This is a genomic window from Gemmatimonadota bacterium (genome assembly GCA_041390105.1).
Lineage (GTDB): Bacteria > Gemmatimonadota > Gemmatimonadetes > Longimicrobiales > Gaopeijiaceae > JAGQIF01.
The window spans coordinates 57,672-288,357 of record JAWKQO010000001.1 but is presented as its reverse complement, the minus strand read 5'-3'; the positions used below and the strand labels follow the sequence as shown (position 1 = coordinate 288,357).

Below are 230,686 nucleotides of genomic sequence, written 5' to 3'. Positions count from 1 at the left end.
GTTCCCACGCCCCACGGCGCGGCCCACCAGGACAGCCGTGGCCTGCGAGATACCGACCGGCACCATGAACGTGAGGGCCGCCAGGTTCAGCGCGATCTGATGGGAAGCGACCGCCACCGTGCCCAGCGCCCCCATGAGCAATCCGGTGATGGCGAACGCACCGTATTCGAACGCCATGTGCAGGCCCACCGGAGTGCCCAGGCGCAGCATGCGCGCCATGGGGCCCGCACGCAGGACCCCGGCGCGGACCGGGCGGAGGCTCTGGCGCAAGGAACCCCACGCCAGCGCCACCACCCCCGCCAGCATGACCCAGCGACTGATCGTGGAGGCGATCCCCGTCCCCACCGCCCCCAGAGCGGGAAGGCCGGCGTGCCCGAACACCAACAGCCAGTTCAGCAGGACGTTGAGCAGATTGGCGAGGACGACCACCCACACGATCGGCCGTAGAACGCCCAGCGCCTGCAAGGTCTGGCGCAGCACCACGAACGCGAGGAAGGGCCAGGCGCCTCCCAAGGCGGCCCGGCAATAGCCGACCGCCACCGGGATGACGTCGTCGGGTTGGTGCAACCAACGCAGGACCGGACCCGCGGTGAGCAGCACGCCCATCGCCAACAATCCGAACAGAACCGAGAGAACCAGGCCCCGCTGGACCGAGCGGGCCACGCCCTCGGGGTCGTCCGCACCGACCGCCTGGGAGACCAGGGGGTCCAGTGCGAACAGGCTGCCCATTCCGAAGACGACCGCCGTGAACCAGTAGAGATTCCCGAGCGCGACGGCCGCGAGGTCGGTGGCAGAGGAGCGCCCCACCATGACGGTGTCCACCACGCCCATCGCCATCATGCCCACCTGGATCGCCGCGACCGGTGCGGCGAGGCGGACGAGCTCTCCAACAAGGGCGGACTGAGGCTTCACCGGGCGAGCGGCCCGCGTGCGCCGGGGCCGGTTCCTCGTGGGGATGGGTTCAGACGTCGGGAACCGGGAGTATGCGATCCCCGCTCGCGGCGTCAACCCGCGCTGATGATCACCGTCCCGGCCACATCATCGTAGGTGGCTGCATACTCACGAAGTGACGAAGTCCGTTGCCCCCCGGTCCAGCGACCGTCGATCGAGAAGCGGGCCCCGTGTTCGGGGCAGACGAACTCGCTGCCGACCCAGCGCACCGTCGCTCCCTGGTGGGGACAGACCAGCGAGAAGGCCGCGAACGTGCCACCGCCCAGATTCACCACTGCCAGAGGGGGACTCACGCCGGCGATACGGGCCACACCTCCGACCTGAGCGAGCTCGGGATAGTCGGCCAGTTGGACGAGCACGTCTTGTCCGAGACCCACCGAAGTGGGCGAACCCACATCCGAACAGGCGGCGGCCAGAGCCGACAGCACGGCCAGCTTCGCCGTATCGCCCAGGAAGCTCCGGCGATCGAGTACGCCTCCCGCTTCGGCGGCAGAGCGTAGGCAGGCAGGTAGGGATCGGACAGCGCTCATGGACCGTGACCTCCGCATGCGTGTGCCATCCGTGGGTGGCAAGGCGCGGACCGGGTGGGCCGACCCGCCGCAAATGGCGCCCCGCCGTGCCTCCTGCTGGCCCGCCCCCACGGTCCCGCCGTTCGGACCGCGCAGGCCGCTGCGCGGCCCTGCACAATCTTGCGCGGCGGGCGTCGCTGAACGGCTAGGCCGGCGGCATCCAACAGTCCTGTCGACGCTGGGTGTCGGCCACCTGGACGATCTTCCACCCCTCGGCGGTTCGGAAGAGCTGGAAGGCGTCGACGCCACAATGACTGAACTGCTGGTCCACGAAGAGCGCGTACTTGACCCAGACCGTGGCCAGATTGTCATCGACGCGGACTTCCTCGTCCCAGATCTGTTCGTCGATGTAGACGGTCGCGCCCGCGATGTTGCTGGCGAAGTCATCGAGGGCGATGATGCGACTACGGGGCTCGCCATCGGGGGTCCGACTGGTGGACACCAGCCGTGCACCTTCCAGGAACAGCCCCCGGAGCGCATCCCCGTCCTTGGCGCGCATGGCGTCGAACATCCCCTCCACGGCCGCCATGACCGGTGCGTGCTCCGCGTCCTGCGCCAGGGCCGGCCGGGCAGCGCCAACGATCAGCGCTCCGAGCAGAATCAATCCACTGCGGACCTTCATCGGTTGGTCTCCCCCTCCATGCGGGCCTCGATCCGGTCGAGTCGCTTCTGGATCAATGCGAGCTGGTGCAGGATCATCACGTGGGTCTTCTTGGCATCGATCCCCACCGGGCTGTCCTCGCTGCCGATCTCGTTGGCGATGGCCTGGTATACGTCCTTGGGCACGTCCATCCTTTCGACTCCTCCGTCGCACATCTACGATTGGGGCGCTTCGACCGCGTCGGACGCGCTCCCCGTGATTCCGGCGTGGCGGCCATCCAGTGGGTACCCCGCCGGATCCCTCACAACCTCAGCCCAGCGAACTCCTTCACCATGCGCAGGTCGCTCCCCCTCCCGATCGCCCCGATGCTGTGGCTCGCCACCGTGGCTCCTCTGGCTGGCCAGGCGGGCACCTCCGGGTCCTGGCCCTATTACGGAGGTGATGCGGGAAGCACCAAGTACGTACGCATCAATCAGATCGACGCCTCCAACGTGAATCGGCTCGAGGTGGCCTGGCGCTGGTCGTCCACGGAGCTGGGGGGAGAGCCGGAGGTCAACAGCCGCGTAACGCCGCTGATGGTGGATGGCGTGCTCTACCTGACCGCCGGGTGGGACCGGAGTGTGGTGGCGCTCGATGCCGGCAGCGGCACCGAGCTATGGCGCTACCGGCACGACGAGGGTGAGCGGGCCGGAAGTGCGCCGCGCCACAATTCCGGGCGCGGCGTGGCCTACTGGAGTGATGGAGGGGAGCGGCGCATCCTCGTCATCACGCCGGCCTACTTCCTGGTGGCGTTGGACGCGACCACGGGACGCCCCATCCCCTCCTTCGGCCAGGCCGGCGTGGTGGACCTGCGGCTGGGTCTGGACGCCGACGTCGACCTCGAACACGAACGCATCGGATCCAGCTCGCCTCCCTTGGTGGTGGGCGACGTCGTGGTGGTGGGCTCCGCCCATCCCAGCGGGGGAGCGCCGGACGCCCCCAAGCAGGCTCCCGGACCGGTGCGTGGCTACGATGTCCGCACCGGTGAGCGCGTCTGGATCTTCCACACCATCCCCCACCCCGGCGAATTCGGGAACGAAACCTGGAAGGACGGCACCTGGGAGACGACCGGCAACGCGGCAGCCTGGGCCCCCCTCTCGGCCGACCTGGACCTCGGCTACGTGTATCTGCCCGTCGAGGCTCCCACGGGCGACTACTACGGGGGCCACCGGCCGGGAGACAACCTGTTCTCGCAGAGCCTCGTGTGCCTCGACGCACGCACCGGCCAGCGCGTGTGGCACTTCCAGACGGTGCACCATGGCATCTGGGACTACGACCCGCCGGCGCCACCCATCCTGGCGGATCTCACCGTCGACGGCCGTGCGGTCAAGGCGGTGGTCCAGCTCACCAAGCAAGGCTTCGCGTTCGTGTTCGACCGCGTCACCGGAGAACCGGTGTGGCCGATCGAAGAGCGGCCCGTGCCCCAGACCGACGTCCCCGGGGAACGTACTTCGCCGACGCAACCGTTTCCGACACGCCCCGCTCCCTACGACCGGCAGGGCGTGAGCGAGGACGACCTCATCGACTTCACGCCGGCGCTGGCCGCCGAGGCACGGGAGCTGGCCGGCCACTTTCGTCTGGGCCCGCTCTTCACGCCGCCCTCGCTCAAGGTCGAGGGTGGCTCCCAGGGCACGCTCATGCTTCCCGGAAGCCTGGGGGGAGCCAACTGGCCGGGGGGAGCGCTGGACGTCGAGACCGGCGTGCTCTACGTCGCGTCGGCCACGGACCCATCGGTCATCGCACTGGGCCCATCGAAGGCGTCCACCATGCGCTTCGTATCGGTCCGCACCGACATCCGGCTGGCCGAGGGGGGTGGGCCACAGGGGCTACCCCTCATCAAGCCGCCCTGGGGCCGCATCACCGCCATCGACCTCAATACCGGCGAGCACAGATGGATGGTGGCCAACGGTGAAGCGCCGGAATTCGTGCGGGACCATCCTGCGCTCGCCGGCGTGGAGATCGGCTACTGGGGCCGGCCCGACCGAGGGGGCCTACTGGTCACCCCGACGCTGCTGTTCGCCGGCGAAGGCGGCGGCATGTTCGCGGGGTACGGGTCGGGCGGCACCAAGCTTCGTGCGCACGACAAGCGCACCGGTCACATCGTCGGTGAAGTCGAACTGCCCGCCCGCCAGTCGGGCGTGCCCATGAGCTACCTGCAGGACGGAAGGCAGTTCATCGTGGTGGTGGTGGGCGCGCCGGGGCATCCCTCCGAGGTAGTCGCGTTGGCGCTGCCGGAAGGGGCCTGACGGGTGCAAGAGCCGCGAGACCCGTTGCGGGTGCTCCTGGTGGCCACCTCCCTCGACATCGTCGGGGGCCAGGCCGTCCAGGCGGATTACCTGCGGCGCGGCCTGGAGGCAGAGGCCTCCGTGGATCTGCGCTTCCTGCCCATCAACCCCCGGCTGCCCGGTCCGCTGCGCCTGTTGCAGCGGATCAAATACGTGCGCACAGTCACAACCTTCACGTGGTTCACGCTGAAGCTTCTGTGGGCCGCCCCCCGTGCAGACGTGTTGCACATCTTCGCTGGATCGTACTTTTCCTTCATGGTGGCACCGGCCCCGGCCCTGCTGGTGGCCCGCATCCTGAACAAGCGAAGCGTGCTGCACTACCACGACGGTCGTGCCGAGGCGTACTTGTCCACGTGGCGGTCGGCGGTCCCCCTGATCAAGCTGGCCGATGTCGTGATCGCTCCGTCCGACTACCTGGTGGACGTATTCGCACGCTTCGGCATTCCCGCACGCTGCATCTACAACGTGGTAGCATTGGACGAGCTCCAGTTCCGACTGCGCGAGCACCCCCGGCCCCGCTTCCTGCACAACCGCGGACTGGAGCCACTCTACGACGTGCCCTGCACGCTGCGCGCGTTCCGGCGCATCCAGGATCGGCATCCGGAAGCGGAGCTGGTCGTCGCCAACGACGGCTCGCAGCGCGCCGAGCTGGAGGCCATGGCGAAGGAACTGGGATTGAATGCCCGTTTTGTCGGGATGGTCCCCCCCGAACGCAACGCGACCATGTACGAGGAAGCCGACGTCTACCTCATGAGCCCGAGGATCGACAACATGCCGGGATCGGTGCTCGAGTGCTACGCGACCGGCGTTCCCCTCGTCTCCACGGACGCGGGCGGCGTTCCCTACATCGTCGAACACGAGCGTACCGGGCTGCTGGTACCGGTGGGAGACAGCGACGCCCTGGCCGCGGCCGCCCTGCGGTTGCTGGAAGAGAAGGGGCTGGCGGCCCGCCTCACCCGAGCCGGCCACGCCGAGCTGGACAAATATCGCTGGCCTCCTATCCGGGACGCTTGGCTGGACCTCTACCGGGAGTTGACCACCGCATGAGCGTCCTGAAGCCGCTGCACCGCGACACCCTACCCGCTCCCCGGGGACCCGTGCCATGAGCGCCGCACCTCCGGAGGTCGCGCTGCTGCAACTCTGGCGCCGGCTCTCACGCCTCCCCGGCGGACGCTGGCTCTTCAATCGGGCGCTGGCGCGGGCCGTGCCCTACTCCGCGACCATCCGACCCGACGTCCGCGTCCTCGAGCCCGGTCACGTGGAGCTCCTGGTGCGCGACCGGCGGCGCGTGCGCAACCATCTCCGCTCGGTCCACGCCATCGCCCTGGCCAACGCGGGGGAGCTGGCTTCGGGATTGGCGATGACCGCTGCGCTGCCCCAGGGCATTCGTGGCATCGTCACCCACCTCGAGGTCGACTACGTCAAGAAGGCGCGCGGCCTGATCCAAGTGACCAGCGACGCACGCCCTCCCGAGAGCGTCACCGAGCCCACGGAACACCGCGTGCAGGCCGATCTCGTCGACGCGACCGGGGAGCGGGTGGCCACCGTGTACGTCGACTGGCGACTGGCCCCCCGGTGAACGCGCCCCTGCCCCCGGGAACGCCGCTCACGCAGGACGCGCGCATCGAGGTTCCCCTCATCTGCGGGCCCATGTATCCGTGCTCCAACCCCGAGTTGGTGGCCGCCGTGTCGGAGGCGGGCGGCCTCGGGGTGGTGCAGCCGATCTCGCTCACCTACGTGCACGGCTACGAGTTCCGGGCGGGCCTTCGACACATCCGCTCTCTGACGTCCCGCCCCATCGGGATGAACGCGTTGATCGAGGGGTCCTCGCGCACCTACCAGGAGCGCATGCGTGGCTGGATCGACGTCGCCTTGGAGGAAGGCGTCCGCTTTTTCATCACCTCGCTGGGCAAGCCACGCTGGGTGGTGGAGCGCGTGGCCGGTGCGGGTGGCGTGGTCTACCACGACGTGACCGAACGCAAGTGGGCGCTGAAGGCCGTGGACAGCGGAGTCCACGGACTGATCGCGGTGAATCGCCGCGCCGGGGGTCACGCGGGGCCGCGGACCGTGGAAGCACTGTACGACGAGCTTGCAGACCTGGGGCTGCCCGTGGTCTGCGCCGGCGGCATCGGCGCACCTGAGCAGTTCGTGGATGCGCTGCGCTTGGGTTATGCCGGAGCGCAGCTGGGCACGCGCTTCATCGCCACCACCGAGTGCACCGCCAGCGACGCCTACAAGACGGCGATCCTCGACGCCCACGAAGAGGACATCGTCCTCTCGGAGCGCATCACCGGTGTCCCGGTGGCCGTGATCCGCACGCCCTACATCGAGCGCATGGGGCTCACGGCGGGTCCGTTCGCGCGCTGGATGCTGCGTGGGCGCAAGCGGAAGCACTGGATGCGGACCTTCTACGCGCTGACCTCGGCCTGGCGCCTCAAGCGATCCCTCAAGGACGAATCCAAGGATTTCTGGCAGGCGGGCAAGAGCGTGGCCACCATCGACCGGATCGAGCCGGCGGGTACGATCGTCCGTCGCTTCGCCGAGGCCTGGCAGCGTTCGGGACTCTGAGGCCCGCTAGCCGGGGCGCCCTCGTGAGTGCTCCGGCTCCGGGATACGAAAGTCCCAGAACGCCCACACCAGCAGCACCAGGACGCCTCCGAGCACGGTGCCCAGCAGCAGCGGCCCGGTCCAGGACGCTGGAATCGGAAAGGTCACCGGCAGGCCATTCCACTGCGTGACCAGATGGAGGGACAGGAGCAACACTCCGTTCGCGAAGACCGCTGAGCGAGCCAGGAAAGGGCCCAGCCGCCGGAGTGCCTCGGCCCGACGCTCCGGGGTGGACAGCCAGTAGTCGCGATTGGGCACGTTGAAGCGCGTGCTGCCGATCCGCTCCAGCAACCAGGGAATCCCGCCCAGGAACGCGAGATTGATCAGCGCGGCGATCACGGTCACCGTGAGGACGAACGACCCGGGGCTGGACCACCGCAGCGGCTCTCCCGCCATGGTGAACTTGGTGGCCATGGGCGTGGGAAGACGAGGGTAGGCCCAGGCCAGCAGCCCGATCGCCACCAGAAACATCACAACGGATACCACCCGCCACCTCACGCTTCGCCTCCTCCTCAGATGCCCACGGTGGCGCTGCGCCGCTCCAGCAGCAGCACGTCGCGCCACACTCCGCCCTGCCGCCCCACTCGCTCTCTCACACCGAGCACCCGGAAGCCACACCGTTCATGCAGTCGCAAACTGGATACGTTCTCGGGGAAGATCCCAGCCTGCAACGTCCAGAACCCCGCCCCCTCGCTCCCCGTGACGAGCGCGTCGAGCAGCGCTCGCCCCACTCCTCTGCCCTGGGAGCCGTTCGCGACGTACACGCTCACCTCGGCGACCCCTGCGTACACGGGCCGCGCGGATACCGGCGACAGCGCCGCCCAGCCGTTCACGTCTCCCGAGGAGGATACGGCCACCAGGCGAGGCGTCTTCACGTGTTTACCGTCCCACTCCGGCCAGGTGGGGACGCGGGCCTCGAAGGTGGCGTTCCCCCCGGCAATGCCCTCCCCGTAGATGCGCGCCACCGCCTCCCAATCGGATGGCTCCAACGAGCGAATGAAGGGCCCGGGCACAGCTTCACACATCCGCTGGATCCTCTGGCGTCGCAGGGTGGTGTCGCCGCAGCCGTCGGATGCGGGCCAGCTCCCGCTCGAAGTCCTCGCGCACGCGCTCGGGATCATCCTCGCCTTCCCGCCTCTGGATCGCCTTCCAGGACCGGTCGGCGTCGGGCTCCACCAGCAGGAACGTCAGGAACGAGAGGGGCAGACCCGCCATGAATACGAGCGCTCGCCGGACCTCCCCCGGATGGTCTTCCAGACGCCACAGCAGGTACAGCAGATTCGCCAGCACGAAGGCGAGCACCCCCACCGTGAGGGAGGCCGACCAATCGCCGCTTCCCACCCCGACGGTGCAGCCGCTGAGCAGCAGCGTGCATCCGGCCAGGCGGAGGAGGGGCACCTGGCTCGCACCGGCGCCACGGAGCGTGCGTGCGTGGAGCATCGTCTGGAAGCTGCAGCCGCGCGCAGAGACGGGGCAACCGGCGCACCCACGGGGCACCCACGGCTTGCGCGGTTCGGCGCGAGCCCCCTTCTATCATCGGCCGGAGCCAGCCCACCTACAGGAAGGACCTCATGCGGAGACCTCAGCGCCCGGGCCCAGTCACGCTGCTGCTGTTGAGCACCGTTCTCGGCGGATGCACCGAGCAGGGTGAACCCTACGACCTGGTGATCCGCGGCGCGGAGGTCCTCGATGGAACGGGAGCTCCCGCCTTTCGCGCCGATGTGGCGGTCCGGGGCGACCGCATCGTCGCGGTGCGGAGGAACGGGATCTCCTCGCCGGGCGCTGCACGGGTCGTCGAAGCCGAGGGCTGGGTGGTGGCTCCCGGCTTCATCGACCTGCACGCCCACCTGGACCCGCTCCTCCGCCTGCCGGCCTCGGAGAGCATGGCCCGCCAGGGTGTGACCACCGCGCTGGGCGGACCGGACGGCGGGGGCCCCTGGCCCTTCGCACCGGCGCTCGCCGAGGCCGAGGCGCTGGGCATCGGCATCAACGTGGGCTACCTGGCCGGTCACAACAGCATCCGCCGCGCGGTCATGGACCTCGACAATCGCGCGCCCGCAGCGGACGAGCTCCGGCGCATGCAGGATATGGTGCAGCAGTCCATGGACGAGGGTGCCTGGGGCATCTCCACCGGCCTGCGCTACCTGCCCGGCGTGTTCTCCAACGTCGACGAGGTGGTCGCACTCTCGGAGGTCGCCGCCCGGGCCGGCGGCTTCTATACCTCCCACCTGCGCGAAGAAGGGCTGGGCCTGCTGGAGGGCGTCAGCGAGGCGCTCGAGATCGGACGACGGGCGCGGATCCCCATCGTGCTCACCCATCACAAGGCCGTGGGCGCTCCCATGTGGGGCGCATCGGTGCAGACGCTGGCCATGGTGGACTCGGCCCGCGCGGCGGGTACGGACGCCATGATCGATCAGTATCCGTACACCGCCTCCTATACCGGCATCAGCATCCTGGTGCCGCCGTGGGCGCTGGAGGGAGGGGACGAAGCGTTCCTGGAGCGCATGGAGCAGCCGGCGCTCCGCGACTCCATTCTGAACGGGATCGTCTTCAACATCGTCAACGACCGCGGTAGCAACGACATCTCCCGCGTGCAGCTGGCGCTGGTGGAATGGGACCGCTCCCTGGAGGGAAAGACGCTCGCCGACTGGGCCGCGCGCGAGGGGCGACCCGCCACCCCCGAGGTCGGCGCCCAGCTGGTGGTCGAGGCCATTCGCCGGGGCGGCGCCTCGGCCATCTACCATGCCATGGACGAAGCGGACGTGGAGCGCATCATGGCGCATCCGCAGACGATGATCGCCTCGGACGGGAGGCTCACGCAGCCGGGCGAGGGTCACCCCCATCCCCGCTGGTATGGCACATTCCCGCGCGTGCTGGGCGTGTACGTACGGGAGAAGCACGTGCTCACGTTGGAAGAGGCCGTGCACAAGATGACCGGCATGCCGGCAGCGCGCATGGGACTGACCGATCGCGGCACTCTGGTCGAGGGCGCCTTCGCGGATCTGGTGGTGTTCGATCCGGCCACCGTGATCGACCGCGCCACCTTCCAGGAGCCACACCAGTATCCGGACGGCTTCCATCTGGTGGTGATCAACGGGCAGGTCGCCTTCGACGCCGATGGATTCCACGACGTGCGGGCGGGGCGGATGTTGCGGGGTCCGGCGTGGAAGGGGGAGGGTTGATGCCGTCTTGGGATCACGCGCTCACGGCGAACGACGCGAGCCCCCCGCAGCGCTGCGGACGGAGCGCACACGTACGGACCGACCTCGTACATGTCAGTGCCTTCGTCCTTCCCGTGGGCTTCACTCTCCCACGCCACGCGCACGCAGAGGCCGCTGTCGCGTTGGCGACGCGCGGGACCTGGGCCGCCACCCTCGGTGGCCGCGACGTCCGGCTCGAGCCCGGCCAGGCTCGCGTGCTTCCGCAGGGGGATCCGCATCGCGAAGGGGTAGGAGCACTCGGCGCCGAGTGCCTGCTCATCGAGCCCACGGATGTCCTGCGTGAACGCGCCGAACGATCGGGCATCGATTGGGATTCGCGCGCTCAGGCCGTGGATTCCCGACTCCGCTCCCTCGGAGATCGCCTGCGAACGGAGCTGGCCTCCTGCGATCGCTTCAGGACGCTGGCCATCGAAGCGCACTGTCTCGATCTGCTGGCATGCTTCGGGCGCGCGCTGCACCCGCGGGCGGGGCCTGCAAGTCAGCCCTGGCTGCGCAAGGCCAGGCAGGCGCTGGAGGATGCCCCGACCGATTGGACGGTTGGCAAGCTGGCGGTGGAATGCGGCGTGACGCCCGAGCATCTCTCCCGGTCCTTCCGGCGGGCGTACGGGGACACCGTCGCCGGCTATCTTCGTGCAATGCGCCTGCGCAAGGCCGCCGAGCTGTTGCGGAACGAGCCGCAACTCTCGATCTCGATCGTCGCACACCGGTCGGGCTTCTCCGACCAGAGCCATCTGGCGCGCCTGTTTCGGCAGCGCTTCGGCGTCACTCCCAGCGAGTTCCGTCGGCACTCCACGCACTGATCATCCCCGTCCTCCCCAGATCAACACCGTTCTAGCCGGGCCGCCGCGCGGCGGGCTTCCTTACGCACTCGTCCCTCGATCCCGAAGACCCACTCTTCGGAGCCCTTCCGCGCACGGTCCCGACGATGCTTCGCCTCTTCTTCTACGCGTTCGCGCTGTCCTTCGCCGCCGCCTGCCGACCCTCGCCTCTGCCCCCTCCGCCCCTGGCCCGGGCGGAACCTGCAGCCGTGGGCGACCCGCGCCCGTGGCCGGACCCGTACCGCGCGCTGGAAGACATGGCCAGCGCCTCCACGCTGGAGTGGGCCCACGCGCAGGATGCCTTCACCCGTGCGTGGGTGGAGCGCACGGCCGAGCGAACGCAGATCCTCACCAACATCGTCGCGGCCAGCCGCCACACGATTCCGCTCACGCCCGTGGAGCGCGGCGGCAAGCGCTTCTGGCTGAGCAGCGATCCCACCTTCACCGAGCTGGACCTCCGGGTCACGGACGGTGACGGGAGGGAGCGGCTCCTGGTGTCTGGTGCCGCGCTGACGCAGCAAGGTCGTGCCCTGGCCCGCGGGCTGTGGCCGGACCCCTCCGGCGAGCGCCTGGCCGTCAGCGAAGGCAGGTCCGGGGCCCGCTGGGGCAGCCTGGTGATCCGCAGCAGCGCCGATGGAGCGGCGGCGGCGGATACCCTTCCGGGGCTCTACGGTGGACGGTCCAGTGTGATCTGGGCACCGGATGGCCAGTCGCTCCTGTACGTTCGTTTCGACGATCCCGTCGGAGGCGATTCGCTGCGCGCCCCCGTGACCGGCGCCCGGGTAATGTTCCACCAGTTGGGCAGCGACCCGAGCACGGACGTGACCGTCTTCACACCCGCAGACGCGAGCGACGCCTTAGCGCTGCAGGGCAGCGACGTCGGCGACGAGGTGGCCATGACGGTCCGCGACAGCAGCAGTGGCACCCATGCGGTCCTGGTAGCGCAGTGGCGGGGCGAGGCGACCCGCTTCCGGGAGGTCGTCCCCTCAGGGCAGGCGTTCTTCCAGGTCGTCGGGCTCGATGCGCACCGTCTACTGCTCCACACCACGCTGGCCGCACCCAACGGCAGGGTGGTGCTGCTCGATCCGCGCGACGCAGCCCCGGTGCTGGTGGAGGTCATCCCGGAGGGCCCGGACCCGATCGACGTGTGGACGCCGAGCTCGGTGGCGTGGGTGGGTGCGCGTATCCTGGTGCTGTACCGCGTAGGAGGCCTCCCCACCGTGCGCTCCTTCGCCGAAGACGGAGGAGACGTGCGAGACGTCCCGCTCCCGGCGGGAGCGATCTGGTCGGGCCTGGTCGGGCACCGGGGTTCGCCGGAGGCGTTCCTGTCCGTCAGCGACTTCACCGATCCGGGCACCGTGTTCCGGGTGGACACGGAGACGCACGCGGTGGACGCGTATCGGCGACCGGCGCTCCCCTATGATCCCAGCGAGTTCGTCACGGAGCGCTTGTTCTGGTCCGGTCCGGCCGGCGACAGTCTTCCCATGTTCATCGCGCACCATCGCTCGGTGGAACCCGGTCCCGCACACCCGGTCATGCTGTACGGATATGGCTTCGGCGCGTGGGCAGTCGCGCCCTGGTTCCGTCCGCACATGGCCGAGTGGATGCGGCGCGGCGGCGTGTTTGCCCTGCCGGCCTTGCGGGGCGGCGGTGAGTTCGGCGAGGCGTGGCACCGGGCCGGAATCCGCCGGAACCGCCAAGCGGCCATCGACGACTACCGGGCCGCCGCGGCATGGCTCCTGGAGCGCGGCCTGGTGCGCCCGCAGTGGCTCGTCGCCGAGACGAACAGCGCGGGTGCGTCCTTGGTGGCGACGGCGTTGTTGCAGGAGCCTACCCGCTTCGGAGCGGCGATCCTCGGGTTCCCCTTGCTGGACCTGCTCAACTACGAGGGCGTAACGGGCGCCGCCGCCTGGCGCTCCGAGCTCGGCAGCGTCGCCGATCCGGGAGACCTGACCGTGCTGCGACGCCTCTCCCCCGTGCACACCGTGGATCCGTCCAGCTGCCCGCCTCCGCTGTTCGTCGCGCCCGGATCCGAGGACCAAACCACTCCGCCCTTCCATGCCTACAAGTTCGTGGCAGCCGTGCAGGGCGCAGGCTGCAGGGGCCCCGCGCTTCTGCGCGTCGCGTGGGGGGCCGGCCACGCCTACGGAACCGACGGCGAAGACGCCGCCGAGAACTTCGCCGACCAGTTGGCGTTCCTGATTCAGGTGCTCCCCGGCTGGACGGGGAGGCGGGTCGAAGGCGCCGCCAAACCCTGAGGGCCCCCTACCCCATTCCCGCCCGGGATACCGGCCACGATCCTGGACCAGGCCTTTCTGCGCGTGCATGGGCAGGAGGCCCAATCATGCGCAACGCTTCGACAGACGCGAGTCGACCGGGAGACGTGGCGTCCGGCCGCGACGCCATCCCCGCCCTGCTGTGGACGTTCGCCCTGCTGGCCGGCGCGCTGGCGCTCTTCCTTCCCCGCGGGGCAGCGGACGAGGGCATGGCGCGCTCGCTCTCGACGGTATGGGCCACGCTGCTGTTGCTGGCCGCCGCCTTCACCCTGGCTCCGGCGCGCACGCGTTCACCGAAGGACTGGCACCGCTGGCGCGTAGCCTGGACCACGGCCTGGCTGCTGTTCGGCATCCACTGCGTGGTCTCCATCCTGGGTCCACTGGGCGGGAGCTTCGGGGCCATGTTCGAGACCCCGCTGGTCTCCACTCCGGTCTTCAACCTGGTGCTGTCCGCCTGGTGGACCGTGGACGTGGCGCTGGCGTGGCTGAGCGCGGACCCCTCCGAGCGCGACCGGCGCGTCCATCTGCAGCGCACGGGGCTCCTGTTCATTCTGCTCGTCGCGTTCCTGGTCGCCTCCGTGGTCCAGGGCACCACCACCGCGCGCTTCCTGGGCGCCGTGGTGGGCATCGCCACCCTGGCCGCGCTGCTTCTCAGGAATTGGAAGCGGCCGGTGCTGGGCGCGTCCGCGGTCACAGCCACCATCGCCATGGCGGTGCTGGTGATCTCGCCAGCGTCGCGAGGCGAGGTGGTGTCCCTGGCCAGCTGCGCGGCGCTGGCCGCCTCCGGCTTCCGGCCCGTGGCCACGGGCGCCGTGGACCGCTTCACGGGCAAAGTGCACTGGGCCACCGCCCGCTGCCGCGGCGGACAGGCGGCCATGGATTCGCGCTCCACGCCCTGGGTGGACTGGTCCGCCTACTGGGGTGCGGGTGACTCCACGTCCCTGGGTCCCAGCTCCCCACTGCGCTTGCTCTCGCCCGCACGTCGAGGGGTGGACGGCGCGCTGCTGGATCTCGAGTACCAGCGCATCGAGTTGATCGAGAACAACCTCTTCGACAACAGCGGCACGTTCGACGACTACCTGACCGGCAACGAACGGAGCCTGGGACGCGCCCAGCGACGCTGGCCGGAGATGCGCTTGCCGCCCTCCAGCCCCTACTTCGCCGCGGTGGGCGGGAACGGGGAGCAGGTCTGTTCGGGAGCGCTGATCCGGCACCGCACACTCACGGGTATCTGCAACGACGTCTTCAACCCGGCCATGGGCTCGAGCGGGATGCTGTTCGCCCGCAATGTCGCCTTCGAGGAGACGTTTCCCGAGCGGGGTCTGACCGAGCTGACCCGCAATCGTCACCAAGGGCGCATCGGGCGGCTTACACCCAACCCGCAGGTGGTCAGCGAACGCTTGTTCACGCGTGAGCAGTCGGATCCCGCCGCCTGTGGCGGCGGCTTCGGTTCGGATCCGGACGACGAGGTGGACTGCGACTACCAACCGGCCCCGTTCTTCAACGTGCTAGCCGCGTTCTGGATCCAGTTCATGACGCACGACTGGTTCTCGCACCTGGACGAAGGGCGGAACGCCGCGGAGTCCATGGACGTGGGGTGCGGCGCCGCCGGAGCCGGATGCGATCCAGCGGCGCGCATGGAGCGGGCCCGCATCGCGCTGGACGAGCCTCCGCCCACCATCGCAGCCGAGGAGCAGGAACGCTGGCTACGCGCACCCGCCGCCACACGGAACGGGGTGACGGCCTGGTGGGACGCGTCCCAACTGTACGGGTGGGACTCGACGTCCGTGCGCCGCGTGAAGCGTGACCCCGCCGACCGGGCCCGCCTATGGCTACCCGCGGGCACGGACGCGCAGGGGCTCCTCCCCACCCTGTCCGCCAGCGATCCGCAGGTGGCCGAGTGGGCCGGCCAGGAGGCCACCGCCTTCCCGGACAACTGGTCCGTCGGGCTCTCGTTCCTGCACAACGTGTTCGCGCGGGAACACAACCAGTTCGTCGATGCGTTCCGCGCCCGCGTGCGCTCGAACCCCGACGCCGACTCCGGCCTGCGCGATCCGGAGCGCCCCGAAACCGTGATCCGCTACCGGGACGTGAGCGACGAAGAGCTCTACCAGGTGGCGCGCCTGGTAGTCAGCGCCGAGATCGCCAAGATCCACACGATCGAGTGGACCACCCAGTTGCTCTACAACGAGCCGCTCTACCGCGCCATGAACGCCAACTGGAGCGGCTTGTTCGGGGGCGACCTGCTGGCGCGCGCCACCGAGCGCGTGGTGCGGCGCCTGGCCCGCTCCGAGGACGAGACCGACGCCACGCAGTGGTACTCCGTCTTCGCGTCGGGCTCGGGCATCTTCGGCCTGGGAAGCCGCCACTTCGATCTCACCCAGGGACGAGACGTCTGGCGCGTCGACGATCCCGCCGAGGTCAACGGCGGGGTCAACCACTTCGGCTCACCGTTCAACTTCCCCGAGGAGTTCACGACGGTCTACCGGCTCCATCCCCTCGTGCCGGACGCTTTGGAGATGCGCTCCCTGAGCGACCCCGACCGCGTGCGTTCGCGGCTTCCGGTGGTGCGGACGTTCCGCGGCGAGGCTACACGCGTGCGGGATCAGGAAGGCATGGTGAACCTTGGGCTCAGCCTGGGCCGCCAGCGCCTGGGGCTGCTTACGCTCAGGAACCATCCCGCGTTCCTGCAGAACCTGCCCATGCCGGTACAGCGCACCGGGACGGGACGGCTGGACGTGGCCGCTCTGGACCTGATCCGGGACCGGGAGCGCGGCGTGCCCCGCTACAACGAGTTCCGCCGTCAGTATGGGCTCCGTGCGCTGACCAGCTTCGACGAGTTCATCGATCCCCGTCTGACCGCGGACAGTCCAGCCCGCGCGTTCCAGCAGGGGATCGTGGAGGACCTCCGCTCCGTGTACGGCCAGCACACCTGTGACGACAGCCTGGTCATCACCGCCGCCCAGGAGCTGGACGGCGCCCCCATGACCGATTGCCTGGGGCATCCGGACGGGACCGAGGTGGACAACATCGAGGACCTGGACACCGTGGTGGGCTTCCTGGCCGAGTCCGTGCGCCCGCACGGATTCGCCATCTCGGAGACGCAGTTCGTGGTGTTCATCTTGAACGCCTCGCGCCGCTTGTTCTCCGACCGCTTCTTCACCTCCAGCTTCCGCCCCGAGTTCTACTCCCAGCTCGGGGTGGACTGGGTGAACGACAACGGTCCGGAGGGGCCTCAGATGGAGGCCGCGCTCGACAACGGCCACCCCCAGCCCGTCTCCCCCTTCAAACGGGTGTTGCTCCGCACCGTGCCGGAGCTGGCACTCGAGCTGGAGGGCGTCATCAACGCCTTCGATCCCTGGGCCCGCGACCGGGGCAGCTACTACTCGCTGCAGTGGGCGCCGCGAGAGGGCCGGCAGGGGGACGAGGCCTTCCGGCGGGACTAGGCGGTGGGCGGGATTCGGCATTCCTCCGGGCGGCGGGTCCGACTACCTTAGGCCCGCATCGGGGCCATAGCTCAGCTGGGAGAGCGCCGGCTTTGCAAGCCGGAGGTCGTGGGTTCGATCCCCACTGGCTCCACTCTTGGGCCGGGCTCTGCTCTTGTTGAGCCATGGCGGAGCCGAGGCCGGCAAGGCGGAACAGCAGTCCTCGCGGATCCCCTCCAGGGTGGCAGGACTCTCTACCGCTCCCACGACCACGCAAAGCCCCTTGGGGGGTGAACGCCGATCGGGACTGCGCGGGCTGGCTGCGCGCCCGGGTCACCTCGCCCCCTTGATGGACCGGTCGGAAGGGTGCGCGCGGGGTAGCCGCAGGCACACCGCTGCGCCGGCCGCCACTCCTGCGCGATCCTGCTGGGCAAGGGCCGGCGCCCGTTGGTTGGCCAGGGTGCCCCTGAGCTTCCCCCATTTGCATCCAAACCCACGTCCCCCATACTCTGAGCGACCCGATCCGCGGGTTAGCCACCCCTCGCTGGGCTCTGAAGGTGACGGCGGTCTCGCGTCGGTCCCACCTTCGCGGGACTTCGCCTGCGTTCAGGCTCTTGGAGCAGTTCACCGGCGGACGGGGATTCGCGCATCGGTCCCCCGACCCGACGCCTCGACTCATCCGCAGCAGGCAACAAGGGTCTTACATGACTGCAGCGCGGCGCCTCCGAGTCCTGATCGTCGACCTCAACAACTTCGCGCTCTACCCATCCATCGCCATCGGCTATCTGACGGCGGTCTTGCGACAGGGTGGGTTCGAGACCGAGTTGCTGGCCCCGCTCGCCCGCGGGATCACGGGCGTGGCTCGGGAGCCGAGGCCTCCGTGGTGGGGAGTCTGGGACAAGACCTTTCGTTGGCGGACCGGCGTGACGCGAAGCCGGCTCATCCGCGCCGTTCGCGCGCGCTACACGGCCTATAGCGCCTCGAAGTTGGCTCGTGCGCGCCATGAGCTCGTCGCGGAGTTGGAGCGTCGACTCGATGACGGCTTCGACGCCGTACTCGTCTCCACCTACCTCATGTACCGCCCCCATTGCGTCGAGATCGGGAAGGTCTGCGAACGGCGGGGCGTGCCCATGATCCTGGGCGGCCCCTACTTCGCCGCGCGGGACGTGGCCCGTGAGTGGATCGATCTCCCCGGCCTCAGCGCGCTGGTGGGTGGTGAGGTGGAGCCCCACCTGTGCGAGATCGTTCGGGCGGCCGTCGCTCGCGAGCCCATGGCGCACATTCCCGGCGTTTGGCAGACCCAGGCGGGATTCACGCTCGACGCTCCTCCGCTGACGAACCTGGACGCGCTGCCCTTCGCCGACTACTCGCTTGCCCCCTGGGACAAGTACCCGCGCCCCATGGTGCCCATGATCACGGGACGGGGGTGCGGGTGGGGCGTCTGCACGTTCTGCTCGGACGTCGCCAGCACCGTGGGGCGCACATTCCGCTCACGCAGCCCGGACAACGTCCTGGCCGAGCTCGAGCACCAACACGCCCGCCACGACGCCCGTCTCTTCGTCTTCACGGATCTCAAGCTCAACTCGAACGTGGACCTGTGGCGGTCCCTGGGACGGGAGGTTCAGCGGGCGGTGCCCGAAGCCCGTTGGATCGGCGCTGTACACGTGGGCACGCGGGGGGACAATGGCCTGTCTGCCGAAGAGCTCCGCGCGGCGCGGGCCGCGGGCATGGTTCGGATCACCACCGGCGTGGAGTCGGGAAGCCAGAGACTCCTGGACTTGATGGCCAAGGGAACCGACCTCGATCGCACGAGTGCTTTCTTGGCGGATGCCCACGCAGCCGGCATCAGCGTGCGCACGACCATGTTCACCGGTTATCCAGGTGAACAGGCGGAAGACCTTGATCGTACGACCAGATTTCTGGAGCAACACGAGCGGTACCTCGAGAGGGTGCCCATGTACCGCTTCGCGATCATGACCGGAACCGTATTTGAACAGCAGCTGCAGCGCAGGCCGTCCCACTTTCCCTCGTTGGCGGACCTGGAGCCGAACCATCGGCTGGCTCTGGTCGGGTATCGGTACGAGCAGACTGAGCGTCCCGACTACCGCAGAGCCGTCGTGCGACTGTTTCGAGTCGTGCATCGAATCAATCGACGCCCGCTTCGCCCTGCGGCCCGGGATTTCGAGGGCGTGATGTAGCTACGGCACCGCCCCCCCGCCGCTCCAGGCCCGCCCCTCTACCGGAAGATCTCCTTGGGCAGCATGGCATGCACCCCCTTGGTGCCGTCCACGGTCTGGGTGACCCGCAGATCCACTGCCACCGAGCAGAGGATGTACGCATCCTCGGGTGATAGACCGCGTTCGGTCACCAGGTAGCGGACCATCTCCCGTGTGGCCAACCGCGCCGCTTCGTCCAGATCGGGATCGAGGCCCATGGTGATGACGTGGGAGGCGGTCTCCGCGCGCGGCCAGGTGAGGTCAAGGTCCTTGCGCACCGTGACCTTGATGCGGCCGGCCAGCGAGGTCTCGATCGCGGTGCCGGACACCTCGCCGTCTCCCTGCGCCGCATGTCCGTCGCCGATCGACAACAGGCCCCCGGCCACGTGCACCGGCAGGAACACCTTGGCGCCCGCGCCCAGCTCCTTGTTGTCGAGGTTGCCCACGTGGTAGCCGGGCGCCCGACTGGAGACGCGACCGCTCAGCACGGGGGGTGCCACGCCGATCGACCCGAAGAAGGGGGAGAGCGGGATCCGCACTCCGGAAGCGAGCTCGGTGGTCCCGTCCTCCTCGAAGCGGAACAGCTTGAGCGCCGCGTAGGGGAAATCGTCCGGCAAGGTGCCCCCACCGGGGCTGAAAGCACCCACTCCAAAGGGATGCAGGAAGGAAATGGACTCGATCTCCACCTCCAGCACGTCCCCTGGTTCCGCCCCCTCCACGTAGATGGGACCCGTCATGGGATGCGCGCCCGGTCCGCGCTCCACTACCCCTGCCTCCACGGCCTTCAACGCCTGCGGGATCTCCGCGTCCGTGGCACCCGCCAGGCGCATGCGCTCGATGCCACGCGCCACCATGGTCTCCACATCGATGCGGTCTCCGGAGCGGATGCGCAGCACCGGGGAGAGGCTCGCGTCGTAGTAGCCCCAATGCACGTTTTCTGCGCGCAGCGGAAGCGTGTGGGGCCCCGGGGCCTGGGCTTCGCCGGGAACGGCAGCGAAGCCCAGGGCCCCGAAGGACACGAGCGCAGCGCCAGGGAGCTGACGCAGTGACGCCTTCAACGTTTGATGAACCACGGTTGCAGGTCCACTCCTGCTCGCAGGTTGATGCCGAGCGACCCGTAGTGGGACAGCCCGAAGCCGCCATAGATCTGCGGCCCCCAGCGGCCGTCCCCGATCGGCGCTCCGACCAGCACGGTCCCGGACACGCCGCCGTTCGATTCGCTGAAGTCCATGCCATCGAACGAATAGGAGTCGCGCAGCAGCGAGAACGTGGCTTCGCCTCCCAACCAGGGCTGCCGGTCTCCGCGATCCCCGAACAGCGAGGTCGGCTTGCGCACCTGCGCGCCGACCTCCCACAGCGATTCGTGGCCCCCATCATACGACAGGTACGTGTAGCCCAGGACCGGATGGGCCGTGGCGCCCTGGTCACCCACGGCCCAGAGGCCCGGGGCCAGGCGGACGCCTGGACCGAATTCCCAGGGACTGGAGTGGTGCCCGAGCAACGAGCAGGCGCCCATGCCGGCGAAGAGGGGGATGCCCAAGACACCGAGCCAACGATGGAGGTGTTTGAGAGCCCGGGCAGAAGCACGCGTTCCCGTCATGTCACTCTCCGTTCAAGGGGGTGTCGGACATCGCGGGGGGTCGCGAAGTCCGCGTGAACCGAGATCCAGACGATCGGCGCAATCTGCGACGGGAGGGGCTACTAACGCCACTCGCACCCGTTGGACCCGGACCGAGGGTACGCCGGTCTATGGGAGGCTTCGCAGCCGAGGCGAGGCCGCGTGTGACTTCCCCGAGGGCACTGCGGTCCAAGGCGTCGGAAGCCCCCTTCCCTGACCCCCGCCCGCGCGGCCACGTGGCCCCGCACGCCCTGGGAGGGCACCGTCCATGTACTCCACCCATCCGGACGTCGCGTCTCCGTTCGCGGCGGACGACCACGCCCTCCGCGTGGCGGCCCTCACGGAGGAGGTCGCCCGGCGGCTCGGTCTCGACGCGGACACCTGCGCCCTCTTCGGACGCGCGGCCGCGCTCCACGATGTCGGAAAGGCGCACGTGCGCGCGTCCATCCTCGACAAGCCGGGTCCGCTGACTGCGGGGGAGCGTGCGGAAGTGGAGCGCCACACGCTCCTGGGCGCTTCCCTGCTCCGCCGCGGCGCGGACGCCGTCCACCAGACGGCCCGCGTGATCGCCCTCACCCACCACGAGCGCTGGGACGGGAGCGGATATCCGTTCGGATTGCGCGCACAGGAGATCCCCCTGGCCGGGCGCATCGTGGCGGTCGCGGATGTCTACGACTGCCTGCGCGCGGAGCGCGCCTACAAGGCCGCGCTGTCCGAGCGGGACGCCTGCGCGCTCATCCGCGCCGGAAGCGGATCCCAGTTCGACCCGGTGTGCGTGAACGCCTTGCTGGCCGTGGTAGGAGCCTCGCCCTACTCCCCCAGGTGCATCACGTCTTCCACGTCCACCTGGCCGCGGTCGGGGCGCACACCGCCGTCGCGCGCGGCGGGCGCCGGATCCGCAGGCTTGCGCGTGTGCCACTCGGTAGCCTCCTGGTAGGCTGCGACCAATGACAGCAGTCGCTCCTCACCGAACGGCGCCGCACCGAGGATGCCTCCCACCGGAGTGTCGACGCCGTAGGAGTCCTCGAACCCGATGGGGAACGCGATGAGCGGGAGCCCTACCATGTCGAAAGGGAACGGCTCGGTCTGCACCACCACATCGCATTGCGTGAAGAGTTGATCCAGCACACGCCGGAGGAGCAGCATCTTGGCGCGCTGGCCCCGGAGATACTCCACGCCCGGTAGCAGCAACCCGTTGATCCAGGGCGACAGCGATACCCCGAACAACCGCACGTCCTTCTGCAGGTGCTCCAGGAAAGGCTCCGTACGCTCGGGCAGACGGACGTTGTTCAGGTCGGAGCTGGTCAGCTCTTCCCACTGCTCGGGCATCACCACCTCGACCACGCGCGCACCCAGATCGTCCAGCTGCCGCAGCATGTCCGTGCGTAGCCGCGCTTCGGCTTCCGCGCGTCGCTGGCGCTGCTGGGCGCGGGCCTCGCGACGCCGTCGCGCCTCGGGCGTCTCGTCCTGGGGGATGAAGCCCTCGCCCACCTCGGGCGTCGTGTAGCCCGGAATCACACCCACGGTGGTGGGCCAGCGCAGGCGCGTGCGCCCGCGCTCGCGGACCGGCGTGGCCGCGCGCACGTAGTCCGGCACCTCAGGTAGCCCCAGCGTGCGCGGATCGTGTGGGTCGGGACCGGCCATGGCCTGCAGCATCACGGCCGCGTCCATGGCGTCTCGCGCCAGGGGGCCCGGGTGGTCACGGGTGTAGGTGAGCGGAATGATCCCGTGCAGCGAAACGCGGCCCATGGTGGGCTTGAGCCCCGTGAGCCCCTGCGCGGAGGACGGCGTGGTGATGGAGCCGCCGGTCTGCGTGCCCGTCGACGACGACGCCAGACGCGCCGCCACGGCGGTAGCCGAGCCGCTGGACGAGCCTCCAGGACTGACGTCCTCGTTGGTGGGTGCCCAGGCGTTGACGGTGGTGCGCTTTCCGTCGGGCGTGGTGGCGGCCGTGGTGGCCAACGGCCCCATCTGCGTCTTGCCGAGCACGATGCCCCCCGCGTCCTTCAGGCGCGCTACTGCGGTGGCGTCGTACTCGGGTACGAAGTCAGCGAAGATGTGCGAGTTGGCCGTGGTAGGAATGCCAGCGGTGTAGTAATTGTCCTTGATCGCCAGGGGCACGCCGTGCAGGGCACCACGCCAGGGAGCACCGTCCAGGCGGCGAGCTTCCTCACGCGCTCCGTCTTCCCGGACGAGGTTGAAGGCATCGAGCGCCCCTTCGTAGCGGCCGATCCGTTCCAGGCAACTCTCCACCAGTTCGCTGGGGCGGAGCCTTCCCTCCCGGATGAGGGCCGAAGCCTCGGCCAGCGTCAACTCCGCGGTGTCCGCCACCTGTCCCAGGCGATGCAGCGCTCGGGGCAACAGCGGTCGAGGCAGCTCGATGCGGGCCCTGCGCCCACCCCGCTCCCGTAGCGGCACGGACGGCAACACGCTCGCGCCCAGCGGCAGAGCGGTCCCCGCTCCGGCCAGCGTCGCCACGGAGGTGAGCGCGGTCATCCGCTCCAAGAACGCCCGGCGATCGAGTCGTGCATCCTGAGGAGCCCGCTCGCTCAACGGCCCCTCCCTTCGGTCTGACCGAAGTCGGTGGAGGGATACAGGATCGGCGGAACGGCTTGCGTGTCCATCTGCAGCGCCCGAATGGCCGCAGGGGTGCTCTTCAGGAACCGACGCGCCGAGGACAGGATGCGGCGTCGATCCGCGGGAGCATCACGGTCGTTCTCTGGGAGCACGCTCAGATCCACTCCGACGTCCTTGAGGCGCGCCAGAATCATCGCGTCCAGCTCTTTGTCGGTCAGCTCGGCCATGGCTTCCTCCGATGGGAGGGCCAAGGCTAGCCACGGGGCCGCTCGTCCGCCACTCGTTTGCCCGCGGCCTCCGCCTTGCGCCGACACCGACGGACCCCTACCCGTTGGGTCGAGTCGAGCGGTGCTTTCCCTTCCAGCAGGAGTCTCCCGTGGCCCTGGACCCCGAGGTCGGCCGCGAGGCCGAGTCGTCCGAGCAGGGTGGCCTCAGTCGGCGCACGTTCGTGGGCCTGGGTGCCCTCGCCGCCTTGGGGTCCGCTTGCGCTCCGCGCCAGGAGGCCACGCCTGCCGAGGCGCCCCCGCAGGATGCGCCCACTCCCTCCTCCGTCCGCCCCTTCGAGCTCGAAGAGCTGACGGTCGACGCGCTGCAGGAAGGCATGGCCTCCGGCCGCTGGTCCGCGCGGGACCTGACACGCATGTATCTGGAGCGCATCGAAGCCGTGGACCGGCAAGGCCCGGCGCTCCGCTCCGTGATCGAGACCAACCCCGACGCCTTGGTGATCGCGGAGCGTCTCGACGAGGAGCGTCGCCAGGGTCAGGTACGGGGGCCGCTGCACGGCATTCCCGTCCTCATCAAGGACAACATCGCGACCGCGGACCGCATGAACACCACCGCGGGCTCGCACGCGTTGATCGGTGCGGTGCCTGCAGAGGACTCCTTCGTCGCGGCCCGACTGCGCGCCGCCGGCGCCGTGCTGCTGGGAAAAGCCAACCTCTCGGAATGGGCCAACTTCCGGTCCACGAACTCGTCCAGCGGGTGGAGCGGGCGCGGCGGTCAGTGCAGGAACCCGTACGTGCTCGACCGGAATCCCTGTGGGTCGAGCTCGGGATCGGGCGCTGCGGTGTCCGCGAACCTGTGCGCCCTGGCGGTGGGGACGGAGACGAACGGGTCGATCGTGTGCCCCTCGAACGCCAACGGAGTGGTCGGCATCAAACCCACGCTCGGCCTGGTGAGCCGCACGCGCATCATCCCCATCGCACACTCACAGGACACAGCCGGGCCGATGTGTCGCACCGTGCGGGACGCCGCGATCCTGCTCGGCGCACTGACCGGCGTCGATCCCGAAGACGCGGCCACGGCCGCGTCCGAGGACCAGGCGCAGACAGACTACACGCAGTTCTTGAGCGAGGATGGCCTGCGAGGGGCCCGCATCGGCGTCGCGCGCGCCTACTTCGGATTCCACCCCGAAGTGGACGCACGCATGGAGGAGGCCCTCGAGGCGCTGCGCACCGGGGGGGCCACGCTCATCGAGCCGGCCGATATCCCCACGCGCAGCGAGATGGGCGGGCCGTCCTACCAGGTGCTGCTCTACGAGTTCAAGGCTGACCTCAACGCCTACCTGGAGGCACTGGGGCCGTCTGCGCCCGTGCGTTCCCTGGAGGGCCTGATCGAATTCAACCGCGCCAACCGCGAGTTGGAGATGCCTTGGTTCCAGCAGGAGATCTTCGAGGAAGCGCAGGCCAAAGGCTCCCTCGAGTCCCCCGAGTATCAGGAGGCGCTCGCCACCATGCAGCGCCTCGCCCGGAGCGAAGGGATCGACCGCGTCATGGATGAGCATCGTCTCGATGCCATCGTCGCGCCCACAGGCGGCCCGGCCTGGGTCACGGACCTGGTCAACGGCGACCATTTCGGTGGAGGCAGCTCCAGTCCGGCCGCGATCGCCGGGTATCCCAACATCACGGTTCCCGCCGGCCTGGTGCACGGCCTCCCGGTCGGGCTGTCGTTCTTCGGGCGGGCCTGGAGCGAGCCCGTGCTTCTGCGACTCGCGCACGCATTCGAGCAGGCCACCGGCCACCGGGCGGCGCCCACCTTCCGGCCGACCCTGGGCCTCTAGAGCGCGCGACCCGCGGCGTGGTTGCCGCTCTCCGCCCTGTCCGGGTAGGTTCCGGAAGCCGTCCCCACACGGAAGGAGAGGTGACCATGCCCTCCGATCCCGCCGAGCGCATGCAGCGGCAGGTCCTCCTGCTGGTGCTGATCGCGTTCCTCCCCTCCGTCGCGCTGTACGCCTACGCCAATCGGTCGCTGCGCGGCGCCGAGATCCGTCGTCACGAGCAGTCCCTGCTCCATGCGGCTCGCGGCATCGCCGCCCAACACGAGCAGAAGCTCGCCGAAGCGCGTTCCCTGTTGGGCTCGCTCTCCGAGGTCGACGCGATCCGCGGCGCCGAGCGGGGCACCTGCAACGCGCTGCTGGAGCGCGTCATGCTCCACACGCCCCAGTACACGACCCTCTCCGTGATCGGAGGCGACGGGTTCCTCGCCTGCGGGTCGATCGCCACCACGGGCGATCTCTACCTGGGGGATCGGGCCTACTTCACACGGGCCACCACCGGCAACCGCCCCGCCGTCGGGGAGTTCGCCTACGGGCGCATCACCGGGAAGCCGGGCCTGGGCGTGGCGGTGCCGCTCCTCGCTACCCACGGACTCCCTGGTGTGCTGGCGGCGTCGCTGGACCTGACGCGGATCGGCACCTGGGCCGAGGCAGTGGAGTTGCCCGAGGACGCCTCCCTGACGCTGCTCGACCGCCAGCGTCGTGTGCTGGTGCGCCGGTCGTCGGGCCCCGCGCCGGTTCAGGCCGATTCGGTCGGGGCTGCGGCACCGGAGGAGTTTCCGGCGGCGCCCGAGAACTTCACCGCAGTCCTGACGGACGGAACCGACCTCGACGGAACCAGCCGCCGCTTCGCCGTGGTGGCCTTGCGCGGGGACGGTGTGCAGCCAGTCGGGTTCCTCGCCGTTGGGCGCCGGACCGACGCGCTGGACGCGGACGCTTCCGGGGTCTTCCGGACCGAGCTGGCGCTGCTCGGGTTCGCCGCCCTCGCCATGCTGGCCTTCGCGTCGGTGATCGCGCACGTGGCCTTCACGGCGCGCGAGAAGGACTCAGCGAATGATGCTGTTTCCTGATCCGGCGGTCGGGGGCACGCCGAAGCGCTGAGTGCCCTTCGCACATTCGATGACGCCTGAGCGCTGTGCGGGCCAGATGTTCTGCGGGGCAGACATCGAGTGGAAGACCGCGCAGCGCACGTCCGGGTCGTTCTTGTGTGTGGCCGTGGCGGCCCAGCCCTCGGGCGACGCCTCCAGGATCGTCAGGTCCACGCCTTCACTGGGGACGAACCCCAACTCCGCGAAGTCGGAGGTATAGCTGGGGCGGCCCGTGGCGCGATACTGCTCCTCCAGGAAGCGCAGACGGTGGAGGTCCGCGGCGAGGGCAGCGCCCATGGCGCGAGTCCGCACCCGGTCGAGGCGCGGGATGGCGGCCGCGGCCAGGATGCCGAGCACAGCGAGCACGATCAACAGCTCGATGAGCGTGATTCCCCTGTGCCCGAAGGATCGAGCGGCCATGTACGTCCTCCCGGACCGGGGATGACGCCTCCGGTCCGTGCGGGGCCCCCCGACGTCTCTCACCCTAGGTGCCTCGACTGCGGCACGCCAGTGCCGCGTGAGCGTCACTGGCCGCGGGAAAGCCGCCGGTATTCGACCAGGTGTCGCAGCGCGTCAGCTTCCTGGCCCCCGGCCTCGTAGAGACGGGCGAGGTTGAAGTGCGGCTCGGGCCGGCCGGGGTCGGCCACCAGGGCCTGCCGATACGCGGCCGCTGCGTCGTCCGGTCGCTCCAGGTCTTCCAGCGCCACGCCCAGATTGAAAGCGGCGGTGGCGCTCCCGGGATCGGCCTGCGCCGCTGCGCGGTAGTGTCGCACGGCCAGGTCGATGCGGCCCTCCTGATGGAGGAGTCGTCCGAGATTGGCGTGAGCATCCGCGAAGCTGGGGTCGAGCTCCAACACACGCCGATACGCCGCCTTCGCGTCGGCCAGCGAGGTGTCTTCGAGGTCGACGGCTCGGTCGAACCACTGGGTCGCGGTCTCACCGCCGAAGCGGGGCTCGACCCAGGGCTCCTCGGTTTCCTCGGTGGGTTCCAGCACGGCCGTGGCGGCTGCGGACGCCTCCGCGGCGGGCAGGGTGAAGGGGAAGTAGCGCTGTCCGGTCTCCGGAGCCCACACCCCCTCGCGGTCGCGGGCGATCACCGTCTCGCCGAGCGCGTCGACCCGCACCGCACTGAGCGGAAGGTCGTCGTCCGCCAGTTGGACCCGCAGCTCTTGCAGCGCCTTCTTGACGGCCCGCAGCGGCACGCGCGCCCTCTGCAGCTGAGCGCCCATCCGCAGCAGCACGAGATCCTGGAACGAGAAGCGGTAGTCACCGCGGGGGCCCCGAACGGGCTCGAGCAGGCCAGCGTAGACGAAGGCACGCACCTGACGGGGAGACAACCCCATCACCTCGGCCACCTCGGTGGTGCCGTAGCCTCCTGCTTCGCTGTAGACGACGACTGCCATCGGGCGGCGCCTCCCCTGATCCTACCCTGCCGCGCGCTTCTTCGGCTTGGCGGCTTCGCCCTTCTTGCCGGCCCGCGCAGGGGGCTTGCGCTCGGCCGCGCCTTCGGCGGCCAGGCTGGCCTTCAGGGCCTCCATGAGATCGATGATCTTGGTCTCCGGCTCCACTTCCGCGGAGACGGTGATCTGTTCTCCGTCGATCTTCTTCTGGATCAACTCCTGGACGCGCGCCTGGACCTCGTCGTGGTACTTGGAGGCGTCGAACTCGTCGTGCGCGGCCTGGTTGATGAGCTGCACGGCGAGCTTGAGTTGCGCGTCGTCCACCTGACCCGGTTCCAGGTCCACCTCCGAGAACGCGCGAAGCTCCTCCGGGAAGTAGAGCTGCTCCAGCATCAGACCGTCGTCCACCGGGCGGATCATGACCAGGTTGGTGCGCCCCCGAGCGGCGTACTTGCCGATGGCCACACGATTGGTCTCGCGCAGGGCGGCCGAGAGCAGGCGATAGGCCTGGGCGCCTCCCTTGTCCGGACCGAGGTAGTAGCCCCGATCGTAGAACAGCCGGTCCACCTGGTCGGCCGGTACGAACTCGGTGATCTCGATCAGGTTCGTGGATTGGGCCTCGATGGCCTTGAGCTCCTCGGGCTCGAACGTAACGTACTGATCCTTGGCGAACTCGTAGCCTTTGATCATCTCGTCACGCGGCACGACCTTGTCGCTGGACGGATCGATGTACTGCTGCTTGACCCGCTTGCCGGTGGCCTTGTTGAGCCAGTTGAACGAGACCCGGGCCGAGGACTCGGCCGTGGAGTAGAGCTTGGTGGGAATCGACACGAGCCCGAACGAGATGGTGGCCGCGGCGATCGGACGTGCGCTCATGGTCGGAAGAATATAGTCTCACGTCCATGCCGGCAAGAAACCCCGACCGCCTAAAGCCATACCGCGCAAAGCGATCGCCCGCGGCCACCCCGGAGCCCTTCGGCGGCCGCGCGCTTCCGGGCGCCAACCGCTTCGTGGTCCAGATGCATGCGGCCTCCCGGCTGCACTACGACCTGCGCCTGGAGTTGAACGGCGTGCTGCTCTCCTGGGCCGTTCCCCGGGGGCCCTCCCCCAACCCTGCGGACAAGCGCCTGGCCGTGCACACCGAGGACCATCCGCTCGAGTACGTGGACTTCGAGGGGGTCATCCCGGAGGGGAACTACGGGGCCGGCGGGGTGATCGTCTGGGACACCGGCACCTGGATCCCCCTGGAGGACCCGGACGTCGGCCTGGAAAGCGGCAAGCTCCTCTTCAACCTGCGAGGCTACAAGCTCCAGGGCCGCTGGACCCTCGTGCGCACCAAGACCGACTGGCTCCTGATCAAGGAGCGGGACGGCTGGGTGCGCGAAGAAGGAACCGAGCTCTATTCGCCCCAGTCCATCTTCTCCGGACTGACCGCCGAACAGGTGGCCAGCGGTTTCAGTCCTCGGCCAGCCCTGCGCGCCGAGGCGGAGCGCCTGGGCGCTCCCGCAGCGGATCTGGATCCGCGCAGCGTCTCGATGATGTTCGCCGAGGCACGCCCGCAGGCATTCACGCGCGAGGGCTGGATCTTCGAGATCAAGTACGACGGGTACCGACTGCTCGGGCACCAGGCCGAGGGACGCGCGCGTTTGATCTCCCGCAACGGGAACGACCTCACCGCCACGTTCCCCGAGTTGGAGCGCGCGCTCCGTGGCCTTCCCTACGAGGGTGTGCTGCTCGATGGCGAGGCGGTCGTCCACGACGAGCAGGGGCTGCCCAGCTTCCAGCGCTTACAGAAGCGGGGGCGGCTCCAGCGCAAGACCGACATCCTGCGCGCCTCCGTGGAGCTGCCAGCGCAACTCTACGCCTTCGATCTGCTGGCTCTGGAAGGGTTCGATCTGCGCTCGCTGCCGTTGATCGAGCGGAAGGCGCTCCTGCAGCGGATCCTGCCCCCCGTCGGACCGATCCGGTATTCGGACCACGTCGAGACACACGGTGAAGCGATGTTCGCACACGCGTCCCGCATGCACCTCGAGGGCATCGTGGGCAAGGATGCCGGGTCCCCCTACGTGCGGGGCCGCTCGGCCAAGTGGATCAAGGTGCGCGTCGAGCAGACCGACGACTTCGTGGTGGTGGGCTTCACCGACGGAAAAGGCTCCCGCGATGGATTCGGAGCGCTGCACCTGGGGCAGTACGACGAGGATGGATCGCTCGTGTACGCGGGGCGCGTGGGGACCGGGTTCGATCAGAAGACGACGCGTTCCCTTCGCGACGCCCTGGACGAGCTCGGGACGGCGGAGCCCCCGGAACACGGGCCCGTGCCGCGGGGCGCTTCGCACCACTGGGTCGCCCCGGAGATGGTGGTCGAGGTCCGCTACAAGGAGGTCACCGACGACGGCATGCTCCGCCACCCGGCCTTCCTGCGACTTCGGGAGGACAAGCCCCCCGGAGACTGCATCCGGCGCGAGCACGTGGGCGCGCTGGAGGAGCCCGTCGAGGTCAAGGACGACGCGGTGGTGCGCGTGGTGCACTACAGCAACCTCGACAAGGTGTTCTGGCCCGACGAGGGCTACACGAAGGGAGACCTCATCGAGTATTACCGGACCATCGCTCCCTGGTTGCTCCCCTATCTCGCAGACCGTCCGCTCGTGCTCACTCGCTATCCGGACGGAATCGAAGGCAAGTCGTTCTACCAGAAGAACGCTCCGGACTTCGCTCCGGACTGGTTGCGCATCGAGTCCATCTGGAGCGAGGGCTCCGAGAAGGAACTGCGCTACTTCGTGTGCGACGATCTGGAGTCGCTGCTCTACGTAGCCAACTCCGCCGCCATTCCCCTGCACGTCTGGTCCAGCCGGGTGGCCACGCTGCAAGCCCCAGACTGGTGCATCCTGGATCTCGATCCCAAGGAGGCGCCCTTCAGCGATGTCGTCCGCTGTGCCAAGCTGATCCGCTCGGTCACCGAGGAGATCGATCTGCCGGCCTTCGTGAAGACGTCGGGATCGACCGGACTGCACGTGTTGCTTCCGCTGGGTGGACGCTGCACCTACGAGCAATCCCGGACCATGGGCGAGCTGCTGGCCCGCGTTGTGGTGCAGGAGCTCCCCGAACAGGCGACGATCACCCGCAACCCCAAGAAGCGAGAGGGAAAGGTCTACATCGACTACCTGCAGAACCGCCCCGGTCAGCTTCTGGTGGCGCCGTTCTCCGTGCGGCCACTCCCGGGAGCTCCCGTGTCGACGCCCCTGCACTGGCGAGAGGTGGGCTCCAAGCTCGACCTCAAGGACCACACCATTCGCACTGTTCCGGCACGCCTGCGCCGGCAGCGCAGTGACCCCTTCGAGGGTCTGCTCGATCTCAAGCCGGACCTGGTGGGCGCGCTGTCGCGGCTGGCCGCGCGCTTCCGGGGTTAGCCGCTCGCGGTGGCCGGGGGCACCCCGCCTGGGGAGCGCCACGCCCCTGCACCGAGGCAGCGCAGCCAGAGCGTCCCCGTCACGTTCCCCTCCCGCGAAGCGTTTCCCACCAGCCCGTACAGGAGAACGTCCGTGAGATGGAACGCCCTGGTTGCCGGTCTGGGGTCGTGCGTCCTGGCCGCCTGCAGCTCGTCCACGATGCCTGACGCGGTGTTGTTCGACGTCGGCTCCTCCGTCGCCCTGTCCTCGGAAGGGGCCGCAGCTTTGTGGCCGCGCGATCCCGTCCAGATCGTGCGAACCCGCCTGGAAGGGGACGTCCTTCATCTGGACATCGAGTATGGAGGCGGGTGCGCGGAACACCGCTTCCAGCTGGTGGCCGCGGGCAGCTTCCAGGAATCCGATCCAGTCCAGATGCAGGCGTTCCTGGCGCACGACGACGGGGACGATCCCTGCGACGCGCTGCTCACCTCCTCGCTCCGCTTCAGCCTCGAGCCGATCGCCGTTGCGTTCCGCTCGGCCTATCGCGCTTCCAGCGGACGTGTCCTGCTCAGGATCGACGGCTGGGCGGAGGCGATCGACTACCGGTTCTGAGGCCTCAGTCCGCGTCTGCCGCGAGCAGCGCGTTCAGCAACACCTCGGTACCCTCCACGATACGGGCGTCGTCGGTGTGCTCGGCAGGCGAATGGCTGATGCCCCCGGTGCTGGGCACGAAGATCATGCCGATCGGCCCCAGCCGCGCCATGCTCTGTGCGTCGTGCCCGGCACCGCTGGGCATGCGCAGGTGCACCAGCCCCACTGCATCCGCCGCGTCCTCGATATGTCGCCGGAGCGGCTCGGCCGTCGGTGCCGCGTGGCTGATGTAGAAGGGTTCAAAGCGAACAGCGCCACCCGCAGCGCCGGCGATCGCCTCCGACCTGATCCTCACCTGCTCGAAGAGCTGGTCGATGACCTCCATCCGCAGGTCCCGTATCTCGAGCGTGTGCTCGACGCGGCCGGCGATGACGTTGGGCGCACCGGGGAAGGCCTCGATCCGTCCGACCGTCCCGACGTGGGTGCCAGGCGTGGTCTTCATGAGCTCGTCGATCGCGACGACGATGCGGGACGCGATCACCAGCGCGTCGGTACGGTCTGACATGGGAGTGGTGCCGGCGTGGTTCTGGTGACCCTCCACGCTCACCCGCCAGCGCCGGATGCCGACGATCCCCTCCACCACGCCGATCGGAACGCCTCGTGCGTCCAGGACACCGCCCTGCTCGACATGCAACTCGAAGAACGCAGCCACACTCCCGGGCGCACGCGCTGCTTCGCGGAGGCGGTCGGGGTCTCCCCCGATGCGTCGGGTCCCCTCCCCGATCGAGAACCCGCTGGCCGTCATCAGCGTCAGCTCCTCTGCTCCCACCTCCCCGGCGAGGGCTCGCGATCCCGTCTTCCCCCCCTCCTCGTTGGGGAAGACGATCACTTCCAGAGGATGGCGGAGGCGCACTCCGTGTTCGCGCAGCGCGTGGGCTACCTCCAACGCCCCCGCCGATCCGACCTGGCCGTCGAAGTTTCCTCCGTCCGGTACCGAGTCGATGTGAGAGCCCACCACCAGTGGGGGCAGATCGGCGGAGCCTGACGTCCGGCCGATCAGGTTGCCGGCCACATCGACGGACACGTCGAGACCGGCCGCGCGCATGTGGTCGGCAACGGCTGCCCGGGCCGCCAGATCCGCATCGCCATAGGCCACCCGACTGATGCCCCCCGCGGGCGTGGCGCCGTAGCGCTCGAGGCCGTGGAAGAAGGACAGCAGCCGATCGGCATCGACGCGCAGGGGAGCGACTACATCCGGGCGCCAGGGCAGGCCGAAGCCGGCCCAGGCCGCCCCTACGCCCGCCACGAACTCGCGACGGGTCCAGGACCGGGTCGCATTCACGGGCGGCGACCCGCCATTCGGCCCAGGGCGGCCTCGCTCCTGCGGAGCGAGATCATCATCACGCCCAGCGCGAGGGCGGCGTTCAGGACCCGCCAGACCGAGAACGGTGCCTGCCCTTCCCCTCCCGCCAGCACCTGGTCGGACAGGGCCAGGATGGGAAGCCACAACCCCACGAACAGCAGAGTCAGGTTCACTGTGCTCTCCACGATGCCCACGACCGGAGCCCAGCGGGGGCGGGCGCGGCAGACCAGGCCGAGGGCCAGCAGCCCCGCATAGTAGGCGCCTCTCTGCAGCGGCGTTGCCAGCGCTACGCGAACCGGAACGTGCACGAGCGCATCCAACCCCCAGAAGAAGATCGTCCCGCCCAGATAGTAGATCGACAATCCTGTGCTCTTCCGGAGCGGACCCAGCGCCTCCGTCATGGGCTAGCCGTTCAGGTCCCTGGGGCGTACGAAACGCTGCAAGCGTCCCTGGCCCCAATCCACCTCTCCCCACAACTCACAGGGGAAGTCGATCACCGCCAACGCGCACGTCGGATACTTGAGGGTCATGCGCTCCAGATCCCGCTCGGACCCGTCGACCACGAGACGGCAGGCCGCCTCCTCCAATCCCGGATTGTGCCCGAGCACGAGCACACTGGAATGCTCGAGGGGCTGGGACTGCACCAGACGCAACAGCGTGGAGGGCGCGGCCATGTAGAGTGAGCGATCGTACTCGACCGGAACGCGTCCGCCCAGGAGCGGCGCGACGGCTTCCCAGGTCTCGGCGGCGCGCCTGGCCGGCGAGCAAAGCGCGACATCGGGGAGCAGATCGTTCTCCCAGAGGTAGCGCGCCATCCGCGGTGCGTCGTTGCGCCCCCGCGCGGCGAGCGGACGCTCGAAGTCGTCCAAGGAAGCGTCATCCCAACTCGACTTCGCGTGACGCAGTAGCAGCAGTCGTCTCATGGGGAGACGTCTTACCACGAAGGCTCGCCGGCAGGCAAGCCCGTTCCCGCGTCACCTGGACGCGCGCACGCCCTCCCGGACCGGCAAGAAGGGAACCGAGTCGCCCGGAGAGACCAGCCAACCCTCGTAGCGCTGGTAGCGCTCCCGGTATTTCCCTCCGTCGCCGCGTCGCCAGAACATCCCCTCGGTGGGCAACGCCCACCGGCGTCCACCCGGGGCGGCGCTGGCGAACACGACTCTGCCGCCTGCGCCCTCCGCGGGCTCCGGCGTATCGAAGGACCACTCCGCGTAGGCCACCGTCGTATCCGGCGCGATCTTGAGGATCCCCCGGATGGAGGGCTTTCCCTCGTTCCGCGGACAGAAGCGGATCAGCCACCCCTCGGAGGTGGTGTCCTCGATGGTGAAGCGATGCAGCTTCCCGAAGACCGGATCCACGAAGTGCGTGGAGAAGTCCGCCTCCAGCGGCGGGTACCCCCAGGCCTCGAACATGCCGTCTGGGCTCGGAGCGGAGAGCCGCCGCGCGTAGCCGCTGCGCTCCACGCGGCGGCGCCAACTGGCGCGGAAGAGCGGAGCCGAGCCCCGTTGCTCCGTGCCGGGTTGATCGACCCGCACGGGACCCAATTCGGACACGGGCAGCGCCACGATGGTGGACGCCAGATAGGTGGCGATCCCGAGACGCTCCAGCGACCGATCGTAGCGCGCGCTGGCGGCCTCCCACAGCGCCCGGGCCTCGCCGTCCTCGTCGGGCCGGCACACTGGCTGGGCCACATCCACCACCAAACCCTCGATGACCACCGGATCCGCAGCCATGCGGAGCTCGTAGTCGACCAGACCCGGCTCCACGCGCGGGCGGATCGCCTGGTAGCCGTAGCGATAGAGGTAGAGGCTGTGGGCGCGTTCAGCGATGGGACGCGTGAACGTGAAGCGCCCCTCTGCGTCGGTCCGCGTCCCCGCCAGGCGGTCCGACGAGCTCCACGCTTCCACCAGCACGTCCCGAAGTGGAGTGCCCTCCGTGTCCGTGACGCGCCCGCGGATCTGCGCGGCCGCTGGGGTCGCGGCCAGAGCCACCCACACCATCATCCAGGCCGACGTGGTCCGTCTCATCACCGAAGTACTAGCGGGGCCGAGCGGCGCGTGTTCCCGCCCGGGGGCCAGGCGCGGGTCCCCTCACGCGCGCGGAGCTTCCTAGAAGGCGACCTCGAGCGCCTCGCACAGAAACCGGACGAACGGGCCCGCATCCCGACAAAGGGCACCCAACTCCTTGAGGAGTCCAGGCCCGCACGCCGTCTCCACCTCCAGGGGCGCCACGGCGATGAAGTCCTTGCGTCTGAGATCGTCGACCACGGGATGATCGGCCGCATAGCCCCTCGGCACCCGGCTGAGCGACTCCCCCGACAGGTCGAAGCGATCGCGGAACCGCTTGCCGTCCCGGACCCGCTTCCAGACCCGGGGCTCCTCGCCCAGGCGCTCCCGGATCCGTTCCAGCGCAGGCCGCTCGGGGCGCCAGATCCCCGCGCCCAGGAAGACCTGGCCCGGCTCCAGGTGCAGGTAGAACCCGGGCGCGTGCGCCGTCCGGGCCTGCTCATGGCGGAAGTGGATCCCCACATGCGTCTTGTAGGGGCTCTTGTCCTTGGAGAAGCGGACGTCCCGGTGAATGCGGAAGAGGGATCCCCCCACCGGCCGGGGGTCGGCCCGGAAGTGGGGGCTCACCTTCTGCAGGTGGGGTGCGAAGTCCTCGATGAAGCGCAGCGCCGGCCCCTTGAGGTGCTGCTCGTAGCGGTCCCGATGGGCCTCGAACCAGCTCCGCTCGTTGTTGGCCTTCAGGTCGGCCAGGAAGCGGAACAGCTCCGGCGAGAAGTAGGTGGCTGGCACGGTTCCTCCAGGGGTTCTCGTTGCTACGACAGCGGCAGGGAGGTAGTATTTCTCCTTGCTTTCAGCGATTCAAGACAGGCGGAGTGGATGGCCAACGACGCGATCGAGATGGAAGGGACCGTCACCGAGGTCCTTCCCAATGCGAACTTCCGGGTGCAGCTGGAGAACGGGCACGAGATCCTCGCGTACCTTTCCGGCAAGATGCGCAAGTTCTACATCCGGGTGCTCGAGGGTGACCGGGTGAAGGTGGAGATGTCCCCCTACGACCTGACGCGTGGTCGCGTCACCTACCGATACAAGTAGGCCCCTCTCTACCGCCCTCGTCCGCGGCGGTCCCCCGAACCCTTCCCTTCCCCCTTCTCGGACAGGCTTCCTGCCCACCCCTGAAGGCGCTTGCGGTACCTCTCCGGCAGGCCTGGATCCCGCATCAGCTCCTCGACGGCACCGATGAGGGAGTCGGCGCTGTGCGCCCCCGCCTGGAAGAGTCCGTCCGGCCGCTGCTCCGCCTCCTGCGATGAGCGATAGAGGCTGAGCCACAGGTCCCAGCGCTCGCCGAAGCGCAGCACGCGATAGAAACGGCGCCCGAGGTGGGGCCCACCGGCCACCAGGTCCAGGAAGAACACGACGGCCGCGATGGGACCCAGGATGACGTCCATGGCCCCATCGAGAATGAGCTTTAGCTCGAAGACCAGGAAATCGCGGACGAGCACTCCGCGCGACGGCGTGCGCGCGGGAAGCACCTCGGCCTTGAAAGGCGCCCCGCACTGCGTGCACCGCTCCGCGCCCCCCGGCAACGGAGTCCCGCAGGTCGCACACGTGTCGCTCACAGCACCTCCCCTCTCAGCGCCTCAGGTGGTTCGTCGCCATCGCTCGAAGGTGGCGATGGCCTCGTCGAGGACATCCTCGGCGGTTCGCCCGTCCTTCTTGCGCACCGCAAACCCGTGGTCCGCTCCCTGTAGGACGTGCAGCGTGGCCCCTGGTTTCAGCCCTTCGATCACGGGCTCCAGCAGCTCGAGCTCCGAGAGGGCGTCCCGGGAGCCCTGCAGGAACAGCATGGGGATCTCGATCTGGGCCAGGTGGGCGGCGCGCGCCGTGCCCGGCCGACCGGCCGGGTGCAGTGGGAATCCGAAGAACACCAGTCCGCGCACGCCGTCGAGCGGGGCCTGCGACTGGGCCAGCGAGGTCATGCGCCCACCCATCGACTTGCCGCCAGCCAGCAGGGGAAGCTCGCAGCGCACGCGGGCGTGCCGGACCGCGGCGCGCACCGTGTCCAGCAGCAGAGGTTGCGGGTCCGGTCGTCGGCTCCCGCGGTCCATGTACGGGAACTGAAAGCGCAGCGTGGCCACACCGATTCCCGCCAAACGGTCCGCCACCGTCTCCATGAAGGGATGCCGCATGCCGGCGCCCGCGCCATGGCCGAACACGTAGAGCAGGTCGGCCCCAGAGGGGGACGACCACAGTCCAGACACGGCGGCCGAGCCGTCGGGCAACTCGATCTGTACGGTCTCGGTCACGCGGACCCCCCGGCCAACTGGAGGAAGCGACTGGCGAGCGCGGGCCCTGTGCCCTCGTCCTCGTGTTTGAAGAAGACGTAGAGGTCGTCCGCGCCCAGGCGCCCCAGGCGCTCCACCCAGAATCGCAGGTCCTCATCGGAGTATTCCACGCGGCGCAGGCGCGCATAGACGAAGGGAGCCGTACGCTCGACGCGCAGCAGCGCCTCCTCTCCGGAGTCGGCCACCACCCACGCGGCGCCGTGGCCACGCAGCATGTCCAACACAGCCTCGTCCTCGGCCCAGGACGGATGGCGGAATTCGAACGCCGCTCGCACTCCACCCGGGAGCGCCGCCAGGAATCCCTGCAGACGCTCCAGGTCCTTCTTGAAGTTGGGGGGAAGCTGGAAGAGCGTGGGGCCGAGCTGGGACCCCAAGGTCGTCGTGGTATCGGCCCAGTAGCCGATCTCCTCGGCAACGTCCTTGAGGCGCCTATGGTGCGTAATGCGCTGCGATGCCTTGAGCACGAACTGGAAGGTGTCGGGCACCTGGGCCCGCCAACCCTCCAACACAGACAGCTTGGGCATGCGGTAGAAGGTGTTGTTGATCTCCACCGCCTGAAAGCGGTCGGCGTAGAACCCCAGCATGTCCGCAGCCTTCAGGTCGGTCGGATAGAACGAGCCCTTCCACTCCTTGTACGCGTATCCGCTGGTTCCCACGCGTAGTGTCACGGCGTCTCCCGGATCCGGGCGGAAAAGGCGGGATCCGTCCAGGCCGCCCGCGCCCGCTCACTCACCCGGTAGCGCTCCCGCGCGGCCTCCAAGGACAAGTCGGTATCGATGAGCCCGTGCTCGTGCGCCACCCGATCCGAGTAGCCGGGCAACATGATGCGGGGACCGTAGCCGATCCGCTTCGGGCTCACCCGATTCACGTGGGCGAGGATGTTGGTGGTGCAGTTGTTGAAAAGCGTGTTGTAGAACTCCGGCTGCTCGCGTAGCTGGTCTGCGCGCCGCAGCATCTCGACGAACAAGGCCCGGGCGCCCTCGGGTGTGGCCCGAATGGGGTACAGGTAGACGTCGTCCTCACGGTGAACGGCACGCACGCCGAGGAGATCGCGCTCCGCGCCCACGACGTAGATCACCTGAAAACGATGGAGAAGACCGCCCAGCATGGAATAGGGCTCTCCGCGCTGTCGCCTCGCCTCGACGGAAACCGAGACGTAGGTCGAATCGGCAAAGCCGAAGCTGAGGAACGAATGCGCCGGACCGCGCCAATCCGTGGAGAACGGCACCAGCACATACCACACGCTCTCCAGCTGGTCGAGGTCCAACTCGCGCGTCTCGTAGCGCGCCTCGTACTCGTCCGCCGAGCGGTAGGTGAAGTTGCGATAGCCCTGGATGGTGACGCGCTGGCCGTCGAAGCGCACCGCCGGCAGCTCGGCATGGTCATCGGCCCAGTCGCCACCGATGGGCGGCGTCAGCGTCAACCAGAAGGCCGCTCCCACGAGGACGACCAGACCTGCAGCTAGGATCCACATGCGGCCACGGCGTTTGGAGGGCATGGAAGAGTGGCTCTACCTTGAGTGCGGACGGCGGGGCTCCCCGGAGGGAGCCGGCTCACGGGCGGAGCGCCCCCTGAACCCCTCTCCGGGCGGTGGCTGCGACCGGCCGCCGACACACACGCCCGCGGATCTCCGTAGGGACGGCCGCAGAAACCCAAACCGGTCGAGATCACCCATGCGCTCTCTGATTCTTCGCTTGCTCATCAATGCAGCCGCGCTGTGGGCAGCCGCCCGCCTGGTGGACGGCGTGTCGCTGACGGGGGATGGGTTCGGCATCCTGGTCGTGGCCGTCATCTTCGGATTGGTCAATGCAATGATCAAGCCGGTGGTCAAGCTACTGTCCCTTCCTCTGATCTTCCTGTCGCTCGGCCTGTTCACGCTGGTGATCAACGGCCTCATGCTCTGGCTGACCTCGGCGCTGTCGTCGGTCCTGCAGGTGGACGGACTCGGGCCCGCCATCGCGGGAGCCCTGGTGATCTCGATCGTGTCGGTCATCCTCAGCTGGATGGTCGCGGACGGGGACCGCAAATCGCGCTGACCGTGGCGAGCGGAGACTCCCCCGAGCGCCGGAGCATCCGCATCGCTGCGGGCCGCCTCACGCCGGGGGGATCTGATCGAACGTCTGGTTGAGGATGGGATACCGGCGCCACTCGCCATAGTCGAAGTGCCACCACTCCCATTCGTACACCTGAAAGCCCTCGTCCTCCATGGCCTCGCGCAGCAGCTCTCGCAGCCAGCGCTGGTGGTCGGTGCCACCCGGATAGTCGGGGAAGGCCCGGTCCGAGAACTCGTCGTACCCACTGACCATCTGCACCGGCACGCCCGTACGTCGGTCGAAGAGCGTCAGATCCACGGCCGCACCCCGGTTGTGCCGGGACCCCGAGGAAGGGTCCGCCACGAAGAGGCGCTGATCCGGAGGAGTGGCGTCCCAGAACATGCGCGTCACGTACCAGGGTCGGTACCCGTCGTGGACGAGCAGGCCATAGCCGTGCCGCTCCAAGGCCTGGTGCGCGCGCACCAGGGCCTCGGCGGCGGGACGCTGCAGGAAAGCGCGGGGCTGCTCGTAGAACCGCTCGCCCATGAAGTTGTTGGTGGTGGCGTAGCGGATGTCGAGGCGGATGGTCGGATCGAGCGTCACCAACTCGACCAGCTCCGGGTCGCGGAAGTCGCCGACCTCCTCGGGTGGTTGAGCGGCCAGGGCCTCGGGCCGCAACTGCTCGGCGGTCCGCAGCGGATTGATCCGGAAGGTGCTGCCGTCTTCCCCCGAGAGGGCGCGGCGCTCGAAGACCACCGACCCGGCGAGGATCGCGCGCGTGGCTCGACCCTGGCCGTCTCGCTCGAACACCAGGGTTTCGTGGTCGTAGAGCCCCGCGTCGGGGAATCGGAAACGGTCGGAGGCCTCCTCCAGGAGTGGGTAGCGGAAGAACCATTCGATCAACGCCTGCAGCTGCCCGTCCTGTTCGAGGACATACAGCGTGTTGTGATCCCAGCCGTATTCGCCGACCAGCCCCGCCCAGCGTTCGGGGGCGGCGGGCGGCTCCGGCACCGCGATGCGCCGGTACGAAGACCCCGCCCGGGAGCGGATCCCGTCGCCGGCCTCCACGAAGTAGCCGCCGTATCCGGTTCGGTCGTCGGCGATCAGCGTGTCTCCTCGTTCGCGCAGCTCCACCCGCGAGCCGCCGGCAACGAACTCCAGATACAACCGGCCACCCCGCTCCAGCAGGTCGATCGACGCGACGCCGTCGGCATCGACGTAGCGGCCCTCCAGCCGCTCCGCTCGCTCCGGGCTCAACGGTTCGGTCGGTGCCAGCTCGGGAAGGTCGGCACCCGTGCGCACCGCCAAGGCCGAGCGCAGTGCCGCGGTCGCGATGCGCTCGACGACCGGGTTGGCGATGTCCATCGACGTGACCACCACCACCCCCAGCCGTTCGTCGGGGAGCGCCGCCAGCTCGGTGGCGAAGCCGTAGATGGCGCCGCCGTGCCGCACCACGCGTCGTCCGTCCAGCTCGGAGACAAAGAACCCCAGACCGGCTCCCGTCCTGGTGCCCTCGGGCTGGAACTGCGGTGTCCACATGCTCTCCAGCGTCTCGGCCTCGACGATCCGGCCCCCCGGGCCGGTCCCCCCCGCGAAGAGCATGCTGAGGAAGCGGCCCAGGTCGAGCACGGTCGCGTACATGCTGCCCGCGGGGGCCATCCCCAACTGGAAGGTGGGGGCGTCGAACTCGCGGCCGTCCAACGTCCACATCGTGGCAGCCGCCAGACGCGCGCGGATACCCTCCGTGGGCTCGAAGCCACTCGAGCGCATCCCCAGAGGAGCGAGCACCTCTCGCTGCAGCAAGCCCGCGAAATCTTCGCCCGCGTGCTCCTCGAGCGCGAAGCCGACGGCCGCGATGCCCGCATTGGAGTACTTGGTGCGGGTCTGGGGCGGAAGCACCAGCGCGGTCCGTGAGAGGCTGTTCACTGTTTCGGTCAGCGTGGGACCCCTGTCGTCGAAGTAGTGGCCGACGGGGGGCTCTCGAACCAGCCCCGACCGATGCGACATCAATTGGCGCAGCGTGATGAGCGCTCCTTCCGCCGCCTGGGGGTGCAGATCGGGGAGGACGTCCTGGATGGGGCCGTCGAGATCGAGCTCACCACGCTCGACGCGCTGCATGACGGCGAGATCGGTGAACAGCTTGGACACGGACCCGACCCGATACACCGTATTGGCGTCGGCGGGAACGGAATCGGCCGGACGCTCCCACCCGAAGCCCTCCGCCCAGACGGGGGTCTGATCGTCCACCAGCACGACGGACAGAGCGGGCAATCCCTTCGCCTCCATCTCCTCGTGGATGAAGGCGCGCAAGCGCTCGACTGCGACGACCAGCGACTCGGGGGGATCGATGCGGGCGGGATCCCCCCCGGGACGGCTCGGGTCGGCGCACCCGACGATCCACAGCGCCGCCCAGATCCACCAGCGGTTGTGCAGTCGAGACATCACAAGCTCTCCAGCGAGGGGGGCGGCGTTGCCTCCGGCCCGAAGCGGCGGTCACATTCCAGACATGGGAACCGATCGAGAGGTGCTCGCGCAAGCTCTTGCCTGGCGCAGACAGGACCGCGGTGTCGCCCTCGCGACCGTCCTGCAGACCTGGGGGTCTGCCCCCCGCGCCGCCGGCAGCTTTCTGGCGGTCAACGACCGTGGCGAGTTCGTCGGATCGGTCTCCGGCGGGTGTGTGGAGAACGCGGTGGTCGACGAGGCCCTGGGCGTGATCCGCAGCGGAGAGCCGCGGCGGGTGTCGTACGGGGTGACCGACGAGATGGCGTGGGAGGTCGGCCTGGCCTGTGGTGGCCAGGTGGAGATCTGGATCGAGCGCGTCGAATGAAGCGCGCTCTGCTCGAGGAGCTCGCGGCTCGCTCGCGGGACCGTGAGCCCCGCGTGCTGGCCACCGACCTCGCGACCGGAGCGTCAGCGGTGGTTCGCCCTCACCAGTCCGAGGGGATCCGGCCCGACCTGGTGGCAGCGGCCGAGAGCGCGTTGTCCCGCGATGCCGCCGCCGTGCACGAGCTGGCCGGCTCACCCTGGTTTCTCCGGCCGTTCAATCCGCCACCCCGCATCCTGGTGGTGGGCGCAGTGCACATCGCCCAGGCCCTGGCCGCGCTCGGTCCGCTGGTGGGCTTCGAGATCATCGTCATCGACCCACGCACCGCCTGGGCCACGTCAGAACGCTTCCCCGGCGTGCGGCTCGTCACCACCTGGCCGGAGCCGGCGCTCGCCGAGCTCGCGCCCGACCCGCGAACCGCCGTGGTCGCTCTCACCCACGACCCGAAACTGGACGACCCCGCGCTCGTCCGCGCCCTCGCGTCAGATGCCTTCTACGTGGGGGCGCTGGGCAGCCGGCGCACGCACGCGCGCCGGATGGAGCGGCTGCGCGACCATGGCGTGAGCGCAGCCGAGCTCGAGCGCATCCACGCGCCGATCGGGCTGGACCTGGGCGCGCGCACACCGGCCGAGATCGCGCTGGCGGTGCTCGCGGAGATCCTGGCGGCGCTGCGGAACCGCTGATCTGTGCGTTTCGAACCGACGCCCCTCGACGAGGCCCAAGGCGCGGTCCTGGCCCACTCGGTACGGCTCAGGGATGGAGTGTTGTTGAAGGGAACGACCCTCGGCGACGTCGAGATGGACCGCCTGCGCAGCGAAGGCATCGGGCAGGTCGAGGCGGTACACCTGGAGGCAGACGATCTCGCGGAGGATCAGGCAGCGCATCAGGTCGCCCTCGCCTTGTGCGGCCCCCATCTGGGCGTGGATGCACCGATGCTCGGGAGAGCCAACCTCACCGCCCAGGCCGCCGGCCTGGTGCTGCTGGACGAGGCACGACTGACCGACGCGAACTGCGTCGACGACGCCATCACCCTGTCCACGTTGGCGAGCGGTGCTCCGGTCCGCGCCGGTCAGCTCGTGGCGACCGTCAAGATCATCCCGTTTGCGGTGCCTGCCGCCTCCGTGAAGGCAGTGACGTCCGTGTTGGCCGATGCCCCACCCCTTGGGCTGGCCCCGTTCCAGCCCCTTCGCGTCAGTCTCATCATCACGCGAGCCCATCACGAACCCGAGCGCCGCGCTCAGCGCGCGATCGACGCCGTGGGCGAACGGCTGCTCCTACTGGGGAGCCGCCTTCGGCGCGTCGATGTGGTTCCGCATGACCGAGCGGCCGTGGCCCGGACCATCGCAGCGCACCTCGGAGAGGGCGTGGACCTCCTGCTCCTGTTCGGCGCCTCCCAGACCAGTCACCGAAACGATGTCCTTCCGGAAGCCCTGGTGCGCGCGGGCGGCCGGATCACGAGGGTGGGCATCCCGGCCGACCCGGGAAACCTGTTGTTCCACGGGAGCCATGGGCAGGCCACGGTGCTGGGCGTTCCCGGCTGCGCTCGCTCCCCCACCCGCAGCGGTTTCGATCCGGTGCTGGAACGGGCCATGGCAGGCCTCGAGCTCGATGCCCGCTGGTTCGCCTCGCTGGGTGCGGGCGGGCTGTACAAGGAGAGCGCTGCCCGGGGTCAGCCGCGCGCTCAGCCCGCCGGTGGGGACGCTCCCCGGGGGATCGCCGGCCTCTTGCTGGCCGCCGGGAGGTCGACGCGCATGGGGGGCGCCAACAAGCTCACGCGCACGCTGCGCGGCAAGCCCTTGGTGGCCTGGGCGGCCGACGCCTTGCTCGCGTCGCGCGCCTCGCCGGTGGTGGTGGTGACGGGCGCCGACGCAGAGGACGTGGAGCGGGCGCTGGCAGGGCGCCCCCTCCGCTTCGTCCATAACCCCGACTTCGCCGACGGCCTGAGCTCGTCCTTGCGCGCGGGGATCGACGCGTTGTCGGCGGAGCGACCCGCTGGCGTAGTGGTGGCGCTGGGCGACATGCCGCAGGTCCAGCCCGCCCATGTCGACCGCCTCATCGACGCGTTCTCACCGGCGGAAGGGCGAACGGTGTGCGTCCCGGTCCACGCGCGCCGACGCGGCAATCCGGTGCTGTGGGGCGCTCACCACTTCGAGGCGCTGCGCACTCTTCGCGGCGACGCCGGGGCTCGGTCGCTGCTGAGCGAGCTCCACGCCGACGTGGTCGAGGTCTCCTTCGACGATCCCGGGGTGCTTCTGGACGTCGACACGCCGGAGATGCTCCTGGATCTCGGAGGGGAGCTCGGCTGACCCCCGAGGGACATGCTCCGAGCAGGGCCTGGAGCGTGGCTCACCTGACCCGCGCGGAGCGCGCCGCGGAGGGGCTTCCGTTCGGCACCTTGACCCACTCCGTGAGTAGCATTCTCCGGAGCAACCGCTTTTGGATCCGGGGGTGGGGCGTGGGAGTGCGCGACGCTGGGTGCTGCGTTCGGTGGGCCTGGACGGTGTGCCGTCTTACGCTGGTGCTGCTGGGACTCGCCGCGGCTCCGCACGCGGCCGGGGGCCAGGCGCGCCACCCTCGCGTGGCTCTCGTGCTGGGGGGCGGCGGGGCTCGTGGCGCCGCGCACATCGGCGTCCTACGCGCACTCGACGAGCTGCGTGTTCCGGTGGACCTCGTGGTGGGCACCAGCATGGGCGCAGTGGTGGGTGGCCTGTTCGCGGCGGGGCTCACCGACACCGAGATCGAGCGGGAGGCCACCAGCATCGACTGGGCCGACGTCTTCTCCGGTAGCCCGCCCCGCGACGATCTCAACTACCGGCGCAAGCAGGAGGACCTGACGCTTCCAGTCCAGCTCGAGCTGGGACTGCGGAGGGGGCGCCTGCACCTGCCGCGCGGGCTGGTCACCGGACAGGATCTCAGCACCCTACTGTCGGCGCTCACCCTCCCGATCGGACCTGTGCACGACTTCGATGATCTCCCCGTGCCGTTTCGGGCTGTCGCGACCGACATTGGAAGCGGAGAGATGGTGGTCTTGGAATCAGGCGATCTGGCAGAGGCGATTCGAGCCAGCATGGCGGTGCCGGGCATGTTCATCCCGATCGAGCTGGATGGTCGCCTGCTCGTCGACGGGGGCCTCCGCAACAACCTCCCAATCGACGTGGCCCTGCGTTGGAATCCGGACGTGATCATCGCGGTCGACGTGGCCACTCCTCCCCTGGAACGCACGGAGCTGGTGAGCGCGTTGGCCATCGGCCAGCAGGCCATGCGCTTTCCCATCCAGGGCATGACCATCGAACAGACGGAGCGCCTCCGTCCCGGACAAGACGTTCTGCTCCGCCCCCAGTTGGATTCGGTCCAGTTCACATCGTTCGAGGCGATCCCCGCCGGCGTGCGGGCGGGTCAGCGCGCCGTCGTTCGTGCGGCGACCACCCTGCGTCACTACTCGCTGGGCGTGGAGGAATACGCCGCCTGGAAGCGTCGGCGCACCGAGAAGCCGAGCATGCCGCTCGCTCCCGAATTCGTGCGCATCGAGAACCACTCGCGCATGGCCTCCTCGGCGCTGCGTCGGGCCCTGGGCGTCGACCCCAGGCGACCTCTCGACGTCGGGGCGTTGGTGCGGGGACTCGACCGGATCTATGGCATGGGCTCGTTCGAGTCGGTGCGGGTGCGCTGGTCCGAGGAAGACGACGCGCTGGGACTCGTCGTCGAAGTCGTACCGGAGCCGTGGGGCCCGAACTATGTGCGCTTCGGCATCTCCCTCCGGGATGACCTCGGCGGTAGCTCGGCATTCGACGTGCTCGTCAACTACACCGCCACCCAGCTCAACGGTTGGGGGGGTGAGCTTCGCAACGAACTGCAGGTGGGGCGGCGGCGACGCGTCCTCGCCGAGCTCTACCAACCGCTGGGAGCTCGCAGTCGCTTGTTCGTGGCACCGCGGTTGAGTTGGTCCCGCACTCTGGCGGAGGTGTTCACCGGGCCGGTGCGGATCGGGCAGTTCCGCCGCACCGAGTGGGGCGCCGGACTGGACGGCGGCATCGAGCTCGGCAACTGGGGCGAGGCACGCGTCGGCTGGTGGTTCGGTGGCATCGACGTCGACCGTCGCACCGGACCGGTGGACTCGACCACGGCAGGACCGCACGTGAGCGCGTTGCAGGTGGCACTTGGTGTGGATCGTCTGGACGATCGGGGCTTCCCCACCCGCGGCGAGACCTACCGGGTCGAGCTCGTCCGACCGGTCAGCGCACTGGGGGGCGACGCCACCTACGCGAGGCTTTCGCTGTACGCACTCAAGGCTGCGACCGGCGCCCAGGGGACCGTGCTCGCCCGCGCGCGTGTCGCTACGTCCCTGGGCTCGTCCCTGCCCTATTGGGACGCGTTCGAGTTGGGTGGCTTCCTCGACTTGTCGGGACTGCAACCGCGCCAACAGGTCGGGAGCGAGCTCGCCCAGGTGGGGCTCACCTTCTACCGCCCTCTGGCCACCTTCCCCACCACGCTCGCCGGTGGCCGCATGTTTCTGGGTGCGTCGGTCGAGGCGGGCAACACGTGGAGCACAGCGTCCGCCGTCTCCCTCGACCGGCTACGCGTGGGTGGGGCCGTCTTTGCGGGTCTGGAAACGTTCCTGGGACCGGCCTGGCTCGGCTATGGACGTGCGGACCGGGGCGAAGGCGCCTGGTATCTGGCGGTGGGACGCACCTTCTGACGGTGCCCGCGCTACAGGGCCCTCAGCTCCCGAAGCGATCCAGGATCCAGCGGGTCATGCGGTCGAGCGCCACGGGAGCGATGGTTTCTTCGATCTGCGCATACTCGGAGGGCGCACCCGTGCCCGCCGTCTGGAACAGGTGATTGAGCCCGGGCAACTCCTCGGTGCTCACATCCGCGTTGCCGCCCGCGGCCAGTGCGCGTCCGATGGCCTCCAGGTTCTCTCGCGGTGGCACCTGCAGGTCCTTGGACCCGTTGATCGCCAACACGGGAACCTGCACGCGCCGGAGGGTCGGGACCGGATCGTACGCCAGGAAGAAGCGGAACCACGGGCTCGTGACCTGGGCGGCCTGAGCACGGAGGCTCTCGGGCGTCACGCCCGCAGCTTGCCGCTCCGACTCCGACAACGCCGCAGCACGTTGCTCCAGTCGTTGCCGCACCCGTTCCTCCAGCCCCTGTCCGTCCCGTGAAGCGGCGATGAGCTCGTTGAGCTCGCGCGTCGCCTCCACCGCACGTCGCACATCGGCGCTGGACGCCCCTCCGGCCTTCAGGATGAGCCCGGTCTGCAACTCGAGGATCTCGGAGCCCGGGATCCCCGGCCCCGCCATCATCACCACGAAGGCGACCGAGTCGTGATCCGCGGCCACGATCGGTGCGATCAGGCCGCCCTCGCTGTGACCGACCAGGCCGATACGGGCCGCATCGATCTCGGTGCGCGAGCTCAAGTAGCGCACCGCGGCAAGCGCGTCATCCGCGAAATCCAGCGAGGTCGCAGTGCCGAACGCACCCGTCGACTCCCCCACGCCACGGTCGTCGTAGCGCAGCACGGCAATGCCCCGGCGCGTGAAGTGATCGGCCAGGACGAGAAAGGGGCGATGCCCCATGAGCTCTTCGTTGCGGTTCTGCGGACCCGATCCGCTGATCAAGACCACGGCGGGAAAGGGGCCGTTCCCCTCGGGCAGCGTCAGCGTCCCGGCCAGCGTGACCTCGGGGCTTCCACCGGGCAAACGCACGTCCTGCGACCGGTAGGGGACGGGCTCGACCGGCTCCTGGGGTCGATGGGGCAGAGCGATGGGCTCAGTCGTGTGGCTCAGCACGAGCGGTAGGACAGCCCCGCCCTGCGACCAGGTGCCCTCCAGCCGCGTGCCGTCGCCGGCCAAGGTCCCCTCGTAGCGGCCGCGCAGCGACGGGATGTCCATGGAGACGGTGGCGCCATCGACACGCACGGCGGCGACCGGGATGCCCGCGACGCCCTGGTCAGGGCTGTCCAGCGTCGCGGCATAGCCGCCGGCCTCTCCAGTGACGTGGAAGACGATGCGGAGCTCGGTCGGCCCCGCCTGCAGCGTGCCCAGCCAGTCCCCGGCCAGCGAGGGCTGTTGCGCGGAGAGGAACGTGGATGTGGAGACGACTCCCAGAACGAACAGCAGTGTGACGCGCGGCATGGTGCCTCCTCTCAGCGACCGGTCTCTGCTCCTACGGGCGAGCCCTGCCTCTTGTTCACCGGGTCGCCGGCCGCTCCCCGAGCCAATCGCGTAGCGCCGCCGCAAAGGCCTGTGGCCGTTCGAAGGGGACGGAATGGCCGGCGCCCGGCACGACAGCCAGCGTGCCCTTCTTCACCGCCGCGACGAGCCGCGCGCCCACCGCCCGATACTTGGCATCGTGCTGGCCCACGACGTACAGCAGCGGCATCTCCAACGAATGAAGTCGTGGCCAAGCGGGTTCCTGGGCCCCCGCCCCGGCCCGCACCAGCGCGGCGGCCAGAGCCTCGGGCCGGTTGCCCAGGCGGGATTCCAGACCCCGCGCTTCGTCAGCGAGCCGGGCAAAGAGCGGCTGGGCCAGCCACTCCTCCAGGAAGGTGGGTAGACCGACGGAGACGATGCGCGCGGCGAGTGCCTCGTCCGCCCTCCGTCGGGCACTCCGTTCGCTGTCGGACTCGATGCCGGGGTGGGCACCGATCAGGACGAGCCGCTCCACCAGGTCGGGTCTTGCCAAGGCGACATGCAGCGCGAAGCGCCCGCCCATGGAGTAGCCGACCCAGGTCCCCTTCCCGCCTGCGGCCGCCAGTTGGGCGGCGCCATCGACCAGCCCGGCGGCCCGCTCGCCGGAGGCGCCGTGGCCGGGAAGGTCGAGCGCTTGGACGTCGAATCCAGCGAGATGCGGGAGCACCGGTCGCCACGAGGATGCGGACTGGGTGAACCCGTGGAGGAGGACCAGGCGCGGCCGCTCGGCAGCGGTGGCGGACCCGACGGAGTGTGGCATGAGCGGGCAACCTGGATCCGACGGCTGCCGACCTCAAGGCCCGGCCATTGGAAACGTGCGTTTCCACCAAGCCGTAGGGGTCGACACCGGGAACCGCGGGCACGGGGTTCCTGTACCCAATGCGGCGTTCGCGGCCTGACCGCGCCCACCCGCACCTCACCACGGACGAGCGAGCCTGATGAAGAACCGACTCCCCCTCCTCCTCACTCTGGCGCTGCTGCTGCCCCCCGCCGCGCGGGTCTCTGCGCAGACCTACGCGGGTGGTGCTCCGGCGGCCCAGGCCGGCTTCGGTGCCGCGCTGGCCATCTCGGGGCAGGACGTGTTGATCGGAGAGGCCGGAAACCGCCTGCGCTCGGGACTCGTGTACGTGTACCGCAAGCAGGGCGCCGGCTGGAGCGAAGGGGCGAGGATTCTCGCGTCGGACGCCGCCGACACGGACGGCTTCGGAGCGGCCCTGGCCGCGGACGGCTCCACCCTGGCGGTGACGCGCACCGGCGGAGCCGGCGCGGTCTATCTCTTCGAGCGCGCCGCCGACGGTGCCTGGCGTGAGGTCCAGAAGCTCGTCGCCTCCGACGCGGCAGAGGCGGACGGGTTCGGGGCCAGTGTGGCGCTCTCGGGTGAGCACCTCCTGGTAGGGGCTCCCCAGCAGAATACCCGCCGCGGCAGCGTCTACGCCTTCCGGCGCGGCGCGGACGGTCGCTGGGCCGAGATCGGGAAGCTGGCCGCCTCGGATCTGCGCGCGGCCGACGGGTTCGGTGGACAGGTGGCGCTGCACGGGAGCGAGGCCTTCATCTCGGCGCCGCTGCGCGAGCAACAGTCGGGCGCCGTGTTCCGCTTCGGCTTCGAGGGCGGTCGCTGGAGCGAGGTGGGAACCCTTCCGATCGACGGGCTCGACCGCGGCGTCCGCTTCGGGAGCGCGCTGTCGGCCCGAGGCGATCGCCTGCTGGTGGGTGCGGCCCGCGCCGCCGCTCAGGTGGGGACCGTCTACGCGTTCGTTCGCTCCGCGGACACGGGAGAGTGGGCGCAGGCCGGGCAGCTTCTGCCGTTTCTGGCCGCTCCCCGCGAAGGCTTCGGCGGGAGCGTCGCCTACACGGGTGACGAGATCTGGGTCGGATCGCCCGGGAGCTCGGGTGCCCGCGGCGCCACCTACGTCTACCGCCGCGGTGCCGGGGGCGACTTCGATCAGGTCTCCAAGCTGACGTCCGGTGTCGATGCACGGACACAGTTCGGCGCATCGCTGGCGGTCGGCGAGGGTGTCGCTGCCGTGGGCCTGCCCTCGGCAGACTACGGGCTCGGGCGAGTGGCCATCCTGGAGCGCGCGGCGGGTGGCGACTGGACGTCCCAGATGCTGATGGGGGAAGAGGAGAACTACGGGCGCGTCGCGGGCGCTCAGGTGGATTGCGACGACGACGCTGCGAGCGCGTTCGGCTGCAGCGAGGTCGACCTGCTCTCCTTCATGCCGGTAGGCGAGCTCGGGGGCGGACGCGGCGTGCACCTGAACGACATCTGGGGCTGGACCGACCCGGAAACATCCCGCGAGTACGCGATCGTCGGCCGCATGGACGGCACCGCCTTCGTGGACGTCACGGATCCGTTCAACCCGGTCTACCTGGGGAACCTGCCGCTGACCGAAGGCGCCAACCCCGCAGCGTGGCGCGATATGAAGGTCTACCGGAACCACGCCTTCGTCGTCTCCGACGGCGCCGGGGACCACGGCATGCAGGTCTTCGACCTGACCCGGCTCCGCAACTTCGGGGGGACTCCCCAGGTGTTCGACGAAGATGCCCACTACTCGGAGATCCACAGCTCGCACAACATCGTGATCAACGAGGAGACAGGCTTCGCCTACAGCGTAGGCAGCAGCATGGGCGGTGAGACCTGCGGTGGCGGACTCCACATGATCGACATCCGCGATCCCAAACATCCCACGTTCGCGGGCTGCTTCGCCGATCCTCAGACCGGCCGCGCGTCCACAGGGTATTCCCACGATGCCCAGTGCGTCGTCTATCGCGGACCCGACAGCGAGCACGAGGGCCGGGAGATCTGCTTCGGAGCCAACGAAACCGCGCTGTCGATCGCCGATGTCACCGACAAGAGCAACCCGGTCGCCCTCTCGCGTGCGTCCTATCCCAACGTGGGCTACTCCCACCAGGGGTGGCTCACGGCGGACCACCGCTACTTCTTCATGAACGACGAGCTCGACGAGCTGCAGGGCTCGGTACAGCAGACGCGGACCCTCATCTGGGACGTCAGCGACCTGGACGACCCGCAGTTGGTGAAGGAACACTTCGGGACGCAGAAGTCGAGCGACCACAACCTCTACATCCTGGGCAACCGGATGTATCAGTCGAACTATCAAAGCGGGCTGCGCGTGCTCGATATCTCGGACGTGGAGAACCCGGTCGAGATCGGGTACTTCGACACCGTGCCGTACGGGACCAATGACCCTGGCTTCGGGGGTTCCTGGAGCAACTATCCGTATTTCAAGAACGGCGTGGTCGCGGTCACGAGCGGATCGGAGGGCCTGTTCCTGGTCCGTCCTCGCAGCCGACCGGTGTTCTAGGCGGTATAGGGGTGCGGGTGCCAGCTCCATGCTGGCACCCGCGTCGCACGAGCAGTGGCGCTTCAGACGATCTCACAACCTCGAGTCTTCCATGCCCGGCTTCTCGAAATCGACCGCCCTCGGCGGTGTCGCCCTGGTCCTCGCGGCGTGCGCGGCGGCGCCCGCGGCGGGCTTCAACCCCCCGCCGCAAGACGCTCCGGTCTATGCCTACGTCTGCAGCCAGGACGAGGCGATGGTGACGGTCATCGATCTGGCGGCTCGAGAGGTCAAGGCCGAGATCCATCTCACCGACCTGGGGTTCACCCCCAACGCCAAACCGCATCACGTGGCGGTGGAGCCGGACGGCTCGTTCTGGTATCTGTCGCTGATCGGGGAGAACCGTGTCCTCAAGTTCGACCGCGACAACAACCTCGTCGGTCGCGTCGACTTCGAGGTGCCCGGCATGCTGGCGCTGGACGCCCAGTCGCACCGACTCTACGCGGGCCGCTCCATGAGCGCGGTGAATCCCCCACAGCGCTTGGGCGAATTCGATACCGGGAACATGCGCTCGGATGAGCTGGACGTCTTCTTCCCTCGCCCGCACGCGCTGGCCCTCTCGCCGGACGGGCGGCGCGTCTACACCGCCAGCCTGGCCGAGAACCAGCTCGGTACGCTCGACATGGAGACCGGTGACTTCGAGCTGACCAACGTCGAGGGGGGACACGGCGAGCACGGACACATGATTTCCCATTTCGGGATCTCTCCGGACGGTGGAACCCTGGCGGCCACCACGGAGATGACGGGACTGATCCTGTTCTTCGACCTCTCCGGCGACGGTCTGCCCAAGTTGCGCAGCCAGATGGAGCTCGGGCAGCGACCCTGGCTCCCGGTGTTCTCCCCCGACGGCCGGACCCTCTACGTGCCCCGCAAGGACGCCAACGCGGTCGACGTCGTCGACGTGGCCACGCGCTCCGTGCGAACCTCGATCCGACATCCCGCCATTTCCGAACCCCACGGCGCCGCGCTCTCCCCGGACGGTCGCTGGCTGATCGTCACCAGCAACAACACCAAGGGCGGATATGCGTCCACCCGACGCAGCGAGAAGGGTGGAGGACCGGTGGGCACGGCCGTGATCATCGACACGCAATCGAACGAGGTGGTCCGGGCCTTCGAGGTCGGCGCCAACCCCACAGGGGTCGGCGTGCGCCCCCGTTCGTGATGCGAGGTCGTTGCAGCGGGCACGCCGCCGCCGTGGCCGCGCTGCTGTTCCTGTCAGGCTGCGGCGGCGGGGCGCCCGGGGCCGCGGTGCGCCCGATCCCGAGCGGACCCCTCCCCGGGGCGGAGGATGCCTGGGTGCGCGTGGTGGATGCCTTCCCCGTACGCGACGGGCTGGGCGAGCTCATTGCCCATCCATTCCTGGGCGGCTTCGACGTGCCGCGCCCCCAGCTTGCCGATCTCGACGGCGACGGCGACCTCGATCTGTTCGTGCAGGAGAGGACGGACGAGCTGATGTTCTTCGAGAACATCGGGTCCGCGACGACGCCACAGTTCGCATGGCGCTCCGACCGCTTCCAGGACATCTCCGTCGGCGAGTGGACGCGTTTCGGAGACTTCGACAACGACGGCGATCTCGACCTGCTGACGGAGCTCCCGTACAGCTACCTGCGATACTACGTGAATGAGGGCACCGCCACCGCACCGCGATTCCGCATGCATGCGGACTCGCTGCGGGACCCGGCCGGGGAGCCGATCTTCTCGGATCGACAGAACATCCCCAGCCTGGCCGACATCGACTGTGATGGCGTCCTGGATCTATTCCTCGGGCGCGTGGACGGAACCGTGCGGCGCTACGAGCAGGAGAGCGACGCGCCGCTCTCCTTTCGCTTGATGGCCGATCGCTTCGAGGACATTTCCATCGTGGCCCAGATCGGATCACGGCACGGTGCGAACAGCATGGCCTTCGCGGACCTGGACGAGGACGGCGACCTCGACCTGATCTGGGGAGACTTCTTCGAGCCTGGCCTCCTGTTCATCGAGAACACGGGCACGTGCCAGAGCCCCGTGCTGCGCTCGGAGCCCATCCCGCTCCCGGCCCAGGACACCGTCTCGACCTCGGGCTACAACGTCCCCGTCCCGGTGGACCTCGACGCGGATGGAGACCTCGACCTGCTGATGGGCGTGCTGGGGGGTGCCTTCAATCCCAGCCGCACGGCAGCCGCCAATCTATACTTCTACGAGCGGACCGAACGGGGACTCACCCTGCGCACCCGCCAGTATCTCACGCAGATCGACGTGGGAAGCGAGAGCACCACTGCGCTGGCGGACGACGACGGGGACGGAGACCTGGATCTGTTCGTGGGCAACAAGTTGGACGCCAGCGCCAGTGACCGCTCCAAGCTCTATCGATTCGAGAACGTGGGGACCTCCTCTCGTCCCTCGTTCCAGGTCTCCGACACCCTCGACCTCGGTGCCCACTACCACCTGATTCCCACCTTTGCCGACCTCGATGCGGACGGCGACCTCGACCTGGTCGTGGGGACGTGGAGAGATGGCGTGCAATGGTATCGCAACGACGGGACCCGCACCGAGCCCGACTACGTGACGCCGGACACCGCCATCGCCACGCTCACGCGTGGCAGCAACGCGACGCCCGCGCTGGGGGATGTCGACGGCGACGGGGACCTGGACCTCATGGTCGGAGAGTCGTCGGGCGAGTTGAACTACTACCGCAACGAAGGCACTCCGGCGGAGCCTCGCTTCACCCTCGTGTCCGACCGCTTCGGGGAGATCGACGTCGGGAGGCGCAGCTTCCCGGTCCTGATGGACCGCGACGGCGACGGGGACGTAGACCTGCTGCTGGGCGCCGAAGACGGTGCGGTACGCCTCTTCGAGAATATCGGAGGTGAGCGGTTCGTCGAGGACCCCGACTTCAAGCTCCAGTTCACGCCCTTCAGCACCCCGACCTTGGGCGACCTGGACGGGGACGGTCGCGAGGAGCTGATCACGGGCGGCTTGAGCGGCGGCGTCTTTCTGTACAGGCGGCGCTGACCGGGGACGCGCGCTCCCCGACCGGGCGGCCTGCGGTCAGGGAATGAAGCGGATACGCACGTGACCGGCGCCGTCCTGCCAGGGAATGGGGGCGAACGTGATCACCTGACGGTCCAGCGTCGTCACCACCAGGGGAACCACCACCTCGGGCAAGCGCACCACGGTCGGAGGCGAGGGAGCACGTAGCGACTGCAGCGCGAGGTGGCCGGCGGAGCCGCAGCCCGCTGCCACCACCACCGCCAACAGATCCAATCTGGTCAGGGCCATGGAAGCCTCCCGAAGGCAGGTATGCCCTTGGGATGCGTCGGGTGCGTCCTGGGGTTGCCGGCCCTCGCTCTCGGCGGACCTGAGCGCCTCCCGCTACTCCAGCGACTGGCCCGCAGTCCGGATCACCCGGTGCACGGCGGCGAAGTTGGCGGCCTCCCCGAACTGCTCGGCCTGTTGCCGGGCAGCGATTCCCATACGCGCACACACCCGCGGGTCCTGAAGCACGCGCAACGCCTCGCAGAGGTGCTCCAGGTCGTCGGGGGCCTCCAGAACGAAGCCATCCTCCCCCGGACGCACCACCTCGTGCGCTCCGGCCCAGCGGGTCGTCACCACAGGAAGTCCGCAGGCCATCGCTTCCAGCACCACGAACCCGAAGGCGTCGTGCCAGCTGGGAAACACCAGGGCATCCGCCGCGGCATAGGCGCGGGTCACCGGCACGACGTCGCCCGCCACCACCACCTGCTCCACGAGCTCCGCACGCTCCACCCAGGAGCGCAGGTGCCGGCGTTGTGCTTCTCCGGTCCCCCGGCCGGCGACCAGCAGCACGAGGTTCTCCGCATCCGGACCCAGGCGGCTCAGCGCCGAGATCAGCTCGGGGAGTCCTTTTCGGCGGAAGTTGTGCCCGACGAACAGCACACAGAACGCATCGGCGGAGATCCCGAAGCGGGCGCGCTCCCGATCTCGATCGGCCCGGCGCCGCTCGGGGGAGAACTCTGCGAGGTCCACGCCGTTGTGGATCCGGTGGATCTGTCGCTCGGCGATCCCGTAGTCGGCCTGAATGGCCTGGGCCATGACCTCGGAGATCGCGACCACGTGGGGCACAGGCGAGCGCTGCCGGTACCAAGCGCGCTCCGTCCGGCGCTTGGAGATCTCCCAGGGCGTCTGGCGTGCCAGCGCATAGCTGGCGCGCAGAAGCGGGTTCCGGATCGAACGCAGGTTCTGCACGCCCTGCCGGGTGCCGTATCCGGGCCGGAGCACGTGCATGGGCAGACCCGCATACGCACGCGCCCGCTCCGGGTTCGCGAAGAATACATCGAGCCCGAGCGCGCGCACCTGCGTTCGCAACGCGCGCCCGGACAGGCCGCGGAGGTCGTGTACGGTGCGATTCGGGTGCGGCACCACCCCCTCGGCGCTGCTCTTCAGCGAGAGCACCTCCACCGTCTCCCCTCGATCGGCAAGCCAGGTGGCCAGGCGCCACAGGTAGCGCTGTTGTCCTGCGGACGCCGCCACGGTGCGGATGTCGATCCCGATCCTCATGTCGAGCGTCGCTGCGGGTGCATCAGGGGTGTCCTCTCGAAACGACAGCAGCAGGGGAGCGTATGGCCATCAATGGCAGGTAAGCACCCGGGACGCAAGCAGTTCCGTGATGGACGCTCCCTGGCCTCCCTCCTGCCCCTGACAGCCGTTGGTCCTCCGACCGGCCGCATCCTGCGCCCTGGACCGAGGCCTCCCGGTCGCACGTCCGGGCTTTCACCCCAGCGGGATCCGATCCCGAAGGAGAACACATGCTCCATCTTCGTTCGCTGCTGGCCTCGATCGCGGTGTGCGGCATCCTCTGTTCGGTGGGGCCGCAGCTCGTGGACGCTCAGGTCCACCGCACACAGGTCTCGGCCAATCCGTTTCTGCTGCTGGCCGAGTGGTACAACCTGGAGCTCGAGCACTCGGTGACGAAGGCCAGCTCTTTGGCGCTGTCCGCGTCGCGCCTCGACGTGAGCGATGACCGCTACTCGAGCCTGAGCCTCGAGTACCGATACTACCCGTCCGGCGAAGCTCTACGTGGCTTTCACTTCGGCCCCCGGCTCGGCCTCTTCGTCGTCGATGACACCACGGACGACGACGCGGCCGGTGGGTTCGGCTTCGAGGTGGGGTACAACTGGCTCCTGGGCGAGCGCGACAACGTGCTCATCGGCCTCGGGGTAGGCGTGAACCGCCTTTTCGGGGAAGACCGCGCCGATGGCGGCTTGCTGCCCAGTGTTCGCCTGCTGAACATCGGCTGGGCCTTCTAGGGAGCCGACCCGTTCCCCCGTGCGCCGCGGGCGGGCCACCACCGTGGTGACCCGCCCGCTCACTTCCACAGGGTTCTACCCAACCCTCAGGCGGTCCCGGGCCTCAGGCCCGTTCGGAACGCTCCCACCGGCTCGGGCTCCCGCTCCGGCGCCCGCTCCGGGCTGGAGCGGCTGGTCGGTCCCTCCCCTTCCGGCGCAGCCTCCGGGGTCGCCACGTAGTGGCGGCGGAAGAACCTGGAGAAGTCGTCCACCAGCGAATACATCACGGGCACCAGCACCAGCGTCAGGAACGTCGCGAACAGGATGCCCGCGATGACGGCGATGGCCATGGGGCCCCACCACGCCGCCTGCTCACCGCCCCAGTAGAGCTCGGGGCGCAGGGCCGTGTAGAGGCCGATGAAGTCGAAGTTCAGGCCGACGGCAAGCGGCACCAGGCCCAGCGCCGTGGTAATCGCCGTCAGCAGCACCGGCCGCAGGCGCGTCTTGCCCCCTTGAACCAGCGCTTCCCGTCGGTCCATCCCATCCCGCTCCCGCAGGATGTCCACATAGTCGATCAACACGATGGCGTTGTTGACCACGATTCCCGCCAGGGAGATCACGCCAACGCCGGTCATGATGATCCCGAAGGGCATCTGGAAGAACACCAACCCGAACAGCACACCCGCCGTCGACATGATGACCGACGTCAGGATGATCACCGGCTTGACCACGGAGTTGAACTGCGAGATCAGAATGAAGGCGATGAGGGCCAGGGCGATGAGGAACGCCGCACCCAGGAAGTCCGCCGCCTCCTCTTGATCCTGGTTCTGCCCCGTGTACCGCATCGAGTAGCCTGGCGGGAGCGTCTGTTCGAAGTCGGCGAGGGTCGTGCGAACCTGCGCGAGCACGGCGTTCGAGTTCAGGCCCGAAGCCACATCGGCCGAAATGGTGGCCATGCGGTCCATGTCCTTGCGTCGGATGGACCCGTACCCCTCGCCCACGGTCCAATCGGCCACAGACGTGATCGGCACCTGCTTGCCGTCCGCCATGATCGTCAGGTCGTCGAGCGAGTTCAGCTGGTCACGGTACTCGGGCGCCAGCCGCACCACGATGTCGTATTCATCGTTGCCGGTCCGGTACTTGGCGGCCTCGATCCCCTGCACCGCGCCCCGTACCGCGTTGGCGACGTCGAACGTGGTGAGCCCGTAGAGCCCGGCCTTCTCCCGGTCCACGGCCAAGGACAGCTCGGGGCGGGCCTCGTCCAGATCGCTTTCCAGGGCCACCAGCTTCGGGTAGACCGGCGCATTGCGGAGGATGCGCAGCACCTCGTCCGACAGCTCCTTCAGGCGCGCGGGCTCCTCCCCGATCAACTCGACGTTGACCGGAGGGCCCGATTGCGGGGCGCCATCCTGTGGCGCCTCCACGGAGATCTCCGCGCCCGCCACATCCCGTCCGAGCTCGGACTGCATCGTCGCCAACAGCTCGAATCCGTCGTGCTTGCGCTCCTCGAAGTCCACGAAGCTCATGGTCACACGGGATGCATTGGGCCCACCCGGCCCTCCACCCATCGGATTCCCACCGCCACCCCCGCTCCCCGTGGTCGTGACGATGGACTCCACGTCGTCCATCAAGCCCGCCACACCCGGCAGCTGTCGCTCGATGCGCTGCGCGATCTCGTCCGTCGACTCCGCCAGCGTGCCCACGGGCGCTTCCATGTTCACCGTGATCTGCGCAGGCGGGATGTCTTCCGGGAAGAACTCCACACCGCTGTTGAACATCCCGAAGACTACGAACGACAGGACCAGTACCCCGGCGGCCGAGAACAGCATGCGCAGCCGGTGATCCAGGGACCAGCGCAGCGCCGATTCGTAGCGATCGGCGATGCGCGGCAGGGCCGTGAACTGGAACCACTGCCCCACGCTGTCCAGCAGACGGGTGTGCACGAGATAGAGCCCGACACCGGTCGCAGCCAGCAGCACGGCCGTCAGCGGATTCATGGCTGCGATGACGAGGCCGCTCAGCACCAGAGCCGCCACGATAGTGAAACGCGCTTCGCGTGTCATGGGCGCGCGCGGCTCGTCGTCCAGGCGCAGATAGACGGCGCACAGCGTCGGCACGATCACCAGGGCCACGAACAGCGAGCTACTCAGCGTTACGATGAGCGTCAACGGGAGAAACTTCATGAACTCGCCCGTCATGCCGGGCCAGAACATCATGGGCCCGAACGCCGCCAGCGTGGTCGCCGTGGATGCGATGACCGGGACAGCCACCTCCCCCGTCGCCTTCTTGGCCGCTTCCTTCTTGTCCCACCCTTCGGTCACGTACCGGTAGATGTTCTCCACCACCACGATGGCGTTGTCGACGAGCATCCCCAGGGCCAGGATGAGCGAGAACAGGACCACCATGTTCATGGTCACGCCGACCAGCTTCAGAATCAGGAAAGACAGCAGCATCGAGGTCGGGATCGACACGGCCACGAAGAGCGAGGTCCTGAGTCCCAGGAAGAAGAGCAGCACGCCCACGATGAGAATGAGGCCGGAGATGATGTTGTTCTCCAGGCTGCTCACCATTTCGTGGATGTCTTGCGACATGTCGGAGGTGATCTTGATCACCGTGGTCGGCGGAAGCCCGGGCTCCATCTCCGCGATGACCTCACGGACGCTCTCCGAGGTCTCGATGATATTGACTCCGGACCGCTTGATCACATCGAGCGTGACCACCGGATTGCCGTCGAGACGAGCGAACGATTCCCGCTCGGCAAAGCCGAAGTCCACGGTGGCCACGTCACGGACATAGATCGGTCGCCCGCCCACGGTAGTGACGACCAGGTCCGCGATCTGGGCGGGATCGTCGAATTCACCGTCGACGCGCACCAGATACTTGCGATCACCGACATCGATCGCGCCTCCCGGGATATTGACGTTCTCCCAGCGGATCGCATCGACCACGTCGTTGAAGGTCAGGTTGTAGTACTGGAGCTTGGTCAGGTCGACCTCGACCTTTACCTCCCGCTCCAGGCCGCCACGCACATCGGCGCGCAGCACCAGCGGAAGCTGCTCCAGCTCGTCTTGCAGGTCCTCAGCAATCTCCTTGAGGCGGACGAGCCCGTACTCGCCGGAGAGGTTCACCTGCATCACCGGCACTTCCGAGAAGTTGAACTCGATGATGGACGGCTCTTCAGCGTCCGCCGGCAGGTCCGCTTTGGCCAGATCGACCTTCTCGCGCACCTTGGCCAGGGCATCGTCCAGGTTCACATCCGTCTGGAACTCGGCGATGATGCTGGAATAGCCCTCCACCGACGTCGAAGTGAGATCCTCGATGTCGGAGATCGTGTTCAACTCCTCTTCCAGCGGCCGCGTCACCAGCGTCTCCATGTCCGCCGGCGAGACACCAGGGTAGATGGTGTTGATGGCGATCATGGGGATCTCGATCTCCGGAAATGACTCCTTCGGGATCGAGCGGTAGGACATGATTCCCGCGATGGCCACGATCAGGAAGAGCATGAAGACGCTCGTCCGGTGTTCCACGGCGTAGCTGGTCAACCCGAATTCCTTGTGGGTGTCCGGCTGCCGCTGCTGGCTCCCCTTCCCGTTCTGACTCATGGACCTCTATCGTTGGCCGCGCAGTGCGGCATGCGTTCCAAGGTTGTGCGGGGGCTGCTGATCACGTTTGCGGACCGTTGACGATCCGGATGCGATCGCCCTCGGCCACCTGCTGCTGGCCGACCACGATCAGGCGGTCGCCGGCCTGAAGGCCGGATTCCACGACGACCCGGTTCTGTTGCGAGGCTCCGATCTGGACCTCTCGGCGGCGCGCGAGAGTCTCGCCGCCTTCGTCCACGGCGACGAAGACCACGTACCCGTCTTCAACCCGAATCAGGGCCTGCTGCGGCACCACGATCGCATCCTCGACGCGGGCGCTGCGGATCGCGACGCTCGCCACCATCTCCGGCTTGATGGCCTCGTCCCGGTTCGGGACCGTGAACTCCACGGGGAACGTCCGGTTGCCGGGGTCCACCGCCGCGCCCACGTAGCTGATGGTCCCGGAGAAGGAGCGCCCTCCCAAGGCATCGAAGCTGACGGCCACCGAGTCTCCTCGCTTCACGTTCAGTGCGTAGCGTTCGGGAACGCCGGCGCGCACCTTGACGGGATCGAGCTGGAGGATCCGCGCCACCGGAATGCCCGGTGAGACCATACTGCCGATCTCTACCATACGATCGTCCAGGATCCCGGCGATCGGCGCCCGGATCATGGTGCGGGCCAGGCGCTCTTCGAGCGCGCGCAGGCTGGCCGCGGACTGCTCGGCCATGTACTTAGACTCCAGGTAGGCCAACTCGGACCCGACCTTGTCCTGCTCGTAGAGGCGCTGGCGTCGCTCCCAGGTCTCCTGGGCCAGGCGGGCCTGGGCCCTCGCCTGCTCCACCTGGGCCGCCAGCACCGCGTCATCGATCTTGGCGATCGGCTGAGCAGCCGACACCCGACGCCCCTTCTCCACCAGGAGTTGGCGGATCACTCCGCCCTCTTCTGCGGAGATCTGGACGTCGCGGTTCGCCTCCACGGTGCCCGTCAGACGGATCTCCTCGTCGAACGCCGAAGCCGCCAGAGCTGCGACCTGGACGTTGATGATGCGCTGGAATCCTGGCGTCTCGTTCGCGCCGTCGTTGGCGCCCGCTTGCGCCTGCCCACCGCACCCCACCAGCAGCGCCGCCAACAGGCCGGCAGAAAGCGCAGCGGCGCGCTTCACCTCTATCGTCATCGGGTAGCCCCCGTCTCGGTTGTCCATGCTGTGCTCGTTGTTCATGCGCCCGCCTGGGTCTCGGACCCGTCCACTCCCGGCACGTTACCGACTGCCTCGTCGAGGCGGGCCCGGGCCACCAGGTAGTCGTAGACCGCCTGAGCGTAGTTGAACTCGCTCTGTCGCAGCGCGACTTCGGAGTCGGTCAGTTCGATCTGGCTGCTCAAGCCCTCGCGGAACTGGGCGCTCGCGATCTCGAACCCGCGGCGGGCCTGCGTCACGGCCAGGCTCTGGCCGCGGGCCCTCTGCCGCGCTTCCCCCACCTGCTCGGCCAAGGCCACGACCTGACTGCGGGCCTGATCGGCCATCAGCCGCGTCTGGGTCTCGGCCTGGCGCAGGGCCGCCCGTTTCTGATCGATGCGCGCATCCCGGCGAAACCCGGTGAAGACCGGAATCGAGACGCGGACACCGGCCAGCGACGACGTCGCGCGCTGCAGTGGCCCGCTGCCGAAGAAGTCGGGTCGCCCGTTTTGCTGCGCGTTGACCGAGTACGTCCCGAAGAGAGAGATCTCGGGCAGATACTCCGCCTGCTCCAAGCGCATCTCCGTCCGTCGCAGCGACTCGGTGAACTCCGACTGGCGGAGGTCGGAGCGCGCGTCCAACCGCGGCTCCACCCCTCCTGCCGCCAGACCCATGAGGTCGGCATCCCCGATGCCGGTGAACGAGAGGATCTCCCGATTGGCCGGCGTGTTCGCCGCGACGTCATCGAGGTCCATCTCCGCCAACGTCCCGGTGACCTCCACCGCCTCCGGCGCCGCCAGCGCCAGCTCGACCGCCAGGGCGCGCCGATCGGAGCGCACCTGGTTTTCGGCCCTCAGGAGATTGGGCTCGAGATTGGCCAGTTCCACCTCGAGACGCAGGACGTCGTATTCCGAGGCCAACCCGGCGCGGTTCAGCGCCCGGGTCTCGTCCAGGGACTGACGCACCCGACGTACGGACTCCGCCGTGAGCCGCCGCTGCTCCTGCGAGAGCAGCAGGTTGTAGTAGGACGTCCGGATTCGGGTGACCACCGACTGCCGCTGACCTCGGACCACTTCGCTCTGCAGCGAGCGATAGCGGGCGGCTGCCCCCACACCCACGAAGACACCGGCCCGGAAGAGCGGCTGATCCACCGTGAGTGAGGCGGCCCAGGAGTTGTCCGCGCCGAACTGGACCTTGATGTAGTCGTCCGCGCCCGCGGTCGGATCGAAGATCTGCGCCGGCAGGAACGACACCGCGGGTTGCAGGTTGCGCGTGTAGTCTGCGCTGGCGCTGATCTGCGGATACACGTTCGACCACGCTTCCGCGACCTGCTCGTCGGCCACCCGGTATCCGAGATCCGCCACCTCCAACTCGCGGCTGCGCTCGAGCGCCAGGTCGACAACCTGCCGGATCGAGAGGGGCTCCGCGCCCGGAGCACTCTGCCCGAGCAGATCCCGCACTCCGAGGAACAGGGCGGCCGCCGCCGTCGCGCTCAGCACCAGCAGCACGAGCGCCCGCTCGCGCAGGGTGGCGTGCGGGGCGGCCTTTCCGGCGGAGGGCACTCCCCCCAGCCGCGACTCTATGTCCATCCGTGGGTTCTCCACGTGTTGGTGTTCAAGGGTTGCTACAGATCCGTCCTGCCGTGCGGGCAGGTCCTGCTCCTCCACCACCACCCGACCTCACCTCCGTGCGCGGGTCCGTACGTCGACGGACACCCCGCGGTTTCACTTGGGTTTACGTTGTTCACGACGTGTTCGAACCGTCAGCTCGCCCGTCGCGCGCCTTTTCCGTTTCGCTCTCCCACCACCGGGGCCTCGGCCTCCGCGTCAGCGTGGGCCCTCCAACTCGGACCTCCCAGCCCCGCGAGAAGCCGACGGGACGATTCGACGAAACGTGACACCAGATCTTCACCTCCGAGTACCGGACAGATGCCCCGGAGATGGATGGTCACGAACCCGTGCGCATGCGCCCACAGAGTCAGCCCCACCGCGTCGGGATCCCCCTTGCAGAGGATGCCCGCCTCCATGGCCTCGCGCACCCGGTCCTGCCAGAAACGCCCTGTAGCGGCAGCGACTTCGGCCACCTCGAGCGGCAGCTCGGAGAGTCCCAGGTGGTGGGGGGAGACATAGAGCATCTCGTACATCTCCGGATGCTCGCTGGCGAAGCTGAGATACTCCCGGGCGGCGCGTTCCAGGCGCTCGGCGGGGGTGTGTCCCTGCAGGGCGCGATAGAGGTATTGGGCCTGGAGCCGGTGGGCCTCTCCCATCATCGCGACCAGCACGCCTTCGCGGCTGCGGAAGTGGCGGTACAGGGCGGGGGCGGTGACCCCCACGTCCTTGGCCAGCTTGCGCATGGAGAAGCCCTCCAACCCGTCTTTCAGGTAGAGGTCGCAGGCGCAACTGAGGATCTTCTGCCGCTGACTATCACTCATGTTAACAATGTAAACATCGCAGGAGGGCCGATTCAACGGTGCAGGCCATGACCTGACCTTTGGCAGGTGAACATACCTCACCTACGGGGGGGTCCTCCCGCAGGTTTCCGGCCATGGGGAGCCGGGCCTGGCCGCAGCGGGCCGGCCGGCGGCGGGCCGTCTCAGGCGCCGGGCTCGACCGTGGCCTGGAGGATCCGGTCGCCCACCTGCAGCCGATCGACGACGTCCATGCCGGCGACGACCTCGCCGAACACCGTGTACGCGCCATCCAGGTGGGGAGCGCTCCCCTGCATGAGGAAGAACTGGGAGCCTTCCGTGTCGGGGCCGGCCGACGCCATGCCCGCCGAGCCACGCAGGAACGGACGGAGCCCCGGCTCCGTGCGAATCCGGTAGCCGGGGCCACCGAGGCCGTCCCCCCCGCTCACGTCACCGCCCTGGGCCACGAACACCGGAACGACCCGGTGGAAGGGAGTGCCGTCGAGCGCCCCTTGCGCGGCCAACGTGGCCATGGACTCCACCGTGAGGGGTGCAGCTTCCATGTCGAGCCGCAGGATGATCTCCCCCCGCTCGGTCTCCAAACGGAGCCGAGGCTGCCGACCCCAACGCCGGGCCGCGGCCCAGTCGAGGGCGCGGCGGGCCGGCAGCTGGGGAGCGAGGCCCGAGGGGGCCGGCACTCCCCTGGCCTCGAGAGCCTCCAGGACCGCGGACAACTCGATGGCCCGATCCACGGGGTCGAGGCCACGGGCCACGCGCGCGAGGGCCTCGTCCGCATCGCCCCCGTGGAGCGCGGAGTCTGCCAGCAGGGTGGCCGCCCCCACTACGGCCATCCGCCGTCCGCTGTCCAGAGCGTCGATGAGTCGGGGGCGCAGACGCTCCAAGCGGGCCGGGTCCCGTCGGTCCACGGACCAGCGGTTGCCCAGGGCATCGAAGGCCCGATCGGCCATGGCGCCTCCGGCGTCGAGGGCCTCCAGAACGGCAGCGAACCCGACCTCTCCTGGATCGAGGGCCAGCGCCGCCAGGCCGGTCGAACGCTGCTCGGGACCGTCGTCTCCGTATTCGGCGAGCCAGCTCCGTACCCTCTGCGACCGATCTCGGGTGGAGAAAGCAGCCAACAGAGGGAAGGCACGGTGGAGGTCGCCGGCGTGCGCCGTCAGCGCGGCCTCCATACGGGCCAGGTCCTCGTCGCTCGGGGCGGCCAACGTGGACACGGCAGTGGCGGCGGCTTCACCGACGTGAGGCGACTCATCGTCGATGGCCACGAAGAGAGCCTCCCGCACGCGCGGATCGTCCACGCGCGGCGTCAGCCCCACGGCGGTCAGGTAGCGCAAGCGCCAGTCCGAGGCCTGTTGCAGCCAGAACAGCATCCGCGGCGTGTCGCTCGGGTCGCTCACCCGCGACAGTCCCGTCAGCAGGGGTCCGGCAGCAGGGTCGTCGGGGCCGTACCCGTCCAGCGCGTTCCGTACGTCGGCGACCCACGCCCTCCAGGGCGCGGCGGAGACGAGCCGCCCGAAGGCCCAGGCGGAGCTTTCCCGCACCGAGGGATCCACGTTCGTGAGTCCGGCGAGCAGGCGTTGGAACGACTCGGGCGTCGCCATCCCCTGCACCGCCAGGCGTCCGAGGGCCAGCTGGTACGCCGCTAGACGGGAGCGCTCCGGCGCGAGGGCCAGCAGCCCGTCCAGGGCACCGCGCCCACCGGACTGACCGAGCGCGTCCAGGAGCCGTCGGGCCACAGGCTCCTGCGACTCCCCGGCCAAGGCGCCCAACAGGTCCGGGGCCAGCGCGGGGTCGTGCAGCTGTCCGAGTGCGAAGGCCACCGCTTCCCGCACATCCCGGTCAGGATCGGAGAGCCCCCGCAGCAGCGCCCCCCGGGACGACGGGTCCCGCGCGCCCGCCAGTCCCAGCGCCGCACGGCGTCGAACGGCCGCGTCCGCGGCGGACAGGGCCTCGATCAATGCGGGTACGTCGCGCTCCAGCGCGCGATCCACCACGCGTTGCAGGTCCTCGCGTTCGAGCAGGCCGTCCGTGCTTCGATCGTTCAACCCCGACGCGCAGCCCGCCAGCACAAGGCACACGAGACCCGTCTTGCAGGCCGCTCCGGAGATCCTCCGCCCTCGCCGCATCAGGCGCCGTCCGCCACGGGCACCGAGGCGGAGGTTCGAGACAGGCGTACCGCCCGCTCCAACGGGTCGAGCGCTTGCAGGATCTTGTTCCGCAGCCGTGGCGGATAGGCTGGATGGGCAGCGAGGAAGCGTTGCACGGCCTCGGCGGCCTCCTGTGTGTTGTGCCCGTCCAGGACGGCGTTCACCCAACCCCCGGGAAAGAAGATGTCCCCGGTGCGCTGCACCTCTTCGAGGAGATCGAGCGCCGGGGTGATATAGCCCAAGGCGTTCTCCTGGCGCAGGGGGTGGTTCAGATAGCCGAGGGCCTCCAAGACCCAGGGCTCATGTTCACGGCGCGACGGTTGAGCCAACGAACTGAAGAAGCTGTCGCGCGCCTCGGGGTCGTCACTGAGCGCGTCTCGCACGAACGCAAAACGCTGCTGGCGATCCGGATTGGTGATGCGGCCGGCCTCGGCGTCCAGCAGCGCCGGCCACCCCTCCACCTCGCGCACCGCCAGCTGAAGGGCAATACGCGTCCGATCGTTCTCCGACACCGGTACTCCCGGCACCTCGCGCGCCCCACTCCACAGCCCCCGCAGGAACTCGACGCCTTCGGTGGTGGTCGCCACCGTCACGAAGGTACGCAGCGCGGTCGCTCGCAGCGTGGCGGGGTCTCCGGAGCGGATGCGGCTGGTCAACGCCCCTTCCACCCGGGACGCCCAGCGAGACCGCTCGGCCGGCGGCAGGAACCGCCAGAACGCTTCACTCAGATCGTTGGCCAACCGCGCGAAGATGAGCTCGTTCTGCTCCGCTGCGATTCCCTGCACCAACAGGTCGAGCAGACGGTCGCGCTCCACCCACCCTTCGAGGGCCGCGTCCCAGATCGTCAGCCAGGCGGTTCCCCGCAGCACGGGATCGGGCAGCGTGAAGACCTGGGCGAGCAACACCTCGAGCGAGCGATCGTCGAGTCGAAACAGGCCGTAGGGGATGCCGCTGGCCATGGGGAGGACGTACTCGACGCTCTCGCCGACCTCAACGCGGGCCTCCGGCCCGTCCAGCGGCACCTGCAGCATCCGACCCCCATCCCGCGCGCCGGCCCATACGTCGAGGATCTGCGGCCACACCCTTCCTTTCCCAGCGGGGTCACTTTGCGAAAGGTCCAACGAAGTGCCGCTGCGTTCGACCGCGACGGTGGGTCGTCCCGGTTCTTCCACCCACACGTGACTCCAGCCCACCAGATCCTCATCGGTGCGCTCGTCGAGGATCCCGATCAGATCGGACCAGCGGGCGTTGGAGAAGCGAAAGCGGTCCAGGTAGGTGCGCAGCCCCTGCTTGAAGGACTCGTCCCCCATGCGCCGCTCCAGATGCTTCATGACGATGGGCGCCTTCTGGTAGATGATCGGTCCGTACAGCGTGCCGGCCTGGTTCAGGTTCTCCAACGGTTGCAGGATGGGATTGGCCCCCGGCGTCCGGTCCACGGCGTAGGCCGCGGGATGGTGGGCCAACACGAAGCGCAACGCATGATCCACCTGCGGGAAAGAAGGCTCCACGATCTTCGCCGCCATGAAGTTCGCGAAGACCTCCTTGAGCCAGACGTCGTCGAACCAGTCCATGGTGACCAGATCGCCGAACCACATGTGTGCGGTTTCGTGGGAGATGACGCTTGCGCGGCCCAGCAACTGCCCCTGCGTGGGCACCTCGTCGAGCAAGAGTCCATCGGCTCGATAGAAGACCGCCCCGGGATGCTCCATCCCCCCGTACTGAAACGCCGGCACCGCCACGAAGTCGTACTTCTCGAAGGGATAGGGGATGTCGGTGTACTTCTCCAGCGCCAGCAAAGCCCGCTCGTGCAGCGCGAAGATCGAGTCCGCGTTGTTCTTCACCTTGGCGGCATCGGTTTCGCGGTGGAACATGCGCATCGTGCGCCCGGCGCGGCTCTGGGACTCCACCTGGAAGCGCCCGACGGCAAACGCGAACAGGTAGGTAGAGATGGGCGCGGTCTCGGAGAAGCGCAGCGTCGAACGCGTCTCGTCGTCGCGGCGCTCCATCTCGCTGCCGTTGGCCACGGCCTGCCAGCCGGAAGGGATCTCCAGCTCCAATGAGAGGCGCGCCTTCAGGTTCGGCTGGTCGAAGAGCGGGAGGGCGAAATGGGCGCGGTCGGGGACGAAGAGGGTGTAGAGGAAGTCGTCGTTGCGATTGAGCGAGCCGTCGCCAGCGACGAAGGTCACCGCGACCCTGTGCGTCTCTCCCGTCCGCAGTCCGTCACCGGGAATCCGGATGTGGTCGGCCACCAGCTCGGGCACCACCGGGACTCCGTCGAGCTCCACGGAACGCACGCGCTGCGACGGCTCGGTGAAGTCGAGGATGAGCGGCTCCCCCTCCGTCCCCGACCAGCGGAACGAGACCTCGATGCGGCCCGTGAGGGGAGAGGCCCGCTCGGCGGGCACCGAGAGCCGCAGGTCGTACCGCACATCGGAGAGGGTGCGATGCCGCAGGTCGGCGAGCTCGCGCGAGATCCCGGGCGCGACCCACTCGGGCGACGCCTGCCTGCCCTCAGCGCAGGCCGTCAGGAGCGAGGCACCGAGCAGCAGCATGGATCCACAACGGTTCATTCGTCGCCCTCGCGGGGTCGCGGATGCCCGGCCTCCACCACACGGCCGAGTTCGAAGGCGTGCAAGGTCGGGTCGCGGGAAGGCGTCGACAAGCCGGGGAACCGTGGAACCGCTTGACGCCCCCTTCTCCGCCCCCGCACCGTTCCCGGTGCCCAGCGATTCCCCGCCCCAGCCCTTCCGCCCGGCCTCCGGCGCCGGCGGCCCGCACGCCCAGACCCTGCTGGGCAAGCTGCTCCGACCGACACCGGCCTTCGCCACCCTGCGCGAAGTCTGGGAGACCCCCGACGGCGACGTGGTGACGGTCGATCTCGGGCCCGGAGCCCTCGACTCGCAACGACCTCTGGTGCTCGTCCTGCACGGCTTGGAGGGGTCCTCCCGTCGCAGCTACGTGCGACTGCTCATGGAGGCCCTGCGCGAGCGGGGGATCGCCTCGGTGGCACTCAACTTCAGGGGCTGTGGCGGGGCTCCCAACCGCCTGGCGCGAGCCTACCACTCCGGCGACAGCGAGGAGCTGGCCTGGGTGGCAGAGCGGCTGCGGACGCGCTTCGCCGGCCGCCCGCTGGGGGCCGCCGGATTCTCACTGGGCGGCAACGTCCTGGCCAAATACCTGGGCGAAGTGGGCACGGCCTCGGTCTTCCGCGGCGCGGCCGTGGCCTCGGTTCCCTTCGACCTCGACGAGGCGGAGCGGTGGATCGACCGTTCCGGCATCCGGCGGATCTACCGTCGCTACTTCTTGAGGTCGCTCAAGGAAAAGGTCGAGGCCAAGCGCCACCTCCTGGAGCCGCAGGTGGTGGCACGGGTGCGGGCCGCCCGGACCCTCCGTGCCTTCGACGACGCCCTCACCGCCCCCCTGCACGGGTTTCGCGACGCCACCGACTACTACCGGCGGGCCAGCTCAGGCCCGCTGCTGGCCGGAATCGCCATCCCCACGCTCGTGCTCCACGCCGCTGACGACCCCTTCCTTCCGGCGGCTGGCCTGCCTCTGCCGGCGCTGCGAGCCAACCCTGCCGTGGACCTGCGGCTCCCCGCCCAGGGGGGTCACCTCGGCTTCCTGGCCGGATCCCTGAGACGTCCGCTCTGGTGGGCAGAGACGAACATGGCCATCTTCCTGGCCCGAGTTTTAGGAGACTCAAAAACCCCGACATCGCCCGAGATTCGGGCACGAAACCCGACATAAGTCTGGTTGACGGCCCGAGGCCGGGTTGGTAGGGTGGTGATTTGGGTTGGAGGGCGCGAGGGTCGTGCCTGGTCCACAATCGTCACCCCCGGGACCATGCGGACGTCGGCCAAGGCGGCGTCGGCACCCAAGTGGAGGAGTACGCGCATCATGAGGACCACGGGTACCGTGAAGTGGTTCAACGACAGCAAGGGCTTCGGCTTCATCGCGCCTGAGGGCGGCGGCGACCGGGATTGCTTCGTGCACTACTCCGCAATCCAAGGCGACGGCTTCAAGAGCCTCGCCGAAGGGGAGCGGGTGGAATTCGACTTGGTCGAGGGGCCGAAAGGGCCGGCGGCCGAGAACGTGGTTCGCCTGGGGGCCTGAGGCAGGCGTCCCCGGATCGACGTAGCGCTCCGGGCCCTGCCCGGAGCGCTACTCCACTTCCAGCCGGTAGGCGCGACCCACCCAGGTGGACGCGGCTTCGCGCTCCAATCCCTCCCGCAGGACCTGGCCCAAACGGGTGACGGTGAGATCGAACACCGGAGTCCGGCTCCCCACCACGCCCTCCCCGATCCGGTTCTTGAGCTCGCTGCGCGAGACGCGGATCACCGCTCCCGCAGAGTCACGGAACCAGACGGCCGCGTGATCCACCAGCCCCAGGGCCAGCTCGTCTTCCAGGGATTTGAGGGTGCGCACCAGAGCGTCGATCGAGCACCCGGAGGGCGGCTCGCTGGCTTGATCGACAGCGACGAGCAGGAAGCGACCCTCGCGCCAATCGCGTGCAGCGCGCAGGGGATGCCCATGTGCACGCCAGTCGTCCAGGAAACCGTCCACCACTTCGAGGAGCCGTCGCTCCTCCGCCGCCGTCAGGGGCCGGTCGGTCCCGAAGGCCCACAACCGTGACGAATCGGGCATCGACGCCCAGGCATCACGCGGCATCCGTGGTCCCCGCGCGGGTGGTGAGGGAGGGCGTGGCGGCCGGCGTGCCCACCACCGGCGCGGCCGGCTCCGGCCGAGACCCGCCACGCGAGGTCCGGGCCGGCGGACTCTTGTCCAACAAGACCGCGGCCCATTTCAGATCCTGCGTGTTCTCGAGCATGATCTTCATCACCATGGTGAGCGGCACTGCCAGCAGCATCCCCACCGGGCCCCACACCCATCCCCAGAACAGCAGCGAGAGAATCACCACCAGGGAGGACAGGCCCAGCCGGCGTCCCAGCAGGGTCGGCTCGATGAAATTGCCGAGTACGACGTTGATCACGAGGTATCCCACGGCCACGAGCGCGGCGTGTCCAGCCGAGTATTGGATCAGGGCCAGAAAGACCGCGGGCACGGAGGCCAGCACGGACCCCACTGTGGGGATGTAGTTCAGAACGAACCCGATGAGCCCCAGCAGCACCGGGAAATCCAGCCCCGACGACCAGGCCCACAACCCGATCAGGATTCCGGTGGTCAGGCTCACGAGCGTCTTGATGCCGAGGTAGTCCTGAACCTCTTTGACGGTCTTCTGCATGCGCCCGCGCGGGCCGACGGGCTCACGGCGGAAGATGGCCCTGAACTTCTGCGGGAACACGGTGGCTTCGCTCAGGATGAAGACCAGGATGATCAGGACCAGGAAGGCGCCCGAGACCACCGAGGCGGCCCCCTGCAGGGCCGATCCGATGAACGCGAACACGGAGCTGGGATCGGGCGACAGTTGATCCGGAATCGGCACGTTGCGCGATTGGAGGGCATCGACCCAGGTCGCCCAGAGCCCACGGAAGCGACTCGCATACAGCAGGTAGCGGTCCTGGAAGTCGCTGACCGACTGGATGGCGAGCAGCACCACCAGACCGAAGACGGCTGCGTTCACCAGAACGGTGACCGCGACCGCCAGGAAGCCCGGCACCTTGCGCTTGCGGAGCCACAACAGCAACGGAAGGGAAAGGACGGTCAGGAACAGCGCCAGGGCGAACGGAACCAGGATCGGCGCGGCCACGCGCAGGCCGCCGACCACGACAACCAGACAGGCACCCAGCAGGAGCGCTCGCGCCCCCGGGTGCCCTTCCAGCCACGGTCGATCAGACCCCGATTCCCTGCTCATGCTCAACGTTCCGTCGCGTTACGGGTACGGTGTTCCCAATACCTTGCTTCAGCACGAACGATCCCGCGCCATGGCCGAAGACCAGCCCCCCGAGACCTCGCCCACGCCCCCGCCCCCGGACGACTCCGCGCTCCTGGACCAGTGTCGCGTCGACACCTTCCGGGCGGGTGGCAAAGGGGGTCAGCACCAGAATCGCACCGAGTCCGGCGTGCGCTTGGTGCACGTCCCCACCGGGCTCGTGGTCACCTCGCGCACCCACCGCAGCCAGAGACGCAATCTCGAGGCCGCGCTCGCGGAGCTCCGTCGTCGCCTGGAGGAGCGCGCCCGTCCCCGCAGGAAACGCGTGGCCACCAAGGTGCCTGCCGCGGAAAAGGCTCGCCGCCTGGAGGAGAAGCGTCGGCGTAAGCGCACGAAGGACATGCGCCGCCCCCCCGAGACGGACGGCTAGGAAGCGCTGCCCCCGTCGACAACGGGAGGGACGGCGGCGCCTCCGGGTCCGCCCGCTGCTGCGCCGTCAATGGGCCCGGCAGGACTCGAACCTGCGACCCTCGGATTATGAGTCCGGTGCTCTAACCGACTGAGCTACGGGCCCCGATTCATCGCCTGCAAAGTACCGTTGGGCCTCGGCTTTGACACCCCCGAGGCAAGGGTTAGCTTCGGGCGACCAGTGACCGGAAGGGCCGATGCGAGTACTGATCGTGGGGGGAGGCCAGGTCGGCTTCCACCTGGCGCGGCGGTTGTCGGAAGAGAGCCAGGACGTCGTCCTCATCGATTCGGATCCGGACCGGATCGAGTACGTGGCCGAGCAGCTCGACATCCTGACCCTGCAGGGGAACGGTGCTTCGGTGCCGGTGCTGGATCAGGCTGGAATCCGCCGCGCGCAAATGCTGCTCTCGGTGACCAGCCAGGACGAGGTGAACCTCATCGCCTGTCTCGCGGCCAGTCGGCTGGGCGTTCCCCACACCGTCGCGCGCGTCTCCAACCCGGATTACTACGCTTCGGGCAGTGTGCTCTCTCCCGAGCAGCTGGGGATCGAGCGCCTGATCAACCCCGAGCGCGAGGCCGCCAAGGAAGCGCTGGAGCTGCTCCGCAGCGCCGTGGCCACCGATGTCGTCCCCTTCGCCAACGGGCGCGTGCAGCTGCTGGGCTTGCGCGTGCGCGAGGGCGCACCCATCGCCGGCCGTCCGCTGGCCGAGCTGGCGCGCGATCTGGAGGGCTTCCACTACGTGACCGTGGCCATTGTCCGGGACGGAGAGACCATCATCCCGACCGGGACGTCGGCCATGGAAGCGGGCGACCAGATCTACCTGCTCTCGCCCACCGCCGAAGTCGAGAGCATTCCGCCCTTGGCGGGTTACGACGCCCGGCCGTTGCGACGCGTCATGATCGCGGGCGGCAGCCTGGAGGGGCAGTATCTCGCCGAGGGGCTGGGCAACCTGGGCGTGGACTGCACGATCATCGACCGGGACCGGCGGCGCTGCCTGGAATTGGCCGAGCTGCTCCCCAAGGCGTTGGTGCTGCACGGAGACGCCACCGACCTGGAGCTTCTGGAGATGGAGGGCGTCGCCGGCGTGGACGGCTTCGTGGCCTGCACGGGGGACGACCAGACCAACCTGCTGTCCAGCCTGTTGGCCAAGAGCGTGGGCGGAGCCAAGGTCATCGCCCTCATCGAGCGCTTCGAGTATCTGCCCCTGGTGCCGCGGGTCGGGATCGACGCGGCGGTGTCCCCTCGCCTGTCGACGGTCAACGCCATCTTGCGCTACGTGCGCAGGGGACGCGTGCTCACCGTGGCATCGCTGACCGGTACCGACGCCGAGGCCTTCGAGTTCAAGGTGAAGCCCGATGCACGGGCCGTCGGCAAGACCATCCAGGAGCTGGATCTTCCCCGGGGCGTGCTGGTGGGCGTGATCCTGCGTGGCGATCAGATCCTGGCGCCGCGCGGTCACGACGCATTCGAAGCGGGCGACGACGTCATCGTGTTCGGGCTTCCCGATGCGTTGGCCTCCGTCGAACGATTCTTCGACTGACCGATTCCCGATGTCGCTCCGTCACGTCGTCAACGTAGTCGGCCTCCTGCTGGTGGTTGTCGCCATCGCGATGGCTCTCTCCACCGCGGTTGCGCTCTGGTACGGGGACGGCGACGCGCTGGGACTGGCGCTCTCCACCGTCATTTCGGCTGCGGTCGGCTTCGTGGCCTACCGCCTCACACGCTTCCGGGACGACATCGGCTCCAAGGAAGGCTACGGGATCGTGGCCTTCGCCTGGAGCACCATCGGGGTCTTCGGAGCCCTGCCCTATCTCCTGACCGGAAGCCTCGGCTCGATCCCGGCCGCGGTGTTCGAATCCATTTCGGGCTTCACCACCACCGGAGCGACGGTCTTCTCCGACATCGAGTCGCTTCCCCGCGGCGTGCTTTTCTGGCGGTCGATCACCCAGTGGCTGGGCGGCATGGGGATCATCGTGCTGGTGATCGCCGTACTCCCGTACCTGGGTGTGGGAGGCATGCAGCTCTTCCGGGCAGAGGTGCCCGGACCGACCACGGAGCGCCTGCGTCCCCGCATCACGCAGACGGCCAAGTTGCTCTGGTTCGTCTACCTGGGGCTCACGACGGCGCAGGTCGTCCTCTATCTGTTCGGCGGCCTCAGCCTCTACGACGCGGTGAACCACGCGTTCACAACGCTGGCCACCGGCGGCTTCTCGACCAAGAACGCCTCCATCGCGGCCTTCGACTCGGCCTACGTGCACTACGTGACCATCGTCTTCATGTACCTGGCCGGCGTGAACTTCGCGTTGCACTTCCGCGCCGTCTCGGGCCGCCCTCCCTACCTGCGCGAGCCGGAGTGGCGCTTCTATACGGGCTTGATCCTCGCGTCCTCGCTCGCGATCGCGCTGGTCAACCTCACGTCGGGTTCGTACGGGTGGGGGCTGGGCGAGTTGGAGCGCGCCGGCCGCGACGCGCTCTTCCAGGTCGTCTCCATCGTGACCACGACCGGCTACATCACCGCAGACTACGAGCTGTGGGCTCCGGGCGCGGTCGCACTCATCCTGGCCCTCATGCTCACCGGCGGTATGGCGGGATCGACGGGCGGCGGCATCAAGTCGATTCGCATCCTGCTCATCCTGAAGCACATGGGGATCCAGATCCGCAGACACCTCCACCCGCGGGGCATCTTCCTGGCCTCGGTGGGAGGCCGAAAGGTCAAGGAGGAGATCATGGACGATGTGCTCGGCTTCGTGCTGCTCTACGGCATGCTCGCCGTGGCGGGCATCGTCGGTCTCGCCCTGCTGGGCGTCGATGCCTACACGTCGATCGGCGCGGTGCTTTCCTCCTTGGGCAACATCGGACCGGGCGTGGGCGAGGTGGGAGCGGTCGACAACTACGGCTGGATGTCCGGCGGGGAGTTGGGTCTGCTGACCCTGCTCATGCTGGTCGGCCGCTTGGAGCTGTACACGGTCGTGTTGCTCTTCCACCCGGAGATGTGGACCCGCACCGGTCGGACCGCCCGCAGCGGCCTCCGCTGAGGTCAGACGGCACGCACGGGCCTGCGGAGCGACCGCGGGCCTGCAGCAGACGGGCCACGGCGGTCTTCGGCGCGCCGGACATGTGGTCAGCGCGTGCCGAACAACCGGTCTCCGGCGTCTCCCAACCCGGGCAGGATGTACCCGTGCTCGTTCAGTCCGCGATCGAGCGCCGCACAGAACACACGCACGTCCGGATGATGGGCGGCGAGCCGTCGCACGCCTTCCGGCGCGGCGACCAGACAAAGGAACCGGATCCGCAAGGCGCCTCGCGCACGCAGGCGTTCGACTGCCGCGACGGCCGATCCGCCCGTGGCCAGCATCGGGTCCAGGACCAGGAACTCTCGGTCGCCGGCGGCACTCGGGACCTTGGCGAAGTACTCCACGGCTTCCAAGGACGCTTCGTCGCGATAGATCCCCAAGTGGCCCACGCGGGCGCCGGGGATCAGGCGCTGAATGCCCTCCACCATGCCCAGCCCCGCGCGCAGGATCGGCACCAGCACCAGCTTCTTGCCCTTGAGGCGTCGGCCCAGGGCCCGCTCGAGCGGCGTCTCTACTTCGACGTCCTCCAGGGGCAGATCGCGGGTGGCCTCGTAGGCCATGAGCGCCGCGATCTCGTCGACCAGCTCCTTGAAGCGCTTGGTCGGTGTGGTCCGGTCCCTGAGACGCGTGAGCTTGTGCTGGATCAGCGGATGATCCACCACCGTCAGGGTGCTGGGCAACGTCATGGAACGTGCTCCCGCGTCAGCGTTTGATGCGCTCGCCCGACTCTTCCCGGCGCAGGATCCAGGCAGCCATCTGCCCGGGCCGAATGCGATCATCCTTCACCGAGGGATCGTGATCCGCCAGGGAGCCGTGATCGACCGTGGGCGCCCGCTGCTGTTCCGCGGCCACGGCCGTGAAGCGGGAGCGCCAACGCGCCCAGTTCGAAGCCCGTAGATCCACCCAGCCCCGCTCGACGGCCCGTTCGTCCAACCCTGCGGCGTCCGGCCAGGCGTGCACCACGCGCCCTCGCAGCACCCGGTCTCCCGACGGGAACAGAATCGGCAGGCCAGCCGTCAGGATGCGCTGCCGCACATCCGCATCCTCTTCGACGAGGGCCTGCGCCCCGGCCGCTGCCTCGTCGGCATCGAGGGCACGGGCCGCCTGGTCGGTGCCACAGAGCCGTCGCAGGAGCGCTCCCTCGAAGAGGAGCTTGGACAGGCGAGGCGGCCCGAGCATCTCGTAGGCCACCGCTTCGGTTCCGTGTTCGCGCTCCAGGGCCTCCATGCGGTCCAGAGCCACGGCCCGCATCACGCCTGCCCGATAGGTCGGCCCCATCGTGGAGGCATCGAGCGCCGCCACGACGTCCCGTCCGGTGGGGTAGCCCTGGATCTCGCGCACCACGTTGTCGGCGATCTCTTCCGGCGTGAGAAACTCCATCAGTCCGAGCGAGGTCAACACCTCGAACTCGTTCAGCGTGAACAGCCCGTTCTCGCCGGCATCCAGGTAGACCCCCTCCAGGGGCTGCTCCATCTCCGTCCAACCGCCGCCGTCCGCCGCGAAGGCCGCGCCCAACGACTGGGGTGCCGTGGCGTCGACGCGCGTCACCGGGCGGCCGCCTCTCTTGATCACCCCGTATCCGATCGACTTCCAGCTGATCGCCGCGGTCGGCTTGACCTCCTTCACGGCGGGGGCGCCCGGAGTGCGGGCCATCAGGTAGAGCAGCAGCGTATGCGCACCGGCCAATCCCGCTTTGGCCAACAACACACGGGAGGGGCGCTCCTCCGAGTGCGTGAAGGGGATGTTGAGCCCCATCCCGCCCGTGCCGGCCGTGCCGATCTTGACGTACACCTGGGTGCCGGCCCGTCGCATGCCCTCCAAGGCGATCTGCACGTGCCGGATGAGCTGCGGAAGGTAGAGCGTCGCCAGATGGCGCTCGACGGCGTCGAGGTCGGTCACGCCGGTGCGCGCCCGCTCGCGCAGCGCGGCCGCCGAAGCGAACGCGTTCTGGTAGGCGAGCGCCCCGGCCGTGTTGATGCAGTCCACGATGGCGTCGGGCCTCACACGCTCCAGCAGGGCCCCCAACGCCGAGCGACCCAGCACCTCGGCGGTGAGCTCGCCGTAGAGATCGGAGATCCAGGACCCGCGACGCGCTGGATCGGAGAGGATCGACTCGCGGTCCATCTCCCGCATGCCGTCCAGCACGAAGAGATCGCCCCAGGCCGGCTCCACACGTCCGGGATGGTCCGTGGCAAGGGCTTCGGCAGCCTCGCGGGCCTCCGCTTCCCGGAGCGAGGTCAACACGACCCGAGCGGGTCCGTGTGCAAGAATGCGCCGGGCCACGGCCTGCCCCACCAGGCCGGCCCCCCCCAGGATCAGGACGGTCTTGTTCTCGAGATTCATGACTCGTGCTGTGAGCGGAGCAGGTCCGTCAACGCGGCCCGCTCCTCTGCGGTCAGGTCCCGGCTCTCACCGGGGGGAAGGTCTGCGAGTCGGATGGGGCCGAAGCGGATGCGCCGGAGGCGCCGCACGGGATGCCCCACCGCGGCGAGAAGCCGACGCACCTCCCGCTTGCGCCCCTCCGTCATCACGAGGCGCACGCGGGCCCCGGCCGACACGCGCTCGACGACCCGGACACGCCGCGCCCGGGCCGGGCCGTCTTCCAACACCACACCTCGCTCGAGCCGCTCCAGGGTCGTGCGGTCGGGAGCGCCCACCACCCAGGCTTCATACTCGCGTTCCATCTGGAAGCGAGGGTGGAGCAAGGCCTGCGCCGCGTCTCCGTCGTTCGTGAACAGGAGCAGGCCCTCGCTGTCGCGGTCGAGACGCCCAACGTGACGCAACCCGGCGGCGTCGGGCGGAAGCAGGTCGAACACCGTGGGGCGCCCCTGCGGGTCCCGAGCCGTGGTCACCGTGCCCGAGGGCTTGTTGAGGAGGATCCAGCGCGACGCCGCCGGTCGGACGAGCCGCCCGTCGACGCTCACCCGGTCCGCGTCCGGGCGTACCTTGCTCCCCAGCTCGGTGACCAGCTGGCCATTGACGCGAACGCGGCCCGCCCGGATCAACTCCTCGGCGGCCCGCCGAGACGCCACGCCGGCCTGAGAAAGAAACTTCTGGATCCGCAACGGCTTGTCCGATGTCGGTTCAACGATCTTCGGAATCTACCGCGGAGTTCCCTCCGGCCTCCGAGGCCACCAACGCGTCGTACTCGTCCGTCTCGGACGGGTCGGCCGCGCCCGCCTCCGCGTCGGAATCGGCCTCCCCAGTCGCAGCGGCACCGGGGCGCCCCTCGTCCACGTCCTCGACGTCGGACCCGGTCGCATCCCGATCCCCCTCCGGCGCTTCGGCAGGGGCGATATCGGCCGGAGCCTCCGGTGGCGGCAACTCCTCGATGCCGAGTGGGATCCGCTCCCGCAGCACCACCGGCAACTCCTCCGGACGCGGGAGATCCTCGATCGAGGTGAATCCGAAGTGGTCGAGGAACTTCTGGGTGGTCCCGTAGAGCAGTGGACGCCCGATGCCTTCGGAGCGACCCACCACGTCGATCAACCCACGCTCGTGCAGGGTCCGGATCACCCCGGCGGAGTTCACGCCACGCACGTACTCCATCTCGATCCGACCGATGGGCTGCCGGTAGGCGATGATGGCCAGCGCCTCCAGAGCGGGTCCCGACAGACGGTTCGGACGAGGGACGCTGTCGAACCGCTCCAGATAGGGGGCGAACTCGGGGCGGGTCAGGATCTGGTAGCCCTCGGCGATCTCCAGGATCTGGAAGGCGCGGCCCTCCTCGTCGTAGATCGCCCGCAGGTCGGCGATGGCCGCCTCGACGACGTCCTCATCGAGATCGGGGTCGGCGCGCACCAGGTCGGCAACGCTCAAGGGGGCGTCGCTGGCGAACAGTACGGCTTCAACGATCTGTGCTGGCTTCAAGCGGCCTCCGACGGATCTTCTTCGAGCAGGACGTCACGCGGCACGGGCTCCTCGTCGTTCTGACGGAACACCCACAACTCGGCGAAAGGGCGGAGCTGCCTCAGCGCCACCAACCGCCTGCGGGAGAGCTCCAGCCCGGCCAGCAGCGTCATGACCCCGTGCATGCGCTCCTTCCACGGGCGCACCAGTCGGCTGAACCGCACCCGCGCCTCGGCCCGCAAGGAATCGAGGATGAGGTCCACTTTCTCCTCGATGGCCACGGGTCGCAGCGTGACCCGGTGCTCGTGGTGAGGCACCGGATCGGGCAGGGTCACCCGGAGCGCGGCCTTGTGGACCTCTTCCCAGGTCGTCTCCAGCGGCGTCTCCTCGACCTTGCGGGGCGCGCGTGCCTCGATGTACCCCTTGCCACGGCGGCGCCCGCGCTCCGCTTCCGCGTGGAGGAGCCGCTCGGCGATCTCCCGGATCTGCTCGTATTCGAGGAGGCGGCGCACCAACTCCGCCCGGGGGTCGTCCTCCTCGTCGTCGCCGTGACGGGGGAGGAGCATCTGGGCTTTGATCCGCACCAGCGTCGCCGCCATCTCCAGAAACTCGCCGGCGTTCTCCAGATCCACCGCCTGGATCCCCTGGATGGCGGCCAGGAACTGGTGCGTGATCCGAGAGATCGGGATATCGAAGATGTCGATGTCCTGCTGCCGGATCAGGTGCAGCAGCAGATCCAGCGGTCCCTGGAAGCGGTCCAGGTCCACTACGAGCAGGGCGGCCGCCTCCTGGGGCGGGGCCGGGGTCGTCGTTTCCACGACGGTCAGATCCACAAGCGGATGAAGGCGTTCGTCAATTCGGACAACCGGGCGACGGGCCAGAAGACCACGTCGAGGGCATCGGGAACGAGAAGCAGGAGAACCATGAGGGCCAGCAAGCCGAAACGGTCCAACGACCGGTAGGCCGCTCGGGCCCTCCGCGGAAGAAGGTGATACAGGACGTGTGATCCGTCGAGGGGCGGAATCGGAAGGAGATTGAAGACCGCCAGGGTCAGGTTGATCTGGATGACGAGCGTACCGGCGAAGACGACTCCATCGGCCAAGCGCACACCGAGCAGCGGCTCCGCCTTGAGGGCGCCGATCACCAGCAGCGTCCCCACCGGGACGAGCAGCAGATTGGCTGCGATCCCGGCCAGGGAGACCTTGAGGTCGCTCCAGACCGGGTGCCGGAAGTTGGCGGGCTGCACGGGCACCGGACGCGCCCACCCGAACACGGCGGTCCCCTGGGTGCTCAGGAACAGCAGCAGCGGGAGCAGCACGGACCCCACCGGATCGAGATGGGAGATCGGATTGAGCGTGATCCGGCCCTGGTTGCGCGCCGTATGGTCGCCTTCCCTGTCCGCCACCCAGGCGTGCCCGAGCTCGTGCAGGACCACCGACCCGATGAGGACTGCCACCACGAGAACGGCGTTCACCGGGACCCCCGCACGGAAGGGGGCATCACGCGATCCCGGGGCGGTTGACCCTGGTAGCGGGGGGGATTAGCCTTCATGGCTCACGGTCCGTGACTGCCGGCGGGCCGGAACCCAACTGCCATCGATCCATGCCGAACATCAAGAGCGCCAAGCGTCGCATGCGTACGAGCCTCAAGGCTCAGGAGCGCAACCGCGCCGCCAAGTCCCGCCTGCGCACCGCCATCAAGCGGGTCCTGCAGGCTGGTTCCTCCGACGACGCCACGGCCCGCCTTCGCGAGGCGGCAGCTCTGATCGATCGCGCGGCGACCCGGCGCTTGATCCACCCGAACCGGGCCTCCCGCTTCAAGGCGCGCCTGGCTCGGCACGTCGCCCGCTTGGCCGCCTAGCTCCCCCCTCCCCGGCCTCACTCCAGCGTCCAGACCGCATCGCCACCCACGATGGTGGCGATGGCGCGTCCCTTCAGCTTCCAGCCCCCGAACGGCGTATTACGGCTCTTCGAGCGGAAGCGCTTGGGATCGACCACCCATTCGTGCTCCAGGTCGAGCACGGTGACATCGGCCACCGAGCCCACCGCCAAGGACCCTCCTGTCAGGCGGAACGCCCGGGCCGGCTGGGCACTCATGCGGTCCACCAGCGTCGGAAGGTCCAGCAGGCCTTCGCCCAGCACGTGCGTGAGCACCAGGCCCACGGCCGTCTCCAGCCCCACGATCCCGAAGGGCGCCTCATCGAAGGTGCGGTCCTTCTCGTCCCGGTGATGGGGTGCGTGGTCCGTGGCCAGGACGTCCAACGTTCCGTCGCGTAGCCCCTCCCGCACCGCGGCCACGTCATCGGCCCGACGGAGCGGCGGGTTCATCTTCGCGTTGGTGTCGTAGGCCCCGACCGCCTCTTCGGTCAGGAGGAGATGGTGGGGCGCCGCCTCGGCCGTGACGTGGACGCCGCGCGCCTTGGCCATGCGAATGGCCTCGACCCCCAGCCGGGTGGACACGTGCTGGAGGTGGATGTGGCCCCCGGTCAGCTCGGCGACCAGGAGGTCGCGGTAGATGTGCGACTCCTCGGACGCCCCCGGCTTTCCCTTGAGCCCCAGCCGGGTCGCGGTGGGCCCGTCGTTCATGTGGCCGCCCGCGGACAGGCCCAGGTCCTCGGCATGATCGGCGACGGGGATCCCGAAGGTCTGGGCGTATTCCAGCGCCAGCCGCATCAGACCGGAGTCCATGATGGGGTCGCCGTCGTCCGTGATCCCCACCGCGCCGGCGTCGACCAGCTCTCCGACGTCCGTCAGCCGCTCGCCCTTACGACCGCGCGAGAGGGCGCCCACCGGATACACACGCGCCCCTCGCACCCGAGCGCCTCGTTCCAGCACGAAGCGGATGGAGGAAGCGTCGTCCAGGGGCGGATCGGTGTTCGGCATCGCGCACACGGCCGTGAACCCACCGGCCGCAGCCGCCTTCAGGCCGCTTTCAATGGTCTCCTTGTGTTCGCCACCCGGCTCTCGCAAGTGGACGTGAACATCAATCAGGCCTGGAGTTACGACCTTTCCGTTCACGTCCAACACGAGGGCCTGTTCCGGGGCCTCCAGGGACTCGCCGATCGCAGCGACGTGTCCGTCGGCCAGCAGCACGTCCAGCCGGCCGTCCACCCGATGGGCGGGATCGACGACCCGACCCCCACGCAGCAGAAGCGGCCTCACCCCGCTCATTGGGCCCGCGCCTTCCCGACCGCGCCCGACGCTGCGGCCGGATCCCCATCGGCCAGCAGATAGAGCACGGCCATACGCACCGCCACCCCGTTGGTGACCTGACGGAGGATGACCGAGTGGGGGCCGTCTGCGACGGTGGAGTCGATCTCGACGCCGCGGTTCATGGGTCCAGGGTGGAGGATCAACAGCTCCCGGCGGGCCGCCTCCAGCCGCTCCTCGGTGATCCCGAAGATCCGGTGATACTCCCGGAGACTGGGGACGTAGCCGGCGGTCATCCGCTCCTGTTGCAGGCGCAGCACGTTGAGGGCATCCGCCCAGGCGATGGCCTCCTCCAACCGCAGAAAGCGCCGGGCGCCCAGGTCCTCGAAGGTCGCCGGTACCAGCGTGGGGGGGCCGCAGACCGCCACCTCGGCCCCCAGGGCCCGAAGGCCGAAGATGTTGCTACGAGCGACCCTGGAATGCAGCACATCACCCACCATACAAACCTTGAGTCCCTCCAGACGTCCGAAATGCTGGCGGAGGGTGAGCAGGTCCAGGAGGGCCTGGGTGGGGTGCTCATGAGCACCGTCACCGGCATTGATCACCCGCGAAGGAATCCGTTCGGCCAAGAAGGCAGCTGCCCCCGACGAGCCGTGCCGGATCACCACCATCTCGATGCCCATCGCTTCCACGTTGCGCGCGGTGTCGACCAGGGTCTCTCCCTTTTGCAGCGAGGAGGCGGCCACGGCCAGGCTCACCGTGTCTGCACCCATGCGCTTCTCGGCGAACTCGAACGAGATGCGGGTGCGGGTGGAGGGCTCGAAGAAGAGATTGGCGACCGTGGTGCCCTGGAGCATGGGGATCTTGCGAGCCCCCTCCTCCGCTGCCGAGCGGAAGGGCTCCGCCGCATCCAGGATGGCGGTCAGCTGCTCGGGCGTGAGCCCCGCCAGGCCCAGAAGGTCCTTGCCCAGAATGCCCGACGCGGGCTTCACGCCGGATCCAGGTGCGGGTGCACCCGCGAGTGCAATGATCTCAGGAGGTGACTCTGCATGGGCTGGAGTCGTACCGACGGACGGGCGGGGCAAAGTTGGCCGCGCCCCGGGATGCCGTCAACGGAGGCCCCGGGGTCACGAGGACGCGCGCCCTGGACCGGGACGGTGACCCTGCCCATGATCACCCTCCCCTACCACCCATGAGGCATGGATGATGGACGAAGCCGCTCCCCCGCTCGCGTGCCTGTGTGCCCCATGCACGCCTCGAAGCCGGGTTCGCGCAGCACCCGGCCGCGGCCTCCTCCTGACCCTGCTGACCGTCCTGGCCTTCGCCCCAGCCGCCGCGGCACAGGAGGTCGTAGATCCGCCCCGGACCGTGCTGGGCGGGGTTCCCTTCACGCTCCACCTCCAGGGTGGGCAGACGGGCCCCCTCGAGTTCGAGATCCTGGACGCCGCCGGTTCGCGCCTGAGCAGCGGCACCGTCCAGGCGGGAGCCCAGGCCACGACCGAGCCCCTCCGGGTGTCCGGTCGCGGCCAGTTGCCCCTGGAGGTCCAGGTGGGAGGGGTACAGACCTCGGTCACACCCGCCTACGCACCGGGCTGGTTCTCCCTGATCCCGCCCCTGATCGCCATCGCGCTCGCCCTGCTGCTGCGCGAGGTGGTCTCGGCCCTGTTCGCCGGCATCTGGATCGGCGCACTGGTCCTGACCGGGTTCCACCCCCTGAGCGCCACGGGCCGTCTGGTCGACCATTTCGTGGTGCCACAGCTGGGCGATGTCTCGGATGGGAAAACCACCATCGTGGTGTTCTCCATGATGCTGGGCGGGATGGTGGGACTGATCGCGAAGAACGGTGGTACACGCGGCATCGTGGAAGCCCTGGAGGGGCTGGCCACATCCGTCCGGCGCGGAAAGCTGGCCACCTGGTTGGCGGGCTTGGCCATCTTCTTCGACGACTACGCCAACACCCTTCTGGTCGGCAACACCATGCGGCCGATCACCGACCGCCTGCGCATCTCCCGCGAGAAGCTCGCCTACATCGTCGATTCGACCGCCGCGCCGGTGGCCGCCATCGTGCCCATCTCTACCTGGGTGGGCTACGAGATCGGACTGATCAAAGGAGGCCTCGAGATCGCCGCGGAGCAGCAGCGGGCCACCGACCCCGCCATGGCCGCCGAGATGTTGGCCGCCAACCCCTTCACGGTTTTCCTCCACACCATTCCCTACCTCTTCTACCCTCTGTTGGCCTTGAGCTTCGTGCTCATGACCACGCTGATGAACCGGGACCTGGGTCCCATGGCCGTGGCGGAACGGCGCGCCGCCCGCGGAGAGGGGCTCCATCGGGCCGGGGCCATGTTGGCCGCGGACTCCCACGAGGGCCTGCTGGAGCCGGCGCCCGGAACGCCGCTGCGCTGGTGGAACGCGGCGATCCCGGTCCTGGCCGTGGTTCTGGTCGTGCTTCTGGGGCTGTTGATGACGGGCCGGGCAGCGGTCGAGCCAGGCGCCGGTCTACGCGAGGTCCTGGCGGCCGCGGACCCGTTCGCGACGTTGCTGTGGGGCGCCTTGGCCGGGGTGTTGACCGCGGTGGCGCTTTCCATGGTGCAGCGCCTGCTGACGATGTCCCAGGCCGTGGAGGCCTGGGTCTCCGGCGTGCGCTCCATGATGCTCGCCATGGTGATCCTGGTGCTGGCCTGGTCGCTGGGGGCGGTGACCGAAGAGCTGGGCACCGCGGCCTACCTGGCCAGCTTGCTGGAAGGCGCGCTCCCCCTCTCGCTCATCCCGGCCATCGTCTTCGTGATCTCGGGTGCCATGGCCTTCGCCACCGGAACCTCCTGGGCCACCATGGCGGTGATGTTGCCGCTGGTCATTCCGCTGACGGTCGCGCTGGGCGGAGGGACGGGGTTCGCCGGCGGAACGCACCACACGGTTCTGCTCAGCGCCATCTCGTCCGTGTTGGCCGGGGCGATCTGGGGCGACCACTGTTCCCCGATCTCGGACACGACCGTGATGAGCTCGATGGCCTCGGCGTGCGACCACGTCGACCACGTGCGCACGCAACTTCCCTACGCGCTGCTGGTGGGCGCCGTCGGGCTGGTGCTGGGGGACCTGGGCACCGCGTTCGGGCTGCCCGTGTGGGTGGCACTCCCCGCCGCGCTGCTGGTCCTCTGGGGTGTGCTGCGCACGTTCGGGACGCCGGTGACCGAGCCGGCCTAGCCGGCGGCAACGTCGTGCGGCCCGGCGGCCGCAGCGCCCGCGCCGGGTCCGCTGCCCCGCCGGGCCCGGAAGAAGTCGCGCAACAGGTCCCCACACGGCTCGGAGAGGACGCCGGAGGTGAGCTCCACGCGGTGATTCAGGCGGGGATCCTGGACGAGGTTCTGAAGCGATCCCGCCATCCCGGCCTTGGGGTCGTGGGCGCCGAACACCAATCGAGGGATCCGCGCCAGCACGATGGCCCCGGCGCACATCGCGCAGGGCTCCAAGGTCACGTACAAGGTGGCATCGAGCAGTCGCCAGTCTCCGAGCGAGGCAGCGGCGGCGCGGATCGCGACCGACTCGGCGTGCGCCGTGGGATCGGCATCGAGAACGGTGCGGTTGTGGGCCTCGGCCAGGAGGCGTCCCCGCCGGACCAGCACCGCTCCGACGGGAACCTCGTCACGTGCCCAGGCCAGGCGGGCCTGCTCCAGCGCCCGAGCCATCCACATGCGGTCGGTCTCGCCCACGGGGCGGACGGCTCAGTGCGCGGTCAGCGATCCGCCGACCGGTGTTTCCGGCAGCCGGCGCAGCAGTGCCACCACGCGTCCCACGACCCGAATCGAGCGAGGGTCGACCGCATCCGCGGGGCCCTGGGCGCTGCGCGTCGAGTGCAGCTCCAGTCCGGCGCCCGTCTGGAAGACCCGTGCGTACCCGGTCCCGGCCCCGGTCTCGTAGGCGACCGTGCTGCCGTCGGGCAGCGCGCGCAGCTCGACGGGTTCCAGGAGCACGAGGTCACCATCTTCCACTCCGAGCGCCGCCAGCTCGTCCCCGCGCGCCCGCACGAAGAAACAGCCCTCGCTGGCCGCGACCTTCTTGTCGATGACCAGGCGGGATTCCAGCAGGTCACCCGCGCCGTTGACGGCACCGGTGGGAAGCCGCCGGAAGCACGGAACGGACACCGTCTCTGCGCTGAGGTCCACCCCCAAGATCTTAACGCCGCGCGAGCGGGACGGGTCACGCTCGAGATAGCCCTTTTCGGCCAGGGCGCGCAGATGTTCGGAGACGGTCTTGGTGCTGCGGATACCGAACCGTTCACCGATTTCGCGAATCGACGGCTGGTAGGTATTGGTGCGCAGATACGACACCATGAAGTCCAAGATCTTCTGCTCGATCTCGGTGAGCGACAGGGGGGTCGCGGTTTGCATTCGGGGTGGCGTTCCTTCCGGCGGTTAGGTTCGGGCGCTTAGGCTACCGGCCGTGTATGGACGTGTCAAGCATGGCGCCGGTCCGCCCATCCCGCGCGTCAACCCAGGCGCTCCAGCGCCCGAGCGATACGATCCTGGGTGCGGTCGGGGCCCAGCCACGCCAACACATCGAAGATGCCGGCGCTGGCGCTCTGGCCGGTGAGGGCAACGCGCAAGGGATGAATGAGCTTCGCCGCCCCTTCCGCGCGCTGCTCCGCGAGCGCACGCAGTCGCTCCTCCAGTGCCTCCACGGTCCAAGCCCCGTCCAGCAACGCCGAGGAGACGGCGCCGAGCCGCTCCTTGGCTTCCTCCGGGTGCTTCCAATGTTGCCGCACAGCCTTGTCGTCGTACTCGACGGAGTCTCCCAGAAGCGGCGCCATACGCTGCAGCAGCTCCGGGATCGTGCGCGCTCGCACCTTCATCAGGTCGATGAGCGTGCGCACACGTTCCGGCGACTCGGCGTCGATCTGCCCCGCGAGCCCACGACGCTCGGCCTCTTCCCGCACCAGCGCCTCGAGCGAAGCGGCCGTGCGGCGGGCCAGATGTTGTCCGTTGAGCCACTCCAACTTCTCCGGATCGAACACGGCGCTCTTCTTCAGCACTCGCTCCATGGAGAAGCGCTGAATCAACTCGGCTCGGGTCATCACCTCCTGTTCGTCTCCCGGGTTCCAGCCCAGCAGCGCCAGGAAGTTCGCCATCGCCTCGGGGAGGATGCCCTGCGTGCGATACTCTCCCACCGCGGTGGCCCCGTGCCGCTTGGACAGACGGCGCCCGTCGGTGCCCAGGATGAGCGGCACGTGGCCGAAGATCGGAAGGGCGTGTCCCAGCGCCTGGTACAGGAGGATCTGCTTGGGGGTGTTGGAGAGGTGATCGTCTCCGCGGATGACGTGTGTGATGCGCATGTCCACATCGTCCGACACCACGGCGAGGTTGTACGTCGGCGTACCGTCGGCCCTGAGAACGACCAGATCCTCGATCTGGTCGTTCTGGAAGCGCGTCTCTCCGTGCACGAGGTCCTCCCAGACGGTCTCGCCCGCGGGGACCCGGAAGCGGATGGCGAAGGGGACGCCGCCCGCCACCCGCTCGGCCACCTCCGCCTCGGACAGCGCGTCAGCGCGCTCGCGGTAGGGACGGCGCTCCCCGCGCTTCAACGCGGCCCGGTCTGCTTCGATCTCCTCCGGCGTGGAGAAGTCCCGATAGGCGTTCCCCTCCTCCAGGAGGCGGAAGGCGTCGGAGCGGTGACGCTCGACGCCCTGGCTCTGGAACACCGGACCTTCGTCCCAATCCAGCTCCAGCCACGCCATCCCTTCCAGGATCGCCCGGGTGGCGGCCTCGGTGGAGCGTTCCCGGTCCGTGTCCTCGATGCGGAGCACGAACACACCGCCCTGGCCCCGGGCCAGGAGCCAGTTGAACAGGGCCGTGCGGCCACCACCGACGTGGAGGTAGCCCGTGGGCGACGGGGCGAAGCGCAGGCGCATGGACATCGGTGTCGGAGCGAAGGTCCCGGTCGGAGAGCGTGGAAGCGGGCGCGCGAGCCCTACCCAACGGGACGGGGTTCCCTAACGGGGCGGGCCTCTATGGATAGAAATCAGTCGGCGGGCTGTAAAGTGGGTGCCAGGACCGCCGGACGCATGGCGGCGGCGGGAGCGCGGGGGCGCTCGAACAGGAGGTAGAGCGCCGGGGTCGTGGTCAGCACGAACAGCGTGGAGGAGAGCAGGCCACCGATGAGGGCATAGGCGAGCGCGTTCCAGATGTTCGAGTCCACGGAGACCGAGCGCAGCACCAGGGGGAGGAGGCCCAGCACGGTGGTGGCCGTGGTCATGAAGATGGGCCGGACACGTTGCAGCGTGCCCTCCACGATCGCCTCCTTCAGGGGCAGCCCCTCCTCCCGGCGTAGCCGGTTCATCTTGTCGACGAGCAGGATGGCGTTGTTGACCACGATGCCACCCATCATGATCACGCCGATGTAGGCCTCCCTCGTGAAGGTGATGTCCCAAAAGAAGAAGATCAGGAACACCCCGATCAACGCCATCGGAACCGTCAACAGCACGCAGAGCGGTTGCCGCAGGGATTCGAATAGCGCCGCGGTCACCATGTAGATCAGCCCGATGGAGACCAACAGCACCAGGTAGATCTGTTCGCGCTCCTCGTCGTTCCAGCGACCGTAGCGATCCGACTTCTTCACGGTGTACCCGGGCGGGGTCTGGGTGGCGTTGATGATCTGGTCGTGGATGATGTCCCCCAGCTTGGTGGGGCCCCGGAACTCGTAGGCGACCGTCCTCTGGTATTGCTGGTCTTCCCGGCGGATCTCGGAGAGGACCTCACGGGGACCCAGGTGCACCACGTCCCCGACGCGCACGCCACTGCCGTCCGGGGCCTCCACCAGGACCTCCTGCAATGCGCGTACGTCGAGCTCCCGGTTGCCGGTCAGTCGGACCTCGTAGCGGATCTCCTCTCCTCCCACCTTCACCCGGTTGAAGCTCGCCCCGGACGCGATCGCCGCGCTCATGCGCTCCACGAACTGCTGTACTGTCAACCCGTAGCGGGCCAGCGCCTCGCGGTCGATGTCGACCACCCACTCGTAGGCACGCTCCGCATTGTAGAAGGAGCCCGTCGAGTTGGTATCCACCTCCTGCACGCGGGGCTGGCGTCGCAGGCGCCGGCCGAGGTCTTCCGCGATGTCCCGCACCTTCTCGTAGTTGTAGCCGAGCACCTGGATGGCATAGTTGGGTGCGCCCCCGCCCCCGCCGTAGAACGACGGACCGTACCCGTAGACCCGAACCTCCGCGCCGGAAAAGCCCAAACCGAAGCTGGTCAGCTGCTCCTTGACGGCCACGGGCACGCCGGTCTGCTCCAACGAGTCCGGGAAGAAGACGTTGGTGAAGGCGAACTGCGGCTGCACCTGGCTGTTGAACTCGTCGACCTCCGGCATGCGCTTCAGGCGCTGTTCGAAGTACTGCACCAGCTCGTCCATGCGCTCCAGGTCGGAGCCGCGCGGCAACTCGTAGATGACCCGGAGGTACGTGTCGTCTCCCCAGCCGAAGCGGCTCCAGACCACCCCCCGGTCCACGTGCTTGTCGAAGAGCCAGCCGGACCCGGCGAAGGCCGCTAGCGTCAGGAGGCACATCCACAACGGATGGGCGGTGATGAACGCGAGCAGGGTTGCATAGAAGCGCACGTAGATGGGCCGCTCTACCGTGTCCTGGCCTGCGGCCGACCGTCGTACCGGCAGGACCCGGGCGGACAACGCGGGAATGAAGGTGAACGACACCAGCAGTGACCCGATCAGCGTGAGGGCCACCACCACGGCCAGGGGCACGTAGAAGACGCGCAGCTCGCCTTGCAGATAGACGAACGGCAGGAAGACGATCAACGTGGTTGCCGTCGACGCCAGGATGGGCAGGATCACCTCTCGCGTGCCCCGTTCCGCCGCCTCCGCTGCCGTCCCTCCGTGCTGCCAGGCCCGGTAGATGTTTTCGAGGACGACGATGGAATTGTCCACAATGAGACCGAAGCCCATCGCGAGCCCCATCAGGGTCAGGAGATTGAGTGCGTAGCCTCCGAAGTAGATGAGGTTGAGGGCGATCAGCACCGAGAAGGCGATCGTGGCGAAGATGACCACGGTGGAGCGGATGGACCGCAGAAAGAGCAGCAGCACCACGAGAATCACCACCCCGGACAGCAAGGCGCGCGTGCGCAGGTCCGTCAGCTGACGGCGGATCTCCTTGCTCTCGTCGTACTCCAGGGTGTACTGGCTGCCCACCGGGCCCGCACCCTCGAGACGGGTCACGACCTCCTTGACCCGGTCCGCGACGCGCACAGAGTTGGCCCCGACCTCCTTGACGACCTCGAAGCGTACGGCGGGTTGCGCGTCGATCCGGTAGTGCGAGCGCGGCTCCTCGAAGGTATCTCGCACACGGGCCACGTCCGCCACCCGCACCAGACGACCCTCGTCCGCCAGCAGGACCGCACTGCGGAACTCGTCCACCGACCCGGGGCGGTTCCGGATGGTCACCGTCCACTGGCGATCACCTTCTCGGTGGGTGCCGGCCTCACGCACCAGGTCGAGGTCGGCGATGCGCTGCCGCACTTCCTCCGGCTTGAGGTCGAGGGCGTGCATACGCTGTGGATCGAGCTCGATCTCGATGACCCGCTCCTGGCCCCCGCCGATGCGCACGAACCCGACCCCTTCGACCTGCGCGATCAGGGGTTGGACCTCGTCCTCCAGATACGTGCGCAGCGCACCCAACGTGTGGGGTCCGGAGAAGGTGTAGGCGATGAACCGGCGATCCTGGTTGGAGAACTGCTCCGGCACGTAGGGCTCGACCGTGATGTTCCGCACGCCGGGAGGGAGGTCCTCCTGGAGGGTGGCCATGCGTTCGGCCAGCTCCATGCGCGTGAAGTCCATGTCGACTTCGCGGCTGAACTCGATCTCCAGGCGGGTGTTCCCCTCGGCCGAGACCGAGGTGAGCTTCTCGACACCCTTGAGCTGCTGGATGGCGGCCTCGATCGGGGAGGTGAGAAACGCCTCCACCGTCTCGGGGGAGGTGCCCGTCCACTCCGCGGTCACACTGAGGCGCGGCAGCTCGGTGTCGGGAAGCAGCTCGATGGGGATGTTGCGCCACGCCGCCACGCCCAGCAGGGCCACCGAGGCGTATGCCATGGCCACGGCGACCGGACGGCGAATGCTCAGCCGGATCACAGGGCCGCCGCCACGGGGGTGGCCTCTGCCGTGTCCCCGCGCGTCACGGGGACGGGACGAACCACGAAGGCGGTCTCCACGATGGCGTACACCACCGGGACCACCACGAGGGTCAGCAACGTCGCTACGGTGAGTCCGCCGATGACCGCGATGGCCAGAGGAGCCCTGAGATCCGCACCGCGCCCGATCCCGAGCGCCATGGGCAACAGGCCGAGCACCGTCGTGATCGTGGTCATGAGGATCGGGCGCAGGCGCACCCGACCCGCCTCCAGGATCGCCTCGCGCAGGGGCGCGCCGCGCTGCCGCGCTTGACGAATGAAGTCCACCTTCACGATCGAGTCGTTGACTACGATCCCGACCAGGATCACCACACCGATCAGGCTCATGGTGTTGAGCCCCCCACCGGTCAGCCCCAAGGCCAGGACGGCCCCCACCAGGGCCAGCGGCACCGCGGTCAGGATCGTGAACGGGTGCGCGAACGACTCGAACTGGGCCGCGAGGATCATGTAGACCAGCAGCAGCGCCAGGAGGAAGGCGAAGGCCAGGTCCCGGAAGGAGCGTCGCATCTCCTCATTCTCGCCGCCCACCTCGACCCGCAGGCCGCGAGCGAGGGTCAGCCCGGCCAGCTGCTGCTGCACCGCCTCCAAGGCCCCGTCCAGGCCGCCCCCAACCACATCGGCCAACACGGTGGTGACCCGTCCCTGGTCCTCGCGCCGTACCTCGGAAGGCGCAAGCGCCTCACGCACGCGCACCAGGTCCTTCAGAGGCACACCTTGCACGCGCAGGAGGTCCAACGCTTCGATGGAGAAGCGGTAGTCGTCCGGAAGGCGCACGATGACGTTGATCTTGCGATCGAAGTCCACGTACTCGGTCGCTCGAGCACCCCGCATCGCCCGCTCGACCGTCTCCGCCACGGCTCGGGGCTCGATCCCGTAGCGCGCCGCCTGCTCTCGCAGCACCTCCACCTGGTATTGGGGCCGCCCTTGGCTCTGACCGATGCGCACGTTGCCCAGCGAGGGCACGGCGGCGAGCCGCGACTCGATCTCCTGGGCGGCCCGGTAGGCGCCCTCCAGGTCCTCTCCCCGGATGCGGACGGCGATGTCCGCGTCCGCGCCTCCCATGAGGCGTCCCAGGGCCGTGGCCTCGCCCTCCCGTACGGAGAGCGCACCCAACGGCAACGGCACCTCCGGGTGGCGCGCTCGCTCCGCGACCTCGGCGGTGGAAGCGTGCGGGCGGAGACGAACCTGCAAGGTCGCCGTATGGAGCCCGGTGTCCTCGTCGCTCTCCGCGTAGGCGCGCACATCCCGTCCGACCTGGGTGAAGACCGCCTCCACATCCGGATCGGCCAGGAGTTCTTCCTCGAGGCGGGTGGCCACCGCCGTCGTGGCTTCCAGGCTGGTGCCCTGCTCCAACGCGAGGTGAAGCGTGAACGAGCCCTGGTCGACCTGAGGTAGCACGTCCCGGTCCAACAGGACGCCGAGCAGCAGGGCCATGGCCAAGGCCGCGACCGATGACCCGACCACGGCGGCCTTCCGGTCCAGCGCCCGCTCGAGCAGACGGTGGTAGCCCCGCTCGAAGCGAGCATATCCGCGATCGAAGGCGGCGAAGGCCCTCCGCGTGAACGGGCGTACCAACCCGGCCAAGAGCCCTCCCCAGTACCCGAGCAGGGCTCGCGCGAAAGGAAGCAGGCGGTCGAGCAGCAGCCACACGACGAGTGCCCACAACCAACGAACGAACCGCACCGGTGCGCTCAGGAACCGTAGCAAGCGGCCCCTGGAGGGACCGAAGGCTGCCCAGTACGGTCGTGGCCTCAACCCTGCTGCTCGGCCCTCGGCCGTTCCGAAGCGGGCCGCTACCGCGGGAAGCAGCGTCAGGGCCACGAGCAGGCTCATCATCAGCGAGAATGCCACGGTCAGGGAAAGATCCGCGAAAAGCTCCCCCGCGACGCCTTCGACGTAGATGATGGGCCCGAACACCGCGACGGTCGTCAGGGTGGAGGCGGTGATGGCGCCCTGGACCTCCTCGGCACCGAGGGCAGCGGCCTCCTGGGGCGATGCACCCAGCTCGCGATGGCGGAAGATGTTCTCCAGGACCACGATGGAATTGTCCACCAGCATCCCGACGCCCAACGCCAGCCCCCCCAGGCTCATGATGTTGAGCGAGACGTCGAACGCCTCCATCAACGAGAACGTGCCGATGACGGAGATGGGAATGGCCAGCGCCACTCCAACGGGATAGCGCGGGTCCCGCAGAAAGAAGAACAGCACCAGGAACGCGAGCAGCCCCCCCAGAATGAGCGCCTGCACCACGTTGCTGATCGACTCCGAGATGAACTCGGCCTGTGTGGAAGCGACGTCGAGATGCAGGGTCGGGTACTCCCCCCTCAGCTGTTCGAGCACCCCCGCCACGTCGCGCGCCACCGACACGGTGTTGGCGCCGGACTCCTTGAAGACGAGCAGGCCGACGGCTTCCGCGCCGGCATAGCGCGCCACCGACTCCCGGTCGGCGAACCCGTCGGTCACTTGAGCTACGTCCCGCACGCGCACCAAGCGTGTCCCGCTGGGGATCTGCCGTTCGGTATCGGCGTAGAGCGTCTGCCGTGCGACCACCACGTCCTGGATCTCGTCGACCGTCTGGAACTCTCCGAGCGTCCTGAGCGGGTAGCGATAGCGACCACGGAGGATGGTGCCCCCCGGCGCACTGTAGTTGGCGCCACTCAGGGCCGACTCGATCTGTTCCAGGGTGACGCTGTAGGCCTGGATGAGCTCCGGATCGACCTCCACCTGGATCTCGCGGTCCAGCCCTCCGGTGACCGCGGCCTCGGCAACCCCTTCCAGCTGCTCCAGGCGGCGACGGATGACCGTCTCCGTGAGCTCCTTCGTTTGCCAGAGATCCGCGCCCCCGGTCACCGACAGAGCCAGGATGGGCTCGGACTCGGGATCGACCCGCAGGATGCGGGGTCGGGCCCGCGCAGCGCTTTCCGGGAGCTGGTCGCGCACGTTGTCCAGGCGCTCTCGCAGATCCAGCGTTGCGAAGTCCATGTCGGTGCCCCAGGCGAAGCGCAGGGTCACCAGGCTGACTCCCTCACGGGACACCGATGTGACCCGCTCCACGCCCGGGACGGCCGCCGCCTGCGCTTCGATGCGCTGCGTCACCAGCCGCTCCACCTCGGCTGGAGCCACGTCCGGATAGGACGTGTAGACCACCAGGCGCGGATAGCTCACGTCGGGCAGCAGATCGATGGGAAGCCGAAAGAAGGAGATCAACCCCAGCAGCACGACGCTCAGGAAGAGCATCGCGACCGCTACGGGGCGGTGCGTGGATCCGCGCGGCAGGGACATCTCAGCGGGATTGCGCGGAGAGGAGGTCGTCCATACGGACGCCAGCGGCTTCTTCGAAGGCGATCCTGGCCTGGACGAAGTCGTAGCGAGCGCCCAGCGCGTCGCGGCGGGCCTGAGCGTCCTCGCGCACGGCGGACTGCAGCTCCTCGAACGACTTCACGGCGAGCCGGTATTCCTCACGCACCAAGCGCAGGCGTTCCTCAGCCACGTCCTGGGCGGCACGGGTGGCCTCGACCTGGTCCGACGCGCTCATCAGATCGATCCAGGCGCTCCGGACGTCGCGCTCCACCTCCAGCCGGCGCAGCCGGGTGGTCTCCTGCGCGTTCCGCAGACCCACATCGGCCTGCGCGATCTGATACGAGGTCTGGAACTGCCGGAACACGGGGATGCTGAGCGACAACTGGAGATTGCCGTTGGAGCGGTCGTTGGGGCTCAGGTCGAAGAGCGCTTCGCCGTCCTGGGCAAACGTCCCGCGGCCCAGGCTGCCGTCCAATGTGAGAGACGGCCAGCGTCGCGCGCGCGCGGCCGACGTGGCCGCGGCAGACGCCTGCTCGTCGGCCGCCGCGCTTCGAACCGTGGCGTGGTTCTCCACCGCCTGTCCCACCAACCCCTCGACATCGACCGTGGAGGGATCGAAGAGGACGACGGCGGTGGGGTCCACCGCCTCCACGCGCTGGGTGGGCACCCCGATGGCCGCTTGCAGCCCCAGCAGCGCCTTGTCGCGCTCCCCGGCGGCGGCCCGGACCTGGACGTCCTGGCGGCGCACCGCCAACTCGGCGCCCAACACGTCGCTTCTCGACTTGCCCGCGAGCGCGAACAGCCGTTCGGTCGCTTCGAGATCCCTCCGCACTTCATCGAGCAGGGCCTGTTCGATGGCTAGCAGCTCCTGCTGCCTCTGCGCGGTGTAGAAGTCTCGTTCGACCGACGCCTCCACGCGAAGCAGCTCCGCCCGGGCCGTCCACCGTCGGGCCTCGCCCGCCGCCCGCGCCTGTCCAAGCTCGTGGAAGCGCCTCCCCCCCTCGAAGAGCGGCACGCTCAGCCCCAACCCCTGGTTGGATCCCGAGTTGTACCGGGTCTGCGCGTTGGGATTGGGGATCGGGTTGCCGAAGTCGTCCGTTCCGACCAGCTGGCGCGTGAACCCACCACTGGTGCCCGCCGACAGGTTCAGGCTGGGCAGGAACGCCCCCCAGGCCTGCCGCGTCTCGGGGACGGCCAGATCCAGGTTGTTGAGGGCACTCCGGTAGGCGGGATTGCCCTCGCGAGCCAGTTCCAGAGCGCGCTCCAGCGTCAACGACGTTTGCGCCTGCAACCTGGCTGCGGTGCTCGGGAGCCACGGCGCGGCTGTCAGCAGGAGGACCAGCGGCGCCCGCCCGGTGTTCATCGTCCCGGTCTCCGCTCGTCGGCGCCGAGTCGCTCCTCGAGCCGGATCGGGGCATCGTGGATCAGGTAGGTGTGGCCGTCCACCAACACGATCTCCCCGGGCTCGACCGTCTTGGTATCGGGGTTGTCCACGATCTCGACGAGGGTCTCGTTCTCCCGTCCGGGAGTCACGTAGCGCCACTCGGACCGCAGGATGTCTCCGTCCTGACGGGCGACGAACAGCATGGGCCGACCATCGCGTTCGAGGATGGCACGCCGCGGCACCAGGATGCGATCCGGGAAGTACTCGGCTTCCAACGAAACCCGCGCGTACATCCCCGGCTTGATCCGCCCCTGCGGGTTCCGCAGGTAGAGGGTGACGCGGGCGCTGCCGGTCTCGGGGTCGACCAACGGGTTGATGGTCTCGAGCGTGCCGTCGAAGACCTCCCCTGGCAGGGCTGTGAAGGTTACTCGAGCCCGCCGCCCCCGGGAGAGCAGGTCCAGGTCCTTTTCGAGGACCTGCGCCTCCACCTTGATCGGATCCAGATCGACCAACGTGAGGAGCTCCGCGCCCTCGTTGACGAACTGGCCGGGGACCACCTTCAGATCCGCCACGCGTCCAGCGAAGGGTGCCCGCACATGCGTGCGCTCCAGCGCCAGCTCGGCCTCGTCCAGTGCCACCTGCGCCTGGTCGTATCCGCTGATCGAGCGCGCGAAACGCTCTCGCTCCGCCCTCAGCTCGGGATCCGTGATCTCTTCATCGAAGAGAATCTTCTGCCGATAGGCTGCCTCGGCGGAGAGCAGCTCGCTCCGGCGGCGGGCGACGCCCAGCGCGTACTCGGTGGAATCGATCTGAAGCAACAGCGTCCCCTGCCCCACCGGGTCGCTCTCGCGAACCTGCACCTCGAGCACGGCCCCACGCACCAGGGCACCCACCTGCGCCTCACGGATCGGCTCGGCGCGGCCATCCGCCGTCACCGACATCCAGAGGGTGTCCCGGACCACGGGCTCCCCGACCACGGCCGACGCGCCTTGCGTCGAGAACTGCAGGGCCGCGGAAGTCTCCGGAGACGACTCGTCCGCCTGGCCCGGCTCCGCCCCGGTAGACGTCTCTCCTTCGGGCGTCTCGCCGCGAAGGCGGTAATAGACGCCCACTGTGAGGGCCGCGAGGACCAGGAGAACGGTGAACCCACCGAGAGTCTGTTTCGAGAAAGCCATTCAGTCGCCCTTCCGCGCGGGGTTGACCGGCGTCGAGGGGGAGAGGTCCTCCGCCCGAGCGCGACCCATTGGATGCGCGGTCGAGGAACAGCGTTGCCGCCCGAGGAGCACCGGCCGGCCCGTGCCCTCGAAACGTCCGTCCTAGGGTACCCGCGGCGATCGGCCGGGGTCAATGTCGCCGCGAGACGGGGCCTGCCCTGACGGGTGGGCTCGCCCGCCGCCCCGCACAGGAACGCCTAGACGACCCGCTGCGTCGGAAAGGGCAGGACTGCGGTCTCGGGCCGGTCCTCGCGCAACGCGTACCGGAGGATGCCCGGTCCCGGGCTGCGGATCGCCGCATAGAGGTGCGTGCCGCACGGCGAGAGTCCGAGCGCGATCGCGTCGTAGTCGAGCTCGAAGGCGCGACGGAGGTGGAGATCCCAACCGAACTCGACGACCAGCCGGCCGGCGGACGCTGCCGCTCCACACTCGAGCGGGCGCCGCCCGCCGTAGAGCGCGAACAGCGAATCCGCGCCGGCGACGAGGTCGATGTATCCGGTCCGCGTTCGCTCGTCGAACAGGGCGACCGGACGTCCGAAGGTGCGATCGACCCGGTAGTGAGGCTCGAAGTCCTGCAGTCTGGGCGCCCGGGCCAGGACGTGTCCGTCGGTGTCGAGGACCTCCAGTCGATCCGCCCTACGTGTTGCCAGGGCGTACAGGCTGCCTCCGGGATGCACGCGCAGGACCGATTCGTAGGCAGCCTGTCGGATGGCGAGGTCCTCCGCGTGGGGACCCGGAACCTGCCCGAAGGTCTCGATCAGACGGCCTTGCGCATCGAAGCGCGCCAGACGGTTCGTCGGGAAGGCGCCGGTGGCCACGATGCTGTCGCCGGCCCACTCCGCTTGTTGCACCGGGTGGATCGCCTCCAGGGTCACCGTGTGTTCGGGGAGGCGCCGGGGGGGTAGGCCCACCGCCTCTCCATGAAGGTCGAAGCGGGTCAGGCGATGGAGGACAGAGTCGAAGGCCCAGACACCATCGGGGTCGTCCTTGCGGCGGGTCAGCGAGCGCGGTCCCAGGAACGCGCCCGGGCTGCGACCCCGGCTGCCCGTCTGACGGAGTACCCGGGCCCGAGCCAGGTTGAGCACCCGGAGCGCGGGAGGGGCGGTCTCGTCGAGAAGGACGAGGTGCTCGTCGTCCACCGCCAGGGCCTGTTGCGGATGACCCACCATCCGTGACGGACAAACCCGTGCACCCCGAAGCGGGGAGACGGCACGCAAGGTCTCGATCATGCCCATCGGTTCCACAGGCGCCCCACGGGGCGCCCCTCAGGGGGGTACAACCCGAAAACGACCCCCTGCAGGGGACGATTCCGGTGCCAATGAACCGGATGTCTTGTCCGAGGCGGGACGAAGACGACCTGCGTCCCCCCCAAATCCCAAATCCGTGTCTTCTACTGCTGCAACGCGCCTCCGCCACCCGCGCTCACGAACGTCGCCGCAGCCGACTGCGCGGCGGGCCTCTCCTGACCCGGTGCCTCTGCGAGCACAACGGGGCGGTCCGCCGCCCGCGGCGCCACGCCCGGCAGGGATGCGACGAGCACGGTACGGACCGCAGTCCCGAGGTCCTCGGTGATCACGGCGACGCGACCGCCCTTGTCGGAGGCCAGCGCGGCAGCGCGTCCGGGGAGCTCGTAGCTGGCCTCCACGCGACCGTGGCGGTCGACGACGTCCACAAAGGACCGGGGCCAGAAGTCCTTGAAGCCCGCGTCCCCGGCCCCACGTTGGACCTCCCGCCAGTCGCGGAAGCGCAGCACGGCGAAACGTCCGCCGGAAAGGGCGGCAAGCCCCGTTACGTTGGGTTGGTACGCCGCCCGATTGAGCCGGAAGCCGTCCATGACGGGGCGACCGACCATCACGACCGGATCCACGCCCCGATGGTAGACGGGGAGAGGGATCGGATCGCCGATCTCGGCACCCGTATGATCGTATCCACGGATGGTGGCATCAGCCTCGGTGAGCACCCACAGCGTATCCGCCACGAAGTCCGCGTTGACGTGGTTGAACACACGGCGCAACACCACGTCCTCGTAGGGAGTGGGCTCGCCCAACGACCCCAGCTGCTGACCCTGGGGATCCCAGATCCGCACCAGGGCGACGCCCTCCCAGGCATCGGAGTCCTTCAAGTAGGGGCCCAGGGAGGCGCTGAACCACGAGTCCACGAAACGACCGTCCCGCGCCAGGGCGAACTCGCCCACGTAGGGGATCCCCTGGGGAATCGGCGGTGCGGCCACCACGTCCCGGTAGGTTCCGTCCGCGTCGAAGAACTGGATGCGCCACTCCTCGGAGTCGACGGCCATGAATCCCGACCCGTCATCGCGGCAACGCACCATCTCGAGACGCCGGAATTCCCCTGGGCCCTCCCCGTCACGTCCCAGGGAACGCAGGTGCCTGCCCTCGGGGTCGAACCAGTCGATGCGCTCGGTGCCTCCGTCGGAGACGAGGAGCTTGTCGCCGAGGAAGCACGCGCCGTTCGGAATGAGAACGAGCGAGTCCCGCCCCGCGAACTGGGGCGAGCGGAGATCCAGCCATGCCAGCGGCTCGGCAGGCACGGCACTCGATAGCGACCGGCGGCCGTCCAGGAGCACGGCGCGGTCCAGATCGCGGCCGGCTCGCGCACCGCACGCGACCAGACTCAACACCAAAGAAGACAGTGTCAGGAAGCGACCGAGCTTGTGCACAGCTTTTCGAACCTCTCGGGTTTGTCGTTGCCACGGTACGGCCAGACATCCAGGACTTCCTCCCCGTTGCGGATCAAGACCACAGCGGGGACGGCCTGGATGGCGAGCACCTTCTTGATGTCGGGTTGAAAGACCACCCGACTGTCCTTGTGTACCAATTCCCGGAACTCCCGCGCCCCCGGATCGTCCGTGTCCGACACCCACACGGTCGGAACAGCCAAGCCATCCCCTCGCCGCGCCTCTTTGACCGCTGCCTCGTGACAGAACGGGCAGACGGAGGCGAACACGACGATGGCCTCGCACGCACTTCCGGTCAGAAGCGTGCTCGAGGTGCCGTCCTTCAGATCCACGACCTCCAGAGAGGCCAGGTCACGAACCCGCTCACCAGGCTCGAGCTTGGAGACATACAAAGCCTTTCCGCCGGAGAGCCGCGATTGGATGAACGCGTGCCCTCCGGTGGCGAAGGCCAGTAGGCCTACGATCAGGACGGTCTTACGAGAGCTGGACATCAGGGGCGCGGAGGTCCCGATTCAGACTGCGCTCAGGAGGAGCAGTGACAGAACAGCCAGCACGACGCGCAGCAGGCGAAGATCTCACCCGCGTCCCGGTCGATGCAGATGTTGTCGCTGTACCCGGCCGCCGCGGGCGCCGCGATTCCCAGGTTCACGAGCACGAACGAAGTGAGGATCCAGTGCTTGCGCACGAACCCGAGGGCCTTCCGCATGGCGGTCTCCTTTTGTACCAGATCTGGATTTCTGTGGTCTCGACCGAACACGGAGAACGACCGCCCCAGCGTGAGACGATTTCGTGTGCGCCCCCCATCGCCCACTCCATCGCTCGCCGCCTTGAACCACCGAAGTGATCGGGCGGCCGCCCCCATGTTCGACCCTACAACGTCACGAGCCCCGAGATCGGTTTACACGGAGTCGGCAGGACCTCGTCCAAGGGCCCTGGGAGCCCCCGGCGGGCCCCGCCAGGCCCGGGAAGGCTCGGGCCCGGCCGGTAAACGGTTTCCCCCGTCCGTGGCGTTCCATACCATGGGGGATATGCCCCCGTGGTTCAGCTGGCATAGGGACCATGCTCGACCGAGAGGAGCGTGAATACTCTGACGGGACACCCGACGTCACGGCGCGGGCTCGATACTGCGGCCTGGCAGATGACAAACCACTTCCTGCTGCTCGTACTGCTCGGCTCGCTCCTCTATATCGCGGGCAGGGTCGTGGGAACCGGGGGGAGCGCACAGGACGCCGTTGGAGCGGCTCTCTCGCTTCCGGGCTTCCTCTTCGACGTGCTCCCGGTCATCGCCGGTTTGGCCATCGTGACGGCGCGACCCTCGCGGGCCACCTTGGGACACGCGCGGCGCCTTGCGGTGATCGTCCCGATCATGATGCTGTTTCTCGACTCCGGGGTGGGGCCTGCCGCCTTCCGTGCTCAGGTGCGCCGCGCGACAGGCGGGAGCTCCGACGAGATTCCCCCGGCGCTCAGGACTGACGAGGTCGTCGTCGACGCGCACGGATCGCTGGGCGCGGTCGCACAGCTCTTGCGAAGCGGCGAGATCGCCCATGTCCCGGAGACGCCCGACCGCGCCGATTTCGACGCGCCTCGAGTGGTGGCCATCCGGGCGGGCCAGCGCCTGTTGGACATGACGCTTCCAGTCATCCTCATCGGCATTGCCCTGGGGATCATCGGGTGGTTGCACCGCAGGGTGCGGTTCGAGCGAGAGATCGATGGTCGAATGGCACAACTGATCATTGGATGGACGATCGTCCCCCTGGTCGTGTTCATGGTTTCCAGCTGGCGGGTCTCCACTACATTCGCAGCGATCTTCAACGGCTCCCCCCTGGGAACCGTCCTGATCCCCTACATACCCTTCGGGATTGTCGCAGCCGTTGGCTGGCGGTCCGCCTCGCAAGCGATGCGAGACATGGACCCCTGATCCGTCCGACCCGACGCTCCCCTGCCCCCCAAATGAAGAGCCCCCTGGCGTGAGCACTGCGGACTCCCGCGAGTTCCGCACGCTGATGGCGGAGTATACGCCTCGGCTGCTTCCGGTGGCGGCTTCGTTCGCCGATCGGGAGACCGAGGCCGAGGACATCCTGCAGGAGGTATGGATCCAGGTGAGCCGTACGATGGACCGAAGGCCGCCCGATGCACCGTTGGGGGCGTGGCTCTATCGGATCACGCTCAACGTAGGCCGGTCGCACCGGCGAAGGCGTCGACGACGCGAGGGCTTGAGGATCGGTCAGTGGGGTTGGTGGAGTCGCGACCGCGACGAGACCCGAGTCCCCACGATCGAAGGAGCCCAGGCCAAGAAGCGCATCTGGCAAGCGATCGCCGACCTGCCGGACCTCCAGAAGGAGGTGATCCTGCTACGGGTGGTGGAAGAGCGCAGCACCGCTGAGGTAGCCCAGATCCTGGGGCGAGCGGAAGGGACGGTAAAAGCGTCGCTGCATCGGGCCTTGGGCAAACTGCGCAACGAAATCGGAGAGCGGCACGATCTTCGCTTGACATGATTGAACCGGTAGGTCAAGCGCCACATCCCCCGGGACGGAGGTACGGAATGCAAGGACAGGAAGGCACAGGGTCGCTGGCCGAATTCGCGGACGAGGAGCTGCTCTTCGCGCTCCAGCGGCTGGCCCGTGAGGAGGCCTCGCTCCCCCTCGGGATGATCTCCCGCCTGGAGGCGGGTGTCGTTCGTGCGCAGCGGGCCTCAGCGACTCTCAGTGCAGATGCCGCCGCCGTGATGGCCTCGCTGGTCTTCGTGGTGGGAAGCTTGGTCTATGACGACGTGTTCTCGGTCGCGTTCAGCGCGGCCCTGGCCGCCGCCTCCGGGCTGTACGCGTATTCGTTGCGTTGGATCCTGGCTCCGGTGAACCAGACGACCTGAGCCGACGGGGTATACGGACGGCGGCTCTTCGTGAGCACCCCCCGCCGTCACCCCCCGTAGGTCCGCTCGACGTACGCCTCCAGGATTCCCTTGAATTCCTCGACCAGCCCCTCCCCCTTCAATGTCGTGTAGTGCTCCCCGTCCACGTAGACGGGTGCCTTGGGCTCTTCGAAGGTGCCCGGGAGCGAGATCCCCAGGTTGGCATGCTTCGACTCACCGGGTCCGTTCACGACACATCCCATGACGGCGACATCCATGGCCTCGACACCCGGGAACCGCTGCCGCCACGAGGGCATCTGCTCCCGAATGTAGTCCGTGATCTGCTGCGCCATCTCCTGGAAGAACGTGGAGGTGGTCCGCCCGCAGCCCGGACAGGAGGTGACCTGCGGTTCGAAGTTCCGGATCTGCAGGGATTGCAGGATCTGCTGGGCCACCCGGACTTCCACGGCGCGATCGCCGCCCGGCTCCGGCGTCAACGACACGCGAATGGTGTCGCCGACCCCTTCGGTCAACAGCACGGCCAAGCCGGCCGTGGAGGCCACGATCCCTTTCGCGCCCATCCCGGCTTCGGTCAGCCCGAGGTGCAGGGGGAAGTCGGAGAGGGGTGAGAGTCGCCGGTAGGCCTTGATGAGATCGGGCACTGCGGAGACCTTGGCCGACAACACGATGCGGTCGTGGTCCAACCCCGTCTCTTCCGCGAGCGCGGCGGAGCGCAGCGCGCTCTCGACCATCGCATCGATCAACACGTCGCCGGCGTCCTTGGGCTGAGCCGCACGCGCGTTCGCGTCCATCATCTCGGTCAGGAGGCGCTGGTCCAACGACCCCCAGTTGACTCCGATCCGCACCGGCTTCCCGTGCTCAACGGCGACGCGCACGATGGCCTGGAAATTCTCGTCCCTGCGCGTGGTCCCCACGTTGCCCGGATTGATCCGGTACTTGGCCAGCGCGCGTGCGCAGTCCGGGAACTCCGTCAGCAGGATGTGACCGTTGTAGTGGAAGTCGCCGATGATGGGCACACTGACGCCCTGATCCGCCAGCCGGGCCACGATCTCGGGAACCGCGCGGGCGGCTTCGCGATGGTTGACCGTCACGCGTACCAGCTCGCTCCCGGCAGCGGCGAGCCCAGCCACCTGCTCCACCGTGCTCGCCACGTCGGCCGTATCGGTGTTGGTCATGGACTGGACCACCACCGGGGCATCCCCACCCACCGTCACACCGCCGATCTCCACCGGAACGGTCTTTCTGCGCGTCCATGTGCTCACTGCGAGGTTCCTCCCCTCTGGCCGGGTTCCAGCAGGAGAATGTAGCGAGATATCCAAGGACGGGGCCGGGTCCGGAGGGCAGGACCGTGGATCGTGCGCACCCCCGGGCCGCCGAGCCGCCGAGGGCGGGGGCCCGCCGACTTAGGCTCCCGGCGTGCCCGGCTCGGCAGGGGTCGCTGCGGGCACGTCGCCGCCCTGAGCCGGCGGAGTGTCCGCGCCGGCGGACTCGTCGGGCAGCAGGCCGCGATCCCGCATCGTGTCCTCGATGGACTGGCGGGAGTAGTAGAGTTCGACCCGGCGGTTCTGCGCGCGCCCCTCCGGGCTGGCGTTGTCTCCGATGGGCCGGTACTCGCCGTAGGCCTCCACCGTCATCGACTGCGGCTCATGGCCCGTCTCCACGAGGAGACGCGCGACGCCCGCCGCCCGAGCGGCGGACAGCTCCCAGTTGGAGTGGAAGATCGGGGAGCGGATGGGGATGTCGTCGGTGTGTCCGGAGACCACCAGCGGCACCTGGATGGCCTGCAGGATCAGTCCCAGCCGCTGCACGATCTCGACGCTCGCGGCTTCGATGTCACTCGAACCCGGACGGAAGAGGGCCATGTCCTGGATGCGCAGGTACACTCCCGCATCGTCCTGGGACACGTCGACCTGCTCCGAGAGATCGTTCTCTTGGACGAACTGCTGCAGGACGTTGGCGATATCCGACATCGCCGCGCTGACCTGGCCCGCGCCGGAGTCGACGTAGACCTCCTCTGGTTTGGCGGGCTCCTGTGTCATGGGAGGAGGCACCTCGGAGATGACGCCCGTTCCCTCTTCCCCGAGGGCTTCACGGAACGACGCGGCCACCGCCTTGAACTTCTCGACCTCGATGCTGGACATCGAGAACAGCAGGATGAAGAAGGTCAGGAGGAGACTCATGAGGTCTCCAAACGTCATGACCCAGGCCGGCGCACCTTCTTCGGGTGGGGGCCCGGCGGACTCCTCTTCGAGGACCGGTGGGGGGCTTTCCTTCTTCTTCGGCTTGGAGGCCGGCTCCGGGGGCGCGGGGCCGGGGGAGGGTGCAATCGGTGCCGGGGCCCCTGCGGCGGGCTCCGGCACCGGCTCCAGCACTTCGGCCGCGGGCGCGGACGAACTCATGCGGAGGCCTCGAGGGCCGCATCCAGGTCGGCCCGCTCAGGCATGAACGCCTTGAACTTCTCTCGCATCAGCACGATCGAGTCTTCCTTGCGAAGAGCCATCATGCCCACGAAGGCCAGCTGCAACTGCTGCATCTCCACCTGGAGGCGTCGGTCCAGCTTGGTGACCATCGGCAGGAAGATCAGGTTGGCCAACAGCGCCCCGTACAGCGTGGTGAGCAGGGCCACGGCCATCTTGGGACCGATCGACGACGGATCGTCCAGGGTCGCGAGCATCTGAACGAGACCGATGAGGGTTCCCACCATCCCGAAGGCGGGCGCGAACTTCGCCGCCTCGTTGAAGATCTTCTGGCCCGTGAGGTGCCGCTCCTGGATCGCCTTGCGTTCCGTCGCCAGGATCTCCTGCAAAGCGCCCTGGTCCGTCGCGTCGGCCACCAGGAGCAGGCCCTTGGCCACGGCCTCCGAAGGCGCCTTGTCGGCGAGCCCCTCGAGGGCCAGGAGCCCGTCCTTCCCGACCGCCTTGCGGCATTCGATGAGGAACTGCATCAACGCGATCATCTCGTGCTTGGGGCTCTTGAAGACGCGACCGAGCACCTTGCCCACCATCTTGAGCTCGCCTCCGGGGAAGGCGATGAATACCGCTGCGATGGTACCGCCCACGACGATGAGGACGGAGGGAATGTCGATGAACGCGCCGATCCCCGAGCCCAACATGATGGCCGAGAGTACCAGACCAGCACCCGCGACCAGACCGCCCAAGCTCCCGATATCCACCGTTGTGCGCTCCCTGAAATCCGACTAGGGGGCCGCCCGACTTGCGTGTGCCCCAGCTGGAGGGGCACGACGGCCCGACGAGCGGGGGTGCGCCCTCGATGGTCAGTATCGGAGCCGGGGGGGGTGCGCTTTAGCCGTGATCCGGTGGGGAGCGAGGGGGCAGGGGCCCGGCCCGCCCCCATAAAGGCCAAGGCCCACCCCCGGGACAGCGTCCGGAGGTGGGCCGGGAGAATCCAGCGGGAGGTCAGTTGTTCGGGGCGCCCTCGTCGATCCAGGAGCGGATGACCGCGATCTCCTCCGGCGGCATGGGCTCGTCCGCATCCTTGGGCATGTCACCGTCGACCAGCATCTGCACCATGAGGCTGTTCTCGGCGTCACCGGCCTCGACCACGGTCCCCCAGGTCGAGCCGACCATCAACGTTTCGTAGCTGGTGAGGTCGAGGCCCTCTTCCAGGACCTTCTCACCGTCCTTCATGCCACCATGGCACTCCACGCAGTACTTCTCGAGCAGGGGCATCACGTCGGTGGCAAAGCTGGTATCCAGGCCAGCCGCCCGGGCCCGCGGGGAATCCGGCCGATCCAGCCCGGGCGTGGCCCCGACCAGCGCCAAGCCCACCCCAACGACCACCGACCCGACCGCGAGGCTCCGCAGACGGGCCTCAAGCCCGCGGCGAGCTCCATCCGCTCCCGTTCGACGTCCCCCTGCCCGACGGGGTTCCTGCATGGGCACCTGATCCATTCTCTGCCTCCCTGAAGCACCTTGGTTCGTACATCCGTCGGGATCTGCCCGACGCAACGGAGCGGGTGGGACTCGAACCCACATACCCTTGCGGGCGCCGGTTTTCAAGACCGGTTCCTTAGCCAATTCGGACACCGCTCCCTGACTCCCCGGGCCCCTGACGCCCGGTTGGCCCCCGTATACACCCCCGGAGGTCCCTCGGGTCGCCTCACCCTCGGAGACCCCCCGACGGGCCGGGCCCCCGTCAGTGCCGGAACAGGCGCCTGCCCGTGAACACCATGGCAATGCCGTGCTCGTCGGCGGCCGCGATCACTTCCTCGTCACGGACCGACCCGCCTGGCTCCACGATCGCGGTCACCCCGGCGGCGGCGGCGGCGTCGACGCCGTCCCGAAAGGGGAAGAAGGCATCGGAGGCCAACGCGGAGCCGGCGAGGGAGAGCCCCGCTTCGGAGGCCTTGCGGACGGCCAGCTTCGAAGAATCCACGCGGCTCATCTGGCCGGCACCGATCCCGAGGGTCGCTCCGTACTTCGCAAAGAGGATGGCGTTCGATTTGACCGCGAACACGGCGGCCCAGGCGAAGCGCAGGTCCTGTTCCTCGGCAGGCGTCGGAGCCCGGCGCGTCACCACTCGCCACTCACCACTCTCGCGTCCCAGGAACGGAGGCACGGGCGAAGCCTGCCGGAGGACTCCGCCAAAGACTGTGCGGAGTTGTTCACCCGCCCCACCCAGCCCCGCCCCCATCACGAAGGCGGCGGCCCGACGGGCGTTCTCGGGCACGTCCCCCACCCCCGTACCCCCTTCGCGGTCCGTGGGCGTGGCCGGCATCCGCAGAAGACGCACGTTCTTCTTGCGAGAGAGCACTTCGAGAGCATCGGGCTCGAAGTCCGGGGCCACGAGACACTCGATGAAGAGCTCACTCATGGCCTGGGCCGCCTCGACGTCTACGGCCCGATTGGTCGCGATGACGGAGCCGAACGCGCTCACCGGGTCCGTACGCAGCGCCGCCTTGTACGCCGCCAGGGTGGAGCGCCCCAGGGCGAGGCCGCAGGGCGTGGTGTGCTTCACGATGACGACGGCAGGGTCGGTCGCGAACACGAAGGGGGCGAGTGCGAGCAGGGCGCCGTCCAGATCGAGGTAGTTGTTGTAGGACAGCTCCCTCCCGTGCAGTTGCTCCAGCGCGGCCAGGCCGCGCGGTGGTCCGGGCAGCGGATAGAATGTGGCCGCCTGGTCCGGGTTCTCTCCGTACCGCAGGGAGTGTCCTCCCTCCAACGCCAGGAGCAGGTTGGACTCCCCCTCGGCAAGGTAGCCGGCCACCGCCGCATCATACGCGCTGATGTGCCCGAAGACCTTCGCCGCCAGACGCCGCCGCAAACCCGGGTGATCGCTCCCCTCATCGAGCGCGGCCACCACGGACGCATAGTCGGTGGGATCGACGACCACCCAGACATCCCGGTGGGACTTCGCCGCCGCCCGGATCATGGTGGGCCCGCCGATATCGACCTTCTCCATCGCCTCCCCGACCGGCACCCCGCCTCGAGCGACGGTTTCGCGGAACGGATAGAGGTTGACGGCAACCAGATCGATGGGCCGATAGCCCTGGGTCCGTAGGGCGTCCATGTCGTCCGGACGGTCCCGCCGGGCCAGCAGGCCCGCATGGATGGCCGGGTGGAGCGTCTTGACCCGACCGCTCATCATCTCGGGGTGGCCGGTGACGGAGGAGACTCCCACCACCGGAATCCCCGCCGCCTGCAGGGCCTTCGCCGTCCCGCCGGTGGAGATGATCTCCCACCCCCTCTCGTGGAGGGCGCGGGCGAAGTCCTCGATTCCACTCTTGTCGGAGACGCTCAGCAGAGCCCGGCGGGGCGCGTCGTTCATCGGCAGCTCGTTCGCATCAGGGTCAGGGGATCGTGGGACGACGCCTGCGTCGCCACCAACCAGTCGGTGGTCCAGTCGAGGGGGGACGGTTCATCGCCCGCGCGCAACGCCGCGCAAACGCGATCCAGCACATGCGGATAGAGGGCACGTTCCGCGGCCTGCACTCGGTCGCGCAGCCGCTCCACCGTGTCGCCGGCCCGCACGGGTACGGGCCACTGTGCCAGGGATCGGCCGCGGTCGTATTCGTCGGTTACCCAGTGGACGGTGGGTCCGGTCAGGCGCACCCCGGAGGAGAGCACGGCTTCGTGCACATGGTCTCCGTACATGCCCTTCCCGCCAAACGAGGGAAGCAAGGCGGGATGCACGTTCAGCATCCGGTTCCGGTAGGCACGCACCACCGGCGCTGGCACGAGTCGCAGGTAACCCGCCAACGCCACCACCGTGACATCGGCATCCTCGAGTCGCCCCAACAGGTCCGCAGTCAGGTCCGACTCGCTGCGCCCGGTTACGGGGACGACGGCACTGGGTATGCCGGCCGTTCGAGCGCGCTCCAACGCCCCCGCGCTCGGACGGTCCGAGAGGAGGACCGACACGCTCCAGCAGCGGTCGGGCTGGGCGCGAACGTGGTCTAGAAGCGCTTGGAAGGTGGTGCCGCCGCCCGACGCCAGGACTCCGACCCGGATCATGCCAGATCCCCTCCGTAGTGGGGGACCAGAAATGGATTCCCGATGCGCTCCCAGCCTACCGTAGTCTCGGGTCCGTGCCCGGGAAGGAGCCGCGTATCGTCCGGGAGCGAGAGCACCTCACGCCGAATCGAGGCCATGAGGGTACGCAGGTCGCCGCCAGGAAGATCCGTGCGTCCGATCGAGCCTCGGAACACGACGTCCCCGACGATCGCCCACCCCTCGGCGTCGCAATGGAAGAGCACGTGCCCGGGCGCGTGACCGGGGACGTGTCGCACCACCAGCCTGCATCCGGGAAGGTCGATCTCCTGACCGTGCGCGAGATCCGACTGCACCGGCGGAAGCACGCCGATCGTGAGGCCAAAAGCCGCTGCCTGCGCCGTGGCGTTCCGGTACAGCGGCACATCGTCCGGGTGCATGCGCACCGGCACCGACGAGTGGGACATTACGTCCGGGAGACCGTCGATGTGATCGAGGTGCGCGTGCGTGAGCAATACCCTGTCGAGGGTCAGCCCGCGCTCGTCGAGCAGGGCCAGTGCCTCCGGTGTCGCGGCCCCCGGATCGACCAAGGTCGCCCGGCGGGCTGCCGGCGAGACCACCAGCCAGGTGTTCTCGGCGAAAGGCCCACCTTCGAAGCAGATCAATTCGGTCACCGCGGGGACACCCTTCCCAGGAACGCGAGAGCGGTCCGCGGAATGCGTCCCGCGGACCGCCCCCTTCTGCTGGACCGGACCCGTTTCAAACCGTGAACGAGCTGCCGCAGCCACAGCCTCCCGAGGCATTCGGGTTCTTGAAGGTAAACCCAGAACCCATCATTCCGGTGACATAGTCGATCTCCACGCCTTCCAGATACTGAGCGGAGAACGGGTCGATGAACACTCGAATGCCCTCGCGATCGAGAATCTCGTCGTCGTCCTCGGGCGCGTCGTCGATGTTCAGGGAATACTGAAACCCCGAGCAGCCACCGGGCAGGACCGCGACCCTGAGGCCCGCCTCCTCGGTCCCGTGCTCCTCGAGGAACTTCTCGACCGTCTGCAGCGCGGTCGGTGTCAGCGTAATCTGCATGTTCCCTCCACGACCCCGCAGGAGCCCTCTTCGGATCCTCATCTCGGGTCGACAGCTTCTACCCCCCACGGGGTCCTGCGGTTCGGGCTCGGCGGGGTTGGGACGAAGCTAAGCGGAAGGCTGAAAACCGGTCAACGCCGCTACCAGCACCTCGACCAGGGCATCCTCCTGCTCCGCCGCCACGGTGCGCAGATCCAACAGCACCCGCTCGCCTTCGATGCGCGCAACCACCGGGGGGGCCCCCCGACGGAGCAGCCGGGCCAGCGCTTCCCCTCCGTCCAACGCCAATGCATGGCTCTCGAGTTCCGCCCCAGGCAGTGTGCCCCCTCCTACCACCGAAGCGCAGGGCTGCGCCCTCGCCCCGATCCCCCGCCCCGCGAGTCGTTTCACCAGAGCGTCGACGCGCAGCGCGACGTGATCCGGAGGCTCGGCGATCATCCGGAGGGTGGGAATCTGCCGCCACGCCTCCGAGGAGTCGCGGTAGTGCCGCAGGGTGGCTTCCAATGCGGCCAGCGTCAGCTTGTTGGAGCGCACCGCCCGAGCCAGGGGGTGACGGGCGGCAGCGGCAACCGCCTCGCGCCAGCCCACCAGCATCCCGGCCTGGGGACCTCCCAGGAGCTTGTCGCCCGAGAACACCACCAGCGCCGGACCGGCGCGGACCGCGTCCTGCACCCGGGGCTCGTCCGGCACCCCGGCCCCACCGAGGTCGACGAGGGCGCCGGTGCCCAGGTCGTGCACCACCGGAACGCCGAAGCGACCGCCCAGCTCCACAAGCTCCGCGAGCCCCGCCTCTTCGACGAATCCCTCCATGCGGAAGTTGGAGGGGTGGACCTTGAGAATGGCCCCCACCTCCCCGCGCCGTAGCGCCGCTTCGTAGTCTCTCAGGCGGGTCCGATTGGTGGTCCCCACCTCGAGCAGAGGCGTCCCGGCGGCCTCGACGACCTCGGGAATGCGGAACCGCCCTCCGATCTCGATCAACTCACCTCGCCCGACCACCACAGCTTGCCCGCGCGCTAGCGCGGCGACGGACAGGACGAGGGCCGCCGCAGCGTTGTTGACCACGAGCGCATCCTCCGCACCCGCGAGCCGCGCCAGCAGGGAGCGCACTCCGGTGGCGCGTCCACCGCGCGTGCCGGACTCCAGATCGTATTCCAGAGCGCTGTAGGTGCCGGCTACCCCGTCCAGCGCGCGCCGGGCCGCGTCGGAGAGCACGGCACGCCCGAGGTTGGTGTGCAGGATCACGCCGGTCGCGTTGATGACCGGCAGCAAGCCGGCGCGCGCTTCGCTCTGCAGGCGCGCCTGCACCCGCTCCGCCCACCCCTCAGCGTCGGGAACAGCGGTGGCCCCCTGCCCCAGCGCTCTCCGCAGATCGTCCAGCGCCGCCCGCAGGTGACGGACCACTTCCGGGCTGCCGTACTCCAGCAGCAGCCCGGCGAACGGAGGGCTCGCGAGCAACCGGTCGACCCCCGGCAGGCTCCGGCGCGGCTCGAACCGGGAGGCCTGGCTCACCGCCGTCCGGCCCTCACGTGAGGCCGGACTCCCGCCTGCCCTGGCGTGGACGTCTCGCGCCGGGTCGCCGCCTGGGTCAGCGGACGGAAGATCCGGATGGTATCCGGTACCACCACGGTGTCCGCCACGGCCGTCGTGTCCCCCACTGTCAGTGAGTCCACGACGTTGGACGTGTCCGCCCCCGCCGGAATGACCCCGGGGCCCAAGGTGTCCACGACGGCCGGCACCGTGTCCGGCGGCGGTGCCTCTCGCTCCAACGACGCTTCGCCACCACCCAGAAGGATGCGGTGGATGTTGACGACGCCGGAGACCTCGACCTTCAGCGGTACGGCCACGGGCAGCGCGCGGTCGAGAAGAACGAAGAGGTTCTGTGCAGGCAGCGGCTTGCCGGGCTCCGCTCGGGCGCCTCCCGGTGTCTGCGCGAGCGGGGAGACCGGCACACGGACGGGCGGAGCAGCGGGCGTTGGGGCGGCCGCGGCGCTGTCCGCCACGGCAGCCCGCTCCCGCAGCAACTCTTCGTACTGGTGGGGATGCAGGAAGCGCTCGGCATTCGGCAGCGTATCCGCTACGGCTTCCCCTTCCGGCGCAAACCGGACCCGGACGGTGTTCAGGGGCAGGTCGGGATCCAGGTAATCGTCGAAGAACAGCTCCAGGGTCAGAGAATCCCGCACCTCGACCCGTGCCAGCCGCGCCGCGGTCGAATCGCCTTCCAGCACGCGCAGCGTGTAGAGCACCGTATCCTGCCCGCTGTTCAGCAGCGCCGTAAGCTCGTCTTTGGGCTCACTGAAGTCGGGTGCTCCATTGCGGTTGCGATCCTCGAACGCGCGCAGCCGATACCGTCCCGGCGGCAGGAAACGCAGCGCGAAGATCCCCTCCCGATCGCTGCGGGTGGGATAGGTCTCACCGCTCTCCACCTCCACGGCGTCGACACGGAGTTCGCGGGGCTGATCGGTCAGGCGATCCAGCACGCTCCCGGCCACCACCGTAGGGACCGGCTCAGGACCGGTCGAGAAGACGAGCTCGAAGGGGTCGCGCAGCGTGTTACCGAACAGGTCCTGGATCTGGGGTCGGATCAGAACGCGATAGACCTTCCCCGCCGGGAAACCGCCCGGGGCGCTGATCTCCAAGCCATCTCGCTTGTGCTGGACCTTGAGGTCCTCCACCTCAGGCGACACCAGCACCGCCTCGGCCAGGCTTCCGCCCCCGCCCCGCTCACTGATGCGCTCGTTGAAGCGGATCACGATGGCCTGACGCCACTCGGGCACGACCTCCAGAGGACCGGGACGGGTCTCGACAACGATCGGCGGCACGCGGTCTGGCGGTCCTCCGGGAATGGTCCCCTGCCGGGCACACGCGCCCACCAGCGCGAGCAGCCACACCCAGCGCTTCATGACGTCGTGAGCGCTCGCAGCTTCAGCTCGAGCGTCTCGGCCTGGTCGTGGAAGCGCGCCGCCTTCTCTCGCTCACGCGCCACGACCTCGGCGGGCGCGCGCTCGACGAAGCTGGCGTTGTCCAGCTTGGCCGCGGTCTGGCGATGCTGGGCACGCAGGCGCTCGATCTCGGCCTGCAGACGCTCGCGTTCGCGGTCGAGATCGATGAGCCCCTCCAGCGGGACGAAGACCTCCACGCCGTTGTGCAGCACCGCACTGGCGCCTACACCCGCTCCCGGAGCCTCGCTCAGCTCCGCGATACCGCCCAGGCGCGCCAGTGCTGCGCCCTCACGGTGGGCTCCGTCGACCATGGCTGCGGCTCGCTCGCCCGCAACGCGAACCGGTACCGGCTGGCCTTCCGGCACGCCGTACTCTTTCCGCAGGCTGCGCACCGTCACCACCAGTTCCTGCAACTCACCGAAGCGCTGTTCAGCGTCCTCGTCCGCCCACGCCTCCTCGGGAGCCGGCCACGGTGCCACGATGAGGGCCGGCGGCGTCGGCCTCCCTTGCGGCCTCGGGAGCCGCGCCCAAAGCGCCTCGGTCACGAACGGAACGAGCGGATGCAGCAAGCGCAGGGCGCCGTCGAGCACGTGCACCAGCGTCGCGCGCGCCGCCTCCCGGTTCGCGGGATCGGCGTCCGCGCGCAACCGCGGCTTCACCAGCTCCAGGTACCAGTCGGCGAGGTCGCCCCAGAAGAAGTGGTAGGCCTGGTCGGCCACCTCCTTCAGGCGATAGCGCTCCATCTCCCGGGTGATCCCCGCCGCGGCTCCTTGCAGACGGGAGAGGATCCAGCGATCCGCCCCCTCCAGGTCGGCGGCCACGTCCTCGACCGGGCGCACCGGATCCTCGCCCAGGTTCATCAGGGCGAAGCGACCGGCGTTCCACACCTTGTTCGCGAAGTTGCGGCCCGGGGCGAAGGATGCCTCGAGGTCCTCGTGGTCCAGGTAGATATCGGTGCCGACGGCCGCCGAGTTGATCAGGGTGAAGCGCAGCGCATCGGCCCCGAACAGATCGACGACCTCCAGGGGGTCGATCCCGTTGCCCAGGGACTTGGACAGCTTGCGGCCCTGTCGGTCTCGTACGATGCCGTTGAGGTACACCGAGCGGAAGGGAGTCTCTCCCAGGAAGGCGTAGCCGGCCATGATCATGCGCGCCACCCAGAAGAACAGGATGTCGGGCCCCGTGACCAAGGTGCTTCCCGGATAGAAGGCACGCAGATCCTCGGTGTCGTCCGGCCATCCGAGCGTGGAGAAGGGCCACAGCCACGAGCTGAACCAGGTGTCCAGCACGTCGGCGTCCTGGGAGAGCCGGGCACCACCGCAGTGACGACAGGCGTCGGGTGTTTCGACGGACACGGTGGTACCGTCGCAGTCGTCACAGTACCAGGCGGGAATGCGATGACCCCACCACAACTGTCGGGAGATGCACCAGTCCCGGATGTTCTCCATCCAGTGCTCGTACACACGCTGCCAGTGCTCGGGGGTGAACGTGACGGTCCCATCGCGGGAGGCCTGCAGGGCCGGCTCCGCCAGGGGCTTCATCCGCACGAACCACTGCTCCGACAGCCTGGGCTCCACGACGGTGTGGCAGCGGTAGCAGTGCGGCACCGAATGCCGGTGCACCTCGCTACCCGCGAACAGCCCCTGCGCCTTGAAGGCCTCGATCACGGCCGTGCGGGCCTCGAAGCGGTCCAGCCCCTGGAACGCGGCGGGCACCAGCTCGTTCAGATGCGCATCCGGCGTCATCACGTTCAACAGCTCCGCCCCGGTGCGCTGGGCGATCTCGAAGTCGCTGAGATCGTGGGCCGGAGTGACCTTCACCATCCCGGTGCCGAACTCCGGATCCACTGCGCTGTCCGCGACGATTGGAATCGTGCGCCCCGTCAGCGGCAACTCCACCTGAGCGCCCACCAGGGCGCGGTAGCGCTCGTCCCCCGAGTGCACGGCCACGGCGGTGTCGCCCAGCATCGTCTCGGGGCGCGTCGTCGAGACGGTCAGAGCCCAGCGGCCATCGTCCAGGCGCACGATCGCCGCGGCACCGGCCTCGGCCGCCAGGCGGGCGCTCTCGGCGGCCTCGGCCGCCAGCGGATAGCGGAGGTGATAGAGCGCGCCCTCCACCTCCTCACCTTCCGCTTCCTCGTTCGAAAGCGCGGTGAGACAGCGCGGACACCAATTGATGATGTACTCGCCGCGGTAGATGAGCCCCCGCTCGAACAACTCCACGAAGACCGTCCGCACGGCACGAGAGAGCCCTTCGTCGAGGGTGAAGCGGGTGCGGGTCCAGTCGCAGCTCGAGCCGATCGCCCGCAGCTGCCCGAGGATGCGCTGCTCCGTATCGCGAACGAACGTCCACACGCGCTCCACGAAGGCCTCGCGACCCAGGTCGTCGCGGGTCAGACCTTCGGACTTCAGCTGTCGCTCCACCACGTTCTGGGTCGCGATGCCCGCGTGATCCGTACCGGGCACCCAGAGCGTCGGCCGGCCGGTCATGCGCTGCCACCGGATGAGGACGTCCTGGATGGTGTTGTTCAGGCCGTGCCCCATGTGGAGCACCGCCGTGACGTTCGGTGGGGGAATGACGATGACGTAGGGTGACTCGCCGGCGGAGCGATCGACCGCCGAGGCAGGGACATGGAAGTACCCGGCCGCCTCCCAGGCGGCGTAGAGCGGCCCCTCGATGGCCTTGGGATCGAGGCGCTTCGGGAGTTCCTCCGACACTGCTCCCCTCCGATGGAATGGACACGAGGGGACGGCCCCGGCACCGCGTGGCCGCCCCCTCGGAGTATGCTGCCTTGGTCGACTCGGGCTGGGACCGGCCCGGCGCGAGAGCGCACGCTACTCTAGACGATCCAGAGCCGGTTGACCACCCCGACCACCCCCTCCACGCCGGAGATGGCCTGCTCGATCCGATCCGCCCGCGCACGAGTGGCGACCTCGCCGGTCAGCTCGAAGAACCCGTCACCCAGGTCGTGGATCTCCACTCCCTCGTCGATCCCCACGATCCGCTCCCGGAGCACCGACACGTCCGGGCCAGGCGCGCGCGTTCGGCGTAGCGCCACCACCGCCAGGAAACCGGCGACGACCCCCAGACCCAGGAGGGCCAGGGCAGCGTCGCGTTGCCTCACAGAGCTGTGCCGCTCAGCGCCGAACACGGCTGGTGTCCGGCCGGGCCGCCCGCTCCTGCTCCCGCTCCCGGTCCTTGCGCGCGCGAATCTCCTTTGCACGCTGTTCCCACGTCTCCCAGACCCGGGCACGACCTGCCTGAGCCTCGATGGCGTCCCACTCCTGGGTGCGACGGTCCAACTCTGCGCTCCGGCCCGGAGGGGCTCCGAACCCGAGCGGAAGCGGCAGGGTCAGTCCACCCAGATGGAGCTTGCCGGGCGAGACCCCCCACTTCTTGCCGTCGGCGTCCGTGTAGGTCCAGTCCAACGCCTCTTCGGCGGCCTTCTGCTCCGCAGCCATGGCCTCGTTCCACTCGGTCATGGCCCATCGCATGCGAAGCTCGGCGCGCTCCTGATCGGTGAGCTCCACGAGAGCGGGGTCGACCTGCCGCCAGACCAGCGAGTCCTCCTCCTGGGGTCGGAGCAGCTCGGCGGCCGAGCGCCCGGCGGGTCCGGGGGCCACGATCCCGGGCCCCGGCTCGCCGCCGCTCAACGGGGCGTCGACAGAGGGGGCGCCTACTTCGGGCTCCTCGATGCGCGTGGGTGACTCCGGGGTGTCGACAACAACCTCGGCCACCTCCTCGATGGCCACCAATTGCGTGCCTTGCGCCACCTCGCCGGCCCGCGGTGAGCCGGGCAGCACCACACCCCCCGGAGCGGGCGCGGTCAGAAACGGGTAGAGGAACACGAGAAGCAGGTGGAGCGCCGCCGAGATGGCCAGGGCGACCCACAACACGCGGTTCCCGCCGGCCTTCCGGCTGATCACGGAAGGCCTGCCCTCAGGTGCGTTCTGGGCGGGCCGGTTCATCGCAGGTCTAACACCGTGGCTTTCCAGGGGGTTCCGGCACTCCACGCCCGGATGGGACGGCTCGCCCCTCGGGATCAAAGCAGGCGGCCGAGGCGCTCCGCTGCTTCGGACAGCCGATCCCGCCCCACCGTGAGGGCGATGCGGAAGAAGCCCTCACCGCCGGCCCCCAGGGACGAGCCCGGCAGCACGACGACGCCCTCCCGCTCCAGCGCTTCCTGAGCGAAGGCCGCATCGGAGCGCCCTCCTGGGACCGGGATCCACAGGTACATGGTTGCTTTGGGCGTCGGCAGCTCGAAGCCGACCGAACGCAAGGCCTCGACGGCGCCGTCCCTGCGCATCTGGAACTCGGCCACGTTGCCCGGGACCCACGAATGGTAGCTCTCCAGCGCGGCCACGCCCGCGGCCTGGATCGCGAGGAACGACCCCGTGTCCATGAAAGTCTTCACGCGAGTCAGCGCACCCACCAGCGTCGCAGACCCCGCGACCCACCCAAGACGCCAGCCGGTCATGTTGTAGGTCTTGGAGAAGGAATGGAACTCCAACGCGACGTCGCGCGCGCCCGGGATCTCGAAGATGCTGGGCGGACGGTACCCGTCGAAGGCGATCTCGCTGTACGCATGATCGTGCGCCAACACGATATCGTGCTCGCGACAGAACTCCACGGCCTGCTCCAGGTAGGCCCTGGGTGCAGACGCCGCCGTCGGGTTGTTGGGATAGTTGAGGTAGAGGATGCGGACCCGCGCCACGACCTCCGATGGGATGCGCTCGAACGGGATCAGGAAATCATGTTCGGGTCGGAGCGGCACGGCATGCGGCGTCCCACCGGCGAGGATCACTCCACCCCGGTAGGCCTGATACCCTGGATCCGGAACGACGCCGACGTCGCCCGGATCCAGGAACGCCAAAGGGAGGTGAGCAATGCCCTCTTTGGAGCCGATGAGCGGCAAGACCTCGGCGGCGGGATCGAAGGCAGTCCCGAAACGCTGCTCCATCCAGTGGGCGACAGCCTCCCGAAAGGCCGGAAGCCCGAGCTGGAAGCCATAGCGCCCGTACGCTCGTTGGCCAGCCACCTCGCGCAAGCGCTCCACCACTGCATCAGGAGGGGCCAGATCGGCGTCGCCGGCGCCCAGGTCGATCACGTCGACGCCGGCGGCTTCCAGGCGTCGGCGCGTCTCGGGAATGCCGGCCAGGGGGTATCCGGGCAGCGCCTGGTAGGCCTGCCGGAACCTCAAGGAAGAGCGTCCGCGACCGGGTTGGAGAGCGTTCCCACTCCCGGGATCTCGACTTCGACCACGTCACCCGCGACCAGAGGGCCGACCCCTTCGGGCGTGCCGGTCAGCACGAGGTCCCCGGGCTCCAGGGTCATGATGTGCGTGATGTACTCGATGAGCACCGGGGGCGGGAACGCCATATCCGCAACGCATCCCCTCTGGCGCTCCACAGAACCGACACGGGTGATCACGGTCAGAGCGTCCACATCCAGCCCATCGATCGGCACCACGGGCCCCAACGCGCAGAACGTGTCGAAGCCCTTGGCCCGGGTCCACTGGCTGTCCTTGCGCTGCAGGTCGCGCGCGGTCACGTCGTTGGCGGGCAACACCCCATCGACGTAGCCCCGCCAGGCCGAGGCGGCCACCCGCGTTGCGCGCCGCCCCACGCGGAAGGCGATCTCCCCTTCGAAGTCCACGCGGCCGACGCCCGCGGGCAGTCGAATCACGTCGCCGGGCTCGATGATCGCCGACGGAGGCTTCAAGAAGATGAGCGGCTCGGAGGGGACGTCGTTTCCGAGCTCGCGGGCGTGAGCCAGGTAGTTGCGGCCCACACAGACGATCTTGCTGGGCGTGCTCACGCCCCTCAGCTCCGCTGTGCCCGCCCGTGGATCAGGCCGCCGATGATGGCACCCAACGCGGCGACGGACAGGAGCGAGCCCACGACGATCCACCAGAAGTGGAGGTCGGCCTGACCCGCCTGGCCCCCTGCCAAGGCGAAGGAGAAGGCCCGCGAGGCCAGGAACAGCCAGATCACGCCAACGACGATGCCGATGATGCTCTTCATGCCTCCACCCGTGCGAGGGTCGGTTCCGGCGGCCACTCCTCGGGCCGGGACGGCGGGAATCTAGTCGTCGGGCCCGGACTCGAAAACCACCGTGGGCGCGTGGAGGGAGGGTCCGGATCCCTCCGCGTAGAAGTCCTTGAGCGCCCGCTCCACCTCCCAGCGCAGGCCTTTCAGAAGGGGTGCCGGGGGCAGCGCCGCCCGTAGCGAACGGCCGTAGCGGCGCGTGAGGACACGAGAATCCAGGAGAACCACCGCGCCACGGTCCTTCCTGGACCGGATCAAACGCCCGAATCCCTGCTTCAGGCGCAGGGCTGCGTGCGGGAGCATGAACTCCTGGAAGCTGTTGCGCCCTCGGGCCTCCAGGGCCTCCAGGCGCGCGGCGGTCACCGGTTCGCTGGGCACGCGGAAGGGGAGCTTCTCCAGAAGCAGGGCGCGCAGGGGCTCGCCCGGCACGTCGACGCCCTCCCAGAACGACGCGGTCCCCAGCAGCACACCGTTGCGCGCGTCACGGAAGCGGTCCAGCAGGCGTGAGCGATCGTCCTCCCCCTGCACGAAAAGAGGCCAGCGACGCTCGCACCCGGCTTCCCGCAACAACTCGGCCACTTTGCGCAACGAGCGATGCGAGGTGAACAGCGCCAACACGCCCCCGCCGGAGAGACGCGCGAGCTGCTGGATCCACTCGGCCGTTTCGCGTTGGAAGTTGTCCGACCCGGTATCCGGCGCAGCATGATCGGTGGGAACCGTGAGCAGGCTCTGGCTGGGGAAGTCGAAGGGCGAGGGTGCTACGTGCTCCACCACCACGCGCTGGTCTTCGAGCACCCCATCTTCCAGTCCGATGCGCGATCGCAGGAAGCGGAACCCCGTGTCGGTGGTCAGAGTGGCGGACAAGAGCGCCGCGGAGTCCACTTTCTCGAAGAGCGAGGCGCGCAGCAGCGGGCCTACGTCGACGGGCGCGGCCGCAAACACCAGGTTTCCGCGGGGAAGACGGCCCTTGCGCTCGACCCAGCGCACGTAGTCCGCATCTCCGGCACTCGGGTCCAGGACCGTACGCAGCGCCGAGGCGACGGTGTCGACCCGCCGCTCCACGCTCTGCAGGTCGAGCAGCCGCCCGGTCAGTCGCTCGCTCAGTTCCTCGCGCTCGTCGATCAACGCCCGCATCCGCGCCAGGTGGCGGCCCAGCTCCGCGAGCCCCACCACGGTGCCGTCCAGCGCCTCCCGTACCGCTTCCACGTCGGAAAGCTCGCCGAGCGGGGATACGCCCAGCCGGAGCGCGCTCTCCTGGAAGGGCAGCGCAGCATCGACGGCATCGACCAGCGCATTGAACCAGGACCTCGCCGTGGACAGGGCCGGACGTACGCGGTCTTCGATCAGGTCGCGCACCTGGTCCGCTTCCTCCGACCCACCCGCCTCGTCTCCCACGGCGCGCAGCAGTCCGCGGCCGCGGCTCTCCAGTCGAGCCAGCACCCGGATGATTCCGATCCTGCTGGTGCTGACCCCCAGGTGCGCGGTGGCGGCATCCTCCACGTTGTGCGCCTCGTCCAGGATGACGTGGCGGTAGGGCGGCAGCACCGCTGCCTGCGTGTAGTTGTCGGTGGCCCTGCGCACGCTCAGATCGGTGAAGAGCAGATGGTGATTGACCACCAACAGCTCGGCGGCAGCGGCCCGCCGCCGGGACCGCTGGTAGAAGCAGGTCTGGAAGTGGGGGCACTTGGCGCGCAAGCAAACGTCGGCGTCGCTCTGGACCTCCTCCCACAACTCGGGGCTGGGGGAAAACGGCAGGTCCGACAGGCTCCCGTCCTGCGTCACCTCGGTCCAGGCGAGCAGTCGGTCGATCTCGTCACTACGGTCGTCGTCGAACAGCGATTGCACGCTCTCCGAGGCCAGGCGGGCGCGGCGCAATGAAACGTAGTTGCCCCGCCCCTTCACGAGTGCCCAGCGAAGCTCCCGCCCCAGCACCCGGGCCACCAGCGGCAGGTCCTTTTCGACAAGTTGTTCCTGCAGGTTGATCGTGTTGGTGGAGACGATCGTACGCTCTTCGTTTTCGAGCGCCCACACCGCCGCCGGAATCAGGTAGGCGAGGGACTTGCCGGTCCCTGTCCCCGCCTCGACCAGGGCCACGCCGCGCTCGTTGAACCGCTCTGCGAGGGTGCGCAGCACCTCACGCTGACCGGGCCGGTCCTCGAAGTTGGGGTGAGCCTCGGCCAAGGGCCCCTCCGGTCCCAGCAGGGCCTCCAGGGCGTCTGGATCGAGGGGCACGCGCACTTTGGGCGTGGGAGGCTCGACGACGACGTAGAGTCGGGAGGCGTCGTTGTCTGTGATGGCCGTTCCCAAGCCCATGTCGTACAGGCGGGCCGCCACGCCGAAGTCGGCTTCGGAAGGCTCCAGCGTGCCGCTGGGATGGTTGTGGATCATTACATCGCCCGAGCGGGCGTCGCGGGCCGCCACCAGAACCGCTTCGTAGTTCCCACGGGCAACCGCCCTGGGGTCGTGGACCAGGCGGGTCTCGTCGACGTGGGCGATGAAGCAGACCTCGCGCCCGCCGGCTTTGCGGATCTCTGCCCGAACGCGCTCGGCTGCCTCGGGAGACAGGCGGAGCTCGCCGCTCACGTCTTGAGCTTCTTCTTCTTCGCGGCCGGGAAGAGGACGTTGTTGAGGATGAGGCGGTAGGCGGCGGAGTTCGGATGGAGTGCCAGGTCGGTGGGCGCGTCGCCGATCTGGTGCTCGGGGTCCTCGGGATCGTGCCCGCCATAGAAGGTCCAGGTGCCTTCGCCGTAGGTGCCGTGCACGTACTTGGCCCAGTCCCCCTCCTCGGCGAGGATCGTGGTGCCGGGCTTCAAGCGCTTCTTCGCGAACGACGTGGTGACACCGTAGAAGTCCGGAATGACCGCCTCGTGGTTCTGCGTGAGCATGGTCGCCACCGGATCGAACTTCGCGGAGAAGTCGAACAAGGTGAACGCGCCCAGCTCGTGACGCCACGGAGTGTTGACCTGGTGCCCGTCGATGTCGCTGAAGGCGTTCACCGAGGGAGCCAGCTGTACCTCCGCGTCCGCGAAGGCCAGGGCCTTGTTCCAGTCCATCTTGGCGTTTGCGCGCGGATCAGCCGGCGTGCCGTCGGAGAAGGCCGCCGCGATGTCGACGTTCTCGGCGGCAAGGGCCAGATCGAGCGTCTCGGTTGCGGAGCACATCGCGAAGAGGAAGCCCCCTCGCTCGACGAACTCGCGGATGGCGCGCGCCACGCCCTTCTTCAACTCCGGCACCGAGGGGAACCCGAGCTCGGTCGCCACCTCCTGGTTGCGCGCCACTTCGTCCTGCAGCCAGGGGGCCCCTGCGTAGGTGAGGTAGAACTTGGAATATTGCCCGGTGAAGTCCTCGTGGTGCAGATGGAGCCATTCGTAGTCCGTCAGCCGACCACGCATCACCTCCGCGTCCCAGATCTTGTCGTACGGGATCTGGGCGTAGTCCAACGCCATGGTCACGGCGTCGTCCCACGGGGTGGAATTGGGTGGCGTGTAGATCGCGACCTTGGGCGCCTTCTCCAGGGGCACGGACTCCATGTTGCTCTGCGCGATGGTCCCGCGGATGGTGGCCTCCTGGCCCGCGCTGATGCGCTCGACGCTCACGCCCAGAAGCGCCGCCTGCTTGCGCACCACCTCCGCGTCGGGCATGAGAAAGGAGCCGCCCCGGTAGTTCAGCAGCCACTCCGCCTTCAGACCCTGTTCCAGCGCCCAGTACGTGAGACCATAGGCTCGCAGGTGATTGGCCTGCGCTTGGTCCATCGGGACGAGCGTCGACTGACCGGAGACGTGCAACGGGATGGCCATGGCCAACAGGCAGCCGATCGCCCAGCGCGTCCGTCGGGTCATCCAGCGCTCCGCAGCCGCTCGAGCACGCGGCGCGCCTGGGGCGTGAGGGCACCGCTGGGCTCGGCCACGATCAAGGCCTCCACCCATTCCGCCGCTTCTTCGAGCCCTTCCCCGCGAGCCGCGCGCGCCTCCGCAACCTCCAACACGGCGTCGACGCGCTCACGCGCCTCGGGATAGCTCTCGATGAGTCGGACGCGCAGAGCCTCGGCGCGCGCCGGCTCTTCGGCACCATCCGCCAGAGCCGCGGCCAGGGCGAGCAGGGCGGGCGCCTGGACCGGATCCGCATCCTGGGCCAACGCGTCCAGCTCCTCGATCGCGTCCGTGCTGCGCCCACGGAACGCCGCTGCCGCCAAGCGGGCCACCTGCGGCTGCAACTCCGGGTCAAGGCGCCCGATCACCCGGGCCACCTTCAGATGTGGGACTGCCGCCGAAGGGGCGAGCGCGGCGGCCGCCTCCATGAGGGCGACACGACCCTCGGCCACACGACCTTCCGAAAGCAGCCCGTAGGCGCCGTCCAGGCCGGTCTGCGCGCCGAGCGGCGCCACCAGTCCGAGCAGGAGCAGACAAACCACGCGACTCATGGGTTGCCCCGTCCGCCGCGGTTGAGGCGTTCGAAGTAGCGCCGTACCAGCTGACGCTCGGCGGGCGTCAAGCGCTCCAGCACCTCGGCACTGGGCAGCGGGAATCGGGGGCCCCGGAGCAGCTCTGGAGACAGAGGCACGACGTCGCGACGCTCGTAGGACCCCGCCGTGGTGGACTCCCGCTCCTCGGTCTCCTCCTCTTCTTCCTTCTCCAGGCTGCGGCCCGCGTCCAGCAGGCGGTGGAAGAGTTCCTGCTGGCGCTCCATCACCTCGCGGTCCAGCCGCCCTTCCTGAAGGAGCTGGGCGATGGCGCGCGCCTCTTCCGCCAGGGCTTCCAGGTCACCGAGCGCCTGGTCATCGGCGCCCGGCTCGTCGGCGAGCTCTCCCAGCTCGGACGCCACCGACTCCTGCCCCTCAGCCATCTGCTGCATCTGGTTCTGCATGGCCTGCTCGCCCAGCTGCATGGGCATGGTCTGCTCGGACTGGTTCAACAGCTCCGACTGCTGCTCGGCGAGCTGCTCCAGTTGCTCCATCACCTGCTCGCCCGACATCTGCTGCTGGCCGCTTTGCGACATCTGCTCGGAGGTGGCCATGGCGGCCAGGGCCAAGCGGTTGAGCGCGTCGACGGCGCCCTCGGCGGCGGCGGCAGCCGAGGTCGGGGCATCGTCGCGTCCCTCCAGCGCGTCGGACGCCTGCTCGGTGCGCTTGCGGGCCTCTTCGGCGCGTTCTCCCAGCGGGTTGCCCTCCGCCGGGTTGACCTGCATCGCCTCGGACAGGCTGCGCTCCAGATTACGCACGCCCTCATTGATGCTCGCCTGTTCGCGTAGCAGCTCCTCGCGTGCCTCGGCGTCGGCCCCGCGCATCTGGCGTCGTAGCTCCGACTCGCGCTCCGCCAGCTCCAGGGCGTCGTCGGCGGCCCGATCGAGCGCCTCCATGATGCGCTCCATGATCTCGGCCGCCATCTGGCGCTGCGCCTCCTCCAGCTCGCTCATGCCCTCTTCGAGCGCCTGAGCGGCCTGATCCGCGCTCTGCCCTGCTTGTTGCGGACTCTGCTGCGCCTGTTGTCGAGCCCGGTCCATGGCCTGGCGCGCTCGTTCCAGCTGTTCGGCGGCCTGGTCCACTCGCTCTCCGGCTCGATCCTCCCCGAGTTGCTCCAGCCGCTCCCTCAAGGTCTCCATGCGATCCTTGAGCGCGTCCGCGTCGTTGGCGAGCTCTTCCTGCTGTCGTTCGCGCAGCTCGGGGTTGTCCCCTTCTCGTAACGCGTCGGCCAGCGCCCGTTCCTGCTCCGCCAGCTCGCGCACCTCCTCGGTGGTGGCCCGGAAGTCCTGCTCCACGGCAGCCCGGCGGAACCGGTCCAGAGCTTCCTCCAGGCGGTCCCTCATCTCCTCCTGCTGCTCCGCCAGCTGCGAGAGCTCTTCTCGCGCCTGGGCAGCCTCCGCCTGGTCCACGGAGTTGGAGAGCTCCTGCAGGCGCTCTCTCATCTCATCGGTCAGGAGTGATTCGAGCAACGCCTGGAGCTCCTCCATGTCCTTGCGTAGCTCAGGGTCGGCCAGGCCCGCTTCGCGAAGCTGCTCGGAGAGTTCCTCCAACTCGTTCTGCATCGTCTCGAGCTGGTCGTTGACACCCTCCTGTTGCTCGGCCGTCTCCCTCATCTGCTCACGCTCGTCAAAGCCCAAGCGCCCGCCCTGGCGCTGTTCGGAGGTCTGCTCGAGGTCGCGCGTATCCTCCGCCTGCTCCGCGGCCTGCTCGGCGATGCGGGCCAGGCGCTCCGCGAGGGAATCGAGCTCCTCTCCCGCGTTCCGTCGCAACTCGGACAGTCCGGGCACACGCAACAGGTACTCATCGGATTCCGTGGATTGCGCGCTGGGCGCGTTGTCGACCGCTCGCACGCGGTATCGCACCGAATCCCCAGGCAGGAGCTTCCACTCCGACAGGTCGAGGAGCGGCCGGGCGACGACGTCGCGCGAGCCGTCCAACTCCAGCCGTTGCGTGGTGCTGCGCGCCGCAAGACCCGCTCCCGCCTGAACGGCCACCACGGCGACGTGGGACAGCCCGTAGTCGTCACGCGCCTCGACGACCAGGGGCTGTTTGTGCGAGATGGGCATGACCGTATCGACGCCCGGGAAGACCACGCGCAAGCTGGGCAGCGAATCCCGCAGGAGCACGACATCGAGCGGGCTGGGCTGGATCTCCGGGATCTCTCCGTCCGGATCCCGGAAGCGCCACTGGTAGGTGCCGCTGCGGGTCGGAAACCACTCCCCTTCGAACGCCGAGCCGGCCGGAGTCAGCTCGACGCCGGCCTCCGGCGCCCCGGGGAACTCCAGGACGGCTTCGGCGAGCGGGCGGCTCGCCCGACCTACGATGCGCACGCGGGTCCCGACCGGCAGAATCGCCACGGGAAAGGGTTCGCGGAGCTCCTCGGGCGGCAGTCCCGTGTGGTCCGGAAAGGCCAGCTGCAGCGTCAGGTCCGTGACGAGGAGTGGGTTGACGGGCGAGAGCACGAAGCGCTCGCTGCGGGCTCCATCGGGCGTCTCCGCCCAGTACTCGATCTCCGAATCCACGCGCTCGAACGGGAACCCCGCCTCGTCATCTTCGAGAGGGAGGGTCAGCTCCTGCGGCACGTTCCCCCGTACCACCCAGCGGAGGGTGGCCTCCGCCCGGCCTGGCGCACGCACCCGCACCAGGATCGGGCTCCCCCGTAGAATCTCCACGGAACCGGGCGTCACCTCCAAGGGCGGGTAGTCGCCGCCCAGGTAGGCGTGGACCGGTCGGGCCAGCCCGCGCCAGGCCTGGAGCGTCCGGGCCGGCGTCCAGGCCAGCAGGACGACCAACACGGGCACGAGAACGCCGAGGAGGGCCAGTCCGCGTCGGGCGACGCCGCTCACCCGGCTGCCCACCTCACCGGACAGGGCGCCCGCCGAGTGCCCCACCAAGCCGCGAGCGGCTTCCAGCGTCGCCTGCCGCGCCAGGACCCCGGACGTGCCGGGAGGAACCGCTCGCTCCAACTCCAACGAACCGAGAACGGTGCCGCGCCGGAGGGCGGCAGAATCCTCCACCGCGGCGGCCACGCGCGCCTCTTCCAGGAGCCCGCCTCCGAGACGGCGTAGCGCCAGCACGCCCATCAGGGCCGCCAGCAGCAGCAGGCCATCCAGCACCAGAGGCCAGAGGGAACCCACGCGCCAGCCGCTTCCGACCGCCAGCCACGCCGCCAGGAGCAGCGCGGCCAGAACCGATCCACCCCAGACGCCCGCCGCCAGACGCAGACGCCCACGCAGGTGGCGCCGCACCGCATCCACGGCATGCGTGACGGGGGTGGTGTCCGGACTCAACGGACGTACTGCCCTAGAACGTAGACGAACAGGTTGACACCCATGCGAAGCGCTTGCTCCCGCACCTCGTCGGGATCCCCGTGCACGTCGGGGTTTTCCCACCCGTCGCCCAGGTCCGACTCGAAGGAGTAGAAGACCAACAGCCGACCCTCGTTGAAGATCGCCCAAGCCTGCGGGGGCTCCCCGTCATGCTCGTGGATCTTGGGGAGGCCCGCGGGAAAGTCGTATACCCCGTGGAAGACCGGGTGGTCGGCAGGCAGTTCCACGAGGGGATGATCGGGGAAGACCGCCTCCATCTCGTGCCGGAACGACTCGTCCAGTCCGTAGTTGTCGTCCGCGTGCAGGAATCCCCCTCCCAGCAGGTACTCCCGGAGCGCCGCTCGTTCCTCCAGCGTGAACCGCACGTTGCCGTGGCCGGTCAGGTAGAGGTAGCCGTAGTCGTGCAACGCCGGGTCGAGGACCTCCACCACCGCCTCGCGTCCCGCCGTCGGAATCCCGGTTCGCTCGCGAATGGCCGTCAACAGGTTGGGCAGCGAGGACGGATTGGCATACCAATCGCCCCCGCCTTCGTACTGCAGACGCGCGATGGTGAGCAGCGTGTCGGCGCTAGCGGACGCGTGGGTCGGCGCAGCCGTCAGCGCCGCGAGGGTGAGGGCGAGGATCATGACTCTAGGTGGGGCGCGAGCGATTGCACGACACGATAGGCCTGGTTCCGGGCGATGCCAAGACGGGCCGCCAAGGCTCCAGCCGCGCGGCTGGGGCTCATTCCCTCGGCGAGCAGCCGGCCGGCCTCCTTTCGGACCTCCTCCTGATCTACCCCGATCGCCGGGGCTGGAGCCACAACCAGGGTCACTTCGCCCCGGGGAGGCGCTTCGCGGTAGTGCGAGGCCAGGACGGAGGGACCTCCGCGCCGGATCTCTTCGTGCACCTTGGTCAGCTCACGGGCCACGGCCATCTCCCGCTCGGGCCCACAGGCCCGTTCGAGGTCCTCCAGGAGGCGAACCAGTCGACCCGGCGCCTCGAACAAGACCACTGTCTCCTGGGATGCCGCCACCCGTTCCAGGGTTTTCTGACGGTCCCCGCCCCGACGCGGTGGGAAACCGAGAAACGTGAAGGCTCCGGTGGGAAGGCCGGAAGCGGCCAGTGCTGCCAACACCGCCGAGGGGCCGGGGATCGGGATCACCCGATGTCCGGCCTCCAGCACCGCACGGACGAGCCGGCCCCCGGGATCCGAAACCAGCGGAGTACCGGCGTCCGAAACCAGCGCGAGGGCTGCGCCCTGAGCGAGGCTCTCCAGAACCGTTTGGACGCGGGCGGCCTCGTTGTGGGCATGGAGGCTCCTCAACTCGGTGCGGACCTCGTAGTGAACCATCAGCACCCGGGTCCGGCGTGTATCCTCCGCGAAAACAAGATCGACACGCCGAAGCGTGTCGATCGCGCGGAATGTCACATCCGCCAGATTCCCGATGGGCGTGCTGACCAGGTACAGCTCGGCCACGCGCTCGAACCTACAGGTGCTGCTGCACCTTTTGCTCGAGGATCGGCTTGGGGACGGCGCCGACGATGGTGTCGACGTGCTTCCCGTCCTTGAAGAACAGCACGCTGGGGATGGACCGCACGCCATAGCGGGCGGCGACATCGGGGTTGTGGTCCACGTCCAGCTTGGCGACGCGCAGGCCCTGGTCCTTGTACTCGTCGGCGAGCTGATCGATGAACGGAGCGATCAGGCGACAGGGACCGCACCAGGTGGCCCAGAAATCCACCATGGCCAGACCCTCGGCCCCCTCGATCTGTTGGGCAAAGGTCTCGTCGGTTACGGTTAGGAGGTTCGTGCTCTCAGCCATCAACGTCTCCTCAGGTCTCACCCTCGGACCGGACCGCGCACGGCCGGCCGCCACGGACTAACGTAACATCGGACGTGCCCATGGAGATCCCCGAACTCACCGTTCCTCCCGGCCGCCGCCTCCACCATGTCGGTATCGCCGTCGACTCCATCGAAGGGGCACGCCCCACCTTCGAACTCCTGACGGGCGTCTCCGGTTCCCCGGTCGAGGAGGTCGCCAGTCAGCGGGTACGCGTCTGTTTCGTCGGCATCGTCGAGCTGTTGGAGCCCACCGATCCCACGAGCACGGTCGCCCGCTTCCTGGAGCGACGGGGCCCGGGGCTGCACCACCTGGCCTTCGCCGTGGACGACCTCGCGGCCGAGCTCGCAGCGTTGGGTGAACAGGGGGTCCGACTCATCGATTCCCGGCCCCGGGCGGGTGCGTTCGGCCATCAGGTCGCGTTTCTGCATCCCGAGTCCAGCGGCCGAGTCCTGATCGAGCTGGTTCAGACCGGCGACTGAACCGCCTCGGGGATCCTCGCCGCGGTCAGCGCTGGGCGGTCACCCGATCCAGGCCGATCTCCTCGATGTACCACGCACCGCTCTTGCCCTGGACCACCACGAAAGGCACCCCTCCGACGTCGCGACCGCCCTTGTTGAGCGTGACCTCGACCCGGGTAGTGGGCCGCTCCCGACCCGCGACGCGCTCGTCGGCCCCCAGGCGGTAGGAGTCGCTCGCCAGAACGCCGGCGATCACATTCATCCGTACCTCGACCTCCTGCCGCGTCAGGCAACGGTCCCCCAGGCCGATCCACGAGCCCATTTTCTTGAACGCGCAGCCAAACGCGGAACCGGTGTCGCCGATCGGCCCATCGGCCGTACCGAACACGCGGGCCATGGTCTCCAGATCGCGCCGGTTGGCGGCCTCCAGAAAGGTCTCCACCGACAGCGCCGGCGCGACCGCGGCCGACCCCCGCGAGCCGATCTGCTGGGTCACGCAGCCGGCGCCGGTCAGCGCCAGGATCACGAACACCCCGACTTCTCTCACGCCTTCCTCCTGGTGATGACGGCACGGACGGGACGGCGACTCCGCCGCCCCCTTCGCCCGCCCTCCGGTCCCCGCGGCCCAAGGTAGCAGATCCCGTACCACTCAGGAGGCCCCGTCGGTCCCCGGGGAACGGTCGGGGGCGGCCGTATCGTGGGGTCGTTCAGACCAGGACCGGCTCCGCTGCGACCGGCTCGAAGCTCAAGCGCTCGCCACCGGGTGCCACGTCCACCCGGATGACCGTCCCCTCGGCCACATCGTGATCCAGCAGGTAGAGCGCCAGGGGATCCTGGACCAACCGTTGGATGGCCCGCTTCAGGGGCCGCGCGCCGTACACCGGGTCGTATCCTTCCTCGGTGATGCGGGTCCGAGCCGCCTCGGACACGTCGAGGCGTACCCCGAGCTCGTCTGCGAGCGCCTGCAGGCGCTCCAGTTGCAACTCCACGATGCGCGCCAACTGCTCCTTTCCCAGCGGCTGGAAGACGACGATGTCGTCGACGCGGTTCAGGAACTCCGGCCGGAAGTGACGGCGCAACTCGCCCAGAACGGCCGCTTCGACCTGGTCCCACACGTCGGAGCCCGAGCGCTCCAGAATGGCCATGCTGCCGATGTTGGACGTCATGATGATGACCGTGTTGCGGAAGTCGACGGTCCGTCCCTGCGAATCGGTCAGGCGCCCGTCGTCCAGGATCTGCAGCAGCACGTTGAAAACCTCTGGATGCGCCTTCTCCACCTCGTCGAACAGAACGACCGCGTGGGGCCGACGACGCACGGCCTCGGTCAGCTGCCCGCCCTCCTCGAAGCCCACGTAGCCGGGGGGCGCTCCGATCATGCGCGCGACCGCGTGCTTCTCCATGTATTCCGACATGTCCAAGCGGACGATGGCGCGCTCGTCGTCGAACAGGAACTCCGCCAGGGCGCGCGCGGTCTCCGTCTTCCCCACGCCAGTAGGACCGAGGAAGATGAACGACCCGATGGGACGGTTGGGATCCTGCAGCCCCGCCCGCGAGCGCCGCACCGCGTTGGCGACCACGCGCACCGCGACCGGTTGGCCGATGACGCGCTCCGCCAGCAGGTCTTCCAGGTGCGTGAGACGTTGACGCTCCGATTCCATCAGTCGGTTGACGGGAATGCCCGTCCATTCGGCAACGACCTGGGCAACGTCCTCCTCGTCGACCTCCTCCTTGAGGAACTTCCCCTCCCTCTGCAGCTCGTGGAGGCGCGCCTCCGCCTTGACCAGATCCGCCTCCGTCTGCGGGACCTGACCGTATTGGAGCTCGGCGGCACGCCCCAGATCGCCCGTGCGCGTGGCGCGATCGGCCTCCACCCGCAGCTCGTCGACCTTCTCCTTCAGGGATTGGATCCGGACGATGGCCGCCTTCTCCGCTTGCCACTTCGCTTTCATCGATGAAGCCCGCTCCTTCAATTCCGCGAGCTCCGCTTCGATCGCATCCTTGCGCTGTACCGCACTGGTCTCCTTCTCGGTCGCCAGTGCCTGCTTCTCGATCTCGAGCTGGGTGATGCGGCGCTCGACCTCGTCGATCTCCTGAGGTAGGGAGTCGATCTCGATCCGTAGCCGGCTGGCTGCCTCGTCGATCAGGTCGATCGCCTTGTCTGGCAGGAAGCGGCCGCCGATATAGCGGTCCGACAGCTTGGCCGCAGCGACGATGGCGTCGTCCGTGATCCGGACGCCGTGATGGACCTCGTAGCGCTCCTTCAGCCCGCGCAGGATGGCGATCGCATCCTCGACTGAAGGCGGTGCCACGAACACCGGCATGAAGCGCCGCTCCAAGGCGGGGTCCTTTTCGATGCGTGTGCGGTACTCGTCGAGCGTGGTGGCGCCGACCAGCTGCATCTCTCCACGGGCCAGGGCGGGCTTCAGCATGTTGCCGGCATCGACCGCTCCTTCCGCCGCGCCGGCCCCCACGATCGTGTGGAGCTCGTCGATGAAGACGATGTAGCGTCCCTCGGCGTCGATGATCTCCTTCATCACCGCCTTCATGCGCTCCTCGAACTCGCCCCGGTACTTGGCTCCCGCCAGCATGGCAGAGATGTCGAGCGAGATGAGCTTCTTGTTGGCCAAGCTCTGGGGCACGTCACCCGCCACGATCCGCTGCGCCAAGCCCTCGACGATGGCCGTCTTCCCCACCCCGGGCTCACCGATCAGGACAGGGTTGTTCTTGGTGCGTCGGGCGAGGACCTTGATCACGCGCCGGATCTCTTCGTCCCGGCCAATGACAGGGTCCAGCTTGCCGCTGCGGGCCAGGTCCGTGAGATCGCGACTGAACCGCGCCAGCGCCCGATAGGTGTCCTCGGGGGTCTGATCAGTGACCCGGTGACTGCCTCGCACCGCTTCGAGTGCCTCCACCACAGTGGCTTCGCTGGCGCCCGATTCCTCGAGAATGCGCTGGGCGTCGCCCTTGGTGGCCGCGAGTCCTACCAGGAAGTGCTCCGTGGAGACGTACTCGTCCCCGAACTCCCGGGCTTTCTTCTCCGCCTTCTCCAGTGCGTCGCGCAACTCGCGGGACAACGACGGATCTGCTCCGCCGCTCACCTTCGAGAGGCGGCCGATCCGTTCCTCCACCCGCCGGCGCACGCCGTCCACGGGGACGCCGATCTTCTGCAGGATCGGCAGCACGATGCCCTCTTCCTGCTCCAGAAGCGCCGCGAGAAGGTGGGGGCCGTCCACCTCGGGATTGCCGCGGGCCCGCGCGTCGTTGGCAGCCGCGCGGAGCGCCTCGGTGGCCTTCACCGTCAATCGTTCAAAGTTGATCATCGCCGTCCGGTTCTCGGGACGCGCATCACCAAACCGCGAGGCACGTCCGTGGCAGTCGTCCTTGTCACTGTGACAGATCGACCCACCCAACCTGGCAGGTTGTCCGCCACATCGGCGCAGGGGGCGGAGGCCCCCCGCGCCGACCGACCACTACGTTCAAGAACAGCGCCAGAGCATGCGCCTCGCCGCTCCGGTCAACGCGGGCCGGCGACCCTCTTCGCCAGTTCCCCACGACCCAGGTTCGTGGTGGCGAAGAACTGGTTGATCAAGGTGACGGTGGGTTCCGGCACCGTGCTGGGGTACCGCGTGATGAACTCGGACACGCTCATGGCCGATGGAATCTGAACGACTTCGATGCGGTCGGGCTGTTTCCCCAGGACCGCCGGATCGTTCACGGCCCGGAAGGAGCGCGCGAAGCCCTGGATCGCCTGGGAACGCGCATTCCACTGAGCCTGGGTGGTGTAGCCGAGCAGGCGGAACACAGCGCCGCGATGTTCGACGAAGGCCGTCAGCCCGTGCAGGGCAGTTCCATCCTCGGTCTGCGCCGTGAATTCCGCCCATGATGCCGGCAGACCCCCGACCCGTTGCTCCGTTCGGGCCACCTCCTGGATACCCTCGCCGCCGAGGAACGCGTCCCGCGCCGTGCGCGCCGACGTGGTCCCTTCGGCCAGGGTCAGCATGGCGGCCGCATCCTGCTCCGGGCTCACCCCCTGTACGGCCTGCTTCTGGTTGACGGTCTGCCATCCACTCGGGAAGGTCACGCCGAACTGCAGGTCGGGGTGGAAGAAGTCCGCGTTCTCGAAGTAGCCTTCGCGAGGATTGGGACCGAACACCATGGTGTCGAGCCTGCGCAGGAACTGCGGCCGGTTGACGGTCGCGCCTTGGTAGCTCTGCCCCGACTGGTCTGCCATGGCCAGGATCGTCTGTGCGCGGCGGCCGGGATCCGGGTGCGTCGAGAGCCACTCCGGAATCCGTTGCCCGGACTGCGCGCTCACCTGATTCAGCATCTCGAAGACGCGGCTCATCTCCCGTGGGTCGTAACCCCGGTCCGTCATGTAGCGGAAGCCCAGGCGGTCGGCCTCCGACTCGTCGTCCCGGCCGTACTTCAGGAAGAGCAGCTGCAGACTCTGCATGGCCACGTCTCCGAAGGCGCGCACCGTCTCCGAGAAGATCATGCCCACGCCCAGACCGAGCGTGTACAGCTGCTGACGGCTGATCTGATTCACGGAGTGCTTCGCGGTGACGTGGCCGATCTCGTGACCGAGCACACCCATCAGCTCGGCCTCAGACGTCAGATGCGTCAGGATCCCGCGCGTGATGTAGACGAATCCACCCGGCAGCGCGAACGCGTTGACGACCGGATCGTCCACGACGCGGAACGTCCAGGGCAGGTTCGGCCGCTCGGAGTCCTGTGCCATGCTGAGGCCCAGGTCACGCACGTAGCGCTGCACCGCGGAATCCGGGTAGAGCCCGAGGGACGCGACGATCTGTGCGTCGGCCTCCTGCCCCATCTGGATCTCCTGGGCTTCCGAAACGAACGAAAGCTCACGCCGGCCGGTGGCCGGGTTGACCGCGCAGCCCAGGGCCAACGCGAGCACTGCGAGGGGCACGCCCCGGCGCACGGAGCGTGGAACGGACCGAAACATGGACACCTCACCTTCGCGAAGAGGACAGATGCTCGGGACCTCGTCCCGAACGACTGGCCCGGTCCGTGCCGGGGGCCCGCGAACCGACCGGGTTGGGCTACCCCTGACCGGAGGCCAGGCTCCGCGACCCGCCTTGACGGCAGGTTCCGCGGGGTTCCAAGCTAGCCAGGTTGCTCCGATCCGCCTTCCAGCCCGAGCACGCTCATGGCCCACGTCGACGCACCGGCCCGCCGCGGTCTTCCCCCGGAGGCCTACGAGGAGGTTCCGGGCGAGGCCTATCCGCCCTACGTCCCCGCTGACCAGCATCCGGACGAGTTCACCGCCCGGGCCCTGATCCTGGGCGTGGTGCTGGGCGTGGTGTTCGGGGCCGCCAACGCCTACCTGGGCCTTCGCGTCGGTTTGACCGTGAGCGCCTCCATCCCGGCAGCGGTGATGGCCGTGGCCCTGTTCCGAGCGCTGAAGCGCGGCACCATTCTCGAGGCGAACATCGTGCAGACGGTCGGCTCGGCCGGGGAGTCCGTGGCCGCTGGGGTGATCTTCACGCTGCCCGCACTGTTCATCTGGCAGCGCTCCGACCCGAGCGTCGTCGTCGACCTCATGGAGATCTCGGTCATCGCGGCGCTGGGTGGCATTCTCGGCGTGCTCTTCATGATCCCGTTGCGAGCGTACCTGATCTCACGCGAACACGGGAAACTGCCCTATCCCGAGGGCACGGCCTGCGCCGAAGTGCAGGTGGCCGGCGAGGTCGGCGGAACCAAGGCACGCCTGTTGTTCGAGGGGCTGGGAGTGGGCGCCTTGTATCAACTGCTGTCCAACAGCAGGGGACTGGCGCTGTGGAACGAGTCCCCCGGATTCAACCTGCCCAAGAAGGCGCAGATCGGAGGCGACTTCACCCCCGAGCTCCTGGGCGTCGGGTTCATCATCGGGCCCCGGATCGCCGCCATCATGTTCGGGGGGAGCGCGCTTGCCTGGCTGCTGTTGATCCCCCTGATCAACGCCTGGGGAGGAACCGACATCGTCTACCCGGCCACCGCCCCGATGGCCGACCTCGCATCCGGCGACATCTGGAACCACTACATCCGCTACGTGGGCGCCGGTGCGGTGGGGTGCGCCGGGATCCTCACCTTGATCAAGAGTCTCCCCACCATCGTGGAGAGCTTCAAGCTCGGCCTGAAGGGTTCGGCGGGCGGCCGGGGCGGATCGGTGCGGCGTACCGAACAAGACCTTCCCCTCCCCGCGGTATTGGGGCTGGCCGGCCTGACGACGATCGCGCTGTGGCTGTGGCCGGGCGTGCCCGTCAACCTCGTGGGGGCCGTGCTCATCGCGGTCTTCAGCTTCTTCTTCGTCACCGTCTCCAGCCGCATCGTCGGGCTGATCGGTTCCTCGTCGAATCCCGTCTCGGGGATGACGATCGCGGCCCTGATCCTGACGTCGTTGATCTGGGTGGCCCTCGGCCTCAACGACGGCAGCATGGCCTCCAAGGCCTCCGTGCTGGCGGTCGGCGCAGTGGTCTGCATCTCGGCGGCCATCGCCGGAGACACGTCCCAGGACCTCAAGACCGGTTTCCTGCTCGGCGCCACGCCCCGGTTGCAGCAGATGGGAGAGCTGATCGGTGTCATCACCTCGGCCGCTGTCATGGGGGTGGTGTTGGTGGTGCTGAACGAGTCGTACGGCATCGGCACGGCCGACGGGTTGCCCGCACCGCAGGCGACGCTCATGAGCCTGGTCATCGACGGCGTGCTCAACGCGTCGCTCCCGTGGGGCTTCGTGATCCTCGGCGCGGTGATCGCCGCGGTCGCCGAGCTCGTCTTCAAGTTGCCCTCCCTGGCCTTCGCGGTCGGCGTCTATCTGCCGGTCTCGCTGATGACCCCCATCTTCATCGGTGGGCTGCTCCGTCACGCCCTCACCCGGCGCTACCGGGACGCAGGCACCACAGAGGACGGCGCGGAGATCCTCGCCGAGAAGCGGGAGCAGGGCGTGTTGTACGCGTCCGGCTTGATCGCGGGAGCGGCGCTGGTGGGTGTGCTGATCGGCGGCGCAATCTACGGCGTGACCCGCTTCACCGGCGACCCGGCCAACGCGGACCGATGGGTGGTTGGGCATACCTGGTCAGAATGGACCGCGTGGTCCTCCGCCGTGATCGGCACACTGATCTTCGCCGGGCTCTGCCGCCTCCTCTGGCGGGCCGCCACCCGTCCCATGGAAAGCCGATGAGGCCGGGGCGCTGGCCCTGGGCTTTGGGCATGCTCGGGCCGCTGGCCCTTGCCGGGGCGTGCGATTCCTCGGGTCCGGGCGACCCGTCCGACGCGATCCCGGTGGACGTGTTCATCGATACCTACGTCGACCTGCGCATCGCAGACCTGCAGACGCCCGGGAACGAGATCATCCCCGCCGATCGCGAACGCATCCTGGCCGAGCACGGCGTGACCTCCGAGGACCTGCTCGAGTTCGTGGAAACCCACGGCCGCGACGTGCCCTATATCGCCGAGGTCTGGGACAGCGTCGAGGTACGCTTCCGTCGGAAGCGCGATTCGATCCACGCCCAGGGAATGGACAGCACCGGCTGAGGCGGCCCGCCGACCCGCGCCGGGCTGCCGCCGCGAATCAGCGCAGTCCGGACCCGAACGCGGCCCCGATCGCCACCGCCTGCCGGTCGCCCACCGTCACTGCGAAACGCACCGCCCAGCCCGCGTCGAAGGCGAGATCGGCCCCGAGATCGACTACCACGTCGACGCCGATGTCCTCACGCGCGGGATCGTCCCCGATGAAACCGTCCACGACGACGCGGGGCGTGCCGTAGGGCAGGATCCGCACGTCGGGCGAGCGGACCACGCGCCCGAGGCTGACGCCGATCGGCAGACTCACCAGCACGTTCTCTCCCAGCGACGCACCGAGGCCCGAGACCCAGATCACGTCCAGGGGGAAATCATCTCCGGCCTGGGTCAGAGGACCGCTGAAATCCACGCCTGCGAAGACGACGGCCTCCGACCGCACGTCCTCGGTGACCCCCACGCGGAACCCCAGTCCGGACGGAGCGCGAGAACGCCGCCAGAGGGCCATGGCCCCCACCCCGTCACTGGCGTCGGGATCGACCAGGAACACCTGGAGTCCCCCGGGCGAATCCGGGGCCAACAGCATTGGGCTATCCCAACCCACCTGCGCCTCGAGGCGCGCCACGCACACCGAGGCGAACACCAGCGCCGCCGCCACGACCCTCGACCGCATCCCCCCTCCTGGATAGTGTTGACCGACCCCAACGGGGAGCAGCCCCTGGAGCATCCTTCCGGGAACGAGCAAGATCCCCGCCAATCGCACCAGGAGCGCATGAAAACACGCACCGACGACCACCGGACCCGCGCCTTCAGCGGGGTGGTTTGGGAGGGCCGGGTCGGCTATTGCCGGGCCCTGCGGACGGGATCGCTGGTCTTCGTCACGGGCACCGCTCCGGTCGCCGCCGATGGAACCGTCCACGCACCCGGAGACCCCGAGGCCCAGGCGCGGCGTTGCCTCGACATCATCGAGGAGGCCCTCGCGGCGGTCGGCGCGTCCCTCTCCGATGTGGTTCGGACCCGCATGTTCGTCACGGATATCTCACGTTGGGAGGACTACGGGCGTGCGCACGGAGACCGCTTCCGTGAGCATCCCCCCTGCACCACGATGGTCGAGGTCAAGGGACTCATCGAGCCTGAGATGATGATCGAGATCGAGGCCGACGCGGTGGTGGGCTGACCGCGCGCCGGGAGGGACGTAGGTGCACCCAACCGACCCCGCAGCCGGCAACGGCTGCGGACCTACTCGATGTCCAGCCCCTCCATCAATGCCTTGCGCCGGCGCCCCATGCGCGCTCCGAACAGGGGCATGGCGACGGGAAGCAGCATGTAGGCCCATCCGGGCACGCCCACCCAGGTCGCTGGGACCCAAAGCGACAGCAGCACGGATCCGAGACCCGCAGTCCCGAGCAACGCCCAGGCACCGAGCGAGGCGCGCGTCTCGTGCTGTTCAAGGGCGTCGAGTCCCAGTACCTCCCGCCTCCGGTACGCGTGCAGATGCAAGGCCGCCATGGCACCACTCATCGCAAGGAAGCCGAGCCCGTATACGACGAACAGGCCATTGACGTCCGCGGGTCCTCGGATCACCAGAGTCCCCGACCCGACCGGGAGGCCCGTCAGGACCGAAATCCACGACAGCGCCAGGCCGGAGATGAAGCGGAGCGGATACACGTACACCAGCACGGTGAAGACCAAAACGCAGCTGAGCAATACAGTGACGCCGTCGTCCAACCCGTAGCGTCGACTCCAGCGCTCATGCCCCCACCAGAACAGCATGAGCAGGCTGGCGCTCATCAAGAAAGCGGGCACGTCGCGCAGGACGCGGATGAGCGCCTCGAAGTCCGTCGGCGGCTCCAGCGAGACTACGAGCAGGGTCAGAGCGAAGGCGAATGCCGCGTCCGTGAACGTCTCGATCCTCGTGGTCTCAGTACCGCGAATGCGGAAGCCGCTGCTGTCCTTCGGGAGCGACCGCTCGCCTTGCCCGGCGCCGCGCACTACTCCCACTCGATCGTGGCAGGCGGCTTCGAACTCACGTCGTAGCAGACCCGGTTGACGCCGGTGACCTCGTTGATGATCCGCGTGGAAATGCGGGCCAACACGTCGTGGGGGAAGGGATACCAGTCCGCGGTCATGCCATCCCGGGATGTAACCGCCCGCAGCGCCACCACGTTCTCGTAGGTACGCGCATCCCCCATCACTCCCACCGACTGCACAGGCAGCAGCACGGCGAACGCCTGCCAGATGGCGTCGTAGAGTCCCGCCGCTCGGATCTCCTCCAGGTAGATGGCATCGGCCTCTCTGAGCACCTGCAGACGAGGCTCGGTCACGTCGCCCAGCACACGAATGCCCAGCCCCGGCCCCGGGAACGGATGCCGCCCCACGAACATCTCGGGCAGCGCCAGCTCACGGCCCACGGCGCGCACTTCGTCCTTGAAGAGCTCCCGCAGGGGTTCGATGAGCTCGAAGGTCATATCTTCGGGGAGACCGCCGACGTTGTGGTGCGTCTTGATGGTGGCCGAGGGGCCCTTCACCGAGAGTGACTCGATCACGTCCGGGTAGAGGGTGCCCTGTACGAGGAAATCGGCCTGGCCGACATCGCGCGCGGTCACCTCTTCGAACACGCGAATGAACGTCTCGCCGATGCGCCTGCGCTTGATCTCGGGATCCGTGACGCCCTCGAGCACACCCAGGAAGCGAGCCCGCGCGTCCTCGACGATCAGGCGCATCCCCATGTGCTGGCGGAAGGTCGTCTCGACGGTCTCTCGCTCGGCCTTGCGCAGCAGACCCGTGTCGACGAATACGCAGGTGAGTTGATCGCCGATGGCGCGGTGCACCAGCGCCGCCGCCACCGACGAGTCGACCCCGCCAGACAAACCGCAGATCACCTGACGGTCCCCGACGCGGGTACGGATCCCCTGCACCGTATCCTCGATGAAGGTGCCAGCCGTCCAGGAAGCCTCGCAGCCGCAGACGTCGAACAGGAAGTTCGCGAGGATGCGCCCGCCCTCCGGTGTGTGCGCCACTTCGGGATGGAACTGCACGCCGTAGATGGGGCGATCCTCCGCCCGGAAGGCCGCCACCGGCAGGCTCTCCGTCGACGCGATGGTGCGATAGCCTGGAGGAGGCCGGTCCACGTGGTCCCCGTGCGAGCACCACACCTGGATGGGTGTCCCCGCGCCGAATCCCGAGAACAAGGGCGACGCTTCGGAGAGGCGCAGATCGGCACGCCCGTACTCTCGTTTGCCAGGGATCACGTCGCCCCCCTCGAGATGGGCGACCAGCTGCATTCCGTAGCAGATTCCCAGGATCGGAATGCCCGACCTCAGGAGCGCGGCATCGAGGGTCGGCACGTCCGCACCGTACACCGACGAGGGGCCCCCGGCCAGGATGATCCCCTTGGGACCCCACTCCTGAATCCACTCCGGAGTGCGCGTGGGCGGATGGATCTCGCAGTAGACGTGCTCCTCGCGCACCGCGCGCGCAATGAGCTGGGTGAACTGCGAGCCGTAGTCGATGATCAGAATTCGGTCGTGCACGTGTCTCTCACGTTAGGGGCGCCTCGTCCGGGATCTGCTCTCCGCGGACGAGGTCTTCGAAGGTCTCACGGGTCCGGATGAGGTCGACACGCCGGCCGTCCACCATCACCTCGGCCGGCCGACGGCGAGCGTTGTAGTTGGATGCCATCGTGAACCCGTAGGCGCCCACCGTGCGCACGGCCAGCAGCTCCCCGACGTCTGGGAGGGGGAGCGAGCGATCCCGCGCCAGGAAGTCCCCTGTCTCACAGATGGGGCCGACCACATCGACCGGCTCCGGCTCCCGGCCGTCGGCGCGGGTCACGGACTCGATGACATGGTAGCCGCCGTAGTGGCTGGGACGGAGCAGTTCGGTCATGCCGCCATCGGTGATCACAAAGCGTTTGCGGGCCCCTTTCTTGATTCCCAGCACGCGCGTGACCAGCACGCCCGCTTCGGCGACCAGGAACCGTCCAGGCTCCAGGATCAGGGAGAGGCCGCGAGCCCGTACGGGCGGGACCACCACCGAGGCCAGGTCGCCCAGCGGCATGGCAGGCCCACCGTCGTAGGATACGCCGAACCCGCCCCCCAGGTCGAAGAACCGGAGCGCAATCCCCTCTCGCGCGAGGGCGTCGACCACGTGCAGCGTCTGCTCCAGAGCCCGCGCATAGGGTTCGGGGCTCGTGATCTGCGACCCGATGTGCATGTCGATCCCGATCGGATCCAGGTGGTCGCTGCGCGCGGCCCGCCGATACAGGGCCGGAGTGTCGGCGAGCGAGACGCCGAACTTGGTGTCGGCGTGTCCCGTGCGCGTGTACTCGTGGGGCGTCGGGGACAACACGTCCGGATTCACGCGCACCGCGATACCCGCTCTCACCCCCAATCGCGCTGCGCTGGCTTCGATGCGATCGAGCTCTTCGGCACCTTCCACGTTGAAGGCGAGGATGCCGGCCTCCAAGGCGCTGACGATCTCGGCCTCCGTCTTTCCGACGCCGGCGAATACGATGCGGGAGGCCGGAACACCCGCCCGCAGCGCCCGGAACAGCTCGCCGCCCGATACGATATCGGCTCCCGCGCCCAGCCGCGCCAGCAGGTGGAGCAGCGCCAGGGTCCCGTTGGCTTTGACGGAGTACGCCACCAACGGGTCGGCCCCCGCGAACGCGTGCACGACCGCGTCGTAGCGGTTCCGAACGATCTCCGCGTCGTAGACGTACAGGGGCGTGCCGTAGTGCTCTGCCAGATCCGCCAGCGCGACCCGGCCGGCCGTCAGGCCGGCGTCCCCGCGTGGGAAGGCGGGCTTCAGTACGCCCGTGCCCAAACGACCTCCATCTTCGAGGGAGCGCCGGAGATGCAGCGCGTCGGCGTGCTGGCGGAGCGGAACTCCTCCCCCGGGATGACCCGCAGGGTCGCGCGCGTCTCTTCCTTCACTTGCGCCTCCACCTCGGGGTCGCCACTCCATCCGGTGTAGACGAAGCCTGCGCCGCCGTCGAGCGCCTCGCCCAGGGCCGCGATCGAATCGACGCCGCCACGAACCGAATTGGCCTCCCGATGCTGGCGGCTGCGCTCGAGGAGGGCTGCCTGCAACTCCTCCAACAGATCCGGCAGGCGCTCGAGGGCCTCGGCCTCTGGAAGGAAGGACTTGCGTTCCCGGCCTGGAAGCTCGACGCGACGCGCGACGACCAGCTGCCCTTTCTCCAGGTCCTTCGGTCCGATCTCCACGCGGAAGGGCACGCCCTTGCGCTCCCACTCGTAGAACCGGGCACCGGGCGAAAGGTGTTCCCTCAGGTCGACCTGGACCCGCACCCCTTTCTCGGTCAGCGCGGCACGCACCGACTCGGCCTTCTCCAGCACAGGCCCGCGCTGATCGTCATTGCGATAGATCGGGAGGATGACCACCTGCTTGGGAGCCAATCGAGGCGGGACCACCACTCCCTTGTCATCGCCGTGCGTCATGACCATCCCACCGATCATCCGGGTGGAGACGCCCCACGAGGTGTTCCAGGCGAATTCCTCCTGGCCTTGTTCCGACTGGAAGGTCAGACCGAACTGACGAGAGAAGTTCTGTCCCAACATGTGGGAGGTGCCCGCCTGCAGCGCCTTGTTCTCCAGGGTGAGCGCCTCCAGGCAATACGTGCGGACCGCGCCCGCGAACTTCTCCGACTCGCTCTTGAGTCCTGTGAGGGGCGCCAGACCGATCCAGTCCTCCATGAACGAGCGATAGATCCCCAGGATGCGCAGCGTCTCCTCTTCCGCTTCCGCCTCGGTGGCGTGGGCCGTGTGTCCTTCCTGCCACAAGAACTCCGAGGTGCGCAGGAACAGCCGCGTCCGCATCTCCCAGCGCATGACATTGCACCACTGGTTGAGCAGGATCGGGAGGTCGCGATAGCTCTGCACCCACTTCGCGTACATCGCGTAGATGATCGTCTCCGAGGTCGGGCGGATGGCCAGGGGCTCATCCAGCTCCTTGCCGCCCCCGTGGGTGACGATCGCGAGCTCGGGCTTGAATCCCTCCACATGCTCCTTCTCCCGCTCGATGAAGCTCATGGGGATCAGAAGCGGGAAGTAGGCATTCTCGTGTCCGGTTTCCTTGAAGCGGTCGTCGAGCGCGCGTTGCATGCGCTCCCAGATCCCGTAGCCCCAAGGGCGAATCACCATGCTTCCCCGCACCGGAGAATAGTCCGCGAGTTCCGCCCGCTGGACCACCTCGTTGTACCAGGCGCTGAAGTCCTCAGCCTGTGCGGTCAGCCCCTTCTCATCCGCCATCGTTCTCGTCGCTCACGTGGTCGTTTCCGGCACGGGCCCTTCCCGCGGGTGCCGAGGTCTCTCGCAACTGCAGGAAGGCAGGTACTGCAAAGAGCACTACCGAACACACGATCCAGGATACTCGGAAGGAGAGCCCCGCGGTCCGCTCGAGCAGGAATGCGATCAGGGCACCGGCCACCATCGACAGGACCATGGCCATTCCCAACATCACCATCTCCAGCAGCCCGATACGGCGGATCGCCCGTCGCATGTCGCGACGTGTCCCACCGAGGGAGTCCCGACCCATCCCGGCGTCACTCATCGGAGTTCGGCCAGCGGCACCTCGCGCTCCTCACCGGAACTCATGTGCTTGATGCGAGCCGTGCCCCGTCCGGTTTCCTCGGGGCCGAGCACGATCACGTCGACCGCGCCGCACGCTCCCGCAGCCTTGAACTGTCGCTTCACGGAGTCGTCACCCAGCGAATAGAGGACTTTCCTTCCGCGACTGCGCTGGACGGCGGCGATCTGGAGCAGCAGAGCGCGTTCGCTGGCGTGCGTCGCGACCAGGAACAGGTCGACCGTGCGGCCGGCACCCTGGTCCAGGCCCCGGTCCTTGAGCAGCTCACCCAGGACGACGTCGCCCATGCCGAACCCGACGGCGGGGAGCGACTCTCCGCCCACCAGCTCCAGCAAGCGATCGTAGCGGCCGCCGCCACAGATGGCCCGCAACTCGCCTTTGCGATCGAACAGCTCGAACACGACACCTGTGTAGTAGGCCAGGCCTCGGACGATGCGCAGGTCGAACGAAAGGAAATCGCCGAGTCCACGCGCGACGAGGTCGGAGCGGTACCGATCCAGCTCCTCGAGGCGCGCCCCGACCTCGTCCCGGCTCCCGAAGGCCTCCGCCACCCCGTCCAGGCCCGGTGCCTCGAACACGGCCAGGGTTCGCTGCACGGTGTCGTCGTCCAGAGCTGCCTCGGCCTGAAGGCGGGCCGCCGCGCGTCCGGGCCCCTCACGCTCCAGTCGATCAACCACCGACATGACCGCGGGCACCCGCTCGGAACCGATGCCCAGGGCCGTCAGGAGGGCGGTCAACAGGCGGCGGTCCGAAACCCGCGCCACGAAATCATCCGGTCCCAGCCCCAGCTCGCGGATGCCGTCGATGGCCAGCGAGAGCACTTCGGCGTCAGCGCCGATCGCGGACTCCCCCACCACATCGGCATTCCACTGGAAGTGCTCGCGCAGGCGCCCCCGTTGCTGCCGCTCATATCGGAACAGTTGCGGCGTGGCGAACCAGCGGATGGGTTTGGGCAGCGCTCGGCTGCGCTCCGCAAGGATACGCGCCAAGGAAGGCGTCATCTCCGGTCTGAGCGCCACCTCGCGTCCACCCTTGTCGGTGAACGTGTAGAGTTGCTCGACGATCTCCGCGCCGCTCTTGCGCACGTAGAGGTCGAGCGCCTCCAGAGGGGGGCCATCGTACTCCTCGAAGCCATACCGTCGAGAAGCGCGACGCCAGGCCTCGAAAATGCGCGTCCGTGCCGCCATCGCCTCCGGGGGAAAATCCCGGAACCCCGGCAGGCGTCCGATGCTGGCAGCCTCCGTCATGGCCGCGAATCTAAAGTGTACCCGGGAAAGGACAATGCCGAGCTGCTCTACCCGACGGCACTCGCGGCGTCGGAGTCGGAAGGTGCGGCAGGCCACTCGGAAAAGGGCTCGAACCCCAACACGGCAAAGGCGTCCCCAACGGTGTGGGCCGATCCCGTGACCAGCGCGGTACCGCCGCGGAGGTGGGGAGAGGACAGCAACTCCGTGAACTCCGGAGCGACCTCCACCCTGTCCGCCCAGGGACGCGTGGCAACCCAGCCGGCCACCTCCTCGAGGTTCCAGCGCCGTCCACCCGCCGAGGGGGGTTGGGTCAGGAACAGCCGCTGCGCCAGCGGTGCGAGCCCTTCCAGCATGGACCGCCAGTCTTTGTCGCCGAGGATCCCGACCACGGCGCGCAGGGGAAGCTCCAGGCCCAGGTCCGGCAGCGAGCGCGCCAGCGCCTCGATGCCCTCGGGGTTGTGGGCGATGTCGAAGATCCAGGCAGACCCATCGTGGCGGCGGAGATCGAGGCGTCCGGGCCAGCGCGTCTGGTGGATGCCGCGAACGAGCGCGTGGCGGGCCGGACACCAACGGTCGGGCAACGCCTCCAGCAGCCGCAGCGCGAGCAGCAGGTTGAGAGCCTGGTGCGCACCGGCCAGCGGAAGATCCAACTCGACGGAGCCCCAGCGGCTTTCTTCCAGCACGGCTCGGAGCTGCAATGGCTCCCCGGACCGCACGGTGAGCTCGCCCGGCTCGAGGATGCGGACCCGCGCTCCCAGCGCCTCGGCACGCGCCGACAGAACGGACCGTACAGCCGGCACCGAGGCAGTGGTCAGGAACACGGTGTCACGCTTGGCGATCCCCGCCTTCTCCCGAGCCACGCTCTCGAGGGTGTCGCCGAGGTACTCGCGATGATCCAGACCGACGTTGGTCACTCCCACCGCGAGGGGATCCAGCACGTTGGTCGCGTCCAGGCGCCCCCCCAGCCCGACCTCGACGACCGCGATCTCGACGCCGAGCTCCTGGAATGTCTTGAAGGCCAGCGCCGTGCTGAGCTCGAAAAAGGCGGGATCGACCTCGTCCACCACCGACGCGAAGCCGTCGGCGACCCGGGCCAGCACGTCGTCTGCCACCGGGCGCCCATCCACCTGGATGCGCTCGTTGAAGCGAACCAGGTGCGGCGACGTGTAGAGGCCCACCCGGTGACCCGCAGCGGAGAGCGCGCTGGCCACCATGGCCGACGTCGAGCCCTTCCCGTTCGTGCCGCCCACGTGGACCGTGGCGAAGGATCGCTGGGGACCTCCCACGGCGGACAGGAGTGCGCGCGTCTTCCCCAGTCCCCACCGCTCCGCGGGCGCCAGGCGCCCCGGGAAGAGCTCGTGGAGAAGCGTGCGGGTCGCGGGGTCGACGGGGCCGCGGCCGCTCATGCCGGTTCCGTGGCTATCCCGGGACCGAGGCGCCCAGGGAGTGCGGACCGGACCGGACCCTGGCCACCGGGCCGAGCAGATGAGCGAGGAGGCGCCCGAGCGACGCCTTGAGCTCTCGCCGGTCGACGACCCGGTCCACCATGCCGTGGGTCAGCAGGAACTCCGAGCGCTGGAATCCCTCGGGCAGCTCCTGCCGGATGGTCTCCTCGATGACCCGGGGACCGGCGAAGCCGATCAAGGCGCCCGGCTCCGCCAGGATGATGTCGCCCAGCATGGCGAAGGAGGCCGTGACGCCCCCGGTGGTGGGATCGGTCAGGATGGAGATGAAGGGGATTCCCGCGTCGTGCAGACGGGCCAGCACCGCGGAGGTCTTGGCCATCTGCATCAGCGAGAAGATCCCTTCCTGCATGCGCGCCCCTCCGGAGGCGCTCAAGACCAGGAGTGGCTGCCGACGCTCCAGGGCACCTCGCCCCGCCCTCGCGATCTTCTCACCCACCACCGACCCCATGGACCCACCGATGAAGCGGAAGTCCATGACGGCCACGATCACGTCCCGGCCATCCAAGCGACCTGCCCCGGTGATCACCGCGTCGGAGCGCCCCACCTTTCGCTCAGCCGCCACCAACCGCTCGCCGTAGGGCTTGAGATCGGTGAAGTGGAGTGGATCGTCGCTTCTCAGGTCCGCGTCCCACTCCTGGAACGAACCGGAATCCAGGATCAGGTCCAGGTAGCGCTCCGCCGTGACCCGAGTGTGGTGCCCGCAGGTCGGGCAGACCCCGAGGTTCTTGGCGAGGTTCTCCGAATACAGGATCTCGCCGCACCCCGGGCACTTGTCGAAGACGTCCCGGGGTACGTCGCGCTTCTCTTGCTTCTTCAGGGGACCCTTGGGTCTCCGGAACCAAGCCGCCAAAGGACTAGTCCTCCTCCAGGCTCCGCAGGGCCACCCCTGCCGCCAGCCAGGACATCAGCAGAAACGAGCCGCCATAGCTGACGAACGGGAGCGGGATACCGGTCACGGGAACCACCCCGATCGTCATCCCGACGTTCACGAAGATATGGACGAGCCAGGAGCCGAAGATACCGAGGCAGACGATCCCGGCAAACGCGTTGGGGGCCTCGTCCTCGGCCAGGCGCACCAGGCGCAGGAGCACGAAGGCGAAGGCCAACAGGAGCAGCGAGGTGCCGATGAACCCGAACTCCTCGCCGATCACACTGAAAATGAAGTCGGTGTGCTGCTCGGGCAGGAAGTCGAGGCGCTTCTGGGTGCCAAGGGTGAAGCCCTTCCCACCAAAGCCCCCGGACCCGATGGCCACCTTGGACTGGATCAGGTGGTAGCCCGCCCCCAGTGGATCGGCGCTGGGGTCGAGGAAGACGAGCAGCCGGTCCTTCTGATACTCGGCCAGGGAATTCCACAGGGGTGTGGCAACGGTGCCCGCCGCCAGGTTCCCGAGCACCACCGCCACCGACTCCACCAGGTAGACCCGGTAGCGCAGGACATACAGGAAGACCACCACCGCCACCATGTACACGGACCAGAATCGGGTGTCGAACGTCAGGATCAGCGCCGGTCCCGGGCTGGCGAGGAGCAGGAGCATCCACCAGGGGGTCCCGGCCCAGAACAGCGCGGCGAACAGGATCCCGACGAAGGCCATGGCCGTGCCCAGGTCCGGCTGCAGCACCACCAAGCCCAGCGGCAGAGCCGCGAGGAAGGCCGCCGGGACCAGCTCCCGCAGGTAGCGGGGCGCCTCCTCACGGGAGCCCAGTAGCCGGGCCAGTGCCAGGATGGTGGTGATCTTGGCCACCTCGGCCGGCTGGAAGCGCAGAGGCCCCAGCTGGATGAAGCTCTTGGTGCCGGCTGCGGTGCCGGCGCCCGTCCCGATCACCAGGGTGGCCATCAGCAGAAGGATGCCCATCACGTAGCCGGGGACGGCGAACCACTCCAACCAGCGGGCCGGGATGCGGCGCACGGCGGTGAACACGACAAGGGCCAACCCGAACCAGACCGCCTGACGGATCCAGGCCCCCTGCACCACGGGGCTGGGAATGTTGAGCACGCCCGCCGAGTAGATCATCGCGATCCCGAACGCCGAGATCGCGAACAGTCCGATCACCATGGCGGGATCGCCCGCCCAACGGCGGAACGCTCCGCTCATCCGTCCGCGACCGGGCGCGGCCGTGGGCGCGTACGGTTGGCCCACGGCGCCGGTCGCCCGCGCTGGTAGTACTCGCGCAGCGTCTGCACCGTGTCGAGAGGCAGGCCGTGCTTCTTGCGCAGGTAGTAGTCGACCGTCTTGGCCATGACCGGAGCGGCCATGCGGGAGCCGCTCTCGCCCTGCTCCACGAGCGCCACCACGACGACTTCGGGATCCCCGCCGATCGGACCACCGAAGCCGGCGAACCAGGCGTGGTCCCGGCCCGTTTCGTTCTGGCCGGTCCCGCTCTTTCCCCACAGATCCCAGTGCTCGAGCGACGACAGGTGCCCGGTACCGCCGGGCTCCATCACACTCAACAACCCGTCCCAGAGCGCTTCGATGTTCTCCGGAGCGATGTCGAGCGTAAGCCCTTCCGGTGGCTGCTCGTCGCGGGCCAGTCGCGGCGTCGGAGCCTGACCGCGGCGAGCCAGCGCCAGATAGAACTGCGCCATCTTCAGCGGCGTTTGACCATTGGGCCCCTGCCCGATGGACAACGAGATCACCTCACTCGGGTTGGGTCGGTAGCCGTAGTTGCGCTCCCACCAGCTCGGTCCGTCGGGCAACTCGCCAGCTCGCTCCGTGGGGAGGTCGATCCCGCACTGCGATCGAAACCCGAGCTTTCCGACGTCGTCGAGGAAGGGCTGCAAGCCGATTCTGAGACCCAGCTGATAGAAGTAGATGTCGCAGGAGTTGGCGATGGCTCCCGCCAGATCCAGATAGCCGTGGCCGCTCCGATCGTGACAGTGGAAGATGCGGCCGTAGCGAAACGCACCCCGACAGGGTTCGGGCATGAACTCGTCTGGCGTCACCACACCCAGTTCGAGCCCCACAGCAGCGGTGGCCAGCTTGAACGTCGACGCAGGCGCGTAGTGTCCCTGGGTCGCGCGGTTGAGGAGGGGATGGTAGGGGTTGGTGTTCAACGTCGCCCAGGTCGCGCGGTCGATCGACCCCACCAGTAGGTTGGCGTCGAAGGTGGGCGCAGAGTACAACGCCAGCACTCCGCCTTCCTCGACGTCGAGCGCCACCACGGCTCCCGCCATCGAGTCGGGGAAGATGTGGTGGATCCACTCCATCAGGTCGAGGTCCAGGTTCAACTCCAGATCCTGCCCCGGCACGGCCGGCTCCTCCTGGTAGCCGCGGAACGAGCCCACGATGGCACCGCGCGCATCCACCTCTACGTAGCGCACGCCGTAGGTGCCTTGCAGCGCCTGCTCGTAGGTCCGCTCCAGACCTTCCTTCCCGATGATCCAACGCGGCTCGTAGCCCTCGAACTCGGGCCGCTCCAGCTCGCCTGGGCTGATCTCTCCTACATACCCGACGACGTGCGCGGTCGCTTCGCCCGCCACGTAGCGACGCTTGGGTCGCATGTCGATGAATACGCTGGGGAACATGGAACGGCGCTCCTCCAGGGCGGCGACCGCCGCGAAGTCCGCGTCGCGTTCCACCAGCAAGGGCTGACGTGGATAGCGTCGAACGGTGCGCATCAACGACTCGATGTCACGGTCCTGCAGCCCCAGGTAGGGTCGGATGCGTTCCAGCACCGCGTGCATGCTGTCGGCGGGCCCGGGCAGCAACGTCACCTCATAGCCGGGGACGCTCTCCGCCACGACGCGACCGTTGCGATCGAAGATCGTCCCGCGCGGCGGCGGCAGCGGCAGGGGACGCAAGCGGTTGGACTCCGACTGCAGGATCCACTGATCGGACCCCAACACCTGGAGGCGGAACGACACCAACCCCAGAACCCCCAGCAGAGCCGTGACGACCACGCTGGCGATCTGAGCACGGCGTCGCCGCTCGTGGGGATGATCGTGATTCATCGTTCCGTCGCTCCGATCCCCGTCAGCGCGAAGACCAGCCAACCGATCGCTGCCGCATAGAGCGCGTCCAGGGGTGCCTCCACGAACAGGGCACGCTGGAGCGCAGAGCGTGCGGCCGGTGCGGTCAGCAACCAGAAGACCAGGCCCCGCAGCCAGACACCCAACCAAAGATACGTGATGCGGAACGTCCGCGAGTCCCCGACGAAGAGGTCACGGGTCGCCCCTCCCAGCACGCCTACCATGCCCAGCGACACGGCGCTCGCGCCGAACGAAAGCACGGAAAAGGCATCCTCCAGCAGACCCAGGCAGACACCGAGCGTGGCACCGCCCCGCGCGCCGATCTGGCGCGACGCCAGCAGCACGGCTACCGCGAAAAGGTCGGGGGCCCCGCGCCCGATGCCAAAGGCCACGTGCAGGACCAGGTGGCACAGGACGAGTAGCGCCGTGACGAAGGCAAGCCGGCCCCCCGACGTCGTCATCGGCCCGCACCTCCGGTGTCGGGAACCGCCAGCGTAGGCGGCGGCAGGTCCCCCGGATCGGCACCCGCGTCCGGTCCCACCGTTCGCCACCAGTCGGGCGGATTGGGCCCGCCCGTCGCGCCGCCGCCCCAGAGGACCACCAAGACGTGCGTGACGCTGCCCGCGTCCACGACGGGGCGCACCCAGTAGCTACGACGCCATCCCTCGTCCACCTGGGCCTGGCCATCGATGGTGCCCACCGGAATACCCCTGGGGTAGAGCCCCCCGCGACCGCTGGTCACCACCGCCGTCCCCTCCGTCAACTCGCCGAAGTAGGGGGCGCCGCTCCAGAGCATGCGGTCCAGCTCGCCGAACACACCCCTCTGCGGCTCGACGATGCCGTACTCCTGCCCATTCTGCGTCATGGCACTGACGCGGAAGTCGGGGTTCGTCCAGTCCATGGCAATCGAGGCGTGGTCGGCGACCTCGCGAACAATGCCCACCAGGCCCTCCGCAACGATCACCGGTGCGTTGGGCCGCACCCCGTCGGCGAGCCCCACATCGAGCATGAAGGTCCCCGCCGACCCTGCGGTCCCCGTGCGCACGACGCTGGCCGGCACCACGTCCACCGCCGGTCGGGCTGCGAGGCCCAGGAGTGCCCGCAGGCGGCGATTCTCCTCCACCACGGCGCGGTTGGCCGTGACTTCCGCTGTGAGCGAATCCAGGCGGCTCTGGAGCAGGCTGGCCGCCGTGGCCTGGACGCGCGCCTCGGCCAGGGACTCCTGGACCCAGATGAAGGGAGCGAGCACCGAAACGCGCAGCCCGGCGCCGATCCAGCCCTGGGCACCGGGAGGCAACACGCTGAGGATGTAGGCGAAGAAGACGATGCCCAACGCCTGCAGGATCTCCCTGCGACCCTGCTGCTCCTGCGGCTCTGCGTAGGGCGGCATCCGTCCGGCCTCAGGCCGTCAGGACGTTCCGGTACTTCTCGAAATCGTCGAGGACTCGCCCTGCCCCGCGCACCACGCAGGTGAGCGGCTCTTCGTCCACATGGATCGGCAGGTGCGTCTCATGCTGGAGCAGGCGATCGAGCCCGCGGATCAGCGCGCCGCCACCCGTCATCACGATGCCGCGGTCCACGATGTCCGAAGACAACTCGGGGGGCGTGATCTCGAGCGCGCGCTTGACTGCTTCGACGATCGTCTGGATGGGCTCCTGGATGCACTCCCGGATCTCCTGGGAGTGTACGGTAACGGTCTTCGGGATCCCACTGACCAGGTCACGTCCCTTGACCTCCATCTCGCGCTCCTCCCCGAAGTCGAACGCCGATCCGATCTGGATCTTGATCGCTTCCGCGGTGGGCTCGCCGATCAGGAGGTTGTAGTTCTTGCGCAGGAAGGTGACGATGGCCGAATCGAGCTCATCGCCGCCGACTCGGATCGAGGTGTTGGAGACGATGCCGGAGAGCGCGATCACGGCGATCTCCGTGGTCCCGCCCCCGATGTCGATGACCATGTTGCCGGTCGGCGTCTCGATGGGCAGCCCCACGCCGATGGCCGCGGCCATCGGCTCATCGATCATGTAGACGGCCTTGGCTCCCGCGGTAAGCGCGGAGGACCGCACGGCGCGCCGCTCCAGCTCGGTAATGCCCGAGGGCACGCCCACGACCACCTTGGGCTTGAGGCGGAGCATGCGCCGGTGCGTCACCTGGGTAAGGAAGTGCCGGAGCATCATCTCGGTCACGTCCACGTCCGCGATGACGCCATCCTTCAACGGACGGACGGCCTCGATCCCCTCCGGGGTGCGGCCCAGCATACGCTTGGCCTCGAGCCCGATGCCCTTGATCCGGCCCGAGCCCTTCTCGACGGCAACGACCGAGGGCTCGTTCAGCACGATGCCCTCGCCCTTGACGTAGACGAGCGTGTTGGCTGTCCCCAGATCGACGGCGATGTCGTTTCCCGGAAAGAGGCGTCCGGGAGTGAACCAGCGAGCCAAAGGCGTATTTTCTCCGGCTGGTCTGGACAGAAGTTGTGTGATGGGACGCTACGGACCCGACCCCCAGGAAGGGTGCCCGAAGCTACCCGAGGTCATGGCACTTTGCAAGAACGGTACCCGGCTCCAAGAGGCTGCGCGCGGCACATGCGCAGGCGCCAGGAAGGCCCCCTTCAGGCGGTGCCGGTACTGCCGAAACCACCCTCGCCCCGAACCGTGGCTCGAAGCGTGTCGACCTCGATCAAACGCGGTGTCTCGAATCGGGCGAACACCAGCTGCCCGATGCGCTCCCCGCGCTCGATGCGGTACGGCTCCCGTCCCAGGTTCTGCAGCGGGACCTTGAGCTCTCCGCGATAGTCCGGGTCGATGGTGCCGGGCGCGTTGGGCATGGTGATCCCATGGCGCAGCGCGAGGCCGGAGCGGGGACGGACCTGGCACTCGACTCCCTCCGGGAGCTCCATCGCCAGGCCCGTCCCCACTGCCCGAATCTCGCCCGGTTGCAGGACGAACCCCGGTTCCGCCGAGCGCACATCGTACCCGGCGGCGTGGGCGCTGGCTCGCTCGGGCAACGGCAGGTCCGCGTTCCCGGCCAGCCTACGGAATCGAACGTCCACGGTTCCTCCCGCGCCCGACCGAATCAGACCTGCAGTGGCTCCTGAAGGAAGTCCTCCACGCCCCGACAGGGCATGTCGAAGGCTTCCGCCACGCCCGGATAGGTCAGCGAGCCGGCTACCGTGTTGACCCCGAGCGCCAGAGCCCGGTCCGCGCGGCAGGCCGCCTTCCACCCGAGGTTCGCCAGGCGCAGCGCGTAGGGGAACGTGGCGTTGGTCAGCGCCAGCGTGCTGGTACGCGGAACGGCACCCGGCATGTTGGCCACGCCGTAGTGGATGACTCCGTCGACCGTGTAGATGGGGTCTTCGTGGGTGGTCGGCTTGATCGTCTCGACGCAACCACCCTGATCCACCGCTACGTCCACGATCACCGAGCCCTCCCGCATGTCTGAGAGGTCGGCCCGGGTGACGAGGCTCGGCGCCTTCTTACCGGGCAGGAGCACGGCACCGACGACGAGATCGGCCCGCCGCAGGCACTCGCGGATGTTGTAGCGATTGGAGTACAGCAGATCCACATTGGCGGGCATCACATCCGACAGGTGACGCATCCGCTCCAGGGACACGTCGAGGATGGTGACATGGGCTCCCAGACCCGCGGCCATCTTTGCCGCATGGGTCCCCACCACACCGCCGCCGAGGACCACGACCTCGGCGGGGAGCACGCCCGGAACCCCGCCCAGGAGGATGCCGCTGCCGCCGAAGAACTTCTCCAGGTACTTGGCGCCCTCCTGGATGGCCATGCGGCCGGCAACCTCGCTCATCGGAGTCAGCAGCGGCAGCTCACCGGAGGGGAGCTGGACCGTCTCGTAGGCGATCGACACGGAGCCGGACGCGAGCAGTGCCTTGGTCAGAGGCTCCGAGGCCGCGAAATGGAAATACGTGAAGAGGACGTGATCCGAGCGGATGCGAGGCCACTCCGGCTCGATCGGCTCCTTCACCTTGAGGATCATCTCGGCGTGGGCCCAGACCTCGTCGGCAGCGGAGGCGATGCGGGCACCGGCCTCCACGTACTGCTGGTCCGTGAAGCCGCTTCCCAGACCTGCTCCCTTCTCCACCACCACATCGTGGCCGTGCTCGGCCAGCGTCTCGGCGCCGGCGGGAACGAGTGCCACGCGATTCTCGTTGGTCTTGATCTCTTTGGGGACTCCGATGCGCATCGCCGTGTCTTCCTGTGGTCTTCCAGCCCGCGCCTCCAGACCTTGGGAGACGCTCGGGCCGGTCGTGGTGGACTACGTTTCCAACTCGGGCCAGGCCGGCGCGAACGCCCCGGCGCCTGTCCTCTGCTTCGGGGCCGGGCCCAGGAGCAGGACGGTCTGCTCGGCCGGCGCGAAGAACTCCGCGGCCACGGCCCGCGCCCCCTCGACCGTGACGCCGTCGATGTCCGCCAGGATCTCGTCCACCGACCGGAAGGGCTCGTCGAAGAGGGCGTGCCCCGCCAGACGGTACAGCCGGGCGGACGTGGATTCCAGGGACAGCAGCAACTGGCCCTTCACCTGCTCCTTGATCTGATCCAGCTCCGCGGGGGGCAAGCCCTCCTGGGCCATGCGCGCATACTCGGCACGAATGGCCTCCAGCGCCCGCTCCTCCCACCCGGGGCGCGTGCCCAGGTACATCCCGGTTACGCCAGCGTCCCGGTTGAAGGACTGGTACGAATAGACCGCATACCCGAGCGCCAGCTCCTCTCGGAGTCGCTGAAAGAGGCGGGAACTCATTCCCCCACCGAATGCGGCGGAAAGAAGAACCAGGGCATGCCGCCGAGGGTCGCGGTGCCCGGGCGTTGCCGCCCCCAACACGATGTGCGTCTGGACGCCCTGGTGTTCGACATGCGCGAGTCGGCCGTGCACCGGTGTGGCTGGACCGACCCGGGGGCTACCAGAATGGGGAGCGGCGCCGCCGAAGCGCTTCTCCACCGTGCGTACCCAGTCGTCATGGTCGACGTGTCCAGCCGCGGCCACGACCAGATTGGATCCGCGATACTGGGCGGCGTGAAGTGCACGCAACGCAGCACCGTCGATGGCAGAGACCGTCTCGCGGGTCCCCAGGATGGACCGGCCGTAGGGATGCCCCGCCCACAGCAAGTCTCCGTGCAGCTCGAACACCAGGTCGTCAGGCGTCTCGTCGACGGTCGAGATCTCCTCCAACACGACGTCGCGCTCGAGCTCGAGGTCCTCATCGCGCAGTAGAGGCTCCAGCACCAGATCCGCGAGAACGTCGACCGCCAGGTCCAGGTGCTGATCCAGCACCCGTGCCTGATAGCCCGTCTGCTCCCGGCTCGTGTAGGCGTCGATCGAACCGCCTACCCCTTCGAGCGCCAGCACGATCTCACGGGCGGAACGGGAACGCGTACCCTTGAACACCATGTGCTCGAGCAGGTGGCTCGCACCCAGGTGCTCCATGGGATCGTGCACCGATCCGTGACGGACCCACACGCCCAGCGCGACAGATCGTACACTCTCGATCCTTTCGCTCAGGACGTGTACGCCGTTGGCGAGACGCGTCTGCTGCATGGTCTGCGCGGTCACCATGCCGCTGGACAACGATCAGGCCTCGCTGGTGGCGGGCTCCTGCGCCGCACTGAGCTCGGCCAGCGCGGCCTTGCGGGAGAGACGGAGGCGACCCTTTTCGTCGATCGAAAGGAGCTTCACCTTGGTGATGTCACCCTTCTTCAAGACGTCCTCGGTCTTCTCGACTCGCCCTTCCTGCAGCTCCGAGATGTGGCACAGACCCTCGGTGCCCGGCAGGATCTCGACGAAGGCGCCGAAGGTGGTGGTGTTCTTCACCGGCCCTTCGTAGATGCGACCGACCTCGGGCTCCTGCACGATGGCCTCGATCATCTCGCGTGCACGTAGACCCGCCTCTCCGGACACCGCCGCGATCTTCACCAGGCCGCTGTCGTCGATGTCGATGGTGGCTCCGGTCTCGTCCTGGATGGCACGAATGGTCTTGCCCTTGGGCCCGATGATCTCGCCGATCTTCTCCGGGTTGATCTCGATCGTCATGATGCGCGGTGCGTATTGCGAGAGCTCGCTCCGCGGCTCGGCGATGGTGTCGTTCATGATGCCGAGGATGTGCATCCGGCCCTTGTGGGCCCGCTCCAGCGCCTCCTTCAGGATGTCGACAGTCAGTCCTTCGACCTTGATGTCCATCTGGATGGCAGTGACGCCACGCGCGGTGCCCGCGACCTTGAAGTCCATGTCGCCGAGCGCGTCTTCGAGACCGAGGATGTCGGTGAGCACGGCCACGTGCCCGTCTTCCAGGATCAGTCCCATGGCGACTCCGGCGCAGGCGGCGCGCATCGGCACACCCGCACCCATCAACGCCAGCGAAGCCGCGCAGACGGACGCCATCGAGGACGAGCCGTTGGATTCGAGCACATCCGACACCACACGGATCGTGTACGGGAACTCGTCGTACTTGGGAAGCAGCGGCTGAATCGCGCGCTCGGCCAGATTTCCGTGGCCGGTCTCGCGGCGTGAGGTGCCCCGGAACGGCCGGGCCTCGCCGGTGGAGAACGGCGGAAAGTTGTAGTGCAGCATGAAGGACTTGAAGATGTCCTCGGCCGAATCGATCGAGTCGATGCGCTGCTCGTCTCGAGCGGTGCCCAGCGTGACCACACCCAGCGCCTGCGTCTGGCCGCGCGTGAACAGCGCGGATCCGTGCGGCCGGGGCAGCACGCCCACCTCGCACTGGATCGGGCGGATGTCGTCGACGCCTCGCCCGTCGGCTCGCTCACCGCGCTCGAGGATCTGCTTGCGCATGGTCTTCTTCTCGATGCCGCGCAAGATGTCCTTTACGGAGGGAACCAGATCGGTGTCCGTTTCCTCTTCCTCGGAGCTGGCCGACATCTGCGCCAGCACGTCCTCCTCGATGGAGGCGAGCGCCTGGCTGCGCTCCTGCTTGTCACGCAGGGTCATGGCCTCGGCCACCCGGGCCAGCGCCAGATCCTCGACCTGGCCGCGCAGACCCGCCGCCGGGTCCTTGGACGTCCACTCCATCACCGGCACCTGGTGGCCCTCCAGGAACGCCTTCTGGAAGGCGACCAGCTCCTTGATCCCCTCATGGGCCACCTGCAGACCCTCGAGGATCTCGGACTCCGGCACCTCGACCGCCCCACCCTCGACCATGGTGATGGCGTGCTCGCTGCCGGCGACCACGATGTCCAGGTCGGAGTACTCGAGCTGCTCGAAGGTGGGATTGAGGAGCCAGTTGCCCTGGATGCGCCCGATGCGAACCGACGCGACCGGCGTGCGGAACGGAATGGGCGAGAGGTTCAAGGCGACCGAGGCGCCGAGGAGCGCCAGCACGTCGGCGTCGTTCTTCTGGTCGGCGCTGAGGATGAAGCACGCGACCTGGGTCTCGTGCATGAAGCCGTCCGGAAACAGCGGCCGGAGCGGCCGGTCCACCGAGCGGGCCGCGAGGATCTCCTTGTCTCCCGGACGCCCTTCGCGCTTGAAGAAGCCACCGGGGATCTTGCCGGCCGCGTAGCTCTTCTCCCGGTACTCGATGGTCAGCGGGAAGAAGGGGAGGTGGGTCGGGTTCGGCTGTACCGTGGCCGCGCACAGCACCACGGTCTCACCGAATTGGACGAGGCACGTACCCTGAGCGAGCTTGGCCATGCGGCCGGTCTCGAGGATGAGAGGTCGACCAGCGAACTCTCGTTCCATTCTGTGCATTCTTTTCTTTCCGATTTCGCTGTCCCGGGCCGCGCGGACGCTCTGTCGTGCGCACGGGGCGGGAACGGGTCTTGTGGGTCGGTCCGCAACTGCACTCCTCGAACGGGGCAGCCTCGAACGCGAAGAGCGGAATCCACCTCGGATTCCGCTCTCATGGGTTGCCTACCGACGGAGGCCCAGGTCGGCGATGAGGCTGCGGTAGCGCTCGAGGTCCGTCTGTCGGAGATACTCGAGGAGTCGACGGCGGCGGCCGACCATCTTCATCAGCCCCTGGCGGCTGTGATGGTCCTTCTTGTGGGCCTGGAAGTGGCTCTGCAGGTAGTTGATCCGCTCCGTGAGCAAGGCGATCTGAACAGGCGCGCTGCCCTGATCCTTGTCGTGGAGCTGGTACTTCTTGATGACGCTGGACTTGTCGATGCCCATTCGTTGGGTCGCCTCCGCGAGAGTCTGCGCTGCACGGGAAGCCGGATTGGCCGTCTCTTTGCTAGCCCCAAAGTGTAAACCGACCCCGGGTGGGGGGCAACCGGCCGCCTCCCCACAGGCAGGGACGGCAGGCAGGCGACCGAGGCGCCGCTGGTCCGGGCGGGCGGGCCGCCCGGACCCGGCCCCTCGCCTTGCCTTCGGTTTCTTTCCGGCCCTACAGTGGAGCCCGACGCACCCCCTCCATCAGGATGCCGTCCGTGACCACTCTGGAAGCCCGCCTCTCGCTGCCCGGCCCCAAACGCCTGCTGGCCCTGGACGGAGGCGGCATTCGCGGGCTCGTGACGCTTGGCTACCTCGAGCGCATCGAGTCCCTGCTCCGGGAGCAACATGGCGCACCGGACCTGGTGCTTGCCGACTACTTCGACCTGATCGGGGGGACCAGCACCGGCTCGGTGATCGCGACGGCGCTGGCCCTGGGGTGGCCAGTGGGGGAGATCCGTCGGCTCTACCACAAGCTGGGGGCGGACGCCTTCAAGCCCAAACGGTCGCTCCTGGGGCCGTTCGGCCGCATCGTGGGGGCCAAGTTCGACGAGAAGGCGGTAGGGGAGGTCCTGCGATCGGAGCTCCACGACTGGCGCCTGGACTCGGAGCGGCTCAGGGTGGGCCTCACCATCATCGCCAAGCGGGCGGACACCGGATCCGTCTGGGTGCTGGTGAACATCCCCGGGCATCGGTACTACGAAATGAACCGCCATCTCAAGCTCTGGGAGGTGGTGCGAGCCTCCACGGCGGCCCCGACCTACTTCGCCCCGCAGTGGATCAAGGATCTGGGAGGGGGCGAGGGGGGCGTGTTCGTGGATGGGGCAGTGAGCATGCACGGGGACCCGGCCCTTCAGCTCCTGATGGTAGCGACGCTTCAGGGCTTCGGGCTTGGCTGGCCCCTCGGCGCCGAGCGGATCCTGCTCTGCTCGGTGGGCACGGGCAGCTTCGTGGCCAAGGCCCCTCCGCAGAAGCTGAAGAAGTACACACAACTGCATTGGTTGGCGCTGCTCATGGTTCAGATGATGAGCGACGCCGGCGAGCTGAACCGCACCATGCTGCAGTGGTTGTCCCGCAGCCCGACCGCGCACGAGATCGATAGTCAGATCGGAGATCTCGGTTCCGATCTGTTGGGTCCACAACCCCTTCTCCACTACCTGCGCTACAACGTCGGACTCGACCCGGACGCCCTGTCGGGCTTGGGACTCACGTATTCCGAGAAGGAAGCGAGCTCGCTGCGTGAGATGACCAACGTGGCCAAGATCCCGGAGTTGGACGAGGTGGGCCAACGCGCGGCCGCGGCTCAGGTCCATCTCGACCACTTCCCCGACCGGTTCAAGAGAGACGTGCCTTGACCGACGCGGACGCGCCCGTGCGCGTCGGCGTGACCGGCCACCGCACCTTGCACGATCTGGTGGGCTCGCAAGCCGAGCTGCTGCGGGAGCGTGTGCGTGCCCTGCTGGTGGCGTTGGCCGAGGAGCGAGTTGGCACGTTGGTCTCACCGCTGGCGGAGGGAGCGGATCGCATCGTGGCCGAGGAGGCCCTGGCACTGGGGTACCGCCTGGAGGTAATCCTCCCGTTTGCCGCCGAGAGCTATGAGCGCGACTTCCGTGGCCCCGCCTCGGTCGACGCCTTCCGGGCATTGCTGGAGCGCGCCGCACACCGCGCGTCGCTGGATCGCGACGCCACGGACTCAGCGACGCGGGCCGCTGCCTACGAGGCGGTCGGCGACGCCCTCATCGAGTCGACCGACCTGTTGATCGCGCTCTGGGACGGCGACCGTGAGCGAGGTCGCGGCGGCACGGGGCAGGTCGTCCGCCGAGCGCTGCGGGCGGGGCTGCCGGTGCTCCACGTCGCGTCGACGACCCCGTTTCCGATCCGTCTCTTGATGGAGGACCCGGGTGCCGGCTCCACTGTGATCGAAGGGCTGGTGCGCCGCGGAGTGGTGGACCTACCGTCCAGCTAACGTTCCGAGCCCAAGGCCCGGACGTTGCGACGAAGCCCACGCCAGTCTGGCGGTGGGCTCAGCGCGCCTCGGCCAACAGCTGACGCGCCGCCTCGGTCTCGGGATGATCCGCGCCGAACTGGTCCGTGAGCAACTCGACCCCGCGACGGGCCAATGCGCGCGCACGCGGGCGATCTCCGGAGGCAAGCACGAGGCGACCCTCGCGAACCAGCACGTCGGCGAGTTCGGCCGGCCGCGGGGGCTCGGCCTGTTCCAGGAGGACCCGCAGGCGATCCGCACGATCGATCGCCGTCGGCACGTCGTCCAACACCAGCAGCGGACCGATCAGCGCCCGATGCGCCTGGAAGGCGTCGGCGTCGGGGGCCTGGATGGAATCCAGGATCGACCATCCCTCGCGTAGCGCGATCAAGGTGCCTTCGCGATCGCCCCTGGCCGCGCGATAGAAGGCGACGTCTCCCAGGGCCGCTGCGATCTGTGGACTTCCCGCGGCGTACACCTCCCGCTTGACCCTCAGCCCCTCCTCCGCCCACTGCTCGGCCGCCTCGTAGTCGTCGAGATGGTACAGGGCGGTCTCCAGTTCCTCGAGCGCAGCCGCCTCGCGCCCGCGGTCTCCCAGGGCCCGCACCAGCTCGAGCGCCTGGGTCAGATCCGATTCCGCCCCGGTGCGGTCGCCGACCTCCGCGCGCAGCGACCCCCGCTCGATCAGCACGCGGTCCCGGGACAGGTCGGCACCCTCGCTCAGATCGCAAGCGAGCGCGGAGTCGTACGCCGCCAACGCGGCGTCGTAGCGGCCCTGGGCGCGCTGCACGTGTCCGCTGACCACCCAGGCACTGGCGACCCGGGGGTGGCGCGCCCCCAGGGACGCTGCCAGGGCAGCGCGCGCGTGGGCCGCGAGCGAATCCGCTTCCTGGTACCTCCCGGTTTGCATGAGCAACTGTGAGAGTTCCAGTTCGGTGATGGCCGGATGGCTGTGTCCCGGGCCATAGGCGGCCTGCTCGATGGAGAGCGCCCGCCGCAGCAAGCTGTCCGCCTCCGTGAAGTCGCCGCGAGACCGAGCGAGGGCCCCGCGCAGCTTCACGGTGACGGCCACTGCCCCGTGCCGCTCTCCGAAGATCGCCACCTGCCGGTGCTCGGTCTCCGCAAGGATCGAGTCGGCCTGCGCCTGCCGGGACGAGACCCATAGAAGGTTGGAGAAGCGGTGCGCCACCATCGCGTAGGCGTCGGGACGCCCCCCTCCAGCCAGGCGGTCCGCACGTTGCAGGGCATCGCGGTAGGCACGCTCCGCCCCTTCCGGATCGCCGAGTTGATAGCGGGCCCTCCCCAGCGACCCGAGGATCCCGATCGACAGCAGGGTATCCGCAGGAGGCGCCGCGGCCAGGGCGGCCTCAAGTTCGGGGAGCGCATCGAGGGCCCGCCCCTGGTCCAGGTGCAGATCGCCGAGCTGGCGCAGCGCCGCCGGCTCGCGCGCGGTGCCGGCCAGTCCCGTCACGGCTCGCTCGAGGTAGGCCTGGGCGCTGGCGAGACTGTCGAGCTTCAGCAGGTACTCGCCCACGGTCAACCAGGTCTCCGCCCGCACTGAGTCCGGCACACCGTTGAGCGCGGCCTCCGCGTCTTCGGCGGCGCGCGCCAGTCGCAGGGCCGCGGGGAACTCTTCGCGCACGTCGTAGGGGCGGGACCATTCCAGGAGGGCCCGGGCCCGGGTTCGCGGCACGTCGGCGAGCGCACCCTGCTCGAGGAGCTGCGTGGTGCCGAAGTCCAGCAACCGTTTCACCGTCCACTCCTCACCACCGGTGAACAGTGGATCGCCGGAATCGGAAAGCAGGCCCACGGTGAACTCGTGCGTGCGCGTCGCGCTCAATGCCTCCTCCGAGGCCCGTTCGCGAGCGTCGTAGGCCGTCCAGGCCAGGGTCGCCGAGACCACGGTCAGACCCGCCAGGCCGGCGAAGGCGGCGCGCCGGATGCGAGCGAAGCGCCGCGCTCGATGGGTGGACGCGGCCAGGAACTCCCGCTCGAGTGCGGAGAGCCCGCTTCCCCGCCGCTCCACATCGCGTGCTTCCTCGAGTGGCTTCCCGACCGGAAGCAGATACTCGAGAGCGCGACGCTCTTCGGCCCAGCGGCGCGCGGATTGCGCCAGGCGGGCCCGGGCCTTGAGCAGGTCACGATCGTCGTCCAGCCACGCGGTGAGCCGCGGCCAATGCCTCAGCAGCGCTTCGTGCGCGATGCCCACGACGGGCTCGCCGTCCCGACCCAGGTCCGTGACGAGCAGGCGGGCATCGACCAGTGCCTGAACGAGCTCGGTGGCACCCGGCGAGGCGGCGACCTGCGTCGAGGTCGCTCGCCGCGCGCCGACCGTTCCTGCATCCTCCGGATCCGCCACCACCACCAGCTGGCGCATCACGGCGGTGAAGGCAGCACGCGCCGACGGGCCGCAGGCCTGGAAGGCATCCTCCGCGCGCCGCGCCAGGCTGCCTTCCAACCCGCCGATCTCGCGGTACGCGGCCAGCGTCAGCGTCCCGTCCGACGCGCGCTGTCGATAGAGCTCCTCGAGAGTGAATTCCAGCAGAGGGAGGGAGTTCGGCATGCGCGCGGCGGAGTCTCGCAGCACATCCTCCAACCGCACGCCCGAGAGCGCGTCTTCCTCCAGCCGCAGACCGGCGGCGGCCACCGGATGGCGCACGATCTGCCCAAGTTCGGCCGGTGTGGGCGCACGCAGGTCGTACTGTCCCTTCCCCTCCTTCAACTCCAGGAGTCGAGGAATCTCCGCGAGCCGCGGATAGACGTCGGCGCGCAGTGTGGCGACGGCCCAGACGCGGCCCGTCCCCACGAGAGCCGCCAACGCCTCCGTGAAGCGTCCGCGCTCCTCCTCGTCGGCCTGGGTGAAGATCTCCTCCAACTGATCCACCACCAGAGCGAGGCACACCGGCTCAGGATCGCCACCGCGCGCCGCCGCCAGGGCCAACGCCGCGCGGAGGAGCGGCGCCACCGTCGTGGGCGACTCGCGCAGCAGACGCGCCAGCCCCTCCTGGCCACCCGCTGCGTCCTCGAGTTCGGGGAGCGCACCATGCGCGAGCAGGGCTCCCGCAAGTCCGTGTAGAAGGTCCCCGCCGCCGTCGCCGGGGCGCAGGATGGTGCGGCGCCACGATCCTACGCCCTCGATCACACCCCGCTGCGTCAGCATGGGGAGCACGCCGGCGCGAGCCAGCGATGACTTCCCTCCCCCACTGTGCCCCACGATCAACACGAACGGGCGGCCGGCTCCCTGTTGTTCCCGGAGCGCATCGACGACCTCGCCCACGGCTGCCGTCCGACCAAAGAACACGTCCGCGTGCTCGACATCGAACGCCTGCAGCCCACGAAAGGGAGAGCCCTGCGTCCAGCGCGCCCGTACCGCCTCGAGGGGTCGCTCCACCGGAGGCAGTTGTCTCTCGACGAGCTTCCGCAGGTGCGTCTCCAGGAGCGATTCGAACTCCTCCGGGCGCTCGAAGGCGTGGAAGGCACCGCGCAAGGTCCCATCGTCGTGGTCATAGAACCAGTGTTCGATGAATCCGTCCAAGGCCTTCTTCTGCTCCAACTTGCGGAGCAGTTCCTCCGGGTTGGAAAGACTCACCACCGGGTCGGTGGTCTTTCGGTACACCAGCAGCTCCGGGCGGCCGCTCCGACGCAGGCCCTGCACGGCGTCCTCGAACTCGAACTCCGTGCCGGAGGCATAGCGACGTCCGTCGGGTCGTACGAACTCGGCCGGCAGGCGGGTGCCCAGGCGGGACCAGAGGATGCAGATGGTGATGTCGGTCTCGGAGGGGCGGACGATCTGGGTCTGGAACGTGCTCGTGGCGACCAGGGGCTCGTGCTCCCACAACACGGCTTCCAGGCGAGCCCGCCCGGCGAATTCGTTTTGCAGGCGTGCCACCACCCGGTGGGCCAGTGAGCGCTCCGCGCCGACGTCGCCCGGTGACGAGACGAAGATCCGCAGCGACTTCACGAGGCGCCCACCCCGGGCATCATCGGAGCAGTGTCGACGCGAGGCCCCGGAACGCCGATGCACTGTCCACGGTCAGCAGAAAAGTGACGCCAGCAACGCGCAGGTCGGACCTGCTGCAGAACCGAGCCGGAGCGCACACCGCACCCTCGAACCCCACGTCTCTACGGCTGAGCTGCAGCCCCAGGTGGAGGTCGATGGCGCTGGCTTCGGCGGACTCTCCAAAAACGAACGCCTGCAGCCCGGACATGCCGAAGAAGAAGATGCGATCCTCCCGGACGGACATGGCCGCCGACAGGCGGAGGCGCTCGACCGAGGGCCACAGAGGGAAATCGACTCCGACGATGGGGAATACCCCCGCCCGCCGCTCGATCGACCGCACCGAGGTGGAATCGTAGGTGAGGAACCGCGTGGTGTCGCCGGCCTGCACCACGGCGGTGTCGCTGGTCTTGACCAGGGTGGTATAGGCGTCCTGGCGGGGCGTGTAGGCCACTCCGAAGAACACCCGCGCGCCTTGCCTACCGGTGGCCTCCAGGACCACGCGCTCGTCGGGGTATCCGTCGAGCGTCGCTTTCAGATGCTGGCGGCCGACGCGGTCGGCCAGGTTCCAGCGCGTCTCCACGCGGCAGCGCCCTTCGCTCCACGCGCCGTAGGCGGTATCCGGCGACGGGTGCCCGTTCTCGCTGGGGCGGAACACGACCGCAGTCCGATGACACGCCAACTCGTCGGGAACGTTGTCGATGTGCAGGAGGATGGGCCGGGGCAGCTGCCGACCCGCAAACCACGATTGACCGTCGCCGGACTCCCCGGGATCGGGTCGTAGGCGCAAGCCCGTGATCGTCTGCGCCGCCCCTCCACACGGCAAACACGCGAGAACGGCCGCCAAGCCGACGGTGCGGATCAGGAATCGCATGGGGGATCCCCGTTGAAGGGAGGGCAGATGAACCGCGGGAATGGGCGCCGCCAGCGGCGACGCCCATCCCTCTCAGTCACGGTACGTAGGTTCCGCCCAGCACGAAGGCGTAGTCGAACGGCGAGACGTCCAGGCTGGAGGCGACATTGAACGCCACCGCCAGATCGATCAGCCACTGCGACGTCGCGCTGATGCGTGCGCCCGGCGCCAGGTTGATTGCGTACTCACCATCCGAGGTGGCTCCCAGGAGCTCCCCACTGAAGGCGAAGCGATCGCTGGTCCGGTAGACGCCCGCACCCGAGAAGTTGATCGCCGTCATGCCGTCCTGATCGTCCGTGGGCACGACAAACCCCAGCGAGCCGTGGACCGTCAACGGGCTTCCGCCCGCCAAGCGATGGCTTACCGCTCCTGAGACGCCGAGGGAGGCACCGGCCTGACCGAAGTCCTCCGAGCCCACGGGCAGGCGCACGGCTCCCGTCGCGGCGAAGCTGGACCGACCGTCCTCCGAACGCCACGCGCGGTACTTCGCGAAGATGGAGGCATCCCCCCGGCCGCTGTCGTCGAAGGTCGACGACGGGCTCTCCGCGCTCACGCCCACGTAGGGCGTGATGCTCGCTCCCAACATCAGATCCGGATTCGGAGCGAAGACACCCGTTACGCTGAGGCCGCTGGACGTCAGCGTCCCTTCGGTGGCGCCTTCGAACGGATCGAAGATCCCGATCGTCGTCTCAATCATGCTGTAGCTGGCAGCCACGGCCCAGCCGCCGCCCAGCACCAGGCCGCTCTCCGACAGGAGCGGTGCCGCGTTGATACCGTCCGGAGTGGACACGGCCGCTGCGCCGGTCGCCGCACCGATCGCTCCGAGCTGCGCCGCCGCCGGCGTCGCAACTCCGACCAGCATTCCGAGCACGAGCACACCCGACTTCATCAGGCCTCCAGGGAGAAGATGGACGCGCCGACCTTGATCCGGTCTCCACTCTTGAGCGTGGCTTCCTGGATTGGTCGATCGTTGACGTACGTGGGATTGGTGCCACTCAGGTTCTTGACGACGTAGCCTCCGTCCGAGGCCACCACGAGCGCGTGTTCGCGGGACACGCTGCTGTCGGAGAGCACCACCTGACACACCGCTGGATCGCGGCCGATCTTCACGCCCGCGCCCGTGATGGAGAAGCGATTGCCGGCGAGCGACCCGGCCTGCGCGATGAGGTGCGCCGGACCGCCGTTCGCAGACGGCGTGGAGCGCGCGGCCCGACCTGCACCAGCGCGACCAGGAGAAGTACCGCCTCCGGGGGCAGCCGCCCGACGCGACATCAGGCCGGACACCACCAGCAAGCCGCCCAGGGCCACCGCGGCCAGGATCATCCAGGTCGGGATGCGAGACGAACCGCCTCCACTGGTCCCCTCCCCGCGATCGCGCGCCTGCATGGAGTTCAGGCGCAGCGTGGCGGCGTCCGGCAGGTTGGGCAGAATCCGGATCGCCTCATCGAAGCCGCTGATGGCCGCCGCGTAGTCACGGGCATAGTAGCTGTCCAACGCGCGGTCCCAGGTGCGGTCGAACATCCCGGGCTCGAGAGTGGCGTTGGCCGGCAGGTAGCCGCGGGCGACGTTGGACGGCACGGCGAAGTTGAAGCCCTGTACCATCTGATTGCCCTCGATGCTACCGAAGGTGGCCATGCCGATGACCTCACCGTCCCCGTTGAAGACCGGGCCACCGCTATTGCCGTGGGTGATGGCGGCATCCATCTGGATGACGCTGTTGCCGCCCACCGCCACCTTCACCGCCGACACCTGCCCGCGCGTGAAGCTGGCCTGCATCTGCGACTCGGGGCTCAGGTAGGGGTGCATCAGTACCGTACCGGGGTACCCGGCCACGAAGATCTCGTCACCGATCTGGACCCGGTCCGAATCGCCGATGCGAAGGGTGGGCAGGTCGCGGCCTGCGACCTTGAGCACGGCCACGTCGCTGCCGGACTCCCTGGAGCCCTGCCACGGGAAGGAGGTCTTGCCTGGCAAGTTGCTCATGGGCGGACTGTAGGCTCGCACCTCAGCGGTCATCTTCTGCCAGTTCTGCAGATAGACGTCGAGACTCTTGCGCAACGTGATCTGGGAACGCTGCAGCAGCTCGACGGTGGTCTGGATCTTGTCCTGGTCGCTCAGGGCCGAGCCTCGATCCTGCGCGATCCGGTCGAACACGCCGCCGCTCTCGAGCGCGTTGTAGAGAAGCTGGCCCCTGAGCTGTTCCTCGTTCGCCTCCTCGTACAGCTCCACCACGTGACCGTTGGTCACCACGAAGCCGTCCGGAGAGACCAGCCAACCCGATCCCATGCTACTGATCTGGGAGTTGAGCTGAACTGCCTGGCCGTCCTGGTTCTGCACCACGATGTCGGCCTGCGCCGACAGCCACACCAGGACCGTCGCCGGCTTCACCTCGTAGTAGAGCCGCTGCCGCTGGTCGGCATCGCGATCCTGCGCCTCCACTGCTCGGGGCAGCGCGCTCGCCAGAGCCAGCAGGCCCAGGATCAAGGCGTACACAAAACGCGTTCTCTTCATCACGGTTCTCCTGGGATGCATCGAACTAGTTGTCCTGGAACAGCACGCACTTGAAGACCCACTGGGACGAGCCGAATCCAACGCGGTCCCCGTCCATGAGCGGATGCTGGTGCGCAGCCTCTCCATTGACCGTGGTGCCGTTGGTGCTATCGAGGTCGGTGATCACGAAGCCACCGTCCTTGAAACGGATGCTGGCGTGACGATCCGAGACGTGGTCGTGCTTGATGATGATCTCGCACAGAGAGTCGGCCCCCACCACAGCCTTCTCTCCGTCGATGCGGTGCATGCGCCCGCGGTCCTCACCCCGGTCGCAGACCAACCACGCGACTGCGGCGATCTCGGGCGGCCGCTGCATGACCACCGTCTTGCGGCCCGTGTCCTCCCGACCCTTCATTTCGCGCTCGAGCTCCGACGGGTCGATGCGCACCGTCTTGGCGAGCGCCGGATTGGGGAGCTTCTGGGTCTTGTCGGGATCGCTCATCGTTCACTCCTGAGGGTTTGGACCGGAGTCGCCACGCACTTCGCTCGACGCTCCTGGGATCACGCGCAGTTCGGTGGAGTCGGGGATCGTGTCGGGGGTGGACACCTGCTCCACGTCGGGGCTGGGCGCCGCGCTGTCGCGGGTCCAGCGCACCGCGGCCACGGCGGCAGCCCCGATCAACACCAGCGTACCGAGCACCATTTGAGGCGCACCCCGGCGCCGCACCCGGGGCGCTGCCACCGCCGCGCCGTCGCCCAGGGTGGCGGCAGCCAGGTCGACGTCGTGGACGTCGAAGACCAGCGCGGTGATGTTGTCGGTCCCGCCTGCGGCATTGGCGAGGCCGATGAGGCGCTCCGCCGCAGCGTCCGGATTGGACTCAGCGCCCAGGACATCGGCGACTACGGAGTCGGCCACGAGGCCGTGCAGGCCATCGCTGCACAGCAGGTAGCGGTCTCCGACCTGGAGCGTCTCCTGGTAGGTGGCAATCTCCAGGCGTTCACCCACGCCCAGACTCTGTGTCAGCCAGTTGCGGTGCTCGTAGGCCGCGGCTTCTTCGGGGCTCAGCACGCCGGCCCGCTGTTGTTCGGCGACCCAGGAGTGGTCCTCGGTGATCTGTGTGAGGGTGCCGTCCCGGAGGCGGTAGCAGCGCGTGTCTCCCACGTGGCCGAGGGTCAGGGTTTCGCCCTTCAGCACCGCGATGGTCGCGGTGCTGCCCATCGCCTGGGAGCGATCACCGCCGCCCGCTTCGGCCAGCAGGGTCCGATGCACCTCGTCCAACAGCCGACGCAGCCACGGTGCCGCATCGACGCCGTGGCCTTCCGTGGCCAGAGCGGAGGCCTGGGTGCTTTCGACGACCAAGCGGCTCGCCTCGTCGCCTCCCGAGTGCCCGCCGAGCCCATCCGCCACGACGAACACGGCGTCGAAGGCAGGATCGACCGCCGACGGAGAGGCCATGTACAGGCCGAAGGCATCTTCGTTGCGCTCGCGCGCCTGGCCGGTATCCGACCGCGCTCCCACGGCGTAGCGTCGTCCCATCGTCACCACTCCCAGATCAACCAGCGGCCGCTCTCGTAAACCATGGACCAGTTGATCCAGTCGTCGGCGATCTCCACGAACTCGCCGGTGGCCAGAAGGCGGCCGGTCAGGTGCGTGTGGAATTCGACGTACGCATGATGGTCGTCTTCGAACTCGACCTGCACATCCGCCACCTGGGAGCTGAGATCGCCCACGGTGGCGAGCATGGCCTGGATGTCGCGGGTAGCTTCCGGAATCAGGTTCGGGTGGACGTCTGCCAGCAGGCCGCGCAGATCCCCCGCCTCGGTGGCGCGTCGTTGACGTTCCACAACCGCCAGGATGGCGCGTCGGGCCGCGGCCGCGTCGAATCCACGCACCTCCGGGACCACGGGGGGCGGTTTCCTGGCGGTGTCGGGGGGCGGCGTCGGCTTGTCGTCAATGGGGGCGGGGTTGCGGTCACCCTGGTTGCCCCGCGTAGGACGATCCCCGTTGTTGGAGGGCGTAGACGTCGTGTCGTTTCGGTCGCCTTCGCGACCGGGAACCAGCACGTCGATGACTTCCTGCGGGAGCGGGCCGCTGGGCCCGGAGTTGTTGTCCCCGCTGCCAGGGGTCGGCGAGGGACCGGCCGGGACCGGACTCTGTGGACCCAGCGCCTGCCGCTCGGGCGGCCTCGAAGACGGCCAGAACGCCACGGCCGCAACCACCGCGAGCAGGAGCGCGCCGATCCAGAAGGAGCGTGGCAGGCCGAGCCAGGCGGTCCGGTTCAACGAAGCGGCCGCCCCCTGGAGTGCCGTAGAGCTCCCGACCCGGCGGACTCCGTCGGCCACCGCCGCGGCTGCACCCGCGAGGGCCGCACCCGCGTCGGGCGCCGAGACGGCTGGTCGCTCAGCGGAGACCCGCGGGGAGCTTCGCCCCAGCGTCGTGTTGCCGACCCAGCCGCCCTCCTGCAACGCATCGATCAGTGCGTCGGCGGTGGCGTAGCGCTGCTCGGGATCCTTGGCCATCAGGCGGGACACCACCGCCACCAGCTCGGCCGGCGTCCCCGGGGCCCGTTCCGCCAGCGACGGAGGCTCCTGCTGGATGTGTTGGATGGCGATGGCGACGGCATCCTCGCCCTGGAAGGGCACCTCGCCGGACAGCATCTCGTAGAGCAGCACTCCCAGCGCGTAGAGATCGCTCGCTGGCGTGACGGGCTTCCCGCGCGCCTGCTCGGGGGACATGTAGTAGGGGGTGCCGAGCATGACACCGGTCTTGGTCTTCGAGTTGGCGTCGCGCATGTGCGCGATGCCGAAGTCCGTCAGCCGGGGGCGCCCCTGGTCGTCGAAGAGGATGTTGTCGGGCTTGATGTCGCGGTGGATGATGCCCCGCCGGTGGGCTGCCGAAAGCGCGCTGGCCACCTGTGCGGTGATCTCGACCGCGCGGTGGGGAGGCAACGGCGCCTCCCGCTGGATAACACCTCCGAGGGAACCGCCCCCCACGAACTCCATGATGATGAAGTGGCTGCCCTCGTGCTCTTCGACATCGTAGATGTGGACGATGCCTTCGTGCGCGAGCTGGGCCAGGGTCTGCGCTTCCCGACGGAACCGCTCCAGGTTCTCTTCGTCGGCCATCTGCCGTGGCAGCATCTTGACGGCCACGGTGCGATTGAGCGTGACCTGCGTGGCCCGATACACGACGCCCATGCCGCCGCGTCCGAGCTCGGACTCGATCCGGTACCGCCCGATCTGTTCACCGACCATTGGCTGCCTCGCGCTTGGGCCCTCGCCCACAGCACGCGCATCCGGTCGGGTTCAGGGATCAGGACGACGGGGTCAGGGGGGAATAGACCGGCCCTTGGAACGCACGCCCCCCGACGAGGGGGTCGACCGCCTACCGCTCCGTCGTACCCAGGCGCTCCAGCAGCACGAGGTCGTCCGGTGCGGTCAGGCCCTGGGCCTGCAGCTCGGAAAGGCGTGCCTCGGCGTCCGTGGCGAACGGCGCCGGGCGGCCCGCCGAACGCGCCAACAGCGAGTGGTAGGCTTCAGCGCGCGCCAATTCCAGTCGGCCCCGCACATCGGAGGCATCCAGCTCCAGGCGGCGCAGCAGCCAGTCCCGGGCCGTGCTCAAGTGGTCGAGGGCCGACTCGACCTCGCCCGACTCGTCCAGGACGCCCGCCAGCGAGCGATGGCCGAGGGCCAGATCGGTCAGTCCCTGCGCATTGCTGGTGTCGGAGACATGGAGGCCCGCGTACGTCTCCAGGGCCAGCTCACACCGGCTGCGGGCAAGGGCCAGGTCCCCGAGGCCCGCCTCGACCTCACACAGGTTCTGATAGGCGACCCCCACGTCTCGCACAGCGTCCACGTTGGTGGGAGCCTCATCGGCGAGTTGGCGCCGCACCGAGAGGGACACTTCGAACGCGGCCCGCGCTGCGGCAAGGTCACCGTTCAGGCGGGCCAAGGTCCCGATCCGCTCCTGCACGAGACCCCGAAAGCGCCGGACCCCCCACGCTGCGTTGTCTGCGAGCGGATAGGTGGCGAGCCGCAGCTCGGCTGTCGCATAGATCGCCCGAGCAGAGTCGGCCAACCCGAGGTTGGGGAAATTGGGGTTTCCCGTCAGGTCGCCGAGCTTGACCAAGCTGATGACCACGGAAAGGGCGTGGCGGGCGCTGTCTGGCGCCGCCTGTGCGATGGTCGCATACCCACTCAGTGCCTCCTGGGCCAGGCCGACGCCAGCTCCAACCTCACCACGGAAGGCCAGGGCATCCCCCATCTGCTCTTGCAGCACTGCCAGCGTTCGGCGGTACCGGGTTTGGGCGGGAGCACCGGCGACGGCCGCGCGCGCAAGCTCGATCCCCTTCTCATAGCTGCGCGCCGCAGCGCTCAAGTCGCCCAGGCTGGCCCCCGCCGGTTGCCCTTGCGCAATGCCAAGACGGAGCAGCGCCTCGGCGACTTCCCACTCCAGAGCGGGATCGCCACCCACGTCGAGGGCCAAACCCTCCAGGCTCGCGTAGGCGCGGTCCAGCAAGAGGGCACGTGCTTCCGTCGACCCGGGAAGCTCCGAAATGGCATCGTGCACGTCGAAGACCAGAGACCCCACCAGACGGCGAACGTCCTGGGCTTGCTGCTCCGCTCGGGCTTGAGCCAATCGGGCCCGGGAGCGCTGAACCACCGCCCCGCTGAGACCCACGGTCAGAGCCACCACGCCGACCGTCGCGACCAGGATCGAGCTACGATGTCGTCGCACGAATTTCCGAGCCCGGTAGCCCAGCGTGTCGGGCTGGGCCAACACCGGACGTCCACTCAGGAAACGGCGGAGGTCCTCGCCGAGTTGAGCCGCGGAGGGATAGCGCCTCTCCGGCTCCTTGCGGATCGCCGTAAGGATGATCTGGTCCAGGTCTCCCCGTAGCTCCTGCGCGCGTACCCCGGGAGCCACTCCAGCGGGGCCGCCTTGAGCGAGAGCCGCGCTGGGCAACGTGGGCTCGCTCGACGAGACGATGCGTTCCATCTCGAAGATCGACTCGCCCCGAAAGGCGTACGGGCCGCGTCCGGCCAGGATCTCGTAGAGAACCACACCCAGAGCGTAGATGTCCGACAGGACGGTCACCGCTTCGCCCCGCAGCTGCTCCGGACTGGCGTAGGCCGGAGTGAACGCGCGTGCGCCGGCTTCGGTGACGGTCCGGTCCGGATCCGCACCGGGCGAGACGATCTTCGCGACCCCGAAGTCGAGCAGCTTCACGACGCCGTCCGGAGTGACGAGGATGTTGCCGGGCTTGAGATCACGGTGCACCACCAGATTCTGGTGCGCGAACTGCACCGCGGCGCATACCTGCCGAAACAGGTCGATGCGCTGTTCCGTGGTCAGGCCCCGACGCTCGGAGAAGACGTCGATCCGTTCGCCCTCGACGTACTCCATCACCAGGAAGAGCCGACCGTCGCCGGTGACCCCCGCATCGAGCATCGAGACGATGTTGGGATGCGCGAGCGAGGCGAGGATCTGGCGCTCCTGACGAAACCGGCGGATCAGGTCCTCGGAGTGACCCTGCCCGTGCAAGAGCTTGATGGCCACCCGACGATCGAACTGCTCGTCGGCGCGCTCCGCTTCATAGACGACTCCCATCCCGCCCGCACCCACTCGGCGCAGGAGTCGGTAGGAGCCGAGCAGAGTGCCCTCGAGGGCGGGCGCTCCCAACTCGCTGTGCTGCGGCAGGGGTCGCTCCAGGGGATCGCCGGTGCGGTCGACCGCCTCAAGCAGGCTTCGCACCTCCTCGAGCAGAGTCGCATCGTCGGCGCACTCGCCGGACACGAACGCCGCACGCGCGGCCGGATCCAGATCGAGCGCGGCATCGAGGATCGCCTTGACCCGCTCCTGCCGGTCGGGGTCCGTCACGCCCCCGGCGCCTCTCCGCCCATCTCCCCGGTGGAGAGGGCTCGGTAGAGCCACGCCTTGGCATGTCGCCAGTCGCGCTTCACAGTGGGTTCCGAGACGCCGAGTGCCGCTGCCACCTCGGTGATCTCGAGGCCTGCGAAGAACCGCATCTCCACGATGCGCGCAGCCCGGGGATCCGTGCGCTCCAGCTCGGCGAGGGCCGTGTCGAGGGCGATCACGTCGATGTCGGGGCCGGCCAGGGCCGCCGAACCCTCCACCAACGTGATGGCACGCCCTCCGCCCCGCTTGGCCGCGCTGCGGCGGCGCGCGTGGTCCACCAGAATCCGTCGCATGGCCTGGGCAGCGATGCCGAAGAAGTGAGCTCGGCTATTCCAGGAGGGGACCCGCTGCTGCACGAGCTTCAGGTAGGCCTCGTGCACCAGAGCCGTCGGTTGGAGCGTATGCCCCTGGGGCTCAGCTCGGAGATGGGCCCGGGCGAGGACGCGGAGCTCATCGTAGACGACCCTGAGCAGCTCGGCCTGCGCCTCGTCATCCCCTGAGGCGAATCCATCGAGGAGTTGGGTTACGTCGCTCGGGCGGGGGGAGCCCACAGCTGACCTCCAGAGTCACGATCCCGACGGGGCAAGAGTAGCGCCCCCCGTGCCGCGGGGGAACCTCCGATCCTTCCGCTCCCGCTCCTGCGCGTGGGATGTATGGACCTCTGGGGGCAGTTCAACATCTCGGAATACGAGCCCGTGCGCCGACCCTTGGGCGAGGTGCGGCTGGCCCTGCGCATGGAGCGCGGCGAGCTGATCGTCACTGTGGACACGCCCGCCAGCGCCTCCGCCCCCTGGGCCAGCGGGGTCCAGGAGGAGCGCTGGACCGCTCCGGGTCCGGCAGCGTCCGTCACCATCGAGCCCGCCCTGCCCGATCGGCCCATCGTGATCGGCGTCACCAATCCGTTCCGGATCGCGCCCGGTGCGGAGGTCCGGCTGCAAGTCCAGGTTCCCGTCTGGGCCCGCATCCACCTCGAAGACCCCGCGCGAACACTCCTCGCCGAAGTCGCGAGCACCGTGCTCAGCCCTACCTGGTGGGGCGGGAAGACGCGGGGTGAGCTGGCCTACTGGTTACCCGCGCGGGTAGAACACACCGACGCGGAGGTGGGCCCCGCCACCGCGGCTACCGCGGTCTGCTTGCTCCGTGTGACCAACCGCTCGCGCAGCGTGCTCGACGTCACGCGACTCGCCATCCGTGCCCCGCTGCATACGCTGTTCGCCACCGAGCGGGGGTTGGTCACCGACGAAGCCAAGATCCTCTATACCGGTGAAGACTCCACCGAGATCGACGTCGGCGCTCGGCCTCCTTCCTTCGCGCCCCACGCTCCCAATGTGCAGCGGCCACGGCAGTTCGCGGCCCGCGGCCTCAAGGCCCTCACCTTCGCCCACCTGCGCAGCCTGGAGCTGTATTGATGCGCTCCCTATTGATGCGCTCCCTCCTGCAGGACGCCGTCGACTCCGTGGGTGCGTCCCTGGTGGCCCCCCCGCCCGGTCCCGACTCGTTCTCGCTGGCCGCAGCGGCGGATACGACGCGGTCGGCTCTCGAACCGGCCGTCGCCGCAGGCGCGCCTCTGTGGCGCCCGCTGCTCGTCGTCGCCATCGGTCTCCCCCTCTTGGGCTGGCTGACGCTGTGGGGCCGCAGCGTGGTCAGCCGACGCGTGGGGCCGCATCGGGGGCTCATCACCGGCAAGTTGATCTTCTACCCGGGCGTCGTCGTGATGGCGACGCTCGTGCTTCGTGAGCTCGGGTTCAGCCTGACGCCGATGCTGGGCGCCGCCGGCGTAGTGGGGATCGCCCTCGGCTTTGCCTCTCAGACGAGCGTGTCCAACATCGTGGCGGGCTTCTTCCTGGTAGGTGAGCGGCCCTTCGTCGTCGGAGACATCATCGAGATCGGCTCCACGGCCGGTACGGTCCTCTCCGTGGGTATGCTGTCGGTGAAGCTACGCACGTGGGACAACCGCTTCATCCGGGTCCCGAACGAATCGCTGATGAAGAGCGAGGTAACCAACCTGACCCGCTTTCCCATCCGCCGCGTGGATATCGTCGTGCGCATCTCCTACGACGAAGATCTGGACCATGTGCAAGAGGTATTGCTGGACGCGGCCCGGGCCCATCCGTCCTCCTTGATGGAGCCGGAACCGCGTCTCTTCTTCGTTTCGTTCGGGGAAACGGCCATCCACGTCAAGCTCACGGTCTGGGGAACTCGAGACGACCGCCGCGAGCTGAAGCACAGCCTCCCGGCCCTGATGAAGCGCCACCTCGATCAGGCGGGAATCCGCATTCCCCATCTCCCGGCCGTGGTCCCGCTGACAGTGGCACCCTCGGGATCCGAGGGCTTCGGGTGAGGCATCGTCCAAGAGGACGGGACAAGGCGCGGCTCGCAGGTCAGCCCAGCGCGTGCCGGGCCCGCTCCACGTCCCGTCGGATCTGCTCCACCAGCGCTTCGACGGTCGAGAACGGCTCGATGCCGCGCAGTCGTTGCACGAAGTCCACCCGGACGTCCTCGCCGTAGAGATCCCCATCGAAGTCCATCAGATGCACCTCGATGGTCGGAGGCGCACCCTGGAAGGTCGGCCGGGGCCCCAGGTGCAGGGCGCCCCCGAAGGTCCCCGTTCGGACATGGGCGCGCACCGCGTAGATGCCAGGGGGGGGCAGGAGCTTGTCCGGCACCGGTACTGCCAGATTCGCGGTGGGAAATCCGAGCGTGCGGCCGCGCTGGTCGCCTCGCACCACCAGGCCGCGAACCGCGTAGGGGCGCCCCAAGCCACCTGCCGCCTCGTCGAGGTCCCCGGCCGTGACCGCCTGGCGGATGCGCGTGGAGGAGATCGGGGCTTCCCCCTCGAATACGGGGGGCACTACGTCGACAGCGAACCCCAGCTCTCCACCGATCTCCCGCAGCGTCTCCACGTCACCGCTGCGACCGCGTCCGAAGCCGTGGTCGTACCCGATGACGAGCTCGGACACGCCGAGGCGTCCCACCAGGATCTCCTCGACGAACCTCCGCGGGGTGTACCGGGACAGCGCTCGGGTGAAGGGCAGGAACACGGCGTAGTCCAACCCGGTCTCGGCCAGGATCTCCTTCTTCTCCACGGGTGTGGTGAGCAGGGGCGGAGCATCTTCGGGGCGCACGATGCGCAGCGGGTGGGGATCGAAGGTGACCAGGACACTGCGACGATCCTGCTCGCGCGCCCGTCGACAGATCTCGTCGAACACGGCCAGATGACCACGATGCACCCCATCGAAGGTGCCCACCGTGATCACGGTTCCGCGCCCGTCCTGCGGCAACGCGTGCGGGAGTCGGGGATCGATCGCGAACGCCTCTACCACGAGAACACCTTCCGGGGTCGGAGCTGTCCTGCGCGGACCTCCGCGACGGCGACCAGGTCCGCTCCGTCCGCCACCGCCACGAGTCCATCGTCCGTTTCGACCCCCACTGCGACCGGCCGTCCGTGGCGGACGCCAGCCAGGGCCTCCCCATCCAGCTCGATGCGCCGGAGGTGCGACAGCGCCCGCAAGGGCGCGATCAGCGCGCCCGAGACACGGGCTGCGTCGTCGAGCTCATCGGGGGTCAAGGCGCCCGCCACGCTGTGGGGGCCCACCTGCGTGCGTCGCAGCTCGCTGAGGTGCGCACAGGTGCCGAGCGCCCGCCCGAGGTCGCGCGCCAAGGCCCTGATGTAGGTGCCGCTCGAGCAATGCACGGAGAGTTCGACGAAGGGCAGCGAAACCGACCGCAGCGTGAGCGCATGGACGACCACGTCGACGGCCTGCAGAGACACCTCCTCGCCACGACGGGCCATCCGATACGCCCGCTCGCCGGAGATCTTCTTCGCGGAGTACGCAGGAGGAATCTGACGGACGGGCCCGCGCAGCTCAGCGAGCGCCTCCCGCAGGCGCTCCTCGGTACACACCCGCCAGGCGTCGTCTTCCCGTACCGCAACCCCACAGCGATCGTCGGTGTCCGTGCCCACACCCAGCCGCACAGTCGCATCGTAGCGTTTGTCGAGCCCGGTGAGATACTCGGCCAGCCGGGTAGCACCAGCGACACACAACAACAACAATCCAGAGGCGAAGGGATCCAGCGTCCCCGTATGTCCGATGCGCCGCTCGTGCAGTGCCCGGCGGGCCTGGGACACGATGTCGTGGGACGTAGGGCCCGAGGGCTTGTCGATCGGAAGAACCCCGGCGGTCACGGGTCGGACGCATCCGGTGCTTCGTCGTCGGCCTCGATCCCTGCCTCTTTGAGCAGGGACTCGATGCGCTCGGCCGCCTCCGCGGTGCGATCCTCCTCGAAGCGGAGCTCGGGTACGCGCCGCAGCCTCAGCACCTGCCCCAGCTCTCTGCGGATGTAGGGCGTCGCAGCCGTCAGCCCCTTGCGAGCTTGTGCGCGCGCCTCCCGGTCCTGCGGGAGCCGCACGTAGATGCGTGCCAGCCATAGATCCGACGTGACCTCGGCCCCGGTCACCCGGACGTCGATGACCCGCGGGTCGCGTACCCGCAGGCGGAGGATCTCCGCAGTCTCCCGCTTGACCTGCTCGTTCAGGCGTTCGTAGCGACGAGACATCTCAGCACCGGTCGGCAGGCACACATCGAGGCATCCCCCTAGAGATCCTCGCGGCGTGTATGGGAGATGACCAGGCGCCCACTCTCGTCGAGCAGCCGGTCGATGCGGCTCTCGACGGCATCCGCCTGCGCCACGTCCGGGGAAAGGTAGACGACCGACAGCTCGCCGCGACCCCAGAGATCCTGACCACCGGTCTCGGCGACGGACACATTGAAGCGCGTGCGCAGGCGGTCCTTCACGGACCGGAGGACCATACGCTTGTCCTTCAGACTCTGCGCCTCGGGGAAGGCGAGGTGGAAGACCAGCAAGCGAACGATCACCGACGTCCGGAGTGGACGGAAGGCGTGATCAGTCCCGGCCCTTGGCGGAGTCGGCCAGCGTGCGGGCGACTTCCTCAACACGATAGCACTCGATGACATCGCCCACCTTCACGTCGTTGAAGTTGGCGATCCCGATGCCGCACTCGAAGCCCTCGCGAACCTCCCGTACGTCTTCCTTGAAGCGCTTGAGAGACGAAATCGTCCCGTCGTAGATCATGATCCCATCGCGTACCAGGCGAACCTGTCCAGCTCTCTGGATGGTTCCGTGCGTGACGTAGCAGCCGGCGATGGTGCCGACGCGCGTGATCCGGAACGTATCGCGCACCTCGGCGGTCCCCAGGATCCGCTCCTTCTCTTCGGGGGACAGCAGTCCCTCCAAAGCCGAGCGCACATCGTTGACCGCTTCGTAGATGACGTCGTAGGTGTGCACATCGACGCCCTCGCGCTCCGCCAACCCCCGGGACTTGGCGTCGGGTCGCACCCGGAAGCCGATGATGATGGCCTGGGTGGTGGAAGCCAGCAGCACGTCCGACTCGTTGATGGCCCCCACGCCGCGATGGACGATGTCGACCGAAACCTCGTTGGTGCCGAGCTGCTCCAAGGCATCCGCGACGGCCTGCACTGAGCCGTCGACGTCGCCCTTGATGATGAGGGCCAGGCGGCCGGTCTTTCCTTCGGCACGCAACTGCGAGAAGTCGCCGAGCTTGAAGCCGCGCTCCCGAATGCGGAGCTGCTTCTCTCGGTCCAGCCGCTGACGGTTTTGCGCAATCTCGTAGGCCCGGTCCGCTTCCATCGACTGGAACGAATCACCGGCCTGAGGAACCCCCGAGGCTCCAAGCACCTGGATCGGGAAGCCCGGACCGACGGACTCGACGGGCTTGCCGCGCTCATCCAGGAGCGCCCGCACCCGACCGTCGTACAGGCCACACACGAAGGAGTCGCCGACCCGCAGGGTACCACGCTGGACGAGGATCGTGGCCACCGGCCCCTTGCCCGGATCCAGCTTGGCCTCGATCACGGTGCCCTGGGCCTCGCGATCGGGGTTGGCGGTGAGGTCGAGCAGCTCGGCCTGCAGCAGCACCTTCTCGAGCAGGTCCTCGATGCCGATGCGGGCCTTGGCGCTGATGTCGGCGGACAGCACGTCACCACCGAAATCCTCGACCGTCACGCTCTGCTGCAGCAGCTCTTGTTTGACGCGACCCGGATTGGCGGCGGGCAAGTCGATCTTGTTGACCGCGACCACGATCGGAACGCCGGCGTTCCTGGCGTGACTGATCGCCTCGATGGTCTGCGGCATGACCGAGTCATCTGCGGCGACGACCAGCACCACGATGTCGGTCACCTCGGCACCACGGGCGCGCATGGCCGTGAACGCCGCGTGACCGGGCGTATCCAGGAAGGTGATCGCCCGCCCCCCCGGAAGCTCGACGTGGTAGGCACCGATGTGCTGGGTGATGCCCCCGGCTTCGCCTGCCACCACGTTCGTGTCGCGAATGGCGTCCAGCAGACGCGTCTTGCCGTGGTCGACGTGCCCCATGACGGTCACGACCGGCGGCCGCGGCTTCAGCGACTCGGGCGGATCGACGTCCTCCTCCTCCTCCTCGCTCGCCCCATACTCGGCCTCTCGCACCGCCTTGAAGCCGAACTCGTCCAGGAGCAACTCGATCTGATCGAAATCGAGGCGCTGGTTGACGGTGACCATCAGCCCGAGATTCTTGAATGCTGCCCCGACGATCTCGGTCGCGGGGACATCCATCAACTCGGCCAGCTCGGCCACGGTCAGGAACTCGTTCACGCGAACCGTACGGGCTTCGCGGGCACGTTCCTCGGCCTTCTGCGCCTCTTCTGCCTCGCGCCGCTCGCGCGCGTCCTGGATGCCCTTCCCCTTCCGGCGCTTCTTGCCGCCCCCTTTGAGCTCGGCCATGACGCGCTGGATGTTGGATTGGACGGCGTCCTGGTCCACCCTGGTGCGCTTGCCCTTCTTCCGGTCCTTGGACTGCCGGCGGCCGTCGGGAGTGTACCCTTCGGCCTGGATGCGCACCTTCCCGCCGGAGGCGGCCGCACGATCCGCCGGGGCTCCTCCCCCAGCGGCGGGCGCAGGCCGCCGGATCACCCGGGCCGGGCCCTTCGGCGCATTGCGACGCACAGGCTCGGGCGCGGGAGGGGCCGCTGGGGCGGTCCGAGCCGCCGCTGCCGCCGCTGGGCGGACCGGTTTGACCGCGGGGCGTGCGGGCTCCGCCACGGTCGGCTTCGCCTCCACCACGGGCTCCGGCGCCACGGGAGGAGCTTCGACCACGACCGGTTCGACGACCTCCGGCTCAGGGGCAGCGATGGGGGCCTCGACCTCGGGAGCGGCGACCTCTGCGACGGGGGCGGCGGCCGCTTCCTCGACCTCCGGCTCCTCGGCCTCCGGCTCGGGCTCGGGCGTGGCCCGGCGACGGCGTCGGCGCGTCGTGGGCGTCTTGGCGTCCTCGATCGCCGCCTGGATGGCTTCCCCCGCCTTGCGCTTGCCGGTGCGGCGCTCGCGTTCGACCCTGGCGATGACACGGGCCACATCGGCCTCGTCGAGGGCGCTCCGCCGATCGGACACACGGATCCCGAGCTGCCGTAACAATACCAGCAGCTCGTCGGTCCCGACGTTCAGCGTCTGTGCCAGCTCGATGACCCGCATCAATGCTCCGCTTCGTGTTCCGCGGTCTCCGGCGCCACTCGCGCCAGGACCGCCTTCGCCAAGTCGGCCCGCGTGACCGCGACGGCCGACAGAGGCCCTGCACCTACCGCCCGACCCAGCGACTCGCGATCGCCCCAGACGAACAGGGGGATCCCGTGCCGCTCGGCCGGCTTCCGCACTTTGTCGACTTGAGCGGGGGACGCGTCCGCCGCGACCAGGACCAGCCTGGCCTCACCGCGCCGGATCGCCTCTCGGGCTCGAGCGGTACCGGGCGCTACGTGTCCAGAGCGACGCGCGAGGCCCAGCATTCCGAGCCCCTCAGGTCGCGTCACCCCCGGCTGCCTCTGCGTCTTCGGTCACGGGCACATCACCCGCGACGTCCATTCCCGATGTCGCCTCCGTCGCCACAGCGCCCGCGCTCGTCGCAGCGTTCGCCTCCGGCAGCGTCTCGACGACGGTCAGCTCGTCGATCAGCTCGACGAGTCGCTTCGCATCGGACTCGGAGAGGCCCGGGATTTTCAAGAAATCCGCCTCTTCGAGGTCGATGATGTCCAGAAAGCTACTATATCCAGCGCTTTCGAGGGCCGCCAGAGCGGCAGCGGGCACGTCCAGCTCCTGGAGCGGGAAGTCCGCCATCTCGTAGTTCTCGGTGGGCTCGGGACCGAAGAGCGATAGCCCCGCGCCGCGCTCCAGCCACTCCCGCGACCCGTAGAGGTCGATCTGCCAGCCGATCAACTGGGACGCCAGACGCACGTTCTGGCCGTTCCGTCCGATCGCCAGCGACAGCTGATCCTCATCGACGATCGCCGTGATCACTTGTCGCTCGGAGTCGCTGATCACCTTCGAGACGCGGGCCGGCGCCAAAGCCCGGCGCGCGTATACCTCGGGGTCGGGATGCCACGGCACGATGTCGATCCGCTCGCCGCCGAGCTCCGACACCACCGCTTGCACGCGCGACCCCTTGAGGCCCACGCACGCACCGACGGGGTCGATGGACTCGTCCCGGCTGTAGACGGCCAGCTTGGAACGACCCCCTACCTCACGGGCGATCCCTCGGATCTCGACGATCCCTTGGTAGATCTCCGGCACCTCGAGCTTGAACAGGGCTGCGACGAACAGGGGATCCGCCCTGGACAGGATCATCCGAGGCCCCTTGGGCGTCTCGTCCACCTTCTTCAACACGGCCCGGATCGGGTCTCCCTGCCGGAAGCGCTCCCGTGGGTTCTGCTCCCGCCACGGGATGATGGCTTCGGCATCCCTGGACCGGTTCAGCATGACGACGATCTTGCCGCGCTCGATCTGTTGGACCTCGCCGGAAAGCAGCTCGCCGATCCGGTCCGAATACTCGTCCCGGATGCGCTGCCGCTCTCCCTCGCGAACCCGCTGGACGATGCGCTGCTTGGTGGCCATCACGGCATTGCGACCGAATTGCGCGAAGTCGACGGGGATCTCCATGACGTCCCCGACTTCATAGGTCGGATCGTCCCAGCGAGCATCGGTGAGCGAGATCTCGGTGGAGGAATCCTCGACTGCGTCGACGACGCGCTTCAACACGACGATGTCGATATCGCCACTCACATCGTCGATGGCGATCTCGGCCTCGACGTTCGGACCATAGATGCGCGCCAGCCCCGCCAAGATGCCGTCACGCATCAAGTCGTTGAGCGCCTCGTCCGAGAGGTTCTTCGTGGACGCGATGTCTCTCAGCGCCGCCACGATCTGACCAGCTTTCATCGTTATCCCCCTCGCCCCTCCGCGCGGCCCTGAAAGCGGCCACGCCCGTTGCCGCGCACCTAACTCCATTCGTAGACGAGCCGACCGCGCTCGATGCCCTCGAGGGGCACCTGCACCTCGTCTCCTCCGTCCAACCGGATGCGGACGACACCGGTGCCATCCGCCACCGCCTTCCGTTCCTCCGCCGACTCCGCGGGGACCAGTACCCCCTCGATCCGCCGTCCCAGCGACCCCAGCGGGTCGCGGGCGCGAATCAAGACGCGCTGCCCCGCGAAGCGCACCCAATCGTCCGGGCGTACCAGCGGCCGCTCCAGGCCAGGAGACGACACCTCCAGCACGTACCGCTCGGGCAACACCCCGTCGAGCCAGGGCTCCAGGGCACGGCTGACGGCGGCACAGTCACCCACCGAAACGCCCTGCCCCGCAGCGGCGCCGGACCGGTCGATCCGGAGGCGGAGGATCGGTCGTTGGGCGTTGCCGGCCCACTCGACCACCACGGGATCGAAGCCCAGTGCTCCGACCCGCGTCTCCAGCTCGCACTCGACCCGCTCCCGCGCCGTCACTCGGGCCCCCTCCCGGCACACACCGATGCACCAGAAGAAAAAAAGCGGGGAAGGCCCGCTTCCCCACTTCCAAATAACGGCCGCCCCGCCCGGGACGGCCGCAGCCTTCCTATGCAAGATAGTCCAAAGGGGCCGCGCTCTCAACCGCGCCCCCCCGGCAACGACCCCCGCCCCCCGGGGCCGTTCTAGTCCTGAACCCGGCGGATTCGGGCCCCGAGCGCCCGCAGACGCTCGTCGATGCGCTCGTACCCCCGCTCGATCTGCCCGATGTTGCCGATCTGGCTCTCCCCTTCCGCCGCGAGCGCCGCCAGGAGCAGCGCCATTCCCGCCCGGATGTCAGGGCTTTCCACCCGCCCCCCCCGCAGGGGCGCCGGCCCCACCACCACGGCCCGATGGGGATCGCAGAGGATGATCTGGGCACCCATGCCCACCAGCTTGTCCGTGAAGAACATGCGGGACTCGAACATCTTCTCGTGGATCAGGATCGTCCCTCGGCACTGGGTCGCCGTCACCAGGGCGATGGAGGTCAGATCGGCCGGGAAGGCGGGCCAGGGGCCGTCATCGATCTTGGGCACGTGCCCGAACGCGTCGGAGCGGATCTCGTGGGGTCGGTCCCCGTGGACGAGGAGGCCATCGTCGGTCACCGTGCACTCCACCCCCAGTCGGCGGAAGCCGAGGAGGGCGGAGCGCATGTGTTCGGGCGGCGTGTCCTCGATCAGCAGTTCACTGCCGGTCACCGCGGCCAGCCCGATGAAGGACCCCGCTTCGATGTGATCGGGCCCCACGCGAAAGCGGGTCCCCCCGAGCCGGTCGACCCCGTCGATGTGCAGGGTGTTGGTCCCGATCCCCTCGATGCGCGCGCCCATCCCCTGCAGCAGCAGACAGAGGTCCTGAACGTGCGGCTCGGAGGCAGCGTTGCGGATGCGCGTGGAGCCTCTGGCCAGCACCGCCGCCATGATGGCGTTCTCGGTGCCGGTGACCGACGGCTCGTCGAGGAACAGCTCGGCTCCCTGCAGGCGTCCCGCCCGCACGTGCAGTCCGTCATCCAGTTCGACACGGGCTCCGAGCGCCTCGAAGGCCAGGAAGTGGGTGTCGAGACGGCGCCGGCCGATGATGTCTCCTCCGGGTGGAGCGAGCCGCGCCTCACCGAAGCGGGCCAGAAGGGGGCCGGCCAACAGCACCGAGGCACGAATCCGCTCGGCCAGCCGGGGATCGGGAGCGCGCCCTTCGACCGCCGCGGCGTCGATGGTGACCTGATTGGCGTCGGTCCATTCCACGCGTGCGCCCAGGGACGCGATGATCTCGAGCAACGTCTCGACGTCCCGAATCCGGGGAACGTTGTCCACCACCACCGGCTCCGACGTCAGCAGGGCGGCCGAGAGCACTGGTAGTGCCGCGTTCTTGTTTCCGGCGGGACGGATCCGGCCCGAGAGGGGGTGTCCCCCTTCGACCACGAAGCTGGGCATGACGTGCGCGAGCGGTTGGAGTGCGCGGAGCGAACGCTCCACTTGGGGAGTCCCCGGCCGGGCGAACTTACCGGATGCGGACAGCAGCGCCAAGCACAGGCACCCTGGAAGCGGCCGCCGCGCAGGCGTTAGCTTCGGACATGCTGGTCGCCCAAGCCTCCGCCGCCGACACCGTCTGGGTGCTCGCCCCCGCGGGCGGGTTGGAGCTCGCGACCCAGGTCGCCATCGTGCTGATCGCGACGTTGCTCTTGCTGGTGCTGCTGATCCTGCTGATCGCCCTTCTGCAGTTGCGAAAGGGCGTGAGCGCCCTGCAGGGCGTGGTGGGACGGCTCGAGCCCTCGTCGCACGCGATCATGGAGCGCGCGCGCGGTATCTCCGAGAACGTCGAGGCCATCACGCGCTCGGTGCGCGGGGACGTCAACACCATCACCGGTTCCATCGAGGCGCTGACCGCCCGACTTCACCAGGCCTCCGACCGCATGGAAGAGCGCATCGAGGACTTCAACGCGCTCATGGAGGTCGTGCAGGAGGAGGCCGAGGACATCTTCGTCGGCACGGCTTCCACGGTGCGCGGAGTTCGGCGGAGCGCGGCGACGCTGAGCGCCGCGGTGGAGACCCCCTCGCTCCCCGAGCCGATCGAGGCCGAGCAAACCGACGCCGAGTGAGCGCGTTCTTCTCCGTCCCCCTGGCCTGTTCGCTCGTCTGGGTCCTGGCCGTCTCCCTCCTGGATCCGACACCGCTCTATGCCTGGGGGCCGGCCACGCACATCGCGTTGGGGGAGGGCGTGCTGGGAGCCCTCTACCTGCTTCCGCCGATGCTGCGTTCCTTGCTGGAACGCTATCCCATGCAGTTCCTCTACGGCTCCATCGCAGCGGACATCTCCTTCGCCAAGAAGTACGCCGAGGCAGGTCGGCACTGCCATCATTGGCATGTGGGCGAGGAGATCCTGGACGCGGCCGGTGACGACCCGCTGCGCGCGGTGGCCTTCGGCTACCTGGCGCACCTGGCCGCGGATACGGTGGCCCACAACGTCTACGTGCCGCGGCAACTCCTCCTGACCAGCACGTCGAAGGGTCTCGGGCACACCTATTGGGAACACCGCATGGACATGCATGCGGGGGAGGCGTATCTGGCTGAGGCGCGACGGCTCATCACCGAGCACGATCACCGTGCGGCCGACGAACTGTTCGACCAGGTGCTGAGTGCCACGTTGTTCAGCTTCCAGACCAACCGCCGCATCTTTCGGGGCATGATCCGGGTCCAGGGCACAGAACGCTGGCAGCGGGTGTTCGACACGGTCCTGAAGAACTCCAGGTTCGATCTGCCGGATCCCCTGGTGCGACGCTACCTCGAGATCTCGTTCGATTCGGTCATCGACTACCTGGTCAACCGCCACCGCTCGGCCCCTGCTACCCTGGATCCGATCGGAGAGGTCAACCTGCGGCTGGCCAAACAGATCCGCCATCGCGAGCTGGCGGACGGCGCCATCGACGATCCCGACCTGCTGGCGCGCTCCGCCGACGCCTTCTTTCCCATTCCCGACGCTCCCCTGACCTTCCGCGCCCCTCAGGGCGTCGGCACACGAGGCCGCCTGAAGCCGGCCTGATCCGCCGCCGGCACGGGCATTGCCTCGCCGGACGGAGTGCATCCCCGGAAACCCGACCTCCGAACCCGGACTCCGCCTTGGCTGCAGCGATCGGTCCTGCGCTCCCCCTCCTCCCGGCAGCAGCCGCCGCCGTGGCCTGCCTTTGGATCGGCGTGCGCGCCTTCCGACTGTCGACGCCCGTCGGGCGCGGCATCGGCCTTACCCTCGGGGTTCTGGCGGTTCTCTGGGGTGCAGGGGCGCTGGGGGCGCTCACGCATCCCACTCTCCCCGCGCTCGCGGGCCTGACCGCCACCGCGCTCGCTACGGGCGCACTCGTGCTCTGGTCGCACCCGCGGCTCGTGGAGCCCCGGCTTCACCGCGCGCTGTTCGACCACATCCCGTCTCCGGCGCTGGGCTTGGACGCCCGGGGCCGTATCGTGGCTGCCAACCGCGCTGCCCAGGCGCTCTGTTCCCGCGCCGGGACGGGCCTCCTCGGCCTCCCCGTCGACCGTGCTCTCGCGGACTGGCCGACGCTTGCGCGGGTGCTCTCCGCGCCAGGACCCACGGCCCGGTCGGCCCACAGCATCGGAGAACGGGAGTGGGCCCTCGAGGTCCTCGACGTGGGGGCAGCGGGTCGAATCGCGCACCTGACCGACATCACGCCACGCAACCGCGAGGAAGTCCTACGCCGCGACCGTGAGGCCCTGCTGGCGGGCGTGCTCGAGACCTCCCCCAACGGGATCCTGGTGCTACGACCGCAGCGCAATCCCCGGGGGGCGGTCGTGGACTTCCTCTGCGTGTTCGCCAACCCGGGCGCGGAGCGGCACCTGGGCTCCCCCGCAGGACCGCTCACCGGTCGGACGCTTCGGCAGTTCCTGCCCTCGCGTGCCGGCGAGCTGATCCCCTTCCTCGCGGACGCCGTGTTCGTGAATCTGCCGACTGAGACCCAGCTCGGCATCGGCAATGGCTCTCGCGAGCGTTGGTTCCGTGTGATCGCGCTGCGTGTTGGTGAAGACGTCTCCACCACCCTGGTCGATATCACGGACCAGCGTCGGCGCGAAGTCGAGATGGAGGAGGCCGCCCACCGCGATCCCCTGACGGGCGTGCTCAACCGTCGTGGCTTCGAGAACCAGGCCCGTCTCTGGTTCCCAGGGCCGGACCGCAGGGCCCCGGGCGCTGCGCTCCTGTACTGCGACCTGGACGGGTTCAAGCCCGTCAACGACCAGTATGGCCACCAAGCAGGAGACCGACTGCTCATGGCCTTCGCCCGTCGGCTCCGAGGCGCAGTCCGTGCCCCCGATCGGGTGGCCCGCCTCGGTGGTGACGAGTTCGCGCTGGTCCTCCCCAACGCGGACGGCACCACCGCGCAGGAGGTCGCAGAGCGAATCGTACTGGAGGCCGGGCGGCCCTATCACGTGGACGCGCAACTGCTCCGCTGCGAAGTGAGCATCGGAATCGCGGTCTATCCGGACGACGGCGACGATCTGGAAACCCTGCTCGTGGTCGCGGACCGGCGCATGTACGAAGCGAAGCAGCAGCCGCGTTCGTCTAGCCGAAATCCTTCTGCAGATCGGCGTAGCGCGCCAGCAGCTTCTTTCGACCCACACTCGTGAAGTCGACCGTCACCTTGAGGTCGTGCCCGAACCCAGAGACCTCTACGACCGTCCCTGACCCGAACGTGGCGTGGGACACACGCTCTCCTTTGAGCAGGCGGGGCCGATCCTGGTCGAAGTCGTACTCGAAGTCCGCGACCTCGGGCTCCTGTTCCTGCGCTCGGCGTCGCTCCCGGGCGTGGCGCCGTTCCTGTACGAAGGAGGGGTACTCGCGCCGAGCCCGCTCCGTGAGGCGCCGGTCGAGCAACTCCTCGGGGATGGCATCGACAAAGGGAGAGAGACGGCCGACCATCATTTCTCCGGCACGGCGCCGCTGCCTGGCGTGGCAGAGGATCAGCTTGTCCATAGCGCGGGTCAGGCCCACGTAGAAGAGCCGGCGCTCCTCCTCCATCTCCGCCGGTTGATCGTACGCCCGCGAAAGCGGAAACAGCCCGTCTTCGAGCCCGGTGATGAACACCGCCGGAAACTCGAGCCCCTTGGCGTTGTGCAACGTCATCAGCGTGACCGTATCCGCTTCCCCCTTCAGCGAATCGATATCCGCCACCAGTGCGACGCGCTGCAGGTACAGGTCGAGATCGCTGAATCCCTCTCGGTCCTCGGGGTCGAGCCCCTGCAGCTGCTCGGCGTCGAAGTCGAGGGCACCGGCGATCAACTCACGCACGTTGTCGACGCGATCGTCGCCCTCCGGCCCCTCCTTGCGGTAGTGGTCCAGGAGGTCGGTCTCCTCGATCACCGCCTGCACGAGCTCGCCGACGGGGATGTCCTTGGCCAACTCGGCGAAGCGCTCGATCAAGGCAGCGAAGCCTTGGAAGGCCCGCACGGCGGCAGTGCCCAGGCCGTCTGCATCGGCGGCGCGTCGGCAGGCCTCCAACAGCCCGGTGCGCCCGGCCGCCGCGAACTCGTTGATACGCTCCAGAGATTTGGCGCCGATCCCGCGGCGAGGAACGTTGATGATCCGCTCGAACGCACCTTGGTCCTGGGGATTGGCGATGAGCCGCAGGTAGGCCAGAGCATCCTGGATCTCTCGTCGCTCGTAGAAGCGCACGCCGCCCACGATCTGGTACGGGATCCCCCGCCGCCGAAACGCTTCCTCGAGTGCGCGTGACTGGGCGTTGGTCCGATACAGAACGGCGAAGTCGGCATTGGCCAGGGTCGGGTGGGACAGCTGCCGGGCTTCGATCTCCTCGACGACAGTGCGTGCCTCATCCATCTCATCCGCCGCACTGATCACGCTCAACGCCTCGCCGGCGTCGCGGTCGGTGAACAGCGTCTTGCCCTTGCGGTCGAGGTTGGCGGCGATGGCGGCGTTGGCCGCCGCCAGAATGTTGCCCGTGGAGCGGTAGTTCTGCTCCAAGCGCACCAGCGCCGCCCCCGGATAGGTTTTCTCGAAGTCGAGGATGTTGCGGATGTCCGCGCCTCGCCACCCGTAGATACTCTGGTCGTCGTCGCCCACGACCATGAGGTTCCGGTGCTGGGCTGCCAGCAGCTCGAGAAAGCGGAACTGGGCACGGTTGGTGTCCTGATACTCATCCACCAACAGGAACGCGAAGCGCTCCTGATAGTGGCTCAGCAGATCGGGAGCCGACTCCAACAGTGCGACGGGCTGCACGAGCAGATCGTCGAAGTCCAACGCGTTCTGCTCACGCAGGGAGTCCTGGTAGACCGGAAAGACCCGAGCCACGTTGCGGGCGAAGATGTCGAAGCTTCCCTCGTTCTCGCGGGCAAAGCGCTGCGCATCGATGAGTTGATTCTTGGCCGCGCTGATCTGGGCCCGCACCGCCTTGGGGCTCCATCGCTTGGGATCGAGTCCCACCGTCTCGACCGCTCGCTGCATGGCCCGCAGGCTCTGTTCCTGATCGAAGATGGAGAATGTGCGACTGAAGCCCAGCCTGGGTGCGTGGCGGCGCAGCATGCGCGCACCCAGCGCGTGGAAGGTGCCGATCCACATCCCGGACGGCTCGGCACCCAGTAGGTGGGCGACGCGCTCCCGCATCTCCCCCGCAGCCTTGTTGGTGAAGGTGACTGCGAGAATACGGTCGGGCGGCACGCCGTGATGCGCGACCAGGTGGGAGATCCGCGTGGTGAGCACACGGGTCTTCCCGGACCCCGCGCCCGCCAGCACGAGGATAGGGCCCTCGAAGTGCTCCGTGGCCTCCCGCTGTGGGGGGTTGAGCCCGTCCAGGCGAGCGAGGCTGTCGAAGAGAGAAGGCGGCGAGGAATTCACGGACCCCCATGGGTGATACGCTCCCGGGCCGGGAGCGGGAGTGACGTGGAAACTACCCGTGGGAGCGCGGAAGTTTCACGAGGAAGACCGCCCCACGCTGGGGTGTATCCAAGAGCTCGATGCGCCCTCCGTGAACCCCCTCGACAATCCGTCGCGAGAGGGCCAGCCCAACGCCCCAGCCGCCGGACTTGGTGGTGACGCCCGGCTCGAAAATCCGGTCCCGCACTTCCAGCGGCACACCGGGACCGTCGTCCGCGATCCGTACCTCCACCCACTTCCCGTCTCCGGCCCGCGCCGAGATCTCGATGGCCCCACCACTGCCTGCGAGGGCATCCAACGAGTTCTTGACCACGTTCTCCAGAGCCCAGACGAGAAGCACGCGGTTTCCTTCGATGAGCGGGAGATTCGTCGGCACGTCCACGACCAAGTGGATTCCAGGTCCCAGGCGGGGCAGGCGTGCCTGGATGTAGCGTTCGAGTTCCTCGAAGAGCTCGGGGAGCGAGATCGGCTCCAACGGCGACTCCCGTCCGATCAACTCGAAGCGCCGACTGACGTTTTCCAGGCGCTCCAGGTCCTCTCCGATGGCCTCCCCGATTTCCAGGGCACCCATTCCCCCCGGACGCTCGTCCTCGGGCATCCGCAACAGCTCCAACCATCCCTGCAGCGAGGAGAGCGGTGTGCCGAGCTGGTGGGCAAGCTCGCGAGCCATGGAAGTCCAGGCCCGCTCCGCCTCCGCCCGGCGCTGCGCGCGGATGAGCGAGAGTCCCAGCATCATGGTCAGCAGGAGCCCCCCCGCCTGCAGCCAGGGAATCCAGCGCAGGCGTGCGGTCTGGGGGGGGTCCCCGTAGTGGATCAGGTTTCCCGAGAAATCCTGGATGGGAGGATGATCCACGTCGAGCAGCGCCAACCAGGCACGGATGCGCGCCTGACCTTCGTTCGTGCTGAGATCCGCTTCGAACGGGAGATTCTGGTGCGCGATCACCGCTCCGGCCGAATCGGTGAGGGCCAGGGGAACCCCCGCGTCGACGATCCGCCCTTGGAGGCTGAACAGCGCCTCGACCATGACGTCTGCGTCTTGCCCCGTGATCCCGGCCTGGGCGTCCGCGTACATCAGGGTCATGGTCTGGGCGCTCTCGTGCAGGGAACGCACGATCTGGTCCGTGTAGATCAGATACCAGGCGAGCTGGGCCAGCAGCAGCAATGCGAGGGCCGGCGTCCACATCCTGCGGATCACGAGCCCGCCCCGGTCATGGGATGGGCCTCGGCGACGCCGTGCACGTGCGCATTCAGCTGCTCAGCACATCCGTGCCCAGCGACGGACGCAGCACCGGAGGCACACGGACGGTTCCATCCGCCGACTGCCAGTTCTCCAGAAGAGCCACCATGAGTCGAGGCAGGGCCAGAGCCGAGCCGTTGAGCGTGTGCACGAACTCAGGCTTCCCCCCACCGCTGGGGCGGTAGCGCACGTTGGCGCGTCGCGCTTGATAGTCCGTGAAGGTGCTGCAGCTCGATACCTCCAGCCAACGCTCCACTCCCGGCGCCCACACCTCGATGTCGAAGGTCATGGCGGACGAGAATCCGAGATCGCCGCTGGCCAGACGCACCACCCGATGGGGAAGCTCCAACAGCTCGAGGATCCGGCAGGCTTGCCCCGTGAGCTCCTCCAGCGCCTCGCGGCTGCGCTCCGCCGTCTCGTAGCGCACCAGCTCGACCTTGTCGAACTGGTGCACGCGCAGCAGGCCCCTGGTGTCCTTCCCCGCCGCCCCGGCCTCCCGGCGGAAGCAAGGCGAATAGGCCACATAGCGGACGGGCAGATCGCTCTCTGCCAGCAACTCGTCCCGGTGCAGGTTGGTGACCGGAACCTCCGCCGTGGGGATCAGCCAGAGGTCGTCCCGTTCGGCCAGATAGGACTCCTCGGCGAACTTCGGTAGCTGACCCGTCCCCTCCATGCTCGTGCGCGTCACCAGATAGGGGACGCGTACCTCCGTGTAGCCATGATCCCGCGTATGGAGGTCGATCATGAAATCGATGAGAACGCGCTGCAAGCGAGCGCCGAGACCCCGGAGCACAGGGAAGCCCGAGCCGGAGATCTTGGACCCGCGGCCGAGGTCGAGCAGGCCCAGGCGCTCGCCCAGCTCCCAGTGAGGCAGGGCCGTGAAGTCGAACGTGGGTGGCGCACCCCAGGCGCGCAGAGTCTGGTTGGCAGACTCGTCTCCGACCTGCACCTCGTCCAAGGGGAGATTGGGCAGGCCCAGGAGCAGGTCGCGAATCTCGCCCTCGCTTGCCTGCACCTCGGCGTCGAGGGCGTCGATGCGCTCACCGACACCCTTCATCTCCGCCACCAGGTCGTCGGCGTCCTGCCCTGCCCGCTTCAGCTCCCCCACGGTCTTGGAGACCTGGTTGCGGCGGGCCTTCAACTCGCCGACCTCGCCGATCGCCCGTCGCCGCACGGCGTCGAGCTCCAGGATGCGCGCCACCTGCTCGCGGACGGTCTCGCTGCCCCGCTTGGCGAGGGCCCCCAGCGCGGCGTCCGGGTCTTCACGAAGCCTGCGGATATCGATCACGGTTCAGTTCGGGGGCCGGAGGCGCCGATCGTTGCAATTGGGATTGCCGTCGAACTGGAAGTCCATGATGCCTTCGGCCTCATCGAGCGCAATCGGCGTGAACTTGGAGAACGCGAAACAGCGCTGCCCGAAGAATCCGACGGTGAGCCTCGTTCGCACCACGTACAGGTTCCCGACCTGCATGCGCAGCGGTCCGGCGGTATAGAGCGCCGTGTCACCCGGCGCCTCACTGATCTCGTCGAACCCCCGGGCGCCCATGTCGGCGACGCGCGCCTCGCTGTCGAGACCGAACGCGACCGCCGGGACGACCACCAGCTGCGCGTCGCGGGTGTCCAACGCCACATCCCATTGGTTGATGGCCGACTGGGATTCGATCAGTACCGGGGTCTCGGACACGAAGTCGAACCCGGCCGGGAAGTTCAGCCCGGAGCGGGCCAGCGAGTAGAGCCGAGCCGTATCCGGGCTCAGCGACCAGTCGATGTACCCGAACGGCTGGTCCTCGCACGCCGCCACCGCCGAGAAGGCGGCCAGCGCGCAGGCGAGCGAGAGTGTGCGCAGACGAAGTTGCATGACGGTCCGAAGGCCGAAGGCACATCCGGGGATGGAGTGAGGCCCGCTCAGGGTTCCCCGACACCCGGACGGCTCCCGGGAGAGCGGGTGAAGATACCCGGCCCCCCAGCGCGATTCAAGCCTGAATGGCTTGTATTTCCTTGACTTTACACCACTTTCACCGTAGGTTCCCCGCCGTCTTCCACTTCATTTTTCCGCGCCGGCGATGCCCGAAGCCTCTCCGTCCGCCGCGCCTCGGGCGCGATTGCTCGTCGCCGACGACGAGCCCCACATCCGACGGATCTTGACCACGTTGCTCGAGGCCTCGGACTTCACCGTGGACGCCGTTTCCGACGGGACGGCCGCCCTGGAATTGCTGGCGGGCTCGGTCGGGTATGACCTCATCCTCCTGGACATCATGATGCCGGGGGCCACCGGTCTGGAAGTGCTCGAGCAGCTCCGCGCCATGCCCACTCGCGCGGCCACGCCGGTCATGATCCTGACCGCGAAAGGACAGGACGCGGACCGGGAGCGGGCCTTCTCTCTGGGGGCCTCGGACTTCGTGACCAAACCCTTCAGCCCGAAGAAGCTCCTTGCCCGCATCGACCAGCTCCTCCACGGCTGATCTCTGGGTCCTGATCCTGGCGGGCGGGGTCGGTTCCCGCTTCTGGCCGGTCAGCACGCCGGCGCGGCCCAAGCAACTTCTTCCCCTGGGGAGCGAACGGCCCCTCATCGTCGACACGGTCGAGCGCCTCGATGGCCTCGTCCCCCTGGATCGCGTCCGCGTACTCACGGGTGCCGCCCTGGTGGCTCCCATTCGGGCGGCCACCGGGCTCCCGGAATCCTGCTTTCTGGTCGAACCCGCGGCCCGGGGCACCTGCCCGGTCCTGGCCTGGGCCGCCTGGACCATCGAACGGGACCACCCAGGGGCTGTGCTCGCCTCCATTCACGCGGACCACGTCATCGAGCCGGCGGACGCCTTCCGCGCGCTGCTGGCCGATAGCGCCCGGGCGGCCTGCGAGCGCGGGCTGCTCCTCACCACGGCCGTCTCGCCGACGCGACCGGAGACGGGATACGGCTACATCGAGCCCGGCGACGTCCTGGGCACGTACGGGTCCGCCGAACTGCGGCGCGTCCGACGCTTCGTCGAGAAGCCGGATCATGAGACCGCCGGGCGCTACATCCAGGACGGCTTCCTCTGGAATAGCGGGATCTTCATCTGGAGCGCGCGCACGTTCCTCGACGAGCTGACGCAGACGGCACCGGAGGTGGCTTCCGAGCTGAGTCGACTGGAGGTGGGTGACGTGGACGGCTTCTTCAAGCACGTGCCGGTGTGCACGGTCGATGAGGCCGTTCTGGAGCGCAGCAAGCGCGTCGGAACCGTCCCGGCCACGTACGCATGGGACGATGTGGGCGCCTGGGAAGCCTTGAGTCGCACCCGCCGTCCGGACGCGCACGGCAACATCGCGGTTGGCGATGCCTTCTCCGTCGACGCGCATGGAAACATCGTCTTCAGCGAAGAAGGACCAGTGGTGCTCTTCGGGGTCGACGACCTGGTGGTCGTGCGCAGCGGAGCGCTCACGTTCGTGACCAGTCGAGCGCGGAGCCCCCACCTCAAGGACCTGCTGGCCCGCTTGCCCTCCTCCCTGGGCGGCAGCGCCCCATGAAGCTCTATCTCTTCGACGATCGCGAGGCCCGGGCCTTCCAGCCTTTCGCCCCCACTCGTCCGGTCGGGGAGCTCCTGTACGGGAACGCCACGCTACGGGCGCGGAGCGAACGCGTGCTCGGACGCGCGTGCAGCGGTCATTGGGCCGGTGAAGAAATGGTGGGCTTCTCCGAGGTGGGGGCTCCTCGTGGCCTTCGCTTCTCGGATCTGGAGACACCCTGCCTCCTGCTCTGTAGCCGGGTCGTTCTCGACACGTCCTCCCCCGAAGCATGGGAGCCCACGCCGGGCCTGACGCCTCTCGAGGTGGGTGGACGCCTTGCGGGCTGGAGGGTGGGACCGGACACGAAGGTGCCTGCACCGGCATCCCTGGCGGACCTGGAACCAGCCCCGAGCGCCGGGGCCCCGATCCAGCTCCGCGGCGGGTGGATCGAGAACCCCTGGTCCCTGATGTCGGGGAACGTCGAACGACTCGAGCGGGACCTGGCCCAGGGACACGTGTCCCCGCCCTCCGCCGACCCCGTGGGCGTGCATCGCATGGGGAGTCACGCGCTCATCGTCGCTCCCGATGTCGTGATCGAGCCGGGCGTGGTCTTCGACACCCGCCACGGCCCCATCCACATCGAGCCGGGCGTCGAGCTCCGAGCCCACCTGCGCCTGGCAGGCCCCGCTTTCGTGGGACGCGGGAGCGTGCTCTTCGGCGGCACCATCGGTGCCTGCTCCATCGGACCCGTGTGCAAGGTCCGGGGGGAGGTCGAGGAGTCGGTGGTGCTCGGCTACAGCAACAAGGCGCACGACGGCTTTCTGGGGCACGCGTATCTGGGGCGGTGGGTCAACCTGGGGGCCGGAACCACCAACAGCGACCTCAAGAACAACTACGGACCCGTGCGCGTGCGCCTCTCCGACGGGGTGCACGATACGGGGCTGACCAAGGTCGGGTGCTTCCTGGGAGACCATGTGAAGACCGGCATCGGCACGATGCTCAACACCGGTACCGTGGTGGGCGCCGGCTCGAACCTCTTCGGCGGTACGATGCCTCCGACCTGGGTTCCCCCGTTCTCCTGGGGGAGCGGTGACGCGCTCACGGAGTACCGCTTCGACAAGTTCCTGGAGGTCGCTCGCATCGTCCACGTCCGGCGGGGACTGGAGCTGTCCGCCGACATGGCCGAGGTACTGCGACGGGCCTGGACCACCTCCGCGGCCCAGCGGTCGGGGGCCGCGACGTGAAGGTCGCCGTGCTGGGTACCGGGTCCCGCGGGAACGCCACACTCGTGGAAGCCGGGGGCACGCGACTCCTCGTCGACGTCGGCTTCAGTGCGCGCGAGATCGAGCGAAGACTCGACACCCTGGGCGTGGCGCCCGAGAGCCTCGACGGGATCGTCGTCTCGCACGATCACTCCGATCACACCCGTGGGCTTTCCTTTGCCCGTCGCTACGATCTGGACGTCCACCTCACCGAAGGGACCTGGAGGGCAGCGCGCCGGCATCTGCGGGGAAGCGAACGGGTGAGGCCCTATCGGTCGGGCGTCCCCTTCGAGATCGGTCGCATTCGCATCGAACCGTTCGCGACCATCCACGATGCGGCCGATCCGGTGGGGCTGGCACTCGTCGATCTCGACACCGGGCTCCGGGTCGGGATCGCCACTGATCTGGGACGCCCCACCGCCCAGATCCGCCACGCGCTCTCCGGCTCGAACTTCCTGGTGCTCGAGGCCAACCACGACGAAGCCATGTTGCATGCCGGGCCCTACCCGTGGTCGGTGAAGTCGCGGATCGCCTCCAGCCACGGGCACCTCTCCAATCATGCAGCAGCGCGCTTCGCCTGCGAGCTGCTGCACGACGATCTGGCAGGCATCCTCCTCGCGCACCTCTCCGTCGAGTGCAACGACCCGCAGCTGGCCCTGCGCGTGGTCGGCTCCGCCCTGACCAAGGCCGGCTACGACGGGTTGCTGGAAGTGGCGGTGCAGGACGAGCCCTCGACGTTGTTCGATCTCGTCGATCTCAAGGCTCGGCGGGCCCCCGCCCAGTACTCCCTGTTCTGATCCGCCCACCCCCGCCGCACGGTCGGGGGGAGCATCGTGGGCGTTCATCCGGGGGCCGTGGTCCCTCGTGAGCCCCCGGGCGAGCCGTCTACGCCTTTCTCACGTGGCACGGTAGAATCCACGAACCCGACGGAACCCATGAACACGATCGACTTCCCATCGCGCGAGGCCTCGACCATGACCAGTGACCGCCCCGGCCGCGGACGGATCTACGACGACATCACACAGACGATCGGCGACACACCGCTCGTCCGCGCCCCCAAGCTCTCGGCTGAGCAAGGTGCCCGCGCAGACGTTCTCTTGAAGCTGGAGTTCTTCAACCCCATCGCCTCCGTGAAGGACCGCATCGGCGTCGCCATGATCGATGCACTCGAACGGGAGGGAACGCTGAAGCCCGACTCCACGATCGTGGAGCCCACGTCCGGCAACACCGGCATCGCCCTCGCGTTCGTCTGTGCCGCCCGGGGATACCGCTGCATCCTCACGATGCCGGAGACCATGTCGATCGAGCGCCGCAAGATGCTGGCACTGCTGGGGGCTGAGGTGGTGCTCACACCCAAGGAGCAGGGCATCAACGGGGCGTTGGCCCAAGCAGAAGCGCTCCTGAACGAGATCCCGGGCGCTGTACGACCCATGCAGTTCGACAACCCCGCCAACCCGGAGATCCATCGCCACACCACGGCCGAAGAGATCTGGAACGACACCGACGGGAAGGTGGACGTCGTCGTCTCTGGCGTCGGCACAGGGGGCACCCTGACCGGGTGTGGCGAGGTCTTGAAGGCGAGGCGCCCGGGTCTGCGCATGGTTGCGGTGGAGCCGACCGTCAGTCCGGTGCTGTCGGGAGGCCAGCCCGGCCCCGGCAACCAGATCCAGGGGATCGGCGCCGGATTCGTCCCCACGGTCCTCGACACCGACCTCATCGACGAGGTGGTGCCGGTGAGCAACGAGGATGCGCTCACGATGGCGCGGGCCGTGGCCCGTCGTGACGGCATCCCGGTCGGCATCTCCGGCGGGGCCGCCCTGGTCGCGACCTATGCCATCGCGCGCCGGCCGGAGATGGAAGGCAAGACCATCGTGACGATCATCCCTTCGTTCGCGGAGCGCTACATCTCCACGGTGCTCTTCGAAGGGATCTAGCGGGTCGCCGTTTTCAGCGACGAGCAACAAAGCCACACGCGTCGGAAGCAAGGTGGCCCATCCGACGAAGGAACGGCCGTTCGGGAGGCAGATCCCGAACGGCCGTCTTCGTCATGACACGCAGGCGTCCGACTTCGGTGACTCAGAAGTTGAAGAAGCGTCGGATGTCGTTCGAAAGCGCGAAGATCATGAGCCCCATGACGATCACCAGACCCACCTGACTGAGGCGGGCACGTTGTTCCACAGAGAGCGCCCTGCCCCGCACGGCCTCGACCAGGAGGAAGAGCAGGTGGCCACCGTCGAGAATCGGGATGGGGAGCAGGTTCAACACGGCGAGGTTGATGGAGAACAACGCCATGAAATCGAGGAAGGGGGCGAAACCCAGGCGTGCCGCCTGACCGGACATCTCGGCGATGGCACCGATGCTTCCCACGGAGCTGGCGGGCACATTGCCGGTAAACAGGTCTTTCAGGAAACCGAAGATGAAGCCGGTAACCTGGGCCGTCTCCCGTGCACCCTGCTTCACCGCGCCCACCGGACCCACGCGCTCGTAGCGGATCGGAACCCGGTCATCCGGAGAGCTGATGCCGATCCGCCCCACGGTGACCGTCTCCCCGGTGCGGGGATCGGTCGCTTCGGTCGGCTCGGGCGTGACCGTGCGGATCAACGTGCCTCCGCCGCCCCGCTCGATCTCCAGCTCGAGCGGCGTGCCGGGATGGCGCTCGACGGCCCGGACCAACTGCGTCCAGGTCGCGACCGCGGTTCCATCCACGGCGACGATCTCGTCGCCCGCTTCCAGGCCGCCTCGCGCCGCAGGTGATCCAGCCGACACGGCGCCGACTGCAGCAGGCATCCAGAGCGTGAGCGCGGAGGCCACGCGGAGCCGCTGCTCCGGGTTGTCCGGGAGCTCTACCTCGATCCGCTGCGCGGGTGCTTCGGTCACGAAGGCCACGCGGCCGGACTCGGCCAGCAGCGCCTCCGGAATATCGCTCCAGGATGCCAGGGCGCGGTCGCCGATGCGCACCAACTCCGCCCCGACCGGCAGAGCGGCAAGCGCTTCGGTCCCGGGCGGCAGGGCCGCGACGTCGACATCCCCCACGCGGCGGCTATCGATGCGCTGGTTGCCCCAGAATCCCGCGATCGCGGTGTAGACCAGGAACGCGAAGATGAAATTGAAGATCACACCAGCGGAGATGACCAATACGCGGGCCCAGATCGGCTTGGCGTCGTAGTCACGCGCCCCCGGCGGCTTCGACTCGGCGCTGGCGCCGCCTTCGAGACGCTCCATCACCTCATCGTCCATCCCCCCCATCTTCACGTACCCGCCCAGCGGGATCCAACTCAGCACATACTCCGTCTCGCCGCGCTGGAAGCCGTACATCCGAGGTCCCAAGCCGATCGAAAAGCGCTCGACCCGGATGTCGACCGCCTTCGCCGCCAGGAAGTGTCCCAGCTCGTGCACGAAGATCAGCACCCCGAGCAGGATGACCGTGGACAACAGCGTCATCGGCGAGCCCCCCCGACGCGCGTGCGTGCTTCGATGCGCTCCTCGGCAATGCGCCGGGCCTCGCCGTCGACGGCGCTCAGACCCTCGGGATCGGAAACGGAGCGGGAACCGACCCCCGCCAGGGTTTCTTCCACGATCTGCGCCATTTCCGGGAAGGAGATGCGCTCCGACAGGAAGGCGGCGACTGCAACCTCGTTGGCCGCGTTGTAGACCGCCGGAGCGGCCCCGCCTGCCTCGCCGGCCCGAACACCGAGGCCGAACAACGGGAACGCCTGGTGATCGACCTCCTCGAACGTGAGCGGGGACATGCGCACGGGGTCGAAGGTGCGCAACTCGGCGTCGGCGACGCGTTCGGGGTGGCTCAATGCGATCAAGATGGGGAGCTCCATGGTCGGGTATCCGAGCTGCGCGAGGACCGAGCCATCCCTGAACTCGACGAAGCTGTGTACGATCGACTGGGGGTGCACCACGACGCCGATGCGGCCGAAGTCGATGCCATATAGGAAGTGGGCCTCGATCACCTCGAGTGCCTTGTTGGCCAGGGTAGCCGAGTCGATGGTGATCTTCGCGCCCATGCTCCAGGTCGGGTGCCGCAGCGCTTCCGCAGGCGTGACGTCGCGGAGGGAGCTCGCGGTTCTTCCCCGAAAGGGCCCCCCGGATGCCGTCAGCACGAGGCGCGCCACGTCCTGCGGGTCGTACCCACTCAGGCACTGCAGGATCGCGGAGTGCTCAGAGTCGATCGGGACGAGCTGGCCCCGTCCCTCGGCCAGGGCGCGCATGACCAGATCCCCGCCGGCGACCAGGGACTCCTTGTTGGCCAGCGCCAGCCGCTTGCCTGCCCTCAGGGTCCGCAGGGTCGGCTCCAGGCCGGCGAAGCCCACGACCGCATTGACGACCACGTCCACGTCCGATCGCTCACAGAGCGCCGCCATGGCGTCCGCTCCCCGGCCCCAACCCGGCTCGCCCCGACCCTCCTCGGCGAGCACCACCGTCTGCGGCCGATGTCGCTGCGCCTGCTCCCGCAGTCGATCGACCGAAGAGCGCGCCGCGAGCGCGGTGACCGCAAAGCGCTCGGGATGGCGTTCCACCACTCGCAGCGTGCTCTCCCCGATGGAACCGGTCGACCCGAGCAGCGCGACCCTCCTCACCCCAACCCCCAAAGCCGGAACAAGCCGTAGGCGACCGGAACGGTGAAGAAGATGGCGTCGAAGCGATCGAGCAGCCCGCCGTGCCCCGGGAGCAACGTACCCGAGTCCTTTACGCCGGCCTCGCGCTTGAGAACGGACTCGGCCAGATCTCCGATCTGTCCCACCGCACCCAGCACAACGGCGATCAGGATGGCCGCCCCCACCGAGACGGCTGGCTCCCAGCGCTGCAGGGCGAATCCGGCGAACAGTCCGCCCGCCGCCGCCGAGCCCGCCAGCCCAGCCAGTGCTCCCTCCACCGTCTTCTTGGGGCTCACCTTGGGAGCCAGCTTGTGGCGACCCCAGGCACGCCCCCCGAAATACGCGAAGGTGTCTCCGATCCAGGTGACGAGCAGGGGGAAGATCAACAGGGCCGCGCCCGCCAAGGGCTCTCCGCCCGCCAGGCCACGCAGCAGACCCGCGAAGGAAAGCGTGCCTCCCGTGTAGACGACACCGGTCAGTGTGGAGGTAATGGCCTCGAAGGGACGCCCTTCCACCCCTCGCAGGAACACGGCCGCGCCCGCTACGCCCAGGAAGAGCAACACCACGCCGCTCCAGATCGGCAGCAACAGCCTTTCGGCCGAACCGCTGTACAGCAGGGGCGTCGCGGCGAGCAGGCCCGCCGCCAGCATTCCGGGCCCGGCGAACGGGGCCGCGCCCCGTGCCCGCGCCAACCCGAAGAACTCGTGGGCGGAGCCCACCGCCACCGCCCCCAAGACCAGTCCGAGCGGCCAGCCACCCAGGGCGATGACCCAGATGCCGAAGGGCACCCCAACGGCCGCGACGGCGACTCGTCGCGCGAGATCCCCCGCCGCAGCCATGGCTACCGCGCGCTGACCCTGCCGAAACGGCGTTCGCGACGCTGGTAGTCCAGCACCGCTGCGAAGAGGTCCTCGCGGGTGAAGTCCGGCCAGAGAACGGACGTGATGTGCATCTCCGTGTAGGCCATCTGCCAAAGCATGAAGTTGCTGATGCGGATCTCGCCCGACGTGCGAATCAGGAGATCGGGATCGGGAAGGCCGACTGTGAAGAGCTCGGACTCGATGACGTCTTCGTCGATCTCCTCGCTGCGCAGTTCACCGCTGGCTACGCGTTCGGAGATGCGCCGGAAGGCTCGGACCAACTCCTCCCTGCCGCTGTACGAAATCATCAGATTGAGTCGCAGTTGGGTGCCCCCGCGCGTTGCGGCGACGATGCCCTGCACAGCCTTGCGCGTCACTCCGTCGACGCGGTCGATCTCCCCCAACACATGAACCTCGACGCCCTGCTTGCGCAGCTCGCGCTGTTCCTTCTGGGCGTACATCCGCAAGATCGACATCAGCGCACTGATCTCGCGCCGGGGCCGCTGCCAGTTCTCGGTCGAGAACGCGAAGAGCGTGAGGACACGGATCCCCGCTTCGACCGCGCCTTCGATGACCTCTCGCACGGCCCGCATGCCCGCGCGATGTCCCTCGTGGCGCGGCAGACCGCGGGCGGCCGCCCAGCGCCCGTTGCCGTCCATGATGATGGCCACGTGCTCCGGGACGACCCCGTTTAGGCGGATCTCCTCGAGAGACTGGGACATAGCGCGACGCGGCAGAGCCAGGAACGAACCCTGGCTCAGACCTGCATGATCTCCTTCTCCTTGTGGGCCAACAGCTCGTCGATCTCGCGGACATACTCGTCCGTGAGCTTCTGGATCTGTTCCAGGAGCCGGTGCGCCTCATCTTCCCCGATCTCGTGCTCCTTGAGTCGGACCTTTACTTCATCGTTGGCCTTGTGCCTGGCGTGCCGGACGGAGACCCGTCCTTCCTCGGCCATCTTGTGCAGCAGCTTCGCGAATTCCTTGCGGCGCTCTTCGTTGAGCGGCGGGATCGGAATCCGGATCACCGAGCCATCGTTGGAGGGATTGAGTCCGAGGTCGGCGGTCTGGATCGCTCGCTCGATGTTCCCGATGACGGATCGGTCGAACGGCGTCACCACGAGCATGGAGGCGTCGGGCGTGGAGACGGTCGCGACCTGGTTGACCGGCATCTTGGCCCCGTAGGCGTCGACCCGCACGGTGTCGAGGAGCGCGGGCGTGGCCTTCCCGGTCCGCACCGTAGCGAATTCCCGGCGCATGGCGTCCAGCGCCTCTTCCATCTGCCGCTCTGCTTCCTTGACCGTGGGCACGGCTACACTCTCTCCGCTGTTCGCGCTCCCGCGCAGTTCACGACACGAGGGTCCCGATCCGCTGTCCCCGGACCGCGCGCCCCACCGAGCCGGGGTCGTCCAGGTCGAGGACGATGATCGGCAGACCGTTCTCCTTGCACAGCGACACCGCTGGGGCGTCCATCACCGCCAGTTCGCGCTGCACCACCTCCTGGAAGGAGATGGCCGGAATGAACTCGGCCGTCGGATCCTTGACGGGATCGGCTGTATAGACGCCCTTCACCTTCGTGGCCTTGATGACCACGTCGGCATTCATCTCGATGGCTCTGAGGACCGCCGCGGTGTCCGTCGAAAAATATGGGTTGCCCGTGCCGCCGGCGAAAATCACCACCCGGTGCTTCTCGAGATGGCGCAGCGCCCGCCGCCGGATGTAGGGCTCGGCGAGCTGATCCATGCGGATGGCGGTCATCACCCGAGTATCGACCCCCTTGCGCTCCAGGAGATCCTGGAGCGCAAGAGCGTTGATGATGGTGGCGAGCATACCCATGTAGTCGGCGGAGACGCGGTCCATGCCACGCTCGGAGGCCTGGGCGCCCCGTACGATGTTGCCCCCCCCGATCACCAGCGCGAGCGCCACTCCCATCGCGTGGAGCGCCAGGACCTCTTCGGTGATCTGGTCGACGATCGGAGGGTCGATCCCGAAGCCCTTCGCGCCGGCCAGTGCCTCTCCGGAAAGCTTGAGCAGGACCCTCCCGTACTTGAGCGGCTCGGTGCCCATGGCGCCGGCGCTGCCGGTCAACGTGCGCCGACCTGGAACCGCGCGAAGCGAGCCACCTCGATCTTCTCGCCCGTCTTGGCCGAGACATCGGTGATCAGCTGCGCGATGGTCCGGTCGGGATCCTTCACGAAGGGCTGGCTCAGCAACGCGTTCTCTTCAAAGAACTTGCGAAGCTTTCCCTCAACGATCTTCTCCTGGACCTGGGGCGGCTTCCCCTCGGTCCGGACCTGCTCCTGGTAGACCTGCCGTTCCCGCTCGACGATGTCCGCAGCGATGTCCTCCGGACTCACGGCGATCGGGTTGGCCGCCGCGATGTGCGTGGCCAGATCCTTGGCCAGGGCCTTGAAGTCGTCGGTATTGGCAACGAAGTCCGTTTCGCAATTCACTTCAACGATCACCGCGGTGCGGTTGTCGAAGTGGATGTAGGCCCCGATGGTGCCTTCGTTCGCGGACTTGTCCGCGCGCTTTGCTGCCTTGGCCGCGCCCTTCGCGCGCAGCAGGTCGATGGCCGCCTCCAGGTCGCCCTTCGTCTCGGTCAGCGCCTTCTTGCACTCCATCATCCCCGCTCCGGTACGGTCCCGGAGAGCCTTCACGTCCTGCGCGGAGATCTGCATCGTCGTCATCAGCTCGGTTCTTGGGTGTGACCCAGTTCAGGTGATCGGCAAAAAGAAAGGCGGTGGCCATCGAAACGAGGTCGGCCGCCGCCTTGCACAACTGGATCGTGGCCAGGCCACGATCGCGCTCGGCGAGCGCTACTCCTCGCCGGCAGCGTCGTCTCCGGAAGAATCTCCGTCGGCGCCACCAGCGGCGACCTCTACGCCCTCCTCACCGCCCTCACCCGTCTTGAGGTGCTGGGCGATCACGTCCGGACGCGGCCGGCGGCGCCGACGCACGCGGCGCCGGGGGCGCTCCTCCACGTCAGTGGTCTCGCCGGTCTCAGTCGAGTAGGTCGTGGTCTCGAATTCGTCCGGCCGCCGCATCTCTTCTTCCGGCACCTCGCGGCGCGTGGCCTCGATCACATCGGCGATCGCCTTGGCGATGAGGCTCACGGAACGGATGGCGTCATCGTTGCCGGGGATCGGATAGTCGATCAGGTCCGGATCGGAGTTCGTGTCCGCGATCGCGATGACGGGAATTCCCAGGCGATGGGCTTCCCGTACCGCGATCAGCTCGCGCTTCGCATCCACCACGAAGATGGCGCCGGGCAAGCGGCCCATGTCCTTCACGCCGGAGAGGTACTTCTCGAGCTTCTGCCGCTCCCGTTCGAGCAGGAGACGCTCCTTCTTCGTATAGAACTCGAAGCGGTTCTCTTCCTGGCCCCGTTCGAGCTCACGGAGGCGACGGATCTGCTTCCGGATCGTCTGGAAGTTCGTCAGCATCCCTCCGAGCCAACGCTCGGTGACCCAGTGCGCTCCGCTACGGGACGCCTCGGCCTCGACGATGCCGCGCAGCTGCTTCTTCGTGCAAACGAAGAGGACGCGCTCGCCCTTCAGGGTTACCTGGCGTACCGCTTCCTGGGCCGCGTGCAAGCGATCCAGTGTCTTGCGGAGGTCGATGATGTGGATGCCGTGGCGTTCCGTGAAGATGAACTTGCGCATCTTCGGGTTCCAACGACGGGTCTGATGCCCGAAGTGGACGCCCGCCTCCAACATCTCGTTGAGTCCGATCTGCTGCATGCCCCGACCTGAGAGATCTGGTGAGCTTAGCGCTTGCTGAACTGGAACCGCTTACGTGCCTTGGGACGACCCGGCTTCTTCCGCTCGACCGCGCGTGGATCGCGCGTCAGCAAGCCACGCACGCGCAGCTTGGGACGCAACTCCTCGTCCACACGAGCCAGCGCACGGGCGAGGCCCATGCGTACCGCATCCGCCTGACCGGACAGCCCACCACCACGCACGCGCACGCGCACGTCGTAGCGCCCCTGGAGCTCGGTGACATCGAGGGGCTCCTCCACCCGCTTCTGGTGGCTTTCCCGCGGAAAATACTCGGCGAGGCCCCTACCGTTGATCCACCAGGTGCCGGCGCCAGGCCTGAGGAGCACACGAGCGACGGCCGTCTTGCGGCGTCCGACGGTCTGAATGAGTTCGGGCGTCTTGGTCGCTGCCATTACAGTCAGTTACCCCGTCCGGGGAGGTTCAACGGTTTCGGATCCTGCCCGTCGTGGGGATGATCGTCGCCGGGGTAGACGCGGAGCTTCTTCCGCATGGCCCGACCCAGCGCGTTCTTCGGCAACATGCCCTTGACCGCCAGCTCGATCACACGCTCCGGATGCCGCTCCAACATGGTCCGGAACGGGATGAAGCGCTCGCCACCCATGTAGCCGGAGTGCCTGAAGTACTGCTTGCTGTCGGCTTTGTTGCCGGTCAGCCGCACTCTGGACGCGTTGATCACGACGACGTGGTCACCTGTGTCCAGGAAGGGCGTATACTGCGGCTTGTGCTTGCCACGCAGGACACGCGCGACCTCCGTAGCCAGACGGCCGAGCGGCTGGTCGGCCGCGTCGACCACCCACCACGCTCGTTGGATGTCGCCTTTCCGGGGTGTATAGGTCTTCATCGCAGACGGAAAAGGGCTGAAATGATATAGCTTTTTAAGCTAGTCCGGGGCCTGAGGGGTGTCAACGCTCTACCGACGGCTCCGAACTGGCCCTCCCAGCTCGGCCGGCCGACGGGCCCGTCATCCCGGCGGCCGCAGGGGCGGCGCCCCCCCCTAGTCGCGGAATCCGGCCAGGAAGCGGGCACGGGACGCGTGACGGAGGCGGCCCAGGGCTTTCTCCTTGATCTGGCGGACTCGCTCACGGGTTACCCCGAGCTGGGCCCCGATCTGCTCCAGCGTCAGGGCGTCCTGGCCGTCCAGCCCGTAGTAGAGCCGCAGGACCTTGGCCTCCCTGGCATCGATGCTGGCCAGGGCCCGTTCCAACTGGCTGCGTAGTGCCTGTTCGTAGAGGCTCTCGTCGGCAGGTCCCTGGAGCCGGTCGGGGAGCCGGTCCCCCAGAACCACCGTATCCTCCCCGTCGGACGCTCCGGCGGCGTCCAGCGACAGGTGGGGCCGGGCAACCGTGTAGTGCTCCTCGACCTCCCGCGGCTCGAGCCCCAGGTCGGCCGCGAGCTCGAGGGCGGTGACCTCCCGGCCCAGTTCCTGGGCCAGCGTCGCGCCCCGCCGCGCGATGCGGAAGAAGGTCCCGGCCCGGTTGATCGGCATGCGAACGATCCGCGCCTGCTCGGCCAGCGCCCGCAGGATCGCCTGGCGAATCCACCAGACGGCATAGCTGATGAACTTGATGCCCCGGGACTCGTCGAACCGAACAGCAGCCCGCAAAAGCCCCAGGTTGCCCTCGTTGATGAGATCGGCCAGGGGCACACCCTGGTTCTGGTAGCGCTTGGCGATCGCGACCACGAAGCGGAGGTTGGCTCGCACCAAGCCCTCCAGCGCGCGATCGTCGCCCGCCCTGATGGCGCGGGCCAGCCGCGCTTCCTCGTTCTGGTCGATCAGCGGAAACGCGCTGATCTCGAGCAAATAGCGATCGAGCGATCGCTCCCCCGGAACCTTCGGCGACTGCATCACCCTCCCCCACATCCGAACCCAGGGCGTGGGGGTACACCCAGATTCGGTCTCGATCATCGAACCGGTGCCCGGCCCTCGCGGCCGGGCGACGACCGCTGCGGGCCGGTGACGAAGCCGGCCCACGTTCTACGAAATGAGGCCCCGGCGCCAACCGCGCAAGCCACTCCCCGGTGGGCACATGAGAGGGCCGGGGGCCGTGGCGTCCGGACGTGAGTGCACCCGGTGGCTGAGGGCCGTGTGACTGCGAATGCGGGGTCCCCGCCTGTGCGGGGCCTCCCTAGTCCACCCGCGTCCCGATCCTGTCCCAGCGAACCCCCTCCCACCACGGCAGATTCACAGGTGTCGCTCCGAAGTCCAGGGAGTAGTAGACGCGCCAGGGTCGCCCAACCAGCGCCTCACGAGGGACGAAGCCCCAATAGCGGGAGTCCTCGCTGTTGTCCCGATTATCTCCCAGCACGAAGTACGCTCCGGCAGGGACACGGAGGGGTCCCCAGTTGTCGCGGGTGGGCCGGTAGGTCGCCGACGGCGTCCGCACGAGATAGTCCTCCTGCCACTCGACCCCGGGGAGGATCGCGTCCCGGTGGGGATCGAGGATCCGGACGTAGGGCTCGTCCACGGGCTCGCCGTTTCGAAAGACACGCTTGTGGCGCATCTCGATGATGTCGCCGGGGCCGGCCATCAGCCGTTTCACGTAGTTCTTCGAGGGATCGTGCGGGGCCAGGAACACGATCACCTCCCCCAGTCGCGGCTCGCGCAGAGCCGGCAGACGAAGGTGGGTGCCCGGAATCTCACTGCCGTACAGCGCCTTGTTCACGAGAAGGAAGTCCCCGACCAACAGGGTCCCTTCCATGGAGGCCGTAGGGATCTTGAAGGCATCCACCAGGAACAGGCGCGTGGCCAGAAGCACCACCAGCACCACAGCGGCGGTGCGGAACCACTCCCAGACCACAGCCGCTGCGCCTCTTGCCCCCCTCATCCACCCCTCCCTGCCCCAGCCCCGCGGGGCGGCCCGGTCCGGCGCGCAGCGCCGACGACTCGGGTGGCCGTCCTGCGCGCTAGTAATTGTCGATCTGCGCCCGCTGCAAGCGACCCGAGTAGTCGATGTAGCAGACCTTGGTCTCGGAGTAGAAGTCGTAGACCTCCCACCCACCTTCGCGGTGGCCGTTACCCGTCTGCTTTACACCGCCGAAGGGCAGATGAGCCTCCGCCCCGATCGTCGGTGCGTTGATGTACGTGATGCCGTTGTCCAGCTCGTTCAGGGCGCGGAAGGCCGTGCGTACGTCGGTGGTGTAGACGGAGCTCGAAAGGCCGTAGACGACCTCGTTGTTGATCCGGATCGCGTCGTCGAAGTCGCGGAAAGTCATGACGCTCAGCAGCGGTCCAAAGATCTCCTCGGTCGCGAGGCGGCTCCCCGGGGTGACCGCCCGCGCGATGGTGGGCTCGAAGAAGAAGCCCTCTCCCGAGGACGCGGGTCGCCCCCCGCCGAGGACCAGCTCCGCTTCAGCGCGCGCGATCTCCACGTAGCGCTCGACCTTCAGGCGGGCGTCCTCGTGGATGAGGGGACCGACCTCCGTCGCCGGATCGAGACCGTCCCCGAGTCGGAGCCGCGAGGCCCGGTCGGCCAGCCGTTCCAGGAACTCGCGCTCGATGGACTCGTGCAAAAGGAGACGCGAGGTGGCCGTGCAGCGCTGCCCCGTGGTGCCGAAGGCCCCCCAGAGCACGCCGTCGAGGGCCAGGTCGAGATCGGCGTCGGGGAGCACGATCTGCGCGTTCTTCCCACCCATCTCCAGCGATAGGCGCTTGTGCATCCGTCCGCAGGTCTCGCCGATCCGACTTCCGGTCGCAGTGGATCCGGTGAAGGAGATGACGGGAATCTCGGGATCCCGCACGATCGCGTCTCCCACTTCCTCCCCGAAGCCGTGGAGCAGCTGGATCACCTCGGGCGGCAATCCCGCCTCCAGCAGGATCTCCACGAAGAGCGCGCCCGTGTGCGGCACATCCTCGGCGGGCTTGAAGATGACGCTGTTCCCGCATAGAAGCGCCGGGAAGATCTTCCAGGTCGGTATGGCCATCGGGAAGTTGAACGGTGTGATCATTCCACACACACCGATGGGCCGGCGGATGCTCATCGCCCACTTGTCCGGCAGCTCGGAGGGGACCGTGTGCCCGAAGAGACGACGACCCTCGGTCGCCGCGTAGTAGGCCGTATCGATCCCCTCCTGGACATCCCCTCGCGTCTCGGCCAGCACCTTCCCCATCTCGCGAGTCGCGGCCGCGGCGATCTCGTCCTTGCGAGCGGTCATCAGATCGCCGGCCCGGCGCATGACGTCTCCGCGGGCGGGCGCCGGCGTCCTCCGCCAGATCTCGAAGCCACGGCGCGCGGATTCGACCGCCCTGCGCACGTCCTCCGGACCGGATCGGGGAAACCGACCGATGAGGTCGGAGGGGCGAGCGGGATTGCGGTTCTCGAACCAGGAGCCGGTGGACGGATCCGTCCAGCTTCCCGCGACGAAGTTCTGAAACGTCTTCATGGCTGCGTTGGGCGTGGCGTCGAAGAGGAGCGGTGCGTTCGGCGGGCGCCGTGAAGGATCGGGAACTTCGTTCCGTGGGAACCACTCCACAAGGCGAGCCATGTTTGCCTGGAGCCGGCAGCGCCGCAGCTTCCCGAGGTGGGGCCTTCGACGATCACCAGGCGGGTGGCCTGCTGCCTGGCAGGCTTCGTGCTCAGTCGGGTGGCAGCCTCCACCACGGATCGTCCATGCATCGAGAGCCCACCCTCAGCAGCCGCGTCCTGGGCCTGTCCGTCCTTGGCCTCGCCGCTGTCCTGGGAGCGCGCACGCTCCAGCAGGCCTGGCCGGACGGGCACGCTTCCGGGGTCCCCTGTCCGGACGAGGCGTGCATCGAACAGGGGCTGGAGGCGGAGGCGCCCTTGGGAGAGGCCACGCTGTCGCGTGCGCAGGTGTGCGTGGACGTGGGCTACCTCTGCGCGGACCCGGCGGCTCCGGACTCGTTCCGCGTCCTGCGGTGGCCGGACCCCGCCCGGGTTCTGGTGGTGGCGGTTCCTCTTCCCGACGAGGCGCCGGTGCGAGCGGAGGCACTCCGGCGGGCAGCCATCCGCGGCATCCTGCGATGGGACGGAACGCCGATGCGCATTCGTATCGCCGAGCGTGCCACCGCTGGCGAACCGGTCGACTTCGAGATCCGGTGGGCGACGCAGCTCGACGACCGGCGGCTCGGCGTCACGCGCTACGAATGGCGGCGGCGGGGGAAAGAGTCGCACTTTCGCGTCGTGGATCTCGCGCTCGTCACCCGGGATCCGTTCAACCTCGGTCGAACGCTCGCACCTGACGCCATGGAGCTGGCCGCAGCGCACGAGATGGGGCACGCGCTCGGGCTCGGGCACAGCGACTCGCCGGAAGACGTGATGTATCCGGAGAACACGGCGCTTCGGCTGACGGCCCGTGACTACGCCACCGTAGCAGCGCTCTATCGCCTTCCTGACGGCGCCCTGGTGCGCTAGCCGAGCCGGCTCCTCAAACGCTCTCGCGCGTCAGGTCGTAGCGCTCGATCTTCTTGTACAGATTGGAGCGAGGCATCTCGATGGCACGCGCGGTCTCGGAGACGTTCCAGTCGTGCTCCCTCAGCTTGTGCAGGATGTAGGCACGTTCAGCCGCGTCCTTGAAGTCGCCGAAGGTGGCTGCCTGCAGGAGCTCCCCGCCCAGCCCCATGGTCGAGTCGCGTCCCCGGACCAGACGCACGACGTCATCGGCCCCGACCTCGTTACCCTGCGCCAGGATCATCAGGCGCTCGACGGTGTTGCGCAGCTCGCGGACGTTGCCTGGCCACTCGAGTTCCGACAACCGTGTGAGCGCCTCCTGACTGAACGTGCGCTCAGGAGCGCGACGGGAATCGATCATGGCGCGTGCGAAGTGCCGGACCAGCATGGGAACGTCGTCTCGCCGCTCCCGCAAGGGTGGCACATGGATGGGAACGACGTTGAGGCGATAGAAGAGGTCTTCCCGAAAGCGGCCCGCCCCGATCTCGTCCTCGAGCTGCTTGTTGGTGGCCGCGATGACACGCACATCCACGCGGGCCGCCTTCGAGCCGCCGACGCGCGTGATGACCCGCTCGGCCAACGCGCGCAACACCTTCGCCTGGGCGGCGGGCGACATGTCTCCGATCTCGTCCAGGAAAAGGCTGCCCCCGCTCGCCTGTTCGAATTTCCCCACGCGGTCGGAGACCGCACCAGTGAACGACCCCTTCAGATGGCCGAACAGCTCCGACTCGATCAGCTCCGAGGGGATCGCCGCACAATTGACCTCGATGAAAGGACCGTCGCCGCGTGAGGAGAGCCGATGGAGAGCACGAGCGACCAACTCCTTTCCCGTGCCGTTCTCCCCCGTGATCAGGACATCGGCATCGGTGGGCCCCACCTTCTCAACCACTTGCAGCACCTGACGGATCGCGAAGCTACCACCCACGATCTCGAAGCGGCTCTCGAACTCGCTTTTGAGGCGCTCGACCGACTGGGAAAGCCCCTTTCGCTCCAGTGCGTTGCGCAGCGTGACCAGCAGGCGGGTGGTGTCGAGCGGCTTCTCGAGGAAATCGAACGCGCCTTCGCGCGTCGCCTCCACAGCCGTGTCGATGGTCCCGTGCCCCGAGATCATGATGAAGAGGCCCGTGGGTTCCCGCTCCCGCAACGTGCGCAGGAGCTCCAGCCCATCCATTCCGGGCATCTTGACGTCGAGGAAGCTCACGTCGGGCGCCAGCGCCTCGTGCACGTCCAGGGCAGCATACCCCGAGTCCGCGACCCGAACCTCGTGCCCCTCGTACTCGAACACCTGCTGCAGCGCGCCCCGGATGGACGCCTCGTCGTCGACGATCAGGATCTTGGCCATGTCACTCCGCCTGTCCCGACACGATCACCAGCCGGTCGCCCTCCACGTAGGCAGACCGCAGGCCGGCCGGCAGCCGCACGTAGAGCGCCTGCTCGGGAAGGCCCGGGGGGCGAGCGCGATCCAGCGATGCGATGACGCTGGGCGCGGTCTTCCGCGGGAGTGGGATGCGGGCGAGCCGAATCCGGTCCACCAGGAAAGCCGATCCCTGCCCGTCGAAGGGGATGAGCGTGCCGATCACCGAAACCTCCACCGTGTCTGGCAGGACGTCGATCGTCCCCCGCAGGTCGGGCAGATTGGACACGTCCGCGACGACGAGGCGTCCCGACAACTCCAGACGCCCGTCCTGGATCTCGACGACCGGATCGACGATGGAGGCGGGCACCTGTGAGCGGGCGTCGAACCGGAGCAGGCTGGTAAGCTCCAAGCCGTTGAGCTCGGCCTGGCCCTCACGCCCGCGCAATCCCTCCACGCGCGCCCGCGCAGCGGAGGCCACGCGCTCCGAGGGCGCCTGGCCGGGCACCGCATCGGACGGAGCCGCCGCTTCGATGCCGATCCGCTCCTCCAGCGCCGGGAAGACACGATCCCCCCAACGCCACCCCGCGTAGGCCGTCACCAGCAGCAGCGCACCCGTGAAGACCGCACCGATCAAGCGCCTGATCGCTCCGAACACCCGTCGTCGCTCCGTTGGACCGCTCCGGCCGCCCGGAGTGGGCGGACCTGCCCCCTGGTACCACCGACTGCACCGGGAGTTCGGTCAGGTGGTCCGAGGCGCCAGGGCGCTCTGGTGTACGACGGCATAGCGGGCCCCGTCACGCCCCAGGTGACTCTGCATGAGCTCGATGGTCCGCACCGTGGTGCGTTGTTTGTGCCGGAGTCGGGCGACGTGCTCGTCGAGGCCGCGAAACGCGCCGGCCCCCTCCTCAGTGCCGCGCGCCAGCGTCACGTGGGGATGGAAGGCACGCGTCTCCCGCTCGAAGCCCAGTTCCCCGAGGCTCCATTCCAGGTCTTGCTTGAGGCAGCGCAGGGCCGGCGAGGGATCGACCCCCAACCACAGGATGCGCGGCTTGCGGATGGTGGGAAAGGCACCGAACCCCTTGCATTCGAGGGTGAAGGAGCCGTTGCCGGCTCCGATGCGGTCCAACCGTTCCGAGATCTCGGTGACACGCAGCGGATCGACATTGCCCAGGAACTTCAGGGTGAGGTGGTACGTGTCGGGATCCAGCCAGCGAAGTGGGTAGCTGGCGGCACGCAGGCCTTCGGTCGCGTCAGCGATCTTGCGCTGGTCGGCCTGGGAGAGGTTGATCGCGACGAACAGGCGCATCTGGACCTGGGAGGAGGGGTCCGGCTGCTCGGAACGGAACGCGCCGAACCTATGAATCCGCCGAGGTCGTGGGCAAGGCAGCCGCAGGGCTTCCCGTCCCGACTCTGGTCTCGGCCAGGCCCGGGGCCTCGCCAGCGGAGTCCAGACGCACCGCCACCCGAACGGGCGCCCGCCGTACTCCCGTCTCGCGGGTGATCAACCCCACTGAAAACACGATCACCGTCGCAGCCAAGGCCGTGCGCGGCGCCAACGGCTCGTCCGCCAAGGCCCACCCGAGGAAGAGCGCCACGGCCGGGTTCACGTAGGAATAGGTCGCCACGCGTGCGGCAGGCTGCACGCGCAGCAGCCAGACGTACGCAGGATAGGCAATGAGGGCTCCGAACACGATCAGATAGGCCAGCGCGAGGAGGGAGCGCAGCGAAAGCGCGGACAGATCGAAGACCCGCAGCTCTCCCGTGGCCGCACCGACCACGCCGAGGAGCACGCCGCCCGCGAGCATCTCCATGGCTGTGGCCAGCCTCGGAGACTCGGGCAACGCGGCCGTTCTCGAATAGATCGAGCCAGACGCCCAGGCGAGCGCGGCCACCACAACGACCCCAGCCGCCACCAGGCCGCCCGCGTCCCCGTATCCGAAGTCATCGTGCGCCACCAGCAGGCCCACCCCCCCCAGGCCTACCGCCAGGCCCAGCCAGAGCAGGGGCGTGGGACGGCGACGATCTCCGAATCCCCAGTCCACGAGCACGATCCAAAGGGAGACGGTCGCCACGAGAAGCGCGGCGATTCCCGAAGGCACGTACTGCTCGGCCCACACGACGCCGCCGTTGCCGCAGAGCAGCAGCAGTCCCCCGACGATGGTCGCACTGCGCCACTGCCCCAGCGACGGGGCCCGGGCTCCCCGCACCCGCGCCCAGAGATACAGCACACCTCCGGCGACCACGAAGCGAATGGAGGCCATCAGGAAGGGGGGGAGGGTCTCGATGGCCAGCCGAATGGCCAGGTAGGTCGATCCCCAGATGATGTAGACGGCGGCGAAAGCGCTCAGGATCCGAAGCCGTCCCGGCTCCGACCTCGCGGTGGACATGGATGCGCGCGTGCTCAGGAAGGGAGGTGCACACGCGCACCTCCGGCCCGGAAAGCTCGAAGGCGGTTCGACCTCCTGCAATGGCTGGCGTCAGGACGCTTCCCGGCGGAACTGCAACGCTTCGGCCACGTGGCGCTCTTCCACCTGCGCAATCCCGTCCAGGTCGGCGATCGTCCGTGAGACGCGTAGCACCCGGTGGTAGGCGCGGGCAGACAACGCCCAGCGGTCCGCAGCCCGCAACAACAGCCGTTGCGGTGCCGGCCCCAGCGGCACGGCGTGCTCCAGGTCCGCAAGGGCCAGAGCCGCGTTCGTGTGCGCGCTGACCGCCGGAAACCGGTTCTTCTGAGCACGACGGGCGCGCGCGATGCGCTGCAGGATGCCCTGCTCCGTCCCCTCCCCGGCCCCTCCGCCCGCGAGACGGTTGAGCTCCACGCGAGGCACCCAACTGAAGAGGTCGATGCGATCGAGGAGCGGACCCGAAAGCCGTGCGCGGTAGCGTCGCACACTGTCCTCGCTACAGGCACAGGCGATCCCCTGCGCACCCCGAAGTCCGCAGGGACACGGGTTCATGGCCGCGACCAATTGGAAGCGGGTCGGGAACCGTGTCGTGACCCGTGCCCGACCGATGGTGACGTGCCCTTCCTCCAGCGGTTGACGAAGGGCCTCCAGCGCGCCCCTGCGGAACTCCGGCAACTCGTCCAGGAAAAGCACACCCAGATGGGCGAGACTCGCTTCGCCGGGCCGGGGTGGCCGGCCACCACCGACCAGTCCCGCGTCGCTGACGGTATGGTGCGGCGCGCGGAACGGGCGGGCATGGAGCAGCGACGCGCCTGCCGGCAGGAGACCGGCGACCGAGTGCACTCGGGTGACTTCGATGGCCTCCTGTTCATCCAGTGGGGGCAGGAGCGTCGCCAGTGCCCGCGCCAGAAGTGTCTTCCCCGCTCCTGGCGGGCCTTCGAGAAGGAGGTTGTGTCCTCCCGCAGCAGCGATCTCCAGGGCACGCTTCGCGCGCTCTTGACCACGAATCGCCGCCAGTCCGGGCGACGCCCTGGTCTCGGTCTCCCGTGGGTGGCGCGCCGGGCGACGAACGACGGCGAGCGCCGGATCCCGGAGTTGCGCGACCAGCTCAGACAGATGGGACACGCCGAAGACGTCGAGGCCGGAGACCGCTGCCGCCTCCTCCGCATTGGCGTCGGGCACGACGAGCCGGGACACGCCGGAGGAGCGGCAGGCCAAGGCGACAGAGAGGGCGCCGCGCACCGGCCGCACGGAACCGTCCAGACCCACCTCGCCGACAAACAACGTATCCGAGAGGGCCGCAGGCGCGAGGAGCTCGGCCCCCACCAACAAGCCGAGAGCGATCGGTAGGTCGAAGGAGCTCCCCTCCTTGGGCAGGTCGGCCGGCGCGAGGTTCACGACGATCCTCCGCGGAGGGATCCGGCAGCCGACGTGCGTCAGGGCCGCAAGGACGCGGTCCCGCCCCTCCCGCACCGCGCCGTGGGGCAGTCCCACGACCTGGAAGCAGGGCAGGCCCAGGGAAACGTCAACCTCGACATCGACGGGAGCGGAGTCGATTCCGAGCAGGGCCGCCGAACGCACACGCGCCAACATGTGCACGAAGCTGCCGGCGCGGGCGGGCGCGGGAATGGAGGGACGCGCCGTCCCTCCACCCCCGGAGAACCAGATCAGCGGCGACGGCGTCGCCGTGGGGGCCCTTCGTCGTAGTGGTCCCTTGACGATCCGCCCAGACCGATCGAGACGCCCATCTGAAAGGTCACCAGATTCGCCTCGCTGAAGACGGGGAATACGGTGATGGACCCGTCAGGGTTGTCCTGGATGTCGCCCTCCGTCAGGTACTCGGCCTCACCGTTCTCATGGTAGATGGCCGAGACATCCAGATACACCGGGGTCCGCCCGCGCGAGACGCGGAACTGCAGGCCAGCGCGGCTCTTCCACCCCCAGACCAGGTCGTCGAAGTTCGTTGTGTCGAACACGCCGTCGCGCTCGAAGTCGTCGACGCCGTTCAGTGACGACGTCGTCTGGAAGTAGGAAAGACCACGCGCGACGCCCACATAGGGTCGCACGCCACCCAGGTCGATGCCGACTTCCGCACCCAGGTCGGCGAAGGCGATCTGATTGGTCGTGGTCAGGTCGGCGATCACCCGGCAGCCCACGAGGTCGCTGATGCATACCTCCTGGCGCTCCCGGCCGTACACCAGCACGCCACCATCCACGCGCACTCTGAAGATCCCCGCCGGGTCGATCGCGTAGCCCAGGCCCCCACCGATCCCCCAGCCATCGTCGACGAACTCGGAGAACTCACCCACCGGGTCGCCCACCAGGAGCCCGAGGTCGAGAAAGAGCCGCGGCTCGCGCCACGTGTCGAAGCGGGGCTCGCCCCGGAAGCGTTGTGCCTGAACCGGCGCGGCGAACGCAGCAACCAGCCCCACCACCAACCACGCTTCCCTCGCCCTCCCCCTCGTCCGCCTCATCGTTCCCTCCCGTCCGTGGATCCCCCTACGCTCGAGGCGGACGGTGGCAACGCGCGTGCCGCGCGACTTCCACACCTCCACGCCCTGGAAACCCCTCCATTTCAAGGAATGTGTGCACGAAGGCCCGAGGACCGCGCCTTGGAGTCCGTCCTCGTCAGTGCGCGCTGGGCCGTGGACTTCGTCCCCCCTGGGGGACAATCCGGACCGCATGACGTTGCCGAGTCCCGATCCGCCCGTTATCTCCGTAGCGCCCAAGGGCCAGGGGTGGCCCGTGACGTCGACGAAGGACCTGAACGGCCGACCCAGGAGGGCCGATGAGGATTGCGGTTCCGCGAGAGACCCACGAGGGAGAACTGCGGGTCGCGCTCGCGCCGGACGCGTGTGCCAAGCTCGCCAAGAAGGGGCACGACATCATCGTGGAAGCCGGGGCCGGTACGCGGGCCGGCTTCCCCGACGCAACGTACGAGGCCGCGGGCGCCAAGGTGACGACGGGATCACCAGGCTGGCTCGCAGGTGCGGACGCGGTGGTGCGCGTTCAGCCCCCTGAGAACGAGGCCGACACGCCGGAGGGCTCGGTGCTGATCGCCTTCCTCAGCCCACTCACTCGCCCCGACCTCCTGCAGCGGCTGGCCGCGCGCAAGGTCACGGCGTTCGCCATGGAGGCGGTCCCGCGCATCACCCGGGCGCAGAAGATGGATGCTCTGTCCTCGCAGGCGACGGTGGCGGGGTACCGCGCCGTGCTGATCGCCGCGCAGGAGCTGCCCCGCTTCCTCCCCATGTTCATGACGGCCGCGGGCACGATCCCACCGGCAAAGGTCCTGATCCTCGGCGCCGGGGTCGCCGGCCTCCAGGCCATCGCCACCGCCCGCCGGCTGGGCGCGGTGGTGTCGGCCTTCGACGTGCGGCCCGCCGTGAAGGAGCAGGTGCAGAGCCTCGGAGCCACGTTCCTCGAGGCCGAGCTCGACCAGAGTGCCGAAACCGCCGGCGGCTACGCGCGCGCGTTGAGCGACGAGGAGCACCAGAAGGAGTTGGCGCTGATCGGAAGCGCTTTGCCCGACATGGACGCGGTGATCACCACCGCGCAGATCCCTGGGAAGCCCGCGCCCCGTCTGATCACCCGCGCCATGGTCGAGACCATGCGGCCGGGCTCGGTCATCGTCGACCTGGCTTCGGAGAGCGGAGGGAACTGCGAGGTGACCCGCACCGGTGAGCGCGTCGTCCATCACGGTGTGACGGTGGTGGGACCGGTCAATCTCCCAGCGAGTCTGCCCTATGACGCGAGCCAGATGTATGGCCGCAACGTCCAGGCCTTCCTCGAGCACTTGAGCCCCGAAGGGGCGCTACACCTCGACTTCGAAGACGAAATCACCAAAGGCGCCTGCGTTACCCACGCAGGCGAGGTCCGCTTCGGGCCGGCCCGGGCATCGCTCGGATTGCCGCCGCTGGCTCAACCCGCTTCCGCAACGTCCCAGTGAGGTGACATGGGTCCCCTGTTGATCGGTCTCTACGTGTTCGTGCTGAGCATGCTGGTGGGCTTCGAGGTCATCACCAAAGTCCCACCTACGCTGCATACGCCTCTGATGTCGGGTGCCAACGCCATCTCCGGCATCACCCTGATCGGCGCGTTGGCTGTCGCATCCATGGCGACCACACCACTGCTCACCTGGCTCGCAGTCGTGGCCATTGTCATGGCGACGATCAACGTGGTCGGTGGTTTCATGGTCACCGATCGGATGCTCCAGATGTTCAAGCGGCGCTAGGCGGACCTCGATGAACACACTGACTATCGTGCAGCTCGCCTACCTGGTGTCGGCGATGCTCTTCGTCTTCGGCCTCAAGCGCCTGGGCTCGCCCGCGACCGCTCGTCGGGGGAACCAGATGGCTGCCCTGGCCATGCTGGTGGCGATCGTAGCGGCCGTGCTCGAGCGCGGCGTGCTCGATTGGCGGATGGTGGCGCTGGGCCTGATCCTCGGTACGCTGATCGGCGCCGTCCTCGCGCGCCGCGTGCAGATGACCTCCATGCCGGAGCTGGTCGGCGCCTTCAACGGCTTCGGCGGTGGAGCCTCCGCAGTGGTGGCCGCCGCCGAGTTCGTTCGCTTGAGCGCCATGGGCAATCTGCCGGTCATGGAAGGCTCGACGATCATGGCGAGCACCCTGATCGGTGCCGTGACGCTCTCCGGTAGCTTCGTGGCCTTCGGCAAACTGCAGGGAATGATCAGCGGCAGTCCTATCACATTCCCGCTGCAGAAGACCGTGAGCGCGCTGGTGTTCCTGGCGCTCCTCGCCATGGGCTTCGTGTTGGTGGCTCAGGCACCCACCCACAGCATCTTCTGGATCTTCAACGGACTGGCACTCCTGTTGGGGATCATGCTCGTCATTCCCATCGGCGGTGCCGACATGCCGGTGGTGATCTCGCTGCTCAATTCCTATTCCGGTTTGGCTGCGTCGGCCGCCGGATTCGTGATCGGCAACACCATCCTCATCATTGCGGGAGCCCTGGTGGGCGCGTCGGGCCTCATCCTGACGCAGCTCATGTGCAAGGCCATGAACCGGTCCCTGACCAATGTCGCGTTCGGGGCCTTCGGCGCCGTGGCCGGACAGGCCAAGATCTCCAGGGGCGATCGGCCGGTCCGCGACGTGGACGCAGAGCAGGTCGCGATGGTGCTGGGCTATGCCCAGTCGGTCATCATCGTCCCGGGCTATGGTCTCGCGGTCGCACAGGCCCAGCACGAGCTCCGCAAGGCCGCCGACCTGCTCGCCGAGCGTGGCGTCGAGGTGCGGTACGCCATCCATCCGGTGGCGGGGCGCATGCCCGGACACATGAACGTGCTCCTGGCCGAGGCGGACGTGCCCTACGACAAGCTCTTCGACCTCGACGACATCAACGACGAGTTCGAGCGCACGGATGCGGTGTTGATCGTGGGCGCCAACGACGTGGTCAACCCTGCGGCCCGCGACCCGGGCAGCGTGATCGCGGGCATGCCCATCCTGGACGTGGACAAAGCCCGCAACGTGATCGTGATCAAGCGCAGCTTGAGCCCCGGCTTCGCCGGCATCGACAACGATCTGTTCTATATGGACAAGACGATGATGTTCTTCGCGGACGCCAAGGCCGCCATCTCGGATCTGGTGCGGGCGCTGAGAGAGCTCTGAGCCGCGCGGAACGAAACGGCGGACCCCTGGATGTACGACGCCCGCCTCCACCCCGGAGGCGGGCGTTTCGTTTGCAGTCGCTGGCACCGCCGAGCGGCGCGAATCGGCTCAGGTACGCAGATGAGCCAGGATGCGGCGAACCTCGCCTCGCAACGTCCCCAGCTGGTCTCGGACCTCCTCGAGTTGGTCACTCGCCAGGCTGGTGGGCACGCCCGTCCCGTGGAACAGGGCGAAGAAGAGTGCGTCGGTGTGGCCGACATTGGCGAAGGTCACGCCGCGGTCGATCACGCGGTTCAGCCTGAGCACCTCCCTCAGCAACATTGGAGTGCCGCGTACTGACGGAGGCGTCGCGAACATCAGGCGGAGGGTCGCCTCACGAAGCAGCTGGAACTCGTCGATGATCTCCCCGGCCGCCAGTCCCCGCATGGCGCCCACCGATCCATACAGTTCCGCGCACTGCCGCCAGTAGGGCTCGACCTGCGCGCGATAGGGTCCCAGGCATGCGGGCAGGAGCACGAGCAGCTCATCGAAGAACTCGCCCAGCAGCGCCTTGACCTCGGGCTCCAGCCCACCCGCGCGGGCATCGACGTCCAGCAGCCAACGCGAAGCCAATACGCCGGAATGCTCGGCCAGCCAACCCCCCAGATCCGTGCGGTCGAGCCCCCTGAACTCGCTGTCCACGGCCGACGTGCGCGCCGAAGTGCGCGGGGTTGCGCCACGCGCGGATCCATCGGGGGTGGGGTCTGAGGTCACGGCGTCAAGCTCGCGCTTCGCCCCTGGACCCGCCAGTCTCGGCCTCCCCTGCCCACGGCAGCAGCGTCATCCGAATGGTGGTCCCGCGGCCGAGCTCGCTCTCGGCCTCGACGCTGCCCCCCCAGGACTCGATGAGGCGGCGCACGATCGCGAGACCCAGCCCCGTCCCGCGGGAGCGCGTCGAGAAGCGCGGCTCGAATACGCGTGCGAGATCCGCCTCCGAGATTCCCACGCCATCGTCGACCACCGCCAGCTCCACCTGGCCCGGGAGCGCCGCCGCTCGAACCTCGACCCGCCCTTCGGAGCCCACGGCTTCGCGGGCGTTCTCCAACAGGTTCACCAGGACCTCCTTCAGCTCGCTTTCGCGGGCCTGCACGGGAGGCAGTCCGTCCGGGACGGTGCTGCGGAATTGGACACCGCGGTCGCTGGTTTCGTACAGCGCCAGAAGATCGGCCACCACCGGCGCGAGCTCGACCCGCTCGATGGGGGCACCCCCGCCTTCCCCGCCCGGCGCCGAGAAGCGGGAGAAGCTCCCTGCGATCTGGGCGAGGCGGTCGATCTCCGTGAGGATCGCATTGGCGTTGCGCTCGAGGACGTTTCCATAGTCGTCGGCGCCGTCCCTCCAGGCCCGCTGCAGGTGCTGGACCCCCAGCTTGATCGGTGTCAGCGGGTTCTTGACCTCGTGCGCGATCTGCCGAGCCATCTCCCCCCAGGCGAGGACCCGCTCCGCCCGCATCTCATCGGTGACGTCGGCCAGGCTGAATACCGCGCCCCCCAACGGCTCCGCTCGCGAGATCCGCCGACCCCGCACCCTCACGCGGCGTTCACCGAACGAGAACTCGACGGTTCCCTCGGGAAGGCCGTCCTCGAAGAAGCGCTCGATCCAACGTCCCAGCTCGGCGGCGCGTTCGCCCCGGTCTCCGGGAACGGTCTCACCCAAGACCAGATCCGTTCCCAAGATCCCCTCGGCGCGGGGATTGACCAGCACGACGCGCCCCTCCGGATCGAGCGCGATGACGCCGGTGGCGGCTTCCTCGACGATGGCCTGAGTGCGACGCGTCGTGCGGGTCAGAGCCTCACGGGTCGCGCGCAAGCGCGCCACCATGCGATTGAAGGCTTGGAACACCGTCCCGAACTCGTCATCGCGCTCTTCGGTCAGGCGCGTTTCCAGGTTGCCCGCGCCCACGCGCTCCGATGCCACCCGCAAGGTCTCGATGGGCCGCGTCAGCGTGCGCCCCACCAGAAACGCCAGCGCCAGCGACAGGGCTCCGCCGAGGAGGATGGTGAACCCGAGCACGTCGAGCGTCTCGCGACGGCGCAGGGCGGTGGCTCCCACCTGGAGGCTCGCGGGCGACGCCAGGACGCGCCCCCCACCGAGCGCGCGGTAGGCCATCACGTACTGCCAACCGCCCAGGCGGCCCGGCACGGAAGAGGTCAGCGTCCGCCCCTCGGCCAGGGACCGATGCACGCCGATCGGGAGCCATCCGGGATAGATGCCCAACTCCACCAACTCGAGCACGGCCCCCTCCAGCAAGGCTCCATCGCGATACAGCAGGAGATCGGCGCCGATCTGCGTCGCGAGCGGGCCGAGCGCCCGGCCGGGACCGGGATAGGCTTCAGCCGCTTCCTCGACGCCGCGGGTCGCCAGCGCCTCGGCCGTTCGATCCGCAGCCCGTGAAAGGGTCTGCAGCGCGAGCACGCCGATCACCAACGTGGAAAGCAGGAAGAATCCGAAGAGCGCGAGTGTGACCCGGCCTCGGAACGACGTGACCACACCGGTCCAGGGAATCCCCAGCCGACCCGGACGGGTCCGCGCGGAGGCGCCCAGCCCGAAGAGGATGCCTGCCAGACCGAGGGCCAGTGCCAGCAACAACGTGCCCCGCACGACCATGAGGAACGGTCCGGCCAGCGCCAAGCGGTAGCGGGCGCGGTAGTCCCCTTCCGGAAAGCGAACGATCCGCTCTCCGGTCAGGCCCTCGTTGGTGAAGTACCAGTCCACCGCCTCGCCCGCCCCCGGCTCGTCGTCACCCAGCGGCACAAGGGAAAGCGGGCCCCGACCGGTCCGCTCGACACCGGAGAACAGTGGGCCGAGCGGAGAGGCGCCGGCCACGTCACGGCGCGGCGGTAGCACCGCACTGCCCACCATGCCATCGCGTAGCGGGTAGGTGGCCAGGTAGAGGACCTCGGGGCGATCCACCCGCCGGATGAGAGACGACGTGGCTGTACGGGCGCGGTCGAGCTCGCTCGTCTCGAACACGGGGGCCGCGGTCCCCACGCCGATGGGAAGCACCTCCCGGGGCAGGTTGTCCTCGGTCCAGAGCGTGAGCCAGATGGGGGCCTCCACCTCGGAAAGCCCGGAGCTCTCCCATGCCTCGTAGAGCAGCTCGATGGGACGCTCCAGCTCCGGCTGCAGCCGCCACAACTCCTCGCCCAGGCGCTCGAGCAAGAACTCGACATAAGGATCCGACGCGGAGCCCAGATGCCGCATCTCGGTCTCGGCAACTTCCATCCGTGCGTGCGTACGCTGCGACCACACGAACGGGGCGACCGCCGAGGCCGCCAGCACGCCGGCGACCGCCACGGTGAGGAGCAAGCGATGCCGCCCCTCCCGGCTCCCCAGCCCCGCACTGGCCAGGGCCAGACCCGGAGCCCAGGCGCCGAGCCAGAGCGCGGGGACCGCAAGGCCGAACTGCACACGGGCTGCCAGACCAAGCCCCGCCAGCGCGTTCGCCACCAGCGCCAGGGCAAGCCACCCGAGGCGCACACCACGGTCGCCGCGCCGGGGCCGGCCCAACGAGAACGCCAGCACCAACCAGACCGTGGCCGCCGTGCTGAGAACCATCGCGTAGACGATCCAACGCGGTTCCGGACCCGCGAGGATCGACGTAGAGACTCCGCCACCCAGCCATCCCGTGAGGAGAGGCAGCCCGATTCCGCCACCCACCCCCGCGATCCAGACCCCCCAGCGTGCGGACGGTAGACCAGCGACACCCAGCAGCAGAGCAGCAGCGCCAACGATCAGCAGGACCCGTCCCAGCGAGAAGGGCAGCGGGCCCGGCAACAGATAGTCGGCCGGAGAGAAGAACGGGAAGGCGCCGAACAGCCGATCGAACGGCAGAAAGCCCGCCACCAGCGCCACGGCGACGGCCACGATGCGCACCCGCCGTGCGGGCGGGCTCACCCGCACCAGGAACAGCCACGCCAGGATCGCCAGACCGAGCACCCACCGCGACCAGCGGGCGAAAGTGTCACGCTGCCGTTCCGCCTGCGCAGGTCGAACCACCTGCATGCTGAAGAGCGTCTCCTCCTGCCACCGGAAGTCCCAGACTCCCGGCCCTTGCACCCGCTCCACGGTGGTGATGCGGATCTCCTCACCCGTATCCACTTCGAAGCGCGAGGAGAAATCCTCTCGCGCCTCAGATGCCAATGAGCGGGGAAGATCTGCCCTCAGCAGGACGGCGCCCACCGCGGTTCCGTCCCCCGCCTCGCGTGGAAGCGTGAAGTAGAGGTATCCGAACAGCGGACTCTCGCCGTAGTCGTAGCTGCGAGCTCCAGTGCGGACGCGCTCGGGGACCGGTCCGTGGTGCAAGCCCGACCACACGAGGGGGACTCCGGCCGGGTCGTACACGGCGAGCGCGGACAGGCCCGAGCGCCGGCGCAGCTGATCCAGCACGTCAGCCTCGGGCACGTCTCCAGCAGATCCCCGCGACAGCACCGCCAACGCGTCGTTCCCCTCCGCGATGAGCGCCTCCATCCGCTGCTGCAGCGCCTCGCCCGCTCTCTCCTCTTCGGCGGCCCAGAAGGTGGGCCAGTCGTTCCCGATGCGGGTCAGCGAGCGCAGCCCAACCGCGGCCACCACGCTGGCGAGTCCGAGCAGGAGGGTGAGCAGCGTAGCCGGGAGGCCGCGCCAGCGACCGTGCAGCCAGCCCGCCGCCAACGCCACCAGGGCCACCGGAATCCATAGCCAGGACGGCCAACGCAGCCAGCCGAACAGCGCCAGCAGCGCGGCCCACGCGTGGCCGGGGCTCCGTTCCAGGGACTTCACGGCGCTTGAACCCCCCCGAGGTGGGGGGGTAGGAACCGACCAGGGTCTCCGGAACGTCCGGGGGCCGGCACGAGCCAGGTCTCAACGCTGGGACGTCGCAATGCGCGCTTGGTCTCTCTGTCTGACGGGAGCGTTCGCCCTAGGGGCGATGGGTCCCGATCTGGGCGGACAGGAAGTTACCCTCGATGAGGGGACCTTCACCATCTACGAGGCGGGCGCCGAGGTCGGCACCGAGACGTTCTCCATCCGCGTCTCCGGAAGCGGAGCGGAGCGCCGCGTGGTGGCCGGAGCCCGCCTACACGTCGCCAGCGGACCGGGGGCCCGGGACGTCCAGACAACCCTCGAGCTCCGAGGAGCGGACGAGCACGTGGTTCTCTACACCGTCCAGGTGTCGGGGTCCGAACCGCAGGACGTCCGCTATGAAGAGGACGGGCCCGGTCGGTTGAGCATGATCCGGCGCACCTCGGTGGGGGAGCGAGCGCGGGAGATGCGGGCCGCCCCCGGACTCGTCATCCTGGACTCCGGCGTGGTCCATCACCTGTACTTCGCGGGTGTGCGGCTGCGCGCCGGGGCGACCACCGTACCGACGCTGGTGCCGATCGCCGGGGAGTCGGGTTCCGTCACGCTGCGCCCCCTCGGGGCGGGAAGCGTGGAGATCGCTGGTTCGTCGGTGGACGCGCAGCACATGCGCGTCGAGTCCTCCACCGGAGCGGCGTTGGACGTCTGGATGGACGCCGAGGGCCGCCTCCTTCTCGTCGAGCGGGCCGCGGAACGCGGTCCGGCCTTCCGGGCCGTCCGCACACGCCTTCCCTGACCCGTTGAAGGAACCCGCCCGCACATCCGTACCCGTACCGGGTTGGCGGTCCAGCGGTTCTGGCCGCACTCCCTTGAAACCGTGCTTCAGGGCCCTACGTACCGGGGAGCGACGCCTTCCCGCCCGACGTCGACCCTAGAACGCCTCTGCGCGCCGAGTCGAACATGCTTCCAGTGCCCAAGCGATGGTGGTTGCTCCTGTCCCTGGCCCTCGCGGCTCCCCTCTCCGCACAGCAGACTCTCCCCTCCCCGCTCTCCCTCGCCGACGCCTTCGACCTGGCCCGCCAACACAGCCCTGTGTACGCGCAAGCCCGGAACGACCTCGGCGCTGCGGCCTGGAACATCCGTTCCGCCTACGGCGCCTGGTTGCCTTCGGCGTCGCTGAGCGGCGGCATCGGGTGGCAGGGCGTGGGCGACCAGTCGTTCGGAGGGCTCACGGCCGGCCAGCTCGGATTCGCCGATCAGCCGTCGTACCTGAACTCCAGCTACAGCCTCAACGCGAACCTCTCGGTCAGCGGCCGATCCCTCCTGGCACCCGGTCAGGCCAAGGCTCAGGAGCACGCCACTTCGGCCAACGTCCGCTCCAGCGAAGCGCAGCTCGACTTCGGCATTACCCAGGCCTACCTGGGGGTGCTGCGCCAACAGGAAGGACTTGCGCTGGCGCGGCAGGAGTTGGAGCGGGCGCAGTTCAATGCGCGGCTGGCGCAGGGTCGCCGGGAAGTGGGCTCGGCCTCCCAGCTCGACGTGGCGCAGGCGGAGGTCGCGGTTGGACGCGCCCAGGTCACCGAGCTGCAGTCACGCACGGCGCTGCACACCGCGCGCTTGCGCTTGGCGCAACGGGTGGGACTGCCGCTGGGCGACACGCTGGCGCTCTCCACGTCGTTCGCGCTGGATGCCCCGGCGTGGACGGAGAACGACTTGTATGACCGCGCTCTGGATCAGAATCCGGGTCTGGCGGCGCTGCGCGCCAACGAGCGCGCCTCCGACTACGGCGTGCGCATGGCCCGCTCCGAGTACCTCCCCTCGATGTCGCTCAACGCCAGCATCGGTGGCTTCGCGCGGCAGGCCTCCAACACCAGCAGCTTGGTGGCGAGCGCGATGGCCCAGGCCAACAACCAGGTGGACCAGTGCGAGGCACTCAACGAGTTGTTCCGCCGGCTGGCGGACCCGCTGCCCACCGAAGACTGCACGCGCTTCGCGTTCGACCCGGCCACCCGCACCGCGATCGAGCGCCAGAACGACGTCTTCCCCTTCAACTTCACGCGCACGGCCCCGACCTTCTCCCTGTCCCTCAGTCTCCCTCTCTTCCGTGGGCTGAGCCGGCAGCGGGACCTCGAGTCTGCCCGAGTGCAGCGGGACGACGCGCGCCTCCGCATCCGTGAGCAGGAACTGCAGCTGCGCACGGACCTGGCCGCCGGCCTGGCCGCCGTGCAGAGCGGCTACGAAGGCGCCCGCATCGAGGAACGCAATCAGTCCTACGCGAGCGAGCAGCTGCGCCTGGCGCAGGAGCAGTACCGCATCGGCTCCGTGAGCTTCATCGATCTCGTGGAAGCCGAAACCGTCCGCGCCCAAGCGGACCGCGCCTTGGTAGACGCCATCTTCACATATCACGAAAACCTCGCCAGCCTCGAGTCGCTGGTGGGCACCTCCCTTCGCAGCCGCTGAGGCACGAATGACAACACGCAGGAAGGCCCTGATCGGCATCGCGATCGTCGCGGTCCTCGGGATCGCGGGCGCCCTCAGCGTCCGCAACGCGCGGGAGCGCGGAGCCCAGGTCCGCTTCGAGGAGATCGGCCGCAAGGACCTCGTGGCCATCGTCACCGCCAACGGCTACATCCGAGCGCGCCGCGCCGTGGACATCTCGGCCGACGTCTCGGGGCGCGTCGTCGAACTCAACGTGGATGAGGGGGAGGACGTCCAGCAGGGCGAGGTTCTGCTGCGTATCGACCCCACGCAGTGGGACGCCGTTCTGGCCCGGGCCCAGGCCGGGCTGAGTCAAGCTCGGGCCACCGCCGCTCAGCAGCAGGCGAGCCTGCTGCGCACCACGCGCGACTTCGAGCGCGCCCAACAACTCTGGGCCCGTGACTCCACGCTCATCAGCCGCCAGCAAGTGGAGGACGCCCAGACCGCGATGGAGGTGCAACGCTCTCTCGCCGAGGCCGCGGACTTCGGCGTCGAGCAGGCGGAGGCCAGCGTACGCGAGTCACGGGAGAATCTCGCCAAGACGGTGATCCGGGCTCCGATGGCGGGGAAGGTCACCCGCCTGAACATCGAGCAGGGCGAGACCGCCATCATCGGAACCATGAACAATCCGGGCAGCCTCCTGCTTACCATCAGCGACCTGTCGGTCATCGAGGCGGTCATGGAGGTGGACGAAACCGACGTCCCCGAGATCACCCTGGGTGACAGTGCCAAGGTGGAGCTGGACGCGTTCCCCGACCGCGCGTTCACGGGGCGGGTCACGGAGATCGGCAACAGCGCCATCCGGCCCCCCTCGGAAAACGTCGGTGGTCAGACGCAGACCATCGACTTCGAGGTCGTGATCACATTGGACGACCCCTCCCCCGAGTTGCGACCCGACCTGTCCACCACGGCGGAGATCGTCACCGACCGCAGGGACGACGTCATCGCGGCTCCCATCATCGCGGTCACGGTGCGCACAGCCGAGGGGGACGATGTCCCCGCGGACACGACGCGCGCCGGAGAGGAGGAGGAGACTGTCGAAGGCGTCTTCCTGGTCCAGGACGGCAAGGCCGTATTCGCGCCGGTGAAGGTGGGGATCGCGGGTCAGGACTATTTCGAGATCCTCGAAGGCCTCTCGGGGGGCGAAACGGTGGTGGCAGGTCCCTACCAAGCCGTGCGCGCCTTGAAGAACGGGGACCCCGTCCGCGAACAGGGCAGCACGCCGGGTCCGCGCGGCCGACCGACAGGCAACTGATCCATGGAGTGGTTCGAGGGCGTCCGCCTGGCCTTGCAGCAGATCCGTTCGCAGAAGCTCAAGAGCTTCTTCAGCGTTCTGGGCGTCATCATCGGCGTCATGTTCCTCATCACGGTGGTTTCCGTGGTCGAGGGCATGGACCGCTACGTCCGCGAGGACCTCGGGAGCGAGATCTTCGGGATCAACACCGTGACCGTCGACCGCGTGGGAACGGTGGTCGGCAACCTGACGGACGAGCAGCGTCGCGCGCTGTTCCGCCGACCGCAGCTGACCACGGCCGACTCGGATCGACTGCGGGAGACGCTCGCCACGGCTGGCGTGGTCAGCGCTCAGGTGGACAGCCGAGCCAGCGTATCCAGCTTCGGCGGGCTGGAAGTCGAGAATGTGGAGATCATCGCCGCCGATGCTCCCATCTTCGACATTCGGGGCTGGGTGGTCGAGGAAGGGCGGGCGTTCAGCCCCCAGGAGGCCGAGCGCGGCACTCCAGTGGTCGTGCTGGGACAGGACGTCGTCGAGGCTCTCTTCCCGGATGGAGGGGCATTGGGAGGGCGGGTGAAGATCGATGGCATCCCCTTCCGGGTGGTGGGAATCCTGGAGAAGATGGGCTCGGTTCTCGGTCAGTCACGGGATGCCAAGGCCATCGCGCCGCTCGCTTCGCCGTTGGGCCGCATCGCCAGCCCACGCGGATACCTGGACGAGATCATCGTGCAGGCTCCGACCCCGGAGTTGGTCATGGAGGCGCGGAACGAAGTCGAAGGCATCATGCGGGTACAACGCCGGCTGCGCCCCGGAGAAGACAATAACTTCGCGGTCGAGACCCAGGAGCAATCCCTGTCCTTCTGGGACCGCATCTCCACGATCCTCTACGTCGCCTTCCCTACCCTGGTGGCGATCTCACTGATCGTAGGCGGCATCGTGATCATGAACATCATGCTGGTCTCCGTCATGGAGCGCACGCGTGAGATCGGCGTGCGCAAGGCCATCGGCGCACGCCAGCGCGATATCCTCGCTCAGGTGCTCATCGAG

The 230,686-nt window shown here is 68.5% G+C and carries 200 protein-coding genes, 3 tRNA genes and 1 pseudogene (2 of these 204 only partly in view); 59 read left to right on the top strand and 145 right to left on the bottom strand.

Translation table 11 applies throughout. From position 1 onward, the window contains the following. The 4 genes from R3E10_01300 to R3E10_01285 all read right to left on the bottom strand — a co-directional run. Positions 1-912, bottom strand: partial view of an MATE family efflux transporter gene (locus R3E10_01300; protein MEZ4414367.1) — the 5' portion only. It extends 453 nt beyond the left edge of the window; the window shows 912 of its 1,365 coding nt (coding positions 1-912); its start codon is at positions 910-912; its stop codon lies off the left edge, out of view. A gap of 92 nt (positions 913-1,004) precedes the next feature. Next, positions 1,005-1,481 carry a Rieske (2Fe-2S) protein gene (locus R3E10_01295; GenBank protein MEZ4414366.1) on the bottom strand — a complete coding sequence of 159 codons (477 nt, stop codon included), beginning with the start codon at positions 1,479-1,481 and terminating at the stop codon, positions 1,005-1,007. 184 nt (positions 1,482-1,665) lie between these two features. Next, a complete protein-coding gene (locus R3E10_01290; GenBank protein ID MEZ4414365.1) occupies positions 1,666-2,142 on the bottom strand; it encodes a nuclear transport factor 2 family protein in 477 nt (158 codons plus the stop codon). Then, positions 2,139-2,312, bottom strand: coding sequence for a hypothetical protein (locus R3E10_01285; GenBank protein ID MEZ4414364.1), 174 nt, complete (start codon positions 2,310-2,312; stop codon positions 2,139-2,141). Before R3E10_01285 ends, R3E10_01290 begins: the two co-directional genes overlap by 4 nt. A 141-nt stretch (positions 2,313-2,453) precedes the next feature. Between R3E10_01285 and R3E10_01280 the strand changes: the two genes are divergently transcribed. The 4 genes from R3E10_01280 to R3E10_01265 are packed head-to-tail and all read left to right on the top strand — an operon-like array spanning position 2,454 to position 7,013. Beyond that, positions 2,454-4,406, top strand: coding sequence for a pyrroloquinoline quinone-dependent dehydrogenase (locus R3E10_01280; protein MEZ4414363.1), 1,953 nt, complete (start codon positions 2,454-2,456; stop codon positions 4,404-4,406). A gap of 3 nt (positions 4,407-4,409) precedes the next feature. Then, the gene (locus tag R3E10_01275; GenBank protein ID MEZ4414362.1) at positions 4,410-5,492 is read left to right on the top strand and encodes a glycosyltransferase family 4 protein; all 1,083 of its coding nucleotides are present in this window, start codon (positions 4,410-4,412) and stop codon (positions 5,490-5,492) included. A 55-nt stretch (positions 5,493-5,547) separates the two neighbouring features. Next, complete coding sequence (locus R3E10_01270; GenBank protein MEZ4414361.1) at positions 5,548-6,024, top strand: DUF4442 domain-containing protein; 477 nt, start codon at positions 5,548-5,550, stop codon at positions 6,022-6,024. Next, the gene (locus tag R3E10_01265; protein ID MEZ4414360.1) at positions 6,021-7,013 is read left to right on the top strand and encodes a nitronate monooxygenase; all 993 of its coding nucleotides are present in this window, start codon (positions 6,021-6,023) and stop codon (positions 7,011-7,013) included. The genes R3E10_01270 and R3E10_01265 overlap by 4 nt, the downstream gene beginning before the upstream one ends. A gap of 6 nt (positions 7,014-7,019) precedes the next feature. On the opposite strand, the gene R3E10_01260 is transcribed toward R3E10_01265, so the two are convergent. From R3E10_01260 to R3E10_01250, 3 genes are read right to left on the bottom strand one after another with little or no spacing between them, the layout of a single operon-like run. Next, on the bottom strand, positions 7,020-7,550 hold the full coding sequence (locus R3E10_01260) for a DUF1648 domain-containing protein (protein MEZ4414359.1): 531 nt from the start codon (positions 7,548-7,550) through the stop codon (positions 7,020-7,022). 14 nt (positions 7,551-7,564) lie between these two features. Beyond that, positions 7,565-8,077 (bottom strand): N-acetyltransferase family protein, encoded by a 513-nt coding sequence (locus R3E10_01255; GenBank protein ID MEZ4414358.1) that lies wholly within the window; start codon positions 8,075-8,077, stop codon positions 7,565-7,567. Next, on the bottom strand, positions 8,070-8,492 hold the full coding sequence (locus R3E10_01250) for a hypothetical protein (protein MEZ4414357.1): 423 nt from the start codon (positions 8,490-8,492) through the stop codon (positions 8,070-8,072). The genes R3E10_01255 and R3E10_01250 overlap by 8 nt, the downstream gene beginning before the upstream one ends. A gap of 131 nt (positions 8,493-8,623) precedes the next feature. On the opposite strand from R3E10_01250, the gene R3E10_01245 reads away from it, so the two are divergent. The 6 genes from R3E10_01245 (at position 8,624) to R3E10_01220 (ending at position 18,990) form a co-directional block, all read left to right on the top strand. After that, positions 8,624-10,234, top strand: coding sequence for a D-aminoacylase (locus R3E10_01245; protein MEZ4414356.1), 1,611 nt, complete (start codon positions 8,624-8,626; stop codon positions 10,232-10,234). After that, complete coding sequence (locus R3E10_01240; GenBank protein ID MEZ4414355.1) at positions 10,234-11,073, top strand: helix-turn-helix transcriptional regulator; 840 nt, start codon at positions 10,234-10,236, stop codon at positions 11,071-11,073. The genes R3E10_01245 and R3E10_01240 overlap by 1 nt, the downstream gene beginning before the upstream one ends. 125 nt (positions 11,074-11,198) lie before the next feature. Further along, complete coding sequence (locus tag R3E10_01235; protein ID MEZ4414354.1) at positions 11,199-13,349, top strand: prolyl oligopeptidase family serine peptidase; 2,151 nt, start codon at positions 11,199-11,201, stop codon at positions 13,347-13,349. A gap of 86 nt (positions 13,350-13,435) precedes the next feature. Continuing rightward, positions 13,436-16,813: a peroxidase family protein gene (locus R3E10_01230; protein ID MEZ4414353.1), complete on the top strand. Its 3,378-nt coding sequence runs from the start codon at positions 13,436-13,438 to the stop codon at positions 16,811-16,813. A gap of 60 nt (positions 16,814-16,873) precedes the next feature. Continuing rightward, a tRNA-Ala gene (locus R3E10_01225) sits at positions 16,874-16,946 on the top strand. Positions 16,947-17,496: 550 nt separating this feature from the next. Further along, a complete protein-coding gene (locus tag R3E10_01220; GenBank protein ID MEZ4414352.1) occupies positions 17,497-18,990 on the top strand; it encodes a radical SAM protein in 1,494 nt (497 codons plus the stop codon). Between the two features lie 38 nt (positions 18,991-19,028). Here R3E10_01220 and R3E10_01215 read toward each other — a convergent pair whose 3' ends face one another. Both R3E10_01215 and R3E10_01210 read right to left on the bottom strand, forming a co-directional pair. Beyond that, positions 19,029-20,081: an acetamidase/formamidase family protein gene (locus R3E10_01215; GenBank protein MEZ4414351.1), complete on the bottom strand. Its 1,053-nt coding sequence runs from the start codon at positions 20,079-20,081 to the stop codon at positions 19,029-19,031. Continuing rightward, the gene (locus R3E10_01210) at positions 20,063-20,608 is read right to left on the bottom strand and encodes a hypothetical protein (GenBank protein ID MEZ4414350.1); all 546 of its coding nucleotides are present in this window, start codon (positions 20,606-20,608) and stop codon (positions 20,063-20,065) included. The genes R3E10_01215 and R3E10_01210 overlap by 19 nt, the downstream gene beginning before the upstream one ends. A gap of 286 nt (positions 20,609-20,894) precedes the next feature. Between R3E10_01210 and R3E10_01205 the strand changes: the two are divergent. Next, positions 20,895-21,290: pseudogene (locus R3E10_01205) on the top strand (HD domain-containing phosphohydrolase). Between the two features lie 146 nt (positions 21,291-21,436). Here the strand turns inward: R3E10_01205 and R3E10_01200 are convergent. Next, complete coding sequence (locus R3E10_01200) at positions 21,437-23,179, bottom strand: amidase (protein MEZ4414349.1); 1,743 nt, start codon at positions 23,177-23,179, stop codon at positions 21,437-21,439. Then, on the bottom strand, positions 23,176-23,430 hold the full coding sequence (locus R3E10_01195; GenBank protein MEZ4414348.1) for a hypothetical protein: 255 nt from the start codon (positions 23,428-23,430) through the stop codon (positions 23,176-23,178). The genes R3E10_01200 and R3E10_01195 overlap by 4 nt, the downstream gene beginning before the upstream one ends. Positions 23,431-23,579: 149 nt before the next feature. Here R3E10_01195 and R3E10_01190 point away from each other — a divergent pair, with 149 nt between their 5' ends. Then, positions 23,580-25,262: an amidase gene (locus R3E10_01190; GenBank protein ID MEZ4414347.1), complete on the top strand. Its 1,683-nt coding sequence runs from the start codon at positions 23,580-23,582 to the stop codon at positions 25,260-25,262. An 86-nt stretch (positions 25,263-25,348) separates the two neighbouring features. Further along, positions 25,349-26,326: a hypothetical protein gene (locus tag R3E10_01185; protein MEZ4414346.1), complete on the top strand. Its 978-nt coding sequence runs from the start codon at positions 25,349-25,351 to the stop codon at positions 26,324-26,326. Here the strand turns inward: R3E10_01185 and R3E10_01180 are convergent. From R3E10_01180 to R3E10_01170, 3 genes are all read right to left on the bottom strand, one after another. After that, a complete protein-coding gene (locus R3E10_01180) occupies positions 26,303-26,764 on the bottom strand; it encodes a type II secretion system protein (protein MEZ4414345.1) in 462 nt (153 codons plus the stop codon). The two genes, R3E10_01185 and R3E10_01180, sit on opposite strands and share 24 nt — an antisense overlap. Before the next feature lie 104 nt (positions 26,765-26,868). Continuing rightward, positions 26,869-27,747 carry a tetratricopeptide repeat protein gene (locus R3E10_01175; GenBank protein ID MEZ4414344.1) on the bottom strand — a complete coding sequence of 293 codons (879 nt, stop codon included), beginning with the start codon at positions 27,745-27,747 and terminating at the stop codon, positions 26,869-26,871. A gap of 21 nt (positions 27,748-27,768) precedes the next feature. Then, complete coding sequence (locus tag R3E10_01170) at positions 27,769-28,620, bottom strand: Ku protein (protein MEZ4414343.1); 852 nt, start codon at positions 28,618-28,620, stop codon at positions 27,769-27,771. 26 nt (positions 28,621-28,646) lie between these two features. Here R3E10_01170 and ligD point away from each other — a divergent pair, with 26 nt between their 5' ends. After that, the gene (ligD, locus tag R3E10_01165; GenBank protein MEZ4414342.1) at positions 28,647-31,151 is read left to right on the top strand and encodes a DNA ligase D; all 2,505 of its coding nucleotides are present in this window, start codon (positions 28,647-28,649) and stop codon (positions 31,149-31,151) included. Between the two features lie 132 nt (positions 31,152-31,283). Continuing rightward, entirely contained in the window at positions 31,284-31,742 is a 459-nt protein-coding gene (locus R3E10_01160) for a hypothetical protein (GenBank protein ID MEZ4414341.1), read from the top strand. Between the two features lie 4 nt (positions 31,743-31,746). Here the strand turns inward: R3E10_01160 and R3E10_01155 are convergent, their stop codons facing one another. The 5 genes from R3E10_01155 to R3E10_01135 all read right to left on the bottom strand — a co-directional run bounded on the left by R3E10_01155 (position 31,747) and on the right by R3E10_01135 (position 35,879). After that, positions 31,747-33,063: a Zn-dependent hydrolase gene (locus R3E10_01155; GenBank protein ID MEZ4414340.1), complete on the bottom strand. Its 1,317-nt coding sequence runs from the start codon at positions 33,061-33,063 to the stop codon at positions 31,747-31,749. Continuing rightward, on the bottom strand, positions 33,060-33,485 hold the full coding sequence (locus tag R3E10_01150) for a hypothetical protein (GenBank protein MEZ4414339.1): 426 nt from the start codon (positions 33,483-33,485) through the stop codon (positions 33,060-33,062). The genes R3E10_01155 and R3E10_01150 overlap by 4 nt, the downstream gene beginning before the upstream one ends. A 3-nt stretch (positions 33,486-33,488) precedes the next feature. Next, positions 33,489-34,007, bottom strand: coding sequence for a histidine phosphatase family protein (locus R3E10_01145; GenBank protein MEZ4414338.1), 519 nt, complete (start codon positions 34,005-34,007; stop codon positions 33,489-33,491). 51 nt (positions 34,008-34,058) lie between these two features. Beyond that, the gene (locus tag R3E10_01140; protein MEZ4414337.1) at positions 34,059-35,111 is read right to left on the bottom strand and encodes a carboxypeptidase-like regulatory domain-containing protein; all 1,053 of its coding nucleotides are present in this window, start codon (positions 35,109-35,111) and stop codon (positions 34,059-34,061) included. A gap of 81 nt (positions 35,112-35,192) precedes the next feature. Further along, positions 35,193-35,879: a DUF2461 domain-containing protein gene (locus tag R3E10_01135; protein ID MEZ4414336.1), complete on the bottom strand. Its 687-nt coding sequence runs from the start codon at positions 35,877-35,879 to the stop codon at positions 35,193-35,195. An 87-nt stretch (positions 35,880-35,966) separates the two neighbouring features. Here R3E10_01135 and infA point away from each other — a divergent pair, with 87 nt between their 5' ends. Then, positions 35,967-36,182 carry a translation initiation factor IF-1 gene (gene infA / locus R3E10_01130; protein ID MEZ4414335.1) on the top strand — a complete coding sequence of 72 codons (216 nt, stop codon included), beginning with the start codon at positions 35,967-35,969 and terminating at the stop codon, positions 36,180-36,182. 8 nt (positions 36,183-36,190) lie between these two features. On the opposite strand, the gene R3E10_01125 is transcribed toward infA, so the two are convergent. Genes R3E10_01125 through R3E10_01110 form a run of 4 tightly spaced genes read right to left on the bottom strand, consistent with a single transcriptional unit; the run spans position 36,191 to position 38,906 of the window. Beyond that, positions 36,191-36,706 (bottom strand): zinc ribbon domain-containing protein, encoded by a 516-nt coding sequence (locus R3E10_01125; GenBank protein ID MEZ4414334.1) that lies wholly within the window; start codon positions 36,704-36,706, stop codon positions 36,191-36,193. Between the two features lie 21 nt (positions 36,707-36,727). After that, positions 36,728-37,393, bottom strand: a complete 666-nt coding sequence (locus tag R3E10_01120; protein ID MEZ4414333.1) for an alpha/beta family hydrolase — start codon at positions 37,391-37,393, stop codon at positions 36,728-36,730. Further along, complete coding sequence (locus R3E10_01115) at positions 37,390-38,100, bottom strand: DUF72 domain-containing protein (GenBank protein ID MEZ4414332.1); 711 nt, start codon at positions 38,098-38,100, stop codon at positions 37,390-37,392. Before R3E10_01115 ends, R3E10_01120 begins: the two co-directional genes overlap by 4 nt. Further along, positions 38,097-38,906 (bottom strand): DUF4105 domain-containing protein, encoded by an 810-nt coding sequence (locus tag R3E10_01110; protein ID MEZ4414331.1) that lies wholly within the window; start codon positions 38,904-38,906, stop codon positions 38,097-38,099. Before R3E10_01110 ends, R3E10_01115 begins: the two co-directional genes overlap by 4 nt. A gap of 199 nt (positions 38,907-39,105) precedes the next feature. On the opposite strand from R3E10_01110, the gene R3E10_01105 reads away from it, so the two are divergent. Next, on the top strand, positions 39,106-39,468 hold the full coding sequence (locus tag R3E10_01105) for a phage holin family protein (protein ID MEZ4414330.1): 363 nt from the start codon (positions 39,106-39,108) through the stop codon (positions 39,466-39,468). A gap of 57 nt (positions 39,469-39,525) precedes the next feature. On the opposite strand, the gene R3E10_01100 is transcribed toward R3E10_01105, so the two are convergent. Continuing rightward, positions 39,526-41,907 carry a serine hydrolase gene (locus tag R3E10_01100; protein MEZ4414329.1) on the bottom strand — a complete coding sequence of 794 codons (2,382 nt, stop codon included), beginning with the start codon at positions 41,905-41,907 and terminating at the stop codon, positions 39,526-39,528. A 64-nt stretch (positions 41,908-41,971) separates the two neighbouring features. Here R3E10_01100 and R3E10_01095 point away from each other — a divergent pair, with 64 nt between their 5' ends. Genes R3E10_01095 through R3E10_01080 form a run of 4 tightly spaced genes read left to right on the top strand, consistent with a single transcriptional unit; the run spans position 41,972 to position 46,985 of the window. Continuing rightward, positions 41,972-42,292: an XdhC family protein gene (locus R3E10_01095; protein ID MEZ4414328.1), complete on the top strand. Its 321-nt coding sequence runs from the start codon at positions 41,972-41,974 to the stop codon at positions 42,290-42,292. Next, a complete protein-coding gene (locus tag R3E10_01090) occupies positions 42,289-42,972 on the top strand; it encodes an XdhC family protein (protein MEZ4414327.1) in 684 nt (227 codons plus the stop codon). Before R3E10_01095 ends, R3E10_01090 begins: the two co-directional genes overlap by 4 nt. Positions 42,973-42,975: 3 nt before the next feature. After that, on the top strand, positions 42,976-44,595 hold the full coding sequence (locus R3E10_01085; protein MEZ4414326.1) for an NTP transferase domain-containing protein: 1,620 nt from the start codon (positions 42,976-42,978) through the stop codon (positions 44,593-44,595). Between the two features lie 35 nt (positions 44,596-44,630). Continuing rightward, entirely contained in the window at positions 44,631-46,985 is a 2,355-nt protein-coding gene (locus R3E10_01080) for a patatin-like phospholipase family protein (protein ID MEZ4414325.1), read from the top strand. Positions 46,986-47,007: 22 nt separating this feature from the next. Here the strand turns inward: R3E10_01080 and R3E10_01075 are convergent, their stop codons facing one another. Further along, the gene (locus R3E10_01075) at positions 47,008-48,426 is read right to left on the bottom strand and encodes an alpha/beta fold hydrolase (GenBank protein ID MEZ4414324.1); all 1,419 of its coding nucleotides are present in this window, start codon (positions 48,424-48,426) and stop codon (positions 47,008-47,010) included. A gap of 55 nt (positions 48,427-48,481) precedes the next feature. Continuing rightward, positions 48,482-49,243: an alpha/beta fold hydrolase gene (locus R3E10_01070; GenBank protein ID MEZ4414323.1), complete on the bottom strand. Its 762-nt coding sequence runs from the start codon at positions 49,241-49,243 to the stop codon at positions 48,482-48,484. Positions 49,244-49,421: 178 nt separating this feature from the next. On the opposite strand from R3E10_01070, the gene R3E10_01065 reads away from it, so the two are divergent. The 3 genes from R3E10_01065 (at position 49,422) to R3E10_01055 (ending at position 54,833) form a co-directional block, all read left to right on the top strand. Next, the gene (locus tag R3E10_01065; GenBank protein MEZ4414322.1) at positions 49,422-51,806 is read left to right on the top strand and encodes a choice-of-anchor B family protein; all 2,385 of its coding nucleotides are present in this window, start codon (positions 49,422-49,424) and stop codon (positions 51,804-51,806) included. A 91-nt stretch (positions 51,807-51,897) separates the two neighbouring features. Further along, entirely contained in the window at positions 51,898-53,004 is a 1,107-nt protein-coding gene (locus R3E10_01060; protein MEZ4414321.1) for a YncE family protein, read from the top strand. Next, the gene (locus tag R3E10_01055; GenBank protein MEZ4414320.1) at positions 53,004-54,833 is read left to right on the top strand and encodes a VCBS repeat-containing protein; all 1,830 of its coding nucleotides are present in this window, start codon (positions 53,004-53,006) and stop codon (positions 54,831-54,833) included. Before R3E10_01060 ends, R3E10_01055 begins: the two co-directional genes overlap by 1 nt. 36 nt (positions 54,834-54,869) lie before the next feature. Here the strand turns inward: R3E10_01055 and R3E10_01050 are convergent, their stop codons facing one another. Both R3E10_01050 and R3E10_01045 read right to left on the bottom strand, forming a co-directional pair. Beyond that, a complete protein-coding gene (locus R3E10_01050; protein ID MEZ4414319.1) occupies positions 54,870-55,100 on the bottom strand; it encodes a hypothetical protein in 231 nt (76 codons plus the stop codon). Between the two features lie 93 nt (positions 55,101-55,193). Beyond that, positions 55,194-56,357, bottom strand: coding sequence for a glycosyltransferase family 4 protein (locus R3E10_01045; GenBank protein ID MEZ4414318.1), 1,164 nt, complete (start codon positions 56,355-56,357; stop codon positions 55,194-55,196). Between the two features lie 248 nt (positions 56,358-56,605). Here R3E10_01045 and R3E10_01040 point away from each other — a divergent pair, with 248 nt between their 5' ends. Beyond that, positions 56,606-57,106 (top strand): DUF3575 domain-containing protein, encoded by a 501-nt coding sequence (locus R3E10_01040; protein MEZ4414317.1) that lies wholly within the window; start codon positions 56,606-56,608, stop codon positions 57,104-57,106. Positions 57,107-57,192: 86 nt separating this feature from the next. Here R3E10_01040 and R3E10_01035 read toward each other — a convergent pair whose 3' ends face one another. The 6 genes from R3E10_01035 to R3E10_01010 all read right to left on the bottom strand — a co-directional run bounded on the left by R3E10_01035 (position 57,193) and on the right by R3E10_01010 (position 68,982). Beyond that, positions 57,193-60,687, bottom strand: coding sequence for an efflux RND transporter permease subunit (locus tag R3E10_01035; protein ID MEZ4414316.1), 3,495 nt, complete (start codon positions 60,685-60,687; stop codon positions 57,193-57,195). Positions 60,688-60,748: 61 nt separating this feature from the next. Further along, positions 60,749-61,885: an efflux RND transporter periplasmic adaptor subunit gene (locus R3E10_01030; protein ID MEZ4414315.1), complete on the bottom strand. Its 1,137-nt coding sequence runs from the start codon at positions 61,883-61,885 to the stop codon at positions 60,749-60,751. Continuing rightward, the gene (locus tag R3E10_01025) at positions 61,882-63,429 is read right to left on the bottom strand and encodes a TolC family protein (protein MEZ4414314.1); all 1,548 of its coding nucleotides are present in this window, start codon (positions 63,427-63,429) and stop codon (positions 61,882-61,884) included. Before R3E10_01025 ends, R3E10_01030 begins: the two co-directional genes overlap by 4 nt. Positions 63,430-63,602: 173 nt before the next feature. Next, positions 63,603-64,271 (bottom strand): TetR/AcrR family transcriptional regulator, encoded by a 669-nt coding sequence (locus R3E10_01020; GenBank protein MEZ4414313.1) that lies wholly within the window; start codon positions 64,269-64,271, stop codon positions 63,603-63,605. 161 nt (positions 64,272-64,432) lie between these two features. Further along, positions 64,433-66,391 carry a peptidylprolyl isomerase gene (locus R3E10_01015; GenBank protein ID MEZ4414312.1) on the bottom strand — a complete coding sequence of 653 codons (1,959 nt, stop codon included), beginning with the start codon at positions 66,389-66,391 and terminating at the stop codon, positions 64,433-64,435. After that, positions 66,391-68,982, bottom strand: coding sequence for a M1 family aminopeptidase (locus tag R3E10_01010; protein MEZ4414311.1), 2,592 nt, complete (start codon positions 68,980-68,982; stop codon positions 66,391-66,393). The genes R3E10_01015 and R3E10_01010 overlap by 1 nt, the downstream gene beginning before the upstream one ends. 148 nt (positions 68,983-69,130) lie before the next feature. Between R3E10_01010 and R3E10_01005 the strand changes: the two genes are divergently transcribed. After that, entirely contained in the window at positions 69,131-70,159 is a 1,029-nt protein-coding gene (locus R3E10_01005; protein MEZ4414310.1) for a hydrolase, read from the top strand. 150 nt (positions 70,160-70,309) lie between these two features. Beyond that, positions 70,310-70,525, top strand: a complete 216-nt coding sequence (locus R3E10_01000) for a cold-shock protein (GenBank protein MEZ4414309.1) — start codon at positions 70,310-70,312, stop codon at positions 70,523-70,525. 48 nt (positions 70,526-70,573) lie between these two features. Here the strand turns inward: R3E10_01000 and R3E10_00995 are convergent, their stop codons facing one another. Next, positions 70,574-71,080 carry a hypothetical protein gene (locus R3E10_00995; GenBank protein ID MEZ4414308.1) on the bottom strand — a complete coding sequence of 169 codons (507 nt, stop codon included), beginning with the start codon at positions 71,078-71,080 and terminating at the stop codon, positions 70,574-70,576. Further along, the gene (locus R3E10_00990) at positions 71,070-72,224 is read right to left on the bottom strand and encodes an AI-2E family transporter (protein ID MEZ4414307.1); all 1,155 of its coding nucleotides are present in this window, start codon (positions 72,222-72,224) and stop codon (positions 71,070-71,072) included. The genes R3E10_00995 and R3E10_00990 overlap by 11 nt, the downstream gene beginning before the upstream one ends. Positions 72,225-72,294: 70 nt before the next feature. Between R3E10_00990 and R3E10_00985 the strand changes: the two genes are divergently transcribed. Continuing rightward, complete coding sequence (locus R3E10_00985; GenBank protein ID MEZ4414306.1) at positions 72,295-72,672, top strand: peptide chain release factor-like protein; 378 nt, start codon at positions 72,295-72,297, stop codon at positions 72,670-72,672. Positions 72,673-72,742: 70 nt separating this feature from the next. Here R3E10_00985 and R3E10_00980 read toward each other — a convergent pair. Further along, positions 72,743-72,816: transfer RNA gene (locus R3E10_00980), tRNA-Ile, on the bottom strand. Between the two features lie 91 nt (positions 72,817-72,907). On the opposite strand from R3E10_00980, the gene trkA reads away from it, so the two are divergent. Next, complete coding sequence (gene trkA / locus R3E10_00975) at positions 72,908-74,251, top strand: Trk system potassium transporter TrkA (GenBank protein ID MEZ4414305.1); 1,344 nt, start codon at positions 72,908-72,910, stop codon at positions 74,249-74,251. A gap of 10 nt (positions 74,252-74,261) precedes the next feature. Continuing rightward, positions 74,262-75,746, top strand: coding sequence for a TrkH family potassium uptake protein (locus R3E10_00970; GenBank protein ID MEZ4414304.1), 1,485 nt, complete (start codon positions 74,262-74,264; stop codon positions 75,744-75,746). Between the two features lie 86 nt (positions 75,747-75,832). Here R3E10_00970 and upp read toward each other — a convergent pair whose 3' ends face one another. Genes upp through R3E10_00940 form a run of 6 tightly spaced genes read right to left on the bottom strand, consistent with a single transcriptional unit; the run spans position 75,833 to position 81,108 of the window. After that, the gene (upp, locus tag R3E10_00965; GenBank protein ID MEZ4414303.1) at positions 75,833-76,471 is read right to left on the bottom strand and encodes a uracil phosphoribosyltransferase; all 639 of its coding nucleotides are present in this window, start codon (positions 76,469-76,471) and stop codon (positions 75,833-75,835) included. Between the two features lie 16 nt (positions 76,472-76,487). Then, entirely contained in the window at positions 76,488-78,128 is a 1,641-nt protein-coding gene (locus R3E10_00960; protein ID MEZ4414302.1) for a short-chain dehydrogenase, read from the bottom strand. After that, on the bottom strand, positions 78,125-78,850 hold the full coding sequence (locus tag R3E10_00955; GenBank protein MEZ4414301.1) for a pseudouridine synthase: 726 nt from the start codon (positions 78,848-78,850) through the stop codon (positions 78,125-78,127). The genes R3E10_00960 and R3E10_00955 overlap by 4 nt, the downstream gene beginning before the upstream one ends. 19 nt (positions 78,851-78,869) lie before the next feature. Next, positions 78,870-79,655, bottom strand: coding sequence for an SMC-Scp complex subunit ScpB (gene scpB / locus R3E10_00950; GenBank protein ID MEZ4414300.1), 786 nt, complete (start codon positions 79,653-79,655; stop codon positions 78,870-78,872). Further along, the gene (locus tag R3E10_00945) at positions 79,652-80,452 is read right to left on the bottom strand and encodes a segregation/condensation protein A (protein ID MEZ4414299.1); all 801 of its coding nucleotides are present in this window, start codon (positions 80,450-80,452) and stop codon (positions 79,652-79,654) included. Before R3E10_00945 ends, scpB begins: the two co-directional genes overlap by 4 nt. A gap of 5 nt (positions 80,453-80,457) precedes the next feature. After that, the gene (locus tag R3E10_00940) at positions 80,458-81,108 is read right to left on the bottom strand and encodes a site-2 protease family protein (GenBank protein MEZ4414298.1); all 651 of its coding nucleotides are present in this window, start codon (positions 81,106-81,108) and stop codon (positions 80,458-80,460) included. Between the two features lie 128 nt (positions 81,109-81,236). Here R3E10_00940 and rpsT point away from each other — a divergent pair, with 128 nt between their 5' ends. Next, the gene (gene rpsT, locus R3E10_00935; protein ID MEZ4414297.1) at positions 81,237-81,494 is read left to right on the top strand and encodes a 30S ribosomal protein S20; all 258 of its coding nucleotides are present in this window, start codon (positions 81,237-81,239) and stop codon (positions 81,492-81,494) included. 17 nt (positions 81,495-81,511) lie between these two features. Here the strand turns inward: rpsT and R3E10_00930 are convergent, their stop codons facing one another. Next, positions 81,512-82,804, bottom strand: a complete 1,293-nt coding sequence (locus R3E10_00930; GenBank protein ID MEZ4414296.1) for a dihydroorotase — start codon at positions 82,802-82,804, stop codon at positions 81,512-81,514. Then, positions 82,801-83,775 carry an aspartate carbamoyltransferase catalytic subunit gene (locus tag R3E10_00925; protein ID MEZ4414295.1) on the bottom strand — a complete coding sequence of 325 codons (975 nt, stop codon included), beginning with the start codon at positions 83,773-83,775 and terminating at the stop codon, positions 82,801-82,803. The genes R3E10_00930 and R3E10_00925 overlap by 4 nt, the downstream gene beginning before the upstream one ends. A gap of 211 nt (positions 83,776-83,986) precedes the next feature. Here R3E10_00925 and R3E10_00920 point away from each other — a divergent pair, with 211 nt between their 5' ends. Then, the gene (locus R3E10_00920; GenBank protein ID MEZ4414294.1) at positions 83,987-85,987 is read left to right on the top strand and encodes a Na+/H+ antiporter NhaC family protein; all 2,001 of its coding nucleotides are present in this window, start codon (positions 83,987-83,989) and stop codon (positions 85,985-85,987) included. Here the strand turns inward: R3E10_00920 and tadA are convergent. The 11 genes from tadA to R3E10_00865 all read right to left on the bottom strand — a co-directional run bounded on the left by tadA (position 85,984) and on the right by R3E10_00865 (position 101,270). After that, positions 85,984-86,475, bottom strand: a complete 492-nt coding sequence (tadA, locus tag R3E10_00915) for a tRNA adenosine(34) deaminase TadA (protein ID MEZ4414293.1) — start codon at positions 86,473-86,475, stop codon at positions 85,984-85,986. The genes R3E10_00920 and tadA overlap by 4 nt on opposite strands. A gap of 30 nt (positions 86,476-86,505) precedes the next feature. Then, positions 86,506-87,171, bottom strand: a complete 666-nt coding sequence (locus tag R3E10_00910; GenBank protein ID MEZ4414292.1) for a S24 family peptidase — start codon at positions 87,169-87,171, stop codon at positions 86,506-86,508. Positions 87,172-87,269: 98 nt separating this feature from the next. Beyond that, on the bottom strand, positions 87,270-88,694 hold the full coding sequence (gltX, locus tag R3E10_00905) for a glutamate--tRNA ligase (protein MEZ4414291.1): 1,425 nt from the start codon (positions 88,692-88,694) through the stop codon (positions 87,270-87,272). Positions 88,695-88,798: 104 nt separating this feature from the next. Further along, positions 88,799-91,912: an efflux RND transporter permease subunit gene (locus tag R3E10_00900; GenBank protein ID MEZ4414290.1), complete on the bottom strand. Its 3,114-nt coding sequence runs from the start codon at positions 91,910-91,912 to the stop codon at positions 88,799-88,801. After that, positions 91,909-95,253, bottom strand: a complete 3,345-nt coding sequence (locus R3E10_00895; GenBank protein MEZ4414289.1) for an efflux RND transporter permease subunit — start codon at positions 95,251-95,253, stop codon at positions 91,909-91,911. The genes R3E10_00900 and R3E10_00895 overlap by 4 nt, the downstream gene beginning before the upstream one ends. Before the next feature lies 1 nt (position 95,254). Beyond that, positions 95,255-96,634: a TolC family protein gene (locus tag R3E10_00890; GenBank protein MEZ4414288.1), complete on the bottom strand. Its 1,380-nt coding sequence runs from the start codon at positions 96,632-96,634 to the stop codon at positions 95,255-95,257. Continuing rightward, positions 96,631-97,830: an efflux RND transporter periplasmic adaptor subunit gene (locus tag R3E10_00885; protein ID MEZ4414287.1), complete on the bottom strand. Its 1,200-nt coding sequence runs from the start codon at positions 97,828-97,830 to the stop codon at positions 96,631-96,633. The genes R3E10_00890 and R3E10_00885 overlap by 4 nt, the downstream gene beginning before the upstream one ends. A gap of 236 nt (positions 97,831-98,066) precedes the next feature. Next, positions 98,067-99,098, bottom strand: a complete 1,032-nt coding sequence (locus R3E10_00880; protein MEZ4414286.1) for a hypothetical protein — start codon at positions 99,096-99,098, stop codon at positions 98,067-98,069. 161 nt (positions 99,099-99,259) lie between these two features. After that, entirely contained in the window at positions 99,260-100,546 is a 1,287-nt protein-coding gene (locus R3E10_00875) for a hypothetical protein (GenBank protein ID MEZ4414285.1), read from the bottom strand. Then, positions 100,522-101,055, bottom strand: a complete 534-nt coding sequence (locus tag R3E10_00870) for a hypothetical protein (protein MEZ4414284.1) — start codon at positions 101,053-101,055, stop codon at positions 100,522-100,524. Before R3E10_00870 ends, R3E10_00875 begins: the two co-directional genes overlap by 25 nt. Positions 101,056-101,087: 32 nt before the next feature. Next, positions 101,088-101,270 (bottom strand): hypothetical protein, encoded by a 183-nt coding sequence (locus tag R3E10_00865; protein ID MEZ4414283.1) that lies wholly within the window; start codon positions 101,268-101,270, stop codon positions 101,088-101,090. A gap of 372 nt (positions 101,271-101,642) precedes the next feature. Between R3E10_00865 and R3E10_00860 the strand changes: the two genes are divergently transcribed. The 3 genes from R3E10_00860 to R3E10_00850 are packed head-to-tail and all read left to right on the top strand — an operon-like array spanning position 101,643 to position 103,433. After that, the gene (locus R3E10_00860) at positions 101,643-102,482 is read left to right on the top strand and encodes a hypothetical protein (GenBank protein MEZ4414282.1); all 840 of its coding nucleotides are present in this window, start codon (positions 101,643-101,645) and stop codon (positions 102,480-102,482) included. A gap of 49 nt (positions 102,483-102,531) precedes the next feature. After that, positions 102,532-103,059: an RNA polymerase sigma factor gene (locus R3E10_00855; GenBank protein MEZ4414281.1), complete on the top strand. Its 528-nt coding sequence runs from the start codon at positions 102,532-102,534 to the stop codon at positions 103,057-103,059. Between the two features lie 47 nt (positions 103,060-103,106). Continuing rightward, complete coding sequence (locus tag R3E10_00850; protein ID MEZ4414280.1) at positions 103,107-103,433, top strand: hypothetical protein; 327 nt, start codon at positions 103,107-103,109, stop codon at positions 103,431-103,433. 47 nt (positions 103,434-103,480) lie between these two features. Here the strand turns inward: R3E10_00850 and ispG are convergent, their stop codons facing one another. The 24 genes from ispG to trxA all read right to left on the bottom strand — a co-directional run bounded on the left by ispG (position 103,481) and on the right by trxA (position 129,547). Then, the gene (ispG, locus tag R3E10_00845; protein MEZ4414279.1) at positions 103,481-104,695 is read right to left on the bottom strand and encodes a flavodoxin-dependent (E)-4-hydroxy-3-methylbut-2-enyl-diphosphate synthase; all 1,215 of its coding nucleotides are present in this window, start codon (positions 104,693-104,695) and stop codon (positions 103,481-103,483) included. Positions 104,696-104,836: 141 nt separating this feature from the next. Then, a complete protein-coding gene (locus tag R3E10_00840) occupies positions 104,837-105,832 on the bottom strand; it encodes a flagellar motor protein MotB (protein ID MEZ4414278.1) in 996 nt (331 codons plus the stop codon). Continuing rightward, a complete protein-coding gene (locus R3E10_00835) occupies positions 105,829-106,605 on the bottom strand; it encodes a MotA/TolQ/ExbB proton channel family protein (protein ID MEZ4414277.1) in 777 nt (258 codons plus the stop codon). Before R3E10_00835 ends, R3E10_00840 begins: the two co-directional genes overlap by 4 nt. Before the next feature lie 244 nt (positions 106,606-106,849). After that, complete coding sequence (locus R3E10_00830; GenBank protein ID MEZ4414276.1) at positions 106,850-107,329, bottom strand: c-type cytochrome domain-containing protein; 480 nt, start codon at positions 107,327-107,329, stop codon at positions 106,850-106,852. 72 nt (positions 107,330-107,401) lie between these two features. Then, a tRNA-Ser gene (locus R3E10_00825) sits at positions 107,402-107,485 on the bottom strand. A 103-nt stretch (positions 107,486-107,588) separates the two neighbouring features. Beyond that, positions 107,589-109,220 carry a bifunctional phosphoribosylaminoimidazolecarboxamide formyltransferase/IMP cyclohydrolase gene (gene purH, locus R3E10_00820; GenBank protein ID MEZ4414275.1) on the bottom strand — a complete coding sequence of 544 codons (1,632 nt, stop codon included), beginning with the start codon at positions 109,218-109,220 and terminating at the stop codon, positions 107,589-107,591. Beyond that, the gene (locus R3E10_00815; GenBank protein ID MEZ4414274.1) at positions 109,217-109,906 is read right to left on the bottom strand and encodes a phosphoribosylglycinamide formyltransferase; all 690 of its coding nucleotides are present in this window, start codon (positions 109,904-109,906) and stop codon (positions 109,217-109,219) included. The genes purH and R3E10_00815 overlap by 4 nt, the downstream gene beginning before the upstream one ends. After that, positions 109,903-110,556 carry an MBL fold metallo-hydrolase gene (locus tag R3E10_00810; GenBank protein ID MEZ4414273.1) on the bottom strand — a complete coding sequence of 218 codons (654 nt, stop codon included), beginning with the start codon at positions 110,554-110,556 and terminating at the stop codon, positions 109,903-109,905. The genes R3E10_00815 and R3E10_00810 overlap by 4 nt, the downstream gene beginning before the upstream one ends. 85 nt (positions 110,557-110,641) lie before the next feature. Further along, a complete protein-coding gene (gene erpA / locus R3E10_00805) occupies positions 110,642-110,968 on the bottom strand; it encodes an iron-sulfur cluster insertion protein ErpA (GenBank protein MEZ4414272.1) in 327 nt (108 codons plus the stop codon). A 108-nt stretch (positions 110,969-111,076) separates the two neighbouring features. Next, positions 111,077-112,477 (bottom strand): L-seryl-tRNA(Sec) selenium transferase, encoded by a 1,401-nt coding sequence (gene selA / locus R3E10_00800; GenBank protein ID MEZ4414271.1) that lies wholly within the window; start codon positions 112,475-112,477, stop codon positions 111,077-111,079. Then, positions 112,474-113,868, bottom strand: a complete 1,395-nt coding sequence (locus R3E10_00795; GenBank protein MEZ4414270.1) for an Ig-like domain-containing protein — start codon at positions 113,866-113,868, stop codon at positions 112,474-112,476. Before R3E10_00795 ends, selA begins: the two co-directional genes overlap by 4 nt. Then, positions 113,865-116,624, bottom strand: coding sequence for a valine--tRNA ligase (locus tag R3E10_00790; GenBank protein MEZ4414269.1), 2,760 nt, complete (start codon positions 116,622-116,624; stop codon positions 113,865-113,867). The genes R3E10_00795 and R3E10_00790 overlap by 4 nt, the downstream gene beginning before the upstream one ends. 122 nt (positions 116,625-116,746) lie before the next feature. After that, positions 116,747-117,031, bottom strand: coding sequence for a BON domain-containing protein (locus tag R3E10_00785; GenBank protein MEZ4414268.1), 285 nt, complete (start codon positions 117,029-117,031; stop codon positions 116,747-116,749). Between the two features lie 13 nt (positions 117,032-117,044). After that, a complete protein-coding gene (locus R3E10_00780; GenBank protein MEZ4414267.1) occupies positions 117,045-117,833 on the bottom strand; it encodes a hypothetical protein in 789 nt (262 codons plus the stop codon). Positions 117,834-117,949: 116 nt separating this feature from the next. Then, positions 117,950-119,107 carry an aminotransferase class I/II-fold pyridoxal phosphate-dependent enzyme gene (locus tag R3E10_00775; protein MEZ4414266.1) on the bottom strand — a complete coding sequence of 386 codons (1,158 nt, stop codon included), beginning with the start codon at positions 119,105-119,107 and terminating at the stop codon, positions 117,950-117,952. Further along, positions 119,104-119,724: a fumarylacetoacetate hydrolase family protein gene (locus R3E10_00770; protein ID MEZ4414265.1), complete on the bottom strand. Its 621-nt coding sequence runs from the start codon at positions 119,722-119,724 to the stop codon at positions 119,104-119,106. Before R3E10_00770 ends, R3E10_00775 begins: the two co-directional genes overlap by 4 nt. A gap of 5 nt (positions 119,725-119,729) precedes the next feature. Then, positions 119,730-119,930 carry a hypothetical protein gene (locus R3E10_00765; protein MEZ4414264.1) on the bottom strand — a complete coding sequence of 67 codons (201 nt, stop codon included), beginning with the start codon at positions 119,928-119,930 and terminating at the stop codon, positions 119,730-119,732. Between the two features lie 60 nt (positions 119,931-119,990). After that, positions 119,991-122,537, bottom strand: coding sequence for a helicase C-terminal domain-containing protein (locus tag R3E10_00760; protein MEZ4414263.1), 2,547 nt, complete (start codon positions 122,535-122,537; stop codon positions 119,991-119,993). Continuing rightward, the gene (locus R3E10_00755; GenBank protein ID MEZ4414262.1) at positions 122,534-123,793 is read right to left on the bottom strand and encodes an asparagine synthetase B; all 1,260 of its coding nucleotides are present in this window, start codon (positions 123,791-123,793) and stop codon (positions 122,534-122,536) included. The genes R3E10_00760 and R3E10_00755 overlap by 4 nt, the downstream gene beginning before the upstream one ends. After that, positions 123,790-124,374, bottom strand: coding sequence for a hypothetical protein (locus R3E10_00750; protein ID MEZ4414261.1), 585 nt, complete (start codon positions 124,372-124,374; stop codon positions 123,790-123,792). The genes R3E10_00755 and R3E10_00750 overlap by 4 nt, the downstream gene beginning before the upstream one ends. After that, positions 124,371-127,703 (bottom strand): hypothetical protein, encoded by a 3,333-nt coding sequence (locus tag R3E10_00745; protein MEZ4414260.1) that lies wholly within the window; start codon positions 127,701-127,703, stop codon positions 124,371-124,373. Before R3E10_00745 ends, R3E10_00750 begins: the two co-directional genes overlap by 4 nt. Continuing rightward, positions 127,700-128,368: a DUF4159 domain-containing protein gene (locus R3E10_00740; GenBank protein ID MEZ4414259.1), complete on the bottom strand. Its 669-nt coding sequence runs from the start codon at positions 128,366-128,368 to the stop codon at positions 127,700-127,702. Before R3E10_00740 ends, R3E10_00745 begins: the two co-directional genes overlap by 4 nt. Next, entirely contained in the window at positions 128,365-129,201 is an 837-nt protein-coding gene (gene rsmI, locus R3E10_00735) for a 16S rRNA (cytidine(1402)-2'-O)-methyltransferase (GenBank protein MEZ4414258.1), read from the bottom strand. The genes R3E10_00740 and rsmI overlap by 4 nt, the downstream gene beginning before the upstream one ends. 10 nt (positions 129,202-129,211) lie before the next feature. Next, the gene (gene trxA, locus R3E10_00730; GenBank protein MEZ4414257.1) at positions 129,212-129,547 is read right to left on the bottom strand and encodes a thioredoxin; all 336 of its coding nucleotides are present in this window, start codon (positions 129,545-129,547) and stop codon (positions 129,212-129,214) included. An 80-nt stretch (positions 129,548-129,627) separates the two neighbouring features. Between trxA and mce the strand changes: the two genes are divergently transcribed. Then, complete coding sequence (gene mce, locus R3E10_00725) at positions 129,628-130,047, top strand: methylmalonyl-CoA epimerase (protein ID MEZ4414256.1); 420 nt, start codon at positions 129,628-129,630, stop codon at positions 130,045-130,047. Positions 130,048-130,072: 25 nt separating this feature from the next. On the opposite strand, the gene R3E10_00720 is transcribed toward mce, so the two are convergent. The 3 genes from R3E10_00720 to R3E10_00710 form a co-directional block, all read right to left on the bottom strand. Beyond that, positions 130,073-130,573 carry a hypothetical protein gene (locus R3E10_00720; protein ID MEZ4414255.1) on the bottom strand — a complete coding sequence of 167 codons (501 nt, stop codon included), beginning with the start codon at positions 130,571-130,573 and terminating at the stop codon, positions 130,073-130,075. 160 nt (positions 130,574-130,733) lie between these two features. After that, positions 130,734-133,346: an ATP-dependent chaperone ClpB gene (clpB, locus tag R3E10_00715; protein ID MEZ4414254.1), complete on the bottom strand. Its 2,613-nt coding sequence runs from the start codon at positions 133,344-133,346 to the stop codon at positions 130,734-130,736. A 194-nt stretch (positions 133,347-133,540) separates the two neighbouring features. After that, the gene (locus tag R3E10_00710; protein MEZ4414253.1) at positions 133,541-134,992 is read right to left on the bottom strand and encodes a M48 family metalloprotease; all 1,452 of its coding nucleotides are present in this window, start codon (positions 134,990-134,992) and stop codon (positions 133,541-133,543) included. A gap of 204 nt (positions 134,993-135,196) precedes the next feature. Here R3E10_00710 and R3E10_00705 point away from each other — a divergent pair, with 204 nt between their 5' ends. Together R3E10_00705 and R3E10_00700 are read left to right on the top strand one after the other, a co-directional pair. Continuing rightward, complete coding sequence (locus tag R3E10_00705; protein ID MEZ4414252.1) at positions 135,197-137,206, top strand: oligopeptide transporter, OPT family; 2,010 nt, start codon at positions 135,197-135,199, stop codon at positions 137,204-137,206. Then, positions 137,203-137,559: a hypothetical protein gene (locus R3E10_00700; protein MEZ4414251.1), complete on the top strand. Its 357-nt coding sequence runs from the start codon at positions 137,203-137,205 to the stop codon at positions 137,557-137,559. The genes R3E10_00705 and R3E10_00700 overlap by 4 nt, the downstream gene beginning before the upstream one ends. 37 nt (positions 137,560-137,596) lie before the next feature. Here the strand turns inward: R3E10_00700 and R3E10_00695 are convergent, their stop codons facing one another. Next, complete coding sequence (locus tag R3E10_00695) at positions 137,597-138,217, bottom strand: hypothetical protein (protein MEZ4414250.1); 621 nt, start codon at positions 138,215-138,217, stop codon at positions 137,597-137,599. 99 nt (positions 138,218-138,316) lie between these two features. Here R3E10_00695 and R3E10_00690 point away from each other — a divergent pair, with 99 nt between their 5' ends. Next, complete coding sequence (locus R3E10_00690; protein MEZ4414249.1) at positions 138,317-138,721, top strand: RidA family protein; 405 nt, start codon at positions 138,317-138,319, stop codon at positions 138,719-138,721. Positions 138,722-138,783: 62 nt separating this feature from the next. Here the strand turns inward: R3E10_00690 and R3E10_00685 are convergent, their stop codons facing one another. The 18 genes from R3E10_00685 to rpsO all read right to left on the bottom strand — a co-directional run bounded on the left by R3E10_00685 (position 138,784) and on the right by rpsO (position 158,972). Beyond that, entirely contained in the window at positions 138,784-139,545 is a 762-nt protein-coding gene (locus R3E10_00685) for a TMEM175 family protein (GenBank protein MEZ4414248.1), read from the bottom strand. Beyond that, entirely contained in the window at positions 139,536-141,077 is a 1,542-nt protein-coding gene (guaA, locus tag R3E10_00680) for a glutamine-hydrolyzing GMP synthase (GenBank protein ID MEZ4414247.1), read from the bottom strand. The genes R3E10_00685 and guaA overlap by 10 nt, the downstream gene beginning before the upstream one ends. Before the next feature lie 7 nt (positions 141,078-141,084). Beyond that, positions 141,085-142,371: a diaminopimelate decarboxylase gene (gene lysA / locus R3E10_00675; protein MEZ4414246.1), complete on the bottom strand. Its 1,287-nt coding sequence runs from the start codon at positions 142,369-142,371 to the stop codon at positions 141,085-141,087. Continuing rightward, positions 142,353-143,816: a proline--tRNA ligase gene (gene proS / locus R3E10_00670; GenBank protein ID MEZ4414245.1), complete on the bottom strand. Its 1,464-nt coding sequence runs from the start codon at positions 143,814-143,816 to the stop codon at positions 142,353-142,355. The genes lysA and proS overlap by 19 nt, the downstream gene beginning before the upstream one ends. Beyond that, a complete protein-coding gene (locus R3E10_00665) occupies positions 143,806-144,117 on the bottom strand; it encodes a hypothetical protein (protein MEZ4414244.1) in 312 nt (103 codons plus the stop codon). Before R3E10_00665 ends, proS begins: the two co-directional genes overlap by 11 nt. Next, positions 144,114-145,400, bottom strand: a complete 1,287-nt coding sequence (gene hisS, locus R3E10_00660; GenBank protein ID MEZ4414243.1) for a histidine--tRNA ligase — start codon at positions 145,398-145,400, stop codon at positions 144,114-144,116. Before hisS ends, R3E10_00665 begins: the two co-directional genes overlap by 4 nt. A 47-nt stretch (positions 145,401-145,447) precedes the next feature. Next, the gene (locus R3E10_00655) at positions 145,448-146,806 is read right to left on the bottom strand and encodes a Mur ligase family protein (GenBank protein MEZ4414242.1); all 1,359 of its coding nucleotides are present in this window, start codon (positions 146,804-146,806) and stop codon (positions 145,448-145,450) included. Between the two features lie 13 nt (positions 146,807-146,819). Beyond that, positions 146,820-147,716 (bottom strand): acetyl-CoA carboxylase, carboxyltransferase subunit beta, encoded by an 897-nt coding sequence (accD, locus tag R3E10_00650; protein MEZ4414241.1) that lies wholly within the window; start codon positions 147,714-147,716, stop codon positions 146,820-146,822. Positions 147,717-147,720: 4 nt separating this feature from the next. Next, on the bottom strand, positions 147,721-148,959 hold the full coding sequence (gene rodA, locus R3E10_00645; protein MEZ4414240.1) for a rod shape-determining protein RodA: 1,239 nt from the start codon (positions 148,957-148,959) through the stop codon (positions 147,721-147,723). Next, positions 148,956-150,815 carry a penicillin-binding protein 2 gene (mrdA, locus tag R3E10_00640; protein ID MEZ4414239.1) on the bottom strand — a complete coding sequence of 620 codons (1,860 nt, stop codon included), beginning with the start codon at positions 150,813-150,815 and terminating at the stop codon, positions 148,956-148,958. Before mrdA ends, rodA begins: the two co-directional genes overlap by 4 nt. After that, positions 150,812-151,294: a hypothetical protein gene (locus R3E10_00635; protein MEZ4414238.1), complete on the bottom strand. Its 483-nt coding sequence runs from the start codon at positions 151,292-151,294 to the stop codon at positions 150,812-150,814. The genes mrdA and R3E10_00635 overlap by 4 nt, the downstream gene beginning before the upstream one ends. Next, the gene (gene mreC, locus R3E10_00630) at positions 151,291-152,223 is read right to left on the bottom strand and encodes a rod shape-determining protein MreC (protein MEZ4414237.1); all 933 of its coding nucleotides are present in this window, start codon (positions 152,221-152,223) and stop codon (positions 151,291-151,293) included. The genes R3E10_00635 and mreC overlap by 4 nt, the downstream gene beginning before the upstream one ends. Positions 152,224-152,233: 10 nt before the next feature. Continuing rightward, positions 152,234-153,268 (bottom strand): rod shape-determining protein, encoded by a 1,035-nt coding sequence (locus R3E10_00625; protein MEZ4414236.1) that lies wholly within the window; start codon positions 153,266-153,268, stop codon positions 152,234-152,236. A gap of 170 nt (positions 153,269-153,438) precedes the next feature. After that, positions 153,439-153,879 carry a dUTP diphosphatase gene (gene dut / locus R3E10_00620; protein MEZ4414235.1) on the bottom strand — a complete coding sequence of 147 codons (441 nt, stop codon included), beginning with the start codon at positions 153,877-153,879 and terminating at the stop codon, positions 153,439-153,441. A 23-nt stretch (positions 153,880-153,902) separates the two neighbouring features. After that, positions 153,903-155,033 (bottom strand): alanine dehydrogenase, encoded by a 1,131-nt coding sequence (gene ald, locus R3E10_00615; GenBank protein ID MEZ4414234.1) that lies wholly within the window; start codon positions 155,031-155,033, stop codon positions 153,903-153,905. 72 nt (positions 155,034-155,105) lie between these two features. Next, positions 155,106-156,413 (bottom strand): pitrilysin family protein, encoded by a 1,308-nt coding sequence (locus R3E10_00610; protein ID MEZ4414233.1) that lies wholly within the window; start codon positions 156,411-156,413, stop codon positions 155,106-155,108. Between the two features lie 3 nt (positions 156,414-156,416). Then, positions 156,417-158,540, bottom strand: coding sequence for a polyribonucleotide nucleotidyltransferase (gene pnp / locus R3E10_00605; protein ID MEZ4414232.1), 2,124 nt, complete (start codon positions 158,538-158,540; stop codon positions 156,417-156,419). Positions 158,541-158,711: 171 nt separating this feature from the next. After that, positions 158,712-158,972 carry a 30S ribosomal protein S15 gene (gene rpsO, locus R3E10_00600; GenBank protein ID MEZ4414231.1) on the bottom strand — a complete coding sequence of 87 codons (261 nt, stop codon included), beginning with the start codon at positions 158,970-158,972 and terminating at the stop codon, positions 158,712-158,714. 257 nt (positions 158,973-159,229) lie between these two features. On the opposite strand from rpsO, the gene R3E10_00595 reads away from it, so the two are divergent. Both R3E10_00595 and R3E10_00590 read left to right on the top strand, forming a co-directional pair. After that, the gene (locus R3E10_00595) at positions 159,230-160,366 is read left to right on the top strand and encodes a patatin-like phospholipase family protein (GenBank protein ID MEZ4414230.1); all 1,137 of its coding nucleotides are present in this window, start codon (positions 159,230-159,232) and stop codon (positions 160,364-160,366) included. Then, a complete protein-coding gene (locus R3E10_00590) occupies positions 160,363-160,977 on the top strand; it encodes a hypothetical protein (GenBank protein ID MEZ4414229.1) in 615 nt (204 codons plus the stop codon). Before R3E10_00595 ends, R3E10_00590 begins: the two co-directional genes overlap by 4 nt. 58 nt (positions 160,978-161,035) lie before the next feature. Here R3E10_00590 and R3E10_00585 read toward each other — a convergent pair whose 3' ends face one another. From R3E10_00585 to R3E10_00545, 9 genes are all read right to left on the bottom strand, one after another. Continuing rightward, entirely contained in the window at positions 161,036-164,956 is a 3,921-nt protein-coding gene (locus R3E10_00585) for a tetratricopeptide repeat protein (GenBank protein MEZ4414228.1), read from the bottom strand. A gap of 19 nt (positions 164,957-164,975) precedes the next feature. Next, positions 164,976-165,866 carry a hypothetical protein gene (locus tag R3E10_00580; protein ID MEZ4414227.1) on the bottom strand — a complete coding sequence of 297 codons (891 nt, stop codon included), beginning with the start codon at positions 165,864-165,866 and terminating at the stop codon, positions 164,976-164,978. A gap of 76 nt (positions 165,867-165,942) precedes the next feature. Beyond that, positions 165,943-166,794, bottom strand: a complete 852-nt coding sequence (locus tag R3E10_00575; protein MEZ4414226.1) for a transporter — start codon at positions 166,792-166,794, stop codon at positions 165,943-165,945. Next, the gene (locus R3E10_00570) at positions 166,794-168,416 is read right to left on the bottom strand and encodes a trypsin-like peptidase domain-containing protein (protein ID MEZ4414225.1); all 1,623 of its coding nucleotides are present in this window, start codon (positions 168,414-168,416) and stop codon (positions 166,794-166,796) included. Before R3E10_00570 ends, R3E10_00575 begins: the two co-directional genes overlap by 1 nt. Positions 168,417-168,441: 25 nt before the next feature. Further along, positions 168,442-168,897, bottom strand: a complete 456-nt coding sequence (locus tag R3E10_00565) for an FHA domain-containing protein (protein MEZ4414224.1) — start codon at positions 168,895-168,897, stop codon at positions 168,442-168,444. 3 nt (positions 168,898-168,900) lie between these two features. Next, entirely contained in the window at positions 168,901-169,932 is a 1,032-nt protein-coding gene (locus R3E10_00560) for a protein phosphatase 2C domain-containing protein (protein MEZ4414223.1), read from the bottom strand. 2 nt (positions 169,933-169,934) lie between these two features. Next, on the bottom strand, positions 169,935-171,650 hold the full coding sequence (locus R3E10_00555; protein ID MEZ4414222.1) for a protein kinase: 1,716 nt from the start codon (positions 171,648-171,650) through the stop codon (positions 169,935-169,937). A 130-nt stretch (positions 171,651-171,780) separates the two neighbouring features. Beyond that, positions 171,781-174,276, bottom strand: a complete 2,496-nt coding sequence (locus tag R3E10_00550; protein MEZ4414221.1) for a serine/threonine-protein kinase — start codon at positions 174,274-174,276, stop codon at positions 171,781-171,783. Further along, positions 174,273-174,866 carry a sigma-70 family RNA polymerase sigma factor gene (locus R3E10_00545; protein MEZ4414220.1) on the bottom strand — a complete coding sequence of 198 codons (594 nt, stop codon included), beginning with the start codon at positions 174,864-174,866 and terminating at the stop codon, positions 174,273-174,275. The genes R3E10_00550 and R3E10_00545 overlap by 4 nt, the downstream gene beginning before the upstream one ends. A 102-nt stretch (positions 174,867-174,968) precedes the next feature. On the opposite strand from R3E10_00545, the gene R3E10_00540 reads away from it, so the two are divergent. Both R3E10_00540 and R3E10_00535 read left to right on the top strand, forming a co-directional pair. After that, positions 174,969-175,724 carry a hypothetical protein gene (locus R3E10_00540; GenBank protein MEZ4414219.1) on the top strand — a complete coding sequence of 252 codons (756 nt, stop codon included), beginning with the start codon at positions 174,969-174,971 and terminating at the stop codon, positions 175,722-175,724. Then, the gene (locus R3E10_00535; GenBank protein MEZ4414218.1) at positions 175,724-176,656 is read left to right on the top strand and encodes a mechanosensitive ion channel family protein; all 933 of its coding nucleotides are present in this window, start codon (positions 175,724-175,726) and stop codon (positions 176,654-176,656) included. Before R3E10_00540 ends, R3E10_00535 begins: the two co-directional genes overlap by 1 nt. 40 nt (positions 176,657-176,696) lie before the next feature. On the opposite strand, the gene R3E10_00530 is transcribed toward R3E10_00535, so the two are convergent. From R3E10_00530 to murA, 9 genes are all read right to left on the bottom strand, one after another. Further along, a complete protein-coding gene (locus R3E10_00530; protein ID MEZ4414217.1) occupies positions 176,697-177,638 on the bottom strand; it encodes a bifunctional riboflavin kinase/FAD synthetase in 942 nt (313 codons plus the stop codon). Continuing rightward, complete coding sequence (gene truB, locus R3E10_00525) at positions 177,632-178,501, bottom strand: tRNA pseudouridine(55) synthase TruB (protein MEZ4414216.1); 870 nt, start codon at positions 178,499-178,501, stop codon at positions 177,632-177,634. The genes R3E10_00530 and truB overlap by 7 nt, the downstream gene beginning before the upstream one ends. Next, positions 178,498-178,872, bottom strand: a complete 375-nt coding sequence (rbfA, locus tag R3E10_00520) for a 30S ribosome-binding factor RbfA (GenBank protein ID MEZ4414215.1) — start codon at positions 178,870-178,872, stop codon at positions 178,498-178,500. The genes truB and rbfA overlap by 4 nt, the downstream gene beginning before the upstream one ends. 38 nt (positions 178,873-178,910) lie before the next feature. After that, a complete protein-coding gene (locus R3E10_00515; GenBank protein MEZ4414214.1) occupies positions 178,911-179,192 on the bottom strand; it encodes a DUF503 domain-containing protein in 282 nt (93 codons plus the stop codon). Between the two features lie 28 nt (positions 179,193-179,220). Further along, positions 179,221-181,863 carry a translation initiation factor IF-2 gene (infB, locus tag R3E10_00510; protein ID MEZ4414213.1) on the bottom strand — a complete coding sequence of 881 codons (2,643 nt, stop codon included), beginning with the start codon at positions 181,861-181,863 and terminating at the stop codon, positions 179,221-179,223. After that, positions 181,863-182,171 (bottom strand): L7Ae/L30e/S12e/Gadd45 family ribosomal protein, encoded by a 309-nt coding sequence (locus tag R3E10_00505; GenBank protein MEZ4414212.1) that lies wholly within the window; start codon positions 182,169-182,171, stop codon positions 181,863-181,865. Before R3E10_00505 ends, infB begins: the two co-directional genes overlap by 1 nt. A gap of 10 nt (positions 182,172-182,181) precedes the next feature. Continuing rightward, complete coding sequence (gene nusA / locus R3E10_00500) at positions 182,182-183,597, bottom strand: transcription termination factor NusA (GenBank protein MEZ4414211.1); 1,416 nt, start codon at positions 183,595-183,597, stop codon at positions 182,182-182,184. A gap of 59 nt (positions 183,598-183,656) precedes the next feature. Then, positions 183,657-184,160 (bottom strand): ribosome maturation factor RimP, encoded by a 504-nt coding sequence (gene rimP, locus R3E10_00495; GenBank protein MEZ4414210.1) that lies wholly within the window; start codon positions 184,158-184,160, stop codon positions 183,657-183,659. Between the two features lie 185 nt (positions 184,161-184,345). Beyond that, the gene (gene murA, locus R3E10_00490; protein MEZ4414209.1) at positions 184,346-185,626 is read right to left on the bottom strand and encodes a UDP-N-acetylglucosamine 1-carboxyvinyltransferase; all 1,281 of its coding nucleotides are present in this window, start codon (positions 185,624-185,626) and stop codon (positions 184,346-184,348) included. A gap of 140 nt (positions 185,627-185,766) precedes the next feature. On the opposite strand from murA, the gene R3E10_00485 reads away from it, so the two are divergent. The 3 genes from R3E10_00485 to R3E10_00475 all read left to right on the top strand — a co-directional run bounded on the left by R3E10_00485 (position 185,767) and on the right by R3E10_00475 (position 188,824). Further along, positions 185,767-186,291, top strand: coding sequence for a hypothetical protein (locus R3E10_00485; GenBank protein ID MEZ4414208.1), 525 nt, complete (start codon positions 185,767-185,769; stop codon positions 186,289-186,291). Next, positions 186,288-187,232: a zinc dependent phospholipase C family protein gene (locus R3E10_00480; GenBank protein MEZ4414207.1), complete on the top strand. Its 945-nt coding sequence runs from the start codon at positions 186,288-186,290 to the stop codon at positions 187,230-187,232. Before R3E10_00485 ends, R3E10_00480 begins: the two co-directional genes overlap by 4 nt. 77 nt (positions 187,233-187,309) lie before the next feature. Next, positions 187,310-188,824 (top strand): sensor domain-containing diguanylate cyclase, encoded by a 1,515-nt coding sequence (locus R3E10_00475; GenBank protein MEZ4414206.1) that lies wholly within the window; start codon positions 187,310-187,312, stop codon positions 188,822-188,824. On the opposite strand, the gene R3E10_00470 is transcribed toward R3E10_00475, so the two are convergent. Genes R3E10_00470 through R3E10_00455 form a run of 4 tightly spaced genes read right to left on the bottom strand, consistent with a single transcriptional unit; the run spans position 188,760 to position 194,182 of the window. Beyond that, a complete protein-coding gene (locus R3E10_00470) occupies positions 188,760-191,048 on the bottom strand; it encodes a UvrD-helicase domain-containing protein (GenBank protein ID MEZ4414205.1) in 2,289 nt (762 codons plus the stop codon). The genes R3E10_00475 and R3E10_00470 overlap by 65 nt on opposite strands. A 52-nt stretch (positions 191,049-191,100) precedes the next feature. Next, positions 191,101-192,282 carry a HAMP domain-containing sensor histidine kinase gene (locus R3E10_00465; GenBank protein ID MEZ4414204.1) on the bottom strand — a complete coding sequence of 394 codons (1,182 nt, stop codon included), beginning with the start codon at positions 192,280-192,282 and terminating at the stop codon, positions 191,101-191,103. Between the two features lie 52 nt (positions 192,283-192,334). Next, complete coding sequence (gene serS, locus R3E10_00460) at positions 192,335-193,612, bottom strand: serine--tRNA ligase (protein MEZ4414203.1); 1,278 nt, start codon at positions 193,610-193,612, stop codon at positions 192,335-192,337. 3 nt (positions 193,613-193,615) lie between these two features. After that, positions 193,616-194,182, bottom strand: a complete 567-nt coding sequence (locus R3E10_00455) for a hypothetical protein (GenBank protein ID MEZ4414202.1) — start codon at positions 194,180-194,182, stop codon at positions 193,616-193,618. A 283-nt stretch (positions 194,183-194,465) separates the two neighbouring features. Between R3E10_00455 and R3E10_00450 the strand changes: the two genes are divergently transcribed. From R3E10_00450 to cysK, 5 genes are all read left to right on the top strand, one after another. Beyond that, positions 194,466-194,786 carry a response regulator gene (locus R3E10_00450; GenBank protein MEZ4414201.1) on the top strand — a complete coding sequence of 107 codons (321 nt, stop codon included), beginning with the start codon at positions 194,466-194,468 and terminating at the stop codon, positions 194,784-194,786. Continuing rightward, complete coding sequence (locus tag R3E10_00445) at positions 194,755-195,828, top strand: sugar phosphate nucleotidyltransferase (GenBank protein ID MEZ4414200.1); 1,074 nt, start codon at positions 194,755-194,757, stop codon at positions 195,826-195,828. The genes R3E10_00450 and R3E10_00445 overlap by 32 nt, the downstream gene beginning before the upstream one ends. Continuing rightward, a complete protein-coding gene (locus R3E10_00440) occupies positions 195,825-197,051 on the top strand; it encodes a putative sugar nucleotidyl transferase (GenBank protein ID MEZ4414199.1) in 1,227 nt (408 codons plus the stop codon). Before R3E10_00445 ends, R3E10_00440 begins: the two co-directional genes overlap by 4 nt. Then, positions 197,048-197,866: an MBL fold metallo-hydrolase gene (locus R3E10_00435; protein ID MEZ4414198.1), complete on the top strand. Its 819-nt coding sequence runs from the start codon at positions 197,048-197,050 to the stop codon at positions 197,864-197,866. Before R3E10_00440 ends, R3E10_00435 begins: the two co-directional genes overlap by 4 nt. Before the next feature lie 138 nt (positions 197,867-198,004). Beyond that, positions 198,005-199,003, top strand: coding sequence for a cysteine synthase A (gene cysK / locus R3E10_00430; protein MEZ4414197.1), 999 nt, complete (start codon positions 198,005-198,007; stop codon positions 199,001-199,003). 142 nt (positions 199,004-199,145) lie between these two features. Here the strand turns inward: cysK and rseP are convergent, their stop codons facing one another. The 13 genes from rseP to R3E10_00365 all read right to left on the bottom strand — a co-directional run bounded on the left by rseP (position 199,146) and on the right by R3E10_00365 (position 210,697). After that, positions 199,146-200,510, bottom strand: a complete 1,365-nt coding sequence (gene rseP / locus R3E10_00425; protein ID MEZ4414196.1) for an RIP metalloprotease RseP — start codon at positions 200,508-200,510, stop codon at positions 199,146-199,148. Then, positions 200,507-201,658, bottom strand: coding sequence for a 1-deoxy-D-xylulose-5-phosphate reductoisomerase (dxr, locus tag R3E10_00420; protein MEZ4414195.1), 1,152 nt, complete (start codon positions 201,656-201,658; stop codon positions 200,507-200,509). Before dxr ends, rseP begins: the two co-directional genes overlap by 4 nt. After that, a complete protein-coding gene (locus R3E10_00415; GenBank protein MEZ4414194.1) occupies positions 201,655-202,515 on the bottom strand; it encodes a phosphatidate cytidylyltransferase in 861 nt (286 codons plus the stop codon). The genes dxr and R3E10_00415 overlap by 4 nt, the downstream gene beginning before the upstream one ends. A 2-nt stretch (positions 202,516-202,517) precedes the next feature. After that, on the bottom strand, positions 202,518-203,258 hold the full coding sequence (gene uppS / locus R3E10_00410; GenBank protein ID MEZ4414193.1) for a polyprenyl diphosphate synthase: 741 nt from the start codon (positions 203,256-203,258) through the stop codon (positions 202,518-202,520). 35 nt (positions 203,259-203,293) lie between these two features. Continuing rightward, complete coding sequence (gene frr, locus R3E10_00405) at positions 203,294-203,815, bottom strand: ribosome recycling factor (protein MEZ4414192.1); 522 nt, start codon at positions 203,813-203,815, stop codon at positions 203,294-203,296. Positions 203,816-203,882: 67 nt separating this feature from the next. Next, positions 203,883-204,602 carry a UMP kinase gene (pyrH, locus tag R3E10_00400; GenBank protein MEZ4414191.1) on the bottom strand — a complete coding sequence of 240 codons (720 nt, stop codon included), beginning with the start codon at positions 204,600-204,602 and terminating at the stop codon, positions 203,883-203,885. A gap of 17 nt (positions 204,603-204,619) precedes the next feature. Beyond that, on the bottom strand, positions 204,620-205,225 hold the full coding sequence (gene tsf, locus R3E10_00395; GenBank protein ID MEZ4414190.1) for a translation elongation factor Ts: 606 nt from the start codon (positions 205,223-205,225) through the stop codon (positions 204,620-204,622). A 129-nt stretch (positions 205,226-205,354) separates the two neighbouring features. After that, on the bottom strand, positions 205,355-206,278 hold the full coding sequence (gene rpsB, locus R3E10_00390) for a 30S ribosomal protein S2 (GenBank protein MEZ4414189.1): 924 nt from the start codon (positions 206,276-206,278) through the stop codon (positions 205,355-205,357). A 26-nt stretch (positions 206,279-206,304) separates the two neighbouring features. After that, positions 206,305-206,709, bottom strand: a complete 405-nt coding sequence (gene rpsI, locus R3E10_00385; protein ID MEZ4414188.1) for a 30S ribosomal protein S9 — start codon at positions 206,707-206,709, stop codon at positions 206,305-206,307. Positions 206,710-206,714: 5 nt separating this feature from the next. Beyond that, a complete protein-coding gene (gene rplM / locus R3E10_00380; protein MEZ4414187.1) occupies positions 206,715-207,158 on the bottom strand; it encodes a 50S ribosomal protein L13 in 444 nt (147 codons plus the stop codon). A 153-nt stretch (positions 207,159-207,311) separates the two neighbouring features. Next, positions 207,312-208,163: an RNA polymerase sigma factor RpoD/SigA gene (locus R3E10_00375; protein ID MEZ4414186.1), complete on the bottom strand. Its 852-nt coding sequence runs from the start codon at positions 208,161-208,163 to the stop codon at positions 207,312-207,314. 280 nt (positions 208,164-208,443) lie between these two features. After that, positions 208,444-209,142 carry a signal peptidase I gene (gene lepB / locus R3E10_00370; GenBank protein MEZ4414185.1) on the bottom strand — a complete coding sequence of 233 codons (699 nt, stop codon included), beginning with the start codon at positions 209,140-209,142 and terminating at the stop codon, positions 208,444-208,446. 79 nt (positions 209,143-209,221) lie between these two features. Next, positions 209,222-210,697, bottom strand: a complete 1,476-nt coding sequence (locus R3E10_00365) for an aldehyde dehydrogenase family protein (protein MEZ4414184.1) — start codon at positions 210,695-210,697, stop codon at positions 209,222-209,224. Positions 210,698-210,924: 227 nt separating this feature from the next. On the opposite strand from R3E10_00365, the gene R3E10_00360 reads away from it, so the two are divergent. Further along, a complete protein-coding gene (locus R3E10_00360; GenBank protein MEZ4414183.1) occupies positions 210,925-211,686 on the top strand; it encodes a matrixin family metalloprotease in 762 nt (253 codons plus the stop codon). A 13-nt stretch (positions 211,687-211,699) separates the two neighbouring features. Here R3E10_00360 and R3E10_00355 read toward each other — a convergent pair whose 3' ends face one another. The 6 genes from R3E10_00355 to R3E10_00330 form a co-directional block, all read right to left on the bottom strand. Next, complete coding sequence (locus tag R3E10_00355) at positions 211,700-213,064, bottom strand: sigma-54 dependent transcriptional regulator (protein ID MEZ4414182.1); 1,365 nt, start codon at positions 213,062-213,064, stop codon at positions 211,700-211,702. A 1-nt stretch (position 213,065) separates the two neighbouring features. Then, entirely contained in the window at positions 213,066-213,734 is a 669-nt protein-coding gene (locus tag R3E10_00350) for a hypothetical protein (GenBank protein MEZ4414181.1), read from the bottom strand. Positions 213,735-213,818: 84 nt separating this feature from the next. Next, positions 213,819-214,385 (bottom strand): RNA 2',3'-cyclic phosphodiesterase, encoded by a 567-nt coding sequence (gene thpR, locus R3E10_00345; GenBank protein ID MEZ4414180.1) that lies wholly within the window; start codon positions 214,383-214,385, stop codon positions 213,819-213,821. 49 nt (positions 214,386-214,434) lie between these two features. After that, entirely contained in the window at positions 214,435-215,466 is a 1,032-nt protein-coding gene (locus tag R3E10_00340) for an EamA family transporter (protein MEZ4414179.1), read from the bottom strand. Between the two features lie 90 nt (positions 215,467-215,556). After that, positions 215,557-217,077, bottom strand: coding sequence for a YifB family Mg chelatase-like AAA ATPase (locus R3E10_00335; GenBank protein MEZ4414178.1), 1,521 nt, complete (start codon positions 217,075-217,077; stop codon positions 215,557-215,559). A 74-nt stretch (positions 217,078-217,151) separates the two neighbouring features. Beyond that, on the bottom strand, positions 217,152-217,958 hold the full coding sequence (locus R3E10_00330) for a hypothetical protein (GenBank protein ID MEZ4414177.1): 807 nt from the start codon (positions 217,956-217,958) through the stop codon (positions 217,152-217,154). 314 nt (positions 217,959-218,272) lie between these two features. On the opposite strand from R3E10_00330, the gene R3E10_00325 reads away from it, so the two are divergent. Genes R3E10_00325 through R3E10_00315 form a run of 3 tightly spaced genes read left to right on the top strand, consistent with a single transcriptional unit; the run spans position 218,273 to position 221,111 of the window. Continuing rightward, the gene (locus tag R3E10_00325) at positions 218,273-219,433 is read left to right on the top strand and encodes a Re/Si-specific NAD(P)(+) transhydrogenase subunit alpha (protein ID MEZ4414176.1); all 1,161 of its coding nucleotides are present in this window, start codon (positions 218,273-218,275) and stop codon (positions 219,431-219,433) included. Positions 219,434-219,439: 6 nt separating this feature from the next. After that, positions 219,440-219,718, top strand: coding sequence for an NAD(P) transhydrogenase subunit alpha (locus R3E10_00320; GenBank protein ID MEZ4414175.1), 279 nt, complete (start codon positions 219,440-219,442; stop codon positions 219,716-219,718). A 10-nt stretch (positions 219,719-219,728) separates the two neighbouring features. After that, complete coding sequence (locus R3E10_00315; GenBank protein ID MEZ4414174.1) at positions 219,729-221,111, top strand: NAD(P)(+) transhydrogenase (Re/Si-specific) subunit beta; 1,383 nt, start codon at positions 219,729-219,731, stop codon at positions 221,109-221,111. A gap of 108 nt (positions 221,112-221,219) precedes the next feature. Here the strand turns inward: R3E10_00315 and R3E10_00310 are convergent, their stop codons facing one another. Continuing rightward, positions 221,220-221,864 carry a hypothetical protein gene (locus tag R3E10_00310; GenBank protein ID MEZ4414173.1) on the bottom strand — a complete coding sequence of 215 codons (645 nt, stop codon included), beginning with the start codon at positions 221,862-221,864 and terminating at the stop codon, positions 221,220-221,222. Positions 221,865-221,868: 4 nt separating this feature from the next. Then, positions 221,869-225,909 (bottom strand): ATP-binding protein, encoded by a 4,041-nt coding sequence (locus R3E10_00305; protein MEZ4414172.1) that lies wholly within the window; start codon positions 225,907-225,909, stop codon positions 221,869-221,871. Positions 225,910-226,009: 100 nt separating this feature from the next. On the opposite strand from R3E10_00305, the gene R3E10_00300 reads away from it, so the two are divergent. The 4 genes from R3E10_00300 to R3E10_00285 form a co-directional block, all read left to right on the top strand. Next, positions 226,010-226,723 carry a hypothetical protein gene (locus R3E10_00300; protein MEZ4414171.1) on the top strand — a complete coding sequence of 238 codons (714 nt, stop codon included), beginning with the start codon at positions 226,010-226,012 and terminating at the stop codon, positions 226,721-226,723. A 164-nt stretch (positions 226,724-226,887) separates the two neighbouring features. Beyond that, a complete protein-coding gene (locus R3E10_00295; protein ID MEZ4414170.1) occupies positions 226,888-228,387 on the top strand; it encodes a TolC family protein in 1,500 nt (499 codons plus the stop codon). Between the two features lie 7 nt (positions 228,388-228,394). Continuing rightward, complete coding sequence (locus R3E10_00290; protein MEZ4414169.1) at positions 228,395-229,660, top strand: efflux RND transporter periplasmic adaptor subunit; 1,266 nt, start codon at positions 228,395-228,397, stop codon at positions 229,658-229,660. Positions 229,661-229,663: 3 nt separating this feature from the next. Next, positions 229,664-230,686, top strand: the 5' portion of a protein-coding gene (locus R3E10_00285) for an ABC transporter permease (GenBank protein ID MEZ4414168.1). 219 nt of this gene lie beyond the right edge of the window; only the first 1,023 of its 1,242 coding nucleotides appear in the window; the start codon lies at positions 229,664-229,666; the stop codon falls past the right edge of the window.

Excerpts from the sequence above, each read along its gene's own strand:
- infA (MEZ4414335.1), top strand. The coding sequence starts at position 35,967 with ATGGCCAACGACGCGATCGAGATGGAAGGGACCGTCACCGAGGTCCTT.
- pnp (MEZ4414232.1), bottom strand. The coding sequence starts at position 158,540 with ATGGAACGAGAGTTCGCTGGTCGACCTCTCATCCTCGAGACCGGCCGC.
- R3E10_01150 (MEZ4414339.1), bottom strand. The coding sequence starts at position 33,485 with ATGACGGAGGCGCTGGGTCCGCTCCGGAAGAGCACAGGATTGTCGATC.
- R3E10_01045 (MEZ4414318.1), bottom strand. The coding sequence starts at position 56,357 with ATGAGGATCGGGATCGACATCCGCACCGTGGCGGCGTCCGCAGGACAA.
- tadA (MEZ4414293.1), bottom strand. The coding sequence starts at position 86,475 with ATGTGGATGGCTCGGGCGCTGGAGCAGGCCCGCCTGGCCTGGGCACGT.
- R3E10_00335 (MEZ4414178.1), bottom strand. The coding sequence starts at position 217,077 with ATGTTGGCGCGTGTGCGTTCGGCGGCCCTGCTCGGAATCGACTCCGCT.
- R3E10_01095 (MEZ4414328.1), top strand. The coding sequence starts at position 41,972 with ATGGGAACCGATCGAGAGGTGCTCGCGCAAGCTCTTGCCTGGCGCAGA.
- rpsO (MEZ4414231.1), bottom strand. The coding sequence starts at position 158,972 with ATGGGCATCGACAAGTCCAGCGTCATCAAGAAGTACCAGCTCCACGAC.
- R3E10_01110 (MEZ4414331.1), bottom strand. The coding sequence starts at position 38,906 with ATGTGGATCCTAGCTGCAGGTCTGGTCGTCCTCGTGGGAGCGGCCTTC.
- R3E10_00885 (MEZ4414287.1), bottom strand. The coding sequence starts at position 97,830 with ATGGCTTTCTCGAAACAGACTCTCGGTGGGTTCACCGTTCTCCTGGTC.
- R3E10_00765 (MEZ4414264.1), bottom strand. The coding sequence starts at position 119,930 with ATGAAGAGCATCATCGGCATCGTCGTTGGCGTGATCTGGCTGTTCCTG.
- R3E10_00440 (MEZ4414199.1), top strand. The coding sequence starts at position 195,825 with ATGAAGCTCTATCTCTTCGACGATCGCGAGGCCCGGGCCTTCCAGCCT.
- R3E10_00560 (MEZ4414223.1), bottom strand. The coding sequence starts at position 169,932 with ATGGGACGACGCTACGCCGTGGGAGCGCGGTCGGATACCGGCCAGGCG.
- upp (MEZ4414303.1), bottom strand. The coding sequence starts at position 76,471 with ATGACGTTGCCCAGCACCCTGACGGTGGTGGATCATCCGCTGATCCAG.
- R3E10_00505 (MEZ4414212.1), bottom strand. The coding sequence starts at position 182,171 with ATGCTGGGCCTCGCGCGTCGCTCTGGACACGTAGCGCCCGGTACCGCT.
- R3E10_00920 (MEZ4414294.1), top strand. The coding sequence starts at position 83,987 with ATGATGGACGAAGCCGCTCCCCCGCTCGCGTGCCTGTGTGCCCCATGC.
- pyrH (MEZ4414191.1), bottom strand. The coding sequence starts at position 204,602 with ATGGGCACCGAGCCGCTCAAGTACGGGAGGGTCCTGCTCAAGCTTTCC.
- R3E10_00655 (MEZ4414242.1), bottom strand. The coding sequence starts at position 146,806 with ATGAGCGGCCGCGGCCCCGTCGACCCCGCGACCCGCACGCTTCTCCAC.
- R3E10_00830 (MEZ4414276.1), bottom strand. The coding sequence starts at position 107,329 with ATGCAGGAACCCCGTCGGGCAGGGGGACGTCGAACGGGAGCGGATGGA.
- erpA (MEZ4414272.1), bottom strand. The coding sequence starts at position 110,968 with ATGCAGATTACGCTGACACCGACCGCGCTGCAGACGGTCGAGAAGTTC.
- rbfA (MEZ4414215.1), bottom strand. The coding sequence starts at position 178,872 with ATGTCTCGTCGCTACGAACGCCTGAACGAGCAGGTCAAGCGGGAGACT.
- R3E10_01180 (MEZ4414345.1), bottom strand. The coding sequence starts at position 26,764 with ATGGCCGCTCGATCCTTCGGGCACAGGGGAATCACGCTCATCGAGCTG.
- R3E10_01245 (MEZ4414356.1), top strand. The coding sequence starts at position 8,624 with ATGCGGAGACCTCAGCGCCCGGGCCCAGTCACGCTGCTGCTGTTGAGC.
- trxA (MEZ4414257.1), bottom strand. The coding sequence starts at position 129,547 with ATGGCTGAGAGCACGAACCTCCTAACCGTAACCGACGAGACCTTTGCC.
- R3E10_01270 (MEZ4414361.1), top strand. The coding sequence starts at position 5,548 with ATGAGCGCCGCACCTCCGGAGGTCGCGCTGCTGCAACTCTGGCGCCGG.
- R3E10_01050 (MEZ4414319.1), bottom strand. The coding sequence starts at position 55,100 with ATGGCCCTGACCAGATTGGATCTGTTGGCGGTGGTGGTGGCAGCGGGC.
- R3E10_00850 (MEZ4414280.1), top strand. The coding sequence starts at position 103,107 with ATGCAAGGACAGGAAGGCACAGGGTCGCTGGCCGAATTCGCGGACGAG.
- R3E10_01230 (MEZ4414353.1), top strand. The coding sequence starts at position 13,436 with ATGCGCAACGCTTCGACAGACGCGAGTCGACCGGGAGACGTGGCGTCC.
- R3E10_00315 (MEZ4414174.1), top strand. The coding sequence starts at position 219,729 with ATGAACACACTGACTATCGTGCAGCTCGCCTACCTGGTGTCGGCGATG.
- R3E10_00455 (MEZ4414202.1), bottom strand. The coding sequence starts at position 194,182 with ATGCAACTTCGTCTGCGCACACTCTCGCTCGCCTGCGCGCTGGCCGCC.
- R3E10_00865 (MEZ4414283.1), bottom strand. The coding sequence starts at position 101,270 with ATGCGGAAGGCCCTCGGGTTCGTGCGCAAGCACTGGATCCTCACTTCG.
- R3E10_01210 (MEZ4414350.1), bottom strand. The coding sequence starts at position 20,608 with ATGACGGGAACGCGTGCTTCTGCCCGGGCTCTCAAACACCTCCATCGT.
- R3E10_00705 (MEZ4414252.1), top strand. The coding sequence starts at position 135,197 with ATGGCCCACGTCGACGCACCGGCCCGCCGCGGTCTTCCCCCGGAGGCC.
- R3E10_01285 (MEZ4414364.1), bottom strand. The coding sequence starts at position 2,312 with ATGGACGTGCCCAAGGACGTATACCAGGCCATCGCCAACGAGATCGGC.
- R3E10_00580 (MEZ4414227.1), bottom strand. The coding sequence starts at position 165,866 with ATGCGATTCCTGATCCGCACCGTCGGCTTGGCGGCCGTTCTCGCGTGT.
- R3E10_01290 (MEZ4414365.1), bottom strand. The coding sequence starts at position 2,142 with ATGAAGGTCCGCAGTGGATTGATTCTGCTCGGAGCGCTGATCGTTGGC.
- mrdA (MEZ4414239.1), bottom strand. The coding sequence starts at position 150,815 with ATGAATCACGATCATCCCCACGAGCGGCGACGCCGTGCTCAGATCGCC.
- nusA (MEZ4414211.1), bottom strand. The coding sequence starts at position 183,597 with ATGAAAGCTGGTCAGATCGTGGCGGCGCTGAGAGACATCGCGTCCACG.
- R3E10_00970 (MEZ4414304.1), top strand. The coding sequence starts at position 74,262 with ATGTCGCTCCGTCACGTCGTCAACGTAGTCGGCCTCCTGCTGGTGGTT.
- R3E10_00485 (MEZ4414208.1), top strand. The coding sequence starts at position 185,767 with ATGCTGGTCGCCCAAGCCTCCGCCGCCGACACCGTCTGGGTGCTCGCC.
- hisS (MEZ4414243.1), bottom strand. The coding sequence starts at position 145,400 with ATGACGGAGGCTGCCAGCATCGGACGCCTGCCGGGGTTCCGGGATTTT.
- R3E10_00985 (MEZ4414306.1), top strand. The coding sequence starts at position 72,295 with ATGGCCGAAGACCAGCCCCCCGAGACCTCGCCCACGCCCCCGCCCCCG.
- R3E10_00415 (MEZ4414194.1), bottom strand. The coding sequence starts at position 202,515 with ATGGCTGCGGCGGGGGATCTCGCGCGACGAGTCGCCGTCGCGGCCGTT.
- proS (MEZ4414245.1), bottom strand. The coding sequence starts at position 143,816 with ATGGCGGATGAGAAGGGGCTGACCGCACAGGCTGAGGACTTCAGCGCC.
- R3E10_00890 (MEZ4414288.1), bottom strand. The coding sequence starts at position 96,634 with ATGAACACCGGGCGGGCGCCGCTGGTCCTCCTGCTGACAGCCGCGCCG.
- mreC (MEZ4414237.1), bottom strand. The coding sequence starts at position 152,223 with ATGCCGCCCTACGCAGAGCCGCAGGAGCAGCAGGGTCGCAGGGAGATC.
- R3E10_00870 (MEZ4414284.1), bottom strand. The coding sequence starts at position 101,055 with ATGTCCAGCTCTCGTAAGACCGTCCTGATCGTAGGCCTACTGGCCTTC.
- R3E10_01075 (MEZ4414324.1), bottom strand. The coding sequence starts at position 48,426 with ATGCCGCGCGTCACACTGCTGTTCGTTCTGGGAGTCGTCTCCACATCC.
- R3E10_00375 (MEZ4414186.1), bottom strand. The coding sequence starts at position 208,163 with ATGCAGTCGCCGAAGGTTCCGGGGGAGCGATCGCTCGATCGCTATTTG.
- R3E10_00325 (MEZ4414176.1), top strand. The coding sequence starts at position 218,273 with ATGAGGATTGCGGTTCCGCGAGAGACCCACGAGGGAGAACTGCGGGTC.
- R3E10_01280 (MEZ4414363.1), top strand. The coding sequence starts at position 2,454 with ATGCGCAGGTCGCTCCCCCTCCCGATCGCCCCGATGCTGTGGCTCGCC.
- R3E10_01010 (MEZ4414311.1), bottom strand. The coding sequence starts at position 68,982 with ATGAACCGTTGTGGATCCATGCTGCTGCTCGGTGCCTCGCTCCTGACG.
- R3E10_01100 (MEZ4414329.1), bottom strand. The coding sequence starts at position 41,907 with ATGTCTCGACTGCACAACCGCTGGTGGATCTGGGCGGCGCTGTGGATC.
- R3E10_01000 (MEZ4414309.1), top strand. The coding sequence starts at position 70,310 with ATGAGGACCACGGGTACCGTGAAGTGGTTCAACGACAGCAAGGGCTTC.
- rplM (MEZ4414187.1), bottom strand. The coding sequence starts at position 207,158 with ATGAAGACCTATACACCCCGGAAAGGCGACATCCAACGAGCGTGGTGG.
- R3E10_01250 (MEZ4414357.1), bottom strand. The coding sequence starts at position 8,492 with ATGCTCCACGCACGCACGCTCCGTGGCGCCGGTGCGAGCCAGGTGCCC.
- rpsI (MEZ4414188.1), bottom strand. The coding sequence starts at position 206,709 with ATGGCAGCGACCAAGACGCCCGAACTCATTCAGACCGTCGGACGCCGC.
- R3E10_00840 (MEZ4414278.1), bottom strand. The coding sequence starts at position 105,832 with ATGAGTTCGTCCGCGCCCGCGGCCGAAGTGCTGGAGCCGGTGCCGGAG.
- R3E10_01090 (MEZ4414327.1), top strand. The coding sequence starts at position 42,289 with ATGAAGCGCGCTCTGCTCGAGGAGCTCGCGGCTCGCTCGCGGGACCGT.
- rseP (MEZ4414196.1), bottom strand. The coding sequence starts at position 200,510 with ATGACGCTGTTGTCCACGGTCATCCTGCTCGGGGTGCTGATCTTCGTG.
- R3E10_01195 (MEZ4414348.1), bottom strand. The coding sequence starts at position 23,430 with ATGGCCGAGCTGACCGACAAAGAGCTGGACGCGATGATTCTGGCGCGC.
- R3E10_01025 (MEZ4414314.1), bottom strand. The coding sequence starts at position 63,429 with ATGGACATAGAGTCGCGGCTGGGGGGAGTGCCCTCCGCCGGAAAGGCC.
- R3E10_00570 (MEZ4414225.1), bottom strand. The coding sequence starts at position 168,416 with ATGAAGAGAACGCGTTTTGTGTACGCCTTGATCCTGGGCCTGCTGGCT.
- R3E10_00815 (MEZ4414274.1), bottom strand. The coding sequence starts at position 109,906 with ATGATCCGGGTCGGAGTCCTGGCGTCGGGCGGCGGCACCACCTTCCAA.
- R3E10_01020 (MEZ4414313.1), bottom strand. The coding sequence starts at position 64,271 with ATGAGTGATAGTCAGCGGCAGAAGATCCTCAGTTGCGCCTGCGACCTC.
- ald (MEZ4414234.1), bottom strand. The coding sequence starts at position 155,033 with ATGCGCATCGGAGTCCCCAAAGAGATCAAGACCAACGAGAATCGCGTG.
- R3E10_00290 (MEZ4414169.1), top strand. The coding sequence starts at position 228,395 with ATGACAACACGCAGGAAGGCCCTGATCGGCATCGCGATCGTCGCGGTC.
- infB (MEZ4414213.1), bottom strand. The coding sequence starts at position 181,863 with ATGCGGGTCATCGAGCTGGCACAGACGCTGAACGTCGGGACCGACGAG.
- tsf (MEZ4414190.1), bottom strand. The coding sequence starts at position 205,225 with ATGACGACGATGCAGATCTCCGCGCAGGACGTGAAGGCTCTCCGGGAC.
- R3E10_00535 (MEZ4414218.1), top strand. The coding sequence starts at position 175,724 with ATGCGCTCCCTATTGATGCGCTCCCTCCTGCAGGACGCCGTCGACTCC.
- frr (MEZ4414192.1), bottom strand. The coding sequence starts at position 203,815 with ATGGAAGAGGCGCTGGACGCCATGCGCCGGGAATTCGCTACGGTGCGG.
- R3E10_00330 (MEZ4414177.1), bottom strand. The coding sequence starts at position 217,958 with ATGAGGCGGACGAGGGGGAGGGCGAGGGAAGCGTGGTTGGTGGTGGGG.
- purH (MEZ4414275.1), bottom strand. The coding sequence starts at position 109,220 with ATGAACGACGCGCCCCGCCGGGCTCTGCTGAGCGTCTCCGACAAGAGT.
- R3E10_00295 (MEZ4414170.1), top strand. The coding sequence starts at position 226,888 with ATGCTTCCAGTGCCCAAGCGATGGTGGTTGCTCCTGTCCCTGGCCCTC.
- R3E10_00565 (MEZ4414224.1), bottom strand. The coding sequence starts at position 168,897 with ATGAGCGATCCCGACAAGACCCAGAAGCTCCCCAATCCGGCGCTCGCC.
- R3E10_01035 (MEZ4414316.1), bottom strand. The coding sequence starts at position 60,687 with ATGAGTCAGAACGGGAAGGGGAGCCAGCAGCGGCAGCCGGACACCCAC.
- R3E10_01240 (MEZ4414355.1), top strand. The coding sequence starts at position 10,234 with ATGCCGTCTTGGGATCACGCGCTCACGGCGAACGACGCGAGCCCCCCG.
- gltX (MEZ4414291.1), bottom strand. The coding sequence starts at position 88,694 with ATGTCCATGCGCCTGCGCTTCGCCCCGTCGCCCACGGGCTACCTCCAC.
- R3E10_00635 (MEZ4414238.1), bottom strand. The coding sequence starts at position 151,294 with ATGACGACGTCGGGGGGCCGGCTTGCCTTCGTCACGGCGCTACTCGTC.
- murA (MEZ4414209.1), bottom strand. The coding sequence starts at position 185,626 with ATGCCCAGCTTCGTGGTCGAAGGGGGACACCCCCTCTCGGGCCGGATC.
- R3E10_01055 (MEZ4414320.1), top strand. The coding sequence starts at position 53,004 with ATGCGAGGTCGTTGCAGCGGGCACGCCGCCGCCGTGGCCGCGCTGCTG.
- ligD (MEZ4414342.1), top strand. The coding sequence starts at position 28,647 with ATGCCGGCAAGAAACCCCGACCGCCTAAAGCCATACCGCGCAAAGCGA.
- cysK (MEZ4414197.1), top strand. The coding sequence starts at position 198,005 with ATGAACACGATCGACTTCCCATCGCGCGAGGCCTCGACCATGACCAGT.
- R3E10_00665 (MEZ4414244.1), bottom strand. The coding sequence starts at position 144,117 with ATGAGTGACGCCGGGATGGGTCGGGACTCCCTCGGTGGGACACGTCGC.
- R3E10_00340 (MEZ4414179.1), bottom strand. The coding sequence starts at position 215,466 with ATGTCCACCGCGAGGTCGGAGCCGGGACGGCTTCGGATCCTGAGCGCT.
- R3E10_00995 (MEZ4414308.1), bottom strand. The coding sequence starts at position 71,080 with ATGCCGCGTGATGCCTGGGCGTCGATGCCCGATTCGTCACGGTTGTGG.
- R3E10_01220 (MEZ4414352.1), top strand. The coding sequence starts at position 17,497 with ATGACTGCAGCGCGGCGCCTCCGAGTCCTGATCGTCGACCTCAACAAC.
- R3E10_00360 (MEZ4414183.1), top strand. The coding sequence starts at position 210,925 with ATGCATCGAGAGCCCACCCTCAGCAGCCGCGTCCTGGGCCTGTCCGTC.
- R3E10_00575 (MEZ4414226.1), bottom strand. The coding sequence starts at position 166,794 with ATGAAGTCGGGTGTGCTCGTGCTCGGAATGCTGGTCGGAGTTGCGACG.
- R3E10_01145 (MEZ4414338.1), bottom strand. The coding sequence starts at position 34,007 with ATGAGACGACTGCTGCTACTGCGTCACGCGAAGTCGAGTTGGGATGAC.
- R3E10_00300 (MEZ4414171.1), top strand. The coding sequence starts at position 226,010 with ATGCGCGCTTGGTCTCTCTGTCTGACGGGAGCGTTCGCCCTAGGGGCG.
- R3E10_01040 (MEZ4414317.1), top strand. The coding sequence starts at position 56,606 with ATGCTCCATCTTCGTTCGCTGCTGGCCTCGATCGCGGTGTGCGGCATC.
- clpB (MEZ4414254.1), bottom strand. The coding sequence starts at position 133,346 with ATGATCAACTTTGAACGATTGACGGTGAAGGCCACCGAGGCGCTCCGC.
- R3E10_00740 (MEZ4414259.1), bottom strand. The coding sequence starts at position 128,368 with ATGATCCTCGCCCTCACCCTCGCGGCGCTGACGGCTGCGCCGACCCAC.
- R3E10_00555 (MEZ4414222.1), bottom strand. The coding sequence starts at position 171,650 with ATGGTCGGTGAACAGATCGGGCGGTACCGGATCGAGTCCGAGCTCGGA.
- R3E10_00365 (MEZ4414184.1), bottom strand. The coding sequence starts at position 210,697 with ATGAAGACGTTTCAGAACTTCGTCGCGGGAAGCTGGACGGATCCGTCC.
- R3E10_01185 (MEZ4414346.1), top strand. The coding sequence starts at position 25,349 with ATGCCCTCCGATCCCGCCGAGCGCATGCAGCGGCAGGTCCTCCTGCTG.
- R3E10_01060 (MEZ4414321.1), top strand. The coding sequence starts at position 51,898 with ATGCCCGGCTTCTCGAAATCGACCGCCCTCGGCGGTGTCGCCCTGGTC.
- R3E10_01235 (MEZ4414354.1), top strand. The coding sequence starts at position 11,199 with ATGCTTCGCCTCTTCTTCTACGCGTTCGCGCTGTCCTTCGCCGCCGCC.
- R3E10_01015 (MEZ4414312.1), bottom strand. The coding sequence starts at position 66,391 with ATGCGGCGAGGGCGGAGGATCTCCGGAGCGGCCTGCAAGACGGGTCTC.
- R3E10_00910 (MEZ4414292.1), bottom strand. The coding sequence starts at position 87,171 with ATGCAAACCGCGACCCCCCTGTCGCTCACCGAGATCGAGCAGAAGATC.
- R3E10_00895 (MEZ4414289.1), bottom strand. The coding sequence starts at position 95,253 with ATGTCCCTGCCGCGCGGATCCACGCACCGCCCCGTAGCGGTCGCGATG.
- R3E10_00960 (MEZ4414302.1), bottom strand. The coding sequence starts at position 78,128 with ATGAATCTCGAGAACAAGACCGTCCTGATCCTGGGGGGGGCCGGCCTG.
- R3E10_00755 (MEZ4414262.1), bottom strand. The coding sequence starts at position 123,793 with ATGACCCGACGGACGCGCTGGGCGATCGGCTGCCTGTTGGCCATGGCC.
- rpsB (MEZ4414189.1), bottom strand. The coding sequence starts at position 206,278 with ATGCAGCAGATCGGACTCAACGAGATGTTGGAGGCGGGCGTCCACTTC.
- R3E10_01070 (MEZ4414323.1), bottom strand. The coding sequence starts at position 49,243 with ATGCCACACTCCGTCGGGTCCGCCACCGCTGCCGAGCGGCCGCGCCTG.
- R3E10_00990 (MEZ4414307.1), bottom strand. The coding sequence starts at position 72,224 with ATGAGCAGGGAATCGGGGTCTGATCGACCGTGGCTGGAAGGGCACCCG.
- R3E10_01030 (MEZ4414315.1), bottom strand. The coding sequence starts at position 61,885 with ATGAACAACGAGCACAGCATGGACAACCGAGACGGGGGCTACCCGATG.
- rodA (MEZ4414240.1), bottom strand. The coding sequence starts at position 148,959 with ATGAGCGGAGCGTTCCGCCGTTGGGCGGGCGATCCCGCCATGGTGATC.
- trkA (MEZ4414305.1), top strand. The coding sequence starts at position 72,908 with ATGCGAGTACTGATCGTGGGGGGAGGCCAGGTCGGCTTCCACCTGGCG.
- R3E10_01255 (MEZ4414358.1), bottom strand. The coding sequence starts at position 8,077 with ATGTGTGAAGCTGTGCCCGGGCCCTTCATTCGCTCGTTGGAGCCATCC.
- R3E10_00695 (MEZ4414250.1), bottom strand. The coding sequence starts at position 138,217 with ATGCGGTCGAGGGTCGTGGCGGCGGCGCTGGTGTTCGCCTCGGTGTGC.
- R3E10_01170 (MEZ4414343.1), bottom strand. The coding sequence starts at position 28,620 with ATGAGCGCACGTCCGATCGCCGCGGCCACCATCTCGTTCGGGCTCGTG.
- R3E10_00540 (MEZ4414219.1), top strand. The coding sequence starts at position 174,969 with ATGGACCTCTGGGGGCAGTTCAACATCTCGGAATACGAGCCCGTGCGC.
- R3E10_01295 (MEZ4414366.1), bottom strand. The coding sequence starts at position 1,481 with ATGAGCGCTGTCCGATCCCTACCTGCCTGCCTACGCTCTGCCGCCGAA.
- R3E10_00795 (MEZ4414270.1), bottom strand. The coding sequence starts at position 113,868 with ATGAAGCGCTGGGTGTGGCTGCTCGCGCTGGTGGGCGCGTGTGCCCGG.
- R3E10_01065 (MEZ4414322.1), top strand. The coding sequence starts at position 49,422 with ATGAAGAACCGACTCCCCCTCCTCCTCACTCTGGCGCTGCTGCTGCCC.
- R3E10_00750 (MEZ4414261.1), bottom strand. The coding sequence starts at position 124,374 with ATGAGTCGCGTGGTTTGTCTGCTCCTGCTCGGACTGGTGGCGCCGCTC.
- R3E10_00930 (MEZ4414296.1), bottom strand. The coding sequence starts at position 82,804 with ATGAGCGGGGTGAGGCCGCTTCTGCTGCGTGGGGGTCGGGTCGTCGAT.
- R3E10_00880 (MEZ4414286.1), bottom strand. The coding sequence starts at position 99,098 with ATGATCGAGACCTTGCGTGCCGTCTCCCCGCTTCGGGGTGCACGGGTT.
- rpsT (MEZ4414297.1), top strand. The coding sequence starts at position 81,237 with ATGCCGAACATCAAGAGCGCCAAGCGTCGCATGCGTACGAGCCTCAAG.
- mce (MEZ4414256.1), top strand. The coding sequence starts at position 129,628 with ATGGAGATCCCCGAACTCACCGTTCCTCCCGGCCGCCGCCTCCACCAT.
- lepB (MEZ4414185.1), bottom strand. The coding sequence starts at position 209,142 with ATGAGGGGGGCAAGAGGCGCAGCGGCTGTGGTCTGGGAGTGGTTCCGC.
- R3E10_00700 (MEZ4414251.1), top strand. The coding sequence starts at position 137,203 with ATGAGGCCGGGGCGCTGGCCCTGGGCTTTGGGCATGCTCGGGCCGCTG.
- R3E10_00710 (MEZ4414253.1), bottom strand. The coding sequence starts at position 134,992 with ATGTTTCGGTCCGTTCCACGCTCCGTGCGCCGGGGCGTGCCCCTCGCA.
- R3E10_01105 (MEZ4414330.1), top strand. The coding sequence starts at position 39,106 with ATGCGCTCTCTGATTCTTCGCTTGCTCATCAATGCAGCCGCGCTGTGG.
- thpR (MEZ4414180.1), bottom strand. The coding sequence starts at position 214,385 with ATGCGCCTGTTCGTCGCGATCAACCTCTCCCAGGCCGACCAGCGCAAG.
- uppS (MEZ4414193.1), bottom strand. The coding sequence starts at position 203,258 with ATGTCCCAGTCTCTCGAGGAGATCCGCCTAAACGGGGTCGTCCCGGAG.
- R3E10_00355 (MEZ4414182.1), bottom strand. The coding sequence starts at position 213,064 with ATGGCCAAGATCCTGATCGTCGACGACGAGGCGTCCATCCGGGGCGCG.
- R3E10_01140 (MEZ4414337.1), bottom strand. The coding sequence starts at position 35,111 with ATGAGACGGACCACGTCGGCCTGGATGATGGTGTGGGTGGCTCTGGCC.
- R3E10_00690 (MEZ4414249.1), top strand. The coding sequence starts at position 138,317 with ATGAAAACACGCACCGACGACCACCGGACCCGCGCCTTCAGCGGGGTG.
- R3E10_01175 (MEZ4414344.1), bottom strand. The coding sequence starts at position 27,747 with ATGGCAGTCGTCGTCTACAGCGAAGCAGGAGGCTACGGCACCACCGAG.
- R3E10_00320 (MEZ4414175.1), top strand. The coding sequence starts at position 219,440 with ATGGGTCCCCTGTTGATCGGTCTCTACGTGTTCGTGCTGAGCATGCTG.